This is a genomic window from Celeribacter sp. ULVN23_4, from assembly GCF_054788345.1.
This window is the reverse complement of the sequence record NZ_JBTVYO010000002.1, coordinates 338,913-562,426: the sequence shown is the minus strand read 5'-3', so window position 1 is coordinate 562,426 and position 223,514 is coordinate 338,913. Positions and strand designations below refer to the sequence as shown.

At 59.2% G+C, this 223,514-nt stretch carries 215 protein-coding genes, 4 tRNA genes and 1 pseudogene (2 of these 220 cut by a window edge); 106 read left to right on the top strand and 114 right to left on the bottom strand.

The window, feature by feature from the left end; genetic code table 11:
- A protein-coding gene (locus ACYBHZ_RS08050) for an NUDIX domain-containing protein (protein WP_460273740.1) crosses the window boundary here: on the top strand, positions 1-666 show its 3' portion. It extends 207 nt beyond the left edge of the window; only the last 666 of its 873 coding nucleotides appear in the window; the start codon falls outside the window, past its left edge; the stop codon is at positions 664-666.
- Positions 667-686: 20 nt separating this feature from the next.
- Here ACYBHZ_RS08050 and ACYBHZ_RS08045 read toward each other — a convergent pair whose 3' ends face one another.
- From ACYBHZ_RS08045 to cobA, 3 genes are all read right to left on the bottom strand, one after another.
- Entirely contained in the window at positions 687-1,907 is a 1,221-nt protein-coding gene (locus tag ACYBHZ_RS08045) for an MFS transporter (RefSeq protein WP_460273739.1), read from the bottom strand.
- A 122-nt stretch (positions 1,908-2,029) separates the two neighbouring features.
- Positions 2,030-3,301, bottom strand: a complete 1,272-nt coding sequence (locus tag ACYBHZ_RS08040; RefSeq protein WP_460273738.1) for a cobyrinate a,c-diamide synthase — start codon at positions 3,299-3,301, stop codon at positions 2,030-2,032.
- On the bottom strand, positions 3,301-4,158 hold the full coding sequence (gene cobA, locus ACYBHZ_RS08035; protein ID WP_460273737.1) for a uroporphyrinogen-III C-methyltransferase: 858 nt from the start codon (positions 4,156-4,158) through the stop codon (positions 3,301-3,303). Before cobA ends, ACYBHZ_RS08040 begins: the two co-directional genes overlap by 1 nt.
- 108 nt (positions 4,159-4,266) lie before the next feature.
- Between cobA and ACYBHZ_RS08030 the strand changes: the two genes are divergently transcribed.
- The 7 genes from ACYBHZ_RS08030 (at position 4,267) to ACYBHZ_RS08000 (ending at position 10,072) form a co-directional block, all read left to right on the top strand.
- Positions 4,267-5,307 carry a cobalt-precorrin-5B (C(1))-methyltransferase gene (locus tag ACYBHZ_RS08030; protein WP_460273736.1) on the top strand — a complete coding sequence of 347 codons (1,041 nt, stop codon included), beginning with the start codon at positions 4,267-4,269 and terminating at the stop codon, positions 5,305-5,307.
- On the top strand, positions 5,308-6,045 hold the full coding sequence (locus tag ACYBHZ_RS08025; protein WP_460273735.1) for a precorrin-6A/cobalt-precorrin-6A reductase: 738 nt from the start codon (positions 5,308-5,310) through the stop codon (positions 6,043-6,045). It abuts the gene before it with no gap.
- Positions 6,045-6,668 (top strand): DNA-3-methyladenine glycosylase family protein, encoded by a 624-nt coding sequence (locus ACYBHZ_RS08020; protein ID WP_460273734.1) that lies wholly within the window; start codon positions 6,045-6,047, stop codon positions 6,666-6,668. Before ACYBHZ_RS08025 ends, ACYBHZ_RS08020 begins: the two co-directional genes overlap by 1 nt.
- Positions 6,669-6,811: 143 nt before the next feature.
- Positions 6,812-7,474 carry an alpha/beta hydrolase gene (locus ACYBHZ_RS08015; RefSeq protein WP_460273733.1) on the top strand — a complete coding sequence of 221 codons (663 nt, stop codon included), beginning with the start codon at positions 6,812-6,814 and terminating at the stop codon, positions 7,472-7,474.
- A gap of 159 nt (positions 7,475-7,633) precedes the next feature.
- Complete coding sequence (locus ACYBHZ_RS08010; protein WP_460273732.1) at positions 7,634-7,771, top strand: hypothetical protein; 138 nt, start codon at positions 7,634-7,636, stop codon at positions 7,769-7,771.
- The gene (locus ACYBHZ_RS08005; protein ID WP_460273731.1) at positions 7,743-9,353 is read left to right on the top strand and encodes an ABC-F family ATP-binding cassette domain-containing protein; all 1,611 of its coding nucleotides are present in this window, start codon (positions 7,743-7,745) and stop codon (positions 9,351-9,353) included. Before ACYBHZ_RS08010 ends, ACYBHZ_RS08005 begins: the two co-directional genes overlap by 29 nt.
- 134 nt (positions 9,354-9,487) lie before the next feature.
- Entirely contained in the window at positions 9,488-10,072 is a 585-nt protein-coding gene (locus ACYBHZ_RS08000; protein ID WP_460273730.1) for an HNH endonuclease, read from the top strand.
- Positions 10,073-10,078: 6 nt separating this feature from the next.
- On the opposite strand, the gene ACYBHZ_RS07995 is transcribed toward ACYBHZ_RS08000, so the two are convergent.
- Positions 10,079-10,975 (bottom strand): LysR family transcriptional regulator, encoded by an 897-nt coding sequence (locus ACYBHZ_RS07995; RefSeq protein ID WP_460273729.1) that lies wholly within the window; start codon positions 10,973-10,975, stop codon positions 10,079-10,081.
- 101 nt (positions 10,976-11,076) lie between these two features.
- Here ACYBHZ_RS07995 and ACYBHZ_RS07990 point away from each other — a divergent pair, with 101 nt between their 5' ends.
- The 11 genes from ACYBHZ_RS07990 (at position 11,077) to ACYBHZ_RS07940 (ending at position 24,302) form a co-directional block, all read left to right on the top strand.
- Positions 11,077-12,198, top strand: coding sequence for a quercetin 2,3-dioxygenase (locus ACYBHZ_RS07990; protein ID WP_460273728.1), 1,122 nt, complete (start codon positions 11,077-11,079; stop codon positions 12,196-12,198).
- Positions 12,199-12,510: 312 nt separating this feature from the next.
- Positions 12,511-14,136, top strand: a complete 1,626-nt coding sequence (locus ACYBHZ_RS07985) for an ABC transporter ATP-binding protein (RefSeq protein ID WP_460273727.1) — start codon at positions 12,511-12,513, stop codon at positions 14,134-14,136.
- Positions 14,137-14,340: 204 nt separating this feature from the next.
- Positions 14,341-14,862 (top strand): MarR family winged helix-turn-helix transcriptional regulator, encoded by a 522-nt coding sequence (locus tag ACYBHZ_RS07980; protein WP_460273726.1) that lies wholly within the window; start codon positions 14,341-14,343, stop codon positions 14,860-14,862.
- Complete coding sequence (locus ACYBHZ_RS07975; RefSeq protein ID WP_460273725.1) at positions 14,859-15,563, top strand: SDR family NAD(P)-dependent oxidoreductase; 705 nt, start codon at positions 14,859-14,861, stop codon at positions 15,561-15,563. The genes ACYBHZ_RS07980 and ACYBHZ_RS07975 overlap by 4 nt, the downstream gene beginning before the upstream one ends.
- Position 15,564: 1 nt before the next feature.
- The gene (locus ACYBHZ_RS07970; protein ID WP_460273724.1) at positions 15,565-16,896 is read left to right on the top strand and encodes an NAD(P)/FAD-dependent oxidoreductase; all 1,332 of its coding nucleotides are present in this window, start codon (positions 15,565-15,567) and stop codon (positions 16,894-16,896) included.
- 97 nt (positions 16,897-16,993) lie between these two features.
- Positions 16,994-18,658 carry a peptide ABC transporter substrate-binding protein gene (locus ACYBHZ_RS07965; protein WP_460273723.1) on the top strand — a complete coding sequence of 555 codons (1,665 nt, stop codon included), beginning with the start codon at positions 16,994-16,996 and terminating at the stop codon, positions 18,656-18,658.
- Between the two features lie 118 nt (positions 18,659-18,776).
- Positions 18,777-19,727 carry an ABC transporter permease gene (locus tag ACYBHZ_RS07960; RefSeq protein ID WP_460273722.1) on the top strand — a complete coding sequence of 317 codons (951 nt, stop codon included), beginning with the start codon at positions 18,777-18,779 and terminating at the stop codon, positions 19,725-19,727.
- A gap of 13 nt (positions 19,728-19,740) precedes the next feature.
- Positions 19,741-20,622: an ABC transporter permease gene (locus tag ACYBHZ_RS07955; RefSeq protein ID WP_460273721.1), complete on the top strand. Its 882-nt coding sequence runs from the start codon at positions 19,741-19,743 to the stop codon at positions 20,620-20,622.
- A gap of 1 nt (position 20,623) precedes the next feature.
- On the top strand, positions 20,624-21,949 hold the full coding sequence (locus tag ACYBHZ_RS07950; protein ID WP_460273720.1) for an NAD(P)/FAD-dependent oxidoreductase: 1,326 nt from the start codon (positions 20,624-20,626) through the stop codon (positions 21,947-21,949).
- A gap of 43 nt (positions 21,950-21,992) precedes the next feature.
- Entirely contained in the window at positions 21,993-23,345 is a 1,353-nt protein-coding gene (locus tag ACYBHZ_RS07945; protein WP_460273719.1) for an NAD(P)/FAD-dependent oxidoreductase, read from the top strand.
- A gap of 36 nt (positions 23,346-23,381) precedes the next feature.
- Positions 23,382-24,302, top strand: coding sequence for a 2-hydroxyacid dehydrogenase (locus ACYBHZ_RS07940; RefSeq protein WP_460273718.1), 921 nt, complete (start codon positions 23,382-23,384; stop codon positions 24,300-24,302).
- Positions 24,303-24,523: 221 nt separating this feature from the next.
- Here ACYBHZ_RS07940 and ACYBHZ_RS07935 read toward each other — a convergent pair whose 3' ends face one another.
- Together ACYBHZ_RS07935 and rocF are read right to left on the bottom strand one after the other, a co-directional pair.
- Positions 24,524-25,576: an ornithine cyclodeaminase gene (locus ACYBHZ_RS07935; protein WP_460273717.1), complete on the bottom strand. Its 1,053-nt coding sequence runs from the start codon at positions 25,574-25,576 to the stop codon at positions 24,524-24,526.
- On the bottom strand, positions 25,576-26,505 hold the full coding sequence (gene rocF / locus ACYBHZ_RS07930) for an arginase (RefSeq protein WP_460273716.1): 930 nt from the start codon (positions 26,503-26,505) through the stop codon (positions 25,576-25,578). Before rocF ends, ACYBHZ_RS07935 begins: the two co-directional genes overlap by 1 nt.
- A 123-nt stretch (positions 26,506-26,628) precedes the next feature.
- Between rocF and ACYBHZ_RS07925 the strand changes: the two genes are divergently transcribed.
- Together ACYBHZ_RS07925 and ACYBHZ_RS07920 are read left to right on the top strand one after the other, a co-directional pair.
- A complete protein-coding gene (locus ACYBHZ_RS07925; RefSeq protein ID WP_460273715.1) occupies positions 26,629-27,063 on the top strand; it encodes an Lrp/AsnC family transcriptional regulator in 435 nt (144 codons plus the stop codon).
- A 111-nt stretch (positions 27,064-27,174) separates the two neighbouring features.
- On the top strand, positions 27,175-27,909 hold the full coding sequence (locus ACYBHZ_RS07920; RefSeq protein ID WP_460273714.1) for a helix-turn-helix transcriptional regulator: 735 nt from the start codon (positions 27,175-27,177) through the stop codon (positions 27,907-27,909).
- Positions 27,910-28,299: 390 nt separating this feature from the next.
- Here ACYBHZ_RS07920 and tsf read toward each other — a convergent pair whose 3' ends face one another.
- Together tsf and rpsB are read right to left on the bottom strand one after the other, a co-directional pair.
- Positions 28,300-29,175 carry a translation elongation factor Ts gene (gene tsf, locus ACYBHZ_RS07915; RefSeq protein ID WP_460273713.1) on the bottom strand — a complete coding sequence of 292 codons (876 nt, stop codon included), beginning with the start codon at positions 29,173-29,175 and terminating at the stop codon, positions 28,300-28,302.
- A 104-nt stretch (positions 29,176-29,279) separates the two neighbouring features.
- Positions 29,280-30,047 carry a 30S ribosomal protein S2 gene (gene rpsB, locus ACYBHZ_RS07910; protein WP_460273712.1) on the bottom strand — a complete coding sequence of 256 codons (768 nt, stop codon included), beginning with the start codon at positions 30,045-30,047 and terminating at the stop codon, positions 29,280-29,282.
- Positions 30,048-30,331: 284 nt separating this feature from the next.
- On the opposite strand from rpsB, the gene ACYBHZ_RS07905 reads away from it, so the two are divergent.
- From ACYBHZ_RS07905 to ACYBHZ_RS07895, 3 genes are all read left to right on the top strand, one after another.
- The gene (locus ACYBHZ_RS07905; RefSeq protein ID WP_460273711.1) at positions 30,332-31,225 is read left to right on the top strand and encodes a PfkB family carbohydrate kinase; all 894 of its coding nucleotides are present in this window, start codon (positions 30,332-30,334) and stop codon (positions 31,223-31,225) included.
- Positions 31,222-32,133, top strand: a complete 912-nt coding sequence (locus ACYBHZ_RS07900) for a pseudouridine-5'-phosphate glycosidase (protein ID WP_460273710.1) — start codon at positions 31,222-31,224, stop codon at positions 32,131-32,133. The genes ACYBHZ_RS07905 and ACYBHZ_RS07900 overlap by 4 nt, the downstream gene beginning before the upstream one ends.
- A 154-nt stretch (positions 32,134-32,287) precedes the next feature.
- Positions 32,288-33,034 (top strand): DUF502 domain-containing protein, encoded by a 747-nt coding sequence (locus ACYBHZ_RS07895; protein ID WP_460273709.1) that lies wholly within the window; start codon positions 32,288-32,290, stop codon positions 33,032-33,034.
- Positions 33,035-33,175: 141 nt separating this feature from the next.
- Here the strand turns inward: ACYBHZ_RS07895 and ACYBHZ_RS07890 are convergent, their stop codons facing one another.
- Together ACYBHZ_RS07890 and ACYBHZ_RS07885 are read right to left on the bottom strand one after the other, a co-directional pair.
- Positions 33,176-34,225: a patatin-like phospholipase family protein gene (locus ACYBHZ_RS07890; protein ID WP_460273708.1), complete on the bottom strand. Its 1,050-nt coding sequence runs from the start codon at positions 34,223-34,225 to the stop codon at positions 33,176-33,178.
- 28 nt (positions 34,226-34,253) lie between these two features.
- Positions 34,254-35,027: a 3-hydroxybutyrate dehydrogenase gene (locus tag ACYBHZ_RS07885; RefSeq protein WP_460273707.1), complete on the bottom strand. Its 774-nt coding sequence runs from the start codon at positions 35,025-35,027 to the stop codon at positions 34,254-34,256.
- 394 nt (positions 35,028-35,421) lie between these two features.
- Between ACYBHZ_RS07885 and ACYBHZ_RS07880 the strand changes: the two genes are divergently transcribed.
- The gene (locus ACYBHZ_RS07880) at positions 35,422-37,248 is read left to right on the top strand and encodes an extracellular solute-binding protein (protein ID WP_460273706.1); all 1,827 of its coding nucleotides are present in this window, start codon (positions 35,422-35,424) and stop codon (positions 37,246-37,248) included.
- Positions 37,249-37,250: 2 nt separating this feature from the next.
- Complete coding sequence (locus ACYBHZ_RS07875; protein ID WP_460273705.1) at positions 37,251-37,367, top strand: entericidin EcnA/B family protein; 117 nt, start codon at positions 37,251-37,253, stop codon at positions 37,365-37,367.
- A gap of 132 nt (positions 37,368-37,499) precedes the next feature.
- Here ACYBHZ_RS07875 and ACYBHZ_RS07870 read toward each other — a convergent pair whose 3' ends face one another.
- Positions 37,500-38,129, bottom strand: coding sequence for a helix-turn-helix domain-containing protein (locus tag ACYBHZ_RS07870; protein WP_460273704.1), 630 nt, complete (start codon positions 38,127-38,129; stop codon positions 37,500-37,502).
- Between the two features lie 158 nt (positions 38,130-38,287).
- Positions 38,288-38,527 carry a hypothetical protein gene (locus tag ACYBHZ_RS07865; RefSeq protein WP_460273703.1) on the bottom strand — a complete coding sequence of 80 codons (240 nt, stop codon included), beginning with the start codon at positions 38,525-38,527 and terminating at the stop codon, positions 38,288-38,290.
- 322 nt (positions 38,528-38,849) lie between these two features.
- Between ACYBHZ_RS07865 and ACYBHZ_RS07860 the strand changes: the two genes are divergently transcribed.
- Both ACYBHZ_RS07860 and ACYBHZ_RS07855 read left to right on the top strand, forming a co-directional pair.
- A complete protein-coding gene (locus ACYBHZ_RS07860; protein ID WP_460273702.1) occupies positions 38,850-39,494 on the top strand; it encodes a DsbA family oxidoreductase in 645 nt (214 codons plus the stop codon).
- Positions 39,495-39,597: 103 nt separating this feature from the next.
- A complete protein-coding gene (locus tag ACYBHZ_RS07855; protein WP_460273701.1) occupies positions 39,598-40,833 on the top strand; it encodes a multidrug effflux MFS transporter in 1,236 nt (411 codons plus the stop codon).
- A gap of 3 nt (positions 40,834-40,836) precedes the next feature.
- On the opposite strand, the gene mfd is transcribed toward ACYBHZ_RS07855, so the two are convergent.
- On the bottom strand, positions 40,837-44,316 hold the full coding sequence (gene mfd / locus ACYBHZ_RS07850) for a transcription-repair coupling factor (RefSeq protein WP_460273700.1): 3,480 nt from the start codon (positions 44,314-44,316) through the stop codon (positions 40,837-40,839).
- 4 nt (positions 44,317-44,320) lie between these two features.
- A complete protein-coding gene (locus ACYBHZ_RS07845; RefSeq protein WP_460273699.1) occupies positions 44,321-44,848 on the bottom strand; it encodes a component of SufBCD complex in 528 nt (175 codons plus the stop codon).
- A gap of 154 nt (positions 44,849-45,002) precedes the next feature.
- On the opposite strand from ACYBHZ_RS07845, the gene hemB reads away from it, so the two are divergent.
- Positions 45,003-46,001, top strand: coding sequence for a porphobilinogen synthase (gene hemB / locus ACYBHZ_RS07840; protein WP_460273698.1), 999 nt, complete (start codon positions 45,003-45,005; stop codon positions 45,999-46,001).
- A gap of 153 nt (positions 46,002-46,154) precedes the next feature.
- Positions 46,155-46,712, top strand: a complete 558-nt coding sequence (locus ACYBHZ_RS07835; RefSeq protein ID WP_460273697.1) for a lipid-binding SYLF domain-containing protein — start codon at positions 46,155-46,157, stop codon at positions 46,710-46,712.
- Positions 46,713-46,903: 191 nt separating this feature from the next.
- Here the strand turns inward: ACYBHZ_RS07835 and ACYBHZ_RS07830 are convergent, their stop codons facing one another.
- On the bottom strand, positions 46,904-48,016 hold the full coding sequence (locus ACYBHZ_RS07830; RefSeq protein WP_460273696.1) for a Ppx/GppA phosphatase family protein: 1,113 nt from the start codon (positions 48,014-48,016) through the stop codon (positions 46,904-46,906).
- Between the two features lie 219 nt (positions 48,017-48,235).
- Between ACYBHZ_RS07830 and ACYBHZ_RS07825 the strand changes: the two genes are divergently transcribed.
- The 7 genes from ACYBHZ_RS07825 to ACYBHZ_RS07795 all read left to right on the top strand — a co-directional run bounded on the left by ACYBHZ_RS07825 (position 48,236) and on the right by ACYBHZ_RS07795 (position 53,669).
- The gene (locus tag ACYBHZ_RS07825) at positions 48,236-48,535 is read left to right on the top strand and encodes a virulence factor (RefSeq protein ID WP_460273695.1); all 300 of its coding nucleotides are present in this window, start codon (positions 48,236-48,238) and stop codon (positions 48,533-48,535) included.
- A 12-nt stretch (positions 48,536-48,547) separates the two neighbouring features.
- A complete protein-coding gene (locus ACYBHZ_RS07820) occupies positions 48,548-49,537 on the top strand; it encodes a methyltetrahydrofolate cobalamin methyltransferase (RefSeq protein WP_460273694.1) in 990 nt (329 codons plus the stop codon).
- 110 nt (positions 49,538-49,647) lie between these two features.
- A complete protein-coding gene (locus tag ACYBHZ_RS07815; RefSeq protein ID WP_460273693.1) occupies positions 49,648-50,238 on the top strand; it encodes a pseudouridine synthase in 591 nt (196 codons plus the stop codon).
- Positions 50,228-52,261, top strand: coding sequence for an ASKHA domain-containing protein (locus tag ACYBHZ_RS07810; RefSeq protein WP_460273692.1), 2,034 nt, complete (start codon positions 50,228-50,230; stop codon positions 52,259-52,261). The genes ACYBHZ_RS07815 and ACYBHZ_RS07810 overlap by 11 nt, the downstream gene beginning before the upstream one ends.
- A 144-nt stretch (positions 52,262-52,405) precedes the next feature.
- Entirely contained in the window at positions 52,406-53,035 is a 630-nt protein-coding gene (locus tag ACYBHZ_RS07805) for a fasciclin domain-containing protein (protein ID WP_460273691.1), read from the top strand.
- Positions 53,036-53,171: 136 nt separating this feature from the next.
- A tRNA-Gly gene (locus ACYBHZ_RS07800) sits at positions 53,172-53,245 on the top strand.
- A gap of 130 nt (positions 53,246-53,375) precedes the next feature.
- Positions 53,376-53,669, top strand: a complete 294-nt coding sequence (locus ACYBHZ_RS07795) for an SCP2 sterol-binding domain-containing protein (protein WP_460273690.1) — start codon at positions 53,376-53,378, stop codon at positions 53,667-53,669.
- 9 nt (positions 53,670-53,678) lie between these two features.
- Here the strand turns inward: ACYBHZ_RS07795 and ACYBHZ_RS07790 are convergent, their stop codons facing one another.
- From ACYBHZ_RS07790 to zwf, 5 genes are all read right to left on the bottom strand, one after another.
- Complete coding sequence (locus ACYBHZ_RS07790) at positions 53,679-54,614, bottom strand: carbon-nitrogen hydrolase family protein (protein WP_460273689.1); 936 nt, start codon at positions 54,612-54,614, stop codon at positions 53,679-53,681.
- A gap of 64 nt (positions 54,615-54,678) precedes the next feature.
- A complete protein-coding gene (pgi, locus tag ACYBHZ_RS07785) occupies positions 54,679-56,295 on the bottom strand; it encodes a glucose-6-phosphate isomerase (protein ID WP_460273688.1) in 1,617 nt (538 codons plus the stop codon).
- A 126-nt stretch (positions 56,296-56,421) separates the two neighbouring features.
- Positions 56,422-57,351 (bottom strand): hypothetical protein, encoded by a 930-nt coding sequence (locus tag ACYBHZ_RS07780; protein WP_460273687.1) that lies wholly within the window; start codon positions 57,349-57,351, stop codon positions 56,422-56,424.
- Positions 57,352-57,436: 85 nt separating this feature from the next.
- The gene (pgl, locus tag ACYBHZ_RS07775) at positions 57,437-58,108 is read right to left on the bottom strand and encodes a 6-phosphogluconolactonase (protein WP_460273686.1); all 672 of its coding nucleotides are present in this window, start codon (positions 58,106-58,108) and stop codon (positions 57,437-57,439) included.
- Positions 58,105-59,559: a glucose-6-phosphate dehydrogenase gene (gene zwf / locus ACYBHZ_RS07770; RefSeq protein WP_460273685.1), complete on the bottom strand. Its 1,455-nt coding sequence runs from the start codon at positions 59,557-59,559 to the stop codon at positions 58,105-58,107. Before zwf ends, pgl begins: the two co-directional genes overlap by 4 nt.
- 239 nt (positions 59,560-59,798) lie before the next feature.
- Between zwf and ACYBHZ_RS07765 the strand changes: the two genes are divergently transcribed.
- Positions 59,799-60,761: a radical SAM protein gene (locus tag ACYBHZ_RS07765; protein ID WP_460273684.1), complete on the top strand. Its 963-nt coding sequence runs from the start codon at positions 59,799-59,801 to the stop codon at positions 60,759-60,761.
- 12 nt (positions 60,762-60,773) lie between these two features.
- Here the strand turns inward: ACYBHZ_RS07765 and ACYBHZ_RS07760 are convergent, their stop codons facing one another.
- Positions 60,774-63,476 (bottom strand): cation-translocating P-type ATPase, encoded by a 2,703-nt coding sequence (locus ACYBHZ_RS07760; RefSeq protein WP_460273683.1) that lies wholly within the window; start codon positions 63,474-63,476, stop codon positions 60,774-60,776.
- 113 nt (positions 63,477-63,589) lie between these two features.
- Here ACYBHZ_RS07760 and ACYBHZ_RS07755 point away from each other — a divergent pair, with 113 nt between their 5' ends.
- Positions 63,590-65,449, top strand: coding sequence for a PHA/PHB synthase family protein (locus tag ACYBHZ_RS07755; protein ID WP_460273682.1), 1,860 nt, complete (start codon positions 63,590-63,592; stop codon positions 65,447-65,449).
- A 1-nt stretch (position 65,450) separates the two neighbouring features.
- Here ACYBHZ_RS07755 and ACYBHZ_RS07750 read toward each other — a convergent pair whose 3' ends face one another.
- Together ACYBHZ_RS07750 and ACYBHZ_RS07745 are read right to left on the bottom strand one after the other, a co-directional pair.
- Positions 65,451-66,239 (bottom strand): beta-keto acid cleavage family enzyme, encoded by a 789-nt coding sequence (locus ACYBHZ_RS07750; RefSeq protein WP_460273681.1) that lies wholly within the window; start codon positions 66,237-66,239, stop codon positions 65,451-65,453.
- Entirely contained in the window at positions 66,239-67,588 is a 1,350-nt protein-coding gene (locus ACYBHZ_RS07745) for an aspartate aminotransferase family protein (protein ID WP_460273680.1), read from the bottom strand. Before ACYBHZ_RS07745 ends, ACYBHZ_RS07750 begins: the two co-directional genes overlap by 1 nt.
- A 125-nt stretch (positions 67,589-67,713) precedes the next feature.
- Between ACYBHZ_RS07745 and ACYBHZ_RS07740 the strand changes: the two genes are divergently transcribed.
- The 4 genes from ACYBHZ_RS07740 (at position 67,714) to ACYBHZ_RS07725 (ending at position 72,805) form a co-directional block, all read left to right on the top strand.
- The gene (locus ACYBHZ_RS07740; RefSeq protein ID WP_460273679.1) at positions 67,714-68,574 is read left to right on the top strand and encodes a MurR/RpiR family transcriptional regulator; all 861 of its coding nucleotides are present in this window, start codon (positions 67,714-67,716) and stop codon (positions 68,572-68,574) included.
- An 84-nt stretch (positions 68,575-68,658) separates the two neighbouring features.
- The gene (locus ACYBHZ_RS07735; RefSeq protein ID WP_460273678.1) at positions 68,659-69,627 is read left to right on the top strand and encodes a TAXI family TRAP transporter solute-binding subunit; all 969 of its coding nucleotides are present in this window, start codon (positions 68,659-68,661) and stop codon (positions 69,625-69,627) included.
- A 143-nt stretch (positions 69,628-69,770) separates the two neighbouring features.
- Entirely contained in the window at positions 69,771-72,374 is a 2,604-nt protein-coding gene (locus ACYBHZ_RS07730) for a TRAP transporter permease (protein ID WP_460273677.1), read from the top strand.
- The gene (locus tag ACYBHZ_RS07725) at positions 72,371-72,805 is read left to right on the top strand and encodes a universal stress protein (protein ID WP_460273676.1); all 435 of its coding nucleotides are present in this window, start codon (positions 72,371-72,373) and stop codon (positions 72,803-72,805) included. The genes ACYBHZ_RS07730 and ACYBHZ_RS07725 overlap by 4 nt, the downstream gene beginning before the upstream one ends.
- On the opposite strand, the gene modC is transcribed toward ACYBHZ_RS07725, so the two are convergent.
- The 4 genes from modC to ACYBHZ_RS07705 form a co-directional block, all read right to left on the bottom strand.
- Entirely contained in the window at positions 72,802-73,914 is a 1,113-nt protein-coding gene (modC, locus tag ACYBHZ_RS07720) for a molybdenum ABC transporter ATP-binding protein (protein WP_460273893.1), read from the bottom strand. The two genes, ACYBHZ_RS07725 and modC, sit on opposite strands and share 4 nt — an antisense overlap.
- Positions 73,914-74,606, bottom strand: a complete 693-nt coding sequence (modB, locus tag ACYBHZ_RS07715) for a molybdate ABC transporter permease subunit (protein WP_460273675.1) — start codon at positions 74,604-74,606, stop codon at positions 73,914-73,916. The genes modC and modB overlap by 1 nt, the downstream gene beginning before the upstream one ends.
- A gap of 17 nt (positions 74,607-74,623) precedes the next feature.
- Entirely contained in the window at positions 74,624-75,397 is a 774-nt protein-coding gene (gene modA, locus ACYBHZ_RS07710; protein ID WP_460273674.1) for a molybdate ABC transporter substrate-binding protein, read from the bottom strand.
- 65 nt (positions 75,398-75,462) lie between these two features.
- A complete protein-coding gene (locus ACYBHZ_RS07705) occupies positions 75,463-75,843 on the bottom strand; it encodes a winged helix-turn-helix domain-containing protein (protein WP_460273673.1) in 381 nt (126 codons plus the stop codon).
- Between the two features lie 132 nt (positions 75,844-75,975).
- Between ACYBHZ_RS07705 and kdsA the strand changes: the two genes are divergently transcribed.
- The 4 genes from kdsA to ACYBHZ_RS07685 all read left to right on the top strand — a co-directional run bounded on the left by kdsA (position 75,976) and on the right by ACYBHZ_RS07685 (position 77,775).
- Entirely contained in the window at positions 75,976-76,812 is an 837-nt protein-coding gene (gene kdsA, locus ACYBHZ_RS07700; RefSeq protein ID WP_460273672.1) for a 3-deoxy-8-phosphooctulonate synthase, read from the top strand.
- A 144-nt stretch (positions 76,813-76,956) separates the two neighbouring features.
- Positions 76,957-77,112, top strand: a complete 156-nt coding sequence (locus tag ACYBHZ_RS07695; protein ID WP_460273671.1) for a hypothetical protein — start codon at positions 76,957-76,959, stop codon at positions 77,110-77,112.
- A gap of 78 nt (positions 77,113-77,190) precedes the next feature.
- The gene (locus ACYBHZ_RS07690) at positions 77,191-77,529 is read left to right on the top strand and encodes a TfoX/Sxy family DNA transformation protein (protein WP_460273670.1); all 339 of its coding nucleotides are present in this window, start codon (positions 77,191-77,193) and stop codon (positions 77,527-77,529) included.
- A gap of 69 nt (positions 77,530-77,598) precedes the next feature.
- Positions 77,599-77,775 (top strand): YqaE/Pmp3 family membrane protein, encoded by a 177-nt coding sequence (locus tag ACYBHZ_RS07685; RefSeq protein ID WP_460273669.1) that lies wholly within the window; start codon positions 77,599-77,601, stop codon positions 77,773-77,775.
- An 84-nt stretch (positions 77,776-77,859) separates the two neighbouring features.
- Here the strand turns inward: ACYBHZ_RS07685 and ndk are convergent, their stop codons facing one another.
- Positions 77,860-78,282: a nucleoside-diphosphate kinase gene (gene ndk, locus ACYBHZ_RS07680; RefSeq protein ID WP_460273668.1), complete on the bottom strand. Its 423-nt coding sequence runs from the start codon at positions 78,280-78,282 to the stop codon at positions 77,860-77,862.
- A 143-nt stretch (positions 78,283-78,425) separates the two neighbouring features.
- On the opposite strand from ndk, the gene ACYBHZ_RS07675 reads away from it, so the two are divergent.
- The 3 genes from ACYBHZ_RS07675 (at position 78,426) to ACYBHZ_RS07665 (ending at position 81,559) form a co-directional block, all read left to right on the top strand.
- Positions 78,426-80,273: an ABC-F family ATP-binding cassette domain-containing protein gene (locus ACYBHZ_RS07675; RefSeq protein ID WP_460273667.1), complete on the top strand. Its 1,848-nt coding sequence runs from the start codon at positions 78,426-78,428 to the stop codon at positions 80,271-80,273.
- A 4-nt stretch (positions 80,274-80,277) separates the two neighbouring features.
- Positions 80,278-80,904 carry a MarC family protein gene (locus ACYBHZ_RS07670; protein ID WP_460273666.1) on the top strand — a complete coding sequence of 209 codons (627 nt, stop codon included), beginning with the start codon at positions 80,278-80,280 and terminating at the stop codon, positions 80,902-80,904.
- 85 nt (positions 80,905-80,989) lie between these two features.
- Complete coding sequence (locus ACYBHZ_RS07665; protein ID WP_460273665.1) at positions 80,990-81,559, top strand: retropepsin-like aspartic protease family protein; 570 nt, start codon at positions 80,990-80,992, stop codon at positions 81,557-81,559.
- A gap of 14 nt (positions 81,560-81,573) precedes the next feature.
- Here ACYBHZ_RS07665 and ACYBHZ_RS07660 read toward each other — a convergent pair whose 3' ends face one another.
- From ACYBHZ_RS07660 to ACYBHZ_RS07650, 3 genes are read right to left on the bottom strand one after another with little or no spacing between them, the layout of a single operon-like run.
- The gene (locus ACYBHZ_RS07660) at positions 81,574-82,209 is read right to left on the bottom strand and encodes a LysE family translocator (RefSeq protein ID WP_460273664.1); all 636 of its coding nucleotides are present in this window, start codon (positions 82,207-82,209) and stop codon (positions 81,574-81,576) included.
- A 1-nt stretch (position 82,210) separates the two neighbouring features.
- A complete protein-coding gene (locus ACYBHZ_RS07655; protein ID WP_460273663.1) occupies positions 82,211-82,672 on the bottom strand; it encodes a DNA polymerase III subunit chi in 462 nt (153 codons plus the stop codon).
- Between the two features lie 6 nt (positions 82,673-82,678).
- Entirely contained in the window at positions 82,679-84,145 is a 1,467-nt protein-coding gene (locus ACYBHZ_RS07650) for a leucyl aminopeptidase (RefSeq protein WP_460273662.1), read from the bottom strand.
- Between the two features lie 163 nt (positions 84,146-84,308).
- On the opposite strand from ACYBHZ_RS07650, the gene ACYBHZ_RS07645 reads away from it, so the two are divergent.
- The 7 genes from ACYBHZ_RS07645 (at position 84,309) to ACYBHZ_RS07615 (ending at position 92,451) form a co-directional block, all read left to right on the top strand.
- Positions 84,309-85,433, top strand: coding sequence for an LptF/LptG family permease (locus tag ACYBHZ_RS07645; RefSeq protein WP_460273661.1), 1,125 nt, complete (start codon positions 84,309-84,311; stop codon positions 85,431-85,433).
- Positions 85,430-86,527, top strand: a complete 1,098-nt coding sequence (gene lptG / locus ACYBHZ_RS07640; RefSeq protein ID WP_460273660.1) for an LPS export ABC transporter permease LptG — start codon at positions 85,430-85,432, stop codon at positions 86,525-86,527. The genes ACYBHZ_RS07645 and lptG overlap by 4 nt, the downstream gene beginning before the upstream one ends.
- Before the next feature lie 4 nt (positions 86,528-86,531).
- Positions 86,532-88,739, top strand: coding sequence for an LPS-assembly protein LptD (locus tag ACYBHZ_RS07635; RefSeq protein ID WP_460273659.1), 2,208 nt, complete (start codon positions 86,532-86,534; stop codon positions 88,737-88,739).
- 157 nt (positions 88,740-88,896) lie between these two features.
- The gene (locus tag ACYBHZ_RS07630) at positions 88,897-90,186 is read left to right on the top strand and encodes a peptidylprolyl isomerase (protein ID WP_460273658.1); all 1,290 of its coding nucleotides are present in this window, start codon (positions 88,897-88,899) and stop codon (positions 90,184-90,186) included.
- A gap of 10 nt (positions 90,187-90,196) precedes the next feature.
- Entirely contained in the window at positions 90,197-91,189 is a 993-nt protein-coding gene (gene pdxA, locus ACYBHZ_RS07625; protein WP_460273657.1) for a 4-hydroxythreonine-4-phosphate dehydrogenase PdxA, read from the top strand.
- Complete coding sequence (rsmA, locus tag ACYBHZ_RS07620; protein ID WP_460273656.1) at positions 91,189-92,031, top strand: 16S rRNA (adenine(1518)-N(6)/adenine(1519)-N(6))-dimethyltransferase RsmA; 843 nt, start codon at positions 91,189-91,191, stop codon at positions 92,029-92,031. The genes pdxA and rsmA overlap by 1 nt, the downstream gene beginning before the upstream one ends.
- 3 nt (positions 92,032-92,034) lie before the next feature.
- A complete protein-coding gene (locus tag ACYBHZ_RS07615) occupies positions 92,035-92,451 on the top strand; it encodes a VOC family protein (RefSeq protein WP_460273655.1) in 417 nt (138 codons plus the stop codon).
- 69 nt (positions 92,452-92,520) lie between these two features.
- Here ACYBHZ_RS07615 and ACYBHZ_RS07610 read toward each other — a convergent pair whose 3' ends face one another.
- The 8 genes from ACYBHZ_RS07610 to ACYBHZ_RS07575 all read right to left on the bottom strand — a co-directional run bounded on the left by ACYBHZ_RS07610 (position 92,521) and on the right by ACYBHZ_RS07575 (position 101,246).
- The gene (locus ACYBHZ_RS07610; RefSeq protein ID WP_460273654.1) at positions 92,521-93,756 is read right to left on the bottom strand and encodes an aminopeptidase P family protein; all 1,236 of its coding nucleotides are present in this window, start codon (positions 93,754-93,756) and stop codon (positions 92,521-92,523) included.
- A 317-nt stretch (positions 93,757-94,073) separates the two neighbouring features.
- On the bottom strand, positions 94,074-94,679 hold the full coding sequence (locus ACYBHZ_RS07605; protein WP_460273653.1) for a DUF4167 domain-containing protein: 606 nt from the start codon (positions 94,677-94,679) through the stop codon (positions 94,074-94,076).
- Positions 94,680-95,050: 371 nt separating this feature from the next.
- A complete protein-coding gene (gene prmC, locus ACYBHZ_RS07600; protein WP_460273652.1) occupies positions 95,051-95,905 on the bottom strand; it encodes a peptide chain release factor N(5)-glutamine methyltransferase in 855 nt (284 codons plus the stop codon).
- Positions 95,902-96,951 carry a peptide chain release factor 1 gene (gene prfA, locus ACYBHZ_RS07595; RefSeq protein WP_460273892.1) on the bottom strand — a complete coding sequence of 350 codons (1,050 nt, stop codon included), beginning with the start codon at positions 96,949-96,951 and terminating at the stop codon, positions 95,902-95,904. The genes prmC and prfA overlap by 4 nt, the downstream gene beginning before the upstream one ends.
- Positions 96,952-97,045: 94 nt before the next feature.
- On the bottom strand, positions 97,046-97,468 hold the full coding sequence (locus ACYBHZ_RS07590) for a DUF1499 domain-containing protein (RefSeq protein WP_460273651.1): 423 nt from the start codon (positions 97,466-97,468) through the stop codon (positions 97,046-97,048).
- Entirely contained in the window at positions 97,465-98,430 is a 966-nt protein-coding gene (gene speB, locus ACYBHZ_RS07585; RefSeq protein ID WP_460273650.1) for an agmatinase, read from the bottom strand. Before speB ends, ACYBHZ_RS07590 begins: the two co-directional genes overlap by 4 nt.
- Before the next feature lie 172 nt (positions 98,431-98,602).
- The gene (locus tag ACYBHZ_RS07580) at positions 98,603-99,193 is read right to left on the bottom strand and encodes an outer membrane protein (RefSeq protein WP_460273649.1); all 591 of its coding nucleotides are present in this window, start codon (positions 99,191-99,193) and stop codon (positions 98,603-98,605) included.
- A 214-nt stretch (positions 99,194-99,407) separates the two neighbouring features.
- Positions 99,408-101,246, bottom strand: coding sequence for an ABC-F family ATP-binding cassette domain-containing protein (locus ACYBHZ_RS07575; protein ID WP_460273648.1), 1,839 nt, complete (start codon positions 101,244-101,246; stop codon positions 99,408-99,410).
- A 107-nt stretch (positions 101,247-101,353) separates the two neighbouring features.
- Here ACYBHZ_RS07575 and ACYBHZ_RS07570 point away from each other — a divergent pair, with 107 nt between their 5' ends.
- On the top strand, positions 101,354-101,995 hold the full coding sequence (locus tag ACYBHZ_RS07570; RefSeq protein WP_460273647.1) for a LysE family translocator: 642 nt from the start codon (positions 101,354-101,356) through the stop codon (positions 101,993-101,995).
- Here ACYBHZ_RS07570 and ACYBHZ_RS07565 read toward each other — a convergent pair whose 3' ends face one another.
- Positions 101,996-102,745: a GNAT family N-acetyltransferase gene (locus ACYBHZ_RS07565; protein ID WP_460273646.1), complete on the bottom strand. Its 750-nt coding sequence runs from the start codon at positions 102,743-102,745 to the stop codon at positions 101,996-101,998.
- 834 nt (positions 102,746-103,579) lie between these two features.
- Between ACYBHZ_RS07565 and ACYBHZ_RS07560 the strand changes: the two genes are divergently transcribed.
- Together ACYBHZ_RS07560 and msrB are read left to right on the top strand one after the other, a co-directional pair.
- Entirely contained in the window at positions 103,580-104,989 is a 1,410-nt protein-coding gene (locus ACYBHZ_RS07560; RefSeq protein WP_460273645.1) for a PepSY-associated TM helix domain-containing protein, read from the top strand.
- A gap of 272 nt (positions 104,990-105,261) precedes the next feature.
- Positions 105,262-105,654 (top strand): peptide-methionine (R)-S-oxide reductase MsrB, encoded by a 393-nt coding sequence (gene msrB / locus ACYBHZ_RS07555; protein WP_460273644.1) that lies wholly within the window; start codon positions 105,262-105,264, stop codon positions 105,652-105,654.
- Between the two features lie 153 nt (positions 105,655-105,807).
- Here the strand turns inward: msrB and ACYBHZ_RS07550 are convergent, their stop codons facing one another.
- Positions 105,808-106,290 (bottom strand): outer membrane protein assembly factor BamE, encoded by a 483-nt coding sequence (locus ACYBHZ_RS07550; protein WP_460273643.1) that lies wholly within the window; start codon positions 106,288-106,290, stop codon positions 105,808-105,810.
- Positions 106,291-106,370: 80 nt separating this feature from the next.
- On the opposite strand from ACYBHZ_RS07550, the gene ACYBHZ_RS07545 reads away from it, so the two are divergent.
- From ACYBHZ_RS07545 to ACYBHZ_RS07510, 8 genes are all read left to right on the top strand, one after another.
- Complete coding sequence (locus ACYBHZ_RS07545; protein WP_460273642.1) at positions 106,371-106,934, top strand: YceD family protein; 564 nt, start codon at positions 106,371-106,373, stop codon at positions 106,932-106,934.
- Positions 106,935-107,199: 265 nt separating this feature from the next.
- Positions 107,200-107,406: a 50S ribosomal protein L32 gene (gene rpmF, locus ACYBHZ_RS07540; RefSeq protein WP_219784152.1), complete on the top strand. Its 207-nt coding sequence runs from the start codon at positions 107,200-107,202 to the stop codon at positions 107,404-107,406.
- 25 nt (positions 107,407-107,431) lie between these two features.
- On the top strand, positions 107,432-108,619 hold the full coding sequence (gene plsX / locus ACYBHZ_RS07535) for a phosphate acyltransferase PlsX (protein ID WP_460273641.1): 1,188 nt from the start codon (positions 107,432-107,434) through the stop codon (positions 108,617-108,619).
- A 19-nt stretch (positions 108,620-108,638) separates the two neighbouring features.
- Entirely contained in the window at positions 108,639-109,613 is a 975-nt protein-coding gene (locus tag ACYBHZ_RS07530) for a beta-ketoacyl-ACP synthase III (protein ID WP_460273640.1), read from the top strand.
- Positions 109,614-109,760: 147 nt separating this feature from the next.
- The gene (gene ihfA / locus ACYBHZ_RS07525) at positions 109,761-110,060 is read left to right on the top strand and encodes an integration host factor subunit alpha (protein WP_460273639.1); all 300 of its coding nucleotides are present in this window, start codon (positions 109,761-109,763) and stop codon (positions 110,058-110,060) included.
- Between the two features lie 24 nt (positions 110,061-110,084).
- Positions 110,085-111,005, top strand: coding sequence for a MerR family transcriptional regulator (locus ACYBHZ_RS07520; protein ID WP_460273638.1), 921 nt, complete (start codon positions 110,085-110,087; stop codon positions 111,003-111,005).
- A 120-nt stretch (positions 111,006-111,125) separates the two neighbouring features.
- A tRNA-Pro gene (locus tag ACYBHZ_RS07515) sits at positions 111,126-111,202 on the top strand.
- Between the two features lie 94 nt (positions 111,203-111,296).
- The gene (locus ACYBHZ_RS07510; protein WP_460273637.1) at positions 111,297-112,367 is read left to right on the top strand and encodes a 2'-deoxycytidine 5'-triphosphate deaminase; all 1,071 of its coding nucleotides are present in this window, start codon (positions 111,297-111,299) and stop codon (positions 112,365-112,367) included.
- A 39-nt stretch (positions 112,368-112,406) separates the two neighbouring features.
- Here the strand turns inward: ACYBHZ_RS07510 and ACYBHZ_RS07505 are convergent, their stop codons facing one another.
- The 8 genes from ACYBHZ_RS07505 to ACYBHZ_RS07470 form a co-directional block, all read right to left on the bottom strand.
- A complete protein-coding gene (locus tag ACYBHZ_RS07505; RefSeq protein WP_460273636.1) occupies positions 112,407-112,658 on the bottom strand; it encodes a hypothetical protein in 252 nt (83 codons plus the stop codon).
- A 208-nt stretch (positions 112,659-112,866) separates the two neighbouring features.
- On the bottom strand, positions 112,867-113,505 hold the full coding sequence (gene scpB, locus ACYBHZ_RS07500; protein ID WP_460273635.1) for an SMC-Scp complex subunit ScpB: 639 nt from the start codon (positions 113,503-113,505) through the stop codon (positions 112,867-112,869).
- The gene (locus ACYBHZ_RS07495; protein ID WP_460273634.1) at positions 113,498-114,313 is read right to left on the bottom strand and encodes a segregation and condensation protein A; all 816 of its coding nucleotides are present in this window, start codon (positions 114,311-114,313) and stop codon (positions 113,498-113,500) included. The genes scpB and ACYBHZ_RS07495 overlap by 8 nt, the downstream gene beginning before the upstream one ends.
- Before the next feature lie 20 nt (positions 114,314-114,333).
- Positions 114,334-115,311, bottom strand: coding sequence for a beta-N-acetylhexosaminidase (nagZ, locus tag ACYBHZ_RS07490; protein ID WP_460273633.1), 978 nt, complete (start codon positions 115,309-115,311; stop codon positions 114,334-114,336).
- Positions 115,312-115,322: 11 nt separating this feature from the next.
- Entirely contained in the window at positions 115,323-116,537 is a 1,215-nt protein-coding gene (locus tag ACYBHZ_RS07485; protein ID WP_460273632.1) for an SPOR domain-containing protein, read from the bottom strand.
- Positions 116,538-116,678: 141 nt separating this feature from the next.
- Positions 116,679-118,397 carry an arginine--tRNA ligase gene (gene argS, locus ACYBHZ_RS07480; protein ID WP_460273631.1) on the bottom strand — a complete coding sequence of 573 codons (1,719 nt, stop codon included), beginning with the start codon at positions 118,395-118,397 and terminating at the stop codon, positions 116,679-116,681.
- Between the two features lie 68 nt (positions 118,398-118,465).
- Entirely contained in the window at positions 118,466-120,418 is a 1,953-nt protein-coding gene (locus ACYBHZ_RS07475) for a cation:proton antiporter (RefSeq protein WP_460273630.1), read from the bottom strand.
- A 33-nt stretch (positions 120,419-120,451) separates the two neighbouring features.
- Positions 120,452-121,624 (bottom strand): deoxyguanosinetriphosphate triphosphohydrolase, encoded by a 1,173-nt coding sequence (locus tag ACYBHZ_RS07470; RefSeq protein ID WP_460273629.1) that lies wholly within the window; start codon positions 121,622-121,624, stop codon positions 120,452-120,454.
- Positions 121,625-121,788: 164 nt separating this feature from the next.
- Between ACYBHZ_RS07470 and ACYBHZ_RS07465 the strand changes: the two genes are divergently transcribed.
- From ACYBHZ_RS07465 to xth, 4 genes are all read left to right on the top strand, one after another.
- A complete protein-coding gene (locus ACYBHZ_RS07465; RefSeq protein WP_460273891.1) occupies positions 121,789-122,115 on the top strand; it encodes a HesB/IscA family protein in 327 nt (108 codons plus the stop codon).
- A gap of 490 nt (positions 122,116-122,605) precedes the next feature.
- Positions 122,606-122,950 (top strand): hypothetical protein, encoded by a 345-nt coding sequence (locus tag ACYBHZ_RS07460; RefSeq protein ID WP_460273628.1) that lies wholly within the window; start codon positions 122,606-122,608, stop codon positions 122,948-122,950.
- A gap of 91 nt (positions 122,951-123,041) precedes the next feature.
- On the top strand, positions 123,042-124,226 hold the full coding sequence (locus ACYBHZ_RS07455; RefSeq protein ID WP_460273627.1) for a BaiN/RdsA family NAD(P)/FAD-dependent oxidoreductase: 1,185 nt from the start codon (positions 123,042-123,044) through the stop codon (positions 124,224-124,226).
- A gap of 55 nt (positions 124,227-124,281) precedes the next feature.
- Positions 124,282-125,112: an exodeoxyribonuclease III gene (gene xth / locus ACYBHZ_RS07450; RefSeq protein ID WP_460273626.1), complete on the top strand. Its 831-nt coding sequence runs from the start codon at positions 124,282-124,284 to the stop codon at positions 125,110-125,112.
- 78 nt (positions 125,113-125,190) lie between these two features.
- Here xth and der read toward each other — a convergent pair whose 3' ends face one another.
- The 3 genes from der to ACYBHZ_RS07435 form a co-directional block, all read right to left on the bottom strand.
- The gene (gene der, locus ACYBHZ_RS07445) at positions 125,191-126,708 is read right to left on the bottom strand and encodes a ribosome biogenesis GTPase Der (protein WP_460273625.1); all 1,518 of its coding nucleotides are present in this window, start codon (positions 126,706-126,708) and stop codon (positions 125,191-125,193) included.
- Between the two features lie 65 nt (positions 126,709-126,773).
- On the bottom strand, positions 126,774-128,105 hold the full coding sequence (locus ACYBHZ_RS07440; protein ID WP_460273624.1) for a PQQ-binding-like beta-propeller repeat protein: 1,332 nt from the start codon (positions 128,103-128,105) through the stop codon (positions 126,774-126,776).
- A 68-nt stretch (positions 128,106-128,173) separates the two neighbouring features.
- Positions 128,174-128,827: a tetratricopeptide repeat protein gene (locus tag ACYBHZ_RS07435; RefSeq protein ID WP_460273623.1), complete on the bottom strand. Its 654-nt coding sequence runs from the start codon at positions 128,825-128,827 to the stop codon at positions 128,174-128,176.
- 426 nt (positions 128,828-129,253) lie between these two features.
- Here ACYBHZ_RS07435 and ACYBHZ_RS07430 point away from each other — a divergent pair, with 426 nt between their 5' ends.
- The gene (locus ACYBHZ_RS07430) at positions 129,254-130,399 is read left to right on the top strand and encodes an efflux RND transporter periplasmic adaptor subunit (protein WP_460273622.1); all 1,146 of its coding nucleotides are present in this window, start codon (positions 129,254-129,256) and stop codon (positions 130,397-130,399) included.
- Positions 130,396-134,067, top strand: a complete 3,672-nt coding sequence (locus ACYBHZ_RS07425; protein WP_460273621.1) for an efflux RND transporter permease subunit — start codon at positions 130,396-130,398, stop codon at positions 134,065-134,067. The genes ACYBHZ_RS07430 and ACYBHZ_RS07425 overlap by 4 nt, the downstream gene beginning before the upstream one ends.
- 3 nt (positions 134,068-134,070) lie before the next feature.
- Here ACYBHZ_RS07425 and ACYBHZ_RS07420 read toward each other — a convergent pair whose 3' ends face one another.
- The 4 genes from ACYBHZ_RS07420 to ACYBHZ_RS07405 all read right to left on the bottom strand — a co-directional run bounded on the left by ACYBHZ_RS07420 (position 134,071) and on the right by ACYBHZ_RS07405 (position 136,693).
- Positions 134,071-134,877 carry a class I SAM-dependent methyltransferase gene (locus ACYBHZ_RS07420; RefSeq protein ID WP_460273620.1) on the bottom strand — a complete coding sequence of 269 codons (807 nt, stop codon included), beginning with the start codon at positions 134,875-134,877 and terminating at the stop codon, positions 134,071-134,073.
- A gap of 14 nt (positions 134,878-134,891) precedes the next feature.
- Positions 134,892-135,899 (bottom strand): tRNA dihydrouridine(20/20a) synthase DusA, encoded by a 1,008-nt coding sequence (gene dusA / locus ACYBHZ_RS07415; protein ID WP_460273619.1) that lies wholly within the window; start codon positions 135,897-135,899, stop codon positions 134,892-134,894.
- Positions 135,900-136,019: 120 nt separating this feature from the next.
- A complete protein-coding gene (locus tag ACYBHZ_RS07410) occupies positions 136,020-136,349 on the bottom strand; it encodes a phage holin family protein (protein ID WP_460273618.1) in 330 nt (109 codons plus the stop codon).
- Positions 136,350-136,357: 8 nt separating this feature from the next.
- On the bottom strand, positions 136,358-136,693 hold the full coding sequence (locus ACYBHZ_RS07405; RefSeq protein ID WP_460273617.1) for an ElaB/YgaM/YqjD family protein: 336 nt from the start codon (positions 136,691-136,693) through the stop codon (positions 136,358-136,360).
- A 155-nt stretch (positions 136,694-136,848) separates the two neighbouring features.
- Here ACYBHZ_RS07405 and ACYBHZ_RS07400 point away from each other — a divergent pair, with 155 nt between their 5' ends.
- Together ACYBHZ_RS07400 and ACYBHZ_RS07395 are read left to right on the top strand one after the other, a co-directional pair.
- Positions 136,849-137,022 (top strand): DUF1328 domain-containing protein, encoded by a 174-nt coding sequence (locus tag ACYBHZ_RS07400; RefSeq protein WP_219783958.1) that lies wholly within the window; start codon positions 136,849-136,851, stop codon positions 137,020-137,022.
- 61 nt (positions 137,023-137,083) lie between these two features.
- Positions 137,084-137,581, top strand: a complete 498-nt coding sequence (locus ACYBHZ_RS07395) for a Dps family protein (RefSeq protein WP_460273616.1) — start codon at positions 137,084-137,086, stop codon at positions 137,579-137,581.
- Between the two features lie 74 nt (positions 137,582-137,655).
- On the opposite strand, the gene ACYBHZ_RS07390 is transcribed toward ACYBHZ_RS07395, so the two are convergent.
- Complete coding sequence (locus ACYBHZ_RS07390; RefSeq protein ID WP_460273615.1) at positions 137,656-138,468, bottom strand: response regulator; 813 nt, start codon at positions 138,466-138,468, stop codon at positions 137,656-137,658.
- A 140-nt stretch (positions 138,469-138,608) separates the two neighbouring features.
- Here ACYBHZ_RS07390 and ACYBHZ_RS07385 point away from each other — a divergent pair, with 140 nt between their 5' ends.
- The 4 genes from ACYBHZ_RS07385 (at position 138,609) to ACYBHZ_RS07370 (ending at position 142,300) form a co-directional block, all read left to right on the top strand.
- Positions 138,609-138,761, top strand: coding sequence for a NepR family anti-sigma factor (locus ACYBHZ_RS07385; RefSeq protein ID WP_460273614.1), 153 nt, complete (start codon positions 138,609-138,611; stop codon positions 138,759-138,761).
- Positions 138,751-139,359, top strand: coding sequence for an RNA polymerase sigma factor (locus ACYBHZ_RS07380; protein ID WP_460273613.1), 609 nt, complete (start codon positions 138,751-138,753; stop codon positions 139,357-139,359). The genes ACYBHZ_RS07385 and ACYBHZ_RS07380 overlap by 11 nt, the downstream gene beginning before the upstream one ends.
- Positions 139,356-141,104: a sensor histidine kinase gene (locus ACYBHZ_RS07375; protein WP_460273612.1), complete on the top strand. Its 1,749-nt coding sequence runs from the start codon at positions 139,356-139,358 to the stop codon at positions 141,102-141,104. Before ACYBHZ_RS07380 ends, ACYBHZ_RS07375 begins: the two co-directional genes overlap by 4 nt.
- Positions 141,105-141,691: 587 nt before the next feature.
- Complete coding sequence (locus ACYBHZ_RS07370; RefSeq protein ID WP_460273611.1) at positions 141,692-142,300, top strand: hypothetical protein; 609 nt, start codon at positions 141,692-141,694, stop codon at positions 142,298-142,300.
- Between the two features lie 152 nt (positions 142,301-142,452).
- On the opposite strand, the gene ACYBHZ_RS07365 is transcribed toward ACYBHZ_RS07370, so the two are convergent.
- Both ACYBHZ_RS07365 and hpbA read right to left on the bottom strand, forming a co-directional pair.
- Positions 142,453-143,502 carry an AI-2E family transporter gene (locus ACYBHZ_RS07365; protein ID WP_460273610.1) on the bottom strand — a complete coding sequence of 350 codons (1,050 nt, stop codon included), beginning with the start codon at positions 143,500-143,502 and terminating at the stop codon, positions 142,453-142,455.
- A gap of 132 nt (positions 143,503-143,634) precedes the next feature.
- A complete protein-coding gene (hpbA, locus tag ACYBHZ_RS07360; protein ID WP_460273609.1) occupies positions 143,635-145,671 on the bottom strand; it encodes an N-methyl-L-proline N-demethylase HpbA in 2,037 nt (678 codons plus the stop codon).
- 184 nt (positions 145,672-145,855) lie between these two features.
- Between hpbA and ACYBHZ_RS07355 the strand changes: the two genes are divergently transcribed.
- The gene (locus ACYBHZ_RS07355; RefSeq protein ID WP_460273608.1) at positions 145,856-146,464 is read left to right on the top strand and encodes a TetR/AcrR family transcriptional regulator; all 609 of its coding nucleotides are present in this window, start codon (positions 145,856-145,858) and stop codon (positions 146,462-146,464) included.
- Positions 146,465-146,540: 76 nt separating this feature from the next.
- Here the strand turns inward: ACYBHZ_RS07355 and ACYBHZ_RS07350 are convergent, their stop codons facing one another.
- Positions 146,541-147,590, bottom strand: coding sequence for an FAD-binding oxidoreductase (locus tag ACYBHZ_RS07350; protein ID WP_460273607.1), 1,050 nt, complete (start codon positions 147,588-147,590; stop codon positions 146,541-146,543).
- Between the two features lie 11 nt (positions 147,591-147,601).
- Positions 147,602-148,840: an aromatic ring-hydroxylating oxygenase subunit alpha gene (locus ACYBHZ_RS07345; protein WP_460273606.1), complete on the bottom strand. Its 1,239-nt coding sequence runs from the start codon at positions 148,838-148,840 to the stop codon at positions 147,602-147,604.
- A gap of 131 nt (positions 148,841-148,971) precedes the next feature.
- On the opposite strand from ACYBHZ_RS07345, the gene ACYBHZ_RS07340 reads away from it, so the two are divergent.
- Complete coding sequence (locus ACYBHZ_RS07340; protein WP_460273605.1) at positions 148,972-149,850, top strand: LysR family transcriptional regulator; 879 nt, start codon at positions 148,972-148,974, stop codon at positions 149,848-149,850.
- Between the two features lie 276 nt (positions 149,851-150,126).
- Here the strand turns inward: ACYBHZ_RS07340 and ACYBHZ_RS07335 are convergent, their stop codons facing one another.
- The 3 genes from ACYBHZ_RS07335 to ACYBHZ_RS07325 are packed head-to-tail and all read right to left on the bottom strand — an operon-like array spanning position 150,127 to position 154,401.
- Positions 150,127-152,688, bottom strand: coding sequence for a GcvT family protein (locus ACYBHZ_RS07335; RefSeq protein WP_460273604.1), 2,562 nt, complete (start codon positions 152,686-152,688; stop codon positions 150,127-150,129).
- A gap of 12 nt (positions 152,689-152,700) precedes the next feature.
- Entirely contained in the window at positions 152,701-153,633 is a 933-nt protein-coding gene (locus tag ACYBHZ_RS07330; protein ID WP_460273603.1) for an electron transfer flavoprotein subunit alpha/FixB family protein, read from the bottom strand.
- An 18-nt stretch (positions 153,634-153,651) separates the two neighbouring features.
- On the bottom strand, positions 153,652-154,401 hold the full coding sequence (locus ACYBHZ_RS07325) for an electron transfer flavoprotein subunit beta/FixA family protein (protein ID WP_460273602.1): 750 nt from the start codon (positions 154,399-154,401) through the stop codon (positions 153,652-153,654).
- A 175-nt stretch (positions 154,402-154,576) separates the two neighbouring features.
- On the opposite strand from ACYBHZ_RS07325, the gene ACYBHZ_RS07320 reads away from it, so the two are divergent.
- Positions 154,577-155,608: a GlxA family transcriptional regulator gene (locus ACYBHZ_RS07320; RefSeq protein WP_460273601.1), complete on the top strand. Its 1,032-nt coding sequence runs from the start codon at positions 154,577-154,579 to the stop codon at positions 155,606-155,608.
- 1 nt (position 155,609) lies between these two features.
- On the opposite strand, the gene betA is transcribed toward ACYBHZ_RS07320, so the two are convergent.
- From betA to betI, 4 genes are read right to left on the bottom strand one after another with little or no spacing between them, the layout of a single operon-like run.
- Positions 155,610-157,259, bottom strand: a complete 1,650-nt coding sequence (betA, locus tag ACYBHZ_RS07315; protein WP_460273600.1) for a choline dehydrogenase — start codon at positions 157,257-157,259, stop codon at positions 155,610-155,612.
- 14 nt (positions 157,260-157,273) lie between these two features.
- A complete protein-coding gene (betB, locus tag ACYBHZ_RS07310; RefSeq protein WP_460273599.1) occupies positions 157,274-158,737 on the bottom strand; it encodes a betaine-aldehyde dehydrogenase in 1,464 nt (487 codons plus the stop codon).
- A 22-nt stretch (positions 158,738-158,759) separates the two neighbouring features.
- Positions 158,760-160,274 carry a choline-sulfatase gene (gene betC, locus ACYBHZ_RS07305; protein ID WP_460273598.1) on the bottom strand — a complete coding sequence of 505 codons (1,515 nt, stop codon included), beginning with the start codon at positions 160,272-160,274 and terminating at the stop codon, positions 158,760-158,762.
- A 12-nt stretch (positions 160,275-160,286) separates the two neighbouring features.
- Positions 160,287-160,874: a transcriptional regulator BetI gene (betI, locus tag ACYBHZ_RS07300; RefSeq protein WP_460273597.1), complete on the bottom strand. Its 588-nt coding sequence runs from the start codon at positions 160,872-160,874 to the stop codon at positions 160,287-160,289.
- 81 nt (positions 160,875-160,955) lie between these two features.
- On the opposite strand from betI, the gene choX reads away from it, so the two are divergent.
- From choX to choV, 3 genes are all read left to right on the top strand, one after another.
- Positions 160,956-161,885 carry a choline ABC transporter substrate-binding protein gene (gene choX / locus ACYBHZ_RS07295; protein WP_460273596.1) on the top strand — a complete coding sequence of 310 codons (930 nt, stop codon included), beginning with the start codon at positions 160,956-160,958 and terminating at the stop codon, positions 161,883-161,885.
- A 96-nt stretch (positions 161,886-161,981) separates the two neighbouring features.
- Positions 161,982-162,815 carry a choline ABC transporter permease subunit gene (choW, locus tag ACYBHZ_RS07290; RefSeq protein ID WP_460273595.1) on the top strand — a complete coding sequence of 278 codons (834 nt, stop codon included), beginning with the start codon at positions 161,982-161,984 and terminating at the stop codon, positions 162,813-162,815.
- Complete coding sequence (gene choV, locus ACYBHZ_RS07285) at positions 162,812-163,834, top strand: choline ABC transporter ATP-binding protein (protein ID WP_460273594.1); 1,023 nt, start codon at positions 162,812-162,814, stop codon at positions 163,832-163,834. The genes choW and choV overlap by 4 nt, the downstream gene beginning before the upstream one ends.
- A 199-nt stretch (positions 163,835-164,033) precedes the next feature.
- Here the strand turns inward: choV and purU are convergent, their stop codons facing one another.
- The 7 genes from purU to ACYBHZ_RS07250 are packed head-to-tail and all read right to left on the bottom strand — an operon-like array spanning position 164,034 to position 172,768.
- A complete protein-coding gene (gene purU / locus ACYBHZ_RS07280) occupies positions 164,034-164,918 on the bottom strand; it encodes a formyltetrahydrofolate deformylase (protein ID WP_460273593.1) in 885 nt (294 codons plus the stop codon).
- Between the two features lie 6 nt (positions 164,919-164,924).
- Positions 164,925-166,334: an L-serine ammonia-lyase gene (locus ACYBHZ_RS07275; RefSeq protein WP_460273592.1), complete on the bottom strand. Its 1,410-nt coding sequence runs from the start codon at positions 166,332-166,334 to the stop codon at positions 164,925-164,927.
- Positions 166,334-167,608, bottom strand: a complete 1,275-nt coding sequence (glyA, locus tag ACYBHZ_RS07270; RefSeq protein WP_460273591.1) for a serine hydroxymethyltransferase — start codon at positions 167,606-167,608, stop codon at positions 166,334-166,336. Before glyA ends, ACYBHZ_RS07275 begins: the two co-directional genes overlap by 1 nt.
- A gap of 35 nt (positions 167,609-167,643) precedes the next feature.
- On the bottom strand, positions 167,644-168,186 hold the full coding sequence (locus ACYBHZ_RS07265) for a sarcosine oxidase subunit gamma (RefSeq protein ID WP_460273590.1): 543 nt from the start codon (positions 168,184-168,186) through the stop codon (positions 167,644-167,646).
- 10 nt (positions 168,187-168,196) lie between these two features.
- The gene (locus ACYBHZ_RS07260; protein ID WP_460273589.1) at positions 168,197-171,190 is read right to left on the bottom strand and encodes a sarcosine oxidase subunit alpha; all 2,994 of its coding nucleotides are present in this window, start codon (positions 171,188-171,190) and stop codon (positions 168,197-168,199) included.
- On the bottom strand, positions 171,187-171,492 hold the full coding sequence (locus tag ACYBHZ_RS07255) for a sarcosine oxidase subunit delta (protein WP_460273588.1): 306 nt from the start codon (positions 171,490-171,492) through the stop codon (positions 171,187-171,189). Before ACYBHZ_RS07255 ends, ACYBHZ_RS07260 begins: the two co-directional genes overlap by 4 nt.
- A 22-nt stretch (positions 171,493-171,514) precedes the next feature.
- On the bottom strand, positions 171,515-172,768 hold the full coding sequence (locus ACYBHZ_RS07250) for a sarcosine oxidase subunit beta family protein (RefSeq protein ID WP_460273587.1): 1,254 nt from the start codon (positions 172,766-172,768) through the stop codon (positions 171,515-171,517).
- Positions 172,769-173,150: 382 nt separating this feature from the next.
- Between ACYBHZ_RS07250 and ACYBHZ_RS07245 the strand changes: the two genes are divergently transcribed.
- From ACYBHZ_RS07245 to ACYBHZ_RS07230, 4 genes and pseudogenes are all read left to right on the top strand, one after another.
- Complete coding sequence (locus ACYBHZ_RS07245) at positions 173,151-174,248, top strand: ABC transporter ATP-binding protein (protein WP_460273586.1); 1,098 nt, start codon at positions 173,151-173,153, stop codon at positions 174,246-174,248.
- A gap of 87 nt (positions 174,249-174,335) precedes the next feature.
- Positions 174,336-175,433: an extracellular solute-binding protein gene (locus ACYBHZ_RS07240; RefSeq protein WP_460273585.1), complete on the top strand. Its 1,098-nt coding sequence runs from the start codon at positions 174,336-174,338 to the stop codon at positions 175,431-175,433.
- An 88-nt stretch (positions 175,434-175,521) separates the two neighbouring features.
- The gene (locus ACYBHZ_RS07235; protein ID WP_460273584.1) at positions 175,522-176,805 is read left to right on the top strand and encodes an ABC transporter permease; all 1,284 of its coding nucleotides are present in this window, start codon (positions 175,522-175,524) and stop codon (positions 176,803-176,805) included.
- Between the two features lie 11 nt (positions 176,806-176,816).
- Positions 176,817-177,662: pseudogene (locus ACYBHZ_RS07230) on the top strand (ABC transporter permease); the annotation flags it as partial.
- Between the two features lie 86 nt (positions 177,663-177,748).
- On the opposite strand, the gene ACYBHZ_RS07225 reads toward ACYBHZ_RS07230, so the two are convergent.
- Complete coding sequence (locus ACYBHZ_RS07225; protein WP_460273583.1) at positions 177,749-178,537, bottom strand: hypothetical protein; 789 nt, start codon at positions 178,535-178,537, stop codon at positions 177,749-177,751.
- 7 nt (positions 178,538-178,544) lie between these two features.
- A complete protein-coding gene (locus ACYBHZ_RS07220; RefSeq protein ID WP_460273582.1) occupies positions 178,545-179,162 on the bottom strand; it encodes a HupE/UreJ family protein in 618 nt (205 codons plus the stop codon).
- Positions 179,163-179,723: 561 nt separating this feature from the next.
- Between ACYBHZ_RS07220 and cyoA the strand changes: the two genes are divergently transcribed.
- The 5 genes from cyoA (at position 179,724) to ACYBHZ_RS07195 (ending at position 184,690) form a co-directional block, all read left to right on the top strand.
- Entirely contained in the window at positions 179,724-180,878 is a 1,155-nt protein-coding gene (gene cyoA / locus ACYBHZ_RS07215; RefSeq protein ID WP_460273581.1) for a ubiquinol oxidase subunit II, read from the top strand.
- Entirely contained in the window at positions 180,871-182,868 is a 1,998-nt protein-coding gene (cyoB, locus tag ACYBHZ_RS07210; RefSeq protein WP_460273580.1) for a cytochrome o ubiquinol oxidase subunit I, read from the top strand. The genes cyoA and cyoB overlap by 8 nt, the downstream gene beginning before the upstream one ends.
- Positions 182,865-183,470 carry a cytochrome o ubiquinol oxidase subunit III gene (gene cyoC / locus ACYBHZ_RS07205; protein WP_460273579.1) on the top strand — a complete coding sequence of 202 codons (606 nt, stop codon included), beginning with the start codon at positions 182,865-182,867 and terminating at the stop codon, positions 183,468-183,470. The genes cyoB and cyoC overlap by 4 nt, the downstream gene beginning before the upstream one ends.
- The gene (cyoD, locus tag ACYBHZ_RS07200) at positions 183,470-183,904 is read left to right on the top strand and encodes a cytochrome o ubiquinol oxidase subunit IV (protein ID WP_460273578.1); all 435 of its coding nucleotides are present in this window, start codon (positions 183,470-183,472) and stop codon (positions 183,902-183,904) included. Before cyoC ends, cyoD begins: the two co-directional genes overlap by 1 nt.
- 66 nt (positions 183,905-183,970) lie before the next feature.
- On the top strand, positions 183,971-184,690 hold the full coding sequence (locus ACYBHZ_RS07195) for an SURF1 family protein (protein WP_460273577.1): 720 nt from the start codon (positions 183,971-183,973) through the stop codon (positions 184,688-184,690).
- 65 nt (positions 184,691-184,755) lie between these two features.
- On the opposite strand, the gene ACYBHZ_RS07190 is transcribed toward ACYBHZ_RS07195, so the two are convergent.
- The 18 genes from ACYBHZ_RS07190 to iscR all read right to left on the bottom strand — a co-directional run bounded on the left by ACYBHZ_RS07190 (position 184,756) and on the right by iscR (position 198,020).
- Positions 184,756-186,063: a TRAP transporter large permease gene (locus ACYBHZ_RS07190; protein WP_460273576.1), complete on the bottom strand. Its 1,308-nt coding sequence runs from the start codon at positions 186,061-186,063 to the stop codon at positions 184,756-184,758.
- Positions 186,063-186,578, bottom strand: coding sequence for a TRAP transporter small permease (locus ACYBHZ_RS07185; protein ID WP_460273575.1), 516 nt, complete (start codon positions 186,576-186,578; stop codon positions 186,063-186,065). The genes ACYBHZ_RS07190 and ACYBHZ_RS07185 overlap by 1 nt, the downstream gene beginning before the upstream one ends.
- Before the next feature lie 71 nt (positions 186,579-186,649).
- The gene (locus tag ACYBHZ_RS07180) at positions 186,650-187,663 is read right to left on the bottom strand and encodes a TRAP transporter substrate-binding protein (RefSeq protein WP_460273574.1); all 1,014 of its coding nucleotides are present in this window, start codon (positions 187,661-187,663) and stop codon (positions 186,650-186,652) included.
- 248 nt (positions 187,664-187,911) lie between these two features.
- Entirely contained in the window at positions 187,912-188,250 is a 339-nt protein-coding gene (locus ACYBHZ_RS07175) for a DUF3817 domain-containing protein (protein ID WP_460273573.1), read from the bottom strand.
- A gap of 335 nt (positions 188,251-188,585) precedes the next feature.
- Positions 188,586-188,662: transfer RNA gene (locus ACYBHZ_RS07170), tRNA-Arg, on the bottom strand.
- A 102-nt stretch (positions 188,663-188,764) separates the two neighbouring features.
- Positions 188,765-189,982, bottom strand: a complete 1,218-nt coding sequence (locus ACYBHZ_RS07165) for an aminotransferase class V-fold PLP-dependent enzyme (protein WP_460273572.1) — start codon at positions 189,980-189,982, stop codon at positions 188,765-188,767.
- A gap of 1 nt (position 189,983) precedes the next feature.
- Complete coding sequence (locus tag ACYBHZ_RS07160; protein ID WP_460273571.1) at positions 189,984-190,469, bottom strand: YIP1 family protein; 486 nt, start codon at positions 190,467-190,469, stop codon at positions 189,984-189,986.
- Position 190,470: 1 nt separating this feature from the next.
- Positions 190,471-191,766 carry a Fe-S cluster assembly protein SufD gene (sufD, locus tag ACYBHZ_RS07155; protein ID WP_460273570.1) on the bottom strand — a complete coding sequence of 432 codons (1,296 nt, stop codon included), beginning with the start codon at positions 191,764-191,766 and terminating at the stop codon, positions 190,471-190,473.
- Entirely contained in the window at positions 191,766-192,527 is a 762-nt protein-coding gene (gene sufC, locus ACYBHZ_RS07150; RefSeq protein WP_460273569.1) for a Fe-S cluster assembly ATPase SufC, read from the bottom strand. Before sufC ends, sufD begins: the two co-directional genes overlap by 1 nt.
- A gap of 138 nt (positions 192,528-192,665) precedes the next feature.
- Positions 192,666-192,935, bottom strand: a complete 270-nt coding sequence (locus tag ACYBHZ_RS07145; protein ID WP_460273568.1) for a hypothetical protein — start codon at positions 192,933-192,935, stop codon at positions 192,666-192,668.
- A gap of 129 nt (positions 192,936-193,064) precedes the next feature.
- Positions 193,065-193,619 carry a hypothetical protein gene (locus ACYBHZ_RS07140; RefSeq protein WP_460273567.1) on the bottom strand — a complete coding sequence of 185 codons (555 nt, stop codon included), beginning with the start codon at positions 193,617-193,619 and terminating at the stop codon, positions 193,065-193,067.
- Between the two features lie 125 nt (positions 193,620-193,744).
- On the bottom strand, positions 193,745-193,957 hold the full coding sequence (locus ACYBHZ_RS07135; RefSeq protein ID WP_460273566.1) for a hypothetical protein: 213 nt from the start codon (positions 193,955-193,957) through the stop codon (positions 193,745-193,747).
- 3 nt (positions 193,958-193,960) lie between these two features.
- Positions 193,961-194,272: a heavy metal-binding domain-containing protein gene (locus ACYBHZ_RS07130; RefSeq protein ID WP_460273565.1), complete on the bottom strand. Its 312-nt coding sequence runs from the start codon at positions 194,270-194,272 to the stop codon at positions 193,961-193,963.
- The gene (locus ACYBHZ_RS07125) at positions 194,269-194,589 is read right to left on the bottom strand and encodes a hypothetical protein (RefSeq protein ID WP_460273564.1); all 321 of its coding nucleotides are present in this window, start codon (positions 194,587-194,589) and stop codon (positions 194,269-194,271) included. The genes ACYBHZ_RS07130 and ACYBHZ_RS07125 overlap by 4 nt, the downstream gene beginning before the upstream one ends.
- Positions 194,567-194,872: a hypothetical protein gene (locus ACYBHZ_RS07120; RefSeq protein ID WP_460273563.1), complete on the bottom strand. Its 306-nt coding sequence runs from the start codon at positions 194,870-194,872 to the stop codon at positions 194,567-194,569. The genes ACYBHZ_RS07125 and ACYBHZ_RS07120 overlap by 23 nt, the downstream gene beginning before the upstream one ends.
- The gene (gene sufB / locus ACYBHZ_RS07115) at positions 194,872-196,401 is read right to left on the bottom strand and encodes a Fe-S cluster assembly protein SufB (protein WP_460273562.1); all 1,530 of its coding nucleotides are present in this window, start codon (positions 196,399-196,401) and stop codon (positions 194,872-194,874) included. The genes ACYBHZ_RS07120 and sufB overlap by 1 nt, the downstream gene beginning before the upstream one ends.
- 70 nt (positions 196,402-196,471) lie before the next feature.
- A complete protein-coding gene (locus ACYBHZ_RS07110; RefSeq protein WP_460273561.1) occupies positions 196,472-197,521 on the bottom strand; it encodes a cysteine desulfurase family protein in 1,050 nt (349 codons plus the stop codon).
- A 37-nt stretch (positions 197,522-197,558) separates the two neighbouring features.
- A complete protein-coding gene (iscR, locus tag ACYBHZ_RS07105; RefSeq protein WP_460273560.1) occupies positions 197,559-198,020 on the bottom strand; it encodes a Fe-S cluster assembly transcriptional regulator IscR in 462 nt (153 codons plus the stop codon).
- A 348-nt stretch (positions 198,021-198,368) separates the two neighbouring features.
- Between iscR and ACYBHZ_RS07100 the strand changes: the two genes are divergently transcribed.
- Genes ACYBHZ_RS07100 through ACYBHZ_RS07090 form a run of 3 tightly spaced genes read left to right on the top strand, consistent with a single transcriptional unit; the run spans position 198,369 to position 200,493 of the window.
- Positions 198,369-199,022, top strand: a complete 654-nt coding sequence (locus ACYBHZ_RS07100) for an alpha/beta hydrolase (RefSeq protein ID WP_460273559.1) — start codon at positions 198,369-198,371, stop codon at positions 199,020-199,022.
- Between the two features lie 12 nt (positions 199,023-199,034).
- A complete protein-coding gene (locus tag ACYBHZ_RS07095) occupies positions 199,035-199,304 on the top strand; it encodes a hypothetical protein (RefSeq protein ID WP_460273558.1) in 270 nt (89 codons plus the stop codon).
- Positions 199,305-199,314: 10 nt separating this feature from the next.
- On the top strand, positions 199,315-200,493 hold the full coding sequence (locus tag ACYBHZ_RS07090) for an HD domain-containing protein (protein WP_460273557.1): 1,179 nt from the start codon (positions 199,315-199,317) through the stop codon (positions 200,491-200,493).
- Between the two features lie 80 nt (positions 200,494-200,573).
- On the opposite strand, the gene ACYBHZ_RS07085 is transcribed toward ACYBHZ_RS07090, so the two are convergent.
- A complete protein-coding gene (locus tag ACYBHZ_RS07085) occupies positions 200,574-202,058 on the bottom strand; it encodes a carboxypeptidase M32 (protein WP_460273556.1) in 1,485 nt (494 codons plus the stop codon).
- 16 nt (positions 202,059-202,074) lie between these two features.
- Positions 202,075-203,217, bottom strand: a complete 1,143-nt coding sequence (ctaA, locus tag ACYBHZ_RS07080) for a heme A synthase (RefSeq protein ID WP_460273555.1) — start codon at positions 203,215-203,217, stop codon at positions 202,075-202,077.
- 376 nt (positions 203,218-203,593) lie between these two features.
- Between ctaA and ACYBHZ_RS07075 the strand changes: the two genes are divergently transcribed.
- A complete protein-coding gene (locus ACYBHZ_RS07075) occupies positions 203,594-203,968 on the top strand; it encodes an SH3 domain-containing protein (protein ID WP_460273554.1) in 375 nt (124 codons plus the stop codon).
- A gap of 33 nt (positions 203,969-204,001) precedes the next feature.
- On the opposite strand, the gene ACYBHZ_RS07070 is transcribed toward ACYBHZ_RS07075, so the two are convergent.
- Positions 204,002-204,748, bottom strand: a complete 747-nt coding sequence (locus ACYBHZ_RS07070) for an RNA methyltransferase (RefSeq protein WP_460273553.1) — start codon at positions 204,746-204,748, stop codon at positions 204,002-204,004.
- A 110-nt stretch (positions 204,749-204,858) separates the two neighbouring features.
- On the opposite strand from ACYBHZ_RS07070, the gene ACYBHZ_RS07065 reads away from it, so the two are divergent.
- Entirely contained in the window at positions 204,859-205,485 is a 627-nt protein-coding gene (locus tag ACYBHZ_RS07065) for a thiamine phosphate synthase (RefSeq protein WP_460273552.1), read from the top strand.
- 4 nt (positions 205,486-205,489) lie between these two features.
- Here ACYBHZ_RS07065 and olsA read toward each other — a convergent pair whose 3' ends face one another.
- The 3 genes from olsA to ACYBHZ_RS07050 form a co-directional block, all read right to left on the bottom strand.
- On the bottom strand, positions 205,490-206,347 hold the full coding sequence (gene olsA / locus ACYBHZ_RS07060; RefSeq protein ID WP_460273551.1) for a lyso-ornithine lipid O-acyltransferase: 858 nt from the start codon (positions 206,345-206,347) through the stop codon (positions 205,490-205,492).
- Positions 206,344-207,123: an L-ornithine N(alpha)-acyltransferase gene (gene olsB, locus ACYBHZ_RS07055; protein ID WP_460273550.1), complete on the bottom strand. Its 780-nt coding sequence runs from the start codon at positions 207,121-207,123 to the stop codon at positions 206,344-206,346. The genes olsA and olsB overlap by 4 nt, the downstream gene beginning before the upstream one ends.
- Positions 207,124-207,286: 163 nt before the next feature.
- Complete coding sequence (locus tag ACYBHZ_RS07050) at positions 207,287-207,466, bottom strand: DUF3553 domain-containing protein (RefSeq protein WP_460273549.1); 180 nt, start codon at positions 207,464-207,466, stop codon at positions 207,287-207,289.
- Positions 207,467-207,518: 52 nt separating this feature from the next.
- On the opposite strand from ACYBHZ_RS07050, the gene ACYBHZ_RS07045 reads away from it, so the two are divergent.
- A complete protein-coding gene (locus ACYBHZ_RS07045; protein WP_460273548.1) occupies positions 207,519-208,118 on the top strand; it encodes a histidine phosphotransferase family protein in 600 nt (199 codons plus the stop codon).
- Positions 208,119-208,315: 197 nt separating this feature from the next.
- Here ACYBHZ_RS07045 and ACYBHZ_RS07040 read toward each other — a convergent pair whose 3' ends face one another.
- The 8 genes from ACYBHZ_RS07040 to ACYBHZ_RS07005 form a co-directional block, all read right to left on the bottom strand.
- A complete protein-coding gene (locus tag ACYBHZ_RS07040) occupies positions 208,316-209,581 on the bottom strand; it encodes a glutamate-5-semialdehyde dehydrogenase (RefSeq protein ID WP_460273547.1) in 1,266 nt (421 codons plus the stop codon).
- On the bottom strand, positions 209,578-210,690 hold the full coding sequence (gene proB / locus ACYBHZ_RS07035) for a glutamate 5-kinase (RefSeq protein ID WP_460273546.1): 1,113 nt from the start codon (positions 210,688-210,690) through the stop codon (positions 209,578-209,580). Before proB ends, ACYBHZ_RS07040 begins: the two co-directional genes overlap by 4 nt.
- Positions 210,678-211,727, bottom strand: coding sequence for a GTPase ObgE (gene obgE / locus ACYBHZ_RS07030; RefSeq protein WP_460273545.1), 1,050 nt, complete (start codon positions 211,725-211,727; stop codon positions 210,678-210,680). The genes proB and obgE overlap by 13 nt, the downstream gene beginning before the upstream one ends.
- 81 nt (positions 211,728-211,808) lie before the next feature.
- Positions 211,809-212,318: a GNAT family N-acetyltransferase gene (locus ACYBHZ_RS07025; protein WP_460273544.1), complete on the bottom strand. Its 510-nt coding sequence runs from the start codon at positions 212,316-212,318 to the stop codon at positions 211,809-211,811.
- 37 nt (positions 212,319-212,355) lie between these two features.
- On the bottom strand, positions 212,356-212,910 hold the full coding sequence (locus ACYBHZ_RS07020; RefSeq protein WP_460273543.1) for a GNAT family N-acetyltransferase: 555 nt from the start codon (positions 212,908-212,910) through the stop codon (positions 212,356-212,358).
- 320 nt (positions 212,911-213,230) lie between these two features.
- A complete protein-coding gene (rpmA, locus tag ACYBHZ_RS07015; RefSeq protein ID WP_460273542.1) occupies positions 213,231-213,500 on the bottom strand; it encodes a 50S ribosomal protein L27 in 270 nt (89 codons plus the stop codon).
- 22 nt (positions 213,501-213,522) lie between these two features.
- Positions 213,523-214,146, bottom strand: a complete 624-nt coding sequence (locus tag ACYBHZ_RS07010; RefSeq protein WP_460273541.1) for a 50S ribosomal protein L21 — start codon at positions 214,144-214,146, stop codon at positions 213,523-213,525.
- Positions 214,147-214,406: 260 nt separating this feature from the next.
- Entirely contained in the window at positions 214,407-215,294 is an 888-nt protein-coding gene (locus ACYBHZ_RS07005) for a DUF2059 domain-containing protein (RefSeq protein WP_460273540.1), read from the bottom strand.
- A 196-nt stretch (positions 215,295-215,490) separates the two neighbouring features.
- On the opposite strand from ACYBHZ_RS07005, the gene ACYBHZ_RS07000 reads away from it, so the two are divergent.
- From ACYBHZ_RS07000 to ACYBHZ_RS06990, 3 genes are all read left to right on the top strand, one after another.
- Positions 215,491-215,580, top strand: a tRNA-Ser gene (locus ACYBHZ_RS07000).
- Positions 215,581-215,891: 311 nt separating this feature from the next.
- On the top strand, positions 215,892-216,680 hold the full coding sequence (locus tag ACYBHZ_RS06995; RefSeq protein ID WP_460273539.1) for a hypothetical protein: 789 nt from the start codon (positions 215,892-215,894) through the stop codon (positions 216,678-216,680).
- The gene (locus tag ACYBHZ_RS06990) at positions 216,677-217,867 is read left to right on the top strand and encodes a hypothetical protein (protein WP_460273538.1); all 1,191 of its coding nucleotides are present in this window, start codon (positions 216,677-216,679) and stop codon (positions 217,865-217,867) included. The genes ACYBHZ_RS06995 and ACYBHZ_RS06990 overlap by 4 nt, the downstream gene beginning before the upstream one ends.
- A gap of 30 nt (positions 217,868-217,897) precedes the next feature.
- Here ACYBHZ_RS06990 and ACYBHZ_RS06985 read toward each other — a convergent pair whose 3' ends face one another.
- A complete protein-coding gene (locus ACYBHZ_RS06985; protein WP_460273537.1) occupies positions 217,898-218,104 on the bottom strand; it encodes a hypothetical protein in 207 nt (68 codons plus the stop codon).
- Positions 218,105-218,254: 150 nt separating this feature from the next.
- On the opposite strand from ACYBHZ_RS06985, the gene ACYBHZ_RS06980 reads away from it, so the two are divergent.
- A complete protein-coding gene (locus tag ACYBHZ_RS06980; protein WP_460273536.1) occupies positions 218,255-219,478 on the top strand; it encodes an MFS transporter in 1,224 nt (407 codons plus the stop codon).
- 28 nt (positions 219,479-219,506) lie between these two features.
- Here ACYBHZ_RS06980 and ACYBHZ_RS06975 read toward each other — a convergent pair whose 3' ends face one another.
- The 4 genes from ACYBHZ_RS06975 to ACYBHZ_RS06960 form a co-directional block, all read right to left on the bottom strand.
- The gene (locus tag ACYBHZ_RS06975; RefSeq protein ID WP_460273535.1) at positions 219,507-220,001 is read right to left on the bottom strand and encodes an RrF2 family transcriptional regulator; all 495 of its coding nucleotides are present in this window, start codon (positions 219,999-220,001) and stop codon (positions 219,507-219,509) included.
- A gap of 95 nt (positions 220,002-220,096) precedes the next feature.
- Positions 220,097-221,161 carry a hypothetical protein gene (locus ACYBHZ_RS06970; protein WP_460273534.1) on the bottom strand — a complete coding sequence of 355 codons (1,065 nt, stop codon included), beginning with the start codon at positions 221,159-221,161 and terminating at the stop codon, positions 220,097-220,099.
- Complete coding sequence (locus tag ACYBHZ_RS06965; protein ID WP_460273533.1) at positions 221,161-221,865, bottom strand: RlmE family RNA methyltransferase; 705 nt, start codon at positions 221,863-221,865, stop codon at positions 221,161-221,163. The genes ACYBHZ_RS06970 and ACYBHZ_RS06965 overlap by 1 nt, the downstream gene beginning before the upstream one ends.
- Before the next feature lie 140 nt (positions 221,866-222,005).
- The gene (locus ACYBHZ_RS06960) at positions 222,006-222,890 is read right to left on the bottom strand and encodes an NAD(P)-dependent oxidoreductase (protein WP_460273532.1); all 885 of its coding nucleotides are present in this window, start codon (positions 222,888-222,890) and stop codon (positions 222,006-222,008) included.
- 104 nt (positions 222,891-222,994) lie between these two features.
- Between ACYBHZ_RS06960 and ACYBHZ_RS06955 the strand changes: the two genes are divergently transcribed.
- Positions 222,995-223,514, top strand: the 5' end (the start) of a protein-coding gene (locus tag ACYBHZ_RS06955; protein ID WP_460273531.1) for a penicillin acylase family protein. Its footprint extends 1,940 nt past the window's final position; 520 of the gene's 2,460 nt are visible here — the first part of the coding sequence; the start codon lies at positions 222,995-222,997; its stop codon lies beyond the right edge, outside the window.

Sequence of the window (223,514 nt, the reverse complement as noted above, 5' to 3'; positions counted from 1 at the left end):
GCGCGGTTGACCGCGAAAATGGGCGGACGTCCGAGGGCGGAAAAGCGGGCCGATCTGTCGCACAAAGATGTGACGCTCCTGTCGCGCACCATCCCTTACACGCATTTCTTTGCCGTGGATGACAGTGTCATCACGCATCGTCTCTTTGAAGGCGGCAGCACGGATGTCATGTCGCGCGGCGGGTTTCTTATGGCCGATGCCGCGACGGTTTTGCCCTATGATCCGGTGCGCGATCATGTGCTGGTGATCGAACAGTTCCGGTTCGGTCCCTATGCAAGAGGCGACGCGCGCCCTTGGATGATCGAACCAATCGCGGGGCGAATTGATACGGGCGAAGGGCCGGAGATCACGGCCCGGCGCGAGGCGGAGGAAGAGGCGGGTGTCACCATAGGCGCGCTGCACAAGATCGCGGAATATTACCCCTCTGCGGGTGCGATCACGGAATATGTGACGTCTTATGTCGGCATCGCCGACCTGCCGCACAGCCTCACGAAATCGGGCGGCGGCCTTGATGACGAGCATGAGGATATCGCCTCATATGTCATCCCATTCGCGCGGTTGATGGAGATGTGCGACGCGGGGCAGCTCGATGTCGGTCCGCTCTATATGTCGGCGCTTTGGCTGGCGCGCCACCGTGACAGGCTGCGCGCCGAGGCGGGTCTGTAAACCGGGTGTAAACCCTCAGATCAGCTTTTGGTTTTCGGCTGCATCCAAAGCCAGATCAGCGCACCGCCCGCAAGGGTCAGGAGCGGCACCATCGCAAGGTTGACGGCGGTCCAGCCGTCCTGAGCGGAGCCGCCCGAACAGTTCATCAGACCGCCGGAGGCCAGAGAGGCCACGGTGACGCCGCCGAAGACGATGAAGTCATTCATCCCCTGCACACGGCCACGCTCAGACGGTTCATGCGCCGAAGACAGCATTGCGGTCGCGCCGATAAAGCCAAAGTTCCAGCCGACGCCCAAAAGGATGAGCGCGAGGAAGAAATTCTCCAGATGCACGCCGAGCATGCCAACGATCCCGGCGCAGGCGAGGATCACGAGGCCGGTGGCCATGATCCGCTCGACCCCGAATTTCGAGATCAGGAAACCGGTGAAGAAAGACGGGATGAACATCGCAAGAACGTGGGCTGAGACCACATCGGCAGCGGTGTTCTGTTCAAAACCGCAGCCGACGACCGCCAGAGGCGTCGAGGTCATCACGAGGTTCATCAGCGCGTAGGAGACCATGGCGACGATGATCGCGACGGCAACGCGTGGGGTTTTCAAAAGCTCCATCCGCGAGCGCCCGATCAGATGATGATGGGTCGAGACCGGGGGCTTCGGAATGTCGAGGAAGAGAAACAGAAGAGAGCCGACAATGTTGATGACGATCACGGCAAGATAGGTGCCAAGGAAGGGCACCACCATCGCCTGAGAGGTCACTTTAACAAGCTGCGGCCCGATGATGGCGGAGGCAAGACCTCCCGCGAGAACGTAGGAGATCGCTTTCGGGCGGAAGGCCTCATCGGCGGTGTCTGTGGCGGCAAAGCGGAAGAACCCCTGCGAGGACTGATAGACACCGGTGAACAGACCGCCGATCACGAAGAGCCAGAAATTCTGCTGTAACAGGGCAAATGCGCCAATTCCGGCCCCGATGGTCCCGGAACTCGTCCCGATCCAAAACCCGACCCGACGCCCCCAGCGCTGCATTGCGCCCGACAGTGGGTTCGCAGCCAACATGGAACCAAGAACCGTCGCCGAGATTGGCAGGGTCGCGAAACACAGGTTCGAGGCGAGAGATTGCCCGGCCAGACCGGCGATGGTGAAGATCATCGACATCTGCGCGCCGAGGAAGGCCTGCGCGAGGACGAGGATCATCACATTGCGCCGCGCGCGGTTGCTGTCTGGGCTATAGGCCGTATCGGTCATGAACGCGTCCGTCGAATGTGCGATTTCCTGAATGTGTTCCAAAGCGTTTAACGATTGGAATGCGTTCTGAGAACCCGCGATCTTCAACGGGTCGCTGTGCGCAAACGCTGTTTGAGCGCAACTTAATCTGCGGCGCGGTCGATCAGATGCAGGAAAGACCCGGCAACACGGCTCTCGACCAGCCCTTGCGGCGGCAGCGTGTTTCCTTCGGCGTCGCGGGCGGTGAACAGGGGCGTTCCCTTGGCGCTGATCGTTGAGGCGAAATGAAACTCATGGGCGCACCATGAGCCGGCGAAGGGGCCGGATAGGGCATCCGCATGACGATACCCAAGATGCATTTTGCGCGTGGCGAAAGAGGTTTCGAGCCGCAAAAGCCCGGCCATTTTATGCCGCACCCCATCGGCGTCGATCAGGCCATCGCCCAGAACCATATAGCCACCGCATTCGCCGTAGACCTGTCGGCGGGCCGCTGCCTCGCGCAGACCTTGCAGAAAGAGGTGGTTGGAGGCCAAGCGTCCGGCATGGAGTTCCGGATAACCACCGGGAAGATAGACCAGATCGGCAGCGGGAGGCGCCTGATCAGCCAGAGGGGAAAAGAACCGGATATCAGCGCCTTGCGCACGCCAATCCGCGAGCAAATGCGGATAGGAGAAGGCAAAGGCCTCATCGCGCGCCACGGCTATGCTTTGCGCGGGGGGCGGAACGCGGGGGGCGTTTGCGGTGGGCGGCAATTCTCCGGCGAGACCTTGCAGCAGGTCGAGATCAAGCGCGGCCTCGACCGCATCAGCGGCGGCATCGAGGAAAGCGTCGAGATCCGGGCGTTCATCCGCTTGAACGAGGCCGAGATGGCGGTCGGGATGGCTGAGGTTCACAGCACGGGGCAGGGCACCGATCACGGGAATATTCAGCGGTGCCAAGGCCCGAACGAGCATCTCCGTATGGCGCGGCGAGCCGACTTTGTTGAGGATGACGCCAGCGATTTTGACCTGCGGATCATGCGCAGCAAAGCCTGCGACCAGAGGCGCGATGGAGCCCGCCATACGCGACGCATCGACGACCAAAACAACCGGAAAATTGAACAAACGCGCGAGATCGGCAGACGCGCCTTTGCTGTCAGGTGGCGCACCGTCGAACAGGCCCATCGCGCCTTCGATGACCAGCATCCCGTCTCCCGCAGCCAAAGTGGTGAGCCGCGCAGGCGTCATGGCCCAAGCGTCAAGATTGACACAGGGGCGACCTGTCGCGGCCTCGTGAAACCTTGGGTCGATGTAATCGGGGCCGGATTTCGCGCCCCTCACAGAAACACCGCGCCGGGACAGCGCGCGCAGAATCCCGAGGGTCACGGTCGTCTTGCCGGAGCCCGAGGCGGGCGCGGCGATCAGGAAACCGGGCATCAGGCCTGCTCGGCGGGTTTGCCACGGCCGAGAGGATCAAGGTTGCGCGGGGTCTCGCCACGCATCAGGGCCTGCCAGTCGAGCACCTGCCGCATCAGAACAGCGCGCCCGACACAGATGATCGCGGGCGGTTCCAGACCCGCGTCTGCGATGTCTTCGACCATCGTCCCCAGTGTGGTTTCCAAGACCTGCTGTTCCGGCAGAGTGGCGCGGGCGACGACGGCGACGGGTTCATCTTCCGGACGACCGGCTTTGAGCAGGCCTTCGCGGATGGTCGGGGCGTGTTTCATCCCCATGTAGATCACCAGAACACCGGACGCGCGGGATAGGGCGGCCCAGTCGAGGCTACCGGTCGGTCCCCCGGTCTGGTCGTGGCCGGTGACGAAGCTCACCGATTGGTTGACGTCGCGATGGGTCACAGGGATGCCGGCATAGGCCAGCCCGCCGATCCCTGCCGAAATACCGGGAACGATCCGCACCGGGACGCCATGTTGGATCAGGGTCTGTGCCTCTTCGCCGCCGCGCCCGAAAACGAACGGATCGCCCCCCTTAAGGCGCAGGACGCGTTTGCCTGCGCGGGCGAGATCCACGAGTTGCAGGGAGATATCCGCTTGTTTTGCCGAAGGTTTCCCGCCGCGTTTGCCTGCGTAAACCAATTCCGTGCCTTCCGGCGCCCAGCTCAGGATCTCTTGGCCGACAAGCGCATCATAGACGATCACATCAGCCTGCCGCAGTGCGTTGATCGCGTGAAGCGTCAACAGGCCGGGATCGCCCGGACCTGCACCACAAAGCCAAACCCAACCGGGTTCAAGAGCGGGCCAGTCGCCCGAAGGAAGGGAGAGCGTCGATTCTGTCATACTTGTTTTATGACGAAGGGAAGGGGCTGGGGGAAGTCTGTTTGAACCGGAGAAAGCGGTTGGCGGAGGGGCTGGTGAAGAGGTGGCGGCTCGCTTATCGTGGCGGCGATGACTGAGACCTCTCCTCCTTTGCGCCGTGGCTGGACCACGGGTGCCTGCGCAACGGCAGCGACCCGCGCGGCTTTGATGGCGTTTTGGGGCGAAGGGTTTCCTGACAAGCTGCGGATCACATTGCCCAAGGGCGAGCGCCCGGAATTCGCGTTGTGCTACCGCGCCGAGGGGCCGGGCTGGGCTGAGGCCGGGGTGATCAAGGACGCGGGCGACGATCCGGACGTGACCCATGGCGCGGAAATCCGGGTGCGAGTTGAAGCCTCTGACGGCGGCGTTCAGTTCCGCGCGGGCGCGGGCGTCGGCACCGTGACCAAACCGGGCCTGCCGATCCCGCCGGGAGAGCCCGCGATCAACCCGGTGCCGCGGGAGATGATGACGGGGCAGGTGATTGAGATGGCGAAACGCCTCGGTCAATCGCCGGATGTCACGATCACCGTGTCCATTCCGGGCGGAGAAGAGATCGCGCTCAAGACATGGAACCCACGCCTTGGGATCAAGGGTGGCTTGTCGGTTCTGGGCACAACGGGCGTCGTCCGGCCGTTCTCCTGCTCGGCTTGGATCGCCTCCATCCATCGCGGGATCGATGTCGCCCGCGCCGAAGGAGTAACGCATGTGGCGGGCTGCACCGGGGCGACTTCGGAACGTGTGGTGCGTGGGCTCTATGATTTGCCTGAGAGCGCGATGCTCGACATGGGGGATTTCGCGGGCGGGATGCTCAAATACCTGATGAAACACCCGGTCCCGCGCGTCACCATTGGGGGCGGGATTGGCAAGATCGCGAAATTGGCGCAGGGCGAGATGGACCTGCATTCCAAACGCTCGCAGGTCGATAAGGCGCATTGGGCCTATGAGATGGGCGACCCGGAACTTGTGCATTGCAACACGGCACTTGAAATTTATGACCGCGCCGGGGCTGACTTTGCCGCCCGCGTGGCGCAAAAGGCTTTGGAACAGGTTGAAAGCCGGTTCGGCGGGCGCGGCTGCGTCTTCGACATCGTGGTGATCGACCGTAAAGGTTTGATAATTGGACGCGCATAAATGATCCTTCTCCTCGCAGGCAGCACCGAAGCACGCAATCTCGCGGACCATCTGGCCAGCGCCGGGATCAAGGCCGTGGCCTCCCTCGCCGGTGTGACAGAACAGCCGTTGCCCTATCCCATTGAGACACGCGTCGGTGGGTTTGGCGGCGAAGAGGGCTTTCGGTCCTATCTCAAGGAGGCCGGGATCACCGGAGTGATCGACGCGACAAACCCGTTTGCCGAGGGGATCACGGAGCGCAGTGCGCGAGTCTGCCGTGAGCTTGGGCTGCCTTATCTTTTGTATGAACGCAAAATCTGGCGCTCGCAGCCCGGTGATGCCTGGCATCACCTGAAAGGCTATGAAGACCTGCCGGGCATGATCCCGATGGGGGCAAAGGTGTTCCTTGCGACGGGGCGGCAAAGTCTGGATCGGATCGGACCGCTTTTGCCGGGGCGGCATTTGATCTGCCGCGCGATCGACACGCCGAAAGAGCCCTTTCCCTATAAGGGCGAATGGATCGCCGGGCGTCCACCGTTTTCGGAGGCCGATGAGATCGCACTGTTCGAACGCGTAAAACCGGATTTCCTCGTGGTGAAAAACGCGGGCGGCGCGGCGCGGGGCAAGTTGGATGCGGCGCGCAAGCTTGGCATTCCGATTGCGATGATCGCGCGCCCCAAAGTGCCCGAAGGCATTGAACGGCGTGAACAATTGCTCGACGCGCTCGAATGGGCGGAACAGCACGGAGAGGTCTTCTGATGCGGATCATCTCCTGCGACGCGGATGTGGCCGAAGGGGCCTTGCATCTGGCAGAGCGGGAGCCGCGCTTTGCCCATGCTTTGCGCCAGACCGGGCCTTTGCCGCTGCGCCGTCGCAAGGACGGGTTCGAAGAGCTGCTCGGCGCGATTGTCAGCCAACAAATCTCCGTCGCCGCAGCCAATGGCATTTGGCGGCGATTGAAAGACGCGCGATTGACTGGCCCCCGCAAAGTGCTTTGGGCAAGTGAAGATGACCTGCGCGCCTGTGGGCTATCTCGCCAGAAAGTGCGGTATGCCAAGGCGCTGGCTGAGGCGCGGATCGACTACGCTGCGCTGCGAGAGGCCCCGACGTCCGAGGTGGTCACGACCTTGACAGAGGTGCCGGGGATTGGCGTTTGGACGGCGGAAATTTATGCCATGTTCTCGCTGGGCCACGCCGATGTCTTTGCGCCGGGGGATTTGGCCTTGCAGGAAGCGGCGCGGCTGTTGTTCGACCTTTCTGAGCGCCCGAAAGAGCGCGCCCTGCGCCAGATGGCCGAGGACTGGTCGCCGTGGCGCTCGGTCGCGGCGCGATTGCTTTGGTCTTACTACCGGGTGGCAAAACAGCGCGAGGGTGTTCGCTAGTTCGGGTGACCGAGCGGATCATTGTTTTCGGGCGGTTGTTTTCGGGGCACAAGCGCTTGCGGAGCAGACGATTTTACGCCTAAGTCTTGGCCTGAACGATAGATCGGGCGCGGCGCAAGACACGCGGAATATGAGGGGCAACCATGAGCAATCTGACCAACCATAAACGTGACAGCCTGTCCGGGCGCACGAACTCTGCTGTGATTTTCCTGCATGGCTACGGAGCTGACGGCAATGATCTTCTAGGGCTGGCCGATCCGCTGGGCGAACACCTGCCGGACACGATGTTCTTTGCGCCAGACGCACCGGAACGCTGCACGGGTAATCCGATGGGCTATCAATGGTTCCCGATCCCGTGGATCGACGGCTCATCAGAGGAGGAAAGCCGCGCGGGCATGATGCGGGCGGTGGACGAGCTCAACGATTATCTTGACAATATCATGGTCGATTACGGGTTCGAGGCGGAGCAGGTCGCTCTCGTTGGCTTTTCGCAGGGCACGATGATGTCCTTGCATGTCGCGCCGCGCCGTGAGGAAGCCTTTGCCTGCGTTGTCGGCTTCTCTGGTCGCCTAATCGAACCAGAAATGCTTGAAGACGAGAAACGGGTCACGATGCCGGTTCTTCTGCTCCACGGCGATCAGGACGAAGTCGTCCCACCGCAATCCATGCCCGAGGCCGGACAAGCGCTTCAGGCGGCAGGGTTTGAGACCTATGCCCATATCATGCGCGACATGGGACACGGGATTTCTCCGGACGGTCTGGGAGTCGCGCTCGCGTTTTTGCGTGAAAAACTTGGCTACGAATGAGGCAAAGAGCCGATTGGGCGTAAGGGGCTTGCGTGACAAAGCTCCAAAATGGCGAATATTAGCCATGTGTAACGATTTTTCGTCAGTTCCTGATCCCGGCCCCTTGACCCTGCACCCTCGGATGTTACCTTTTTGATATAAAGCTAGGAGGGCTGAAAAATGGACATTCTCATGATGACCGCATCCGCATTGATCGCAATCGGTGTCATGGTGGCCTATGCCCTCGTATCCCAGCGTCCGACTGAGGAACGTCTCCCTATCCGCATCCGTGTTGAGGACCGCAAACGCAAGCTCTGAGCCTGCGGCGTCATCAAACGGTTTTGATTTAACCCTCGGGCCCGGTTTGACCGGGCTTGTCGGGCGGAACGGCTCGGGGAAATCCTCACTTCTTAAATTCATCGCAGGCCGATCCGCTTCGGCTCACACCGTCGATTTGCCGGTGTCCGGGCATGTCGCGCTGTCCGGTCCTGTTCGTCTGCTTGATCAAACCCCCGACCCGCAGAAGACCGTGGGCGCGCTGTTCGGTTCCGCCGAGGCGCTCGGTGATCTGAAGCGCGCACTGGCAGGGGAGCCGACGCTCGGCGCGTTCGAGGATGTCGACTGGACACTGGAAGAACGTCTTGCCGCCCAGTTGACGCGGTTCGGATTGCCGGAAGTTGCGGCGGATCGCGTTCTTGGAACCCTGTCAGGAGGACAACAACTCCGCGCGGCGCTGGCGGCTCTGTTTTTTGATCCCCCAGATATCCTGTTGCTCGATGAACCGACGAACGCGCTGGACACTGATGCGCGGGACAGTCTTTTGGAGGCCTTGCAAGCGCATCGTGGGGTCGCTTTGGTCGCGAGCCATGATCGAGCCTTGTTGGAAAGGGTTGACCGGATTGTCTCATTGGAACCCGACGGTTCCGTCGCCCAATTTAGCGGCGGCTGGACGGAGTTTCAGACCGCAAAAGAGGCGGAGCGGGTGCGATTGTCGGCGCGTGCCGAGAAAGCGGAGCGCGCCTTGCGGCAGCATGAGCAACACACACAAGAGGCAGCAGCGCGGCAGGCCCGCCGAGCGCGGCAGGGTAAAGCGCTCCGGGATGGGTCTCAGTCCAAAATGCTCTTGGACAAAGCCAAAGAGGGGGCTGAGGCCTCAGCAGGCGGACGACTTAAGGCCAGCGCGCGGCGGGCGGAGGCTTTGACGGCGGCTCAGGCGGAGGTGCTCGGCAAGATCGAACGGATCACGCCCGTGGCAATGCCATTCCCGGAGGTCGATTTGCCCGGCTCGAAACAGGTTCTGGAATTGCGTGAGGCGGTTTTCTCCGTGGGGACGTGTGACATTGGGCCGATTTCGCTGACCCTGAGCGGGCCCGAACGGCTCTGGATTCGCGGACCAAATGGGGCAGGGAAGTCGACCCTGCTGCGCGGGATCGCCGGGGAGCTGGCCCCTCAGCGCGGGTCCGTGACGCGGGGCGTCCGAGGGCTCCGTCTGGATCAAAGCGGCGGATTGTCGGGGGATGGCACTTTGCTGGACAGTGTGACTTCGCAGTACCCGCGGTTAAGTTCAGCCTCCATCCGAACGGCTCTCGCACATGCCGGGTTTCGTAGGGAGGACGCGCTCAAACCTGTGGCGGTTCTTTCAGGCGGGGAGCGCCTCCGTGCGGCGATTGCGCTTTTGGGGGCGGCAGAAGAAGGTTGTGACCCGGTGCAGCTGTTGCTGTTGGACGAGCCGACGAACCACCTCGACCTCGATGCGTTGGAGGCATTGGAAGAGGGACTTTCAAATTGGCACGGAGCATTGATCGTGGTCAGCCATGACGCCCATTTTGTGCGCCATCTGGATGTTTCGCACGAGCTTTGCCTCAATTCGCGTCATATGGCCGTCACGAAAGCGCTGTAGAGACTTCTGTGAGGTTTTCGCATATACTGAGGCTTGCCAGGTTAAAGCCGCGATATATAGTGAAAGTACAGATATGGGACGGGTCGTCCCGTCCCGCGAGCGAAATGCTGAGCAGGACGAGGTCTAGTGCGATCATGGATGGAGACTTTAGGACACATTTTGTCAGGGAACCCAACGCGGCCAAGGCGCATCCGGCTTTGGTGTTGAACGCGGATTACCGGCCTTTGTCCTATTATCCGCTGTCGCTCTGGCCTTGGCAGGAGGCGGTCAAAGCGGTGTTTCTCGACAGGGTCGATATCGTCGCGGAATATGACGACTTCGTGCATTCCCCGAGTTGTAAAATCCGTATCCCTTCGGTCGTCGTCCTCAAAGATTATGTCAAACCTCAAAAGCGCGTGGCCTTCACGCGCTTTAATTTGTTTTTAAGGGATGAATTCCGCTGCCAATATTGTGGCTCCAAAGGCGATCTGACCTTTGACCACGTCATCCCGCGCGCGCGGGGCGGGATTACAAGCTGGGAAAACATCGTGGCCGCCTGCGTGCCATGCAATCTCAAAAAGGGGTCCAAATCCCTGCGCCACGCGGGTATGAGCCTACGTAAACCGCCGCGCGCGCCGGGCGCCGAGGAGCTTAAGAACATGGGCCGCAAATTCCCGCCGCATCATCTGCATGAAAGCTGGATCGACTTTCTCTATTGGGATGCTGAACTCGAAATGTGAGCGGGGCTATGTTGCGCCGCCGTCATTTCGTGACATCTCCACCAAAACACGTTCCAAAGCGGATGCCGTCGTTTGATTGGCAGTCTTCGACCACAAGAGCGTCACATCAATATCGACCTGTCGATCCTTCAATCGGCGAAAAACCGCACCGATTTCCGGGCGTTTTATGCTTTCCGGTATGATCGCAATTCCAAGACCGGCTGCGACGACACCTATGGTCATCGTGGGGCTGCTCACGGTGCGATGGAAGCCGGGCACATACCCAAGCACCTGCGCGGTCAAGGACATGCCGGGCAGATCATCGGGACCAGCATAGCCCACAAAGGTTTCCTGCCGCAGCCTCTCGACGGGGATTTCATGCTCTTTTGCGAGAGGATGGTCTTCCGGCAGAACCAAAATTGCGGAATGCGACGCCAGTTGATGTCGGTGCAGCGTTTCCGGCACGGCGACAGACGTGACGGTGCCAAGCGAGGCATCGAGATCACCGCTCAAAATCGCCTCGGGCGCACGGGCAGGGTGCAGTTCGACCGGTTCGACGAGAAGCCCCGGACAGGTCTTGCGAAACGCCTGCATCATGTGCCTTAAAACACCTGAATGCACAGGCCCGGCCGAAATCCCAAGTCTGAGCTGCCCGGTGACGCCGCGCCCCGCTTCCTGAGCCAGATATTTGGCCTGCGCCGCGTGAGACAGAGCGCGACGCGCCTCGACCAGAAACAGCTGTCCCGCCGGGGTGAGCGATACGTTTCGCCGCGAGCGGGTGAAAAGCGCAACGCCAATTTCTTCTTCCAAGTTCTTGATCTGCATCGATAAGGCAGGCTGAACAATGTTGAGACGGTCCGCTGCGGCCCCGAAATGCAGCGTTTCGGCCAAGACGGTGAAATAGCGAAGATGACGAAGTTCCATTTGATCACTTAAACTGATGTATATGTCATAAAAGCATATTAGACCTTATCTTTCTTTCGATCTACCTCTGCGCCATCAATGAAACACGTACAGGCAAGATCATGAAATTCTCACGCCGAAACTTTCTTAGAAATGCAGCACTTGGCGGCGCTGCCGCCGCAATCACCGGGGACGTTGCCTTGGCCGACGCGCCTCTCGGTCAAATTCCGTTCGCACAGGCGACCGGCAAGCTTCCCGGCAGTCAAAAACTCTACGCTCTGCGCGACGGTGAAGGCGAATATCATCTGCTCGGCGGCCAGGTTGCGACCCTCATTGCGCGTCCGCAGGAAACCGGAGGAGAATGCTCCGCTGCGGTTCTCACTGGCTCTATGGACGCAGGACTGCCCTTGCACCGACATGAGCGGAGCGACGAAGCGCTCTATGTCATGGCGGGACGTCTGGAGTTGCATCTTGATGGCAAGGTCCATCTTTTGACGGCGGGCGATTATGCCTATGTTCCGGCAGGCACCTCTCACGGGTATCGCATGAAAAGCTGGCGCACACGTGTCCTGACTTGGTCGATCGGAGACGGGCTCGGTGGGTTCTATGAAACGCTCGGCACACCGTTTACGCGCCCGATGCAACCTGAGACCCCCGACCTGAATATTGCGCAGGCGAAACTTGATGCCGCTGCCAAAGCGTCTGATGTGACGTGGCTCGGCGATCTACCTGAAAGCGACGCCGAGATCGTGACTGCGCGCGGTGTTCCTGCGGCCAAGCAACCCTATGTGCTGATGGAAGGCGAGGGGGAACGTCTCGTGGCCGCAGATCAGCTGTTTTCCTTCCTCCAAACATCTGCCTCGACAGAGGGCAGCTTTTTCGCCGTGATGACCGAAGGGCCGTCAGGCTCGCCGATCCCTTGGCATTATCACAAGCACCATACGGAAAACTTTTTCTGCCTCGAAGGCCGCATGACATTGTGGGTCAATGGCGAAGAGCTAACGCTTTATCCCGGTGACTATTGTCAGGTGACGGCCGGAACGGTGCACAGCTATCGTCTCGACACGCCGTACACGAAATTCTTTGGGTGGTTGGTGCCGGCGGTATTTGAACCGTTCTTCCGCTATATCGGGGATCCGACGGACATCCATGTGTTCCCGGTCGAGCCGCCAGCCTTCCGTTTCGATCGCGTTATGTCGCATATGGACGAATTGGATCTGAACGTGCTGCTTGTGCGCGATTGATCTGAGTGAGGGATGTGGGCATTCATGCCCTTTTAAGGATCCGCTTTGCGGGTCCTTTCTTTTTGGGGGGGCGTCAATCGTCTGAATACCTGGCATCAGTCTGTCAGAGATTCGATTTCGGATGTGGAGGGCGATGATCCTCTCGTCGCAACGGGGCGCGCGCCTAAGAAAACGCCATCGCAGCCAAATCCTGCACAGTTTCTCGTCATTGCGCGCCGCGCGTTCTTTTTTCCACGTCCACATGGCTTGTCCCGAGCGATCCGGGGGCGGTTTCTGGATGGGCAATAATAATGACAAACGATGAGAAAACTTATGACTGACCAAACCACGGGCGTGACGCCCGTCCTGTCTGTCCGCGATCTTTCTGTTGCGCTTCCGGGAAAACATGACCGTCCCTACGCCGTTCAGAACATCAGCTTTGATCTGATGCCCGGCGAAATCCTCTGCATCATCGGTGAATCCGGCTCCGGCAAATCCGTCACGGCGAACACTGTCATGGGACTTTTGCCGGAGGTTATGACCATCGAGAAAGGCAGCATCGACTTCAAAGGGCGCTCTCTGCTTGATCTGTCCGAAGGCGAGCTGCGCAAATTGCGCGGGCGTGCCGTCTCGATCATCTTCCAAGACCCTTTGTCTGCGTTGAACCCGCTGATGACCATCGGGGATCAAATTCGCGAAGTTTTGGACACCCATAATATGGGCACGCCGGAAAGTCGCACGGACAAGGTGGTGGAGATGTTGACGGAGGTCGGTCTGCCTGACCCGCTGCTGATCCAGCATCAATATCCGTTCCGTCTTTCCGGCGGTCAACGCCAGCGTGTCATGATCGCCATGGCTCTGGCGCTTGATCCCGATATCCTGATCGCGGACGAGCCGACCACCGCGCTTGATGTGACGACACAGGCGCAAATTTTGGATCTGATCAGCCGCATTCAACAGCGCAAAGGGATGAGCGTGATGTTCATCACCCATGACTTCGGGGTGGTCGCCGAGATTGCGGACCGCGTGATCGTGATGGAAAAGGGACATCTGGTCGAGCAGGGGCCCGCGCGACAGGTGCTCGACGCGCCGTCTCATCCCTACACGCAAAAGCTCATCGCCGCCGTTCCGAGGATGCGTGAGATTGACCGAGAGCGTGCCGCGGTCCGTCCCGTCGCTTTGAAAGTCCAAAATCTGCACAAAACCTATCGGACACGCAGCGGGTTTCTGGGCCGGATGCGCGAGGTAAAAGCGGTCGATGACATCAGCTTTACGCTCCACAAAGGCGAGACCATAGGCATCGTGGGCGAGTCCGGATCGGGCAAATCCTCGATGGGGAAGGTGCTGATGAAGCTGATCCCGGCCGATAGCGGCGAGATCAGGTTTCAAGGCGAGAACACGCTGGAGCTTGATGAGAACAACTTTCGTCACCTGCGCCCGCGCATCCAGATGATCTTTCAAGACCCCTATGCATCGCTCAACCCGCGTTTCACGATTGGTCAGGCTCTGACGGTGGGGCCGATTGCCCATAATCTTTTGACCAAAGATGACGCCCGCAAGCGGGCAGAGGAGCTTTTGGATCTCGTTGGATTGGACGCCTCCGCCTTTGACCGTTATCCGCATGAGTTTTCCGGCGGTCAGCGGCAGCGTGTTGGGATTGCCCGGGCTCTGATGTTCAATCCCGAAGTGATCGTCGCCGACGAGGCCGTGTCTGCGCTGGATGTGTCGATCCAGGCGCAGGTGCTCGAACTGCTCGACAAAATCCGGCGTGAGCGCAAGCTTGCGATGGTGTTCATCACGCACGATCTGCGGGTGGCCAGCCAGATCAGCGATGAGATTATCGTTATGCATCGCGGCAAAATGGTCGAATACGGCCCGCCCTCGCAGATTTTCCAGAACCCTCAGCATGAATATACCCGGTCTCTGATCGCTGCGATTCCCGGCGCGAGCGCGGCGTAACCCAAACCTTTGCCACATGATTTACCGGAAGGGCTGCTTCGGCGGCCCTTCTTTTTGCTCAGAGACTGGCCATTTGCGGCATTTTACTTAGGTCAAGTGAATGAAAAACAGGCATTGGTTGTTTTTCACAACCAATTAGTTGTAATTTGCAACTTAATCGTTGCGACAGGCCGCGCGGCCTCGAAACATGAAGGAAAGATGACAATGACGCCTCACCGCACGAGCCCCATGACAGAGATCGAGACACCACAGGATCAGGAGCCACTTACCTTGTCAGGTTTGCATATTGATGTGCTTGCCGGGGCATTCAGTTGGTACATCCGCTCGCTCGATTCCGTCGTGTCCCGCGATCTGGACCAACGCATGGGTCATCTCGATGTCGCCAAGGGCAAAGGCAAAATCACCGCACTTTTGCTCGTGGACCGCTATCCGGGCGTGCGCCCCTCGCAGATTGCCGAAGTGCTCATGCGGGACCGTCCGGCGACAGGTCGGATTATCGACACGCTGGTCAAAGCCGGAGACATCCGCCGCGAAACCGATGCCGTGGATCAACGCGCGCAAGCTCTGTTCATCACGGAGAAGGGGCACGCACTGGCCGATCAGGTCCGCAGCATCATCCGGCAGCAGGAAGAAGAATTCTTCGACTTTATTGAGCCGGAAGACCGCGAAGTTTTCATGCGCATGTTGAAACGCGCTTATCTGAACATGAGGAAGAAACTCGAATGAGCCAAGCCCGTATCGCCCTGATTTCCGGCGCCAGCCGCGGCATTGGGGCCGCTGTAGCGCAAACCCTTTTCAACTCTGGCTGGACTGTTTCTTTGGGGATGCGCACCCCGGTGATGCCGGATTGGGCGAAAGAGGCCCCCGAGCGCGTCCATGTTTGCGCCTATGACGCGTCACATGAGCAAAGCGCAAAAGACTGGGCCTCTGAGGTCATGGCGCAGCACGGCAAGATTGACGCCGTTGTCGCCAATGCCGGGATCATGATCCCGAAAACACCTGTCGAAATCACTGACGCGGAAATGACTGAACTTCTCGACATCAATGTCCAAGGGCCGCGCCGTCTCGCGGCGGCAAGCTGGGACGGGCTCAAAGCCTCCGGGACAGGCCGCGTCATCATCCTTGGTTCGCTCTCCGGCAAACGCGTGAAGTCGGCGCGCTCCGGCTCTTACTCCATCTCGAAATTCGCAGCCGTTGGTCTGGCGCACGCGCTGCGCCACGCGGGTTTTGATGACGGCATCCGCGCAACGGCGGTTTGTCCCGGGTTTGTGGCGACGGATATGGCGATGAGCCTGACAGAGCGTGCCGCCGAAGCGATGACCGACCCCAAGGATCTCGCACGGGTCATTGAAATGCTGATCAATCTTCCGGGCGAGGCGAGCGTCTCGGAATTCTGCGTCAATTGCCAACTTGAGGAGTCGTTCTGACATGCCCGGTCCTTTCGTCGTTCCCGTTCATGGCGATCTCGAATTGCCGAAGAAAGTCGATGTGGTCGTCATTGGCGGCGGCATCATCGGTGCCTCGACGGCACTGGAGCTTGCCGACAAGGGGCTGAAGGTGGCGCTTTGTGAAAAGGGCGGCATCGGTCACGAACAATCCAGCCGGAACTGGGGCTGGGTCCGGATTACGCGACGCGATCCGCGAGAAATCCCGCTCATGGCGGAAGCCTTACGGATTTGGCCAACGCTGGCCGAGCGGACGGGGCGCGATCTTGGCTACAAACGGGCAGGGATCGCCTTTGCCTGCGCCAGTGACAAGGAATATGACGAGCACGCGCGTTGGCTCGAATATCTCAAGGAATATCAGTTTGATAGCCGCATGTTGTCGGCGGCTGAATTCCATGAGTTGACGCCCGGCTCGAAAATGGATGTCAAAGGCGCGCTGTACACCGCCGCCGATGGTCGCGCGGAGCCGCAAAAGGCGGCACCGGCGATTGCCGAGGCGGCACGGGATCGCGGCGCGCATATCCTGACCGAATGCGCCGTGCGCGGGATTGAAACCAAAGCAGGGCAGGTCTGCGGCGTGGTGACAGAACGCGGTGAGATCGCCTGTGAGCAGGTTGTTCTGGCGGGCGGTGCGTGGTCAAGCCTGTTTGCGCGGAACACCGGGCTGCGTCTGCCGCAGCTCAAGGTGAAGAATTCCGTCATTCGCACCAAACCGCTCGAAGGCGGGCCGGAACATGCGATCTGGTCGGAAGGCTTCTCCATCCGGAAACGCCAAGACGGCGGTTACACAATCGCGGACGGGTTCCGCAACATCGTCGATATCGTGCCGGATAGCTTCCGTTATATGCGTGATTTCCTTCCGGCGCTCGGTGCGGAGTGGAAAGCGCTCATGCTGCGCTTTGGTGGCCGGTTCTATGATGAGGCGCGCCTGCCGAACAAATGGTCTTTGGACGAGGCCAGCCCGTTTGAGTACAACCGCGTGCTTGATCCGAAACCGGCTTTTAACCTTCAGGACAAGGCATTGGACAATCTGCGCAAGGCCTTCCCGGTTTTCGAGAAAGCCGAGATCGCGCAGCGTTGGGCCGGGGCAATTGATGTGACGCCGGATGCCATCCCGGTCATCTCGCCGATTGACCAAATCCCCGGCTTCTACATTGCGACGGGCTTCTCCGGCCACGGGTTCGGGATCGGACCGGGGGCAGGGCGCCTTGCCGCGGATCTCGTTTTGGGGCGCACCCCGGTCGTTGATCCCACACCGTTCCGTTTCAGCCGCTTTAGCGATGGATCGAAAATCGAAATCATCAGCGGCTACTGACATACCGGGCGTTTTGCGCGCCCGCGTGACTGGTTCGTGAAGCACAGGCACGGATCATTCCTCCTCCTCCAACCTGCGCAACAACAGGGAATAGAAGATGACTGACGAGAAGAAAAATTCCGCACATCTCAACCGCCGTCAGGCTTTGATGATGATGGGGGCCGCAGGGGCCACCGGTCTTTTGGGGCCGGTTGCCATCGGGCGTGATCGCGCCTTTGCCGCCAATGCCGATCCGTCGGGACAGCTGGTGCTGGCCTTTTCGCAAGAACCGACCGTGTTCAACCCGCTGATGCCGCATATCGAAGTGGACGAAGGCCTCTATTACGCCGTCTACGATCCGCTGTTCGACTTTGACCCGGCGGGTGAATTCTTCCCCATTCTCGTGACCGAGGTTCCGTCGGTGGCCAATGGCGGCATCTCCGAGGACGGTCTGAACTGGCGCGTCAAACTGAAAGATGGCGTCACTTGGCATGACGGTACGCCGTTTACTGCAGAAGATGTGAAGTTCTCCCTCGAACTCACGATGGACCCGGATTTCCGCTCCTTCCGCTCCACCGGCTACAAGCTGATGCAGAACATCACCGTGGTGTCCGACACGGAGATCACTTGGGAAATGAGCGAGCCCTTCGCGCCGATGGCCGCGATCCTTGCCTCCACCTACATGGTGCCGAAACACATCTTTGACGGTGTGGCCGACAAAAACGACACGTCGCTCAACACGACGCCGATCGGCACCGGCCCGTTCAAATTCAAGAACCGCATGGCAGGTGATCACATCGAGTTCGAAGCGAACACCGATTACCACATGGATGGTCCCTTCCTTGAGACTCTGATCATCAAATACGTGCCTGATCTCAACGTGATGTACACGCAGTTCAAATCCGGCGACATCGACGTTGTGGGGCTTCAATACATCACCCCGGATCACCTTGCAGAGGCCGAAAAACTCGACGGCAGAGTCGTCAAAGTGTCCGGCAAGGCGACGTTTGAGTCCATCGGGCTCAACATGATGCGTGATCAGTTCCAAGATCCGGCCGTGCGCAAAGCGCTTTACGCCGCAATCGACAAGACCTCGATCATCGATGCGCTCTACTACGGTGTGCCGACCCCGACAGAGACCTACATGCCGCAGCAGTCCTACTACTATAACCCGGACCTGCCGAAGCATGAGTTCAACATCGCCAAAGCCAACGCGCTTCTCGACGAGGCGGGCTGGGTCAAAGGCTCTGACGGCATTCGTGAAAAAGACGGTGTGAAACTGGCTTTCTCCAACTCGACCACCGCAGGCAACCACCTGCGCGAGCAGGCACAGCAGTTCATCCAGCAGACCTTCTCCGAGATCGGTGTGCAGATGGAGATCAAGAACTTCCCGCCGGCCGTCATGTGGGGCGACTATTGGATGAACTCCGAGTTTGATTCCGTGATGGTTGGTCTCAACACGCTTGCAGGCGCGGACCCGGACACTTCGGACTACTTCATGTCCACCATGTCCCCGGCGCGCGGCGGCTCTGGCCAGAACACCTTCGCCTATCAAAGCGAAAAGGTCGACGAGCTGATGATCAAAGGCGCTGCCAACTTCGTCCCCGAAGAGCGCAAGGCGATCTATCAGGAGATGCAGGCCGTGATCCGCGAAGACCTGCCGTTCCTGCCGCTGTTCCAATACTCCGTGATCAAAGGCTGGAAAGCCGATGTGACCGGCCCGGCGCCGAATGTGAACAACCGCATCGACACCTGGAACGTGCGCGATTGGAAACGCATCTGAGGCCAACACCTCGGACATAAAGACATGCGGCGTCCCTTCCCGCCGCATGTCCCGGCCAGCCGAATTCCTCCCCCCTGCGGCTGGCCGCTCTTAAAAACCGCACAAGGAGGGCGGCTCGATGCTGCGCTATATTTCGTCCCGGCTCGGACAGAGTCTCATTTTGCTCTTGATCGTGTCCTTCATCGGCTTCGCGGTCCTGACCCTCGCGCCCGGTGGTCCACTGTCGCAATTCGCGCTCAGCCCCGGTATGACGCAGGAACAGATCGACAAGATTGCCGCGCAAATGGGCCTCGATCGCCCGGTTGTGGTGCAATATTTCGACTGGATCACGCATCTGGTGGTCGGCGATTGGGGCACCTCCTATCGGGACGGACAATCCGTTCTTCATGTGATCGGCAGCCACCTGTTCGCAACGCTGCTCCTGATGGGGACGGCGACGGTGATTTCCGTGTCCTTGGGCAGCACCATCGGCATTTTCAGCGCGCTCAAACGCGGTGGAAGTTTTGACTACACCATGACGGTGCTGGCGATGGTGGCGCTCTCAATCCCGACCTTCTGGTTCGGTCTGATCGCGATTTACATCTTTTCTTTGAACCTTGGCTGGTTGCCTGCGGGCAACATGTACACGGTGGGCGACGGCTCCGTCCTCGATTACCTGCGCCACCTGATCATGCCCGCCGCCGTGCTCGCACTTGTCGATGTGGCGATCTGGAGTCGGTACATGCGGACCTCGACACTGAACGTGATCAATCAGGATTTCGTGCGTACCGCAAAAGCCAAGGGCCTGACGCGCCGTCGCGTGATCCTCAAACACATCGTGGGCAACTCTCTGGTTCCGATGATCACGCTCGCAGGGCTTCAACTTCCAATGGTTCTCGGCGGTGCGCTCGTGACGGAAACCGTGTTCACCTGGCCCGGCATGGGGCGGCTGTTCCTCGATAGCCTCGGCTACTCGGATTACCCGGTCGTGATGGGGCTTCTGATGGCCTCCGCCATGCTCGTTCTGATCGGCAACCTTGCCGCCGATCTCATCGTCGCGCTGATTGATCCGCGCATTCGTCTCGACTGAAGGACCGTAGCTCATGACCTCTCTCACAACGAATACGCCCGCTCGTCGTCAGCTCATCAAATCCCGCGCCCTGCGTCGGTTTCTGAGCCACAAGCTCGCCCTGATCGGCCTGATCATGGTGTTGACGCTCACCATCGCCTGTTTCTTCGGGCCGTACTTCCTGCAGTATGACGAGCTTTATATCGACCTGCGCGCCCGTTTTGCGCCGCCGGGCACCGGAGCGCATATTTTTGGCACCGATCCCCTCGGCCGAGACATCGCCGCGCGCCTTTTCCATGCGGGGCAAATCTCTATGGCGGTGGGCTTTGCCGTCATGCTGATCGCGACCACCATCGGTTCCGTCGTTGGCGTCGTCTCTGGCTATTACGGCGGCAAGGTTTCGGCCGTTCTGATGCGGATCGTGGACGCGTTCCTGTCCTTTCCCTCGGTCTTCCTCTTGCTCGCTCTGGCCGCGTTCATTCAACCGGGGCCGGTGATGATCGCTCTGATCATCTCCGCGACAAGCTGGATGGAAGTTGCCCGGATCGTTGAGGCGGAGGTCAAATCGCTTCGCAATCAGGATTTCGTGCAAGCTGCCCATATGCTGGGCCTGTCGAACCGCTGGATCATGTTCCGTGAGCTTCTGCCCAATGCTCTCGGCCCGATCATCGTTGCGGCCACCCTGACCGTGGCCCGCGCGATCCTGCTTGAAGCCTATATCTCTTTCCTCGGCTACGGCATCCAACCGCCGCTTCCGAGCTGGGGCAATATGCTCAACGGCGCGCAGCAATATCTGCAATCCGCGCCTTGGCTGGCCATTGTGCCGGGCGTTGCGATCACCATCGCTGTGACCGGGTTCAACTTCATCGGGGACGGGCTGCGCGATGCTTTCGACAGCCGTGCGCAAGGGGAATGACATGCAATCGAAATTCTCGCCTTTCAAAGACACGCTTTGGTACGCAACAGCGCCGAAGGCCCCCGACACAGTCGCATTGCAAGGTGAGGTCAAAGCAGATGTCTGCATCGTGGGGGCAGGGTACTCGGGCCTGACCACGGCACTGGAACTCAGCCGTCAGGGCGTATCCGTCGTTGTCCTTGAGCGCGAAGAAATCGGCTTTGGCGGATCGGGGCGCAATGCCGGGCACTGCACCCCGACGTTCACGCATTACAGCCTGCCGGAACTGCGGAAGGTCTTGGGGGAGCCTTGGGCCGAACGTCTGATCCATCGTCAGACCCGCGCAAACGACAAGGTGGGGAATATGATCGCCCACTACGAGATCGATTGCGAATGGGAGCAGAACGGCTATGTGCAGGGAGCGCTGTTCCCGTCTCATCTCAAGACACTTGAAAACCATGTGAAAACCTACAACGCCGTTGGAGCGCGTACCCGTATGCTCGACCGCGACGAGGTACATGAGATTACCGGATCCTCGCGCTTTTATGGCGGCTGGTTTCATGAAGAGGCGGGTGGCCTGAACGCCTTGGCCTATTCGCGCGGTCTTGGCCGTGCGGTGATCTTCGAAGGTGGTCGGATTTTCACCGGATCAAGCGTGACGGGCTGCGACCGAGAAAACCAGTCCTGGGTGGTGAAGACACAGCGCGGCTCTGTCCGGGCGGAAAAGGTGATCTACACGACGGGCGCTTATACCGTCGCGGGCTGGCCGAAACTTGATCAGACCTTCCGCATCATGCGCGTGTTTGTGGCGGCGACACAGCCCTTGTCAGCGGCCTCTCAGGCGGTGGTTTTGCCGAAACGGACGACCATCCAAGACGGGCGCGGCGATATTTACGTCTACAAATACAACCGCGAAAACCGCATTGTCGCCTCCATGTTCCCGATGGGCGCACGCGGAAAAGACCCGGCCTATACCCGCAAAGTTCTCTCGGATCGCCTCAAATGGCTGCATCCGGAGCTGCGCGAAGAACTGCGTTGGGATTTCTTCTGGTATGGCGAGTTGGACATGCAGCGCAAAACGGTGCCGCGTCTCTACGGGCTCGCACCGGGTGTAGTGGCCATGACGGGCCTTTCGGGGCGCGGCGTGCCAACGGGTTCGATGCTGGGGGGCATCCTGTCCGACTGGGCCATGGGCGTCCCGGAAGCCGATCTCGATCTGCGCCTTGAGCCGCTGAGCAGCCAGCCCCTTTACATGAATTTCGCGCCGCAGGCGGCGTTGCGGGGCTATCGCCTGCGCGACCGGCTGCGCGCCACGCGGCAAGGTGCGCCCTTGCCGCCGCACGCATAAGCATTCAACAGGCGCAAGAGGCGCCGTATTTAGGAGAAGAACCATGCCGGGACCGAAACTTGATCCGGTCGAGAGCAACGCCAACCTGCCCGCAGAGGTCGATGTCGTGATCATTGGCGGCGGGATCGCCGGGGTTTGCACCGCACTTGAACTCGTGGATCGCGGCAAAACGGTTGCGATCTGTGAAAAAGGCGAGATCGGTGCGGAACAGTCCAGCCGCAACTGGGGCTGGGTGCGCCTGACGCACCGCGACCCGCGCGAAATGCCCCTGATGGTGGAATCCGTTCGCCTCTGGAAAAACATGAATGAGCGGATTGGTGATGAGACCGGGTATCGCCAATGCGGCGTGACCTATACGGTCGCCACGGACTCAGCCCTCGCTGCGGAGCGTGAGGCCTGTGATGATCTGAACAAATATCAGATCCCGGCGAAAATCCTCAGCCCGGAAGAGGCTGTCGAGGCCTTTCCCGGCTTTTCCTTGGACATCAAAGGCGCGCTTTATAACCCGCATGACGGGCGCGCCGAACCGCAGAAAGCCGCGCCCGCCATTGCGCGTGCGGTGCAGGAGCGGGGCGGAAGCGTTCACCAGAACTGCGCCGTTCGCACGGTTGAAACCGAGGGCGGCAAGGTGATTGGCGTGGTGACCGAGCATGGCACGATCAAATGCTCCGCCGTGCTTGTCGCTGGCGGCGTGTGGTCGCGTTTGCTCTTGGGAAATATGGGGATTTACCTGCCTCAGCTGCGCACGAAAAACACTGTGATGCGCACGGACCCGCTGCCGGAAGGGCCGGAACAAACGCTCAAAACCCCCGGTTTCGCCATGCGTAAACGGCTGGACGGCGGTTACAACATCGCCTCGGCCGCCCCGAGCCGCTATCAGCTGACCCCGGACAGCTTCCGCTTGCTCAAAGCCTTTATCCCGACGTTGAAAAACGAATGGCGCAACGTGTCTCTCGGCATTGGCGCTGCGTTTTTCGAAGCCCTGCGCACGCCACGGCGCTGGACGGCGAAAGAAGTGACGCCATTTGAGAAAACGCGCATTCTGGACCCTGAACCAGATGCTCCTTTGATCGACAAGGTGCTTGATCTCGTGAAGCGGGATTACAAGCCCTTTAAAGGGGCCAAAGTTGCACAACGCTGGGCTGGCTATATCGATGTTTTGCCCGATGTGATCCCGGTGATTTCCGCGACCGAGGGCGTCAAAAACGGTGTGGCGGGCCTCTATGTGGCAACCGGGTTTTCCGGGCATGGGTTTGGGCTCGGAACTGGGGCAGGGCTCCTCGCTGCCGATCTCATCACAGGCCATACGCCCTGTGTCGATCCGAAACCGTTCCGTCTGCATCGTTTCACCGATGGCAGCAAAATCACCCCGATGGAAGGCATCATCCAACGCTGAGATGCCCGTTAAGACACTGATCGAGGACATAGTTTCATGACGATGCTGCTGAATTTCACCGATACGGAGCGATTGGCTATTTTCAGGGAAATTTTCGCGCGCGAAGTGCCGGGGCTGGCTTTGGTCACCCCGGACATGGACTATGCGCCGGAGGATATCCGCTATGTCTTTACCTGGCTTCCGCCCGGCGACTGGGCCGCTTTTCCAAATCTGGAAGTCGTGTTCTCGATCAGCGCGGGTGTAGATCAATTCAACACACTGCCTCAGCACATTTCACTCGTGAAAATGGTCGATCCGAAGAATACGCAACGTGTGATCGACTATGTTCTGACAGCGTGCCTTGCGTCTCTGCGGCTGTTTCCCAATTTCTCTGACAACCAACGCCGCAAGACATGGGAGCCACGCACCGTTCCGGCAATTTCGGAAACGGAAGTCGCCATCCTTGGCCTAGGTGCGATCGGGGAGCAAGCCGCGCTTTTGTTGAAGTCAGCCGGGTTTCAGGTTTCTGGTTGGTCGCGTAGCCAGCGCAATATCGACGGTATCCGCTGTGTGTCGGGACCTGATGGCGTGCAGGAGATTCTGGAAACAGCGGATATCGTCGTCTGTCTTTTGCCTTTGACCGATGAAACACGCGGAATTTTGTCGCGTCCGTTTTTCGAACAGATGAAGCCGGGGGCCAATCTTGTACATGTGGGGCGAGGTGCCCATTGCGTCATTCCTGATTTGGCGGCGGCGCTTGAGAGCGGTCAGGTGGAGAATGCCATTCTCGATGTGTTTGAGACGGAACCTTTGCCGGAAGATGATCCAGCGTGGAACCTTAAGAATTGCCTGATCACGCCACATGTGGCCGGACGCACGGATGCGCGCACAGCAGGAATGAATGTCACGACCAATCTACAGCGACTTCAGGACGGTCAGACATTGTTGTGGCAGGTGGACCGCAGCAAAGGATATTGATGGGGGCAAATTTTGGCTTATTTTTTTATGTATCTCGACAGGTATTCTAAGTCCGATAATTGGTATTATGTATATTACTTAGCATATCTAAATCTTAAGTTGGATATGCTATCCATTGTTTTCAATCACTTTTTGACAAATATCCCTGCGCACCCAGAAAATGAAAAAGGCCTCTCATCAGAGGCCTTTTTCAACACTTGCTATCACAATGGCTTACTCTGTTAACACGCTGACCGTTGCAGCATCCCGAACAGATCACGCGGATCGTCAGGATCAGCCAGCATGTCGAGAGGTTCGGAAAACTCTGTACCCTTCACAATCTCTCTGACGTAGCGCAGCGCCGAGAAATCCTCCGTCGCGAAGCCAACGCTGTCAAACAGCGTCAGTTGCTTGTCGTCACGACGTCCCTGAGCTTCTCCACGCATGACCTGCCATAGCTCGGTCACCGGGTGATCCTCTGCGAGCTGTTGAATTTCACCCTCGATACGGGTTTGTTCCGGATATTCCACAAAGATATCCGAGCGAAGGAGGATATCCTTGTGCAGCTCAGTCTTGCCGGGGCAATCGCCGCCGATGGCGTTGATGTGTTGGCCACAGCCGACCATATTGTCGGTCAGAATGGTCGCGTATTGCTTGTCGGCGGTGCATGTGGTGATCACCTGAGCTCCCTCGACAGCCTCCTGCCCACTTTGACACGCAACAATTTCAAAGCCTTGTGCTTGGAGGTTGCGCTTGGCTTTTTCGGTCGCAGACGGATCGACGTCATAGAGCCTCAGCTTGTTAATGCCGAGCAATGCGCGGAACGCCATCGCCTGAAACTCGCATTGCGCTCCATTGCCAATCATCGCCATAACTTCAGCGCCTTTCGGGACAAGATATTTGCCAACGAGCGCCGAAGTCGCTGCTGTGCGCAAGGCCGTCAGCAGGGTCATTTCTGTGAGCAACACCGGATAACCCGTTACAACTTCTGACAAAACACCGAATGCAGTTACAGTCTGATGGCCGGTTTTCGTATTCTTCGGATGGCCGTTTACATATTTGAAACCATAGAGCGTATTATCCGCGGTCGGCATCAATTCGATAACGCCTCCGGGCACATGCGAGGCGACGCGTGGTGTCTTGTCGAACTCCGGCCAACGCTTGAAATCGGCTTCAATATAGGCGGCTAAATCCGTGAGAAACTGTTCAATTCCAACATGATGCACGAGGCGCATCATGTTGGCGACAGAAACGAAGGGCACATAGGCCAGTTGCGAAGGAACGAGCGCGTTCATCAGTCAAAACTCCGGGTCATACGGTCGAGAACACGGCGGCCAAACAGGCTGGCCGTCAGATCGCACAACAGCTTCGCCGTGCGTCCGCGTTCATCGAGAAAGGGATTGAGCTCTACGAGGTCGAGAGAGCCGACAAGCTCGCTGTCGCAAAGCGTTTCCATGATCAGATGCGCCTCACGGAAGGTCGCGCCGCCCGGCACGGTCGTCCCCACAGCAGGCGCGATGGCGGGATCAAGGAAGTCGACGTCAAAGCTCACGTGCAGACGCCCATTTGCGGCACGAACGCGATCCAGAAATGCACGGAGCGGCGCAAGAACGCCCGTCTCGTCAATGGCACGCATATCCTGAACATCGAGATCAAGGCGCTTGATCCGCGCGTGTTCCGCAGGATCGACGGAGCGAATGCCGATAAAACACATGTTTTCCGGCGCCACGGCATGTTTCCGTGCGGGATAGGCGTCACAGCCCTCCTGCCCCGTAAAATATGCCACGGGCGTGCCGTGTAGGTTCCCGCTATCTGTGGTGTCGAGCGAGTGAAGGTCGGGATGCGCATCGAGCCAGAGCACGAAAAGCGGACGCCCCTCCTCCGCCGCGCGCCGCGCAACGCCCGGTACTGTTCCGGCGGACATGGAGTGATCGCCGCCCATAAAAATCGGCAAAGCGCTGTCGCGTGCTGCCGCATAGGCGGCGGGTTCCAGGGCTTCGATCCAAGCACAGGTCTCTGCGAGATTGTGGACCGCCGGGTTTGCGTGAGGTTGCTCTGCCTGAACCGCGATCTGCACATCGCCGCGATCCTCGACCATCCAGCCGAGCGCCGTCAGCGTTTCAGGAAGCCCGGCGGTGCGCAGACTCGCGGGCCCCATGAGACAACCGCGTTGCGAGGCGCCGGTTTCGACCGGAACGCCCAAAATGACGGAGGTTTGCGTCATCGGGTATCCTTTTCCAAAAGATGTGCGTTTTCTGAAGTATGCGCCGTTTCAGTGACGAATATGACTTAAATAGTGATCATTATGGATTTATATTTATCCAAAATGCGCAATCTGGAGACCAGAATGACAACCCCTGCCCTGACAGAAAGCGACCGTGCCATTCTTGCGGCGCTGCGCCGTAACGCTAGACTCACAATTACAGAGCTGGCTCAGGAAACGGGTTTGTCACGCAGCACGGCTCGAACGCGGCTGGACACTTTGGTCGCGAACGGGACAATCCGGCGCTTTACCATTGAGACGGATGTGGATGTCGAGGGCGAAGTCCGTGCCATTACGCTCGTTGCGCTTCAGGGAAAAATGTCACGACAGGTGATCCGCACGTTGACACGAATTCCCGGCGTCAGCACAGTGTTTGCCACCAATGGTGCGTGGGATCTTGTTGTGGATATCCGGACCGACAGTCTTGTGAGTTTCGACCGGATTCTGCGTGAAATTCGCGAAGTGCCTGGGGTTGTGAATTCTGAGAGTTGCTTGCTTCTTGCGCATGTTGTGAGTTGAAGCACAGAACCGAAAGTCGAGTGTGCGAAAACTTAACTCTTTATTGACCTCACGGGACATCTTGCAACAGGCGGAATTTCCACATATTTTCCCTATATGGGAGACGTACGCTTGAAGGATCAGGTCCAAAGCATCTTATATGCGACGACGGTGCAAGACGTCTGGAATCCTTTGCTTGACCGGCTGCAAATGGCTGGTTTTCATAACGTGCTCTACGGCTTCACACGTTTTCACACAGCCTCAGGTTTCGGCGATGACAATGACCATTTGTTCCTGACCAACTTTGGGTCGGACTATATGAAAGGTTATTTCGCAGAGGGGCGTTATCGCAACGGCCCGATGGTCCGTTGGGCGGTTGAGAATTCCGGCTGGTGTTCTTGGGCTTGGATCGCTGAAGCGCTGGAAAATTTCACCGAAGAAGAGCGCGAGGTTGTTGCGTTCAATCAGGCGTCGGGAGTGACCGCCGGTTACACCATCGCATTTCCTCACTCCCTCAAACGCGCCAAAGGCGCCATCGGGATGTCATTGGAGCCCTTCAATGGCAGTCAGGAAGAAGCTGATGCCATTTGGCTTGAACATGGTGAGGATATTGAGGTGATCTGCGGCATCGCGCACCTGAAACTCATCAGCATGCCCCTGCCTAAACGCATGCTGACAAAACGCCAGCGAGAAGTGCTCGAATGGATTGGAGACGGAAAAACCGTTGCGGATACGGCGCAGATTCTTGGCCTCAACAAAGCAACTGTTGAAAAGCACCTTCGCCTCGCACGCGAAGCCTTGGGCGTGGAAACAACAGCGCAAGCCGTACTAAAGGCTTCATTACACAATCAAATTTTTACTTTTTGAAAATTTTTCAGCGGTTCATGGAAAATTAACCAAAAGGTATGGAATTGCGTACTTTCGTTCTGGTTGTCGAAAGCAGACACTGTGCTTGTTCCGGCTTTCGAGGCTTAGCCTTTGGGACGGGGGAGTGCGGGATCGCCAGGCTCATTCGGCTTACCGATACTTCCTATAGGGATCGCGGGTTTATACTCGACTTTGCGGTCCTTGTTTTGAGTGCGAGTATCGGGGCGTCCCTCTTTAATTCAGTTCAGTCGTCTCGTGGGGTGGTCTTTTAGGCCACCCTATTTTTGTTGTGCCCCTCCCCTCGACGCCGCGCTATCCCCACAGGAATGACCCAAAAGAAAAAGGGCCGCCCAGAGGACGGCCCTTCGAAATCATTGCAGTGCGAGGCGATTAGCCCTGCATTGCTTTCGCAACTTCAGCCGCGAAATCTTCTTCGACTTTCTCGATGCCTTCGCCAACTTCGAGGCGAACGAAACCGATGATTTCAGCGCCAGCTTCTTTGGCAGCTTTGGCAACGGTGAGATCCGGGTTCACAACGAAAGCCTGACCAAGCAGCGTGGATTCGGCGATGAATTTCGCCATCCGGCCTTTGATCATGTTTTCGATGATGTTCTCCGGCTTGCCGGACTCACGGGCGATGTCGATCTGGATCTGACGCTCTTTCTCAACCACAGCCGGGTCGAGGGAATCTTCGTCGAGGCCCTGCGGGTTCGCAGCAGCGATGTGCATAGCAACTTGCTTGCCGAAGGCTTCGTCACCGCCTTTGAGGCCGACGAGTACGCCGATTTTGCCCAGACCGTCAGCCGCAGCATTGTGGACATAGGTCACAACGGTTTCAGCTTCGATCTTGGCCATGCGGCGCAGACCCATGTTTTCACCAATGGTGGCGATTTTGTCGGTGATCAGTTCGGACACCGGTTTGCCGTTCACGTCAGCAGAAGCCAGCTCTTCGACATTGGCAACGCCGAGAGCGGCGGTTGCGATGTCTTTGACCATGGTCTGGAATTCAGCGTTTTTGGCAACGAAGTCGGTTTCGGAGTTCACCTCGACGGCGACGCCAACACCACCGTTCACAGCAACGGCCACGAGGCCTTCAGCAGCGGTACGGCCGGATTTTTTGGCAGCTTTGGCAAGGCCTTTGGTGCGCAGCCAGTCGATCGCGGCTTCCATGTCGCCGTCGGTTTCAACCAGAGCTTTTTTTGCGTCCATCATGCCCGCGCCGGTGGTTTCGCGCAGTTCTTTCACCTGAGCAGCAGTGATTGCCATATCGGCTCTCCTCGAATTCTGGGATGTGCTTGCGGGGGCGGGATTACCCTGCCCCCGTATCAGATTTGTAACGATCAGACCTTTGTCGGTCCGACAGGAGGAAATTACTCCTCAGCAGCCTCAGCGACAGCTTCTTCCATCGGCAGCTCTTCGAAAGCGCCCATGTCAACGCCAGCAGCGTCCATCTGAGCGGTCATGCCGTCGAGAGCAGCGCGGGCCACGAGATCGCAGTAGAGCGAGATCGCACGAGCAGCGTCGTCGTTGCCCGGGATGATGTAGTCCACACCTTCCGGCGAGCAGTTGGTGTCGACGACAGCCACAACCGGGATGCCCAGTTTTTTGGCTTCGAGGATCGCGAGGTCTTCTTTTTTAACGTCGATGACGAAGAGAAGATCCGGCACGCCGCCCATTTCGCGGATCCCGCCGAGGGAAGCCTGCAGTTTGGCTTGGTCGCGCTCCATGTTCAGGCGCTCTTTCTTGGTGAGGCCTTCAGCGCCGGAAGCGAGGGTTTCGTCGATGGTGTTCAGACGCTGGATCGACTGGGAAACGGTTTTCCAGTTGGTCAGCGTGCCGCCCAGCCAGCGGTGGTTCATGTAGTACTGAGCGCATTTCTCTGCGGCTTCAGCAACCGGGCCAGCGGCCTGACGCTTGGTGCCAACGAAGAGAATGCGGCCACCTTTGGCAGCGGTGTCACGGACGGCCTGCAGAGCCTGGTCCAGCATCGGGACGGTCTGTGTCAGGTCGAAGATGTGGATGCCGTTACGCTCACCGTAGATGAACTCGCCCATACGGGGGTTCCAACGCTGAGTTTGGTGACCAAAGTGAACGCCAGCTTCAAGCAGCTGACGCATGGAGAAATCGGGAAGCGCCATGTTCGTTCCTTTCCGGTTTAACGCCTTGACGGAGGTTTCGAAGTGATCCCCGAAATGGGGGCTCCAACCGGTGGACCAATCAGGGATGTCTCCCCCGAAGGCCCGCCTCCGTCTGTGAAGTGTTCGCGCATATAGAGGGGTTTCGCGTCCTTGGCAACCCCTGCCCCGCTTTTGAGTATTTAAACAGCAAAGGAGCCAGCAAAAGCGGCGGGGCGCGGTGCGTATACAGAGAGTTTCCTATCGCACTCTCTTGCCATTCGGTCAAATTCAGGCGCAATAGGCACATGGACAAATCACATGACATTCTATGCATCGGCTCGGTGCTTTGGGACGTAATTGGCCGAACGGACCGTTCGATGCGCGTCGGCTCCGATGTGCCGGGCCGGATCGTGCGCGTACCGGGCGGCGTTGCGATGAACATTGCCATGGCTTTGGCGCGGTTCGGCATGTCGCCCGATCTTTTGACTGCCATCGGTCATGATCCTGCGGGTGCTGAGCTTATGGAGGCCGCTAAGGTCCGCGGCATCGGAACGACCCATGTTTATCTGTCGGAAGATTTGCCGACCGATAGTTATATGGCCGTCGAAGGTGCCAACGGACTGATCGCCGCGATCGCCGATGCGCATTCGCTGGAGCGTGCGGGCGACAAGATTCTGCGACCTTTGTCGGATGGCCGCATTGGCACGCTTCATGCTCCCTATGCGGGACCGGTTGCCTTGGACGGCAACCTGACCACCCAGCTTTTGCGCGAGATTGCCACCTCGCCACTCTTCGCCAAGGCTGATTTGCGCGTCGCTCCCGCCTCGCCCGGCAAGGCGGAGCGTTTGTTGCCTCTGCTCGATCACCCGCGCGCCACGCTGTACGTCAATCTCGAAGAAGCCGGGCTTTTGGTCCATAAGGTTTTCGAGAGTTCGGCGGAGGCAGCAAAAGCGCTTTTGGACAAGGGCGCGCATCGTGTCCTCGTGACCAATGGCGGCAAAGGCGCATCCATGGCGCATGATGGCGAAGTCCTGTCTCAAACCCCGCCCGAAGTTCTGGTCGCGCGTGTGACCGGCGCGGGCGATACGTTCATGGCGGCGCATATTGCCGCTGAAATGCGCGGCGTGGATGCCGCGAGCGCACTCACCGCAGCGCTTGAAGCTGCGGCCCTTTACGTTTCCGGAGATACCCCCTTATGACCGAACTACCCATGATGTATGCCCCTGAAGTTGCGACAGCGCTTGAGGAGGGCCGCCCCGTCGTGGCGCTTGAGTCCACAATCATCACCCATGGCATGCCCTATCCGCAGAACGTCGAGACCGCCCGCATGGTCGAAGACGATATTCGCGCCGCCGGTGCCGTGCCCGCCACCATTGCCGTGCTCGACGGCGTATTGCACATCGGTCTGACAGAGACGCAATTGACGGCCCTTGGCCAAGCCACTGGCGTCATGAAAGTATCCCGCGCTGACCTGCCGGTCTGTATCGCCCGGGGCGCAACCGGGGCGACCACGGTGGCCGCGACGATGATCGGGGCGCAGCTTGCGGGTATTCAGGTGTTTGCCACCGGCGGGATCGGTGGCGTTCACCGCGGCGCGGAAGAGACATTCGACATTTCCGCAGACCTTCTGGAACTGGGCGAGACGGCTGTGACCGTTGTCGCCGCTGGCCCGAAAGCCATTTTGGACATTCCGAAAACCCTTGAGGTTCTGGAAAGCCACGGCGTCCCGGTGATTGCTTATGGTCAGGACGAAATCCCTGCCTTCTGGTCGCGCTCCTCCGGGCTTGAAGCGCCGCTCAGGATGGACAGTGCAGAAGACATCGCCCGCGCCATGCAGATGCGCGCGGCCATGGGGGTCAAAGGTGGGCAACTGATCGCGAACCCGATCCCGGAAACGGATGAAATCCCGCGTGATGTCATCATGCCGGTGGTGGAAACCGCGCTCAAAGAGGCCGAAGACAAAGGCATCCACGCCAAGGATGTGACGCCGTTCCTCTTGCAACGCATTTTCGAGATGACGGAAGGTGCATCGCTCACCGCCAATATCGCACTGGTCCGCAACAACGCCCGTCTCGCTGCAGCGATTGCCATTGCGCTGTGCAAATAAGCGTCAAACAGACGCGCCATGAGACGATGTGAAAAATAATATGTGAAGCGGTCCGAAACCTTTGGGCCGCTTACTTGTCTCTTAACAGATGCACACTTAAGTTCTCCGCAAACAGGGCAGATCGCCCGATACCCAGCACACGGTTCCAACCCCCATGACCAATCCGTTCGAAGAAGAAACACACCCGCCGAAGCCGCGTCGCCCCGGGCTCTTGGCACATTTGCGGGCGGCGTTTCTCACAGGTCTGGTGGTGGTCGCGCCCATCGGCCTGACCGCCTATGTGATCTGGACCGTCATCGGTTGGGTCGATGGCTGGGTGCTGACCTTCGTGCCTTCCGGGTATCACCCCGATGCCTTGATCAACCGGCTTCTCGGCTACACCGATCCGACAGATCAGATTCACATCAACCTGCGCGGCGCGGGTGTGATCATTTTCCTGATCTTCACCATCGTCGTGGGATGGATCGCAAAAGGTCTCGTCGGCCGCTCGCTGATCCGCTGGGCGGAAAGCCTCGTTGACCGGACGCCGATCGTGCGCTCGATCTACAACGGCGTGAAACAGATCGCGGAAACCGTGTTTGCCCAGACGGAAACCTCCTTCGATAAGGCCTGTCTGATCGAATATCCCCGCCGCGGAATCTGGGCCATCGGGTTTGTCTCCACCAATGCCAAGGGAGAGGTGGCGCGACGCACCCCCGAGGATGAGAAATACCTGTCGGTTTTCGTCCCGACCACGCCGAACCCGACCTCTGGGTTTCTGCTGTTCTTCCCGGAAAGCGATGTTCTGCTGCTCGATATGAGTGTTGAAGACGCCGCGAAACTGGTGATCTCGGCTGGCCTTGTCTACCCCAATCCAAAAGACCCAACCAAGCCGCCGCAAGTGGAAAAGACCTCTGCTTAAGGTCATTTCCTCGATTTTACGTCTGAACTAAAGCGTTTCGACTTTAACTTGATCTATCACATAAAGTCGAAACGCCCGCTCCGCTTGGACGTTGCACCGCGTTTCTGCTCAAATCCTGATTCAGGTTTAAGTAGAAACGCTTTAGGCAAACATGGCCTTGAGATCGACGCTAGCGCGCGCGCCGAGATCCTCGAAATGGGCCTCCAGAAATCCATCACAGGCCGCCCTGCCCGCCTCTTTCATCCGCGAGAGCAACAACGGTGACGGCACAAGCTTTGTCCGCGCGGAGAGGTCCTGCATCAGATCGTCATCGGCGATCATGTGAATGAGCACCTCCTTCATGGAGCCGGGTGGAAGGCGTTTCTCGGCGATCAAATCTCTGACAAAATGAATGGCCCGCAATTCCCGCAGCAGAGAGGAGTTGAACGAAATCTCGTTGATCCGGTTCTGGATTTCCTCCGGCGTTTTCGGCGTTCCGGGGCGTTCCATCGGGTTGATGTTGACGATCACCACATCCTGCGGAAATTCCGGTTCAAACAGCGGGAACAAGGCCGGGTTCCCGGTATAGCCGCCATCCCAATAGGGGTCGGTTACGCCGGTGTCCGGATCGGTGATCTCCACCGCCTGAAACAGTTCGGGAAGACAGGCCGAGGCGAGGATCACATCCGTCGTCACATCAGCGCCGGAGAAAACACGAATTTTGCCGGTGCGCACATTGGTCGTCGAGATGAACAGCGCCGGCCCCTCCTCTGAACCTGTGTGGGGACAGACCAACTCGTCGACCACATCGGTCAAAGGGTTCTCATAGAACCCGCCATAGGCATAGGGGCTGGTGAAGGTCGCAATCGAGTCGAGAAATGCGAAGGGGACGCTGGCCTGCATCATGCGGGTCATCATCTCGGTCGTCGGACCGAATTGCGACATCCAGGCGTTGAGCCGCATATCCGTCACCGCGCCCATATTCTCCCATAGCCCGTCGAGCGCCTCTTTCGCGCCATCGCGCCCTCCGCGCGCAAGGCCGGATTTAAGCGCCGCACCGTTCAGCGCCCCCGCAGAGGTGCCGGAGATCGCGGCAATCTCAATCTCTTCATGCTCCAACAGGCGATCCAGCACGCCCCAAGTGAAGGCGCCATGCGCGCCCCCACCCTGAAGCGCGAGATTGATCTTCTTCGTCTTGCGCTTTTTCGCCATCAGAGCCCCCTCCTCACTGGTCCCTTTTTTAAAGGGCGGTCCAGCCACCATCGACGGAGATGGTTGTCCCGGTGATCTGCGCCGCCGCGTCAGAGCAAAGGAAGACCGCCGTGCCGCCGATCTGTTCAACCGTGGCGAATTGTTTGGAGGGCTGGCGCTCAAGAATAACCTTCTCAATCGCTTCCTGCTCGGTCATCCCGTATTTCTTTGCGGTATCCGGGATTTGCGCATCGACCAACGGCGTATGGACATAGCCGGGGCAGATCGCATTGGCTGTGATCGGCTCTTTCGCAGTTTCAAGCGCCACAACCTTGGTCATGCCGACAACCCCGTGTTTCGCACTGACATAGGCGGATTTGAACGGCGAGGCAGTCAGCCCGTGGGCGGAAGCAATATTCACAACCCGGCCCCAACCCGCCTTGCGCATGAGCGGCAAAGCGGCAGCCGTCGTGTGAAAGGCGGAGTTCATGTTGATCGCGATGATCGCGTCCCATTTGTCGATGGGAAATTCGTCGATCGGCGCAACATATTGAATGCCAGCATTGTTCACCAGAATATCGCAAGCCCCGGCCTGTTCGATCAGCGCACGGCATTCCGTGCCTTTCGACATGTCGGCTTTGATATAACGCGCTGTCACACCGAATTCCTTGCCGATCTCTTCGGCCAGCGCATGATCCTCGTCGCGGTCGGTGAAAGAGTTGAGCACCACATCGGCACCCGCTTTCGCCAATTCCCGCGCCACGCCGAGCCCGATTCCCGAATTCGAGCCGGTGATAACCGCGGTTTTTCCCTTCAGCGTCATATCTCTCTCCCTGTGTATCCCTGAGGTTCGAGATTGAGCTTAGTTGCTGCGCGCGCAAATCAAAGGGGAGAATCGCTCAAGCGGTCTGAGAATCGCTTTCTCGGCGACATTCCAGCACAGGAATGTGTTCTGACATTGCCTCTCAGGGGAGCGATTTCACTCAACCCTGCTTGGAAAAAAGGCGGATTTGAAACCAAAAAAAACGCCCGCACGAGGCGGGCGCTGAGTTATTGAGGCAGGTTTCATACAGGCAAGAAACCTATCGAGCAGTGACTTCTTTATACGCGGTTCTGCGCCGCTCTCCAAGCTAAAAGTTTGAAAACGCTTTCGGCTGCGCGTAAGTTTCCCTCAAGAACAAAGACAAACAATCTCAGGTAGAGGCAGCAGAAACAGCATGGCACACACCTATTTCGCGAGCGTCAAAAATACAGCCGCGGCAATGGCCCTCTTGGCAACCGCCCCTGTGATGCCCTCCGCAGCGCTGGCCGAGGCCAGCTATGGCTTGGCGATGTACGGCGAGCCGGAGCTACCAGCCGATTTCCAATCCCTGCCCTATGTGAATGCTGATGCCCCGAAAGGCGGCGCGATCATCACCGGCGAAGGCGGCAGTTTTGATAGCCTCAACCCCTTCATCCATAAGGGCAATGCGCCTTGGCAGCTCCGCTATCTGATGGCGGAAAGCCTTATGGGACGCGCCGATTCCGAGCCCTTTACGCTCTATTGTCTGCTCTGCGAAACCGTTGACACTGACGAGGATCGCACATGGGTCGAATTCACACTGCGGCCGGAGGCGAAATTCTCGGATGGCACCCCCGTCACCGTCGAAGATGTGATGTGGTCCTTCGAGACTCTGGGAACCGAAGGACACGGGCGCTACGCCTCGCTCTGGGCTCAGATCGAGAGCATGGAACAAACCGGTGAGCGGAGTGTGAAATTCACCTTCAACACCGACAACCGCGAGCTGGCGCTTTTGGTGGCGATGCGTCCGATCCTTGAGAAAGCCTATTGGGATGGTCGCGACTTTGCCCAATCCGGCATGGACAACATTCCGGTCTCCTCCGCGCCCTATGTGGTCTCAAAGGCCGAACCCGGCATGTATGTCGAACTGACCCGCAACCCAGACTACTGGGGCAAGGACCTGCCCTTCATGCGCGGTCAGGCGAATTTGGACACAATCCGGCTGGAATATTTCGCCGACGCCTCTCTGGTGATCGAGGCTTTTAAGGCGGGCGAGCTGAACGCGCATCGCGAGTTCAACATGCAGAGCTGGCAGGACCAGTATGATTTCCCGGCGGTGGAGCGCGGCGACGTGGTGAAATCCGTCATCCCCCATCAGCGTCCGACCGGCATGACCGGTTTCGCGATGAACAGTCGCCTGCCGCAATTCTCCGACTGGCGCGTGCGTCAGGCGATGATCGAGGCCTTCAACTTCAATTACATCAACGAGGCTCAGACCGAGAACCAGCAGACGCGCATCACCTCCTATTTCTCCAACTCCCCCTTGGGCATGCGCCCCGGTCCGGCAGAGGGCCGCGTGAAAGAGCTTTTGGAGCCTTATCAGGACACGCTCCTGCCCGGTGTGATGGAGGGCTATACGCTGCCGGAAACTTCCGGACGTGAACTGGATCGCGGGGCGATGCGCCGTGCGTTGAAATTGATGGAAGAGGCCGGCTGGACCATTCAAGACGGTCAGATGAAGAATGCCGCTGGCAAACCCTTCACCTTCGAGATCGTTCTCAGCGTCGGGGATGATGAAAATCAATCCATTATCGACACGTACACACAGATGCTGATCCATCTGGGCATCCAGCCGAAAATCTCAGTCGTCGATAAAGCGCAATACACGCAGCGCATGGAGACCTTTGATTTCGGCATGACGCCGGTGCGCTATGGCCTCTCGCTCAGCCCCGGCAACGAACAATACGCGTATTTCGGCACCAAATCCGCCGAGACGCCCGGCTCGCGCAACATCATGGGCGTCAATGATCCGGTGATCGATGCGATGATCGCCAGGATGCTCGACGCCCGCGACCGTGAAGACAGCTTGGCCGCCACCCGCGCCCTAGACCGTCTCCTGACCGCGGGCCGTTACGCGATCCCGCTTTACGCGTGGAATGAAAGCTTTAACGCGCATGTGAACGAGCTGCATTATCCTGAGCCCTTGTCTTTGTACGGCGATTGGACAATGTGGCGGGAAATGACTTGGTATTGGGAAGAATGAACATGAAAAAAGCAGCAGTCGCCCTCCTCCTCACCCTCACCCTCTCCGCCTGCGGCACCGTCGCGGGGGTCGGCGAAGACATCACAGGCGCATCGCGAACGGTTCAGGGCTGGTTCTGATCGGTGGTTTTGCGCCTCGTTCTGCTCGCAGTGCTGACAGCTGGTCTTTCCGGCTGTGCAGTCGCTCGAGTCGGAGCGAAAGCCACGAAAGCAACAGTGAAGACCACAGCTAAAGTGGCCTTCTAACTTCGATCACCCCAAAGACGTCACCCAAAGGATCGTGGCATCCTCGGGGCTCACAGAGATCACGTTATGACCCATCGAGGCGTCGTAATAGGCGCTGTCGCCGCGGCGCATCTCAACGGGTTCGTAGAACTCGGTGATCAGCTTGATGACACCCGTGAGCACGTAGAGGAATTCCTCGCCGTCGTGGCGCACCCAGCCGTCGAACTCCTCAAAGGCGCGCGCCCGGATTGTGGCGCGGTAGGGAAGCATGGATTTCTTCGTCAGAGCGCCCGCCAGCATTTCATGCTCGTAGGTCGCCGTCGGATGCGCCGCGCCCTCGCCGTTTTTCGTCACCGCCATACGGCCCGAAATCTGAGCCTTTTGCGGCGGGGTGAAGAGCTGTGGCACGGAGATTTCCAGCCCCACGGCGAGCTTTTTGAGCGCGTCATACGTGGGCGACATCTGACCGTTTTCGATCTTTGAGAGCGTCGAGCGCGCGAGACCGGCCTGCGTTGCGGCTTGCTCTAGTGTCCAGCCGCGTGCCTTGCGCAGTTCCCGGACGCGTTGACCAAGATCCAAAGGCCGCGCGTCTTCCGGCGCGCCGTCAACCCCTTCACGGGCCAAACGAATGAGACTTGGAGTGTGATCGTCTTCCATGCGCTCTTGTAGCGCGCTGCATCGTTCTTTGAAAAGAGCAGTGTGTTCGAAAATGGCAAAAGAAAACCCCCGGATGCTGTTGCTCGCATCTTCGGGGGCTCTTGGCTCAGGGTCAGTTGGGGGACTGCTCGTGGGGTTATGCCTGCCCTGAATCTGTGTCACTCGATGTCGGAAAGCGGACTGACGGTGAGGAATTCAATATCCGTCAAACCACCGGTTACGGGATGGGTCATGACACGATCAAGCGCACCGCCAGCAATGGCGACGGCGGCGATCAAGCCAAGGGCAAGCGTTGCGACGGGCATACGCAAGCGGCGTTGGACACTGTCGAGCTCAAATTGGGATTTCGGAGCGCGACCTTGAAAGGTTGTGAAGTGCTCGGTGCTTTGCATCGCCATGATGATATACCCTGATGAACTTAAAAACGCATGAGTTACAGTCAGTTAAACAGGAATTTTCTCACCTGTCACGCTTGGCGAGATGTCACAATTTTCGACCACAAAGCCGCCTCACGCACAAGAACACAGAGTGAACAAATGGTGAATTTGCAGAGTTTGCAAACTTGCAAACCTTCCCTAAACACAAGATGTAGGGCCAGAAGAACATCGCGAAATGCGGAAATCGTGATGAGGGAGAATATTTTCCTTTTCTGCTCCCCACACAGGCCAGCTCGCGCTACAACCCGCAAAAGCAAGCCGCGAGACCAAGCCGGAGGCCCCAATGATCACGCTCGATATTTTTCACGATCCGATTTGCCCCTGGTGCTACATCGGCAAGACCCGACTGGACCGCGCGCTGGAGGCAAGACCGAACCACCCTTTCGCCATTCAATGGCATCCGTTTCAGCTCAACCCGACCATGCCGAAGGAAGGCATGGAGCGGCGCGATTACCTGAACGCGAAGTTCGGTGGCTCGGAGGGCGCGCGCAAAGCCTACGCCCCTATCGTTGACATCATGCTGAAGGAACTGCCCAAGACAGAGCTTCTGGGCATCCGCACAACGCCGAACACATTGGATGCACACCGCCTGATCCACTGGGCCGGTATCGAGGGGCGTCAGACCCCGATGGTCGCAGCATTCTACCGCGCCTATTTTCAGGAAGGCCGCGACATCGGAGATCACGACGTTTTGGCTGAGATCGCGGCGCAGGTCGATATGGACCCCGACGCCATCAAGCGCCTGCTCGCGACAGATGCCGATCTTGAAGAAATCCGGATGCGTGACAAACATGCGCGGGAGCGCGGCGTGAATGCAGTGCCCCTCTTCATCGTTGGCAACCAGCACGCGGTCGAAGGCGCGCAACCAACCGACCTGTGGCTCAAGGTGATTGACGAGGTGGCCGCACAGGACGGCGAAAATAGCTGACAGCTGTGCATTCACGCAGAGCTAGTCCTTAAACTCTCTGACTGTTCAAAACGCCCCCTTCAAATTAGGGTCCTCCGGCGTTTCCCAATTGAAAGATTCCCCCATGCCGCGCCGTTTGCCGCAACTCGAATTTACGGTTCTCCTCGCCCTGCTCTTTGCCACGGTTGCTTTTTCGATCGACGCGATGCTCCCGGGTCTCCCGCAGATCGCGGCAGACCTGTCCCCTGACGACGTGAACCGCGCTCAGCTTGTTCTGACAGCCTTCGTTTTCGGCATGGGATTCGGCACACTCGTGTCCGGCCCCTTCTCCGACCACTTCGGACGCAAGCCGGTCATTCTTACTGGGCTTGGCCTTTACATCATCGGCGCGATCGTCGCCGGAACTTCAAACTCGATGGAGATGATGCTGATCGGGCGCGCCATTCAAGGCGTCGGCGGTGCCTTCCCCCGGACCGTTGGCGTGGCGATGGTGCGTGACCTTTATGAAGGGCGCGAGATGGCGAAGATTACATCTTTCGTCATGACCATCTTTATGATTGTCCCGGCCGCAGCCCCCTCGATCGGCGCGCTGATCATTTCCGATTTCGGCTGGCACGGCATCTTCGCCGCCTTCGTCCTCGTCGCCATCATCGGCGCAACATGGCTGGGTTTTCGTCAGGGCGAAACCCTCTCCCCGGAAAACCATCGCAAGCTGAACTGGACGGATCTGTCTTCGGGCGTCAAAGAAGTTATCGGGAATTACAACGTCCGGATTTACACCATCGTCCTGATGCTTGGATTCGGTCAGATGTTTGCCATCCTCTCCTCGGTCCAGCAGATTTACAGCGAGACTTACGACCTCGAGCACCTCTTCCCCTACTTCTTCGGCTCCACGGCCATCCTCGCAGCAGGTGGCGCGATCCTGAACGGCAAGCTCGTTGGCGAGAAAGGTATGCATTTCCTGATCCGTCTCGGCTACACGATCTCGCTCACAGCTTCGATCATCGCCCTCGCCCTGAACTTCATGGGCGTCGGAACCGGCACGCTTGGTTTTGCCGTGTTCTTCATCTGGACCGTTGCGATGTTCTCGATCAACGCGTTCACCTTCGGCAACCTGAATGCGCTGGCGCTGGTGCCTTTGGGACGTTTGGCGGGGCTCGCAAACTCGCTGATCGGCGCCGTGTTCACCATGGGCTCCGTCATCATCGCAGCGCCCGTCGGTCTCGCCTTCAACGGCACCCCGATCCCGGTGATGATCGCTGGTATTTTCTGCTCCGGACTGGCGCTGATTCTCTTCAAATTCGAAGACAGCGCCACAGCCCCGAAAGGCGCACCGCAACATCCGGGCGGCGCGGAATAAGCGTTACTTTTTCGGGGATTGCGCGGCGGCCTTGGCAAATTTTGCGAGGTCCTGCGCAATCGAAAACGCGCCTTTGATCTTATCGCTGTCTTTCTTCCAGTCCCGGCGAATGATGATCTTGTTGTCCTTGACCTTCGCCTGACCTTTTTGCTGGTGGATGAACTCCACAAGCCCCGCCGGATTGGCGTATTTATCGTTGTGAAACTGGATCGTCGCCCCTTTCGGACCACCGTCGAGACGCGCAATCCCGGCCTCCCGGCATTTTTCCTTAATTCGAACAACGAGCAACAACGTGTTGACCTCTCGGGGCAATTTGCCAAATCGGTCGATCAGTTCAGCGGCGAACCCTTCCAGCTCCACCTTGGTCTTGAGACCCGACAAGCGGCGATATAGCCCAAGGCGGACATCAAGATCGGGCACATAAGTTTCCGGGATCAGCACCGGCACGCCAAGGTTGATCTGCGGTGCCCACTGGCCATCATCATCGAGACTGACAGCCTCATCGCCGGATTTGATCTTGGCAATCGCCTCTTCCAGCATGGATTGGTACAGCTCAAACCCAACCTCTTTCACATGGCCGGACTGCTCCTCACCGACAAGGTTGCCCGCGCCGCGAATATCGAGGTCTTGCGAAGCCAGTGTGAACCCGGCCCCAAGCGTGTCGAGCGAGCCAAGAACCCGCAGCCGTTTTTCAGCCTGCGGCGTAAGCGGCGCGCGGGGTTTGGTTGTCAGATAGGCATAAGCACGGGTTTTGGCGCGGCCCACCCGGCCCCGGATTTGATAAAGCTGCGCCAGCCCGAACATATCGGCGCGATGCACCACCATCGTATTCGCGGTCGGAATGTCGATCCCGCTCTCCACAATCGTGGTCGCGAGCAGAATATCGTATTTCCCGTCATAAAACGCGTTCATCCGATCATCGAGTTCCCCCGCAGCCATTTGACCGTGGGCGACCACATGGGTCAGTTCCGGCACTTGCTCTTTCAGGAAGTCTTCGATTTCGGGAATATCGCTCACACGCGGCACGACGAAGAACGACTGCCCGCCACGATAGTGTTCCCGCAACAGCGCTTCGCGGATCGTCACCGTGTCGAACTCACTCACATAGGTACGGATCGACAGACGATCGACCGGCGGTGTGCCAATGATCGACAGATCGCGCACGCCCGTCAGCGACATTTGCAGCGTGCGCGGAATGGGCGTCGCGGACAAGGTCAGCACGTGAATGTTGGATTTCAGTGACTTAAGGCGCTCTTTATGAGTCACGCCGAAACGCTGTTCCTCGTCTACGATGAGCAAGCCGAGGTTCGCAAATTTCACGGATTTCGCGAGCAAAGCGTGGGTGCCGACAACGATATCGACGGTGCCTTCGGCCAATTCTTCGCGGGTTTTCGCCATGTCTTTCGCTGAAACAAAGCGCGACATCGGCCTGATATTAATCGGAAAACCCCGGAACCGCTCGGCAAAGCTGCGGAAGTGCTGCCGTGCCAAAAGCGTGGTCGGCGCGATCACCGCCACCTGCGCGCCCGAAAGCGCCGCAACAAAGGCCGCGCGCATCGCCACCTCGGTTTTGCCAAACCCGACATCGCCGCAGACCAGACGGTCCATCGGCAGGCCGCGATCCAGATCATCAAGACAATCCTCGATGGCTTTGAGCTGGTCTTCGGTTTCCGTGTACGGGAAGCGCGCGCAGAAGGCCTCCCACATATCCTCCGGCGGCTCCATGATCGGCGCTTTGCGGATATGGCGTTCCGCCGCGATGCGAATGAGCTTTTCGGCAACCTCGCGGATGCGCTCTTTCATCTTGGCCTTTTTGGCCTGCCACGCCCCGCCGCCGAGCTTATCGAGCAGCCCTTCGTCATGGCCGTACCGGCTCAGAAGCTCGATATTCTCGACCGGCAGATAAAGCCGATCCCCGCCCGCATATTCGAGCAAAAGGCATTCATGCGCAGCGCCCGCGGCGGTGACGACCTCAAGGCCGCGGAAAATCCCAACGCCATGCTCGACATGAACGATCAGATCGCCGGTGCTGAGTGAACTATGCTCGGTGAGGAAATTCTCTGCCTTTTTGCGCCGTCCGGGGCGACGAATAAGCCGATCCCCCAGAACGTCCTGTTCCGAGACGACCGTCACGGAATGACCATCGCCTACTGGCGCCTCAAATCCGTGGTCCAGCGTCCAGACCGACAGGTAAATCCCGCCGATCCCGTCCGGCACATCGCGCCAGTCGGAAATTTCCGTCAGACCTTCGAGGCCCTCGTCTTCCAAAAGCGACTTGAGACGCTCTCGCGCCCCCTCGGACCAAGAGGCCAGAACCACCTGACCAAGCTCGCGTCGTTTCTGAATATGGCCCGCCAAGCTTTCGAAAAGATTAACACCTTCCATCTGACGCTCGGGCGAGAAGTTTCGTCCCACTCGTCCTCCCGAGTCGATGACGCCCGGGCCGGAGGCTTGCGGCAGCGGATGGAAATGCAACACCCGGCGGCCTGCAATGGCGGCTTCCCACGCCGCATCGTCGAGGTAAAGAAGCCCCGGCGGACAGGGTTTGTAAACGGAGTCGAGCCGCCCCTTCGCGGTCAGAGCCTCGCGCCGGGTCTGATACTGATCATCAATGCCTTCCCAACGCGAAACCCGTGCCGCAGTGGATTGATCATCCAGCGAAATTGCCGCTTCCGGCAGATAGTCAAAGATCGTGTCCAGTCGCTCGTGGAAATACGGGAGCCAATGCTCCATCCCGGCATGTTTGCGCCCGGCAGTGACCGCCTCATAGAGCGGATCATCTGTGCCCGCTGCACCGAATTCGATGCGGTAATTCTGCCGAAACCGCGTGATCGCCGCCTCATCCAGAATAACCTCGGACACCGGCGTGAAACTCACCTCCGTCAGGCTATCGACCGTCTTTTGACTGGCTGGATCAAACCGCCGGATGCCGTCGAGCTCGTCGCCGAAAAAATCCAGCCGCACCGGAAGCATCTGCCCCGGCGGGAACACGTCGATAATTCCGCCCCGGATCGCGTAATCGCCATGCTCTACGACGGTCGGCGCTTGTGTGAAGCCCATCCGAACGAAAAAGGCGCGCAGCTCGGCTTCATTGACGCGCTGGCCTTTATGAAGTGTGAAGGCCGCTTCAGCCAATGTGTCGCGCGCAGGCACCCGCTGGGTCGCTGAAGACAGCGTGGTCAAAAGGACAAAGCGTTTCGGCACCGCTCCGTGCGCCAAGGCCGCCAAGGTGGCCATCCGCGCCGCCGCAAGGTCGGGGTTCGGGGAGCTTCGATCAAACGGCAGACAATCCCAGGCGGGCAGTTCAAGAATGGGCAAGTCCGGCGCAAAGAACCGCAATCCGTCGCGCAGCGCCGCCAGACGTTTGTCGTCACGGGCGACATGGATCACAGGCGCTTCTGTGCGGGCCACTTCGCGGGCCAACAGGAACGCATCAAAGCCCTCCGGCGCGCCGCCGACGGTCACATTCTGGGTCTTTTGCATTCTCTCACCCTCCCAAAGGGCCGGTGACGATGTTTTGATACATGCCCCACATGGCGGTCATGAAAATCGACAACATGCCAATAAGTTGCACATAGAAGCGTTGCTTGCGCAGCATGCCAAACAACTGCATGCCCTCTGCGGACACTGCCTGAATACGATGCGCCAACCGGATGTTCAGCAGCGCAACGAGGACCATGGGAAAGGCCATGCAAAAAATGGCCTGACTGAACTCGACACCATAAAAGAACCCGGTAGCACCCAAAATCGTGATGATTGCGCCCGTGAATGCTGTGAGCATCAACCCGGAAACCTCTGCAATATTGAGCAAACGTCGGGTGTTGATATGCACCATACCTTCAAAATCCGCCATCGGTTGACCGCCCTGACGCTTGGCTTTGAGAGCAAGATCGAAAGGCACGCCAAGCACAAAATGCGACGCGGTGGACCAGAGCACGGCAAGCGCGATCCAGTACCACAAATTCGAAAAGGACCGCGTGTCGATCACTTCGAAAATGGTTGAATAGATATCCAAGGGGCCTCTGCTCTTATGCTATTTTCCGGCAACTGACACGGGCGCGGCGCTTGCCTGTGCACAGATTAGGCCCCCCGAGTGCCGATTCCTACCCTTGATGCGTGAGAAAATCCATGTCACCTGAAAGGAAATATCGCAAACTGAGGTTGCTACCATGACTTGCACCACTGCCCCATTCCCGCTCACCCGCCTGCGCCGGACGCGAAAGATGGAGGCGCTGCGCGGTCTCGTGCGCGAAAACCATTTGTCCGTCGAGGATCTGATTTGGCCGGTCTTCGTTCGCGAAGGTGAAGACGAGGCCACGCCGATCGCGTCAATGCCCGGCGTCGAACGGCTCACGATCGACCGTTTGGTGAAAGCCTCTGTCAGCGCCTATGAAGCTGGCATCCCTGCGATTTGCTTGTTCCCCTATATCGAGCAAGATTTGAAAACCGAGGATTGTGCCGGGGCATGGAACCCTGACAATCTCGTGAACCGGGCCATCCGGGCGATCAAGGCCGAGGTGCCCGAACTTGCGATCATGACCGACGTGGCGCTCGACCCCTATAACATCAACGGCCATGACGGCTATGTCGTGAACGGAGAGATCGTCAACGATATGACGGTTGAGGCGCTGGTCAAAATGGCCGTAGCGCAGGCGGAAGCAGGCGCCGACATCATCGGCCCGTCCGACATGATGGACGGCCGCATCGGCATGATCCGTCAGGCGCTTGAGACCGAAGGTTTCGACAAAGTCTCGATCATGTCTTATGCCGCGAAATATGCCTCCGGCTTCTACGGACCGTTCCGTGATGCGGTCGGAGCATCCGGCGCTTTGAAGGGCGACAAGAAGACCTATCAAATGGACCCGGCCAACACCGACGAGGCCCTGCGTCTTGTGGAGCGCGATCTGCTTGAGGGCGCGGACATGGTGATGGTGAAACCCGGCATGCCCTATCTCGATGTCTGTACCCGCGTTCAGGAGACCTTCAAGGTGCCGACATTCGCCTATCAGGTGTCCGGCGAATACGCCATGCTGGCAGGCGCTTTCCAACACGGCTGGCTCGACCGCGAGAAGATCGTTCTCGAAAGCCTTCTGTGCTTCAAGCGCGCCGGCTGTAACGGCATCCTGACCTATTTCGCGCCCGAAGCAGCGAAATTGCTCTCCGAATAAGGGCGCTGCAAACGCTAAGGATCGGCAAAACCTCACCAAACTCTACCATTGGTGGTGTTTTGCCGATGACAGGGTGGAAAATTTACGGTTATAATGTTCACAAACGGGCCATGTGAGAGCCCGCCGAGAGGCATAGCAGTAAAGGACACCCCAATGACGATTTCCAATCGCCGAACATTCATGATCGGGCTGAGCAGCGCCGGCCTTTTGGCCGCCTGTGACAATTCCATGCGTTCCAATGGTGCAGCCACCATCGATGCGCGTGTCGACAGCACCCTGAACTATCTCTATTCGGAATATCCCGGCACGACCACGCTGCGCGATAAATCCGCTGGCATGCTCGTCATGCCCCTGATCACCAAAGCCGGTTTCGGCGTTGGTGGCTCCTACGGGCGTGGCGCGCTGCGTGTGGGCGGCGTGACCTTGGATTACTACTCTTCTGCGCAGGCCACCTTCGGACTTCAGATCGGTGCACAGCAATATGCGCATGTTCTGTTCTTCATGACCAACGATGCCCTTGCAGGTTTCCGTAACTCTCCGGGCTGGTCGGCAGGGGCCGATCTGGAATATGCGCTTTCCAACAAGGGCGAGAACCTGTCGGCGGAAACCATGACCTCGCTGTCGCCGGTGATTGCGGTTGTTTTCGGACAAGCTGGCTTGATCGCAGGCGCGACCGTCGAAGGCACCAAGTATTCGCGCATCATTCCCTGACTTCCAATCTTGATGTCATGAATGAGAAAAGCGGGCCAAGGCCCGCTTTTTGTTTGATTACTTTACTTTTGATGCCTCTAAAGCGTTTCGACTTTAACTTGATCTATCACATAAAGTCGAAACGCCCACTCCGCTTGGACGTTGCTCCGCGTTTCTGCTCAAACCCTGATTCAGGTTTAAGTAGAAACGCTTTAGGGCACGGCCTCTTCAAGCACGCCGTCAGCCGACATCTGCGCGTACAAGAGCCCCTCGCGCAAACCGCGATCCGCAACCGACAGACGATCCGTCGGCCAGATCCGCAGCAAGGCCTGCAAGATCGCAGCCCCCGACATGATCAGCTCCTGCCGGTCTCGCCCGATCCGGGGGTCGCGTTTGCGCCCTTCCGGACCGAGGGTCAGATAATCTCGGATCACACGGTTGATCTGCTCCGACGTCATACGCAGCCCATCGACCTTGTTCCGGTCATAGCGTTTGAGACCGAGGTGGGACGCAGCGACCGTCGTCACCGTCCCGGAGGTGCCAATAATCTGGAACCCCTCACGCGCTGGCTCATTCGCATAGGGCGTGAAATCGGCGAGCTTTTCTTCAAAGAACCAAGACATGAGCGCAAACCGGGCCGCGTCGTCTTCGACGTCGGAGAATTGCTCCATCAGCGTCGCCACGCCCAAGGGCACGGAAATCCAATCGACCACTTTGGCATGCGGGAAAGGGCTGTCGGCATTGGTGAAACCGCTATGCAACCGCATGATCGCACGCGGGCGATCCGCGCGCGGCACATTCGTCAGGTCGATCCACACAAGTTCGGTCGAACCGCCGCCGATATCCACTACGAGAAGCTGTTCGGTCTTCGTCGAAACAAGCGGCGCACAGGAGACAACGGCAAGGCGTGCCTCCTCCTCCGGCTTGATGATCTCAAGTTTGAGCCCGGTCTCCCGCTGCACACGACGCAGGAAATCACGCGAGTTCCGCGCCCGGCGACAAGCTTCCGTCGCGACGAGGCGCATATGCTTAACCTCGTGCTTTTCGAGCTTTTTGCGGCAAACACGCAAAGCCTGAATTGTGCGGGAGATCGACGAGCGGCATAGCCGACCTGAGGCCTCTAACCCGTTGCCGAGCTGGACCGATTTCGAGAAACTATCGACCACATGGAACTGGCTGCCCTTGGGTTGGGCAATCAGCATGCGGCACGAATTCGTGCCGAGGTCCAGCGCAGCGTAAAGCTCGGCCGGATCGGCGGGTTTGGGTGCGAGAGGCTCGACCGCTTTCGGGAACGCGCCCGCACCTTTGGGACGCTTGGGCGCCATTGATCACGCCCTCCATATCAAGTTGCCCCACCATAAGCAAAAATCCGCGCGTCGAGCAAGTGCCGTGACGATCTCTCGCGTTCACAATGCCCTGAGATCAACCGTGCTAAGCCCCTGCTCATGATCTTCTTGAGTATTTTTCCAGTGTTGCGGCCTTTCCCGGCGCGCGCCTTTCTTTTATGCGTTCGTGCAACGAAATTTACCGCGAGGCTGGGCAAGATGGCTGATCTGACCGTAATCTACTGGCGAGACATCCCGGCACAGGTGCGTGTGGGCCGCGGTCGCCGCGCCGCGCGCGCTGTGCTTCCGGAACGGTTTGAGCAGGCCATTGACCGTGTGGCGATGAAAATCGGTGCGACCGATGGCGATGCCTATATGGCCGAATGGCGCGATGTGGTGGAAGACACCGCGCTTGAAGGTCAGGACGCCGCAGACACACGCGCCGCCGAACTTGACGCGGCATACGACAAAGAGCGCCTGATCGCGCTGGTGAACAACGAAGGCCGTGAGGCCGAATAAAGGATAAAACTCATGACCCGGACTGTGATCGAGAGCAAGACCAAGACCGTCGTGATCGGCTTTGACGAGCCCTTCTGCGTGATCGGCGAACGCATCAACCCGACGGGCCGCAAGAAGCTGGCCGCGGAATTGGAACTGGGCGATTTCTCCACCGTGGAGCGTGATGCCCTGGAACAAGTCGCCTGTGGCGCCAATGTTCTCGACATCAACTCCGGTGCGGTGTTCTCCAACAAAATGGCCGAAGACCCGCGCTACGCCGACAACAACTTCGTCGAGCCGCCGCTGATGGCCGAGCTCGTTGCGCGCGTGCAGGCCGTCGTGGACGTCCCGCTCTGCATCGACAGCTCCGTGCCGGATGCTCTGGAGAAAGGCCTTGAGATGGCCGAAGGCCGCCCGCTTCTGAACTCCGTCACGGGTGAGGAAGAACGCCTTGAGCGCGTCCTGCCGCTGGTTAAGAAATACAATGTGCCGGTCGTTGCGATCTCCAATGACGACAGCGGGATCTCCGAAGACCCGGACGTGCGCTTTGCCGTTGCCAAGAAAATCGTCGAGCGCGCCGCCGATTTCGGCATTCCGGCGCATGACATCGTGGTCGATCCGCTTGTGATGCCGATCGGGGCTATGGCGACGGCGGGTCATCAGGTGTTCACGTTGGTGCGCCGTCTGCGCGATGAGCTTGGGGTCAACACAACCTGCGGCGCGTCGAATATTTCCTTCGGCCTGCCCCATCGTCATGGCATCAACGCGGCCTTCCTTCCGATGGCCATCGGCGCTGGCATGACCTCCGCGATCATGAACCCGGTGCGGGTCCAAGAAATGGAAGCAATCCGCGCCGCCAACCTTCTGATGAACCATGACCAAGACGGTAGCAAATGGATCGGGTTCTCCCGGATCGCCGATGCTGTCGCCGAAGGCACGCCCTTTGCCGAGGCCGCAAAAGCCGCTTCTGCTGGCGGTGCCGGTGGTGGCCGTCGTGGCGGTGGGCGTCGCCGCCGCGGATAACGCGGTGCGCAATCCAATGTGCCGCCGCGAATAACGCCGCACCTATAAGAACACTGTCGTTGCAGGGACGTGGCGACATGAGTATTTGAACAGCAAAGGAAACGCATGTCATGGCGCGACTGATCGCCTTCAATAAGCCTTTTGACGTGCTTTCCCAGTTCACCGACAAGGGCACCGAGGGAACCACCCGGAAGACGCTCTCCGAGTTCATCTCCATGCCGAAGGTCTACCCGGCAGGGCGGCTCGACCGAGACAGTGAAGGCCTGTTGCTGCTGACCGACGATGGCAAGCTGCAGGCGCAAATCTCAAACCCGCGCCATAAGATGGCAAAGACCTATCTCACGCAGGTTGAAGGCGATTTGACAGACGAGGCCTTGGACAAGCTCCGCAAAGGCGTGGAGTTGAAAGACGGGATGACCCGCCCCGCAAAGGCGCGTCGCGTCGAGGAACCCGACTGGCTCTGGCCGCGCACGCCCCCGGTCCGTTACCGCAAATCGGTCCCGGAAAGCTGGCTGGAGCTCACCATCACCGAAGGACGCAATCGTCAGGTGCGGCGCATGACCGCCGCCGTCGGCTTTCCGACACTGCGCCTGATCCGCTTGTCCATTGGCCCGTGGCGGCTGGACGGGCTCGAGAATGGCGCTTGGCGCGACGATGATCCGCATAAGGCCCCGCATAAGGCAAAGAAACATGAGCGATAAAGACCCTCTGGTCATTTTCACCCCCTCCGGCAAACGCGGCCATGTCGCGCCCGGCACGACCGTGTTGCAAGCCGCGCGGCAATTGGGCGTCGATCTCGACTCTGTCTGCGGCGGGCGTGGAATTTGTTCGAAATGTCAGGTGCAGCCGTCTTTTGGCGAGCATGCCAAGCACGGCATCCACGCGGACAAGGAGGCGCTCACAGAGTTCAACGCCGTTGAAGAGCGCTATGACCGTGTGCGGGGGCTGAAACCGGGACGGCGTCTTGGCTGTCAGGCCTGTATACAAGGCGATATCGTCCTCGACGTGCCACCCGAAAGTCAGGTCCACAAACAGGTTGTGCGCAAGGCCGCGACCACGCGGGTCATCAAGATGGACCCGGCGACGCGCGCCGTCTATGTCGAGGTCGCTGAGGCGGACATGCACGCGCCCACAGGCGACTGGGAACGCACCAAGGCCGCGCTTGAGGCGCAATGGGACATCAAGGCGGGCACCCTGCCCCTCAACATGCTGAACGCCTTGCAAGCCGCTCTGATTGCTGGGAAATACAAGGTGACGCTGGCCCTCAATGAGGCGCGCGAAGGCGATGTGAAACTTGTCGGCGTCTGGCCCGGTTTCGAAGAACCCGCACTTTATGGTCTTGCCGTGGACCTCGGCTCCACCACCATCGCCGCACATCTCACGGACCTGAAAACCGGCGAGGTGAAAGCCTCTGGCGGTGTGATGAACCCACAAATCCGCTTTGGCGAAGACCTCATGTCCCGCGTGTCCTACGCGATGATGAACCCCGGCGGGGCGGCCGAGATGACCAGCGCCGTGCGGGCGGCGCTCGATGAGCTGTCCGGGACGCTGGCGGCAGAGGCGGAGATCACCCGCGAGCAGATATTCGAGATGGTTGTTGTGATGAACCCGGTCATGCATCACCTGCTTCTGGGCCTCGACCCCATCCCTCTCGGGCAAGCGCCTTTTGCGCTGGCGACGAACTCAGCCCTTGATTTGCCCGCCCGCGATCTGGACCTTTCCCTCGCCCCCGAGGCGCAGGTCTATATCCTTCCGCTCATCGCGGGCCATGTCGGTGCGGATGCCGCTGCCGTTGCGCTCTCGGAAGCGCCGCAAAAGCAAGACCCGCTGACCCTGATCGTCGATGTGGGCACCAATGCGGAGATCATTCTCGGCAATAAAACCCGCGTTCTGGCTTGTTCCTCGCCGACCGGCCCGGCCTTTGAGGGCGCTCAGATTTCCTCCGGTCAACGCGCCGCTGCGGGCGCCATCGAGCGGATCGAGATTGATCCCGTCACCAAAGAACCGCGTTTTCGCGTCATCGGCTCCGAGCTTTGGTCCGACGATCCGGCGTTTGATGTCGAAGTGACCGGCATCTGTGGCTCCGGCATCATCGAAGCCGTGGCCGAAATGCGGATGGCGGGGGTGCTGGATGCACACGGTCTTATCGGTTCCTCAGAGGCGGCAGGCACCGCGCGGTGTCGCCCCACAGGGCGGACGCATGAATACCTGATCCATGACGGTTCCGGCAAAGGCGGCCCCGTGATCACTGTCACGCAAGGCGATATCCGCGCCATCCAGCTTGCCAAATCCGCGCTCTACGCGGGGGCGCGGCTTCTGATGGATGAATTCGGCACCGATACCGTTGAGCGTGTCGTGCTCGCAGGCGCGTTCGGGGCGCATATCTCGCCAAAACACGCGATGGTGCTTGGGATGATCCCGGATTGCCCGCTGGACCATGTGACCTCGGCTGGCAACGCTGCGGGGACCGGGGCGCAGATCGCGCTTCTGAACCGAGCCGCGCGGCGCGAGATCGAAGAGCTGGTGCATCACATCACCAAGATCGAAACCGCGATTGAACCGAAGTTTCAGGAGCATTTCGTCAACGCCAACGCGATCCCCCACGCGACAGACCCGTTCACGGGGCTGCGCAGTGTCGTCTCCCTGCCTGATCCGGATTTCAATGCCGGGGATGATGGCAGCGGCGGGACCGGTGGACGGCGGCGCAGACGGCGGCGCGGCTAAGCGCGAAAAAGTTCCAAAATTTCGGTTAAAAAACATGTGAACGGGCGAAGGGAAACCTTTGCCCGTTTCGCGGTGTTGTGTCCACAGAAGGCCGGCGAGGACGTCGCCGCGCCAGTATGAAAAAGTTAAATACGGAGGTTTCTCATGAAAACCCGTGCTAAGATTTTCGCCCTGTCCACCGCTGCCCTGATGGCCGCTTCCCCGTTCGCATCCTTCGCAGGCGCGCCTGTCAACGGTGCCGAGATCATCAACGAGCAAGCGCTGGATCACAACGCCACCATCGCAGCCAACGCGATGAAGGTGCAGAACCTGACCACTCTCATTGAGGCCGTGAAAGCCGCTGGTCTGGCCGATGAGCTGATGGGTGACGGCCCCTATACGCTGTTCGCTCCGACCAATGCCGCTTTTGACAAGCTCCCCGAGGAGGCCGTCGCCGATCTGATGAAGCCGGAAAACCGGGAGATGCTTCAGGATGTGATCAATGCGCACCTTGTGAAAGGCGAGTTCACGCCGCAGATGATCGACGACCTTCTCAAGAGCGACCAAGTTCCCGAACAGCTCGCCATTCCGGAGAATGTTGCGGTCGATTTCGACAACGACATCGTCACTCTGACCACCGTCTCCGGCGACCCGATCCGCGTTGAGAAAGGCACCGGTGAAGAGCTGATCCTGCGCGACGCGCAGAGCAATATCGTCACCACCTTGGCGAAAGACGTCGAGCAGTCCAACGGCGTGATGTATTTCGTTGACGGCGTGCTGATGCCGGTCTCGTAACCCGCCTATTCTACGGCCTGAAGAACCGCTTCGCAGGCTTCGGCCACACCTTTCGGGGTGTGGCCTTTTTCGCGTCTCCACGCGCAAATCCGCTTGACCGCCCCCGCAGCATTCACTACCTAAAGCCTCACCTCAGGCGGGTATGATGTAATGGTAGCCTGTCAGCTTCCCAAGCTGAATGCGCGAGTTCGATTCTCGCTACCCGCTCCAAATTTCCAAAGTTTCGCTTCCAAAGTCGCACCGCATTTTTCGTCGTGCATTGACGTGCAGTGTTGTGACGTGAGGTTTCGCTTTGGCCTCTCCCGCCCGCAAGCTAGGACTTGGATCGGGAGGACATCACATGACCGCAGACTTTTTGAACACCGCGAAAGCGGCTTTGGCCGAGCGCCTCAAGGGTGAGAATTTCGAGAAATCCGTCTCGCTTCGGATCAAGGAAATCGGTAATCTGATCATCAAGGGCGATCAGGCCGAGATTTCCGACGACCGCGCCGATTGCGCCATCATCGCGGATCAGCCGACCTTTGAGAAAATCCTCGCAGGTCAGTTGAACCCGATGAAAGCCGCGATGTTCGGCAAGCTCAAAATCGCAGGCGACGCCAAAACAGCGATGAAATTCGGCTCCCTTTTCGGCTGAAGCTCCGATCTATTGATTAAAAGAAACAGGCGCCTGCGGCTTTTGGTTTACGTGAAGCGTAAAGACGTCTGGTCGCGCATAGTGCCCCGACACATCGAACTTCCGACGTGAAGCGCGTGCTTCTTCCGGGAAGAAATCCGTCACGAGCAGACCTTTTTCGCGGTGCATCGGCCCGGCCACAGCACCGCCAAAAGGCCGATAGACGACCGCATCTCCCGGATTGATCCATTCCTCCGCATCGGGGAAAAGTTCGTCCCGATACGGCAGGGTGTCAGGGATGTCCGACGCTTCCAGCGCCGTCGCGCAGCCAATCACCCAACACCCGCCTTCACGCGCGATATGCTGCATTGTCGCGAGCCATGTCGCCCCATTGTCCCATGTGGGTGCGCAATAGATGTCGATGTATTGCGCATAGAGCGTGAACCGCGCGAGCGGCATGTAGTTTTCCCAACAAATCAACGCCCCGACGCGTCCGACGGCAGTGGGAACGACCTTCAACGTCGAGCCGTCGCCAAAGCCCCACACCATTCGTTCCGGGTTGGTTGGCATGAGTTTTCGGTGGTTGTTCAAAAGCTTGCCGTCGGCATCAATGATCGCGACACTGTTGAACAAAGTACTCCCGCTCAGCGTCCCGTCGATTTCCTGATGTCCGATCACCACGACCATATCATTGTCATGCGCCGCCGCCTTGATCGGCGCAAGATCATCGCGACTTAGATCGATGGAATTGGCCTGTGACAGGGCGAACAATTCGTCCGTCTTTGTCATTCCCGCGCCGGGCGGCAAGCGCCAGACGAATGTCGGATAGCCCGGCAGCCATGTTTCAGGAAAAACAATGAGATGGCAGTCTTTGGCCGCCGCCTGTTCGATCAGTTCGACCGCTTTTTGTAGTGATTTTTCTTTATCAAGATAGACCGGAGCCTCCTGGACAACAGCAACTTTCATGGCCACACCCTCCCCTGGTAGCGTCATAAAGCTTACCACGGGAGGGCCAAATGACCAAAAAGGCTCAGTTTTTCAGGTAAGACACCAGTTGCAGTGTGGAGCCATCCTTGCCTGCACCATCCTTCTCACCTGCAAGTACAGGTTGCAGCGCCAAGGCCAGTTCTTTGCCCAGTTCCACGCCCCACTGATCGTAGGAATTGATGCCAAGGATCACGCCTTCGACGAAGACACGATGCTCATAGAGCGCCACAATCTGCCCTAGCACATAGGGGGTGAGCTTTTCATACGCGAGCGTCGTTGACGGACGGTTGCCCGGGAAAACGCGGTGACGCGCCTGCCGCTCAAGCTCCGTGCCCTCAAATCCTTTTTTCTTCATGATCTCTGTGGCTTCTGCCAAAGACCTGCCACGAAGAAGGGCTTCCGACTGCGCCAAACAGTTGGAGACGAGCAGCTCATGTTGATGCGCCAGATCGGGCTCATGACCGAAGCGGCCGACCATGAATTCACAGGGGGTCACCCGCGTGCCTTGGTGGATCAACTGGTAGAACGCGTGCTGACCATTGGTGCCCGGCTCGCCCCAGACCACAGGGCCGCTGTCAAACGGCAGATCACTGCCATCCATCGCGACGCGCTTGCCATTCGATTCCATCTCAAGTTGTTGCAGATAGGCCGGAAGTCTCAGCAGGCGTTGCTCATAAGGCAGCACCGCACGGGTCGCGTGGCCGCAGACCTGATTGTGCCAAACACCGACCAGCGCCAAGAGAACCGGCAGGTTGTCCTGCCATTCAGCGGTGCGAAAATGAGTGTCCATCGCCTGCCCGCCGCGCAGGAATTCGGCGAAGCGCTGCGGCCCGATGGCGAGCATCAGAGACAGGCCGATCGGCCCCCAGACGGAGTAGCGACCGCCAACCCAATCCTCGAACCCGAAGACCAGATCCGGATCGATGCCAAAGGCCGCCGTTTTGTCCTTGGCGGTCGACAGCGCCGCGAAATGTTTCGAAATGCCTTCTTCGCCCACGGATTTGACAAGCCAGTCGCGCGCGGTTTTGGCGTTGGTCATGGTCTCGATTGTGGTGAAGGTTTTCGAGGCAACGATCACCAGCGTCGTTTGCGGGTTCAGCCCCGCCAGAACGTCATGGATATGCGCCCCATCCACGTTTGAGACGAAATGACAATGCGGACCATCAGCGAAGGGTTTGAGCGCCTCATAGGCCATCACCGGACCAAGGTCCGAGCCGCCGATGCCGATATTCACCACAGCCTCGAACGGCACGCCGGAATAGGACGTGATCGCACCACGCCGCACCCGGTCGGCAAAATCGTCCATCCGCGCCAACGTGTGCCGCACGCCGGGGATCACATCCTTGCCATCGACCATGACGGGGCCGCCGTCGAGATTGCGCAATGCGGTATGCAGCACCGCGCGCCCCTCGGTGTCGTTGATCTTCTCGCCGGAGAACATCGCCTCGCGTTTTTCCGGTACGCCTGCAACGGTCAGAAGATCAAACAGAGCCTCCCGCGTCGCGTCGTCGATATTGGTTTTCGAATAATCGAACAAAAGCCCGTCGGCCATCGCCGAGTAGCGCGAGGCACGTTCTTCATCCGCCGCGAACAATTCGAGGATATGTCTCTCCTCGTTCGCGTCTCTCAGGGATTTGAGGGCGGAAAAATCAACGGTCATATCGTCTCCTTCAGGGCACAGCCCTGTGCTGAGGTGGTCTCTTACGCATATAGCCAATTTGTTTCAGGCTTGCTAAAGCTTCTCCAACCAATCCATTTTTTGACGGGCTGGAAATCATTTTGCGGTTCAGGTTCCTGTTTTCACGACGTCATCGTCCAGATCGACGAGCGGTGTGAAATTCGCTCGCTTTTTAGGCCGTCCGGGCATCAGAAACGGAATGCTCCGCTCCCGAAAAACCTCGGCAAGATCAGCGGGAAGCATCTTGTAGATACGCTTGTACACCTCAAGGCTTCGCAGCTCGCTCCGGAATTGTCCGGGCAGATGATAATGGATGAGCGATGTGGGCTCTTGAAGTGGGAAGTCGCGGCGATTGAGCGAGAAATTGTAGCGCTCGGGCAAACACTCAAAGCCTTCACCGCTTCGTGCAATCGCCACAGGCAATGCGATCTGATCAAGCCAAGGGCGCTTATTCGGAATATCGAGATGATGGTCGATTTCCAATGCGGTCTCGATCCATAGCTCCGGAAGGTTCGACCCCTTAGGCCAACCGACAAACCCGGCATTAAAATACGGCAGGGTTTCCACCTGTTTGCCCCGGCACATGCGGACGCGCCCTTCGGGCATCGCCAATCCGAAATGCTTATACACAGGCTGCCAATCTTGCTCGTCACGTCCCCATGTGGGAACGCCCTCCGGCACGGCAACATGAGAGGTGCCGTCCAAGACCGGCAAGATACTCTCGACCGCGATCGTGTCCGTATCAAAGAAAGCCCCGGCCTCCTGCGCCCCACAAAGGGCCACTGCGCGGAGTTTATTGCCGTGAGGATAGGGGCTTGCGAACGCGCTCTCAAGAGGCGGCATTCCGACGATCTCGGCATTAAAAAATGCCATCGCCTCGCGAAACTCCGGGCTCAATTCCGCAAGCTTTTCCTCCGGACAACAGGCGTGGATCTCAACGTCTTCGGCTGGATGAAATTGCCGCAACGATCCCACAAGGATCATCGCCGGAGTTTCGAACCTTGGACCGTCCGCAACCAGAATAAAGCGTTTCGACATACAGGATCGACCTTGAATTTTAAAACCGTGGCGTCACGTTAGCAGGCAAAACGCCACGGTCATAGCGTGCAGGGCACGCATTTTGTCACGCGGCCCAGTGAACCGTGGCTTCCGCAAGAAAAGCGCTCACTGGAGCCTCCTCTTGCGACAAGCTTTGCGCCCGCTCCAAAGCGTCTCGCTTCTCATCACCCGTGATCAAGACATGGGTCGAAATCGCAGTTTTCAGCGCTTTGGCCGACAGGGTGATCCTTGGCTCCGGCGCGCCCGGCGCACGCATCGCCAAAAGCGTCGGCGCATCGTCAGAAAGGCCCAGTTCAAGCTGATCTGCCCCCGGAAACAGGCTCGCCGTGTGCATATCGGCCCCCATACCCAAAACCAGAACATTGAGCGGCAACACGGCTTCGACCGCAGGCATCAATCCGGGCAGACCTTCTTCTGGTGTCGGGACATCAGTGTGCAGCGGGATCAGAGTGGCGCGAGCCGCCTCGCCGACCAGCAGACGGCGTTTGAGCAAGGCGGTATTGGAGCGGTCAGAGCTTTCCGGAACCCAACGCTCGTCATTGAGCAGGACATCCACCCTGTCCCAATCAAGCTTGACGCCGGAGAGGATATCAAACACCGGCCCCGGTGTGCTTCCGCCGGGGACGCAGAAACTCACGCGCTTCTCGATCTCCAACGCCGACCGCAGTTCACCCGCGATCTTGTTGGCGAGATCGAGCAACATCACCTCGCGGTCCGGGTATTCGATAAAATTCATCCTTTGATCTCCCGCCAACGGCGTCCTTCCCGGTGCAGCATGATCGCGGCTTCCTCAGGTCCGGACGAATAGGCCTCGTAGGGTTTCGGAACATCCCCCCGGGTTTCCCAAGACTCGATGAGCGGGTCGGTCCAAGTCCAGGCCGCTTCCACCTCGTCGCCCCGCATGAAGAGCGTTTGGTTGCCGCGGATCACATCCATGATCAGCCGCTCATAAGCATCGGTGATTTCCTCCGCGTCCTCACCCAGCGCTTCCGCGAAAGACATATCCAGAGGCACGTCGATGAGGCGCATACCGCCCGGCCCCGGCTCCTTGATCGTCACTTTCAACGTGATGCCCTCATTGGGTTGAAGACGGATCGAGAGGATATTGGAGTGCCGCCCGGCCTCTTCGCCAAAAATCGAGTGCGGCGCATCCTTGAAGACCACGGCAATCTCGGAATTGCGCGCTTTGAGCTTTTTGCCGGTGCGCAGGTAGAACGGCGTTCCGGCCCACCGCCAGTTGGAGATCATGCAGCGCAGAGCAATGAAGCTTTCGGTGCGCGTGCGCGGGTCTCCCGCATCCTCGCGGAAGGATGGCTCATCGTCCGTCGCATCATATTGTCCCCGCACCACATGATGATGATCAATCGGCTCCAACGCACGGATAACCTTGAGCTTTTCGTCGCGCACCGAATCCGGCTCGAACCGCGACGGCGGCTCCATCGCGATCAGGCACAAGAGCTGCATGAGGTGGTTCTGCACCATGTCACGCATCGCGCCGGAGCGGTCATAATATTCGCCGCGCCCGCCCACACCGACGGTTTCGGCCACGGTGATCTGGATGTGATCGACATATTGCGAATTCCAGAGCGGCTCAAACAGGATATTGCCGAAACGCACCGCCATGAGATTCTGCACCGTCTCTTTGCCGAGATAGTGGTCGATGCGATAAATCTGGGTTTCGTCAAAGTGTTTCGCAAGATCACGATTGAGCGCCTTGGCGCTGGCGAGATCACGGCCGAAAGGCTTTTCGACAACGATCCGCGCCTTGTCGTCGGCAATCCCGTGGAGCATCAGACGCTCTGCGATATCGCCGAACAGCGACGGGGCCACCGAGAAATAATAGGCTTTGATCACGTCTTTGCGCATCAATCCCTTGAGATCGTCCCACCCCTCTTCTCCACGCGCATCGATTTGCACGTAGTCGAGACGTTTGAGGAAGTCGCCAATCTGGGCTTCATCACAGCTGTGGTTCGTGGAGAATTCCAAGATTGCAGCACGCACGATCTGACGGAATTCTTCGGCATCATGTTCGGAACGGGCCGCGCCAATAATGCGCGCGGTCTCCGGCATCTGTCCTGCGCAGAAGCGGCGATACAATCCGGGCAGAATTTTTCGCCGCGCGAGATCCCCGGTCCCGCCGAAAATCACGAGATCGAAATCATCAACCGGAATGACGCGTGAGACCATGACTGTCTTCCTTTTCGCTGTGTGCCGCTTGCCCTCCCTTTCCTTAGGGAAGGTTAGCGCTAACGATGGTGGTTTAGCGGCGCAGATGCAAGAAGTCTAGCATTGCGACAGAGCCTCTCAAGTGTCGATAAAGACAAAACGTGTTTACCGGGGCGGAGAGAAGGCAAAGTGAGACCTTTTCACCACGCAACCAAGCCCTTACCTTGGAACAAACCGTCCCTTCACGGAAGCAAGGCCGAATGAAAGACCAAGCACAAGACGCCGCCAACATAGGAAAGTTCATGAACCCGCATGTCACGGCAAAAGGCGAGCCGCGGGCGCATGTGGCGTTGGAGCGGCTGGAGACGCTTTGGTTCAACACCGGCACATTGTGCAATATCACCTGTGTAAACTGTTATATCGACAGCTCGCCAACCAATGATGCGCTCTCTTATCTTACACTGGCCGACGTTGAAAACTATCTTACAGAAATAGACAATTTTCCAGAAGATACCCCATTTCGTCCACGGGAAATCGGGTTCACCGGCGGCGAGCCCTTCATGAATCCGCAGATGCCCGATATTTTGGAGCTGGCGCTGTCAAAAGGATATGAGGTGCTTGTGCTGACCAACGCCATGCGCCCGATGCAGCGCCCCTTCGTTCAGGAGGCGCTACTCAAACTCAATGCTGAGTATCCCGGCCAACTGACCCTCCGTGTTTCGCTCGATCATTATTCACAAAAGCATCATGAGGAAATGCGCGGCGCGGGCAGCTTTAACGTCACACTTGCCGGGATGGATTGGCTCCGAGACAACGGCATCGCGATGACCGTTGCCGCCCGTTCTCTCTGGCATGAAACCGATGCTGAGACGCGCGCAGGCTTTGCCGCCCTTTATGCAGAACACAACTATGCCATCGACCCTGACCATCCCGCCAAGACCGTTATCTTTCCGGAGATGGACATGAGCGCCGAAGTTCCGGAGATCACCACGGCGTGCTGGGGCATTCTGGGCAAGACCCCGTCAGACATCATGTGCGCCTCGCAGCGCATGGTGGTGAAACGCAAAGGACATGCGCCGTCGGTCGTCGCCTGTACGCTCTTGCCCTATGAAGAAGAGTTCGATCTTGGCCCGTCACTCTCGGATGCTTTGGGAGAGGTTGCTCTAAACCACCCTCATTGCGCGAAATTCTGTGTGCTGGGTGGGGCATCCTGCTCCGCCTAAAAACGCGCCAGATCAGCCCTGCCGCAGCTTATCTCCGACCGTCACCGCCAGTTGCCAAACCAGCATCGGAAGCGCACTCAGGCATAGAACAATGCCCCACATGGTCACATTCGGCGCAACGATCCCGAGGAGCGCGGCAAAAGGCGGAAGATAAGCAGGAAGCATCAAAAGCCCGACACAAAGCGCCAAAGCGCCCCAAACCCACGGGTTGCGGGTGATCTCGTTGTTGAACATCGGTGCCGACGCAGCCCGCATGTTGAACACTTGCCAAAGCTGTGCAAAGGCCAGTGTCAGGAACGTCACCGTGACAGTCGCCTCTGACGTATAGCCCTGCCATTCAGACACCCACATCGCCCCGAACACACCCGCTCCCATCAGGAGGCTTTGCAGCGCGACCTTTATCCATTGCGGCCGCCCCAAAAGTGGTTCCCTCGGCGGTCGTGGCGGCGTGTCGAGGACGTCCCCTTCTCCCTCCCCCAGAGCCAAAGCAAAGGCCGGGAACACATCCGTGATCAGGTTCAGGTAAAGGATTTGCAAGGGTAGGATCGGCAGCGGCACGGACACCAGAACGGCCAGCCCCACAACAAGAACCTCGGTCAGATTGCAGGCCAGAAGATAGGCCGCGAAACGGCGAATATTGCCGAAAATGATCCGACCTTCGCGGATCGCCGCCACGATGGTCGGGAAGGCGTCATCCAGCAGGATCATCGCCGCCGCCTCCCGCGCCACATCGGTGCCACGCCGTCCCATCGCCACACCAATATTTGCCTGCCGTAGCGCGGGTGCGTCGTTGACCCCGTCCCCGGTCATCGCAACGATGTCGCCCGCCGCCTGATAGGCCCGGACGAGATCGAGTTTTTCCTTCGGGCTGACGCGGGCGAAAATGCCGATCCGGGAGAAATCATCCGTTTTGCCATCGGTCAGCCGTGCCATCTCAACACCTTCAACAACCTCTTCTGGCGTACAGTGAAGCCCCACCGTCCGGCCGATGCTCCGCGCGGTATCGGCGTGATCTCCGGTCACCATGACAACCCGAATACCCGCCCGGTGGCAGGCCTCGATGGCATGCGGCACATCGCGGCGCGCGGGATCTTCAAGCCCGATCAGACCAAGAAATGTCAGGCCGTCATAGGCCTCGGCTGTCATGTCATTCTCGGCCTTCACAGCACAGGCCAGAACGCGCAATCCGTGATGGGCAAGTTCCGCTGCCCGCGCCAGCCAGAGAAGCCGATCCTCATCCCCAAACGGGACGAATTGTCCTTCGGGTGAAAGGAACCGGCTATGCCGCAAAATCGCTTCCGGCGCGCCTTTGACGGCAAAGAGAAAATCGCCATCATGGCGATGCACCGTCGCCATCATCTTGCTGTCGCTGTCAAAAGCCACCTGCCGCACTTCCGGATACTCCAGAAGCAACTCGCTGCGCGCCTGACCGGACGCCAGTCCTGCGCGCAGCAAAGCCACTTCCATCGGATCGCCCGCACCTTCCGCCTCGGATGTCTCAAGCGCTGCATCGTTGCACAGCACCGCGACCTTGATCAGCGCGCCAAAAGAGGCGTCCCCATTCGGGATGTCAGGCACCGGCCCGGCCTCCACGCTCACTTCGCCGGAGGGAAGCCAAAACCGCCGCACCGCCATCCGGTTCTCCGTCAGGGTTCCGGTTTTGTCGGTCAGGATGACGGTCGTCGCCCCCAGGGTTTCAACGGCGGAGAGCTGTTCCACCAGCGCATTTTGCCGCGCCATGCGCCACATGCCCCGCGCGAGGGTGAGCGTCGCGACGACCGGCAGGCCCTCGGGAATGGCCGCCACGGCAAGCGCAATCGCCGCTTCGACCATCAAAACCGTGTCTTTGCCGGTCAGAATCCCAATCCCGGCAATCAACACGGTCAGACCAAGGGTCGCCCAGACCAATTGCGAGGACAAATGCGCCAGCTTCTTTTCGATCGGCGATGTCCCTGCCCCCGCCTGCGCAACCAATTGCGAAACCTGCCCAATTTCGGTGGTCAGACCTGTCCCGGTCACGACAGCAGAGGCGCTCCCCGCCGTCAGTGCGGTGCCGCGGTAGAGCATGGAGCTTCGATCCGCGAGGCGCGCCGTTTCGGGGACGGGTGAGACGCTCTTTGCGACCGCCACGGATTCCCCGGTCAAGGTCGATTCATCCGCCTGAAGATTTGCGGCTTCAATGATCCGTAGATCGGCGGGAACAGCATTCCCCGCCTCAAGCAGGACAATATCCCCCGGCACCAATTCATCCGCGCCAATCATCCGATCATGACCGTCCCGCCGCACCCGCGCTTTCGGGATTTCGAGCGCGTGCAACCCTTCGATAGACCGCGCGGCCTTCAATTCCGTGACAAAGCCGATCAGCGTGTTGATCGCCAGAACCACTCCGATCGCGACGGCTTCTTCCACCTCTTGAAACAAGGCCGCCAGCCCCGCAGCTCCAGCAAGCAAGAAAACAACCGGGCTCTGCACTTGCCTGAACAGCAAGGTGAAAAGACCGACGCTTTGTTTCACCGCAAGACTGTTCGGACCGACCCGAGCACGGCGGTCCGCAACGACACCCTCTGACAGCCCCATGTCAGGTGTCACCTCCAGTTGGGCAAGAACCTGTTCTGCGCTTTGGGCGTGAAAGGCCGGGGGTGTGTCGTGATGCTCCGTCAAACCTGCGCCCTCCTCAATCGAACGCGTCGCGTCTTCAAGGCTAAGCAAAATCACTGGAGCCGCCAATGATCTTGCGCAAGCTGTGACTCGCGTGGGCGTTCATGGTTTACGGTTCATGGCGGGCGGATTTGGGTGTATAATCAGCTTACATTCTGGAGGGAGGAAACATGATGGATCAAAGATTGCCTCGCAAGGAACGGTCCGCAAAAGTCCGGCCTCAGAAAACACGCGCTCCACAGTGCCCGAAACAGGCGTCGCAGCCGATCACAAGTCCTTCCAAGGCCACTCCAGACGCGTCACATCAGACACAAACGCATTACAATCTTCTGGATCAATATGCCCGGGCCGCTCTCGCCCGTGTAACCGCAGGGATTTCACCCTATTCCTACAATCAAGCCTTCATGGATTGGTTCGTGCATACCCTTCGCGCGCCCGGTCGCCAACTCAGCCTTTTAGAGACCGCTCAGCGCAATGGGCTCCACCTCTTCGAGTACGCGCTCGACACATTACGCGCACAAGATACCCCGCCCCCGTTTCACTCCGGCCCGAATGATCACAGGTTCACCCACCAAAGCTGGACTCGTCCGCCCTTTAGCTTCTGGCAGCAAGGCTTTCTCGCGACACAGGATTGGTTTGACGCCGCGACAGAGGAATTTCGAGGTCTGCGAACGCAGGATTCCGAGCGTGTCAAATTCATGGTCCGGCAAGCCCTCGACCTCATGTCACCTTCGAACTTCCCGTGGCTGAACCCGGAAATCATCGAGACCACCATGCAGAAAGGCGGTCTCAATCTTTTGGAAGGCGCCGCACATTTCACTGACGATTTCTTCCATGTTCTCAACGATGAACACAGGCCGCCGCCTGAAGGGTTCCAGCTCGGCAAGGACTTGGCGTGTACCCCCGGCAAGGTCGTCTATCGCAATGAGCTGTTGGAGTTGATCCAATATGCGCCCCAGACTGAAACCGTCCATGCAGAACCTGTTCTCATCGTCCCGGCATGGATCATGAAATACTATGTCCTCGACCTCTCGCCCGAGAATTCGATGATCCGGTATCTCGTACAGAACGGGTTCACGGTCTTCGCCATCTCTTGGTGCAACCCGACACGGGAACAGGCCGATCTCTCACTTGAAGATTACCGGACCAAGGGCGTCATGGCTGCGATTGAGGCGATCAGCGCCATCGTTCCCGGACAGAAAATCCATGCCAACGGCTATTGCCTTGGCGGCACGATCCTCGGCATTTCTGCGGCGACCATGGCGCGGGACGGCGATGACCGTCTGGCCAGCGTCACACTGATGTCCGCGCAATTGGATTTCAGCGAGGCGGGAGAACTGCTCCTGTTTCTCGATGAAAGTCAGGTCGCACTTTTGGAGGACATGATGTGGGCGCAGGGCTATCTCGATCGTCCGCAAATGTCGCGCATGTTCGCCGTGATGCGGACCGAAGATTTAATCTACACCCGTGCAGTGAAGCGCTATTTCCTCGGACAAGACGATTTACCGACGGACCTGGGCGTCTGGGCCACCGACACCACACGAATGCCAGCACGCATGCACGGCGAATACCTGCGGGGCCTGTTTTTGGAAAACCGGCTCACGGCAGGAAGATTTGCCGTCGATGGGCGTGTCATCGCCTTGAAAGGCATCACTGCACCGATGTTCATCGTCGGAACCGAAACCGATCACATTGCTCCGTGGCATTCGGTCTATAAGACGGCACTGTTTACCGACAATGACATGACGATGGTTTTGACGAATGGCGGGCATAACACCGGCATTCTGAGCGAACCCGGCCATCCGCGCCGGCATTACCGGATCGGGCGGCGCAAAGCGGGCCAAGGCTACGTCTCGCCGGACACTTGGTTCGCGGAGCATGATGCGAAACCCGGATCGTGGTGGCCTGCGTGGCTCGCATGGCTCAAACGCCACGACCGAATGCAAAGCCCGCTTCCGTCTCTCGGCGCGCCGGAAATGGGCTATCCGGTTCTTGGCCCTGCTCCGGGGACGTATATCCACCAGAGCTGATTCAGATCGCGGCAGACTGCTCAGTCACCTCTTCTGCAATCGCCGCCCTGACCGCCGCAACGCGTTCGGCATTGTTTTGCGCGGGCCTTCCATCCTCATGAACAAGAGAATTCTCAAACCCGACACGGCATTTGCCGCCAAGCCGCGACGCCGTCTTGAGGCACAGGGTTTCGCCCTGACCGAAGGCACAAACCGCCCAATCCGGTGAGAGATCATGCTCGTGCATCCAAGCCACAAACGGGGTGAGCATGATCGGCGCGGACGATTGTCCTGCCGTGTAGCGCCCGAGCACGAAAAGCAGTTGTAAATCAGGAGACTGCAGCACCTCATCGGGAAGCACCCGGTGGAGCGCTTCCGCATCGGCGACATCGTAGAGAATGTGCTGGATCGCGATCCCATGCTCAGCGCAACGCGCATAGAAACGCCGCGCCTCCGCATCCTCGTCCCGCAGCATTTCCCGCAACGCGACCGAGACCATCGCCGCCCCGGAATTCAGGGCCACATGCCGCTGATGCGCCGGAAGATAGACGCCGGACGCCTCCGTCGTGATCTGCAGCGCCATTTCCGGCACTGCGGCGGAGAGTTCCCTCACTGCCTCACGATACGCACCCGTGTCCAGAAGATGTCGCCCGTCCTCATCGCGCAGGTGCAGGTGAAACCCGCCAGCACCTGCCGCAAAGCAGTCGCGTGCGGTCTGCGTCAGCTCTTCCATGGAGATCGGTAGCGCCGGGTGATCTGCTTTGGTTTTTGTCGCCCCGTTGGGGGCGACCATCAATTGTGGGAGAGGCATCAGATAACAGCCTCAAACGCCAGACCGAGCTTGTCCACCAGCTCCCCGATCTGATCGTCCGACAGGATGAACGGCGGCGCGAGCAGAACGTGATCGCCGTGCTGGCCATCAATCGTGCCGCCCATCGGGTAGCAAATCAGCCCCGCCTCGAACGCCGCTTTCTTGACCTTGGCGGCTTTGCCCTCGGAGGGATCGAACGGGGTTTTGCTGGCGCGATCTTCGACGATCTCAAGCCCGCGGAACATGCCGCGCCCGCGGATATCGCCGATATGAGGGTGCTCCGCAAAGGCTGCACGCAAGGCCGCGTCGAGTTTCTCCCCGGTCTCCGCAGCCCGCGCCACAAGCCCGTCATCGACCAGTCGCGACAACACCGCCTCCGCCGCTGCACAGGCGGTCGCATGGGCATTGTAGGTGTGGCCATGTTGGAAGAACCCTGAGCCCTGCTCGAACGCATCATGGATCGTTTTCGAGCACAGCGTCGCGCCGATCGGCTGATAGCCCGCGCCGAGGCCTTTCGCGATGGTGATGATATCCGGCGCGATCCCATCTTGTTCGCAGGCAAAGAGAGTGCCCGTCCGGCCCATGCCGCACATGACTTCATCGAGGATCAACAGGATCCCGTATTGATCGCAAATCTCGCGGATGCGTTTGAAATAACCGGGCACGGAAGGCACCGCGCCGAGCGTCGCGCCGACCACGGGCTCCGCAACAAAAGCGATCACGCTCTCCGGGCCAACCCGCTGCAATTCCGTTTCCAGTTCATTGGCGACCCGCAAACCATAAGCCTCAAGGCTCTCACCCTCCATCTGGCCACGATAGGCGTAACAGGGTGAAATATGGCTGGCCCCCATCAGGAGCGGCGCAAATTTTGCCTGACGCCAAGCGTTGCCGCCGGTTGCCAAGGCACCGAGCGTGTTGCCGTGATAGCTTTGACGACGGGCAATGAAACGCGTCCGCTCGGGCTGGCCGATCTCGACAAAATACTGACGCGCCATTTTCAGCGCGGTCTCAACGGATTCGGAGCCGCCGGACACAAAGTAGGCCCGGTCAATCCCTTCGGGTGCCAGAGAAATCAGCCGATCCGCGAGGTTTTCCGCCGGGTTGGAGGAAAAGAAACCGGAATGCGCGAAGGGGATTTGGTCGAGCTGCGCTTTGATCGCGTTGATGACTTTCTCATCGGAATGGCCGAGGCAGGACACGGCCGCCCCACCCGATCCGTCGAGATATTGCTTGCCCGAAGCATCGTAAATATAAGCGCCCTCCCCGTTCACCGCACGCGGCGGTGTGGCACGGGAGGTGCGATGAAAAACATGGGACCGGTTGGAATGAACGGCAGCGGGGGTAGACATGCGAATCTCCGAAAACAGCGCATCAGATGTGTTTCAGCACTGATACATACGTTTCACGGATTGACAATAAATGAAACAAATGAAACGCTGAGAATCACGAAATCGCGACCGACCCGGAGTTAAACTTGCAGCCAGGATTTGAACGCAGGCTTGCCGCAAAATACGGCGAACTGAGCTTCCGCCTGCAACAGGCCGGGGATTATCTTGCGGCCAATCCGCTGGATACGGCGACACGGTCTCTGCGCGCGGTGGCGGAAGAAAGCGGGATCGCCCCCGCGACATTCAGCCGTTTGGCCCGTGCGCTTGAGTTCGAGGATTTCGAACAGCTTCGCGAATCCATCCGAACACAGCTTGGCCGTCGCGTCTCCAGCTTTGCTTCCCGCGCGGATGATCTGCGCCAAGGTCAGTCGGAACACTCCGATGTGTTCTTGGACAACGCCCGCAAAAGCGCCGTCACCAATATCGACCAGCTGATCGCCGGATTGGACCAACACCAGTTGGATCGCACGGCTGAATACCTCGCGAAAGCGCGCAAGGTCGTGCTTCTCGGGGCGCTCGGCTCGACCGGGATCGCCGAATATGCGGGCTATATGGGGCATTTTCTCGGCCCGAACTGGCAACAGGCGGGCCGCATGGGCGCCTCAATCGGCAGCGCGGTCTGTGATCTGGATGATCAGGACGCCCTGATCGTGATCACCAAACCGCCCTTTGCCTCGGTCTCGATCCGCGCCGCCGAAGAAGCGCGCAAACAGGGGGTCTATGTGGTCGTGATCTCCTCAAGCCACACCTGCCCGGCGCTTCGCGGCGCAAATAGTGGCTTTATCGTCCCGTCTGAGGGGCCTAATTTTTTCTCATCCTATGTCGCGACGGTGTTCCTTTTGGAAACACTTCTCGCCATGGTTGCCCGCCTTTCCGGGCCAGAAACCTCTGAGCGCATTGCAGAAATCGAGCGACAGAGTCATATACTTGGAGAGGTTATCGGGTAAAGACGGGGGATAATTCCCCCTAAACTTCGCAACTCGCTTGCGATGAGCTTTTTTTGAACAGTCAAAACTCAACGGGAGAAAGACATGACGAAACAGATGAAACTCGGCTTTGCCACGCTTGTGGCTGGCGCGATGCTCGCGACCACCGCAGTGGCCGAGGAATTCGTGACCATCGGCACCGGCGGTGTGACGGGCGTTTACTACCCGACCGGCGGCGCGATCTGTCGTCTCGTGAACAAGAACCGCAAGGAAACCGGCGTTCGCTGCTCCGTCGAATCCACCGGTGGTTCCGTTTACAACATCAACACCATCCGCGAAGGCGAGCTGGAATTTGGTGTGGCTCAGTCCGACTGGCAGTACCACGCCTACAACGGCACCTCGAAATTCGAAGAGCAAGGCCCGTTCGAAGATCTGCGCGCCGTGTTCTCGCTGCACCCTGAACCCTTCACCGTGGTTGCCCGCGCTGACTCTGGCATCAAAGATTTTGCCGATCTCAAAGGCAAACGCGTGAACATCGGCAACCCGGGTTCCGGCGCGCGTGGCACCATGGAAGTTCTCATGGGCGCTCTCGGCTGGACCACCGATGACTTCGCTCTGGCGACCGAGCTGAAACCGGCTGAGCAATCCGCCGCGCTTTGCGACAACCAAGTCGATGCGTTTGTCTTCACCGTGGGTCACCCGTCGGGCACCATTCAGGAAGCCACCACCGCTTGTGACGCCGTGCTCGTCAATGTGACCGGCCCGGAAGTCGACACGCTGATCGCCGACAACCCCTACTACCGCAGCGCCACCGTTCCGGGCGGCATGTACCGCGGCTCCGATGAGGACGTGACGACCTTCGGTGTGGGCGCAACCCTCGTGACCTCCGCAGCCGTGTCCGAAGATGCGGTTTACGCTGTTGTCTCCGCTGTGTTCGACAACTTCGAAGACTTCAAATCCCTGCACCCGGCCTTCGCGAACCTGAAACCGGAAGAAATGATTTCTGCCGGTCTCTCCGCTCCGCTGCATCCGGGCGCTCTGAAATACTACAAAGAAAAAGGTTGGATCGAGTGATCCTCTGACCCTATCGTAAAGTTACGATTTACGATTGAAGCGGGGGGCGGCACATCCGCCCTCCGCTATCTCAAATAAGAATTTCTCAACAGAAACAATTGGCTGCCAACTTGGGGAGGGTGTCAGCCGGGACAGGGGGCCATATGTCCGAACGCGAAAATCGCGCCTTAAACGAAGAGGAACTCCAGGAACTCGTTGCCGCATCCGACAGTGGCGGCCGTATCGTTCCCGGACCCATCGGCAAGATGATTGCCGCCGTCGCGCTGATCTGGTCGGTGTTTCAGGTGCTTCTGGCCTCGCCCGTCGCGCCTTATATTTTGCCCGGCGATCTGATCAACAACTCGCGGCAAATTCACCTCGCTTTCGCGATTTTCCTGTCTGCGATGGCCTATCCGCTCTTCAAATCCGCACCGAAAGATCGCGTGCCGTGGTATGACTGGGTGCTCGCCCTCGCCGGTGCCGCCCTCGCCATGTATGGCTATTTCTTCTACCAAAAAATCGTGGACAATGGCGGTCTCGCGGACACGACCGACGCTTGGTTCGCCCTCGTTGGCCTCGCCTTCCTGTTCATCGCGGCCTATCGCACGCTGGGCCCCGTGATGGTGGCCCTCGCGATCGTCTTCCTGCTCTATGTCTTCTTCGGCTCTTCCGAACTGGTCCCCGATCAAATCCGCTGGGCGGGCGCGTCTCTGCGCAAAGCCATGTCGCATATGTGGATCACCTCTGAAGGCGTCTTCGGCATCGCGCTTGGCGTGTCGACCAAATTCGTCTTCCTGTTCGTTCTGTTCGGGGCGCTGCTCGATAAGGCGGGCGCGGGCAACTATTTCATCAAGATGGCCTTCGGCGCGCTCGGTCACCTGCGCGGTGGCCCGGCCAAGGCCGCCGTTGTCGGCTCCGCCGCCACGGGTCTCATTTCCGGTTCGTCCATCGCCAACGTGGTGACCACCGGGACCTTCACCATTCCGCTGATGAAACGTGTCGGGTTCTCCGCCGAGAAAGCCGGCTCCGTCGAAGTGGCCTCCTCCGTGAACGGCCAGATCATGCCGCCCGTCATGGGCGCCGCCGCTTTCCTCATGGTCGAATATGTCGGCATTTCCTACTTTGAAGTGATCAAACACGCCTTCGTGCCTGCGATCATTTCCTACATCGCTCTGGTCTACATCGTTCACCTTGAAGCGGTGAAAAACAACATGCCGACCATCGGCAACAAAGTCGTGTCGCTCTGGCGCACGATCATGGGCATGTTCCTGTTCTTCGCGGGTTTCGGCGCGCTTTGCTATGCCACCCAATACCCGGTCCGGATGATCACCTCCTTGGTGCCGGAGGGCGCAGGCTGGATCCTCGCTGTCCTGCTCGGTGCGATTTATATCGGTCTGATCAAACTGGCCGCAGACTCCGATGATCTCGAAGCCGACGATCCCAACGCCGAAGTGGTCGAACTGCCCGATATCGCCAAACTCTGGAAAGCCGGGCTCTACTACCTGATGCCGATCATCGTGCTGGTCTATTTCCTGATGATCGAGCGTAAATCTCCCGGTCTGTCGGCCTTCTGGGCAACCTTCCTGCTGTTCTTCATCCTGCTGACGCAAAAACCGCTCAAAGCGATGTTCCGCGGCGAAAGCGAAGCCGTCGCGCGCCTCAAAGAAGGTTTCAAAGATCTGATCGAAGGCATGATCGACGGCGCGCGCAACATGATCGGCATCGGTCTTGCCACCGCGACCGCAGGCATCATCGTCGGCACCGTGTCTCTGACCGGGATCGGTCAGGTGATGGCGGATTTCGTCGAGTTCCTGTCCGGCGGCAACCTGATCCTGATGCTTCTCTTCGTGGCGATCCTGTCGCTGATCCTCGGCATGGGCCTTCCGACCACGGCAAACTACATCGTGGTTTCCTCGCTCATGGTCTCCGTGGTCGTTGAACTGGGCGCACAATCCGGCCTCGTCGTGCCGCTGATCGCTGTGCACCTCTTCGTGTTCTACTTCGGGATCATGGCGGATGTGACGCCCCCTGTGGGGCTCGCGAGTTTCGCGGCGGCGGCGGTGTCCGGCGGCGACGCGATCCGCACCGGCTTCACGGCGTTCTTCTACAGCCTGCGCACCGTCGCCCTGCCCTTCGTGTTCATCTTCAACACCGATCTCCTGCTGATCGACGTGACCTGGGTTCAGGGCATCATCGTCTTCATCATCGCGACCATCGGTATTCTGGTGTTCACGGCGGCAACGATGGGCTTCTACATCACCAAATCGCGCATCTGGGAAACCGTTGCGCTCTTGCTTGTGGCCTTCGCGCTGTTCCGTCCGGGCTTCTTCATGAACCAGATTCAGCACCCGTATCACATCACAGCACCGGCTGCCTTCGAGACAGCCCTCGAAGAAGCGCCCGCCGGGTCTCAGCTTCGCGTGGTGATCTCGGGGCCGGATTTTGATACGCTCGAAATGAAGGATCTGACCGTAGTCCTTGATGTGGCGGATGCAGATCTTCAAGGCCGTCTTGACGCTCTTGGGCTTTTCTTGATGCCCGAAGGCGACAAGATGATCCTTGAAGAGCCGATGTTCGGAACGCCGCTCTCCGACAAGCTGGCAAGCTTCGACTTTTATGGCGACGATCCGGTCGAGATCACTTCGGTGCAGGCCCCGTCTGATCAGCTTCCGAAAGAGTTGATTTTCATCCCTGCGCTGTTGCTTCTGGGTCTGATCACCGTTCTGCAATCCCGCCGTGCGGCGGTTACCAAAGGAGTTCCGGCATGAGTATCAACACCATTCTCTGTGCGATTGATGTGAACCGCGCCGAAAATGAGATCAAAGTTCTGCAACGCGCCTACCGCATTGCAGAACTCGAAGGGGCGCAGCTCGATATCATCAGCGTCATTCCGGATTACGGCATGAGCATCGTTGGCGGCTTTTTCGAAGAGGGCCACACCAACGACGCGCTCAAAAAGGCCAAGGCGGTGATGGTCGAGCTTGTCAAAGAAGCGCTCGGCGAGGAGGCCAACACCAATGTCCGCCATATCGTCGGGGTTGGCACGGCTTACCATGAAATCCTTGAGGCGGCGAAAAAGGACAAGGCCGATCTGATCGTCCTTGGCGCGCATCGCCCCGATCTCAAAGACTACCTGCTCGGGCCGAACGCGGCCCGCGTGGTGCGCCACTCCAGCGCATCGGTTTACGTGGTGCGTTAAAGAAAAGCCTCGGGGCGGGTTTCAGATCGGAACACCGCCCCGATGTCCGTTGATGCGACCGAAACGGTTTTGACAATCGCGTGGACCTCGGTCCCGACAGACAAGTCCAAAGCCGCCGCAGAGCGCCGCGTGATCCGCGCAAGCACCCTGCCCGCGCCTGTATCCAGCGCAACAATCATCCCCGCCCCATCTCCACGCAATGCGTGAATCGTCCCGGACAGGATGTTGAGCGCCGACAGCCCTTCGGGCCGGTGCCGTGACAGGATGACGTCATGGGCCGCAATCCGAACGCGGACAGACTGTCCCACGGCTTGCGAGAGTTTCGGGAGGAACAGCGCCTCCCCACCCGCATCAAGTTCGGTCAACCCATCCGCGTGATGCCTTTTAACGGCGGCTGTCAGCACGGCCCCGGCCTCCCGTGCACCGACCGGAAGAACCGACGGATCGCCAAGCACCTCAGCCGCCGTGCCCTGACGCACGACCTTGCCGCCTTCCATCACCACGATTGTCGTCGCCAAACGCGCCACTTCGCTGGCGGAATGGCTGACGTAGAGGATCGGAATCTCGACCTCGTCGCGTAACCTCTCGAAATACGGCAGGATTTCTCCTTTGCGTGTTTCATCGAGCGCGGAGAGCGGTTCATCCGCCAAAATCAAACGCGGTGCCGAAAGCAAGGCCCGACCGATCGCCACCCGCTGCTTTTCTCCGCCGGACAAAGCGCCCGGACGCCGCTCCAGGAGCGCTCCGATCCCCAACAGATCGACCACGCGGCTCATGTCTTCGCGCGGGGCGTGCTTGGGCGCAAACCATGCGCCATAGTTCAGGTTCTGTTTGACCGTCAGATGCGGGAACAGCCGCGCTTCTTGGAAGATATAGCCAAGGCGACGGCGATGCGGCCTGAGGCAAAGCCGTGCATCTGTGTCGAGCAAGGTCCAATCCCCGACAGCCACCCGCCCGTACTCCGGCTTGAGCAAACCTGCGACGGCGTTGATCACCGTGGATTTGCCCGACCCGGAGGGCCCAAACAAAACCGTAAGCCCCGGCGGCGCCTCGAATTGTGCGCTCAACTCGAACCCTTCGAAGCGATGATGAAGATCAACGGATAGCATCATTTCCCCCCGACCCGATCCGCCACACGGCGGGCGAGAATTTCAGAGATCAACAAGGCCCCCATCGCCACCGTGACGGAAACAAGCACAAGCTTGAGCGCCGCACCCTCTTTGCCCGGCACCTGCAAAAAGGCGTAGATCGCCGAAGGAATGGTGCGGGTTTGGCCGGGAATATTGGAGACAAAGGTGATGGTCGCGCCGAACTCTCCCATCGCCTTGGCAAAGGCCAAAATGGCTCCGGCCAAAATCCCCGGCAGGCTCATCGGCAGAGTGACGGTCAGAAAGACCCAGATCGGGGCCGCGCCCAAGGTGGCGCTGGCCTGTTCCAGTTTCGGGTCCACCGCCTCGATCGACAGGCGGATCGCCCGCACCATGAGCGGAAAGGCCATAACCCCCGCCGCCAGCGCCGCACCGGTCCAGCGAAAGGCAAAGGTGATGCCTATTTCATTGAGCAAGCTGCCGACGGGGCCTTTCACTCCGAAAGTCAAAAGCAGGATGTACCCCGTGACCACAGGCGGCAGGATGAGCGGTAGATGCACCAGCCCGTTGAGCAGGGCTTTCCCCGGAAAGGACCAGCGCGCCAAGGCGTAGGCCGTCAGAATGCCCAGAGGCAGGCTTACAAGCATGGCCCAAAAGGACACCCGCAGCGAAAGCGCCACGGCCCGCCATTCATCCGGTCCCAACCAGTCCAACAAAGGCAGTCCCCCGTTTATTGCGCAACCACGACAAAGCCCTGCCGCTCAAAAGCGGCCCGCGCCTCATCGCCCTTGAGGTAGGCGACGAACTCTTCGGCCGCAGCCCCTTCATGACCAGCCAGAATTGCGGCCGGATAGACAATCGGCGGATGGCTGTCTGACGGGAAGGTTCCGACGACGGAAACGCCATCTTCTGCCACAGCGTCCGTGGCATAGACAATGCCGTAGGGCGCTTCTCCCGTCGCGACCAATGCCAGAGCGGCGCGCACATTGTCGGCCTGCGCCACTTGCGGCTCGATCTCATCCCAAAGGCCAAGGCTTTCGAGCGAGGCCTTGCCATAAATCCCCGCCGGGACCGCATCGACCAGAGCCATCGCGAGATACCCGTCACCGATCATTCCCGGCAGATCCAGATCACTGCCAATATTGACCGGCGCGACATCGCTTTCGGAGCCAACCAGCACCAGAGCGTTATTGAGCAGATCAAAACGGCTGCCGTCTTCCAAAAGCCCATCACTCTCCAAAGTGTCCATCCAACCCGGATTGGCCGAAATGAAAATATCTGCAGGAGCGCCCTGCTGGATTTGCCGAGCGAGTGCGGAAGACCCTGCCAGAGAAATCGCAAGGCTATGACCCGTCTCCGCCTCGAAATTCTTTTCGATTTCAGCCAGAGCGTTGGTCATGCTTGCCGCTGCAAAGACAGTGATGTCCTCGGCCTGTGTTGCAACTGGGAGAGCCGCGAGGCTCACAGTGAGCGCCAACATTCTGCGCGAGATAGCAAAAGTCATAAAGTTTTCCTAGTATGGATATGTTTCCACAAACATATCGCAACACCTCATGACACAGGCAAGCGTTATTTTCCCCCAGACATATCGATCAGCAACTCCCGGATCGCATCGATCCGATCCGCACAGGCCTCTGTCGTGAGCGCAATAATCTCGCGGTAATGCGCCAAGACAAGCTCACCGGCCTCCGTCAGATGCGCCCCGCCGCCCTTCGTTCCACCGCGCGAAGAGGCCACCAGTGGCTCTTTGAACGCATGGTTCATCTCTTCGACCAAAGACCACGCGCGCTTGTAACTCATCGACATCTTTCGCCCCGCCGCCGCAATGGAACCGGTTTCGCGAATGCCTTCGAGAAGGTCGGCCTTGCCGGGTCCAAGCATCAACCGCTCTCCGAAATAAATCCGAAGGCGTAGCCGCGTGTCGTCATCAAGAGGGGTCTTGTTTGTCATTCTCCTGTTGTGCCGCAGCGACAGCCCACTGGCAAGCACCCGCGCAGCCCGTTCGCAACAACGGCGCTAGAGCTTGCGCCCCACACCCGCTTCATGGGATAGGAGGCCAAATCCGTTCTCAAGGAGCCCGACATGAGCGCTACCGCATCCAAAGACGTCGCAATCGGAAACGTCACCTTTTCCAACGCCCGCCCCTTTGGCCTGATCGCTGGCCCCTGTCAGCTGGAAAGCCTTGATCACGCCCGTATGCTGGCTGAAAAGATCGCGGAGGCCTGCGCCCCGACCGGCACCGAGTTTGTGTTCAAAGGCTCCTATGACAAAGCCAACCGCAGCTCTCTATCGGGCAAGCGTGGCCTTGGCGCTGAAAAGGGCCTCACCATCCTGTCGAAAATCCGCGAGGAATTCGGCTGCCCGGTGATCACCGACGTGCACGAACCCGCGCAATGCGCGATGGCCGCCGAGGCCGTCGATGTGCTGCAAATCCCGGCCTTTCTGTGCCGTCAGACCGATCTTCTGCTCGCAGCGGGCGAAACCGACAAGGCGATCAACGTCAAAAAGGGCCAGTTCCTCGCCCCGTGGGACATGGACAACGTCGCCGCCAAGCTCGCCTCCACCGGCAATGACAAGATCATGCTCTGCGAACGCGGCACGTCTTTTGGCTACAACACTCTGGTCAGCGATTTCCGTGGCCTGCCGCGCATGGCCCAGACCGGCTATCCGGTGATCATGGACGCCACCCATTCGGTGCAACAGCCCGGCGGCCAAGGCACCTCTACGGGCGGCGACCGGACCATGGTTCCGGTGCTGGCGCGCGCGGCGGTCGCCGTTGGCGTTGCGGGCCTCTTTATCGAGACGCATGAAGACCCGGACAACGCACCGTCGGATGGGCCGAACATGCTGCGGATCGAAGAGCTCGGACCGCTTCTGGCCACGCTGCACGCGCTCGACAGCGTCGTCAAACCCGCCTGACCGAACCTCAGTAATTTACCACAAATCCCGGGGAAATGCCCCGGGGTGACCGCAATAGCGTCCTGAATTTCGCCTTTGGTGTTCCTCAAACTCTATCCTGTGCCACAGTCTAAAGCGTGGCGCACCTATGTGAGGAGTGCCGCCATGAAACCGCAGGAAAAACATTCAATCACGATCCCGCCGCTGGCCTATCAAAAGCCGATGCCGCAGCAACAGACGCCCATTCATATGGATGGGCAGCCGACCGTCGCGGCGCGAAAAAGGCCGCAGATCATCTTCACCGACTGGGCCATGATCTGAGCGAGGCGAGAGCGTACCAGCTTGACCCGTCTCGCGGGCTGCGGGACATTGGGCTGATCCCTGCCCCAGAGCCTCGCCATGCCTTCACCCGTCTCATCCATCCGAAATCTCGGCCCCGCGTCCGACGCGTCTTTCGCCCGCGCCGGGATCTCCACCGCCGAGGAGCTCCGCGAGATGGGGCCGGATGCCGCCTATCGCCGCCTTCTTACCAGCGGATCGCGTCCGCATTTCATCGGATACTATTGCATTGTCATGGGGCTACAAGGTCGCCCTTGGAACGACTGCAAGGGGAAAGAAAAAGACGCGCTTCGGGAACGGTTCGACGCGATTGTCGCCTCTGTGCAAAGGGATGAAAGCGCCGTTCCCTTGGGGATTGAAGCCGTTTTAAACGTAATCGGAACAGGCTTGAGGCGCTAGAACTCCGGCTTACTCGGAACTTTTGACGCCGTTTCCACGTTCTTTCTCAAAAGCACAAAGGAGAGAGACATGGACCTCATCCGCATCATTGCCGCCGTCATCCTGCCGCCGCTCGGCGTGTTCATGCAGGTTGGGCTGGGCAAGCAGTTTTGGCTCAACATTCTGCTGACGCTTCTGGGCTATATCCCCGGCATCGTACATGCCGTTTGGATTATCGCGCGGACACCGGAAGAAGGGCACGTTTGATCGACCGCCACGACGGACATGATCACATATGAAAAAGGCCGCCCTCACAGGCGGCCTTTTCTAACGACTTTGGCTGAGAACAGCTTAGCCAACCAGCTCGATGCCGGAGAAGAAGAAAGCGATTTCTTCAGCAGCGGTTTCCGGAGCGTCAGAACCGTGCACGGAGTTTTCGCCCACGGAGAGAGCGAACTCTTTGCGGATGGTGCCTTCAGCAGCGTCGGCCGGGTTGGTGGCGCCCATGACTTCGCGGTTTTTCGCGATGGCGTCTTCACCTTCGAGAACCTGCACAACAACCGGCTCGGAGATCATGAATTCACACAGTTCGCCAAAGAACGGACGGTCTTTGTGCACGCCGTAGAACGCCTGTGCTTGAGCAAGGGTCATCTGGATGCGCTTGGAAGCGACGACGCGGAGGCCAGCTTCTTCGAACTTGGCAACGATTTTGCCGGTCAGGTTACGCTTGGTGGCGTCGGGTTTGATGATGGAGAAGGTACGCTGGATCGCCATGGGAAAAGCCTCTTGGATCTCGGTTTGCAGTGAAAACAGGCCCGGATGATCCGGTGCCCGAAGATTGCGGGCCGGATAACACGGGCAAAGCGGTTTGAAAAGCGGTGATTGACCTTACCCGCGCGCTCAGGCATGGGAGCCTTATGCTTAAGATCCACGATATCACATATTCCGTCGAGGGACGCACTCTGATCGAGAATGCCTCCGTCACCATTCCCACCGGCCACAAGGTCGGCATCGTGGGCCGCAATGGCGCGGGTAAGACCACGCTGTTTCGCATCATCAAGGGCCAGTTGGTCCTTGAGGGTGGCTCCATCGAGGTGCCCTCCCGTGCCCGCATCGGCGGCGTTGCCCAAGAAGTGCCGGGCAACGAGGTCTCTCTGTTGGACACGGTTCTGGCCGAAGACAAAGAACGTGCGAGCCTGATGGCGGAATCAGAAACCGCCACTGACCCGCACCGGATCGCGGACATTCAGACCCGTTTGGCTGATATCGACGCATGGTCCGCCGAAGGGCGCGCCTCTTCGATTCTCAAGGGCCTCGGGTTCAACGACGAAGAAATCCTCATGCCCTGCTCCGCTTTCTCCGGCGGCTGGCGCATGCGTGTGGCTCTGGCTGGCGTGCTGTTCTCGCAGCCCGACTTCCTTCTGCTCGACGAGCCGACCAACTACCTCGACCTTGAAGGGGCGCTTTGGCTTGAGACCTATCTCGCCAAATACCCGCACACGGTTCTGCTGATCTCCCACGACCGTGCGCTTTTGAACCGTGCCGTGGGGGCGATCCTGCATCTGGAGAGCAAGAAACTCACGCTCTACTCCGGCGGTTATGACGATTTTGCCCGCACCCGCGCCGCACAGCGCGCTGTGCAAGCCGCCGCCGCAAAAAAACAGGAAGCGCACCGCGCCCACCTGCAAAGCTTTGTGGACCGGTTCAAAGCAAAGGCCTCGAAAGCCAAGCAAGCACAGTCTCGCGTCAAGATGCTGGAGAAGATGGAAACCATCACCGCACCGGAAGATGCCGCGCGCATGGTGTTCACCTTCCCGACACCCGAGGAGCTTTCCCCGCCGATCCTTCGGATCGAAGGCGGCTCCGTCGGCTATGACGGCAAGGCCATTTTGCAGCGGCTGAACCTGCGCATCGACCAAGACGACCGGATCGCGCTTTTGGGTCGCAACGGTGAGGGCAAATCGACGCTCTCAAAACTCTTGTCCGACCGCCTGCCCGCCATGTCCGGCGACATCACCCGGCACAAGAAACTGCGCGTTGGGTTCTTTGCCCAGCACCAAGTCGATGAGCTGCATCTCGACGAGACGCCGCTCCAACACCTGCGCCGCGCTTTGCCGAACCTTGAGCCAACCAAGCTCCGGGCGCGTCTTGCCGGTTTCGGCCTTGGCGCGGATCAGGCGGAAACCGAGGTCGGGCGTCTCTCCGGTGGCCAGAAAGCGCGTCTGTCCCTGTTGCTCGCAACACTCGACGCCCCGCACCTTCTGATCCTCGACGAACCGACCAACCACCTCGACATCGAGAGCCGTGAGGCCCTCGTGGAAGCGCTGACCGAATACACCGGGGCCGTGGTGCTCGTGTCGCACGACATGCACCTTCTGAGCCTCGTGGCGGATCGCCTCTGGCTCGTGAAAGACGGTCGCGTGGAGCCCTATGAGGAAGATTTGGAGGCCTATCGCCGCTTCCTCATCACAGGGGACGAGAAGCCGAAAGAACCGAAACAAAAGCCCGCGCCCAAACCCAAGAAAGCGTCCCGCGACGAAATCCTCGCGCTGCGCTCCGACGTGCGCAAATGCGAAGAGCGTGTCGGCAAACTCACCGAGATGAGCAAGAAGCTTCAGGTCAAACTCGCCAATCCAGAGCTTTACGAAGACAAGGACGCGGCTATCGTCTGGCAAAAGAAGTATGCCGAAGTGTCCGAGGCGATGGACCGCGCAGAGGCGCTTTGGATGGCGGCGCTGGAAAAACTCGAAGCGGCGGGAGGATAACGCTTTGGAACTTCAGGTGCTGATCACTGCTTTCATGACGCTTTTCGTCATCATCGACCCGATCGGGCTGGCGCCCTTGTTCGTGGCGCTGACCCAAGGCGCGAGCGCGAAACACCGCCGCGCCATCGGCTTGCGCGCCGTGTTGATCGCTTTTGGCATCCTGACGCTTTTCGGTCTCTTTGGGGATCATGTCCTGACTTTCGTCGGCATTTCCATGCCCGCTTTCCGCATCGCGGGCGGGCTTCTTCTGTTCCTCACCGCGCTTGAAATGCTGTTCGAGAAACGCAGCAAACGGCGCGAAGAACATGCGCAGCACCCGGAACACCAACCGGTGGAAGACCCCTCTGTCTTCCCGCTCGCCACACCGCTTCTGGCAGGCCCCGGAGCCATCACCTCAATGATCCTTCTGATCGATCAGGCCAATGGCGTTCCCGGCGTCCTGATGATGCTCGGCGTTCTCGTCGCCGTACTCGCCGTCTGCCTGACATTCTTCGCCCTCTCCAACGCCATGGAACGCTTTTTGGGCGCGACCGGAATCAATGTGGTCACCCGGCTGATGGGCATGCTTTTGGCCGCGCTTTCCGTGCAATTCGTCGCGGACGGGATCAAGGCGCTGTTTTTCGCTGGCTGACAAAATGCCCTGACGTTTTCGTCAGGAACAGATTGTCCCACTGACAAACCGCGCCCGGATGCCTATCTTTGTAGCCATGGACCAAATGGACACCGCCCGCATTCTCTATCTGTCACTGCTCCTTGGAGCGGTCGGGTTCTATTACATCGTCGCAAACCGCAAACGCATGGGCCAGATGGTGCGCCATGCTGTGCTCTGGGCTTTGATCTTTATCGGTGTGCTTGCGGGTTACGGGCTTTGGCAGGACGTCGGCCCGCGCCTTGCGCCGTCGCAAATGAGCATCGGCGACGGCACGGTTGAGGTGGACCGCGATCATTCAGGCCATTTCTCCGTCATGGCCGAAGTCAACGGCACGCCCGTCGAATTCCTTGTCGATACAGGGGCTTCCAACGTGGTCTTGTCGCTCGATGACGCCAAGCGCGCGGGGATCGACACCGACAATCTCGCCTTCACTGGCCGCGCCCAGACCGCGAACGGCTCCGTCAGAACGGCCGCCGTGCGGATTGACACGCTCAACCTTGAAGGCATCACCGACAGCCGCGTGCGCGCCTATGTTACGGACGGGGAGCTGTTCGGGTCTTTGTTGGGGATGGACTATCTGCAGCGCTACGAGAGCATCGAAATCAAGCAAAACAAGTTGATTTTGACGCGGTGAGATTGAGGTGAGATTTAGGGCATCGCGCGCGCGGATGCGAGTTTTGCGGCAAACCCGAGAAAGACCACGCCCGTGACCCCCTTGAGCCAGCGTTGAAACCGACCGCCGCCGAGGCTTTTGGTCAGCTTCGCAAAGAGCAGCACCATCACCGAGAACCAGATCGCATTGATCAGAGAGTGGATCACCACCAGCGTGAAACTGGCGAGCATGGGCGTTTCCCCCGGGCTGATGAATTGGGGGAAAGCCGCGAGGTAGAACATCGACACTTTCGGATTGAGCGCATTGGTCAAAAGACCTTCGAGATAGGCATGCGACAGCGTCCGTGCCTGACGTACTGGCGCAACCTCCAGCGAAGACACACCATGCCATGCCGACAGCAGCGCCTTACCCCCAATCCAGACCAGATATGCCGCCCCCAGAAGTTTGACGATCATGAACGCCGTGGCCGATTGCACCAAAAGCACCGAAAGCCCGACGATCGATAGCGCACCATGCAGGTAAAATGCAGAGACGAAACCCGCAACCGTGGCAAACCCCGCCGCGCGCCCGGAGCTGGGCACGGTTTTCGCGATCAACACCCCGTTCGACCCCGGCGACATCACCAAAAGCGACGCCACCAACGCGAACGTCATGATCTCTTGCAGGCTCATGTCACGCTTCCTTCTTACTTTCCGCCTTCTTCTCCCAGCGGCCACTTTCTTCTGACCAGTATTGGGCCTCCGCCCCGGCGTCGGTGAGCGTTTTCCACTGCACCCGCGCGTGTTGCACCGCGTCTGGGTCATATCCGTCAAAGAGGATACAGGCGCGATCCAGAGCGGCGATTTCCTCAGCCGTCAAATCCGCGCCGCCGACGCTCATCACGCAGGAGGCCGCATTGCCGCCATGGCCTGTCGTGAACAGGATCGGTTGCGCTGCATCATGCGGTCCACCTGCCACGCCATGCGGCAGAAATCCTTCGCGCAGCCAAAGCGCCTGATCGAGCGCCTGAAGCATCTGTTCAGAGCGCCCCCGCACCTCGACACGCCAGCCCGCCTGCAGAGATTTCTCCGCAAGCGTGCCAAGCGTCTCTACCAGAGGCGCTTGGGTCAGGTGATAGAAATAGACTGCGCCCATAAGGCCTTAGTCCTTCTTGTTCATCTCATCGATCATCCGGTTGAGCGCCAGAACACCCCAGCCGGTCGCACCTTTCGGGGCCAGCGTCGTTGCGGATTTCAGCGAGGCGACCCCGGCGATATCGAGGTGAATCCACGGGGTGTCGTCTTTGACGAAACGTTTCAGGAATTGCGCTGCAGTGATCGCGCCGCCCCAACGCGGGCCAACGTTTTTCATATCCGCCACGTCGGACTTGATCAGGTCGTCATAGCCCTGTCCCAAAGGCAGACGCCATGCGCCCTCGCCCTCGGTTTCTGCCGCCTTCAGGAAGCCATTGCAGAACGCGTCGTCGTTGGAAAAGACACCGGCATTCTCATTGCCGAGCGCCACCATGCAGGCCCCTGTGAGCGTTGCGAGATCGACCATGGCGCGCGGCGCGAAACGGTCCTGTGCGTACCAAAGCACATCGGCCAGAACCAAACGGCCTTCTGCATCGGTGTTGATGATCTCGACCGTGTCGCCCTTCATGGATTTCACCACATCGCCCGGACGCGTCGCTTCGCCGCTCGGCATGTTCTCAACGAGGCCGACGAGGCCGACGACATTCACCGGCGCTTTGCGCAGGGCGAGAGATTTCATCACGCCCGACACGGTGCCCGCGCCGCCCATGTCCATGGTCATATCTTCCATACCGCCCGCCGGTTTCAGCGAGATACCGCCGGTGTCGAACACCACGCCTTTGCCGATCAGGGCCAGCGGCGGCTCTTCACCGCCCGACTGCCATTCCATCACCACCATCTTCGTTGGCGTCACGGAGCCTTGGCCGACAGAGAGCAGCAGGTTCATGCCGAGCTCTTTCAGGCGATCTTCTTCGAGCACCTCGACCTTCACGCCGAGGCTTTCCAGCTCGCTCAGGCGGGATGCGAATTCCGAAGTGTTCAACACGTTCGACGGTTCGGACACCAGATCGCGGGTGAAGAACACGCCTTCGGCCAGCGCGGTTGCAGCGGTCAGGTCCACCGTCTCGGGTTTCGTCACCGCGAAAGTCACTGCGGGGACAGGAGCCTCCTCAGCAGAAGTCTTATGCGCCGTAAAGCTATAGTGGCGCAGCATGACGCCGAGGGCCAAATCTTCGACGCGTTTGAGGCTGCCGGGCAGCACCAGCGCACCGTCCTTGTCCAGCGCCCCGCCAATTGCAGCACCGGCCTTACGGCAAAGCGCGGTGGAGGCCTGATGGCCGAGTTTCACAACCTGCACCGCAGAAGCCGCCATGCCCACGGGGTAAGCGAGGTCTTGCGCCGAGCCTTCTTCGAGTTTCTCAAACGCCGGGCTCTCAATGAACCGCGCCAAGGCTCCCTTGGTCAACCGATTGATCCGCCGTGCGGCCGGGCTCATTTTGCCCTCGGGCGTCACCAAGACGGCCACGCGTCCGGCGGCTCCGGCAATGGCATCGACGTCGAATTCGGTGACGGTGATCTGGGCAAGCGCGGTCATGGGAAATCCTTTGTTGTGAGACGGGTTCCACATAGGTAGCGGTCCCAAACAGGACTGACCAGTGCGAGATTGCATCTTTCTCCCCGCGTCCACAGCGGATAAAGTCCGCCAGAACGGAAACACGGGTATCGAGGCCAGAGGTTTGGGAAGATTCGACAAATACATGCTTCAGCAACTGCTGATGCTGTTCGGCTTCTTCTCTTTGCTTCTGGCATTGGTGTTTTGGGTCAATGGCGCCGTGGGCATGCTGGACTGGCTTTTGGGCGACGGACAATCCGCCGCGACCTTCCTACAGCTGACATTTCTGTCGCTGCCATCGATTCTTCTGAACCTCCTGCCCGTCGCCGCCTTTGCCGCCGTGGTCTATGTCACCAACCGGCTGTCCTCCGAATCCGAGCTGGTCGTGGTTCAGGCTGCAGGCTATTCGCCCTATCGCCTCGCCCGTCCGGTGCTGATCTTCGGCGTGATCGTTGGCCTTATGGTCGCCATTCTCGCGCATTTTCTGGTGCCTATGGCGCAGCGCGAACTCGACATGCGCCGCGCCGAGATTGCACAGGACGTGACCGCGCGTCTGCTCACCGAAGGCTCCTTTGTGCACCCTCTGAAAGGCATCACCTTTTACGTGCGCAACATCACTGCGGCCGGTGAGCTAGAGGATGTCTATCTCTCCAACAGCTGGACGGCTGGCGAACGTCAAAGCTATCTGGCGCGTCGCGCGCTGATCGTAAAAGACGACGAAGGCCCAATGCTTCTGATGTTCGATGGTATGAGCCAGACCTATGACATCGAGGAAAACCGCCTGTCGGTGACTCGGTTCGACAGTTTCGCCTATAGCATCAGCATGTTTGGCTCAACGCGCGGCCCGAAAGCCTCCATCCGCTCCACTGACAGCTTGGCGCTTCTCAAAGCGAGCCCCGACCTGCAAGAGACATTGAAAAAAACACCGATGCAGATGTTCGCGGAAATCACCCAACGCACCAACAAAGCCGTTCAGGGTGTCGCCATTTGTCTCGTTGGATTCGCGGCCCTTCTGGTCGGCGGTTTCTCGCGCTTCGGATTGTGGCGCCAGATCATGCTCGCCATCTTGCTTCTGGTCATCGTCAAGTCGCTCGACAATACCTTTGAAGGCGTGATCGAACGCAATCCCGATCTCTGGCCGCTGCGCTACCTCGCTTCGGTTCTGGCCATCGGGACCGCCTTCGGTCTGATGTGGAAAACGGCCCACCCACGGCGTTCGCGCCGTCGACATAAGGGAGACGACACCCCGTCCCGGGAGGCCTCCGCATGAAACTCGACCTGTATTTCGCCCGCCGCTTCATTCGCGCTCTGTTGATCGTGCTTGCGCTTTTTGCCGGGCTGATAGCGATGGTGGAAAGCCTCGACCTGATCCGCAACTTTTCCGATCTTGATGTCAACAATGCGACCATTTTGCGTATGGCGCTTCTCAGGACGCCGCGGACACTTTACGAAATTCTGCCGATCATCGTGATGATCGCCACACTCGTGCTGTTTCTCGGGCTGGCGCGCTCTTCCGAACTGGTGGTCGCGCGTGCCGCCGGACGTTCCGCCCTGCGGTCTTTGGTCCCGCCCATCGTCGTCGCCTTTCTGTTCGGCGCGCTTTGCGTCGCGGTCTTCAACCCGATCACGGCCACGACAGAACGGACCTATGAGCATCTGAAAGAGCTTTTGAAGCAGGGAGAGCGGCAGGTCTTCTCCGTGTCTGACGAAGGCCTTTGGCTCCGCGAAGGCAACAGCAGCAGTCAAATGGTGATCCGCGCCACGCGCTCCAACCTCGACGGCTCCCAGCTTCAAGACGTGAGTTTCGTCGGCTTCACCACGGATGGCACGCCGCTCTTTCGCATAGAAGCTCAAACCGCGCGGATAGAAGACGCGCAATGGGTGCTTACGGACGCCAAACGCTGGCCGCTCGAAGGCGCGGCCAACCCCGAGGCGGCCGCAACAGAACATGAGCAACTGACCCTGCCCACCTCACTGACACTGGACGAAATCCGAGATCGTTTCGGCGCGCCTGAATCCGTGCCTTTCTGGGAATTGAACGCCTATATCGAAAAGCTCGAACTGGCCGGGTTCTCCGCCCGCTCATACCGGATGTGGCTGCAAAGCGAGCTGGCGCTGCCTTTCACCTTCGTCGCGATGGTGCTGATCGCGGCGGGCTTCACGATGCGGCACACCCGTCTCGGCAAGACCTCCTCGCGCATCCTGATCGCGGTTTTGATCTCCTTCGGCTTCTACTTCCTGCGCTCTTTCGCCATCGTGATGGGACAGAACGCCTTGCTGCCGATTTCTCTGGCGGCATGGGCCCCGCCGCTCGCCGTCATCTTCGGCTCTCTTGCCCTTCTCTTGCATTTAGAGGATGGATAGAAAAATGACTGCTTCACGTCCGGCCCCTCTTCCGCGCCGCCCGCGCCCTCATCTCCGCTTGCGTCCTCTCAAGACGCTCGCCCAAAGTGCTGCCCTTGGCGTCTCTGTTTTCGCGCCATTGAGCGCCGGGCTTGGCCTGATCGTATTTGATCCGACACCCGCCATTGCGCAGCAGGACACCGCTCAATCCACAGCACTCATGGCTGACAGCGTTGCCTTCGATGGCGTCATGTTGGTCGCAACCGGATCGGTTGAAGTGCTGCGCGGAGACCAACGGCTCACGGCAAGCCGCATCGCCTATAATCAGAACACCGGAGCCATGACCATCGATGGCCCGATCCGGCTGACCCAAGGCGATGGTGACACCGTGATTCTCGCCTCTGCGGCAGAGATCGACACGGAGCTGAAAAACGGCCTGCTCACATCCGCGCGTATGGTCATCGCGCGCCAGATGCAACTTGCCGCCTCCCGTCTCGACGTCGTAGAGGGCCGCTATACGCGTCTCCAAAACACTGTCGCCTCAACCTGTGAGGTCTGTGCTTCACGGCCGGTTCCGCTCTGGGAAATCCGCGCCAGAGACGTGATTCACGACAACGAGACCCGCCAGCTTTACTTCACCGATGCGCATCTGCGCGTCGTCGATATTCCCGTCCTCTGGCTGCCGCACTTGCGTGTTCCAGACCCGACATTGGACCGGGCAAACGGTTTCCTCATTCCCGAGATTAGCAGCGATTCCACGCTCGGCACCGGGGTCAAAATTCCCTATTTCATCACTTTGGGTGACAGCCGCGACCTGACCGTCACGCCCTATCTGGCGACCGGAACGACGACGATGAACCTGCGGTATCGTCAGGCCTTCTGGAATGGCGAACTCGAAGTCAACGGTGCGCTGAGCTCAGATGACACCTCGAACGGTTTGCGGGCCTATATCTCCAGCCAGGGAACATGGGAGCTTGCGAAGGGGCTGACGCTCGACATCGATCTCAATGCCGTCTCGGATACGTCCTATCTCGCCGATTACAACATTTCCGATAGCGACTACCTGACCTCCAGTGTTCGGCTCTCCCGCTTTCGGACCGGCGAAGCGCTTGATCTCGATCTGGCCTATAGCCGGTACTTAGGTGACAACAGCGCCACCCGCCCCGCAATCATCGGCGAATTTGCCTACGAGAAATATCTCGATCCCTCTCTGCTGCCCGGACGGCTCAGCTTTGGCGTTTCCTCCTCGGCTTATTACCGCGAATCGGATCAGGACGTAGATGGCGGCGACGTGTTGCGCATCGGGGCCGAAAGCACCTGGAGCGGCAGCCATATCTTCTCCTCGGGCCTGCGCCTGGACAACAGCGCCTCGATGTATACGGACGCCTATTTCATTCGGCAGTATTCCTCCTACGACAGCGAAGTACTCCGCCTGACCGGAAGCGCGGAAACCAAGCTGAGCTGGCCGCTCTCGCGCAGCACCGCAACAGGCGCTTCGGAGATTTTGGAACCAATCCTGCAAGTCGGTTGGTCCGACAGCATCGGCGGGTCCGTGCCGGATACGGATTCCAATATCGTCGAATTTGATGAGGGCAATCTGCTGACCCTCGCCCGCTTCTCCGGGTCCGATGAGCGCGAAACCGGTTGGACCAGCGCCGCAGGCCTTCGCTTTGCCCATTATGGCGAGACGCTCGATTATGCGATCACCCTCGGACGTGTGCTCTACCTCGAAGACACGGAACCTTATTCCGACGCCTCAGGCCTGTCGACGACCGCGTCGGACTGGCTTATCGCCGGGGGCATCCGCTTCAATGAGCACCTGTCGCTGTCCACGCGCTCCCTCATCAGCACGGACGCCGAACTGACGAAATCGGACACCCGCCTCGATTACGTCCGGGATCGTTACAGCATCGGCACCACCTACAGCTACGTGATCGCCGATGCACTCGAAGACCGCGATGAACCGATTAACGAATTCGCTTTCGATGGCGAATGGCAGTTGACTGACACTTGGAGCCTCACTGGCGAATATCGTCACGATTATTACAACGAGGAAACCACACGAACCGGCCTCGGCGTAAAATTCGAGAACGAGTGCACCCGGATCAATCTGGGGCTGACACGCCGCTATTGGGAGACGGACGATCTCGATCCGACAACCCGCTTTACCTTTAGCGTGGGGTTCGGGGCCTTTGGCGAGAACACGAACAAGGCGGACACATGCGCCTTCTGAAGCGGCCGAAACACGTAGGTTTGAAGCCGCTCACCGCCATTCATGGAGTAAGCGCCACATCTGGCAGAGCAATCCGCTTGGCCCAGAGCGCGAAACCTCCTAGAAAGAAAACGACATTTTAAAAGCCACCCGTTACGGGGGCGACATGGGAGTGGTCATGACACGCAAATTCGGGGCTGATCTTCTTGCAAATACGGCAAGCCGTCTTCGCGCACTGATGCAGGGAGGCCGTGCTCGGCATTCCCTAATCCGAAGCGGGGTTCTCGGTTTGGCACTTGCCATCCCCACTCTGGCGACTGCGCAAAACCTTTTTGCTCCGGTCGCTTACGTGAACGACAAGGTGGTCACCCGTTACGAACTGAATCAGCGCATGCAGATGCTGACCATCCTCGGCGGTGCGCAAGGCCAGAAGGAAACTCTGGACGCCCTGATCGACGAACGCCTCAAACAAGAGGCCGCCGACCGCGTCGGCTTCAAGCTCACGGACGAACAGGTTGCCACCGGGATCAGGGACTTCGCCGCCCGTGGCGATCTCAAACCGGAACAATTCTTGTCTTTGATGGCACAAAACGGTGTCTCCGCGCAAACCGTGCGTGACTTCGTGTCTTCCGGGTATCTTTGGCGCGAATATGCCCGCGCGCGCTTTGCTTCCAAGGCGCAGGTCTCTGAGGCAGAGATCGACAAGGCGCTGCAAGGCACCGGCCCGTCCGGCGGCATGCGCGTTCTCTTGTCCGAACTCTTCCTCCCGGCCCGCAATGCCGAAGAAGCCGCACAATCCGACGCGCTCGCGAAACAGATCGCGGCCAACCCGTCTGTCTCCGCCTTCGCCGCAGCCGTTGAGAAATACTCCGTCGCACCTTCACGCGAAAAAGCGGGCCGTCTCGATTGGGCCTCGATCGGCGATCTGCCACCGCCGCTGCGCTCCGCTGTCATGGGGCTGAAACCCGGTGAAATCAGTGCGCCGCTCTCGACCGGAAACGCCATCGGCATTTTCCAACTGCGCTCCATCGCCGAGACCAACACCCCGACGCCGAATGCCGACGCCATCGAATACGCCGCCTATTACATCGCCGGTGGCCGCTCCGAGGCCGCGCTCAAACGCGCCGCCCAGGTGAAGGCCAGCGTCGACACGTGCGAAGATCTTTACAGCATTGCCAAGGGCGAGCCGGAAAGCGTGCTTCAGATTGACACGCTGCCCGTCGACCAAATCCCCAATGACGTTGCTCTGGAACTGGCCAAGCTCGATCCGGGCGAGGTTTCCACGAACCTGACCCGCGCCGATGGTCAGACGCTCGTCTTCCTCATGATGTGTGGCCGCTCCTACGCCGCCTCCGCTGATGCAGACCGCGACGCTGTGCGCAACCAGCTGCAATCTCAGCGGATCAGCGCGCTGGCCGACAGCTTCATCGCCGAAATGCGGGCCGATGCGACCATCGTGATCCCATAAGGCCTCTCTCATGACCCAAACAGCACCTCTCGCTCCGATCGCACTCAGCTGCGGTGAACCAGCCGGGATCGGACCGGAAATCGCCGTCAAAGCGGCAAAACTCTTCGGCGGCGCCGTTCCGTTCTTCTGGATCGGCGATCCGCGCCACCTGCCGCAGGACGCCCTGTTCGAAGAAATTTCCGAACCGGCGGACGCACTCGACATTGCCCCGGGCGCGCTTCCTGTGCTGCGCCACGATTTCCCGGAAGATGTCGAACCCGGCGAGCCCAATCTCAAAAACGCGCAAAGCGTCGTTAATGTGATCAGCCGTGCTGTCAAACTCGTCCAATCCGGCGAAGCCTCCGCGCTCTGCACCGCTCCGATCCACAAGAAAGTGCTCAAGGACGGCGCAGGCTACGGCTTTCCCGGTCACACCGAATTCCTCGCCCATCTCGGCGGCGCGAAACGTGTGGTGATGATGCTTGCCTGTACCGAGCTGCGGGTCGTTCCGGTGACGATCCACATTCCGCTCAAAGACGTCTCTAAGCAGTTCACCCCCGATCTTTTGGAAGACACGATCCGCATCACTGCCAAGGATATGGAACGCTATTGGGGCTATTCCAATCCGCGCATCGCGATTGCCGGTCTCAACCCGCATGCGGGTGAAGGCGGCGCTATGGGCACTGAAGAGATCGACTGGATGATCCCGATGATCGAACGCCTCACCGCAGAGGGGTTTGATCTCAAAGGCCCGATGTCACCCGACACAATGTTCCATGGTCGTGCGCGGGCGGGTTACGACGTCGCGCTCTGCGCCTATCACGATCAGGCGCTGATCCCGATCAAGACCATCGACTTCTCCGGTGGCGTAAACGTCTCGCTCGGCCTGCCGTTCATCCGCACCTCGCCCGATCACGGCACTGCGTTTGACATCGCTGGCAAAGGTGTGGCCGATCCGTCCAGCCTCATCGCCGCGCTGCGCATGGCGCATGACATGGCCCAAACGGCGCAGAAGGCAGGCTGATGGCGGCTGTAGACGGTCTGCCACCGCTGCGCGATGTGATCGCGACCCACGGGCTTGTGGCCAAGAAATCGCTCGGGCAGAACTTTCTGCTCGATCTCAATCTCACGTCTAAAATCGCCCGGCAGGCCGGTGATCTCACGCAATGTGACGTGCTTGAGGTCGGCCCCGGTCCCGGCGGCCTCACCCGCGGCCTTCTGGCCGAAGGGGCGCGCAAGGTTCTGGCCGTCGAGAAAGACAGCCGTGCGATGGGGCCGCTGTCGGAAATCTCTGCCGCCTACCCGGGTCGGCTTGAGGTGATCAACGCCGACGCGCTGGACATCGATCCGCTGGAGCGTTTGACGCCTCCTGTGCGTATCGTCGCCAACCTGCCCTATAACGTCGGCACCGAGCTTCTGATCCGTTGGCTCACCCCGCCCGAATGGCCGCCCTATTGGTCCTCCCTGACGCTGATGTTCCAGCGTGAGGTCGCGGAGCGTATCGTCGCCGAACCGGGCTCCAAGAAATACGGACGGCTCGCCATTCTCTCGCAATGGCGCACCCGGCCCCGCATCGTCATGGAACTGCCGCCGGAGGCCTTTAGCCCGCCGCCGAAAATCCATTCCGCCGTGGTACATCTCGAAGCCCTCCCCGCGCCCCGGTTTGAGGCCGATGCAAAGACGCTTGAACGCATCGTCGCCGCAGGCTTCAACCAGCGCCGCAAAATGCTTCGCGCCTCTTTGAAAGGCCTCTCGCCCGATATCGAAGATCGGCTTGTCGCGGCGGGGATCAAACCCACCGACCGCGCCGAACAGGTGCCGATCGAAGCTTGGTGTGCGCTGGCGCGTGAAATGGTGAAAGGCTGATCCATGTTCTCCCATGTCACCCTCGGCGCAGATGATCTCGACCTTGCGGCAGAGTTCTACGACGCCGTTCTGGGAGAGATTGGCCTGCACCAACGCGTGACCGAACCGGACGGAGGCCCGGAAGCCCGGTGCTGGATCCGGCCCGAAGCCCCCTTCCCGCGCTTTTACGTCTATCAGCCTTTTGACAAAGCCCCCGCAAGCGCTGGCAATGGCAGCATGCTCGCCTTTGTCGCGCCCTCTCGGGCCTCAGTCGACAAAGCCCATGCCGCAGGGCTTGCCCACGGCGGCACGGACGAAGGCGCTCCGGGGCTGCGTCCGCAATACGCGCCGGATTACTACGGCGCTTATCTTCGCGATCCGTTCGGCAACAAAATCCATCTCGTCTACCGCGAGGAGCTGACCCAGAGCTTTGGCATTTAGTGGCTGCGCCTCCAACTTGAAGCAAGCGGATAGAGGCGCAGCGCAAGCGAGCTCGGAACGCTTTAGGCCTCAGCCCACCACGTTATGCTCAGGCCCGTAAGGGAAGCCGGTGATATTCTCATTGCCATCCTCGGTGATGATCAGAATATCATGCTCGCGGTATCCGCCTGCGCCCGGCTGGCCTTCCGGGATCGTCAGCATCGGCTCCATGGAAATCACCATGCCGGGCTCCAGAACCGTATCGATATCCTCACGCAGCTCCAGCCCTGCCTCGCGCCCGTAGTAATGGCTCAGGACGCCAAAAGAGTGCCCATAGCCGAAACTCCGATATTGCAAAAGGCCACGCTCCGCGAAGAAGGCGTTGATCTTATGCGTGATCTCCGAACAGCGCGCGCCGGGCTTCAGCAGGCTCATGCCATATTCATGGGCCGCCACATTGGCCTCCCAGATTTTAAGGCTCGCCGCATCCACCGTCTCGACGAAAAGCGTGCGCTCAAGGGCGGTGTAATAGCCGGAAATCATCGGGAAGGTATTGAGGCTGAGAATATCGCCGCGCTGCAATTTGCGCGCGGTGACCGGGTTGTGGGCGCCATCCGTGTTGATCCCCGACTGAAACCAAACCCATGTGTCACGATATTCCGCCTCCGGATAGCGCCGCGCAATCTCAAGCTCCATCGCATCGCGCCCGGCCATCGCCACGTCAATTTCACGCGCCCCCGCTTTGATCGCATCCCGGATCGCAAAGCCCCCGACATCCGCCGTCGCGGCCCCTGCCCGGATGAGATCAAGCTCCGCGGGGGATTTATGAAAGCGTTGCTTCATCGTCTTGGGCGCAATGTCGATCTTCTCCGCCGGGGCGAGCATCTCATCGAACAGGCTCATCTGGGCCAGCGTCATGTGATCGCCCTCATAGCCCACACGCTTGCCCGTCCCGATGGCCGCCCGGATCACCCGCCAATAGTTGTTTCTCTGCCAATCGGTGTAGGTGATGTTGTCGCCATAGCCGCGCCGCCAGGGCTGACCGGCATCAATCCCTGCGCTCACCGTCACGCTGTCCGAGGCCGTGACGACCAACGCATAGGGCCGCCCGAAGGAGCAATAAAGAAACCCGGAATAATAGGCGACATTGTGCATCGACGTGAGCACGCAGGCCTCAAGCCCGAGCCGGGCCATGATCTTACGCAGCCCGCCAAGGCGCGCTTCATATTCGGCATCCGCAAACGGCAGGCATTTTTCGCCCTGATGAAAACGATAGGCTTGCGGGCGCGCCTCTGTCGCGGCGGGATAGGTGGATATTTTTTCCATCTCAACTCTCCTGTTCAAACCGTCAGGTGGAGGAGAGACAGGATTCTCCTTCGCCCGAACGGCAAAGCAAAATCCCGGCGTGCAGGATGGACATCGGACATTTGAAAAGGCGACGCCATCGCCCGACCGCTGCAAAAGCAACGGGTCCGCATCGTCATAGATACCGATCGGCCACGCCCTGTCACCTGTTTTCTGAACGTGCCCGTCTCAGGAGCCTATCGACGCATAAAAAAAGCGCTCCCGAACCTATCGGAAGCGCTTTTGGTATCTGTTTGAACACCCAACGAAGATGAACCATCCTCGCGGCGGATGTGAACTTATTCCGCCGCTTCCGGTGTGTCGTCACCCGGAGCCGATGCCTCTGCCGGGGCCTCAGCGGCCGCAGCTGCGGCCTCCGCGTCCTTCTCGGCTTTGGTTTTGCGCGGTTTGCGCGGCGCGCGTGGCTTTTTCGCTTTCGGCTTGTCTTCCGGTGTCTCTACCAGACCCGCGTCGGCCTCCTGAGCCACCTCAGCGGCATTTTCAGCCTCGACGAACACCAGATCAGGCTGTTCGCCCTCACCGGCGGCTTTCTGTGCCTGTTGCTCATCGCGTTTGCGCTGGCGGTCGGCCCGTTCAGCCTCTTGACGCTCGCGGCGCTCCTGCTGTTCACGTTCCTGCTGCTCGCGCTGGGCTTCCATCTCTTTCTGGGCTTGGGCCAGAAGACGCAGATAATGTTCCGCGTGCTGTTGAAAGTTTTCCGCTGCGACGCGGTCGTTCGAGAGTTGCGCATCGCGCGCGAGTTGGTTGTATTTCTCGATGATCTGTTGCGGCGTGCCGCGCACTTTGCCCTCTGGGCCGGAGCTGTCGAAGACACGGTTGACGATATTGCCAACGGAACGGTTGCGGTTGTTTTTCGACCGCGAACGGTTTTTCGAAGATCTCATACGGTGTTCTTTCGAGCCTATAATCTCGTTTTATCGAGTCGTTTTATTCGGGTTATCCGAGCCTATGTGCCGGATTCTCGGACCGGCTTGTCGCAAATGGCTTGTCTGTCCCATGCGCCCCCGTTCAATCGGAAGCCATCAACATCAAAGCTGTGCAGGGTAACTGCGCCGGGAAGCCAACTTCCCGTCGAGCGCAACCCTCTGTAACCTTGTCGAGACAGTCATTACAAGAGATTTTTACAAAACTCCCCGCAATGTTGGCGCTAAACTGCAAGAAAATCGGTATTTAACACAATTTTCTGACCTGAAACGCCAGACTGACACAGACCCCTTACCAATTCCCTGACGGCAGAAACGCTCTCACAGAGGCCTTATTTCCCCGCATTGCGCGGATGCGCATTCGGGGCCTGCCCCCGGACCACGCGGTCGCGCCCATCGAGATCGGCGATCACCCGCACGCCCTTGAGCCCTTCAGACAGGAAAAGATCGGCCACCGCCGCCCCCTGAGTCGGTCCGATCTCCACCATCAAACGCCCGCGCGGAGCGAGATGCGCCCGCGCGCCCTTCGCGATCACACGGTAGGCCGACAACCCGTCCGCCTCATCGGTCAGCGCCATGCGTGGCTCATGCGCAAGTTCAGGAGCAAGCGAGGACATTTCATCAAGCGCGATATAGGGCGGGTTGGAGACGATCAGCTCAAACTCACCCTCAATGCCGTCCCACCAATTCGCCTGCTGAAAACGAGCACGAGACGACAGACCAAGCATCTCGGCATTTTCCTTCGCGACACCTAAAGCCGCCTCAGAAAGATCCGTGCCAAGCCCTTTCGCCAAAACCTGTTCTGCGAGCAAAGTCAGCAAGATAGCGCCCGAACCTGTTCCAAGATCAAGCACCGAATTGAACGGGCGTGCCAATGCCTCCGAAATCAAAATCTCGGTTTCAGGGCGCGGGTCGAGGACATCTGAATTAACCTTGAACCGCCGACCGTAAAACGCCCGGTAGCCAAGGATATGAGACACCGGTTCACGGTTCACGCGTCGGTCAATCGCTGTCTCAAAGGCCGCGCAATGTTCCGCGTCGATTGGATCGGGCATCACCAAAGTCAGCCGTGACGGCTCCAGTCCAAGCACATGCGCCATGAGCAAGCGTGCATCCCGCGCACCGCCTTCGATCCCCGCCTCGGAAAGCCGTTTCGTCCCGGCGATCAAAGCCGATTGAACCGTCATCCCGCCATCTCCGCCAAAAGCGCGGCCTGATGGTCGGAAATCAGAGCGTCGATCACCTCGTCCAGATCGCCCCCCATGACCTGATCGAGCTTGTAAAGCGTCAGGTTGATGCGGTGATCCGTCATGCGGCCCTGCGGGAAATTATAAGTCCGGATACGTTCGGAACGATCCCCCGAGCCAACTTGTGACTTGCGGTCCGAGGCGCGCGCATCGTGAAGTTTCTGCCGCTCTGCGTCGTAAAGCCGCGCCCGGAGCACATTCATCGCGATCTCGCGGTTGCGGTGCTGGGACTTTTCCGACGAGGTCACGACGATCCCGCTGGGAATATGGGTGATCCGTACTGCCGAATCCGTGGTATTGACGTGCTGACCGCCCGCACCCGAAGAACGCATCGTGTCGATCCGGATGTCATTCGGGTTGATCTCAATATCGACCTCTTGCGCCTCCGGCAACACAGCCACCGTCGCAGCCGAGGTATGAATACGCCCGCCGCTCTCGGTTTCCGGCACGCGCTGTACCCGATGCACCCCGCTTTCAAACTTCATCCGCGCGAAAACGCCCTCGCCCTCGACATTGGCGATCACCTCCTTGATGCCGCCAAGCTCGGTCTCCGCCAGCTCGATAATGTCGAACCGCCAGCCCTTGGTCTCCGCATAGCGCTGATACATCCGAAGCAAATCGCCCGCGAAGAGCGACGCCTCATCTCCCCCCGTCCCCGGACGGATTTCAAGGATCGCCGACCCGGTGTCCGCTGCATCCTTCGGCAAAAGCGCGATTTGCAGGGCTTGCTCGGCCTCCGGCAAACGCTCCTTGAGCGCAGGAATCTCTTCTTCTGCCAAGGCTTTCATCTCCGGGTCGCCCAGCATTATCTCGGCATCTTCAAGATCGCTGCGAAGCGTCTGGTAAGCGCGGATTTGATCCACGACCGGACGCAGCTCCGCATATTCGCGGCCTAGGGCGACAATGTCCCCCGATCCCTGCGCCATGGAGGCTTCAAGGAATTCAAAACGCTGAAGGATTTGTTGGAGGCGGTCTTCGGGGATCATGGAGGGAGGGATCATAGAGGCGGTTGTCATGCTGTCTGTTGCGCCGAAAACCCCGTGGGGTCAAGCGCGGGGCGGGAAATCGCGCACAACCTCGCTAAAACCCGGCCACCTTGATCCATTCATCGGCCCGCCGTGCATTGACGCCGAAATCGGAGCGCCCGAAGCGTTGGCGCGCAAGGATCACCACTTCCGCACCGCTTTCATCGGAGCGCGCGGAAATCGTCGTAAAATCGGGAAAGCCCCAGAACACCGTGCGGGTGCGATAGGTCAGACGCCCCTCGTCCACCGATCCCGCAACACGCCGGGTGCGCGGTTCTGTGTCGGCAATGGCGGCAAAGCGTGTCAGCGCATCCTGAGGATCAAGCGGCACGGTCAAAAGGCGCTTCACCCCGCCGGGGGACGGATCAGAGGCCGCAAAAGGATCGATATGCCAGCGCGCGGCATCGGTCGGCGCGAGGCGAATATACGCCTGCAACGCCACAAACACGATGATCGCCCCCCAGAACAGCATCCTCATTCCGCCTTCCGTCTCGTCCAGCCATAAAGCGCGATGATCTCCATCGCCACATGCGCCCCCGCCACGGCCGTCGCGCCAGTGGTGTCATAGGGCGGGGAGACCTCAACCACATCGCCGCCGGTGAGATTGACCCCTGCGAGATCACGCAGAATCGCCGCCGCCTGCCAACTCGCAAGCCCGCCCCAGACGGGCGTGCCTGTGCCCGGCGCAAAAGCTGGATCGAGGCAGTCGATGTCGAACGTCAGGTAACAGTTGCGATCCCCGACGATCTTTTTAACCTCGGCAGCCACCCAAGCCGCGCCGCGCTCATGCACGGTGCGCGCATCGATGATATTGACGCCCAAAGTGTCAGGGTTGTCGGTGCGAATGCCGATCTGGACCGAGGTTTTCGGGTCGATAAGACCGGTTTTCACCGCTTTGTAGAACATCGTGCCATGATCGATCCGTGTCAGATCATCATCCTGCCACGTATCGGAATGCGCATCGAAATGGATAAGGCTCAGCGGACCAAACTTCTCCGCATGCGCCTTGAGGGTCGGGTAACTGATGTAATGATCGCCGCCGAGTACGAGGCTCCCGGCGCCGCTCGCCAAAATGCCTCGGATGTGATCCGTCAAACGGTCCGGGAATTCGGAAACCATCGCATAGTCAAAGGCCAGATCGCCGTAATCCACCACGGTGAACTCGTCCAAAGGCGAATAACCCCAGCCATAAGGCGCATCAAAAGGCTGCAAAGCAGAGGCTTCCCGGATCGCACGCGGGCCAAGACGGGTGCCGGGACGGTTGGTCACCGCCTGATCAAAGGGCACACCGGTGATCGCAAGATCAACCCCCGTCAAATCCTTGGTGTAGCGACGACGAAAGGCCGACAGTGCGCCACCAAAAGCGTTTTCATAGGCCAGCCCCCGTCCGGAGCCGGTAAAGGCCAGATCAATCTGTTTTTTTGCATCTTCGAGCGCCATGAGCCCCTCCCGTTACGCGTCCCACTGTAACGCGCCCGTTCGGCTTGGCAATCGGATGTTGAAACAAACAGAGACCTGAAAAATCAAAGCCCTCCGTCGGGGGGGACGGAGGGCTTGAGATGGTCAGAAATTGACCATCCGGGGGGGACCGTAAACAGGTCTCAGCTTGCGCTTAGAAGCGGAAGCTTACACGAGCACCCAGAGTGGTTGCCGAAAGATCGGAACCGCTGCCGTCGAAACCGTCGAACTCGTTTTGCAGAAGTTCGGCGCCCACGGCGATGTTGTCGGTCATCAGGTAGTCCATGCCGATACCGTAGACATAGCCGGTGTCGCTGTAGGAGCTGCCGTCGATGTCAGCTTCGGCGTAAGCCGCACCAACCACACCGTAAACAAGGGTTTTACCCATGTCGTAACCAGCGCGCAGTTTCAGGCGGGTCAGGTTGTCGAGATCAGCGGTGTCGTTTTCAAGCTCGGTGGCATTGTATTCCAACTCGCCACCAAGGACGAAATTGCCGAAATCATAGTCGTAGCCGCCGAACACACCGTAGGTCATGTCGTCGCTGTCATCGAGAGCGCCGTCAGCCCAGCCGTAGCCGAGCGTCGCACCAGCGTAGCCACCAGTCCAGTCGGTGCCGACGGCAACCGGAACCGGAGCAGCCATAACCGGTTGTTCAACGACCGGTTCAGAATAGCCGCCAGCGAAAGCCGGAGCGGTCAGAGCCAAAGTTGCCAGAGCAATGGCGGGGGTTGCGATACGTTTCATGTTATTCTCCTTTTCTGCCTCGTTCTGAGGTGATGCCTTCATCAGCATCTCAACGAGACAAATAGAGGAAATGTTCCGAGAAAACAGAGGTCCGGCGGTCACGCCAGCGTGAGGAAACCGTGAAGTACCCTAAATCGGTCAAAAGCCGCCCAAGAGGTATGAGTGACTGGCAAAAACTGGCCGACAAAACGATGTCGGCCAGAAATCGCACATCTCAAGCGTCGGAATTTTTCTCTTCGAGCGTAAGCCATTCTTCCTCTGCCGCCATCAGCGTCGCTTGACGTTGGGTCAGCATTTCGGTGGCTTTTTTGAATTTCACCGGCTCGCGCGTGAACAGCTCAGGATCGGACAAAAGCTGGCCAAGTTTGGCAATCTCAGCCTCCAGCCGTTCGATCTCTCCCGGTAGGGCTTCAAGCCGATGTTTTTCGGTAAATGACAGCCCGGATTTCGCAGGTTTCTGCGCCGGTTTTGCAGCTTGCGCCACAGGTTTTGCCGCGCCTTTGTCCGCGGGCTTCACATGCGGCTTATCACTGGCGAAGGCCGCCCCGCCGCGCTGGGCCAGATAATCGGACCATCCGCCCGCATAGAGCGTGGCGCTGCCATCCCCCGGCACCGCAACCGTTTGAGTCGCAACGCGATCAATGAAATCCCGGTCGTGCGAGACCAGCAAAACCGTGCCCTCGAAATCAGTCAGAAGTTCCTGCAACAGATCAAGCGTCTCGATGTCGAGATCGTTGGTCGGTTCGTCGAGCACCAAGACATTCGACGGTTTCGCCATGATTTTCGACAAAAGCAGACGGGCTTTCTCACCGCCCGAAAGCGACGCCACGGGCGCACGGGCCTGAGCTTCGGAAAACAGGAAGTCTTTCAGATAACCGACCACATGTTTCGGGGTGCCGCGCACCATGACCTGATCCGCCTTGCCGGAGACCGAAATCTCCTTGTCAGAGGTCATCGCCTCCCAAAGGGTCAAATCTTCGCGAATGTTCGAGCGTGTCTGATCGAACACCGCCATCTCAAGCTTGGTCCCAAGCTTGATGGTGCCGGCATCCGGCTCCATCTCACCCGTGAGCATTTTCAAAAGCGTCGTCTTCCCGGCCCCGTTCGGGCCGACAAAAGCGATGCGATCACCGCGACCGACCTTGATCGAGAAATCACGAATGATCACGCGCTCGCCGAAACTCTTGGAAATGTGATCGGCCTCGACGACCCGCTTGCCGGATTTCTCCGCCACTTCAAGCTCCATCGCCGCCGTGCCTTGACGCTTGATCTGGCTGGCGCGCTCGGAGCGCAGGTCTTGCAGCGCCCGCACCCGGCCCATGTTGCGTTTGCGGCGGGCGGAAATGCCCTCGACCGCCCAACGGGCTTCGGCCTTGATCTTGCGGTTCAGCTTATGCCGCTGCTGATCCTCTTCGTCCCAGATCTTGTCGCGCCACTCTTCAAAAGCTTCAAAGCCCTGCTCTTGGCGGCGCACTTCGCCCCGGTCGATCCAAAGCGTCGCCCGCGTCAGGTGATTCAGGAAGGCCCGGTCGTGCGAGATCAGCACAAAGGCGGTTTTCGTCCCGCGCAGCTCCTCTTCGAGCCACGCAATCGCTTCGATATCAAGGTGGTTGGTCGGTTCGTCCAAAAGCATCAGCCCCGGCGCTTCCGCCAGAAGTTTGGCCAGAGCCGCGCGCCGACGTTCCCCGCCCGAGGCGGTCGCGACCGGCGTGGCGGGATCGAATTTCAGCCCTTCGGCCACCATATCGACCTTATAGCTTTCGCTTGCATCAAGCTGGGACGCCGCGAAATCGCCAAGCGTCTCGAAACCCGACAGGTCCGGGTCCTGCTCCATGTAGCCGACCGTGATCCCCGGCCCGAGCACGCGGCTGCCCTTGTCGGCCTCCACCAGCCCGGCCATGACCTTCATGAGCGTTGATTTGCCAGAACCGTTCCGGCCCACGAGCGCGACCCGGTCGCCCTCCTGAACGATCAGAGACAGCCCGTCAAAGACAGGGTTTCCACCAAAGGTGAGCGAAATGTCGGAGAGTTGTAAAACGGGTGCGCGTGCCATGGCTCTGCGCTACTGTGAAGCGCGTGAAAGGTCAATATCAACGGATGTGAGGGCCTGCGTCACAAAACGCAATTTGCGTGGACCCCGTGGCTTCCTATGATCGCGCCATGTTTGAGTATAGCCTTCTCCATTGGACCACATTCCTTTCCGCCGCGCTGCTTTTGAACCTCGCGCCGGGGCCGGATTTCGCCTTCATCCTTGGCCAGACGCTTCGCGGCGGCAAACGCGCGGGCTTTGCCGCGATGTTCGGCGTCTGGATCGGCGCGATGGTCCATGTGGTGATGGCCGCCGCCGGGCTCTCCGCCATCCTGATGACATCAGCCGTGGCCTTTTCCATCGTGAAATGGGTCGGCGTCGCCTATCTCGTCTGGCTCGGCATTCAGGCGCTCCGCTCTGACGGCAGCGCGTTTCTCTCCGACAAAGACGTCTCCGGCCCAAAACTGAACCCGTGGGCGATCTTCCGGCAGGGCATCTTCACCGACATCCTGAACCCGAAAGTCGCGCTGTTCTTTTTGGCCTTCCTACCGCAATTCGTGGTCGAGGGCGCCGGTCCCCTGCCCGCACAGCTCTTTCTCCACGGCACGCTGGTCATCCTCGCCGCCGCATTGATCGAGCCGCCGCTCATCCTCATGGGCGACCGCCTCGGCGCGGCGCTCCGCCGCTCTCAAACCCTTGGCAAATGGATGGAACGCTCTCTGGGCGCGATTCTCATCGCGCTGGGCCTGCGCCTCGCTCTGGAAAAACGCTGATCAGCCCGCCACAGAGCGCAACAACTTCTTGCGCGCTGGCGGGATTGACTTGATCTCCACCCCGGTGAACACATGGATCGTGTTCAAATCCCGATCCACCACCGCGTGATCCGACACCCAGCCACCCATCATCAGATAAGTCTTCAGGAGCGGCGGCATCGCCTTGGCCGCGCGTTTCGCGTCCGGCTTGCGCCGCAGACGCGCGGCAAATTTGAACACGTTCGGCGCTTTCACCTTCGGCAAAAACCGTTTCGGCCCGAGATGGCGGTGTTTCAGCATTGCCAAGGCATCGGCATGCAGCGCCCAATCCGCGCCATGAAACGACGAACAGCCGAACAAAAGCTCGACATCCTGCTCATCCACATAGCGCGTCATCGCGCCCCAGGCGATGCGCAGGATGTCCGGGTCGTGACACTCTGGATGAATGCAGAACCGCCCCATCTCCAGCATCCGCCCCTGATACGCCGCGAGCCCTTCAAGCCCGTAAAACTGCGCCGAATAGCTCTGCGAAATATGCGCGCCGCCGTCGAGATCGAGAAACCGATAGGTGCAGACCAGCCGCCCGCTCTTGCGCTCTTCAATCAAGACATGACGGCAGAGCACGTCGAAATCATCGGCCTCAAGCCCATCTTGGCGCGCCGCCGCGCCCGTCCCGGCAACAAACGCCAGATAGCGCAACCTCTGCGCCGCCTCGATATCTGCACGGCTTTCGGCGAAACGGACCGTATAGCGGCCCTTGAGCTTGAACATCTCGAACAACCTTTCTCGCGTCTCACATTATAAGACTATGGGGTCGCCCCTTCATGCCTGCAAGAGATGACGGTTTTTTGAAGGTTGGGTTTGGGGAGAAAGAGACGCTAGGCTCGATATGTTGAGAAGGTGCGGTGTGAGGTCGGTGTTGATTTGGCATTGGCGGAAACGGAAGTTCGCGGCTCTTGAGATGAAAGTGTGCGTATTGCGAATGAGTGTCGTCTCGATCAACACTATTCACCTTTGCAAGAGTTTCGGGCATATCTTTTCCATGACCGTCCGGACCACAATCATATTCTCTCTGATGCTCGGCCTTTGCCTCGCAGTGACGAGTGTTGTCTCGGCGTCTCTGATGGCACCCGACAGTTCCAGCAACGCTCGGGAAGTCTATGCGATGGTCTATGGCGTGACGCTGAACGATGCCTGCGGCGATCACTCAGGGCACAAGCACACCTGCCCATTCTGTCACGCGACTCCTCATCCTCCTCATGTATCTGTGCCGGATATGTGCTTTGCATTCCGACCGCACGAGCTTTGGCGACAGGGGGAGACGCTGCAGCGCGCAGCACAGGCGCGCAACATCAATCATTCCACAAGGGCCCCTCCAAGGGCCGTCTGACCTGCACTGAATCGAGGCCCCTGCTATCAAAGGCACGGGGCCACCCTTCTTACTGTGACCGCTGTTAAAGCGTTTTTCGTTTAATCTGAAACAGATTGAGCGAAAACGTTGCTACAATGCGTTGCCACAATGCATTGATGTTGCTTCGTTTCTCATAAGTTGAGCGCCTCAGTCTTTTTTGAGAAACGCTTTAGGCGGGTCGAAGAAATGTACCAATGACAAACAACATAAACCGTGCAGCAAGCGCTGCACTCTATCGCGCCGTTTGGCGCTGGCACTTCATCGCAGGGCTTGTCGTCCTGCCCTTCGTTCTGATCCTTGCCGTGACCGGCGGGATCTATCTTTTCAAGGATGAGATCAACAATGCCGCGCAGCGACAACTGCGCTTCGTCGAAGTCGGGGCCAAGGCCCTGTCGCCATCGCAGATTACCGGAGCCGCGTTGGCCACCCATCCCGGCACGCTTCGGGCCTATACGCCAGCCCCGGCCCAGAACCGCAGCGCCGAAGTCGACATTGTCGGAGACGATGGGCTCCGCAACACGATCTACGTCAATCCCTACGATGGGCGCGTGCTGGGCACGCTCTGGGACGGCGGCGCGGCTGGCAGCCCGGCGATGTATGTCGTGCGCAAACTGCATTCGCTGGAATATGTCGGCTGGTTCGGCAATCGGTTGATCGAGGCCGCAGCGGGCTGGATGGTCCTTCTGGTGGCCAGCGGCATCTACCTGTGGCTTCCGCGCGGCCGCAAGACCGTGGGAACGCTGCGCATCAAGGCCACGCGGGGCAGACCTTGGTGGCGAGACCTACATGCGGTCACCGGAATCTACACCGGTGTCTTCATCGTATTTCTCGCCATGACCGGCCTGCCCTGGTCCGGGGTCTGGGGGGCGAAATTCTACGACACCGCCTATGCGCTCGGCCTCGGTATGCCCGATGGCTACTGGTCCGACACACCGCAATCCACGGTGCCCACTCAGGACGTGGTCGACCGCGCCCCTTGGATCATGGAGCGCCAGCCGATCCCGTCATCACAGGCACCTGAGGGCGGCGCTCATGCAGGCCACGGCGAACAAGCTGTGACCTCCGCTGTGCCGGACGGCACCGTGCTTGCGACCCTCGACACAGTGGTCGCCACGGTCGAGCGACTGGGCATCGTGCCGGGATATGCCATCAACATACCGACCACGCCGACCGGTGTCTTCACGGCCTCCGTCTACCCGGACGACATCACCTATGAACGGGTCATCCACCTTGACCGCTACACGGGCGAGGTTCTCTACGATGCAGGCCTCAAAGACCTGGGCACTCTGGGGCGCTGGGCAGAGTGGGGCATCTCAGTCCACATGGGCCAGGAATGGGGCTTGCTGAACCAAGTGGTCCTGCTCCTCGCCTGCCTCGCAATGATCATGCTTTGCATTTCGGCGGCGATCATGTGGTGGAAACGTCGGCCTTCCGGTGCCTTGGGCATTCCGGCCGTCCCAACCGACTGGCGCATTCCCCGAACCTTGCTCGGGATGGCAATCGTAGCGGGAATCTTCTTCCCTCTGGTCGGGCTGTCGATGCTGATTCTGCTGGTGATAGAGCTGATCGCCCATCAAATCGGGCGTCGTCGAAGGTTCGCATGAGACCCTACGTGAGCCCGAGGCTCAGATAATGAATATCTCCGAGGGGCCAGGACCGGCCCCTCGGCTTCATCCGCCAGAGACGCACGCCAACAGAGCGAGAGCTGACTTTCGCTCCAACAAAGACAAACCACAGAAAAAGAGCATTAGCGGCCAACCCCGGTCCGTCCGGACCAAAAACATCGCCGGATATCACCTTCAACAGCCTGCGCCCCCCCCCTTGCCACCAGCCCCGCACCCCCTATCTTCCTCCCAAGCCACAACAGGAGCCGCACATGCCTAAAATCGAAAAATCAGATGCCGAGTGGCGCGAGGAGCTGGATCCGGAGACATATCGCGTCACGCGCCAGCATGGCACGGAACGCGCGTTTTCGCATCCGGGGTTCCCGAAAGCCCCCGGCGCCTTCACCTGCGCCTGTTGCGGGGCGGAGTTGTTCCGGCAGGAAAACAAGTTTGAATCGCATTGCGGCTGGCCGTCCTTTGATCAGACCAAGGCCGACGCCCCCGTCGCCGAAACCCGCGACACCTCTTTCGGCATGGTCCGCACCGAGGTGCATTGCGACGAATGCGGCGCGCATCTGGGGCATGTCTTCCCGGACGGGCCGCGCGAGACCACAGGGATGCGCTATTGCATCAACGGTGTGTCGATCCGTTTCGTGCCGGACTGAGCGGCCAGCGTCAGGCAAAACCTGCCCGACAAAAATCCGACAGAAAGCCGACGCAAGGCCGACACGGGTTTTGAAGCCCTTCAAGGCACCACACAGACATAAAAAAAGCCGCCCGGTCGGGGCGGCTTTGCTGTCTTTGGTCGGAGAGCGTTCTTATTGCAGAAGCTGTTCCGCAGAGATGTTGCCGATGCCGCCGAAGAGCTGTTGAAGGAAGGTCACGCCCTTGATGTTGTCATCCGTGACACGGCGTTCCAGAGCGACGACATGGCCTTGTTCGAGGCCAAAACGTTCGATGTTGCTGACCACGTTTTTCGAATCGAAAGAGATCGCAACCACTTGACGATCCACCTCTTTCGGCTCCATCGCGCCGAGGTGGCGGAACTGCGAGCGAACGTAATACCAGCCGGAAGTGTCACGAATCCCCTCGACCCCCGGCGCGCCGATCACATCGGCCACGGTGTCCTTGGTATCTACACCCACGATCACCTGCGACAGTTGATCCTCGGTCGGCACATAGCCATGATTGCGGAATTGAGCGACACAGGCGCTCAGAGAGAGGGCCAAAGCCAGTCCCAGAACGGCTTTCATAACTGCGGTCCCCAAAACGGTCCCCTTCGGGAAAATGTGGTCGGACATATGCCCCCTCTTGCCTTGTGCGCTTGCGCCTCGTATCCGGCTTATAGAAACAGCGTCCGACGATCAAGGAGACTTCCATCATGGGACATGACGGCCTGAACAGCTGGGGCAGTGACTTGCGCCTGCGCGATCTTTCCGACGCCCATGCGCATTCCTTCCGACTCGTTCCGTCCAGCGAAGACTTGGAAGAAATGGCCAGCGACCTTGGGCTAAGCTCCGTCCGAAAAATGAAATTCGAGGGCAAGATCATGCCCGTCGGCAAACGCGACTGGCGTCTTGAAGGCACATTGGGGGCCACGGTGGTGCAACCCTGTGTCGCAACGCTCGTCCCGGTGACCACCCGCCTAGAGGTACCGGTGACGCGCAGCTATATTGCCGATCTTCACGAAGAATTTCATCCAGAGCAGGAGTTCGAGATGCCGGAGGACGACAATGTCGAGCCCCTGCCCACGATGCTCGTCTTATCGCGTGTGGCTGAGGAGGCCTTGGCGCTCGCCGCTCCAGATTATCCGCGCGCGGAAGGCGCTGAGCTTGGTGTGACGCAATTCACCGAGCCGGGGAAAGAAGCCATGCGCGACGAGGATGCGAAACCTTTCGCAGCCCTCAAAGCACTGCGCGATAAGCTTGGAAAAGACGACGAATAAGCGTGATTTAACACGCGCAAACAAAAGACTTGCATGGAATCAGAAAGCGAGTATGTTCCCGGCCTCGCTTCCCTGTATGCAGTCGCTTGACGCGCAGACCAAATCCATCGGTGCAAACCATGGTTTACACTCTGCTCACGAAGGCCTATGAAGCGCCAAAGTTTTCGCCGGGCATGAGGCCCGCACCTGAATCAGGGGCATCCGCCCCGCCCACCAGAGGCACGGATCCGAATGGGTCTCTGCCCGTTGCTACCGAGGTTGAGACATGGCTGTCCCTCAGAATAAAGTCACCCGCTCCAAGCGGAACATGCGCCGCGCCCACGACTCCCTGGTCGCTGGCAACCCGGCTGAATGCCCGAACTGCGGCGAGCTGAAGCGCCCGCACCACGTCTGTGGCGCTTGCGGTCACTACGACGATCGTGAAGTCGTTGCTCAGGCCGACGAGATCGATCTCGACGAAGACGCTGCGTAAGCACGAAGACCCTTTTGGCGTTTAGATGAGCATGAGCCCGTCCGAGACCTCTTCCGATGTCCATGCCCCGACCCGTTCGGGACAGACCCCGGAGAACAAGGAAACGGACACCACGGTGACTGACATCGCGAACGCCAAAGCCAAAGGGCGTCTTGGCGCCCTCAAGGGCACGCGCATTACGCTTTCGATCGATGCCATGGGCAGCGATCGCGGACCGGCGGCAGTTGTCGCCGGTATTGTCCGTTCTGCGTCCAAGAATCCCGATCTGAATTTCATCCTGCATGGCCCCGGTGCCGAGTTGGAAAAACTCGTGCGCAAACGCAAAGTGCTGCGTGATCGTGTTGAGATTCGCGACGTGCCCGGCGTTGTCACCATGCATGACAAACCGTCTCAGGCGATGCGCCGCACGGACACCTCCATGCGCTCCGCTATTGATGCGGTAAAAAATGGTGAGGCTCAGGCCTGCGTGTCCTGTGGAAACACAGGTGCGCTTATGGCGACCTCGATGATCCGCCTACGCAAGCTTGATGGCGTAAATCGACCGGCCATCGCCTGTCTCTGGCCCTCCCGCAATCCGCAAGGCTTCAACGTCATGCTCGACGTCGGTGCAGACATTCGCGCCGATGCGCGTGATCTCTTGCAATATGCCATGATGGGCGCCTCTTATGCGCGCAACGGGTTGAACCTTGAGACCCCGCGCATTGGCCTGCTCAACGTCGGTACCGAAGAGCACAAAGGTCGCGCTGAACTCAAAGAAGCCAATGAACTGATCGCAAATGCGGCGGGCATTGGCGGCTATGATTTCAAAGGCTTCGTCGAAGGCGGCGATATCCCCGGTGATGTTGTCGATGTGATCGTCACCGACGGTTTTACCGGCAACATTGCGCTCAAAACCGGCGAAGGCACCGCGAAACTCGTTGGCGACCTTCTCAAGGAAGCGTTCAAGGCGACACCGCTCTCGCGCATTGCCGCCCTGCTCGCCCTGACCTCTTTGAAGCGCCTGCAGAAACGAATCGACCCGCGCCGTGTGAACGGCGGTGTCTTCCTCGGCCTCAAAGGGACCGTGGTCAAATCGCACGGCTCGGCCGATGCCACCGGCGTCTCTGCCGCGATCAAACTGGCCTATGAGCTTTCCGCTTCCGGCTTTACCGATCGCTTGGCAGCACGGGTTGCATCCGCCGTCGCCACATCGCAAAATGACGGAACGTCATAAATAACATAAGGTCTTGTCCATGACAGTCCGGGCAGTCGTCGCAGGCGTGGGGCACTACCTCCCCTCCCGCGTGGTCGAGAACGCAGAGTTCGAAAAAACCCTCGATACATCCGATGAGTGGATCCGCACCCGTTCCGGGATTGAGCGGCGCCATTTTGCCGCCGAGGGGGAAACCACCTCCATGATGGGCGCAAATGCCGCTCGGGCCGCGTTGCAAGACGCAGGGCTTGAAGCCTCCGACATCGATGCGGTGATCGTCGCCACATCGACGCCGGATCTGACCTTCCCCTCCGTCGCGACCATGATCCAGAAAGAACTGGGCATGTCCTGCGGCTTTGCCTTCGATGTGCAAGCCGTTTGCGCCGGGTTCATCTACGCCCTGTCCAACGCCAACGCCCAGATCATCTCCGGTCAGGCGAAACGCGTGCTGGTGATCGGGGCCGAAACCTTCTCCCGCATCATGGACTGGGAAGATCGCTCCACCTGTGTGCTCTTTGGCGACGGCGCAGGCGCTCTGGTCCTCGAAGCACGTGAAGAGGCCGGTACGCCACAGGATCGCGGCATTCTCGCCGTCGATCTCAATTCCGATGGCTCCTACAAAGACATGCTCTATGTCGATGGCGGCGTTTCCACCACCGGCACCTCCGGCAAGCTCCGGATGCAAGGCAACGCCCTGTTCCGTCAGGCCGTGGTGAAACTGGCAGAAACCGCGGAGAGCGCGATTGGTAAGGCGGGTTTGGCGCCCGAGGACATCGACTGGATCGTCCCGCACCAAGCGAATATCCGCATCATCGAAGGCACGGCGAAAAAGCTCGGCCATTCCATGGATAAGGTTGTCGTAACCGTTCAGGACCACGGCAATACCTCTGCCGCTTCGATCCCGCTGGCCATGTCGGTCGGCAAGGAACGCGGCCAGATCAAGGAAGGCGACCTTTGTGTCGCCGAAGCGATCGGTGGCGGGTTGGCTTGGGGCGCTGTTGTTATCCGTTGGTGACACGGCGTAAGCCTGCGAAAGTGAGGCAAACCTGACCATTCGGACAGGTTCGGTATCTCAACACCTTCGCCCAAGTCATTGATATTGACGCAAGCTTGCCAAACTGCCACTCTCCACAACAACCGTTTCACAGGGGGAGAAAGAAAAATGAACAAGACTTTGACCCGCATGGACCTCAGCGAAGCCGTGTTTCGCGAAGTTGGCCTGAGCCGCAATGAATCCGCTGCGCTTGTCGAAAGCGTTCTGGGCCATGTGTCCGACGCGCTTGTCGCGGGCGAGACCGTCAAGATTTCGTCTTTCGGCACTTTCTCCGTCCGCTCGAAAGCCGAGCGTGTCGGCCGCAACCCGAAGACCGGCGACGAGGCTCCGATCCCGGCGCGCCGCGTCCTGACCTTCCGTCCTTCACATCTGATGAAGGACCGTGTGGCGGCAGGCAACAAATCGTAATTCCGCTTAAAGGTTTGATCTGAAATGGATAAATCACCGGACGCCTTCCGCACAATTAGCGAGGTTGCCGATTGGCTGGACACGCCCGCACATGTTCTGCGGTTTTGGGAAAGCCGATTTACTCAGGTCAAACCGGTCAAACGTGCGGGTGGGCGTCGCTATTATCGCCCCTCCGACATGGCGCTTTTAGGCGGCATCAAGAAGCTGCTGCATGACGACGGCATGACCATTCGCGGGGTGCAGAAACTCCTGCGCGAACACGGCGTCAAATATGTCGCCTCGCTGTCTCCCGTGATCGACGGCGTGGACCCCATCGCGGCCCCCGCCCCGGAAAAAGCACCGATTCCCCCGGCCCCTATGGCGGAAATGGTTCCGCAGGACGATTTCGAAATGCCTGAACCGGAAGAGCGGGTGATTCCTTTTACGCGCCCGGCCCCTGAAGCCGCAGAGACAGACGTCATTCCTCAGAAAAAAACGACAGGGCTGCCAGGACAATCGTCTTTCGATTTTGATCTTGGGTCGGAGAGCGTGAGCGACGAAGAGCCTGAGCTTTTCGAGACATCTGAAGAGGATGAAACCATCGCGGAAGATGTTTCCCCTGCTCTCGAAACCGCCGCTTATTTCGCTGCAAGCGAACCAGCTGACGACGAAGCCGCGGACGACGAAACGGCGGAAACCGACGACACCAGCGACGACACATTTTCACCCCCTGACCAGATCGAAGGCGCGCCCGAGATCACAGAGGAACTCGCACAAGCCCCGGCAGAACCGCTTGGGCCGCATCTCCTGCTGCAATATGATCCCGAGGACGACGATCCAATCGAATTCCCGCACCATGTCCTGCTCGGACAGCTCAATCATCGCCAGTTGAGCAAAGTCGCCCCGGATGAAATCGCGGACCTGTTGGTGCGCGCCCAAGCGCTCAAAGACCGCTTGGCCAGCTGAGATCGCGACGCGTCAATTCACGGGCATCTTCTCCAAAATATTTGCCCGAAATATTTGGTCTGAATTTGCCAAATTAACGCTTGCCCCCGCTCAGGAAATGACTATTTAAGGGGTCCACATCGGGCTATAGCGCAGTCTGGTAGCGCGTCCGTCTGGGGGACGGAAGGTCGCAGGTTCAAGTCCTGCTAGCCCGACCATAACACCTCAAAACCGCTCGCAACCCTCTGGGCTTGCGGGCGGTTTTGCGTTAAAGCTCTGTGATCAGATACAAGATCTAGCGGGAGGATCGTCATGGGTGTTTTGGCCGATCATGCCATTCGTGATATGCTTAAACGTGGCGAAATTTCCGCCGAACCATCCGTCATCGACGCTCAGGTGCAACCCGCCTCCCTCGATCTGAGGCTTGGCACGCGGGCTTGGCGGGTGCGCGCCTCTTTCCTTGCGGGCGAAGGCCGCACGGTCGCAGATCGGCTGTCCGAATTCGAGATGCACCAGATCGACCTGAGCGACGGTGCGGTTCTCGAAAAGGGCTGCGTCTATGTCGTGCCGCTGATGGAAAACCTGTCTTTGCCCGAAGGCATTCAGGCCGTCGCCAACGCCAAAAGTTCGACCGGTCGTCTGGACCTTTTGACCCGTCTCATCACCGATGGCGGCGTCGAATTCGACCGTATCGCGCCGGGCTATGACGGTCCGCTCTATGCCGAGATTTGCCCTCGCTCTTTCTCCGTGCTTGTCCGTCCCGGCATGCGCCTCAACCAAGTGCGTTTCCGCGCCGGACAAGCCGTTTTGAGCGACAAGGAACTTCAAGCGCTGCATGCCGAGAGCCCTCTGGTGAATGGCACGGCGGTGATTGATCAGGGCCTTGGGTTTTCCGTCGATCTCAAACCCGCAGACGGCACGCTCGTCGGCTATCGCGCCAAGCCGCACACTGGGGTGATCGATCTCGACAACATCGGGTTCTATGACCCTGCGGAATATTGGGAGCCGATTTATTCCAAGACCGGGCAGATCATCCTCGATCCGGGCGCGTTCTATATCCTAGTGAGCCGCGAAGCCGTCCACATCCCGCCGGATTATGCCGCCGAAATGGCACCTTATCTTGCGATGGTTGGTGAATTCCGCGTGCATTACGCGGGCTTCTTCGATCCGGGCTTTGGTCACGCTGGCGCAGGCGGCGCTGGTGCGCGCGGCGTGTTGGAAGTCCGCTGCCATGAGGCGCCTTTTGTTCTAGAGCACGGGCAGATCGTCGGTCGTCTGGTCTATGAACGGATGGAAGATCGCCCGGACCGGCTTTACGGTGCCGATCTTGCCTCCAACTATCAAGGACAGGGTCTCAAGCTCTCGAAACATTTCCGGGCTTGAAGCAAGGCTCTGTCGCCAAATGAGTGTCAGGTATGGCGATCAGAACTTCCCGATACGACGCGTCACACGCGCCACTTTGCGCGCGCGTTTGACGGTTTCGCGGCTCTGCTTTGCCATCCGCGCCTGATCAGCCGACTGCTCCGCATCAAGTTCATCGCCCTGACCCGTTTTCCCGACCCGGCGCTTTGCGAGGCTCTTGGTGCCCGCGTCGATCCCTGCGTTGACGCCCTTGTTCACCAACGTGCGCACCACACGGTTGATGATCATGTTGATCAGCCTGTCCAAATTCATGTCCTGCGCCTTTGTCTTTTGCCTGTCTTCACGGCCAATACCCCGGATCTAAAGCGTTTCGACTTTAACTTGATCTATCACATAAAGTCGAAACGCCCGCTCCGCTTGGACGTTGCTCCGCGTTTCTGCTCAAACCCTGATTCAGGTTTAAGTAGAAACGCTTTAGCACGAGAATGTGGCCTTTCCACGGTCAACCTTATGGATCGTTTTAGGATTCATCCTCAAAGAGATCGTCCTGTTCCTCATCCGCGCCAGCCTCATCATCAAGCCCCGGCATCGGACGGCTCTCCAAAAGCCCTGCGGCGCGAAGTTCCTTGACGCCCGGAAGATCGCGCGCGGTTTCCAGACCAAAGTGATCAAGGAAAGCGGGCGTGACGACATAGGTCACAGGACGTCCCGGCGACATCCGGCGGCGACCAAAGCGAATCCATTCCAGTTCCATCAGCTGATCAAGCGTCCCACGCGATACGGAGACGCCACGGATTTCTTCGATCTCGGCGCGGGTACAGGGTTGATGATAGGCAATAATCGCAAGCGTCTCGATGGCCGCGCGGCTGAGTTTGCGGGTCTCGACCGTTTCTTTCTGCATCAGAAACCCGAGGTCCGAAGCGGTTCGGATCGCCCAAGCCTCACCCACACGCACAACCCGCACGCCCCGCCCTTCATAGCGTTTCTGCAAAAGTTCAAGCGCGGCTTTCGGCTCGCAGCCGTGCGGCATGCGCCCGGCAAGATCGTTGATGGTCACGGGATCGGCGGAGGCGAAAAGCACGGCTTCGACCATCCGCTCCTGTTCGGCCAAGGGCGGTGCCTCGAACAGGCTCTCTTCTTGTTCCATGTCCTCAGCCATGTTCTCTCCGTGGTGATTTGATCTGGCGGGCCTTGATCTCGATCGGCGCGAAAGTGCCGCCTTGGCGTATCTCGATCTGTCCCTGCTTGGCGAGTTCGAGAGAGGCCGCAAAGGTTGCAGCCGTGGCCGAGCGCCGCTTTTTCGGGTCCATCTCCCAGCCTTCGGGCAGGTAGCTCGACAGATCGGCCCATTCGACCGCATATGGGATCAGATGGCGCAGCTTTTCCAGCGCCTGTTCCATCGACAGGATCGCCTCGCGGTCGAGCACGAAAGGCCGGAATTCGTCCTTCGTCCGCACCCGTGCATAGGCCTGCATCAGATCGAGCAGGCTTGCGGTGTAGGTGACGTTCCGCAGGCGTTGGACCTCTTCGGGAATGCCGCGCACAAAGAAATCGCGCCCCTTCTGATCCCGCGCCATGAGTTTGGCCGCCGAGTCACGCATCGCTTCGAGGCGTTGCAACTGAAAGGCCAGATGCGCGGCGAGCTCTTCGCCTGAGGGCCCTTCATCGGTCGGGTCCGGAGGCAAAAGCAAACGCGATTTCAGGAAGGCAAGCCAAGCCGCCATCACCAGATAATCGGCCGCCAATTCGATCCGAAGTTCTTTCGCCTTCTCGACAAAGAGCAGATATTGCTGCGCCAGATGCAGGATCGAGATTTTCATCAGATCGACCTTCTGCGTGCGCGACAGTTGCAGCAGAAGATCAAGCGGACCTTCAAATCCGTCCACATCCACGATCAAGGCTTCTGCGGCGAGGCGTTCCTCGACCGACAGAATATCGGAAATGTCGAATTGATCGGGATCGGCCATTCGGGCCCCTTGTTATGCGCTTACGGGTTTAAAAACTCTTCCGCCAAAGCGTCTATGTCAATGGGCACATAGGTTGGTCGGGCCTGAGCCGCACGATCTGCACGCGCCTGTGCCTTCGGCGTCATGGTGCCGAGCGTTGCAATCGCTTCCATCTCGGCCAAGTCGCCATTGCAATGAAGCACGAGATCACAGCCCGCTGTAAGGGCTTTCTCGCCACGCTCAACCACCGTGCCCTCAAGCGCGCCCATGGAAATGTCATCGGTCATCAAAAGGCCCTGAAACCCGATCTCCTCGCGGATCACTTTGATCGCGGCGGGGCTTTGCGTGGCCGGACGGTCGGGATCAATCGCGTCCATGATGATATGTGCGGACATTCCCATGGCGAGATCATTCAACGCCCGGAACGGTGCGAAATCTATCTCCAGTGCCTCACGGCTGACAGTCACGCGCGGTAGGCCCTTGTGGCTATCAACCGTCCCCCGCCCGTGGCCCGGAAGGTGTTTCATCACCGGGGCAACACCGCCCCCGACCATCCCGTCCACCAAGGCGCGCCCAAGATCCGCGACCTGCTTAGGATCAGCGGACAGGCAACGATTTAGAAGGAAAGGATGCGTGTCCGAAGTCGCCACATCGAGCCCCGGAACGCAGTTCACGTCAATACCGACAGAGTGCAGGTCTTCCGCCAAAAGCCGTCCGCGCAGCCACATGGCCCGCTCCGGGTTTTGCGCCTGTTCGACCTGATCCAATGGTGGCAAGAACTCACGCCAATGCGGCGCGCGCATCCGTTGCACGCGCCCGCCCTCCTGATCGATCAGGATCGGCGCGTCTCGACCAACAGACTCACGCAAGGAAGACGTGAGTGCGGAGAGTTGCTCCGGGTCAGACACATTGCGCGCAAAAAGGATGAACCCGAACGGATTTGCATCCTTGAAAAACGCACTCTCTGACGCCGTCAGGGCAAGCCCTTCACAGCCAAGAATGAAAGCACCCTGCCCCATAATCGTTCGGATCAGCGCTGAACCGTCGGCACGCAGGCCGCGTTCATTGCGGTCAAAGCGGCACAGAAACGGTTGGCGTCGGACGCATCGGCGAACCCGTAGGCGCGGAGCCGATAAAAGGTCTTGCCGCCGCTTTCCGCCTTCTCGATGACGCGGGTCTTGTCTTCCATCAGATCGGAAAACTTGCCGTAGAGACGATCCCATTCCGTACGGGCTATGTCCTCGGATTGAAACGCGCCGACTTGAACCAATCGGCTACCAGAAGGCACCTCAGATGCGGGCATTTCCTGCGTGGATTTCGATCCGGCCACAGCCGACAGAATATCTCCGGCAACACCATCAAGGCTCGCACTCGAACCGCCCTCCAGAGAGGCCAAACGCAGCGGGCGCGCCGGGCGGAGTTTCGGCACAGGCGAGGACATGACAGTCGCCTCAGGCGCATCTTCTTCTGCGATCAACTTCGCCGCCTCGTCAGCCGTGTTGGCAACAACGTCCTCGACACTGTCGAGTTCAAGCGGGTCTTCTTCCACCGCCACTTGCTCAAGCGGCGCGGCGGGTTCTTCCGGCGTCTGCACATCATAAGCCGAAGTCGATGGCTCATAAGACGACAAAACGGGCTGAAGGCCCGCCATTGGCTGATCCTCTTCGGTCAGCTGCGCCTCGGCCGGCGCCAGAACATAACTGTCTGCGGGCGGGGCTGCGGAGCCGTCGGCGGTCACGGAATTGACCGCGAGCCCCTGATGCATTGCCAGTTGCCCACCGGGCTCATCAGGCAACACGCGAGCAGCGCCTTCGATGGCGCGGATCACAGGCACACCGCTGACGTCACGCACCAAGAGTTTATAGCCCCAAATGCCGAGCCCGATGATCAGAGCGAGCGAAATGATCGCCGCAGCCCATTGAGCCGGACCAAGATGCGGCCCACCGGTCGGCTCTTCCTCGACATCTGTCGTGTCATACACATAGGCCGGGCCGGACTTGTAGGACGCCCGAGGATCTTGGAACCCTTTCAGGGACGATCGGGGCGTGGTTTGTTCATAATGCACATGTTCATGCGCAAAGAGCCGATCTTCGTCAGGCGCCTCTCCCAAACCGGGATGGTCCTGTCCTGACTGTTGATCGCCTCGTGACATCATGGGCTCGGGACGTGCGCCATACATGTACTCAGAGCTTTCGTTCTGATCCTGCGGCGACGTGTAGCCTGTTCGCAGTCGATCCTGCACCATAATAGCCTCACTCAGTTAACCACATTAAACTTAACGGGTTATCAAATGCTCTTAAGAAACCGCATGAGGGGTCTATTGCCCTCTTTTATACAGCGGTTCCCCTTTTGGTTTCTGGCCTGTCAGTTGCGCAAGTGTCAGTGCTTAGCGCATTTCTTCAGCCGGAGTTACGCCAAGGATACCAAGACCTGCGGAAATAACAACGGCGACGGCGCGCGGTAGGGCGATTTTCGCCGATGACAGCTCTGCATCATCCTGAAGGAAACGCAGCGCTTCGTTCTCGTTGCCCTTGTTCCAGAGCGCGTGGAAGTCAGAAGCCAGCTCATAGAGATAAAACGCAATCCGGTGCGGCTCATGACCTTTCGCGGCGATCTCGACCTGACGCGGGAAGTCAGCGATCTTGCGGGCAACGGCAATTTCGGCTGGGTCGTCGAAGCGGGGGCTGTTGGAGAGCGTGATCCCCTGCTCCTCTGCCTTGCGAAGCACCGAATGCACCCGCGCGTGCGCGTATTGCACGTAGAAGACAGGGTTGTCTTTCGACTGCTCCAGCACCTTGTCGAAATCGAAATCGAGCGGCGCATCGTTTTTGCGGGTCAGCATGATGAAGCGGGTCACGTCTTTGCCGGCCTGCTCGACAACATCGCGCAGGGTGACAAACGTCCCTGCCCGTTTCGACATTTTGAAGGGCTCACCGTTTTTGAACAGCTTCACGAGCTGGATCAGTTTGATGTCGCAGTTCACCTTGCCATCAGACAACGCAGACACAGCCGCTTTCATCCGTTTGACATAGCCACCGTGGTCGGCGCCGAAAATATCGATGATCCCGTCAAAGCCACGCTTCACCTTGTCATAGTGATACGCGATGTCGGGCGCGAAATAAGTCCAGGACCCGTCGGATTTCTTCACCGGGCGGTCAACGTCGTCGCCATGCTCGGTAGATTTGAACAGGGTCTGCTCGCGCGGCTCCCAATCTTCCGGCGTTTTGCCTTTCGGCGGCTCAAGAACGCCTTCGTAGATCAGACCTTTGTCGTCCAACTCCTTGAGCGCAGACTCAATCAGGCCCGTGCCGTAGAGCGATTTCTCTGAGAAGAACACGTCCATCTCGACGCCAAGGCTGGCGAGATCGGCGCGGATCATCTTCATCATCTCGTCGGTGGCGAATTCGCGCACTTCCGGCAACCAGTCGCTTTCCGGTTTATCGAGAAGGCTCTCGCCGTATTTCGCTTTCAGCGCCTCACCGACGGGCTTGAGGTAATCGCCCGGATACATGCCCTCGGCAATTTCCGGGTTGAGACCGTTGGCCTCCCGGTAACGCTCAAACGCGGAGCGCGCGAGGACATCAACCTGCGCGCCGCCATCGTTGATGTAATACTCGCGCGTCACGTCATAGCCCGCGAAATCCAGAAGAGAGGCCAGCGCATCCCCGAACACCGCACCGCGCGTGTGGCCGACGTGCATCGGGCCGGTCGGGTTGGCGGAGACATATTCGACATTGATTTTCTTGCCCGCACCCAGGGTGGAACGGCCAAAGGCCTCAGCTTTCAGGACTGTTTCGACCAGCCCGGACCACACGCCTTCCGCAAGCCGCAGGTTGATGAAGCCGGGACCGGCAACATCCACGCTGTCGATGCGCGGGTCGGCGGCGAGCTTCTCGGCCAGTTTGTCGGCAATATCGCGCGGCTTTGCCTTGGCGGGTTTCGCCAGAACCATCGCGGCATTGGTCGCCATGTCGCCATGCAGCGGATCGCGCGGCGGTTCCACCGCGACATTGGCAAAATCGAGCCCCTCGGGCAGCACGCCCTCGGCGGTCAAAGCCGTAAGGCTATCGATCACAAGAACACGGATATCGGCGAACAGGTTCATGACGTCTCTCTAATTTAAAGCTTGGCGCGGGTTTACCACGCGTATGGCGAAGGTCAACGGGCTTGACCCTACGCAAGCTCGGCTTGCGTCTGTTTGTTTTCAGCCTCTGGCGGGACGAGCGCCACAAGCTTCACCCCCGGCCCCATTCGTCCGCGCGCGGCGCTTAGGCGACTGTCTGTGCGCCGCCGCTTAAGCCCATCGCGTGCCGTTTCCTTCTGATCTTCCGGCAGGCTTTCGATCGCGGCCTCCGCACGGCTCGGGAACAACAGCTCCGCATCCTCCTGCAAGAAGCGCTTGAACACACCACCGGAGGTGATCCGCCCGAGAAGCTGTGCGTGGGGCCGCTCCTCTTTCCACTGATCAAACCCGTAATCTTCGCTCAACGGTGTCGCGGTGACCCGCCATCCGCTGCGCATAAGCTCTTGCAACTCGCCAAAGGTCTTGCCGCCGCCAAAGGGCCGCCCGCCCAATTGCGAGGGCAAGGCATGGCGGGCACGCTCGCCTTTCTCACGGGCAATCTGCCACACCTGCTCGCGGCCAAACTCAGAGCCGAAGTCCGTCGCGACAAGCGTGTTATAGGCGTCGTTCTCAGTGGCGGCGATCAGGGTCTCGAAGGACAGGATCTCAAGACTGTCTTCCGCCGCCTCGCCCAGAATATCGCCGTAAAACACCGGCAATCCCGCCGTGCGCGGGCGCAAAAGCCGAGCATGGTTCGGATCGGCGATCAGCACGGGGATCTCCTCGCGCTTCAAAACCTCGCCCAAGGCGGTTGTGAACCGCGACCCGCCCAGCATGAGCACACCGGGACGCCCTTTTGCGGCCAGTCCCAGCGCCCGCGCCACAGGGGCGAGCGTAAAGCCGTGCAAAACGACCGTCGCCAGCACCAGAACGAAAGCCAAAGGCCCGATCACGGCCCCGTCGGACACGCCAGCTGCGGCAAGGCGTTGGCCGAACAGACCTGCAACCGCAACCAGCACGACACCGCGCGGCCCCGTTAGGGCGATCAGCAATTTCTCATTGCGCGGCAGCCCCGTGCCAATCAGTGAAATCAGCACCGTCAAAGGCCGCGCCACAAGGATCACCAAGGCAACGAAAAGCCCGGCCCGCCAAGTCAGCTGCCCCAGAGAAGCAAAGTCCATCGACGAGGCGAGCAAGATAAACACCCCTGACACCAGCAGAACGGTGGCGTGTTCCTTGAACCGGCGCAATTCCTCGAAAGACGGCAGGTCAGCATTGGCAATGATCAGCCCCATGATGGTCACCGCCAAAAGACCGCTTTCATGCAGCACCATATTGGGCAGTGCAAAGGCGACGAGAAGCGAGGCGAACAGCACCGGAACTTTCATATATTCCGGCACGAAAGCGCGGCGGAAAGTATAGGAAATCGCCGCCCCTGCCACGACCCCGATGACCAGAGCAAAGGCAATGCCACCGCCAAGCTGTGTCAGAGCAACGCCAAGACTTTCCGCCTCCCGCGCCACAAGCACGAATTCGAACGCCAGAACCGCCGCCAAAGCGCCCACCGGATCGTTGACGATGGCCTCCCATTGCAACAGGTTCGCGGGGCGTTTTTGCAGCTTGGCCTGCCGCAAGAGCGGCGCGATTACGGTCGGCCCGGTGACCACCATAATGCCGCCGAACACGGCTGAGGTTTCCCAGCTCAACCCCGCCGCCCAATGCAGCGTCGCCGCCGACAGAAACCATCCCAAAGGCGCCCCGATCACCACCAGACGCATCACGCCTTTGCGCGCATCGCCCAGCTTGTGCAGATCAAGCGTCAATCCACCCTCAAACAGGATCACCGCGACCGCGAGCGAGATCAAAGGCTGCACCAGATCGCCAATATCACGCTTTGGATCGAGAATGCCGAGCGCCGGGCCGATGATCAGCCCCGCCGCCAGCATCAAAACGATTGCGGGAAGTTTGAGACGCCAGGCAAGCCATTGCGCGCCGACCCCCAGCGTCCCAACAAGAGCAAAGGCCTCGACCGCGCCCAATCCCGTCACATGTTCTGTCGCCATGCTGCGGTTTCCTTTGTGCGTTTTCCTAAGAGATCAGCTACAGAGCCGCTCAAATTCCTGAATGGCAAAACGGTCGGTCATCCCGGCCACATAATCAAGCACGATCCGCGCCAGTTCCGTATCGGAAGTGACGGCCTCGACCTCATGCAGCCATTCTTCCGGCAAAAGTTCGGGCTTTTCCATGAACAGCGGGAAGAGCGTATTGACCATATGGGTGACGCGTTTGCGCTCTTTCACCACCGAAGGAGCGCGATACATCCTTTTGAAAAGGAATGATTTAATCGCTTTCAGGTTTTGAAAGAACGGTTTCGAGAACCGAATGATCGTGCGATCCATATCGCGAATATCCTGCGCCGTTTCGGGCTTGGCGCTTTCAAGGCGGTTGGTCGCAATCGTGATCACGTCCTCCACCATATAGCCGAAAATCCGACGCAAAGCTTCATGGTCACGCCGATTGCGCTCAAGTCCCGGATAGAGGCGATCCACCTCCTCATAGGCCGGACCGGTGAGTGGCAGTTCCATAAGGTCTTCGGCGGTAAAAAGCCCGGCGCGCAACCCGTCGTGCAGATCATGGTGGTTGTAGGCCACGTCATCGGCAATCGCCGCCACCTGCGCCTCGGCCGATGCAAAGGTGTGAAGTTCCAGATCGAACAGGTCATTCACCTCCTTGAGCGCATAGGGCAGCGGCGCCTCCTCGGGGTGTTTCTTCTTGTCCGCATAGGGACCGATGATCGGACCGTTGTGTTTGGCGATCCCTTCAAGACTTTCCCAAGTCAGGTTCAACCCGTCGAACGTCGCGTAATGGCGTTCCAGCTTGGTCACGATCCGCAGCGCCTGGGCGTTGTGATCAAAACCGCCATAGGGCTCCATCAGCACTTCAAGCGCGTCCTCTCCGGTGTGCCCGAACGGCGAATGGCCGAGATCATGCGCCAGCGCGACGGCCTCCGCCAATCCTTCGTTCAACCCCAGAGCCCCGGCGATGGTCCGCGCCACCTGCGCCACCTCGATCGAATGGGTCAGACGCGTGCGGTAATAATCGCCCTCATGTTCGACAAAGACCTGCGTCTTGTGTTTGAGACGCCGAAAGGCCGAGGAGTGGATGATCCTGTCACGGTCGCGCTGAAACGGGGAGCGGAAGGTGGAAAGTTCCTCCGGATAGAGCCGTCCACGCGTTTCAAAAGGTTGGGTCGCATAGGGTTTCAACATCTGCTCTTTCCGAACGCTTGCGCGTCCGTCCTTATCGCTGTCTTGTCGCTGTTCCTTCTCAGGACTATATTGTGGACAACTCTCCGCGACAAACAGATGACGTGGAGTTTTTGCAATAAACCGCTGTTTTTTCAGCCTGAACGCCCGGAAGACACACTATGGCCCTGACCTTGCCCCCGAAAGTCACCGATCGCGCCTATGCGCGACTGGCCGAGATCAACGAAATGACCGGCGAAGAGAAGGCTCTGCGCGTGGCGATTGAGGGCGGCGGCTGCTCCGGGTTTCAATATGACATCACTCTGGACGAGCCTGCCTCCGACGATGTCGTCCTAAAAGGCGAAGGCGGCGTGGTTGTGATCGACCCGGTGTCTCTGCCCTTCCTTGAGAACGCCGTGATCGATTTCACCGAGGAACTGATCGGCGCGCGTTTCGTGATCGACAACCCGAACGCGACCGCCTCTTGCGGCTGCGGCGTCTCGTTTTCGATGTAATCCGCCCGCGCCGAACGGCGTTTTTCGCTTTTCGTGATGAGGGAGGTCTCCGGACCTCCCTTTTTCTTTGGGCTTTCGAAGCTTACGCGCCGGCGCCAACACCGACGTTAAAGTTCAACTCAGCCCGAACACGGCACAAAAGGCGCTCGTGGTCCTGACAGAACAAGGCTCGCAAGTCGCGACATCCACTTTGCGTGACCTCGACAATATGGGAGACACGCGACAATGAGAGACGAAAAAGCCCCAACAAAGGGGCTTTTTCGTTTCACACTCAAAGCACGGCCAACTTGATACGAAATTCAATGACATGTCCGTCATGCATAAGCGCACAAGCCATACTTCACCTTGCCACACACGAAATCGTCACTTTTTGCGCGCATTATTGTGAACTTTCAGCCTCTTACATCACCATATCATTGAGACCATATGAGACGGGAACAAGGTTGCACCTGATCGCAACCTCACAAAGAAGAAGAAAAGGACCAAAATTATGACCGCTCATTCCGCAAAAACCGTTATTGCCGCCGCCGTGCTCGCCGTTGCAGGTTCTGCCGCATTCGCTGGCACCAACTACATCAAAGTTGGTGAAGCACAAAACACCAACTCCGGTGTCACGCTGGACCTCGTCCGCGCCGATGCCGATGGCGTGATCTACGCTTATGATGCCCGAGACGGTGCGGAAGGCACTGTGCTGGGGTCCACTCCGGTACATGCTGGTGCGAACACTCATGTTCGTGTGAACTTCACAACCCAGCCCCTGACCGATGTTCTGACGGTTCTTTACACGGATGGTACATCAGTGCCTGCTGCGACTGCAAAAGTTTCCGATAAATAATCGGAAGTTATCTCTCCTTGTCAAAGGCCCCTTAACGGGGCCTTTTTCATGACCGCTTGCAATTCTACGCCCGCCCTGCTCAAAGCGCAGAATGGAGCATGTCGATACAATCATCTTGGGTGCCGGTGCCGCGGGGCTGTTCTGCGCGAAATTTGCAGTCGCAAAAGGCGGTTCGGTTCTGGTCATCGACCACGCCAAACGCCCTGCGGAAAAGGTGCGGATTTCTGGCGGCGGGCGTTGCAACTTCACGAACATGTATACCGAGGCCAATAATTACCTCTCCGGCAACCCGCATTTCGCCAAATCCGCTTTGGCCCGCTATACCCAGTGGGATTTCATCGACCTGCTCGCCGCGCACGGCATCACCTGGCATGAAAAGACCTTGGGACAGCTGTTCTGCGATGGGAAATCGGCAGCGATTGTCGAGATGCTTCTCGCGGAGGCGCGCCCCGCAGAGATCAGAATGCACACCACAGTGAATGATATCCGCCATGACGGCGAGACGTTCCACCTCCTGCTCTCCGGCAAAACCGTCACGTGCCGCCATCTCATCGTCGCAACGGGCGGCAAGTCGATCCCGAAAATGGGGGCCACCGGGCTTGGCTATCAGATCGCGTCGCAATTCGGTCTCCCGATCACCGACACCCGCCCCGGGCTTGTCCCGCTCACCTTTGCCCCGCATGAGCTGGAGTGGATCGCCCCTCTGGCCGGCACCGCGCTGGACGCGCGCGTGAGCGCGAATGGCACCTCCTTTGACGAAGCGCTGCTCTTTACCCATCGCGGGCTTTCCGGCCCGGCGATCCTGCAAATCTCGAATTACTGGCGCGAAGGCGATGCGATCACCATTGATCTGCTGCCAGGTCAGAACGCTTTCGAGGCGTTGAAATCAGAGCGGCAAGAAAACGGACGCCGACAGATGCAAACCGTTCTGGCCACGCTGTTCCCCACAAAGCTCGCACAAGCGCTCAGCGACAAATTCGCCCTCACCGGAAATCTCGCCGATCACTCGGACAAGGCGCTGCAGGCGCTCGCGGATCAATTGCACAACCTCACGCTCAAGCCCACCGGCTCCGAGGGCTATCGCACCGCCGAGGTGACTTTGGGCGGCGTCGACACGGACGCGCTCTCCTCGAAAACGATGGAATCCAAAACCATTCCCGGCCTCTATTTCATTGGCGAAGTCGTCGATGTGACGGGCTGGCTCGGCGGGTACAATTTCCAATGGGCCTGGGCCTCGGCCGCCGCCGCAGGGCGCGCCATCGCGGATAAGGGATAAGCTCTTTCCCTCCTCGATCACTGCCCCTAAAAAGGAGCCAAAAGAGGGAGAGCCCATGAAAATCGCCAGCTTCAACATCAACGGCATCAAGGCGCGCGTGAACGCGTTGCAGGACTGGCTGAAAGAGGCCGAGCCGGACGTGGCGATCCTTCAAGAGATCAAATCCATCGACGAAAACTTCCCGCGCGAGATTTTCGAGGATATGGGCTACAATGTTGAAACCCATGGGCAAAAATCCTTCAACGGCGTGGCGCTCCTGTCGAAACTGCCGCTGGAAGATGTGACCCGTGGCCTTGCCGGTGCCGAAGGCAACGGTCGCGACGGCGGCGATGACGAGGAAGCGCGCTATATCGAGGCCACGGTCATCGGCGACAAAGGCGCGATCCGCATCTGCGGGCTGTACCTTCCGAACGGCAATCCCGTCGATCTCGACAATGACGGCCAGCCCGTACCCGGCTCGAAATACGACTATAAACTCAAATGGTTCGACCGGCTCACCACACGCGCCAAAGAGCTTCTCGCCGAAGAACAGCCGTTCCTCATGGCGGGCGACTATAACCTTATCCCGCAGCCCGAGGACGCCAAGCGCCCGGATGTTTGGAAGGATGACGCCCTGTTCCGCATGGAAAGCCGCGCAAAATTCCGCGCTTTGACCGCGCTCGGCCTCACCGATGCGCTGCGCGTTCGCAACGGCGCGCCGGAGACCTTTACCTTCTGGGATTATCAGGCTGGCGCGTTCCAAAAGAACGACGGCATCCGGATCGACCATTTCCTTTTGTCGCCACAAGCAGCCGACCTGCTGACCGACTGTCAGATCGACGCCTTCACGCGCGCCAAAGACAAGCCCTCGGACCACGTCCCGATCTGGGTTGAGCTTGATCTATAAACAGCAAAAGAGGGGCACAAGGCCCCTCTTCTTTTGTCTCTAAATATCCTTCGCGAAGCGAAAGCGCTTCAGCGCTTCTTACCGTTTCGGCGGGCGCTGCTTTTTCACCTTCGGCGCGTCAGCCCGGTCTTTGCCGAGGTGTTTGCGCAAGCGCGACGGCGTCGATTTCGTCTTGTTCTTATAAGGGTTCTTATCCGCCTGAGAGCGGAAGAACAGCCGGATCGGCGTTCCCGGCATATCGAAGTCTTCGCGCAACCCGTTGACGAGATAGCGTTTATAGCTGTCGTTCAACTCGTCCGGATGCGAACACATCACCACGAATTGCGGCGGACGGGCTTTCACCTGTGTCATGTAACGCAGCTTGATGCGGCGGCCACCCGGCGCGGGCGGCGGGTGCGCTTCGGTCATCGCGCCGAGCCAGTTGTTCAGACGCGAGGTCGAAACGCGGCGGTTCCAGACGGCATGTGCCCCAAGGATCGCTTCCTGCAACTTGTCGAGGTTTTTGCCGGTCATCGCGGAGACGGTCACAAGCGGCGCACCACGAAGCTGCGGCAACAGACGGGCAAACTCTTCACGCAGCTCACGCGCCTTGTTCGATTTGTCGGTTTCCGCATCCCATTTGTTGACGGCGACGACAACGGCACGACCCTCACGCTCCGCCAGATCGGCGATGCGCAGGTCTTGTTGCTCGAACGGGATCGACACATCGAGCAGGACGACAACGACCTCGGCGAATTTCACCGCGCGCAGACCATCGGCGACGGAGAGCTTTTCGAGCTTTTCCTGCACCTTGGCTTTCTTGCGCATCCCGGCGGTGTCGAACACACGCACAGGCGTGCCGTTCCAATCCATCGTCACAGAAATGGAGTCGCGGGTGATCCCGGCTTCCGGCCCCGTGAGCAGGCGATCCTCGCCCAAAAGCTTGTTGATCAGCGTAGATTTACCGGCGTTCGGACGACCAACCACGGCGATTTGCAGGGGCTTATCGAGCGTGAATTCACGCGATGCGCCCCCGACATCTTCCCCTTCACCAAGCTCCTGCTCTTCTTCGGTCAATTCAACATCGACCTCCGGGGCTTCCGCCGCTGCGCGTTCTTCATACTCTTCCGCGAGCGGTTGAAGGACGGAATACAGCTCCGGCATACCCTCCCCATGCTCGGCGGAGAGGCGCAGAGGTTCGCCGAGGCCGAGCGAATATGCTTCCAGAAGACCGGATTCACCGGCCTGCCCTTCGGCCTTGTTCGCCGCCAAGATCACATGTTTCGCCCGCTTGCGCAGAATGTCAGCGAACACTTCATCGGCGGGCAGAACGCCCGCGCGCGCATCAATCATGAACAGGCAAATGTCAGCCATATCCACAGCGCGTTCGGTCAGCTTGCGCATCCGGCCCTGAAGGCTTTCATCCGTCGCTTCTTCGAGACCCGCCGTATCGATCACTGTGAACCGCAGATCGCCAAGACGCGCCACGCCTTCGCGCAGATCGCGCGTCACACCGGGTTGGTCATCGACCAGCGCGAGCTTACGACCGACCAAACGGTTGAACAGGGTCGATTTCCCAACATTTGGGCGGCCGACGATGGCGAGCGAAAAACTCATGATATCCTCCGGAACGGGTTCAAGCGGCCCCGATACACCCGTTTGGGACCGAAGGTCAAAGCAATTCAGCGCAGAGCGGCCAAAGACCCATCTTCGAGCAGCAGATACATCACCCCGTTCACCACGATCGGATCGGACGAGGCCCCTTTCGGCAGCTCGACCTTGGTGACCAGAGCGCCGGAGACCGGATCGAACCCGCGCAGCATGCCATCATCCGAGGCGACCCACATTTTGCCACCAGCAGCCACCGGGCCGAAATGCGTGAAGACGGTCTTACGTTTGCGCACCTTGTCAGTGGTGAAATAGGGCAGTTGCACGCCCCAGATACGGTCCCCGGTCGAGGCCGACAAGCGCACCAATTCGTTGCGGTCGGTCACGATAAAGACAGAGCCACCGACAACGGAGGCCACGCTGTAAGCGCCTTCATCTGCGGTCCAGATGCGTTCACCGGTCTCCATAGAGAAAGCGGCGTAGCGTCCGGCTTGGTTGCCCACGTAGAAGGTGTTGCCGACGATCACCGGATCGGAGGTGATGTCAGACACATTCGCGTAGACCACACCTTTGCGCTGCCCTGCGAGAGAAGCCGACCAGTAGCGCAGACCACCTTGGCGGAAGACGCCGTAAATATCACCGGAGGCGAAAGGCAGCACCGCGAATTTGTCACCCACCGCAGGAGAGGCCGCCCCAACACGGGAGGTCACGCTCTCCGGGCCGGACAGTTGCCATTTCACACGACCATCAGAGGTTTGAACCGCCCAGACCTGACCATCGCCTGCAACGACATAGGCCAGACCGTCATAGACAGACAGGCCCGCGTCGCCGACCGCATCAAGGCGCTGACGCCAGCGCTGCGCCCCGGTTTTCAGATCAAGCGCGACAAGATCGCCATATCCGGTCGTTGCATAAAGCGTCTCGCCGGAAATCGCCAAAGTCCCGCCAAACACCTTACCGCTCTTCTCGCCAGCCGGGGTCAGATCGACAGACCAAACCGGCGCGCCGGTAGACGCGGACACGGCCGTCACCTGAGCCGCCGAATCCATCGCATAGATCACACCACCCTGTGCCACAGGATCAACGGTGAGACGCGCTTTGCGGGTCTTGCCCTGGCCGATCTCAGCGGTCCAGAGCAGGCTCGGCGTCCCGGATGTGAAAGCATTGTGGCCGGAGGCATGCATGCGCCCTGCCCCGGTCGACGTCCAAGCATTGCGCGTCACTTGGTTGCCCAAAGCGATCTTGACCGAACGGTTCTCCGTCACTTGAGCCGTGCCGGAGGACAGAACCGATCCGTCCCGCGGATCAAGACGTGTGCCCTGCAGAATTTCTTCCCGCCCGGCACCACAGGCCGTCAACGTCAGCATCGCCATAAAAAGCCCAGCTTTACCCGTCTGACCGATCATCCCCGCACTCCCTGCATTTACTCATTCCGCTCCAACTCAATCCAATCCACGCCTTTGAAAGCGTCGCCTTATTCGGCGACCGGATCGGCTCCGAGTGCCACAATCATCTGTGCCGCGCGCCGACGCAAGGCATTACTGGCTTCCATGTCCTGAGAGATGGCACGATAGCCGTCAATTGCAGCTTGCGCGTCGCCCATTTCGGCCTGCGCAGCCGCGATTTGCTCTTCGGCCAGAAGGCGATACGGTGCCCCCGGGCTTGCGATGGCAGCAAGTTGGGTGATGCGATCTTCCGGCGCGGTTTCGCTTGCCCCGATCATCGCCGACTTGAGCACGGCGAGATCATGGAAAACAGGGTCAAGATTGGCGTCTGCGGTCAGCGGCGCCAAGACGGCCAAGGCCCCTTTGACATCACCCGCATCATAAAGCTCGCCCGCGCGCAGCATCGCAACCGCGATCCGTGCCTCACCCGCATCTTCAATCGTCGCCAAGGATTCGGCACGGGCCTCGGGCGTATCCGCGCCCAAAGCGGCGCTCATCGCATCCCCGGTGGCCTCAGCCGCCGCGCGAGCCTGCGCCTTGGAGTATTCCTTCCAAGCCGCGCCGCCAACGAGCGCCAACACAACGACGATACCGATCCAGCCATATTTTTTCAGAAAAGCAAAAAACTTGTCGCGGCGGACCTCTTCGGTCACCTCGTCGATAAAACTATCGGTATGGCTCACTCTCGCCCCCTGACCGCAGCATGCGGGATCGTTGTCGTTTCAAACTCTTGCCCCCTCTTACCCCGATCTTTGCCGGAATGCCAAGACCTGCAAGAGACCACGGCAACACGCAAAAAACGACGGAGCTGTGCAACGCTGCTCACATCAACGCTCGAGAAAGTGCAGTTCAGCACGATGCAGAAAGTTTTTTGCACATTTTTGCATAGGGTGACCAATTTCACGATCTCCCCCCTTGAGCTGTAAAGTCGTCTTCCCCATCTTGATCGCGATGTTAATCACATTAACTCTCACGAGTGTGATGACCGTGCCCGTCCTTGTGATCTAGTGTTATACAATTGGAAAAATCTTTCCGACGTCACAGTTCCGGACAGGCAACGAGTGTAAATAGTTGGCCATCACGGCCATAAGAAAGACAGGACCAAAGATATGCGCTTCGTCTCCATTCTCATCGCAATCCTCGTGGCAGTTGTGCTTTACCTGTTTATCTTCGAACGTGAGCCGCAAACGGACATGGAGGGTGACACCTCCACAGCAACCGAAGAACAAACCTATGCGCCGCCCGCAGAGAAAACCCGCGACGAAGATCATGCCATATCCGTCGTCGCGCGCCATTCCATCGCCGCCCCGCTGACCAGCGCAGTGGTTCTGCGCGGCGAGACCGAAGCGGCGCGTGAGGTCGATGTGACTGCGGAAACCACCGGGCGCGTGATCAACGAGCCGCTTCGCAAAGGCACGGAAGTCACCGCCGGTCAGATGCTCTGCCAGATTGACCGCGGCACGCGCGACGCAACACTCGCCCAAGCCGAAGCCTCGCTGAGCGAAGCAGAGGTCTCGCTCGCGAACGCCCGTAAACTTGCGCAAGGCGGTTACGCCTCTGAGACGCAAATCCTTTCTGCTGAAGCCGGTGTCGAAAGCGCGCGGGCCGCTGTGGCCCAGACGAAACGAGATATTGAGAACCTTGAGGTCAAAGCGCCTTTCGCCGGGCTTCTGGAAAGCGACACGGCGGAACTTGGAACGCTTCTGGCCTCTGGCTCGACCTGCGCGACGGTGATTCAACTCGATCCGATGAAACTGGTTGGCTATGCGCCTGAAACGGAAGTCGATGAGATCAGACTGGGCGCCCCCGCCGGAGCACGTCTGATCTCCGGCGAGACTGTCACGGGAAAGGTGTCTTTCCTGTCGCGCTCTGCCGATGCGGCCACCCGGACCTTCCGCGTTGAGGTGCAAGTGCCGAACCCGGACAATGCCATTCGCGATGGCCAGACCGTCGAGCTTGCGATCTCCGCCGAAGGGGAAATGGCGCATCTTGTGGCGCAGTCTTCACTGACCCTGAATGATGACGGGCTGATCGGCCTGCGCCTCGTCGGGCCGGAGAACCGTGTTGTGTTCGCCCCGGTGAACATTCTGCGCGACACGCGCGACGGTATCTGGGTCTCGGGGCTGCCCGAGGAGGCCGATATTATCACGGTCGGACAGGAATTCGTGCGCGAAGGCGTGCTGATCGACCCGCATTTCGACGATGAGACCGATGCCATCTCTGAAACCGACAGTTCGACGGAGACCGAACAATGACCGGCCTCGTCGATTGGGCCGGACGTCACGCCCGGATGATTCTTGCCTTCGTGGCACTGACCCTGATCGCTGGGGCCTATGCCTATGTCAGCCTGCCGAAAGAAGGCGAGCCGGACATTGAAATCCCCGGCCTCTATGTGTCGGTGCAATTTCCGGGCATCTCTGCCGAAGACGCAGAAAAACTTCTGGTCAAGCCGATGGAGACGGAGCTTTCCGATCTCGACGGGCTCGACACCATGTCCGCCACCGCCGCCGAGAACTATGCGGGCATCTGGCTTGAGTTCGAGTTCGGCTGGGACAAGACGAAAATCATCGCCGATGTGCGCGACCGTATGGGACGGGTGCAGGCGGATTTCCCGGACGGGGCGGACAATTACACCATTTCCGAGGTGAATTTCTCCGAATTCCCGATCCTGATCGTCAACCTTACGGGCCCGGTGCCCGAACGTACCTTGGTGCAATATGCCAAAGAGATGCAGGACAGGCTCGAAGGTCTGGAACCCGTGCTCGAAGCCCAACTCACCGGCCACCGCGACGAGATGCTGGAGGTCGAAATCGACCCGCTGCGGCTTGAAAGCTACAATGTCACCGCCGCCGAACTTGTCAGCGTGGTGACGAACAACAACCAACTTGTCGCGGCAGGCGAAGTCACGACGGATCAGGGCACCTTCTCCGTCAAAATCCCATCGAGCTTCAACGATCAGCGCGACGTCATGAACCTTCCAGTGAAGGTCAATGGCGACCGCGTGGTGACGCTTGGCGATCTCGCCGACATTCGCCTCACGTTTGAAGACCGCGAGGGCACGGCCCGGTTCAACGGCGAAACCACCGTGGCACTTCAGATCGTCAAACGCAAAGGCTACCCGGTGATCGACACGGTCGCCGAGGTCAAAGAGGCCGTGCAGGCGGAATACGAGAGCTGGCCCGAACCGCTGCAACAGGCCATCACTGTCGGCACCTCCAACGATCAATCGACGCAGGTGTCGTCGATGGTGAGCCAGCTCGAAGGCTCCGTCCTGACCGCCATCGCGCTTGTGATGATTGTGGTGCTGGCGGCCTTGGGCATCCGCTCGTCCCTTCTGGTGGGCTTCGCGATCCCGACCTCCTTCCTGTTGTGCTTTATCCTTCTGGGGCTGATGGACATCACCATTTCCAACATCGTCATGTTCGGCTTGATCCTTGCCGTCGGGATGCTGGTCGACGGGGCCATCGTCGTCGTCGAATATGCCGACCGCAAAATGGACGAGGGCGAAGGCCCGATGACCGCTTTTGTCGAGGCCGCGAAACGCATGTTCTGGCCCATCGTCTCCTCCACCGCCACGACGCTCTGTGCCTTCTTGCCGATGCTGTTCTGGCCGGGTGTCGCGGGCGAATTCATGGGAATGCTACCGGTCACGATCATTTTCGTGCTCTCTGCCTCGCTGATCGTGGCGCTGATTTACCTACCCGTCATGGGCGGGGTTACCGGGCGGATCGCGCGGTTTTACAACCAGATCTCCGATCTTCTGCATGACCATGTTTCCCACGCACTGCGTCTCAGCTTCGCGGTCCTCTCGCTTGCCCTGCTCGGCGCGGGCATTTTCCTGTTCCTGCGCGAAAGCTTCCTGATTGCATTGGCACTCATCCTTGTCGGCGGCTCCCTGAGTTCAATCACACTCGGCGCATTGCGGTGGCAAAAGAAACCGAAACGCATCGATGCAGGCTATAAGCGCACGCCCTTCGGCCATGTGATCCAATTCATCACAGCCAACCCGGTCATGCCGCCTGTCACCATCCTTGCGGTGATTATCGCGGTCTTCTCAGTGTTCTCTTATTACGGCTCGCACAACAAAGGCGTCGAATTCTTTGCCGCGACCGAACCGGAACAGGCGATCATCTATGTCAAAGCGCGCGGCAACCTGTCCGTCGCCGAGAAAGACGCGCTGGTGCGGGAAGCGGAAGACATCGTGCTCGCGCAACCCGGTGTCGACAACGCCTTTGTCTTCGCGGGGGATGGCGGGCTCAATTCCAACACCGGCGGCACCTCCGCCCCACGTGACACAATCGGTCAGATACAAGTCGAGCTGATCCCTTGGGATGATCGCCCGACCACCACCGAGGACGGCTTCCTGTTTTTCAAAAACACCCATGTCAGCGCCGCCTATGACGGCGACTACGTCCTCGCCCAGATCGAGGAAAAACTCGCCAAACTCCCCGGTATTTACACCGAAACGCTGAACCTCTCCATGGGGCCGGCCTCGGCCAAACCTGTGCATCTTCGTCTGAAAGCCGATGATTTCAACACTCTGGAGGCTGCGACTGAAATCGTGCGCGCCAAGTTTGATGAGACCGTAGCCTTGGCCGACATTGAAGACACCCGCCCCCTGCCCGGCATCGACTGGCAGATCGACGTGGATGTCGAAAAAGCCGGACGGTTCGGCGCGGATGTGGCGACGGTCGGCGGCATGATCCAGCTTGTCACCCGCGGCATCCTTCTGGACACAATGCGGGTTGACAGTTCGGATGAGGAAATCGACATCCGCGTGCGCCTGCCCGAACAGTTCCGCGTGCTCTCAACGCTGGACACGCTCAAGGTTCGCACCTCCGACGGTTTGGTGCCGCTCTCAAACTTCATCACCCGCGAACCGGTTGAAAAGCTCGCCTCCATCTCCCGCGTGGATCAGCAGCGTTATTATGACGTGAAGGCGGCCGTGGACAGCGGCATGACCCGCGAAGATGGGGTGACGATCACGCCGACGGAACGGATCGAGACCCTGACCGACTGGCTGGAAAGCGAAAATCCTCTGCCGCAGGGCGTCTCCTGGGAATGGACCGGCGATGATGAGGAGCAAAAGGAAACCGGCGCCTTCCTTGGCAAAGCCTTCGGCGCCGCTCTGGCACTGATGTTCATCATCCTGCTCGCGCAGTTCAACAGCCTCTACAACTCGGTTCTGGTGCTTCTTGCGGTCGTCATGTCCACGGCGGGCGTCCTGATCGGCCTTATGGTCATGGACATGACCTTCGGCATGATCATGACCGGCACAGGCATCGTGGCGCTGGCCGGGATCGTGGTGAACAACAACATCGTTCTCATTGATACCTATCAGGAATATGCCCGCTACATGCCCAAAATCGAGGCGATCATCCGCACCGCCGAAGATCGCATCCGCCCGGTGCTTTTGACCACGATCACCACCATGGCCGGTCTGACGCCGATGATGTTTGCTATCTCGCTCGACTTTATCGGTGGGGGCTACACGATCAATTCGCCGACCGCGCAGTTCTGGACCAACCTTGCCACCGCCGTCGTCTTCGGCCTCGGCATCGCCACGGTTCTGACGCTGGTCTTCACCCCCGCGATGCTGGCCCTGCGCGTGTGGTTCTGGGATATGGTGCATCACCTGATCATGCGTGCGGCAACCCGGATGGGACTGCGCAGCCGCGCCGCCGAAGATTACCGTCTCCGGCGCGAAGCAAAACGCGCGAAGAACCCGGAATTTGTATGGTCAACGGGCAACGGCGCCTGGTCCGCGCCTGACACTTTCGACGCGGAACGTGTGTCACAAAGCACCCCGAAACAGCGCCCTGCTCAGCAACCTATCGCCACCCCGGAAAGCGTCGTGGAGGTCGAGCCGGAACATCCGGAAACGGGTCGGATCGGGAAAGGCGGCAAGGACGCGGCGGAGTGAGGTTTACGCGCCGCGCGTCGCCGTCAGAATGAAACACATCGGAATCTGCGCCGCGCGGTTCTTGTAGATGTCATACTCGGGCTCGCGATTGCTATGACCGAACTCTTGCAGTTTTTCTATCCGCAGTCCCGCACGCGTGCAGGACGTCACAATCTCCCCCATCGAGTGCAAGAACCAGTAACTCGTCGCCCCCGCGCCATGATCCTGACCGTCATAGGTAATCGCCTCATCCTGAACCTGCGGCTCTTTCTGGAAATAGCTGAATAACGGCTCATGTGGTCGCTCGGCCTCCGGGTCGAACATTTCCATTACAGGGTGGGTTTCATAGATCACAATCTGCGCGCCCGGAGCCATCAAGGCGGCAACAATCTCGAAAAACCGGGGCAAATCGGGCATCCAGTTCAACACGCCGATGGTGATGAGAACAAAGTCGAACGTGCCAATCCCCTTTGGCAGATCGTAAATATCGGCGGCGATTAGGTCGGGCGTCTGTCCCGCAGCCATGGCAAGACGCCTCCCTTGATCAAGAAACTTTTCCGACTGATCAATACCCGCCGCCGGGATCGCACCGAAAGCAGCAAGAGACAAAAGCTCGCGGGCATTGTTACACCCGATCTGAAGCGCGCGTTTTCCCCTCAAATCAAGGGCACCAAGCGCATCTGTCATGGTCGCATCGAAGACGGAAAAACTGGGTTTCGCAGCATCCGCCAGAAGCGCCTCCCAGTTGGGACCTATCTCATGGAGCGGTGCAGACTGCTCCCAAGCCTCTTTGTTCGCGGCTGTTATCTCCCGTCGCGTTAGCTCAGTCATACCCAGTCCTTTCCCTATCGCGGCAAAGCCTCTTTCACCAGATCAAACCCCGCGCCCTCTTTATGGGCGCCCTCAGAGAGTACCCGTTTCCAACGCCGCGCGCCCGGTTGGCCCGCAAAAAGGCCCAGCATATGACGCGTCACCTGCGCCAACTTGCCACCCGCCGCGATATGCTGCCCGATGTAATCTTCCATCGCGAAGGCCACCTCATGGCGGGTCAGCGGCTCGGTCGTCGCATCGAAAAGGCGCTGATCAGCGGTGCCGAGAATATCGTAAGGCTGATGATAGGCCGCACGTCCAACCATCACGCCGTCCATGTGTTTCAGCTCTTCTTCAACCGTTTCAAGGCTTTGAACACCGCCATTGATGGACAGGTGCAGGTCCGGGAACGCGCATTTCATCTCATGCACAAGATCGTAATCCAGCGGCGGAATATCGCGGTTCTCCTTGGGGGAAAGCCCCTCCAGCCACGCCTTGCGCGCATGGACCGTAATCCGGGTGACGCCCGCCGCGCGCATCTTTTCAAGGAAATCAGGCAAGACATCGGCGGGTTCCTGATCATCGACCCCAATGCGACATTTCACCGTCACAGGCACATCGCCCGCAGCATCCATCATCGCCGAAACGCATTCCGCGACGAGATCAGGCGATTTCATCAGAACCGCACCGAATGCCCCCGACTGCACCCGATCCGACGGGCAGCCGACATTGAGGTTCACCTCATCATACCCACGCGCAACACAGAGCTTCGTCGCCTCCGCCAATTCCTCGGGTTCTGAGCCGCCAAGTTGAAGCGCAACGGGATGTTCTTCGACATTATAGTCGAGCAAATGCAAGGCAGCGCCCCGCACCAGAGCCGGCGCGGTCACCATTTCCGTATAGAGCAACGCCTCACGCGACATCAGCCGATGAAAATACCGGCAATGGCGATCGGTCCAATCCATCATCGGGGCGACAGAAAGGCGCGATGCTCGGATCACGTTTGTATCATGCGCCGTCTCAGCCGTTTGTGCTCCGCTCATCTTCTGATGCTCTTATCTCATACAACCTGGTTTCGAAGGTCGTCTTCTAAATGCATCGGGCGCTTCACACAACACCGCAGAAAAGAGGGCGGCAAGAGGCGAAGAGAACGGCAATGCCCTTTACTTGCGTGCCATCTTGCCCGCCTGAACCCCTTCGAAAAATGCGATCATGACTTGTTCGAACGGGCCGGTCGCGGGGCGCTGCGGGTCGGGACACTGAGAGTCTGTCTCAGGGCGTTTGACGCCAAGCCCCAACACGATCAGCCCCGCGCCGACATATCCCAAGCCGATCACTAGGGCAGCGAATTGGCCCTCGTACAGAGCGGACAGCACAAGCCAGAGTGCAACCGTCAGGAAACCGAGGCCGGTTAGGAGCAACACCATGCCGACAGAGGCCCAGAGCGCGCGACGCGCACCCCGGGCCAGATGTGTCTGAATAGCATTCAACATGTTGAATCTCAGCGACGGGACGTCATGAGACCAACAAGAAAACCGACGCCAGCGGCGATGCCAACAGACGCAGCGGGGTTTGCCCGCACGGCTTTCTCCGCACCGGCATAGGCGTCCCGCGCCTTTTCACGGGCCTGCTCAGCCGTTTCCGCACCCATTTTCTTCGCGGTTTCATATTTGTCTTCCGCAGCAGCGCCGAGCTGCGCTTTCTGGGCGCGACCATAGTCAGCCAAGGTGCTGGTCAGCTCTGCCACATCAGCTTTCAACGATTCAATCTGAGCAGAAAGTTCGGCAGAGGATTGTTCCACAGCATTGCGAGTCCCATTGGTTTGAGCGCGAGCCATTGTAAATCTCCTTTCGTTTCCATGTTGCTGACCCAACGCGGCCCTCAGAGAAATTGTTCCGAAAATTATGTTTGGAACCAATTCCGCGAAGGCGACGTTGATTTCCCAGAGCGCGCCTCACGGCGCAGAACACAATCGCAAATAAGGAGATTCCAATGCTTGGTTGGGCACTTACTTTTCTTATCGTCGCGATTATCGCCGGGGTTTTCGGCTTCGGTGGTATCGCAAGCGCATCGGCTGGGATCGCACAGATCCTCTTCTTCATCTTCATCGTCCTGTTCTTGCTGGCGATGGTCGCACGCGCAGTGCGGGGTAAGCCGCCGGTTTAATCCGGCGCGCCCCTCGCGCAGCACACAGACATTCACAGAAGATCAAACACAGGAGCAGATCATGGCAGATATTCTTGAAACCATTCCCGAAAGCACGTCGATCAACACCGGGGTCAACGCCCCGAAAGTCGTGGCGGAGGGTCTCGCGCAGGCTTTGACTGACACCTATACGCTTCTCCTGAAGACGCATATCTATCACTGGAATGTCGAAGGCCCGATGTTCTACAGCATCCATACGCTGACCGAAGAACAATATGGCGAACTGTTTCAGGCCACCGACGATCTGGCGGAGCGTATTCGTGCCTTGGGCCAACTGGCGCCGATGTCGGTCCGCGACGTTCTTGATGGGGCGAAAGTGAAAGACGCACCGAAATCCCCGAGTGCTCATGAAATGGTGGCCGATCTGGCCAGCGATCACGAGCAACTCGCGGCGCAACTTCACAAGCTCATCAAGCTTGCCGAAGATCATAATGATGACGTGACGGGCGATCTGGCGGTTGCGCGCGCGGCCTCTCACGAGAAAGCGGCCTGGATGCTTCGAGCGATTGCCAAATCGTAATGTTTCGAAAATCAGAACGAAAAAGCGCCCCGCTGGAAAACCAGCGGGGCGCTTTCTTGTTGAATAAGCTCAGCTCAGGACACCAGAGTTTCCGTGCTGGAGAAGAACATCGCCTGCGACACGGCAGACCGCACCTGTTCTTCGCTGTAGGGCTTGGTGATGACGAAGGCCGGCTCCGGGCGTTCCCCGGTCAGAAGACGTTCCGGGAAGGCGGTGATGAAAATCACCGGAATATCGGCCGTCCCTTTCAGAATGTCATTCACCGCATCGATGCCGGACGATCCGTCGGCAAGCTGAATGTCGGAGAGGATCAGATCGGGCTTGGTTTCAGCCGCCAGCTTCACCGCTTCGCGCGCGGTGCTTGCGACACCTGTGATCAAATGGCCCATGTCGGACACGATGCCCTGCAAATCGAGCGCGATGATGGCTTCGTCCTCGATCACCATCACACGGCCCTGAATGCTCGCGGCCATTTCGGTTTCGGCGACGGTCAGGAAATGCTCGACCTCATCGACATCCGTGCCCATGATCTCTGCGACTTCATCAAGAGTGAACTCTTCGATCGTGTGAAGAAGAAGTGCTTCACGGGTGTTCGGGGTGAGACGACGCAGGTGTGCCTGAGCGCGTTTTGCAATGCCGCTTTCATCCTCGCCCGTCGGTGCCCCGGCGCTCGACCAGATCAGGTGAAACGCATGGAACAAAGCCACCTTCGGGCTTTCGATCTGTTCAAACACAGAGCGATCACTCAAAAGAGCCTCAAGCGTGGTCGCCGCATATTTGTCCCCGGTCCGTTGATCCCCAGTCAGTGCCCGTGCATAGCGACGCAAATAGGGTAGAAGACTGGCCACAATCAGGGACAGTTTCTTCTCAGTCGGAGCTGTCGACATATATTTTGTCCTTTTTTTCGATTTCTCGGGAACCAAACGCCGGGGAACAGCGTTTGGTTCCCGAAATGATGTTAAATTTTTTCGGGATGACGTTTCTGAGACAACCCGAGACGGAAGAGACACCCGAGACGGAAGAGACAATGGCGCAGCAAAAATCAAAACACGAGCTAGATGAGCAAATCGAGGAAAATTTAAAACGCGTTTATCAAAAGACGCTTGAGGAAGAGATTCCCGACCGGTTTATGGAGTTGATTGAGCAGCTCAAGCAACAGGATGCCCAAAATGACCACTGAGGACACTCCGACCAATGCCGGAGACCAAACTGGTCCGGCGCTCGATCCGCGCGAAGAGATCGTGACCCATCTTCCTGCAATGCGTGCTTTTGCCCTCAGCCTCACCCGAAACCCGTCGCAGGCCGACGATCTGGTGCAGGATGCGGTGATCAAAGCCTGGAAAAACCTGTCGTCCTTTCAGGTCGGGACCAATATGCGCGCGTGGTTGTTCACCATCTTGCGCAACACCTTCTATTCCGACCGACGCAAACGGAAACGCGAAGTTCAGGATACGGATGGCGTTCTTGCTTCCACCCTCGCGGAGAAACCGGCTCATGACGGGCGCCTCGCCATGGCTGATTTCGAAGAGGCTTTCGTCCAGCTCAAATCCGAACAGCGTGAGGCCTTGATGCTCGTGGGCGCGATGGGGTTTTCTTATGAAGAAGCCGCAGAAACCTGCGAAGTGGCCGTCGGCACGATCAAAAGCCGGGTCAATCGCGCAAGACAAAGGCTGACCGAACTGTTGGAGCTGGAAGAAGGCGCACCGCTTGAGCTGACCGATCAGAAAACCATGGCTGTGATGAGCGCCGCCGTGCCGTCGCGGGGGAGCGCTGCGTGAAAATAAGTCTTCGGCGGCTCCATCTCGATGGGCTCGGCCTGCGCATCGCGGCTCTCCTGTCGGTTGCCCTTTTCCCCATCGGTCTCATCGCGGTTTCCATCACCCATCAGTTTACGGAAGCCGCGAACGAGAGAGCGCAGAGCAATTTGCTGACTTTGACGGCACAAGCTGCCGCTGGCGAGGAGGCCTATATCCGGACGGGCTTTGGCGCGACCGATGCTCTGGCGGCGGTTATGCCCGCCATGGAGCCCGGAACCGCAGAATGTAGTCAGGTCTTTAAAGACTTTATCAAGGTCAATGACGCCTTCTCTTTTGCCGGTTATGTGGGCAAGGACGGGATCTTGAAATGCGGCACAAGCACCACTGGCTACGACTTCAAAGGCAAGGAAGTTTACACGGGTATGCTCAAAGATCCTGCGCCGCGCAGCGATCTTATTTTCGACGCGCCCATCAGCGAAACAACCGTGATTGCCTTGTCCGCGCCGGTGTTTCGCAACGGCGTCTTTGACGGTTATGTGTCGGTCTCCCTGCCCCACACCGAAGCCCGCATGACATTGGAAGACCCCACCCTCGATCGCCCTGTCGAGGTCATTACCTTCAATAAGGAAGGCGAAATTCTAAGTGCAGCCGGAGGGCTTGAAGGCGTCTATGAGCGTTTGCCTGCGCGGCGTCCTCTGGTCGAGTTGACGGGCCGCTACCGGGTGTCCTTTTCCGACAAAACCAATGACGGAGAGAGCCGCGTCTTCGCGGTCGTGCCGATCCTGCCTGATCAGGTCTATGCCATCGGCAGTTGGCCCCAAGAGCGCGTTGCCGTCGCCCCCGGGCTTGCCATGGCCACCCCGATGATCTTTCCGATTGCGATGTGGTTGACCAGTCTGGGTGTGGCCTATTTTGCCGTCCACGGGCTCGCCATCAAACACATCCGCCGCCTGAGCCGCGATATGAGAACTTTTGCGGTCACGCGGCGGCACGAGCGGGACAAAATTGATCGGGGATTGCCGCGCGAGTTGCGCGAGATTGACCGCGCATGGCGTGATCTGGCGGAAACCGTGATCCGAGATGAGGCGGAACTTGAGGATACGATCCACGACAAATCCGTCTTGCTCAAAGAGGTCCATCATAGGGTTAAGAACAACCTTCAACTCATTGTCTCCATTGTGAACATGAAGGTTCGCAAAGCCAAAACCCCGGAGGCGCGCTTCGCCCTCAAAGAGGTACAGGGCCGCGTGATGGGGATCGCCACGGTGCACCGCAGCCTGTACGAGACGACCACCGAAGGTCGGGTGCGCGCCGACGAGTTTTTGCGCAGCACAATCAGTAAACTGGTCAATGCAGGCGTCGCGAATGAAGCGCATCTGAAAAGCACCGAAGAGTACGACCCGATTGTGCTTTACCCCGATCAAGCGGTGCCGCTGTCGCTGCTGGCCACTGAGGCTGTCACCAATGCGATGAAATATATAGGTCGCCCCAGTGACGGTATCCCGAAGATCGAGGTGAGCTTGAAAACCATCGATCCCACAACCGCGCGGCTCAGCATCGCGAACACCAAAGGAATTCCACTTTTGCCGCCGGAACAAGTGGGCGGCACCGGGCTCGGGACCAACCTCATCAAGGCCTTCTCCCATCAACTGGGCGGGAAACTAGAGGTTGCTGATGAGGACGATCTCTACAGCATCATCGTAGATTTCCCGATCGCAGCTTTTGACGAGACCCTGACAGATAGCAATATCTCCGAGATGGACTGAGACCTGTGTGCGTCCCTCTTTGCGCATACACGTCTCATTTGGTTTAGCGACTGGTCTAAAGAGGATCGCCGGACAGGCCATAATTTCGTGCGGGACGGAGCTGCCGTTCGCGGCAAGTCCGCAGTCCTCGCCGCATCTGCGAAGATTTTGCAAGGCCGGGCGGGAAACCGGACATTCGCTGCCGATGTATTCCACGAAAGCCTCGGCATTTGGGAGCACGCACTCGGATATCAAATTACCATTCCACATTTTGGACAGTTTTTGTTTTGTGGGCATCTTTCTGTAGGGCAAGGGTAATTGCATGGTTTGTTTAGAGAGTGATTGACTGCTGCTCTTAGGTTTGTCTACCAAAGGTTGAGCATAGTTTGCATTTTCACGAATAAAGTTGGTGTAGGTTTTGGAGGAATACTCTTTTGATTTCGCGGATTTCTGAGACTGATCGCGGCGCGGGCGTTTGCGAAGGCGGCTCATCAAGAGCGCATCTTCGAGCAGATTCCGTGTGGAAAACAAATACTGTCCTACGTTTTTCGATATAGCCCTATCGTGTATGAGAAATTGTGCCCCCAAAGAGTAAAGCAGAGTGTTTTATGACCAAAGAAAACCCTGCACTGGCCTTTGCAAATAAACAGTCGCCCTATTATTGCGTATCGCGGGATGAAACGCCGGAACTGCGCGCAGCATTCGACCGAATGAAGCCGATATTCTATCTCGTGTTGGCCCTCTATATCGCCGTACCCTATGCGATTTGTAAGCTCGGTGGGCCGGCTGTCTTTATTGCGATCCGGCAGGGCCTCTCTTGGGCACCTATGCCGCTCGCGCTCTTCGACCGGCTTGCAGCCACCAGTCAATATGCCGGATGTCACCTGTTTATCATGACGGCAATGGTGTTTGTCATGGTTCCCGCTCAAGTCTTGCTCTACTATCGGGTTTTCCTGAAGAAGGTGGTGAAGACAGGCAAGGCGCTGCCTCTTGGCCCGTTATGTTGGCGCGGGTATTGGAGACAAGCCCGAGGGGCGCTACTGCTTTTTATTTTAGTTCTCCTTGCCCCCTATGTTCTTTTGTTGAGTGATGAAAGACCACCTGTCATCTTTATGTGGCCTTGGGTCGGGGCCATAATGATGGGGCTTCATCTCTTTGGTCTCATGCCTATTTATCTTCTTTTGGTCATCTTTAAAAAACGGAAATTGAATCTCTAATGGCTGTACTGTCGTTTAGAGAACAGATCGCATCAGGTGTGCGCGATGGTGCGATGTTGCGCGCGCGCACTTTGGTATTTACTTTTGTTATTCTGACCTCAAAGCGTACTTGCAACACTGCCGCATGATCCGACTGTAATTTAGCAGCTCTCTTATCGGGTTTCATATGGCATTTCCGGCGCAGCGTCTTTGGCCTGCGCTTCATCCTCACCAAACCCGTTGAACACGGCCAGGCCCCAGACCAGCAGCGGGATCGCGACAAAGCCGCCGACCGGGCCCCAAAGCCAGAGCCAGAAACACAGCGACAGGAACACCAGAAGCGGGTTGACCTCCATATGCCGCCCCACCAGCGTGGGCGTGACAAACTGACCTTCCAACGTATTGAGCGCGATGAAAATCGCGGCCGGTGCGAACGAGGCTGCACCTTCGAAGGCCATGAACCCGGCGACCACAAGCGACACCGCAACCATCGCCGGTCCGATGTAGACAATGAAGTTCATCAAAGCCGCCACAACACCCCAAAGCATCGCTCCGGGCAGACCCAGCGCGGCGAAAGCGCCAGCGACAATCGTGCCGAAACATGTGTTGATGATCGTGATGGTCAGAAAATAGCGGGACACACGCGCGTCGGCCCCGCGCAGGCAGACAAGCGAAGGCGCCCGTGCATGCAGCTTCGATATCCCCTCATATACCGTGTCTCGGGCCAGCAGGATAAAGAACAGCGCCCCGGCGAACAGAAGCACCTGCGCGATCAGAGAGGGTGCTGCGAACAGAGCGTCGCCAAGCGAGGGTAAACTGACAGACTGCGCGGCATCTTCCGCGCCAGCCTCCGACGAGATTGTGTCCTGCACTTCCTTGGTCACTTCGCTGATCCCACGAAACATGTGACGCAGATGGCTGACACCTTCTTTCAACTCATATTTGATGCTCGGGATTTGGCTATAGGCCTGCTCCACCAGCGGCTCGGTCAGAATGATAAGCGCCGCGAGAATGGTCAGCACGATGCAGAAACTGAGCAATGCCCCCAAAGTCGGAGGCACCTTCAATCGTTTCCAAAGCGCGGACACGGGGGACAAGACCACCGCACACACGAAAGCCAGTGTGAAGGGTGCTAAGAGGGCCTGAGAAAGATCAAGAGCCGCGATTACGGCGATGAACGTCAAGATAATTAAGGCCCAATGCCTTTGAGCGCTGCGCGTCATGGAGTTCTCCGTTTGACGACACAACGCGCCGCCGTCAAAGGAAGTTCCTAAAAACTGCGTTTCATCCCCCTAGTCGCGGTGAACCGCCGAACGGGCTCGCAAATATGAACCTGTTCGACGCGCTTTTCGATGTCACAGCCCTTTCACAAGTCGCAGCGCATCGTAGATCGCCGCGTGGGTGTTCCGGCAGGACACGGCATCGCCGACGCGAAAGAGACGAAAATCAGCGTCTGGGTTGGGCACAACGGTCTGCGCATCCCCGGACACCAAGGCGTCATAGTCCAATTCACCAAGGTTACGGCTCATCGGTTTCAACTCGAAATAGAGTTCGTCGAGTGGACGGGTGCCGTGGTTCACGACCACCTGATCCACCTCGCGATGCCGCAGGAACTCGCCATAATCGCTGCCCAGCGTCGCCCGCAGCATATTGCCGTCGCGCGCCACCGATTGCAGACGCCATGTGACGGTGAACACTGTGTCCCGCCCCTGTAGCGCACGCATATAGGGCACAAGGTTCATCCCCATGACCTCCGGCGCGAAACTGCGGTCCGGGGTGACGATCTCCACATGGGCGCCGGTGTCTGAGATCAGATCGGCGGCCTGAAGCCCTGCATGATCGCCCGCATCGTCATAGACAAGCACATTGCGGCCGGGTTTCTCATCGCCCGCGAGAATGTCCCAAGCGGACACCACGAGATCATTCCCCTCCTGCAAGACCTCCGTATGCGGAAGACCTCCCGTCGCGATAATCACCTCGTCTGGCGTGGTCTCAAGGACGTCTTCGACTTCGGCGTAACGATTGAATTCAAAGTGAACGCCAAGCTTTTCGCATTGCGCGAACCGCCAGTCGATGATGGAAATCATCTCCCGCCGCCGCTCCTGCAAACTGGTCAGGCGAATTTGTCCGCCGGGTTTGTCCGCAGCTTCCAGGACCGTCACACTATGCCCGCGCTCGGCGGCCACACGCGCGGCCTCAAGCCCCGCCGGCCCCGCGCCGACAATCGTCACCCGCTTGGAGCGGTCCGCAGGGGCAATGTGATGCGGCATCGTCAACTCGCGCCCCGTCGCCGGGTTGTGCAGACAAAAGGCCATCCCGCCCTGATAAATCCGGTCGAGACAGTAGTTCGCACCGACACAGGGCCGGATCTCGTCTTCGCGCCCCGTCGTGATTTTGCGGACGATATGCGGATCGGCCATATGCGCACGGGTCATGCCGATCATATCGACCTTTCCGGCGGAAATGGCATAGCGCGCCGTGGCCACGTCCGAGATTTTGGCGGCGTGGAAGGTCGGGAAATCCGTCGCCTGTTTGATCTCCCCCGCAAACTCCAGATGCGGCGCGTTTTTCATGCCCTGAACCGGGATCACATCCGTGAGCCCCGCGTCCGTGTCGATATGACCGCGCACCACATTCAGAAAGTCCACCAAGCCACTGGTTTTAAACCGCTTGGAGACCTCAAACCCTTCCTCAGACGTGAACCCGCCGGGAAGTTTTTCATCGCCCGTGTAGCGCACGCCAACCAGAAATTCCTCGCCACAGCGCTTTCGGATTTCACGCAGCACATCGAAGGTAAACCGCAGTCGATTGTCGAGTGAGCCGCCATAGGGGCCATCGAGTTCATTGGTCAGGGGCGACCAGAACTGATCCATGAGATGGCCGTAAGCTTGAATTTCGATCCCGTCGAGCCCCGCCGCCTGCATCCGCTCCGCCGCATCGGCATAATCACCGATGATGCGGGCAATGTCCCAATCTTCCATCTTTTTCGGAAAAGCGCGGTGGGCGGCTTCACGTTCATGGCTCGGCGAGACAACGGGCAGCCAATCGGCCTTGTCCCACCGCGTCCGCCGCCCCAAATGCGTGAGCTGGATCATCACGGCGCAGCCTTCATCATGGCAGGCATCCGTAAGTTTGCGCATATGGCCGACCACCTCGTCTTTCCATGCGAGAATGTTGTTGAACACCGGCGGGCTATCGCGCGCAACAGAGGCCGATCCTGCCGTCATGGTCAGCGCCACCCCTGCCCGCGCGCGCTCCAGATGGTAGGCCAGATAGCGCTCCTTGGGCATTCCGTCTTCAGGATAAGCGGGCTCATGGCTCGAAATCATGATGCGGTTCTTCAAGGTGAGATGCTTGAGCTGGAATGGCTGGAGCAAAGGATCGTTGGTCATGATCTTCCCTGTTTTCTCTTATTCTGGCGCGCCCCGAGTCGGGGAATAGGGAAAGCTTGAAACGCAATGTACACACGTGTCAATTTAAATGACATATATGTACATACAGCTTGACGACAGAGACGCATTTGCCCAAAAACAACTCACGCCGCGCCAGAGAGAAGCGCCTGACAGGAAGAGAGCCATGACCGACAAAACAGAACGCGGATCGCGCGAGGCCTGGCTGAATGCGGCCCATAACGCCCTCGTCGAAGGCGGCGTTGAGGCCGTGAAAATCATGCCGCTCGCGCAACAGCTCAACCTGTCCCGCACCAGCTTCTATTGGTTCTTCAAAGACCGCGAGGCGTTGCTCAAAGAGTTGCGCGAGAACTGGAAAGCCCGCACCACCGAGCCGCTCGCGAAGTCGACGCTGACCTATGCGGAGACCGAAACCGAAGCCATGCTCAACGTCATCGGATGTTTTCTGAACGATCAGAGCTTTGACGCGCGGTTTGAATTCGCGGTGCGAAGCTGGGCGCTGCAGGATGCGCAGACGATGGAGCAGCTACAGGCCGCAGATGTCGAGCGTCTGACCGCGCTGCGGACCATGTTGATGCGTTGGGGACATGACGAACAGGATGCCGATGTGCGGGCGCGCACGATCTACCTTGTTCAGATCGGCTATATCTCGATGCAGGTGCAGGAAACGCTCGACACACGTATGTCCCGACTGTCCAATTACGTCGAAATCTTCACCGGAAAGACGCCAGACGCCCGTGAAATCGCGCGCCTTCGGGCAGGTCTGATCGGGTGAGCGTCAGGCCGATCCATTGCAACGCTCTTAATCGAACCACTCAGGGCGAGACATCCCCGCCCTGAGCGCAAACCTATCAGACATCCAGCGCCAGAGGCCCTTTCGGGTAAGAGCAGCACGCCAGCACGTAACCGTCCGCAATCTCCTGCTCCGTAATACCGCCGTTGTGGTTCATCTCGACCTCGCCGGAGGTCTTTTTCACCTTACAGCTGCCGCAGGCCCCGAAGCCACAGGCGTTGGGGATTTTGATCCCCGCCGCATGTGCCGCCGACAACAGCGTCTGATGCTCATTGGCAATATAGGTGACGCCGGTCGCATCAAAGGACAGTTCGACCTGCTCGCCATCGCGCCAATGCAGGCTTTCCGGAGTTTCTTCCGGCGCGGCAAAGCTTTCCTGATGGTAGCGGTTCATGTCATAGCCAAGCGTGTTGAGCGCGTTTTGAACCGAGCCCATGAACGGCTCCGGCCCGCAACAGAACACTTCACGCTCCCGGAAATCCGGCGCCAGCAGGCGCAGCATGGCGTGATCAAGACGTCCCTTGTAACCGGTCCAAGGTTGGAACGGCTCGGGCTCTTCCACGACCCATTTGATATCGATCCCCTCAAACCGCCGCGCCATGTTTTCAAGGCGGTCGCGGAAAATGATTTCTGACGGGCAACGCGCGCAGTTCACGAACATCACATCGCATTTGCGACCAAGATCGAACATCTCCGTCGTCATGGAAATCATCGGCGTGATGCCAGACCCCGCCGAGAGGAACAGGTATTTCTCCGCTGGCGCATTCGCGGTGGTGAACTGGCCTGCGGGCCCCATGGCTTTGATCATCATGCCGGGCTGAAGGTAGTCGAGCATCCAGCGCGTGCCGATGGAGCCTTCCTGCGCCTTCACGGTGACGGTCAGAGAAAACGGCCGGGTCGGCGGCGAGGAGATCGTGTAGGTGCGATAGAACGGACCGCCCGGCACCGGCAGTTCCAGCGTGATGAACTGGCCTGCACGGAACACGAAGGGCTTACCGGAGGGCGCCTGAAAACACACGGTCGCCGTATTGGCGTTCTCGCGTTTGATCGAGACGCATTCCAAAGGCTCACTGTCGGTCCAGGGGATGAGGGCTTGGGCTGGGGCCATGTTCATCTCCTTCACTCCGCCGCGAGGGCTTCGGGCGCGGTAAAGGCGCGCATTTTCTCAAGATACCAGCTCACGAACTGGATCACGCCGTCCTCATGGATCGCCGAATACGGCCCCGGCTCATAGGCCGGCGAATTGATCCCCGCCTGGTTGTCCTCGACCACCTGACGGTCTTCGTCATTGGTATTCACCCAGACGCGCGTGAGGTTCGGCAGGCTGTAATCCATCCCGTCCACGGCATCTTTGTTCACCAGCCAGGTGGTGGTCACGGCGGTTTCCTGCGGGCCAAGCGGGATCACGCGGAAGGTGATCGAGTGATCGGTGAGGAAGTGGTTCCACGTTGTCGGGTAGTTGAACAACAGCAACGAGCCCGCATCGAGCACCGGCACCGTGCCGAGGCGCTTTTCGACCGCGATCTTACCGGTCAGCGTATAGCTTTCTGCCCCGTCGAGCAGCGGCATACGAGCAACCCGATATTGACCATCTTCGGCCATGCGGAAGCGCGCAGGCGCACCGAGGTTTTCAAGACGGGAAAAGTGTTCTTCGACCTTCTCCGGGAACGTCCCATCGGGCGACACGCCCGTGATCGACGGATCTTCCGGATAGGTGCGACACAGGTCCGGGTGGTTGCCCGCACAGTGATAACACTCGCGGTTGTTCTCCCAAACGAGCTTCCAGTTGCCCTTCTCGATGATCGTCGAGGAATAGGCGACCTTGGCGTTTTCGAGATCGTGCACTTCGAGATAAGGGCGCACAGTGTCGGCGAAGGCGTCGAAATCCGGGGCTTCATCCGCGAGGCAGATATAGACGAGGCCAGCGACCGTCCGGCAGTGCACAGGCTTCAGCCCAAACTTCGACGGATCAAAGTTTTCGTCCATGTCGCGCGCCCAGACGAGCGAGCCATCCAGATCATAGGTCCACTGGTGATAAGGGCAGGTCAACTTGGCGACCTTGCCGTTTTTGGCGCTACAGATCACAGAGCCGCGGTGGCGGCAGGAATTGTGGAACGCCTGAACGCCACCTTCATTGTCGCGGATGACGATCACGTCATAAGCACCAATCTTGATGCGCTCGTAGCTACCGGCTTCGGCGAGCTGACAGGCAGGCAGGACAAAAAGCCAGTCGCGATAGAAGATTGCGTTGAGATCTTCTTTGTAAATCTCATCGGAACAGTAAAAAGCCTGTGCCAGCGAAAAGCCGTCTTTATGCTGGGCCAGCAAATCGGTCAGAGGGGGGGTCTTGCTCATCATAGCGGGATCCTGAAGGCGATGTTTCTAGACTCAGGAGGCGCAAGACAGGTGATCTTGACAATGGATAAAAAATTCAACTGAGTTTACTATAGATAATGCGATAACTTAGAAACACCATTTGAAAGCCCCCCATGCCCCGCTCCTACGACCTGCCATCTCTGGGCGACCTGTCCTGCTTCGAGGCCACGGCCCGCCACCTGAGCTTCAAAGACGCGGCAGCCGAACTGAACGTGACCCCTGCGGCGGTCAGCCATCGCATCAAATCGCTTGAACAGGACCTCGGCCAGCCGATGTTCACACGCAAGTTTCGCGGCGTGGAACTGACCCAAGCCGGGGCCTTGTTGTTCGTCGCAATTCAGCGCGGATTTGAGACCATTTCGGAATGTGTTCAGCGCATTCGATACCGGCAGGACGAAAGCGGCGTCACCATCACCGCCACCCCTGCGATTAGCGGCCTCTGGTTAACGCAACGCCTCGCGACGTTTTGGGGCTCCAATCCAGAGATATCCATCTCTCAAATCGTACAAGAAGCCGGCAGCACGACCCTCTCGGATTTGAGCATCCATTATGGCAACCCCGATGAAGCCGTCGGCGACATCCGGATTTTATTCCAAGGCTGCATCTCCGCGCTCGGAACGCCAATTTATAAAGAAAAATACGGAATTTCAGGGCTTTCCGATCTTGCCAAAGCCCCTCTGGTCCACGCCCAATCCCCGGATCAAAGCTGGACAGAATGGAGCGACTGGCTATCCGAGACAGGCGCGTCGGAGGCCTCTGGTCCCGGGTATTTCCTGAACAATTATCTGATCGCATTGCGCACTGCGGAGAACCATGTGGGTGCCGTTTTGGGATGGGAGAGCCTGCTCCAACAGCATCTGGAAAGCGGTCGCTTTGTTCGACTTGTGCCCGAGGTCATTCCGTCACCGCATCCGTTTTACCTGCGCATTCATGACGATGCGTCGCGCGACGCGCGCCATTTCGCTGACTGGCTGGTGGGCGCAACCGGTTGATGGATCGTCACGCAATTGCGCTCCGCCTTACGTCACGAACTTTCGACTGACGCATGAGCGCAGCCTGGTGACGCGAACCGGCCTCGTCAAAATGCGCAACCACCGGGAAGGGACTGCGTCAGATGAATGCAGATAATTCCAAAATGAGCGACAGTCATTCCCTCGACCAGAGAGATATTTTTAACTGATTAATCAATTAAAAATATTATACCACAGATCGTGGCGCATAAAAAAAGGGCGACACAGCCGCCCTTTTCGTCATTTTGGACGTGCAAATCAGCTGCGCGGCTTGAGGTTTTCCGGGTCGTAAAGCGGCGCATAACCGATTCCCACGACCTCAACCGGATAGGTTTCATCAAGATAGGTCACAGAAAGCTTCCGCCCCTTCTCACAATACGCCCACGGCAGATAGGCCAGAGCGATGTTCTTGCCCACGCTCGGACCATAGGCCACCGAAGAGGTATAGGAGCGACGCCCCAGCTCATCGACCAGCACCTCCCCCGTCTCCGGGTCCATCACCGGCATGGTGGTGTTCGGATAGCGCTTCACCCCGTTGCTGTCGGTGTGCTCCAGCATCACGAGTGTGCAGAGCATCGCGGGCTGATGCTCTCGTGCCCGGTATTCGAGGTGTTTCTCCTTCCCGCGGAAGTCGGCCTCTTTGACTTTCGGACGCGCGAGATCGGCCTCGTAGAGGTTGTATTGCGTGTTCAGATCGGCGTTTTGCAGGCGCAGGGATTTCTCCAAACGGCGAGAGTTCGCATAGGTTTCGACACCCACGGCCATCACACCGGTCTCCCGCAGCGCGTCCCAGACGGCAAGCCCGTCCTCATAGCGCATGTGAAGCTCCCAGCCCTGTTCGCCAACATAGGAAATGCGGAAGGCAGAAACTTTCTTGCCCGCGATCTCGCTCTCCTTGATCGCAGCGAACGGGAAGTTTTCGACGTCGAGCATATCCGGATCGGCGACCACTTTCTTGAGGTTTGCGCGGGCGTTCGGCCCCCAAATCCCGATGGTGGTGAACTCTTCCGTCACCTCTTTGATGGTGACATCCAGCCCACGATCTTCGGCCATACGCTGCATGTAGATCAAATCACGCGGCCCGGCGTCGGCGCCGTTCACAAGGCGGCACCGATCCGCCATGCGGAACACGGTAAAGTCGGCCCGGACATTGCCTTCGTCATCGAGCATATGGGTGTAAATCCCCTTGCCGATCATGTTGTCACCGCCGATTTTCGCCGCGCAAAGGTATTCCATCAGCTCGACGTGATCCGGCCCGGAAATATCCGTCATGTGGAAGTGCGACAGGTTGATGATGCCGCAATCTGCGCTCATCTCAAGCTGTTCGGCGTTGGAGACACGCCAGAAATGGCGGTTGTCCCATTCGGCCTCGCGCACTGGCACTTGATCGGCATATTTTTCCAACAAATGCTCGTTGGCCGCGTAGCCATGCGCCCGTTCCCAGCCGCCAAGCTCCATGAAATAGCCACCAAGCTCGACCTCACGCTCATAGAAAGGCGAACGACGCACGCCGCGCCCTTTCGAGAAGGGTTCGCGCGGGTGGACCGGCGGGTTGTAGATCTTCTTCGCGGTCTCATAGCAACGATCCCAGATGAAATCTTCGGTCAGCTGGAAATCACTGAAGCGGGAATAGTCGATGCCGTGGTGGTCAATGTCCGTGCGACCATAGGTCATCCAATCCGCAATCAGCTTGGCCATGCCGGGGCCGTCCTTGACCCAGATCGCGACCGCATACCAAAGGCCGCGCAGCTTGCGGCTTTCACCCATCGACGGCCCGCCGTCGGTCGTGGTTTGAAGCAACCCGTTGAAGGAATGGCTTTCGTTGAACCCAAGCTCCGCGAGGATCGGCGTCAATTCCATCGCCTTTTCAAGCGGTTCGATCACATCTTCCAGAACGAGATCGCGCATTGACGGCCCGAGGCGCGCTTGGTCTTTCTCCAAAATGTCGCGCGGGTGAACCATGCGGGGCTCGTCTTCGTAATAGTAGCCCCATTCCATCTGACCGCCTTCGGTGGTCGCAGGGTCGCCGGTGTCACGCATATAGGCGGAGTTGCCCTGATCGCGCAGGAGCGGACGGCCAATCTCTTTGCCCGTGCCAGCAAACTCATCATAGGGACCGAAGAAGGTCAGCGGGTGATCGACAGGCATGACCGGAAGGTCTTCGCCCGCCATATCGGCAATGAGACGTCCCCAAAGCCCGGCGCAGACCACAACGTGATCGGCCATGATCGTGCCGCGCTCGGTTTTGACACCTTTGACGCGGCCATTCTCCGTGATCAGTTCAAGCGCAGGGGTGTTGGCAAACACTTTGAGTTTGCCGGACTTTTCCGCCTGATCGACCAGCTTGCCCGCCACAGTTTGCGAACGCGGAACGACAAGACCGGCATCCGGATCCCACATGGCGCATTGGATCTGATCTTCTTCGAGAAGCGGGAATTTCTCTTTGGCTTCCGCTGCGGAGATCATTTTCACATTGGAGCCGAACGCACGACCGGAGTCGCAGCGGCGCTTCAGCTCGGTCAGACGATCGTCATCGCCAACCCGGCAGACCTCAAGTCCACCGATCCGCGAGTAGTGACCCATCTTTTCATAGAAATCCATGGAGTACATGGTGGTCCAGGTGGACAGAAGATCGTGGCTCGTGGCGTAGCAGAAATCCGACGCGTGGCCGGTGGAGCCGATGTCGGTCGGAACCGCAGATTTGTCGATGCCGACGATGTCGTCCCAGCCGTTCTCGATCAGGTGATGGGCGACGGATGCGCCCACGATACCGCCGAGACCGACGATGACAACGCGTGCTTTTTCGGGAAATTTGGACATGTTGGCCTCCGGTTACGCGATTTGTTTTTCAAGTTCGGGCAGGATGTCGAAGAGATCGCCGACGATGCCGTAATCAGCGACCTGAAAGATCGGCGCGTCTTCATCGCTGTTAATCGCGACGATGATTTTGCTGTCTTTCATGCCCGCAAGGTGCTGGATCGCCCCGGAAATCCCGCAGGCGATGTAAAGATCGGGCGCCACGACCTTGCCAGTCTGACCGACCTGCATATCGTTGGCTGCATAGCCCGCATCGACCGCCGCGCGCGACGCACCAATGGCCGCGCCGAGCTTGTCAGCGACGGGGGTAAGCACGTCGTTGAATTTCTCCTCCGAGCCCAGAGCGCGGCCACCCGAGAGGATGATTTTCGCAGAGGCCAATTCCGGGCGGTCGCTTTCGGTCAAGAGGTTCTCAACAAAACGCGAGAGGCTCGGCGCCTCAACCGCGCTGACGGTGGTGATCGGGGTCTCTGCCCCCTCCTCCGCCGCCGCAAAACTCGCGCCGCGCACGGTCAGAACGCGCGGGGTCTCGATGCATTGCACCACCTCAATGGCGTTGCCAGCATAGATCGGGCGCTTAAACATATCAGACGCCTCGACCGCAATGATTTCAGACACTTGCATCACGTCGAGCAGCGCCGCAACGCGCGGCATGACGTTTTTGCCCGTGGTGGTTGCGGGTGCGATAAGGGTGTCATAGTCGCCCGCCATCGATTGGATCAGCGCGGCGCAAGGCTCGGCGAGCTGAGCGGCAAGGCTATCATCCTCGACGAGGATCACGCTGCGCACACCGGCGAGTTTCGACGCGGCGGAAGCGGCGCCCCCCGCGCCCTGCCCGGCGATCAGAATGTCGATCTCGCCGCCGATTTCCTTGGCGGCAGTGAGCGCCTTGGCCGTCTGGTCCGACAGGCTGGCGTTGTCATGGTCTGCAAAAAGAAGAATGGCCATATCAATATCTCCCAGGCGTCAGAGGACAGCCGCTTCGTTTTTCAGTTTGTCGAGCAAGTCCGCCACAGTCGCGAGCTTCACACCAGCCTCACGGGTCGCGGGCTCTTCGACACGAACAAGGTTTAGACGGCGTGTCGTATCAACGCCGAAATCTGCGGCGGTCTTTTTGTCGAGCGGCTTTTTCTTGGCCTTCATGATGTTCGGCAAAGAGGCATAGCGCGGCTCATTGAGACGCAGGTCGGCGGTCACCACGGCAGGCAGCGTCACTTCGATCTTCTGCAACCCGCCATCGACCTCACGCGTCACCGTCGCGATGCCGTCGCCAAGCTCAACGTCGGAAGCGAAGGTGGCTTGGGACCAGCCCAACAAAGCGGAAAGCATCTGGCCCGTCTGGTTGCAATCGTCGTCAATCGCCTGCTTGCCGAGGATCACCATCTCGGGCGCCTCTTCCGTCACCACGGCTTTCAGAAGCTTTGCGACAGCGAGCGGCTCAACAATGCCTTCGGCCTCAATCAGGATGGCGCGATCTGCTCCCATGGCGAGGGCATTGCGCAGAACGTCCTGAGCCTGCGCCGGACCCACGGATACGACGATGACTTCTTCCGCTTTTCCGGCCTCTTTCAAACGGACGGCCTCTTCCACGGCGATCTCATCGAAAGGGTTCATGGACATTTTCACATTGGCCAATTCCACACCCGTGCCATCGGATTTGACACGGATTTTCACATTGTGATCGACGACCCTTTTCACCGGGACCAAGAGTTTCATTGCGACAGTCTCTTTCCTGTTGAGGCAGAATGGTCCGGGGGCGTCCCGGCGCTTCTTTGATTTTATGAGGCACGGTCTTTGGGCAGAACTCCCCCAAAGCCATGAGGCAGTATTGTGTCGCGGAAACGCCCCTGTATAGTACACATGCGACACCAAAAGATGACTGCTGAGACAGATGGCACAGCCAAGCCCCCAGACCCCCGCCGCCCTGCGCGCCAGACCGCCCAGACCAGAAGGCCAACGCCTTTCCGTCGGCTTCATACTCGCCAAACGGTTTACGCTCTGCGCCTTCGCGAATTTCGTCGACGTTCTGCGCCTCGCAGCCGATGAAGGTGATCGCAGCCGTCCGATCCTGTGTCACTGGAGTGTCCTGTCGGACAATATGGATGGGGTGGTTTCAAGCTGCGGCGTTACGGTGCAGCCGAAAGAGCGCCTCGGCGATCCGTCGCGTTTCGACTACATCGTCGTGGTTGGCGGGCTGGTCGATGAAACGCCCGATCTCGGCCCGGCCTATTCGCGCTATCTACAACAGGCCGCAGCACTTGGCGTGCCGCTTATCGGGGTTTGCACAGGGGCGTTTTTCCTGCACCAAGCGGGGCTCTTGAGAGACCGCCGTTGCTGTGTGAGCTGGTTCCATCATGCTGATTTTCTCGAACAATTCGAAGGTCTCAATCCGGTCTCAGACCAGATTTTCGTGGTCGATGGGGACCGTATCACCTGTTCCGGCGGTGTGAGTTCCGCGCATCTGGCGGCCTATTTGGTCGACAAACATATCGGACGCGCGCAGGCCTCGAAAAGTCTGCATATTATGATCATCGACGACGCGCTCGAAGGCCATGTGCCGCAGCCCGGCGTGACGATGGAATTCAAAACGAAAGATCCGCTGGTGCGCCGTGCCCTGCTGATCATGCAGCAAAATATCGACACGCCGATCCCGATCCACGAGGTCGCGAAACGCATGGGACATAGCAAACGCCAGATCGAGCGGCATTTCCGCGCCGCGCTGGACGCCTCTCCGCAGGAAGTGTTCCTGAACATTCGTCTGGGGTTTGCGCACCACCTGCTCAAAATGACCGACAAGCCGATTGCACAGGTGGCGATGGATACGGGGTTCTGCGACAGCTCGCATCTTGGGCGCAGTTTCCGCAAACGCTATGGCGCGACCCCCAACAGTTTTCGGCAACTGTCTCAGGGGATCGCGATCTGATTTATCGTTGAGCGGTTTCCCAACGCGGGTTGATCCAAGGCTCTGCGTTCGACGCCGGAAGCGGGTCATTGCCGAGGATGTTGTCCGAGGCTTTTTCGCCGGTCATGATCGAGGGCCCGTTCAGGTTGCCATTGGTGACCTGCGGGAAGATCGAACTGTCGGCCAGTCGCAATCCTTCTACACCGATCACCCGGTTTTTCGGGTCCACTACGGCCATCGGATCATCCGCGCGACCCATGCGACAGGTGCCGCAGGGATGATAGGCGCTTTCCACATGCTCTTTGATGAAGCCGTTCAGCTCGTCATCGCTCTGGATCGCATCGCCGGGCTGAATTTCATGCTTCACATAGGGTTTGAACGCGTCCTGCGCGAAAATCTCGCGGGTGAGACGGATACAGGTGCGGAAATCCTCCCAATCCTTCTCATGCGACATGTAATTGAACAGGATTTTCGGCGCCTCGCGCGGGTCTTTCGAACGCAGGGTAACCTCGCCCCGAGAGGGTGAGCGCATCGGGCCAACATGGGCCTGAAACCCGTGACCTTCGGCCGCTGCCTGACCGTCGTAACGCACGGCGATGGGAAGGAAATGGTATTGAATATCAGGGTATTCGATACCGGCTTTCGAGCGAATAAAGGCCGCACTTTCGAATTGGTTCGACGCGCCCAGACCTTTTTTCGTAAACAGCCATTGCGCACCGATCATGGCCTTGGAAATCAGGTTCCAGTGTTTATAGAGCGTGATCGGCTGCGAGGCCGCCATTTGCAGATAGAGCTCAAGGTGATCCTGAAGGTTCTTGCCCACACCTTTGCGGTTGGCTTTGACCTCGATGCCGAGCGCGGCGAGTGCATCGGCTGGGCCAACACCGGATTGCAAAAGGATTTTCGGCGAGTTGATCGAACCTGCGGCGAGCACAACCTCGCGGCGGGCTTTGATCACACGACCATCGACAAGACGCACCCCCGTGGCACGCCCCTCTTCGATCTCGATCCGATCCACGAGACCTTTGACGATGTCGCAATTCTCCCGCTTTAGTGCGGGTTTGAGATAGGCGTTGGCAGCGGACCAGCGGCGGCCTTTCCAGACCGTCTGTTCCATCGGACCAAAGCCCTCTTGTTTCTCGCCGTTGTAATCGCCGGTGACCTCATAGCCCGCCTGCGCGCCCGCATCGACGAACGCCTGAAACAGCGGGTTGTCACGAGGGCCACGGGTCACATGCAAAGGCCCATCGGTGCCGCGCCAGGTCGGATCGCCGCCATGACCGCCGTCATGCCAGGTCTCCATCCGTTTGTAATAGGGCAGCACGTCTTTATAGGCCCAACCATCCGCGCCCATTTCGGCCCAAGTGTCAAAATCACGGGCATGACCGCGCACATAGACCATGCCGTTGATCGAGGACGAGCCGCCAATCACCTTGCCACGCGGGGTGGCGAGCCGACGCCCGCCGAGATGCGGCTCGGGTTCCGATTGATAGCCCCAGTCATAGCGCTTCATATTCATCGGATAAGACAATGCGGCAGGCATCTGAATGAGCGGCCCGGCGTCCGTGCCGCCGTGTTCGATGACCAGAACGGAGGCGCCACTTTCCGAGAGGCGATAGGTCATGGCGGAGCCTGCGCTGCCCGCGCCGATGATGACGAAATCTGCTTCCATATCTCTGGCCTCTCTTAGAATGCGGCTTCGACCGGGGAGAGGCCGACATAGACGGATTTGACCTCGGAGTAATGCTCGATGGCGGCATGACCATTCTCGCGGCCAACGCCGGAGGATTTGACCGCGCCAAAGGGCATCTCGATCGGGGTCAGGTTGTAGGTGTTGATCCAGCAGGTGCCTGCCTCAAACGCTTTGACGACGCGATGCGCGCGAGTCAGGTCAGATGTGAAGACGCCCGCAGCCAAACCGAAGTCCGTGTTATTGGCGCGCGCCATGACCTCTTCCTCGGTCTCGAACGGCAGGACCGACATGACTGGCCCGAAAATCTCTTCGCGGGCGATGGTCATATCGTCGGTCACGTCGGAGAAAACGGTCGGCTCAATGAACAGTCCGCCGTTCATATGCGCCTTGCCGCCGGTGACGAGGGTCGCGCCCTCTTCGACGCCTTTGGCGATGTAGTTGAGCGTGATGTTGAGTTGGCCTTGCGACACCATCGGGCCGAAATTCGTGGCCTCGTCGAGCGGATCGCCGATCACGGCCTTGGCGGTGCGCTCTTTCAACCGGTCGAGGAATTTCGGCAGAATGCCTTTTTGCACGAAGACCCGCGTGCCGTTGGAGCAAATCTGGCCGGAGGAGTAGAAATTGCCATTGATCGCGGCGGAAATCGCATCCTCGATGCTGGCGTCGTCGAAAATGATCAGAGGCGATTTGCCGCCCAATTCCATGGTGACATGTTTCATGCCCGCCGCCGCAGCAGCGTAGACTTTACGACCCGTCGGCACGGAGCCGGTGAGCGAGACTTTCGCCACGCGGGCGTCTTCGACCAAAGCGCCGCCGACTTCGCCATAACCTTGCACAACATTGAACACGCCATCGGGCAGACCTGCCTCGGTCAGAATCTCGGCGAGTTTGAGCGCACCCAAAGGCGTAACCTCAGAGGGTTTGAACACCATCGTGTTGCCACAAGCGAGCGCAGGCCCGGCTTTCCAACAGGCGATCTGCGTCGGGTAGTTCCAAGCGCCAATGCCAACGCAAAGCCCGAGAGGTTCGCGGATCGTATAGGCGAAATCCGCGCCCAATTGAATGTGTTCGCCCGTCAGACCCGCCGCAAGCGACCCGAAATACTCAAGGCAATCCGCACCAGACGCGGCATCGGCGATCAGGGTTTCCTGCAACGGCTTACCGGTGTCATAGGTTTCCATCACAGACAGCTCGTGATTGCGGTCCCGAATGATCTCGGCAGCACGGCGCAGAATGCGCCCTCGCTCCGTCCCGGTTATCGCGGCCCAGCCCGCACGGGCGGCATCCGCAGAGGCAAGCGCCAGTTCCACAACAGCGGGCGTCGCGGCATGGAGCTTTGCAATCACCTCACCCGTCGCCGGATAGGTCGAGTTAAGTTCTGCGCCTGCCGTGTCCTCGACGTAGCGGCCGTTGATATAGTGGCTGGCTTTGGGTTGCTGTACGGGTGTCTCGCTCATGGTGTGTTCCTTTGGGCTTTCGTCACTCGCCACGCGGGAAACGCGCGATGTCTTCGACGGTGTTCAAATCCATATGGTTGCGCATGTAGCGCTCGGAGGCTTTTTGCAGCGGTTGGTAATCCCATGGGAAATAGTCGCCGTTGCGGAGCGCCTCGTAGACGATCCAGCGACGGGCTTGGCTTTCCCGGACCTGTGCATCGAATTGCGCCAGATCCCAGCGTGCATCCGCCATGGCCTGCAAACGGGTGAGCGTCTCCGCATGGGCCGGATCTCCTGCGAGGTTGGTCAACTCATGGGGGTCATTTGCGAGGTCAAACAATTGTTCAGGGTCGAGCGCACAGCGGGTGAATTTGTAATCCCCGTCACGCAAGGCGACGAGCGGCGCATAGGAGGCCTCGGCGGCATATTCCATCGCCACGGGCGCAGTCCGTGTCTCGCCCTTTGCAAGCGGCACAAGGCTTTCGCCATCGGTCCACGGCATGACGTCCGCCATCGACACGCCCGCGATGTCGCAAAGCGTCGGCGTCACGTCGATGGTGGAGACGGGCGTCTCGATCAGGCCGGGCGTGAGATCGGGCGACGCGATCATCAACGGCACACGTGCGGAACCCTCGAAAAAATTCATTTTGAACCAAAGCCCGCGCTCGCCCAACATATCGCCATGATCAGACACAAAGAGGATCACCGCGTCTTGGCGCGTGGCCTCCAGCGTGTCGAGGATGTCGCCGATCTTGTCGTCGAGATAGGAGATGTTGGCGAAATAGGCGCGACGCGATTTGCGAATGTCTTCTTCCGTGATGTCGAAATTGCGCCAGTCATTGGCATCGAAAATCCGTTTCGCATGCGGGTCGTGGTCCTCATAGGCCATCGCGGGCACTTCGGGCAGAAGATTCTCGCAATCCTCATACAGATCCCAATATTTTTGCCGGGTAACATAAGGATCGTGCGGATGGGTGAAGCTCACGGTCAGACACCAAGGGCGGTCATCCTTGCCGCGCGACAGGTCCTGAAGTTTGCGGGTGGCGTGATAGGCGACCTCGTCGTCATATTCCATCTGGTTAGAAATCTCGGCCACACCCGCGCCCGTCACGGAGCCCATATTGTGATACCACCAGTCGATCCGCTCACCCGGTTTGCGGTAATCCGGCGTCCAACCGAAATCAGCGGGATAGATATCCGTGGTCAGGCGTTCCTCAAACCCATGCAACTGGTCGGGGCCGACGAAGTGCATCTTGCCGGAGAGGCAGGTCTGATAGCCCGCACGGCGCAAATGATGCGCATAGGTCGGGATGTCGGAAGCAAATTCGGCGGCATTGTCATACACGCGAGTGCGCGAGGGCAATTGGCCGGACATGAAGCTCGCCCGCCCCGGCGCGCAAAGCGGCGACCCGGTGTAGCTGTTGGCAAAGCGGGTGGAACGGGCCGCGAGTTTCTTGAGGTTCGGCGCGTGAAGCCAATCGACGGGACCGTCCGGGAAGAGCGTCCCGTTCAACTGATCGACCATCAGGATGAGGATGTTCGGTGTCTGTGCGTTCATTTATGGATCCCCTTAGGCGCCCTGCTCTTTCGGCAGGTGGAGTTGCAGGTAATCAAGCGCAATCGCTTCGGGATGTTTCGGACGCTCTTGCTCATGACACAGCACGAAACGGATGTAGGCCCCGTCGATAATTGCGGCGATTCCTTCGGCCACAACCTCGGCCTGATCGGGAATCATCTGGCGCAATTCGGACAGAAGATTCGTCTTCAGACGACGGTGATAGACCCGAAGAAGACGTGAAACTTCGCTCGATCTTTGGGCATAAACGTAAAAATTAAGCCATGCGCTGACCGTGTCAGGATGCATATTCATCTCGGAAAAACTCGTCCGGATGATGATTTCAATGCGCTCTTTCGGATCGGTTTTTCCGCGCAGATTTGCCCGAACCTCTTCACCGAACTGCGTCAAAATGTGACGCATTGCCGCAATGAACATATTGGTTTTGCTACCGAAATAGTGATGCGCCAGAGCGCTGGACATGCCTGCACGTTTGGCAATCTGGCTCACCGTCACTTCCATAGACCCAGTCTGCCCGATCTCCGCGATCACCGCGTTAATCAGCGCCGTTGTCCGGATCGGCTCCATTCCAACTTTTGGCATCTCTTTCCTCTTTCGGTTGTCAAACAAGACTGAACACGTTTTGATTAACTCATCAATCAAAATAAAACAGGGACCACCAAGATGCTACGAACGACTGCCCTCGCAACCATCTTTGCTGCCACCCAGCTCAGCGCACAGATGGCAAACGCCGAAACACCCTGCGACTCCGTGTCCTTCTCGGATGTCGGCTGGACCGACATCACGACCACCACGTCGATCGCCAAACAAATCCTCGAACCGCTCGGTTATGACGTGGATATTTCCGTGCTCTCCGTTCCGGTGACCTTCGCGTCCCTCTCCGGTGGCGACACCGATGTTTTCTTGGGCAACTGGATGCCTGCACAGGCCGGCGCCGTGAAACCCTACATCGAAGACGGCTCCATCGAGTCCGTTCACGAGAACCTGCAAGGCACCGCCTACACGCTGGCCGTTCCGGCCTATACCTATGAGAAAGGTCTCAAGGACTATGCCGACATCGCGAAATTCGCCGATGAGCTGGACGAGACCATCTACGGCATCGAGCCCGGCAACGAAGGCAACGACTATCTGATCGGCCTGACCGAGAGCAACACGTTCGGCCTTGGCGACTTCGACATCAAAGAAAGCTCCGAACAAGGCATGCTGAGCCAAGTGCGCCGCGCCTATGACAAAGGCGAAGACGTCGTCTTTCTCGGCTGGGCGCCGCACCCGATGAACGTCAACTTCGACCTGAAATACCTCACCGGCGGCGAAGAGTTCTTTGGCGGCGAAGGTGTCGTGAACACGCTGACCCGCAAGGGCTTCGTCTCGGAATGCCCGAATGTTGGCAAGCTCTTGACCAATCTCGATTTCACCGTTGCGATGGAAAGCGAAATCATGGGCACGATCCTCAATGACGGCGAAGACGCAGACGATGCTGTCTCTGCCTATGTCAAAGCCAACCCGGATGTCCTCACCTCCTGGCTCGAAGGCGTGACCACCACCTCCGGCGAAGAAGGCCTTCCGGTCGTCAAAGCAGCCTTCGGTCTCTGATCGTGACGAAACACAGGTCCGGGCGCGCCGCTCCCGGACCTGCCTTTACCAAGTTTTCTCACACATATCGGGGTGCCTCACCCCATCGGAGATCACATGAGCTTCATTACGGATTATAAAATCCCGGTCGGAGATGTCGCCGCCGACTTTTTCGATTGGATGCAAGATCACGGGGGCTGGTTCTTTGATGCGCTCGCCGCCGTTTTGGAATGGATGATCGACGCCGTTCTGTGGATCCTGCAAACCCCACCGCCGCTTCTGATTATCGCCGTTTTCGTCGCTGGCACTTGGGCTCTGCAACGCAACTGGAAGGCCTGCCTTCTCGTTGCGCTCGGGTTCTTGTTCATTCTCAATCAGGACTATTGGGAAGAAGCCACCGAAAGCCTGACACTGGTCGTCGCCTCCTGTGTCGTCTGCATGGCGCTTGGCGTTCCCATCGGCATCTTCGCCGCGCGCCGTCCCGGCTTTTACCGCGTGCTGCGCCCGATCCTCGATCTGATGCAAACGCTGCCGACCTTTGTCTACCTGATCCCCGCCATCGTGTTCTTCGGCATCGGCATGGTGCCCGGTCTTCTGGCGACCGTGGTCTTCGTCCTGCCCGCCCCGATCCGCCTCACGCATCTGGGCATCAGCTCGACCCCGCCCGCTTTGCTCGAAGCCGTGCAGGCCTTTGGCGGCACTTCGCGCCAGATTCTATGGAAAGTCGAACTGCCCTTCGCCCTGCCCCAGATCATGGCTGGTCTGAACCAGACCATCATGCTGTCGCTCTCCATGGTTGTGGTTGCCGCGCTTGTTGGCGCCGATGGCCTTGGCGTTCCTGTCGTCCGCGCACTCAACCAGGTCAACACCGCGCTTGGGTTTGAGAGCGGGTTTGTCATCGTCGTGCTCGCCATCATGCTCGACCGTGTTTTGAGGATTGAACGCAAATGACCGCAGTCATTTTTGACAATGTCTCCATCGTCTTTGGCGACAACCCCGAAACCGCCCTGCCTCTCATGGATGAGGGCAAGAACCGCGCCGAAGTGCAGAACGCGACCGATCAGGTTCTTGGCGTGCATAATTGCTCACTGGAAGTTCAAGAGGGCGAAATCCTTGTCCTCATGGGCCTTTCAGGGTCCGGCAAATCCACGCTTCTGCGGGCCGTCAACGGGTTGAACCCAGTGGTACGCGGCGAGGTGAAGATCAGCGACGGATCCGAGATGGTCAGCGTGACCCATGCCGACCCGAAAGCGCTGCGTGAGCTGCGCCAATCGCGCGTCGCCATGGTGTTCCAGCAATTCGGCCTCCTGCCCTGGCGCTCCGTCCGCGAGAACGTCGGGCTTGGCCTTGAGCTGGCCGGAGTTCCCTCTGACGTCCGCGAGAAAAAGGTCGATGCGCAGCTCGCGCTGGTGAACCTCACCAACTGGGCTGACAGCAAGGTGTCCGAACTCTCCGGCGGCATGCAGCAACGTGTGGGCCTCGCCCGCGCCTTCGCCGCTGATGCGCCGATCCTTCTGATGGACGAACCCTTCTCCGCCCTCGATCCGCTCATTCGCAACCACTTGCAGGACGAGCTGATCGACCTGCAAAAGACGCTCAAACGCACGATCATCTTCGTGAGCCACGATCTTGATGAGGCGTTCAAGCTGGGCGACCGGATTGCGATCATGAAAGGTGGCCGCATCGTACAATGCGGTACGCCCAAGGACATCTTCGAGAACCCTGCCGACGAATATGTCGAAGAGTTCGTCAATCACATGAATCCGCTCGGCGTTCTGACTGCGGGTGACGTGATGGAAGAGGTCAAAGGACATCACGACGAGACCGTGGACGCAAAAACGCCCGTCATCGAACTGATGGGGCAGCTGGCCGGGATGGACAAGCCGCTGGGCGTGACCCGTGAGGGGGAGCTGATCGGACAGGCGTCGCGTGCGTCCTTGCTCAAGGAACTGGCGAAGAAGTCAGCTTGAGATTGGTGAGATGTGAAACGATGAAACCCGCGCTTTTGGCGCGGGTTTTGTTTTTTGGGGGGTGGATTGGTGGCCTACCCTGCACAGGGGCTGACTGCTCCAGACCGCACCTCCTGCCCAGCGCCCACAAGTGTGTGGGCGCGTTCGCACTTTCAAAAGGTCCACTGGACCTTTTGATCTGGCTTCGCCAGACCAGTACTCACCCCATTCTCTCCGAAGCATATTCACCGGGAGACGCAGGAAAGACGACCGTCTTGTCCCCGTTCATAAACACCCGGCGGTTCACATGCGCATGGATCGCGCGGGCCAGCACCTGACTTTCCACATCGCGCCCAAGCGACACGTAGTCCGGCGCGGATTGCGCATGGGTGACGCGCACGATGTCCTGTTCGATGATCGGCCCCTCATCGAGATCCGCCGTCACATAGTGGGACGTCGCCCCGATCAATTTCACACCGCGCTCGAACGCCTGTTTATAAGGGTTCGCGCCTTTGAAAGACGGCAGGAAAGAATGGTGGATGTTAATGATCCGGCCAGACATTTTCTGGCACATCTCATCAGAGAGGATTTGCATATAGCGCGCCAGAACGATGAGTTCCGCGCCCGATTCCTCGACCACTTTCATGATCGCAGCTTCAGCCTTCGGCTTATTCTCTTTCGTCACCTTGATGCAATGGAACGGAATGTCGGCGTTCACGACGACTTTCTGATAATCCATATGGTTCGAAATCACCGATACGATCTCGATCGGCAGCGCGCCGATCCGGGCCCGGTAGAGAAGATCGTTGAGACAGTGGCCAAAGCGGCTCACCATGATCACGACTTTCATCTTTTCATGCGGATCGTGGAAGGCGTAGTCCATCTCGAAGGGCGCGGCCACTTCCTGCATCCCGACGCTGAGCGCCTCACGCGTCACGCCGTCCTCAGACTTAAACGTGACCCGCATGAAGAACCGGCCTGTCTCCACATCGTTGAATTGCGAGCTGTCGAGGATGTTGCAGCTGTTGAGCGCCAAATAGGTGCTCACCGCAGAGACGATCCCCCGCGTGGACTTACAGGCCACGGTCAGTGTGATATGTGTCATGATCTCTCAGCATTCCGGCAGGTTGACCGCAATGCCCCCTGTTGAAGTTTCTTTGTATTTGAGGTTCATGTCGCGCCCCGTCTCCAGCATCACCTGAATGCAGTTGTCGAGCGGCATGAAATGGTCGCCATCGCCTCTGAGCGCCAGAGACGCGGCGGAGACCGCCTTGATCGCGCCCAAGGCGTTGCGTTCGATGCAGGGCACCTGCACAAGCCCCGCCGCCGGGTCGCAGGTCATGCCCAGATGATGCTCAAGCGCGATCTCGGCAGCATTTTCAATCTGTTCGTTCGTCCCGCCCAAAGCGGCACAGAGACCCGCGGCGGCCATAGCGGCGGCTGAGCCGACCTCGCCCTGGCAACCGACCTCAGCGCCAGAGATGGACGCATTGTGTTTGATCAGCCCACCGATGGCCGCAGCCACCAAAAGGATGTCGCGACAGCCTTCGCGCGTGGCCCCGACACAATGGTCGCGGTAATAGCGCAGCACAGCCGGGATCACCCCCGCAGCGCCATTGGTGGGCGAAGTCACCACGCGTCCACCGGCAGCGTTTTCCTCGTTCACCGCCATGGCATAGACACTGATCCAGTCGTTGATCTGATGCGGATGCGCGATGTTATGGCCGCGCTCATCGACCAGCTTGTCATGGATCGCCTTGGCGCGGCGCTTGACCTTCAGACCGCCGGGCAGGATGCCCTCTTGCGCCAGACCGCGATTGACGCAGCCATCCATCGTGTCGAGCAAGGCGTCGAGCTGACGGTTCAACCCGGCCCCCTGCAACACGGTTTCATTGGCACGTTTCATCTGCGCAATGCTCTTGCCGGAGGCGCGCCCCATGTGCAGCATCTCCTGCGCCGTCCCGAAAGGATACGGCACATTCAGCGCCTCCTTTTCGGCGTGCAGGCTGGGCGGGGACAGAAACTGTCCTTCCATCTCGGCCTCGGTGACAACAAAGCCACCGCCGATGGAATAATAGGTCTGCTGATAATAGGTGTTCCCGGCGGTATCATGCGCCTTGAGCACCATGCCGTTGGCGTGTCCCGGCAGGGGATCGCCGTAGTCAAACACAAGATCCGTCGCCGGATCGAATTTCAGCGGGAGCAGCCCCTCGGGATGCACCATGCCCTCGGCGCGCACCTTGGCCTCAATCTCTTCTGCCAGATCAGGATCGAGTGTTTCCGGACGGAATCCGCAAAGCCCGAGGATTACCGCCCGGTCGGTGGCGTGGCCCTTGCCGGTAAAGGCAAGTGAGCCGTAAAGCCGCGCGGAAAAGCTATGAAGCTCGCCCGCACCGGGAATGCGGTCCACACCGCCGCGAAGGTCGTCGAGGAACCGCGCGGCGGCAACCATCGGCCCCATCGTATGCGACGAGGACGGGCCGATGCCGACCTTGAACACATCGAAGACCGAGAGAAACATCAGTCTTCCGCCTGATAGATCGGGAAGCGCGCACAGAGCGCACGAACCTCTTCGCGCACTTCTGCCTCGACGTCCGGGTTACCCTCGGGAGTGTCCGAGAGCGCGTCGATCACCCGCAGGATAAGACCGCCGATCTCTTCGAATTCCGCCTCTTGGAACCCACGGGTCGTCCCCGCAGAGGTGCCAACGCGGATGCCGGAAGTGACAAAAGGTTTCTCCGGGTCATTCGGAATGGCGTTTTTATTGCAGGTCAGCCCAGCCCGTTCGAGCGCCTGCTCCGCCGCCTTACCGGTGACGTGTTTCGGGCGCAGGTCGATCAGCACCATATGGCTGTCGGTGCCGCCAGAGACGATGCCCAGACCGCCGACTTTCAACACATCGGCCAGCGCACGGGCGTTCTCGACAACCTGCGCGGCGTAGTCCTTAAAGGAGGGTTGCAGCGCTTCGCCAAAAGCCACGGCTTTTGCGGCGATCACATGCATCAGCGGGCCGCCTTGGTTGCCCGGAAAGACGGCGGAGTTCAGCTTTTTCGCCAGAGCTTCGTCATTCGTCAGGATGACACCACCGCGCGGACCGCGCAGGGTTTTGTGCGTGGTGGACGTCGTCACATGGGCATGCGGCACCGGGTTTGGGTATTGCCCGCCCGCGATCAGCCCCGCGTAATGCGCCATATCCACCATCAGATATGCCCCGACCTCATCGGCGATCTTGCGGAAGCCTTCAAAGTCGATCTTGCGCGGATAGGCGGACGCGCCGGCGATGATCAGCTTGGGCTGGGTCTCAATCGCCTTTTCGCGGACCTTCTCCATGTCGACCAGATGCGTGTCCGGATCGACCTCATAGGAGACCACATCGAACCATTTGCCGGACATGGTGACGGGCGAGCCGTGGGTCAGGTGCCCGCCATGGGCAAGAGACATCCCCATGATCCGGTCCCCCGGTTGCAACAGCGCGAGGAAGACGGCTTGGTTTGCCTGCGCGCCAGAATGCGGCTGGACGTTCACGAACTCAGCGCCGAACAGCGCTTTGAGCCGATCGATGGCCAGAGTTTCCACCTTATCGGCAAAGGCACAGCCGCCGTAATAGCGTTTGCCCGGATAACCTTCGGCGTATTTGTTGGTGAAAACGGATCCCTGCGCCATCATCACGTCGGGCGAGACGATGTTCTCAGAAGCGATCAGTTCGATCCGGGTCTGCTGGCGGTCCAGCTCTTCGGAGATTGCACTTTCGATTTCGGTATCGGCCATGCCGATCCGGGTCATAAGATCATACATTGGAATGTCCCTGTTGCGGGTTGATACGTCGGTCGTTAGTGGACCTCTGCGGCCAATTCGCGGCAGCAGGTGTCAAGCAAGTGTAGCATATGGGACGCAAAGGTCGCCCAGATGTCCATACGATAGGTCGTCTCAGCGTCACGCCACAGCACAACGGTCGAACTTCCAAACAGCGTCCGGCGACCTTCGCCCACCTTGATGCTGGCGGGATCGCGCGGGCTGCCGATGGACATCAGATCGGTCGCCCCCGGCCCTTCGATGGTAAAGGTGATTTCACGCCCGGAAATATCGACAAGGCTGTGCGGCAGGCTTGAAGCTCGGGATTTCTCGATCAGGGTGGCGGTCTCCGCCCCCACAATCACCCATTCATCCGGGCCGACGCACAGCACTTCGAACTCACCGGACTTGGCGCGCTGGCCGATGGGGCCCGGAAGCTCCAACCCCAATTCCTGACCAAGCTCGGCGACGTTGTCGCGGACCCGCAGGTTGAGACGCGCAGGCGGCGTGCTCAGAGAGACCTGTGCCGCAGATGTGCCGCAGAGCAGCCCGTGCGGGCGGGTGGAAAGCGTATCACTCATGGCTCTCTCCTCAGTTCAGTTTCAGGCGGGTGTTCTCGGGATCGACGAACACGGTGCTGGTGATTTTCGCGGCAATCGTCCGGTCTTCCATCGGGATGTAGACCGTCTCGCCCATCTTGCTGTGACCGCCTTCGATCAAGGCAAAGGCAATCGGACGCCCGGTGGTGCCGGTGTCATAAGACGAGGTCACATGGCCGCGCATCGTCATCGGGATAGCTTGTTTCGGGTCGAACACGATCTGCGCGCCCTCCTCCAACTTGCTGCGATCCTCGGTAAGAAGACCAACGAGCTGCTTGCGCCCTTCGGCCACAAGATCGGGCCGCGCCAGACCGCGCATGCCGACGAAGTCCTTCTTCTTCTTCGCGACCGCCCAGCCAAGCCCCGCATCATAGGGCGTCACCGTGCCATCGGTGTCCTGACCGACGATGATATAGCCCTTCTCCGCGCGCAGAACGTGCATGGTCTCGGTGCCGTAGGGCGTGATCCCATACTCTTGACCAGCGTCCCAGAGGATGTCCCAAAGCTTCTGGCCCATCGGCGTCGGCACGTTGACCTCAAAGCCGATCTCGCCCGTGAAGCTCACCCGGAACAGGCGCGCAGGCATCCCAGCGACGGTGCATTCCACGCATGACATATGCGGGAAGGCTTCTTCCGTCAGATCGACACCCTCGACCAGCGGCGCGAGCAATTTGCCAGCGTTCGGGCCGTTCAAAGCAATCGTGCTCCACTGTTCGGTGGTCGACGTCAGCCAGACGTTGAGATCAGGCCATTCGGTCTGGAGGTAATCCTCCATCGTGTTCAAGACCCGCGCAGCGCCGCCCGTGGTGGTGGTGACGTGGAAGCGATCCTCGGCCATCCGCCCGATCACACCATCGTCGCGGATGTACCCATCGTCACCAAGCAAAAGCCCGTAGCGGCAGCGGCCCGGCGCAAGTTTCGTCCAAGGGTTGGTATACATGCGGTTCATGAATTCCACCGCATCCGGGCCGACCACTTCGATCTTGCCCAGAGTGGAGGCATCGAAAATGCCAACGCTTTCACGCGTCGCCTTGCATTCACGGGCCACGGCCTGATCCATGGTTTCGCCGGTTTTCGGGAAATACCATGCCCGGCGCCATTGCGAGACCGGCTCGAACACCGCGCCTTGGGCTTCGGCCCAAGCATCAATCGGCGTCTTGCGGGTCACTTCGAAATGGCTACCTTTTTCATAGCCCACGAACGCCCCGAAGGTGGTCGGCGTATAAGGCGGGCGGAAGGTGGTCAGACCAACCTGAGGCTGCTTTTTCCCAAGCGCATCGGCGGCGATGTTCAAACCGTTGATGTTGGACATTTTGCCCTGATCGGTCGCCATGCCGTTGGTCGTATATCGTTTGACGTGCTCGATGGACCGCATCCCTTCGCGCACCGCAAGACGCAGGTCTTTGGCGGTCACGTCGTTCTGATAATCCACGAAGGCCTTCGCCTTGCCCGGATCGCGATCCGTCGGCAGTTCTTTGTGCGACTGGCCCGTGCCCGGACGATCCTCAGCCACCTCATAAGTGACATCGGTCGCCGCTTTGCCCAGAAGCTCCGCCACTTCGCGACCTTTCGCGGCTCCATCGGCCATCACGGCCTCGATGCCCCAAAGCCCGCGCGAAGCCCCCGCGATCAGGCAGTCTTCCGGTGTCTCATTCGGCAGGAAGGTCGTGCGATCATCGTCCCAAGCGAGCGAGCCTTTGGTGTGCGAGAAGAGGTGCAGAGACGGCGTCCAGCCGCCGGACATCAGGAGCGCATCGCAAGACAGCATCTCTCCCGCTCCAACAGTGTCCCCCGTCACAGGGTTCACCCGCACAGAGCTCACGCGCAACCGGCCTTTGGTTGCGGTCACCGTATGGGACAGCTTGACGGTGATGGCGCGTTTTTTCGCACCATCAATCAACTCCGGCGCCACAGAGGCCCGCGTGTCGCAGATCGCCACAACCTTCGCGCCCGCATCCGCCATATCGAAGGCAGCATACCACGCGCTGTCATGACTGGTGATCACAGCGGGACGTTTTCCGACGAGAACACCGTAGCGGTTCAGGTAGGTCTGGGCAGACCCGGCCAGCATCACGCCCGGACGGTCGTTGCCATGGAACACAAGCGGCTTCTCAAGCGCTCCCTGCGCCAGAACCACCTGTTTCGCCCGGATCCGCCACATGCGCTCGCGCGGCATATCGGCAGGCAGGCTCGGCAGGTGATCAGTGAGCTTTTCGACCACGCCGATCAGGTTCTCGTGGTAATAGCCAATGGCGGTCGAACGGGTCATGAGTTTGACGCCAAGCTCTTTGAGATCCGCCAGCTCGGACGCGAGCCAATCCCAAGCAGAAGCGCCATTGATCACGGCCTGCGGCTCAGACAGAAGGCTGCCACCCATCTCCGGATTTTCATCGACCACAACGACACTCAGCCCATCAACCGCAGCAGCACGCGCCGCAGCGAGGCCCGAAGGGCCGGAGCCGACGATCAGCACATCACAATGCAGGTTGCGGGAGGCATAGGTGTCAGGATCTTCCTCGGTCGGAGAGACGCCAAGACCGGCAGCCGCCCGGATGAACGGTTCATAGACCTTGTCCCAGAAGCTGCGCGGCCACATGAACGTCTTGTAATAGAACCCTGCCGAAAACAGCATATAGGCCGCGTCATTCACCGCGCCGATGTCGAATTTCAGGCTCGGATATTTGTTCTGCGACGTGGTCTCCAGACCGTCCCAGATTTCTTGCACTGTCGCACGGGTGTTCGGCTCAAACCGCGCCGGACCGCGTTTGGTGCCGACAAGAGCGTTTGGCTCTTCAGAACCCGCCGCCACCGGACCACGCGGACGGTGATATTTGAAAGAGCGGCCCATGAGATGCACGCCATTGGCCAAAAGGGCCGAAGCCACCGTATCGCCTTGTGCGCCGGTGTAGCGCGTGCCGTCGAACGTGAAGGTGACGGGCTTCGCGGGGTCGATCCGCCCCTTGCCTGTTACGCGATAGGTGCTCATTGGTCTTGCTCCTCCAGAAACTTGGAGATGTCGGGGCGCGGTTCGCCCGCTTTGTAAGTGGTCAGGAATTTGTCGCTGATCGTATTGCGGACAGCATTGAAGAAGCGGCCACAGCCATGGACATGGCGCCAGCGCTCAAAATGGATGCCCTTGGTGTTCTCGCGCAGAAACAGGAACTCTTCCCATTCCTCATCGGTCAGTTTCGAAGGCTCTTCGGCGCGCACAATATGCGCTTCGCCCGCATAGGCGTATTCCGTCTCCGGCAGGGTCTCGCCGCAATAAGGACAATGGATCATCAGCATGGGTCAGTCTCCTTATGTGCGCTTAGTGCGCCACGGCGGCAGCGGCCGCTTCGTCGATCAAACGCCCGGTGCGGAAACGCTCCAGCGTGAACGGTGCGTTGATCGGGTGCGGTTCGTCTTTTGCGACAGTCCAAGCGAGCGTATGCGCCGCCCCCGGCGTGGCCTTGAAGCCGCCGGTGCCCCAACCGCAGTTGACGTAGAGGTTTTGCACCGGGGTCTTGCCGACGATCGGCGAACGGTCCGGTGTGTTGTCGGTGATCCCGCCCCATTTGCGGAGCATACGCATCCGGTTGAAGATCGGGAAAATCTCGGTGATTGCCGCGAGCGTATGCTCGATCAGCGGCAGGCCACCTCGTTGGCTATAAGACACATATTGATCGGTGCCCGCGCCGATCACCAGCTCGCCCTTGTCGGACTGGCTGCAATAGGCGTGAACGGCGTTGGACATCACGACACAAGGGAAGATCGGTTTGACGGGCTCGGACACGAGCGCCTGAAGCGGCATGCTCTCAAGTGGCAGGCGCACGCCAGCAGTTTCCATGACCATCGAGTTGTGACCGGACGCGGACACGGCAACCTTTTTGGCTTTGATAAAGCCCTTCGCGGTCTCGACACCGGCGACAGAACCGTCCGGGTGACGTCGGATCGCGGTCACGGCACAGTTTTGAATGATGTCGACGCCGCGCTCAGCCGCGCCGCGCGCAAAGCCCCACGCCACAGCATCGTGGCGGGCGGTCCCTGCCCGCTCCTGCAACGCGCCGCCCATCACCGGGTGACGCGCGGTCTTGGAGATGTTGATCGGCGGGCAATATTCCTTGCACTCTTCCGGGGTGAGCCAGCGGTTGTCGACACCATTGAGGCGGTTCGCGTGAATGTGGCGTTTGAAGCTTTGAACATCGTGGACGTTATGCGCCAGCATGAGACAACCACGGTTCGAATACATGACGTTGTAGTTCAGCTCTTGCGACAGATCCTGCCACAGATCAACCGCGTGATCGAACATCCGGGCACTTTCATCGTAAAGGTAGTTTGACCGGATGATCGTGGTGTTGCGCCCCGTGTTACCGCCGCCGAGCCAGCCCTTGTCGATGACAGCAACATTGGTAATGCCATGCTCTTTCGCCAGATAATATGCCGTGCCAAGCCCGTGCCCGCCCGCACCAACGATGACGACATCATATTCGTCTTTGGGCTGGCTGTCCGGCCATTGCTCTGTCCAGCCTTTCTGGCCGGTCAGGGCGTTTTTCACAAGAGAGAGGGCGTTAAAGCGCGTCATGAGAGCCTCGCGGAAGTGTGTGAGAATGTCAGATTAGAGCGCCCCCAAAAGACTGGATTGTACATTTGCGACACCAGATCGGATAATTGCGTCAGGGGGCAAAATTATCGAAAATCACTCAAAAAAACGCCCAAGGAAGAGGCATTTGACCAAGCGAATCGGGGTGGCTCTCGTTTCTTCGCCGCAAAAACGGGCACAAACACCTTGCGCGCGCTCATCAAATGTGCACCATCAGACAAAACTGACCAAGAAAGTGGCAAAATTCACTTTTATTGACGAGGCCGGTAGACATTCGGCAGCGCCTTGGTCTTGAAAAAAGAAACAGGGAACTGCCCGAGCGCTGAAGATATGGCGTCACGGCAAAAACAACAGGGATAGAACTGTGCTTGATCACGGCTCGGACGCCTTTGTCGTATTCGACAAGGTGCAAAAAAGTTATGATGGACAAACTCTTGTCGTCAAAGACCTCAATCTCTCCATCGGAAAAGGTGAATTCCTCACCATGTTGGGGCCGTCCGGTTCCGGCAAGACAACTTGCCTGATGATGCTCGCGGGCTTTGAAACCGCAACGCACGGCGACATCCTTCTGAATGGCAAGGGCATCAACAACATTCCGCCGCACAAGCGCGGCATTGGCATGGTGTTCCAAAACTACGCTCTGTTCCCGCACATGACGGTAGCAGAGAACCTCGCCTTCCCGCTCGAAGTCCGCAAACTCGGCAAATCGGAACGTGAGGCCAAGGTCAAGCGCGCCCTCGATATGGTTCAAATGGGCGCGTTCGGCGGCCGCCGCCCCGCCCAGCTTTCCGGCGGCCAGCAGCAGCGGATCGCTCTGGCCCGCGCTCTGGTGTTCGAGCCGGAACTCGTTCTGATGGACGAACCGCTCGGCGCACTCGACAAGCAGCTGCGCGAACACATGCAATTCGAAATCACCCGCATCGCGCATGAGCTGGGGATCACCACGGTCTACGTGACACACGACCAGACCGAAGCCCTGACGATGTCGGACCGCGTTGCCGTCTTTAACGATGGCCGCATCCAACAGCTCGCACCGCCGGATGCCCTGTATGAAGAACCGCAAAACAGTTTCGTTGCACAATTCATCGGCGAAAACAACACATTGGAAGGCGTTGTTAAAGAGATGAAAGGTGACGTCGCCGTCGTGCAAATCGACAATGGCGGGCTGATCGACTGTAAGCCGGTCAACGTCAAGAACGTCGGCGATCGCACCAAGGTTTCGATCCGCCCGGAACGCGTTGAAACCAACCCGGACCGTCTTCACTCCGATGCACACACGCTGAAAGCAGAAGTGCTCGAATTCATCTATATGGGTGACATTTACCGGACCCGTCTGCGGGTCGCAGGGCGGGATGATTTCGTGATCAAAACCCGTAACGCCATTGACCAGCCGCGCCTGCAACCGGGCCAAGTGCTGAACATCGGCTGGATGGCTGAGGATTGCCGCGCGCTCGATGCGTGATGGCGAAACATGCGTGACACCGGCACAAGCCGGGCCACGCGTGAAATATAAAAACACAATAAAACAAAGACCAACAAGGAGAGACTAATGAAACTGACGACTCTAGCAGCCGCCCTTTCGGCGACCGCGCTCACCCTCCCGGCAATGGCCGAAGACATGACCATCGTGTCCTGGGGCGGCGCTTACCAAAACAGCCAACAAAAAGCCTATGCAGATCCCTACATGGAGATGCACCCGGACGTGAGCATCATCTGGGACGAAAGCTCCAACGAAGCGACCGCAAAACTGCGCGCCATGGACGAAGCTGGCAACGTGACCTGGGACGTCGTGGACGTTGAAGGCCCGGACGCCGTGCGTCTGTGTGACGAAGGCCTCGCCCTAGAAATCGACGTCGACGGCCAACTCGCCGCCGGCGACGACGGCACCCCGGCTTCTGAGGACTTTGGCGACTCCCTGATCAGCGAATGCTTCATCCCGCAGATCGTGTTCTCCACCACCTTCGGCTACCGTACCGACGTCGAAGCTTGGGGCGACAACAAACCGGAAGACCTCTGCGCCGTGTTCGATCTGGACACTTTCCCGGGCAAACGCGCCCTGCAGAAAAGCCCGAAGAAAAACCTCGAATGGGCGCTCCTCTGTGATGGCGTCGAAAAAGACGATCTTTACGATGTGCTCGACTCCGATGGCGGCGTCGAACGCGCTCTCGCCAAACTCGACACGATCAAAGACGACGTGATCTGGTGGTCCGCCGGAGCGGAAACTCCGCAGCTTCTCGCCGATGGCGAAGCCGTAATCGGCTCCACCTACAACGGTCGCCTCTTCTCCGTGATCGAAGAGCAGCACCAGCCGGTCGCTATGCTCTGGGACTACCAAGTCTTCGATTTCGACGGCTGGATCATCCCGGCGAACCTGCCGGCTGAGCGCGAAGCTGCCGCCCTCGAATTCGTGAAATTCGCCACCGACACCCAACGTCTGGCCGATCAGGCTGCTTACATCTCCTACGGTCCGGCCCGTGCGTCCTCGCAGCCGCTCGTTGGCAAGCATGCTGAGCTCGGCATCGAAATGGCGCCGCATATGCCGACCAACCCGGAAAACGCCAAGCGTTACCTGGTGAACAACCTCGACTGGTGGGCTGACAACCAAGACGACGCCGAAGCCAAGTTCCAAGCCTGGCTGGCTCAATAAACGAAGCACCAGAGGGCAGTTTCCCTGCCCTCTGGTCTTTCCTGCGGTGCCATAGAGCACCCGAAACTATTGTCTCGATGGACGGATCATGAGCGATATTTCTGACACAGCAGACACGTCCGGCCCGGTTCTCGCCGCGGATGGAACTCCCCTCAAACGTAGCCTCGCCCGTGCTCTGCGGATGCAAAAACTGCGGGCGCTGATGCTGATCGCGCCGCTTTTGGTCTTCATCATGGTGACCTTCATCCTGCCGGTTGCCGATATGCTTTATCGCTCGATCGAGAACAGCATTGTCTCCGACACTTTGCCCCGCACCGTGGTCGCGCTCAAAGATTGGGATGAGGCCAGCGATGAGTTGCCGGATGAGGCAGTGTTCACCGCTTTCGCGCAAGACATGCAAATCGCGGCGGAAGAGAAGATTCACACCAAGCTTGGCTCGCGTTTGAACTATGAAAACCCGGGGATGTCCTCGCTGTTCCGTAAATCCGGACGCCAAGTGAAGAAATGGGATCTGGAAACAGACGGCCCGTTCAAAGAAAAATTCCTCGATATCGACAAGGACTGGGGCGATCTCGACGTCTGGCGGACGATCAAGACCTATTCGCCGAAGCTCACCTCCGGTTACTATCTGAACTCCGTCGATCTGCATCTGGGCGCGGATGGCGTTGAAATGCGGCCTGAGAACGAACGCATCTATCTCAAGCTGTTCGGACGCACGCTGTCGATGTCGCTGATCATCACGCTGAGCTGTATCGCGCTTGCGTATCCGGTCGCCTGGCTCCTTGCGAACCTGCCGATGCGCACGTCTAACCTCTTGATGATCCTCGTCCTCTTGCCCTTCTGGACGTCCCTTCTGGTGCGGACCTCCGCTTGGAAAATCCTGCTGCAACAGCAAGGGGTGATCAACGATCTGCTGGTCTGGGTCGGGCTTGTGGCCGATGACAATCGGCTTGTGATGATCAACAACCAACTCGGCACGATCATCGCCATGACACATATCTTGCTGCCCTTTATGATCTTGCCGATGTACTCCGTGATGCAATCGATCAACCCGTCCTATCTGCGCGCGGCGAAAAGCCTTGGCGCGACCAACTGGACGGCCTTCTGGCGGGTGTATTTCCCGCAGACGGTTCCGGGTATCGGCGCGGGCTCGATCCTCGTGTTCATCCTCTCCATCGGCTACTACATCACCCCCGCCCTTGTGGGGGGGACGACCGGGACGTTCATCTCCAACCGGATCGCCTTCCACATCTCGACCTCGCTCAACTGGGGTCTGGCGGCAGCCCTTGGCGGCATCCTTCTGGCGGTGGTTCTGGTGTTCTACTACGCCTATGACAAAATCGTCGGTATCGACAACGTGAAGCTGGGATAATTGCTATGAGTTTGCCTTCTTATGCCACAACCGGTCAGCGTATCTGGTACTACGCCTTCCGCGTCATTTGCGGCCTGATCTTCTTCTTCCTGATCGCGCCGATCGTCGTGGTGATCCCGCTCTCGTTCAACGCACAGGACTTCTTCACCTTCACGCCGGAGATGCTGCGCCTCGATCGGGATGGCTATTCGCTGAAACACTATCGGGATTTCTTCCAGAACAGCGACTGGCAACATGCGCTCTGGAACTCGCTCAAGATCGCACCGATGGCGACGATCCTGTCGGTGAGCCTCGGCACTCTGGCCGCCATTGGTCTTAGCCAACCGCATGTGCCGTTCCGCCGTGCGATCATGGCGATCCTGATCTCCCCGATGATCGTGCCGCTGATCATCTCCGCGGCTGGCATGTACTTCTTCTTCAGCCGGATCGGGCTTCAGGGCACCTATGCCGGTGTTGTTCTGGCGCACGCCGCTCTGGGCATCCCCTTCGTGATCATCACGGTGACGGCGACCCTCGTCGGGTTCGACCACTCCCTCACCCGTGCCGCCGCCAATATGGGGGCGAGCCCGGTGACCACGTTCTTCCGGGTGCAGATGCCGCTCATCCTGCCCGGCGTGATTTCCGGCGGCCTCTTCGCCTTCATCACGTCTTTTGACGAAGTCATCGTGATCCTGTTCGTCGGTTCCGCGAGCCAGAAGACCCTGCCTTGGCAGATGTTCATCGGCCTGCGCGAGCAGATCAGCCCGACGATCCTTGCTGTGGCGACGATCCTCGTCGGGATTTCGATCTTGCTTCTGATCACCGTGGAACTGCTGCGTCGGCGTTCTGAGAAAATGCGTGGCCTGTCCCCGAGCTGAGCGTCACCGCAATGACTGTTTAGAGTTGAGCCGGAAGTTTCCCTTCCGGCTCATTTTTTACGTGACCAGCGAAAGCGTTTAACAGATCAGGGATCGATGCTGTCCTTGAGAAAGCCCGGACGTTCAGAGGATGAGGACGTTCCCGGCATCACCGGAGGCGCGAGGGGATCGACCAGCCCAGTGCCCTGTTGTTCCAGAAACACAGGCGTGGTCGGCGCAGGCTCGGTCGACGTTTGAGACGGCACAGGAATGAGAGGTTCAAACACGGCAAACCCACCGTAGAGCAGCCCAACTGTGACAAGCCAGCTTCCCAAGATATGACACCCAATTTCGCGCCAACGCCGCCCACTCACACGGAGCACCAATGCGACAGTGAGCGGCAGCCAGACACCAAGGCCACTGGCCTGAAGCGCGATCAGATAGACCCCTTCGCGGCTCGGATCATAGAGGGCGACGGAGCTGCCGTAGCCGATGCCAATCAACAGAGACATGGGCAGACACAGGATCACAAAGACGCGCCGCCCCGGCAGTAATCCCGCCCCGAGCAGCAGCACGGAAGCTGGGAACAGCAGGTAGTGATGATTTTCGGCATTCGGGATTTGCGCCATGAGCGCGAGAACCGATCCCGCGAAGTAATACCCCAGACCGATCCCCAAGGCCCAAAAGCCAAGCCCCGCCCCCATAAGCCAGAGCCGGAGAAGAGAGAAGCCGAAGCCGAGCGCGAGTGCAGGCAAAAGGAAGGTCACACGAAGCCATGTCTGCGCGAACCAGTCTCCGGTCTCCGGCAGTGAGAGCGCGACCATAAGACCGCCTGCCCCGAGCAACAAAACCAGCAGGGCCTTAAGCGGTACGAAGACCTGCCCGGCTGAGGTCACTGAGGGCTCATGCGACAAGATAGTAGACCCCGCAAACTGCGATCACAGCGCCGAGCCCACGGCAGAGCCAGCCTTGCCAAATGCGACCGAGCACAAGCCCGACCACGATCCCGATGATGTGGATAAGCCCGGTCGCAACCACGAAACCAACGGCATATTCCGCCGGGTTTGCAGCCATCGGCAATTCCGCCCCATGGGCATAGCCATGACAAATGGCGAAGAACGCAATGATGAGGAGAGACCCCCATTCCCAGGGCTTCCAAGCCGCAGCGATCGCGGCCCCCAGAACCAGAATGGAAAGCGCGATCCCGGTTTCAATATATGGGATGGGAAGCCCCGCAATACCAAGAACGCCGCCGATCACCATGACGAGCGGGAAAGCAACGGGAAGCGTCCAAACGCGGCGCCCTCCCATCTGCGCGCCCCATAGACCGACTGCGAACATCGCGAGGAAATGGTCATAGCCCGTGAACGGATGTTCAAAGCCTGCGGTCAGCCCCCCTGTGCCGGTTGCGACGACATGCGCGGAGGCGGCCTGACTTCCCGCCAAAAGGACAAAAGAAGCCATCAAAGGCAGGGCCAAAAGGTTCACAGACGGGCCTTTATGAGAGTGGAACTGACGCATTTAGAAGCCCCCTGTTTTGAGCGTGTCGACGCCAAGAAACCTGTCTCGCCCCCAAAGCGCAAGAGGCCCTCTCTCTCACCGACCTCACAGCCTGTCATTTTCCCTCGATCAACCTAACGACGACAGGAAAAAGGCTACAGAAGGGATGGTCGGCGTCGGTTCTCAAAAGGATGCTTTGGCCTGTATTTGCCGTTTTCGGTCAATGCGGCAGAATGACCGCATACAGCGTAACATACTGCATTTAAACCAGATTGCTCTTATTTTGCACTCTAACACCACAGGCTGGACACTCTTAGCACAGCCTATATTTCGGCAAGAGACCGGGGAGCGAAGGATAAAAGATATGCCAAAGATATATTAATTAATTGAAACAGTTTCCTTTTGCAGAACCCCACATCAATCGCCGCACAGAACGCATTTCGTTTTGCGATTTCCTTTAGAAAACCGATGTCGCAGGAGATTTGCGTCAATCTGTCGCAGGGCCAACCATGAACAATGGAGCTACCTCGACCCCGTAAACTTACACGCACACGCAGACCGCCTGTGCCCGTGCCTTTGTGCATGCGGCACCCGCCAAGGCTCTCGATAGCCCGTCTGAACAAAAATGAGGCTAAAAGTTTGTCAAAACTGAAGAAACCGCTCCTGGCAGCGTTGGGCATGCTTATGCTCTCCGGATGTCAGTACCATGTCCTGTCTCCACAGGGATGGGTCGGGGATCAGGAACGTAACCTCCTGATTATCTCCACCCTTCTTATGCTCATCGTTATCATTCCGGTTCTGGTCATGTCCGTATACTTCCCGCTGAAGTATCGCGCAGACCGGGAAGATCAGTCGGATTACGATCCGACCTTTGAACACTCCACCAAGATCGAAGTCGCCGTTTGGGGCGTTCCGATCCTGATCATCATCGCGCTTGGCTGGTTCACTTACGTGTACACCCATCGCCTCGACCCGTATCGCCCGCTCGATCACCTCGAAGCTGGCAAACCGGTCGAAGTCGAAGCCGTCTCGCTGGATTGGAAGTGGCTGTTCATCTACCCGGAATACGGCGTTGCCTCCGTCAACGAGCTCGCCATCCCGGAAGGTCGCCCGATCAATTTCAGCCTGACGTCCTCGACCGTCATGAACACCCTGTCGATCCCGGCTCTGGGCGGCATGGTCTATTCGATGACCGGCATGGAAACCAAGCTGCACCTGATCGCTGACAGCACCGGCACCTTCCCGGGGCGTTCCGCGCATTACTCCGGTCCGGGCTTCTCCCACATGACCTTCGACACCCTGTCCATGACGGATGAGGATTTCGACGCATGGGTGGAAAAAGTCAAAGCCGACGGCAACGCGCTGACACGCGAAAGCTATCTGGCTCTTGAAAAACCGACCATCGACGAACCGGTGAGCTACTACGCTTCGGTCGAAGACGGTCTGTTCGATCGCATCGTCGAGATGTGCGTCGAAGAAAACAAGGTCTGCATGGGTCACATGATGATGCAGGACAAGCAAGGCGGTGGCGGCATCGAGGGTATTCCCGCAGCCAATGCCTATAGCTACGACCGCGCCCGCACCATCGACGGCTTCGGCAACCTGATCGATCTGCCGGACCTTCCGGCCCCGGATATTGAAGCGTTCCACGACGCGTTCTTCAACGATCCGGCTTCGATCTGCGGCCCCGACCTCGCAAGCACACTCCAAATTTCGGAGGATAAGAAGAATGGCTGAAGCACACGCACAAGCTGCCGAGACAATCTCGCCGATCTTCGGGCGTCTGACGCTCGACTGGATCCCCTATCACGAACCGATCCTCGTCGCGACCTTTGCCGGTGTGGCCCTTGGTGGCCTCGTCGTCCTTGCTCTGATGACCTATTTCAAACTCTGGGTTCCGCTTTGGCGGGACTGGGTGACCTCGGTCGACCACAAGAAAATCGGCATCATGTACATGGTGCTCGGCTTTGTCATGATGGTGCGCGGCTTTGCCGACGCTCTGATGATGCGGGCCCAACAGGCGATGGCCGCTGGTGGCGCCGAGGGCTATCTGCCTCCGCACCACTTTGACCAGGTCTTCACCGCCCACGGCGTGATCATGATCTTCTTCGTGGCCATGGCCTTCATCACCGGCATCATGAACTTTGTCATGCCGATGCAGATCGGTGCCCGCGACGTGGCCTTCCCCTTCCTGAACAACTTCTCGTTCTGGATGACGGTGGCTGGCGCTCTGCTGGTGAACATCTCGCTCTTCATCGGTGAATTCGCCCGTGTTGGCTGGCTGGCGTTCCCGCCGCTCTCAGGGTCGAGTTACAGTACAGGGCCTGGGATGGACTATTACCTGTGGTCGCTACAGATCGCCGGGGTCGGGACAACCTTGTCCGGGATCAACATGGTCGCGACCATCCTGAAGATGCGTGCTCCGGGCATGAAGCTCATGGACATGCCGATCTTCACCTGGACCGCACTGATCACCAACATCCTGATCGTTGTGGCCTTCCCGGTGCTGACCGCCACCCTCGCGCTCCTCACGCTGGACCGTTACTTCGACTTCCACTTCTTCACCAATGACTTTGGTGGGAACGCGATGATGTACATCAACCTGATCTGGATCTGGGGGCACCCCGAGGTCTACATCCTCATCATCCCGTGCTTCGGCGTCTTCTCCGAAGTGGTGTCAACCTTCTCCGGCAAGCCGATCTTTGGTTACAAAACGATGGTATGGGCCACCGCCTGCATCATGGTTCTGTCCTTTGTCGTGTGGCTGCACCACTTCTTCACCATGGGGTCTGGCGCCAGCGTCAACACCTTCTTCGGCATCACCACGATGATCATCGCCGTGCCGACGGGTGTGAAGATCTTCAACTGGCTCTTCACCATGTACAAAGGCCGCGTGCGGCTTGAAGTTCCGATGCTCTGGACCATTGGCTTCCTGATCACCTTCACCATCGGTGGGATGACGGGCGTGCTTCTGGCTGTACCGCCGGTTGACTTCCAGCTTCACAACACCCTGTTCCTGATCGCGCACTTCCATAACGTGATCATCGGCGGCGTGGTCTTTGCAGTCTATGCGGCGGTCTCCTACTGGTGGCCGAAAGCCTTCGGCTTCCGCATGAACGACAAATGGGGCCGTCGTAGCTTCTGGTTCTGGTTCATCGGCTTCTACTTCGCCTTCATGCCGCTCTATGCGCTTGGCCTGATGGGCGTGACGCGCCGGACCAACATGTACCCGGATCCGAGCTGGCAGCCCTACTTCATCGTCGCAGCCTTTGGCGCGGTGCTGATCCTGCTGGGCATTCTGGCGACCTTCATCAACTTCTACGTCTCGATCCGCGATCGCAAGAAACTCGCTTGTGGCAACGATCCTTGGGATGCACGTACGCTGGAATGGGCAACTCAGTCCCCGCCGGCTCCGTACAACTTCCCGTTTGATCTTCAGGTCACTGGCCGCGAAGCATTCTGGACGATGAAGCAGCAAGGCTTCAAATGGCCGACCGAGGGCTTCCGCCCGATCCACATGCCGAAAAGCACTGTCTATGGCGTGCTGATCTCGGCCTTCGCTCTGGCCTTCGGCTTCGCGATGGTCTGGTATATCTGGTGGCTCGCGATCCTCACCTTCGTGTGCATGATCGGTCTCGCGATCTACAACACCTTCAACTACAACCGCGATTACTACATTCCCGTTGAGGAAGTGAGCGCGATCGAAGCGAAAGGAGCAGCGGTATGAGCCACTCCGCCCCTGCAAGCGTGAGCATCGTCGACCACGATGTTCACCCCCAGAGCCCGACCCCTATCGGGTTCTGGATCTACCTGATGAGCGACTGCATCATCTTCGGATCGCTCTTTGCAACCTATGCCGTCCTTGGCGGCGGGTTCGCAGGTGGTCCGGGTCCGAAAGACCTGTTCGAACCGGGCTTCGTTGCCATCGAGACGGCGCTGCTGCTGATCTCTTCCATCACGTTCGGTCTCGCCATGCTGCGCGCCGACAAGAAAGATCAGTCCGGCACTCTGATGTGGCTGGCGATCACCGGTCTCTTCGGTGCCGGGTTCGTCGCGATGGAACTCTATGAGTTCCATCACCTCATCCACATCGGCGCGGGTCCGAACCGTTCGGCCTTCCTGTCGTCCTTCTTCGCACTGGTCGGCACGCACGGTCTGCACGTGACCTTCGGTATCGTCTGGCTCATCACCCTGATGGCCCAGATCGCCAAACATGGTCTCGGCACGCCGAACATGCGCCGCCTCGGCGCCCTGTCGATGTTCTGGCACTTCCTCGATCTGATCTGGATCGGTGTCTTCTCCTTTGTCTATCTGGTGAGGTTGGTCTGATGTCGCACGATACGCATACCGCACACGATCACGGCCACGGGCATGATCACGGGCACGGGCACGACGATCACGGGTCCGGTCACGGCACCATGGGTCAACTGATGATCGGCTTCGCGCTCGCCGCGATCCTGACCATCATCCCCTTCGGTCTCGTCATGGGCGAGGTTGATATGAGCCGTAACACTCTGATCGGCATCATCATGGTCTTCGCGGCCATCCAGATCATCGTTCACCTCGTGTTCTTCCTGCACCTGAACACCACCTCGGAAGAAGGCAGCACCTTCATGGCGACCATGCTCGCCCTGATCATCCTGTTCATCGTTCTGGCTGGCTCGCTCTGGGTCATGCACAACATGAACGAGAACATGATGCCGATGCACGAGATGGATCAGCAGATCGAACAGATGAAGAGCCTTCAGTCCCAACAGGGCTGATCCTCGATCTCTAAGACAATTCTCCGGGGCCCACGTGGCCCCGGTTTGCTTTGAAAAGGGCCTCTCATGCGTCTATCCTTCCGTATCGTCCTCGTCACCATCATCGCCGCCATCGGCATCGCAGGCTTCATGAGCCTCGGCATTTGGCAGGTGAAACGCCTGCACTGGAAACTCGATCTGATCGAACGGGTGGATGCCCGCGTTCATGCCGCCCCGGTGCCTGCCCCCGGTCCTACCCTTTGGTCAGCGATCACACGCGAGAAAGACGAATACACCCGCGTCACTCTGACCGGCACATTTCTCAATGACGAGGAGGTGTTGATCTATACCCCCTCGGACTACGGCCCCGGTGATTGGGTGCTGACGCCTCTGGAACTTTCTGACGGCTCGATCGTCATGATCAACCGCGGCGTGGTTCCGCAGGAGCAGGCGATGGCGGGTGATTTCTCCCGGATCGACGGCGAAACCACCGTCACGGGCCTCCTGCGCATTTCCGAACACAAAGGCTGGCTGTTCTCGCAGGACAACGATCCGGAGAATGGCAATTGGTATCGCCGCGACATCGAGTCGATCACCGAAGCCAAAGGGTATGACCAAGCCGCCCCCTATTTCGTCGATCAAGACCTGACCGACCCGACAGGTTGGCCGCGCGGTGGCAAGACCGTCGTCCAGTTCCGAAATTCACACCTCAGCTACGCGATCACCTGGTTCGCACTCGCGGCTCTGGTGCTCGGCGGCTACGGATTGTTCTTGCGCAACGAACTGCGCGGAGATCGCGACAGCTGAGACTAAGATCTCTTCTTTTAAGACATCAAATGCGCGAAAACCGATCTCCTCGGTTTTCGCGTTTTTTATAACCGTCCGGTGAGCAGCAGAGAGATCGCCGGGAAAGCCAGCAAAATTCCAAGCCGGATCACATCGGTGATCACGAAGGGAATGACCCCCACCATGATTTTCGACAAAGGCGTATCGCGCGAGGCGCTTTTGACCATGAAAAGGTTCATCCCCACGGGCGGCGTGATCAGGCCCAGCTCCACCGTGACCACGGCAATCACCCCGAACCAGATCGGATCGAACCCATTGGCAAGGATCACCGGGAAGAAGATCGGCACGGTCAGGAGGATCATCGCGAGGCTCTCCATGAAGCAGCCGAGGATCACGTAGAACAATAGGATCGACAAAAGCACCTGCCACGGACCGAAACCGCTGCTGTTGAGAAAATCCACAAGCGCATTCGAGAGTTGGGAGGTGGAGAGGACAAAACCAAACACTTCCGCCCCGATCAGGATCAGGAAGATTGAGCCGCTGGTCGTAATGGTCTCGGTAAAGGCCGCGATCAACTCAGAGCGCGGCACCCTGCGCCAAAACGCGAAGATCAGCGCCAATGCCGCGCCCACGCCACCGGCCTCAGTGGGCGTGAAGAAATTGCCGTAAAGCCCGCCCATCACCAAACCGAAGAGCACAAGGGACGGCGCGAAGAGACGCAGGATTTCGAAGCGGCCTTGCGGGGCCAACTCTTCATCCGTGATCTGTGAAACACCCTCTTCCGGCGGCCAGATCCGCGCCATGATCAGGATCGTCACGAGATAGAGCACAAAGGCGAGAATGCCCGGCAGGATGCCCGCAAGGAACATCGTGCCCACCGATTGCTCCGTGATCAACGCGTAAAGCATAAGCGCAATCGACGGCGGGATCAGAATGCCCAACGTGCCGCCCGCCGCCAGAGAGCCGGTCGCCAATCGGCTGTCGTAGCCATGCGCTTTCATCTCCGGATAGGCCACGCGAGTCATTGTGGAAGCCGTTGCCAGCGACGATCCCGAAACCGTGGAAAACACCGCGCTCGCCGTCACCCCCGCCGCCGCCAACCCGCCGGACCAGCCCCGCGTCAAAAGAAGCGCCCCCCGGAACAGGTCGGCGGCCACGCCAGAACGCGAGATCAGGTTGCCCATCAAAAGGAACAGCGGAATGAGCGTGAAACTGTAGCTCGTCACCGTCTCGAACGTGGCGGTTTTCAGGATACTGAGCGCGGCAGAGACACCGATGGTGGCGGAAAACCCGGCAAACCCCACGGCGATCATGGCAAGCCCAATGGGCGCACCAAACAGCACAATGACGAACATCACCGCAATCGAGATATATCCGATCACCAAAGGGGTCATCACGACACCTCCGGGTGATGACCGTCACTCGTGAGCGCTTCGCGAAGCGCGATCACCGCGAGGGCAAAACATTCGAGCGTGTAGAGCCCGTAGATCAGGAACATCGGGATGCGCAGATCCTGCGTCTCCTCCCCACGCGCGTAGGTCGCCAAAGCCTCATGCCAAAACAGCCAGACCAGCACGAGGGCAAAGGCCAGAATCCCGACGAACCACAGCCGGGCGACAAGGGCTTTCAACAGCGGCGGGAGCCGTCCGACCAGCATATCGACCGCAATCATGCCGCCCTTGAGGGAGGTTGCCAGAGCTGCGAGTGCGATCATCCCGAGAAGATACGAGACCTGCTCGATCGCGCCCGGGATCATCAGATTGATCGCAGCCCCGGTGGCATCGAAAACCATCCGGGCGAGCACGTTGAAGCCCACGACACAGACCATATAAAGCAGACAGAGCGCCGCGAGGCCGAGACAGGCCGCCTCCATCCATCCGGCGATGCGCTTGAGACCGGAGATAAGCATATGCGCTCCTGTGGCTTGCATCTTCTCAGAAATAGGCGAGCCACAACGTCGCGCGGCCCGCCCTTTCAAGCTTAGTTCAGCTCGGTTTCACACTCCGAGACATAACCTTTCACAGCCGCATAGGTCGCCGTCCCCGGAAGGCCTTTGTCATTGAGAAACGCGATGTAGCTGTCTGTCGCCTTTTGCGCCGCCGCATCCCATTTCACACGTTCCTCCTCAGAGAGCTCGATCACGGTGGACTCGGTTTTCAGGCGGTCGAGCACTTTCGCGCCCTCGCTGTCATACCCGCGACCTGCCGTCACGGCCCATTGCATGCCTGAATTGACATCAACGGCGGCTTTGGCTTCGGGAGACAGGGCCTCATATTTCGCCTTGTTCATCGTGGAAATGAACGCCAGCGCATAGAACCCGAAAACAGTGTGATACTCGGTCAGCTCGTCGAGGCGGAAACTGTCCACGCTCTCCCACGGCAGCATGTAACCGTCGATCGCCCCGCGCTGCAGCGCTTCATAGGTGTTCGGAGCGGGCATCCCCACAGGCTCGGCGCCCAGATTGGTCAGAATCTCGCCCACCACCTGCGTCGGGCGGCGCAGTTTCAGCCCCTTCATATCCTCCAGCGTGTAGACCGGCTTTTTCGCCGTATGCAGGTGCCCCGGATCATGCGTGTGGACGAACAGGATGTGCGTGTCCTCATATTCCTCGTCCAACGCCCCGGAATCATAGAGTTTCTGGAAGGCGCAGGAACCGACGGCCCCGGTCTTGAACAGGCCCGGCAGCTCCATGATCTGGCTCAGCGGGAACCGCCCGGCGGTGTAGCCCGGCACGGTCCATGCGATATCAGCGATCCCCGTGACGGCGTTGTCATAGCCCGCTGCGGCCTTGCCCAAGGTCTGCGCCGGGAAGACCTGCACATCGACAGCCCCGTCAGAGGCGTCTTCGACCGCAGTAGCCCAATCTTCAAAAATGACCTGACTTTGCCAGCTGTTGGCCGACATGAAATGCGCATAGCGCAGCGTTTCTTTCGCATAAGACGGTGCGGCGAGACCAAGCGCCAAGGCGCTGGTGAGGGCGATTTTTTGCAGCATAACTATCCATTTCTCCCTGCTGGATTTGCTGTATGTCGATCCTGTGTCTCTTGCTGAGACATCAAGCTCGGGCGTTGATACACCAAGGCCGCTGCTTCGCACAAACCTCTAAAAAGGCAGGCTCGACAGCAGAGAGCCGTTTGCACAGCCTCATACAGCAGAGACGAGAAATCTCCGCTGCTTTTTTAACGAAATGGGAATTTAAGGACAAAATATGGCGCAGCACGCGCGCGCCAAAACCATTTCCCTCACCGTCCGTAGATCTCGGTCCCACGGCGTTTCAGAAACGGATCGTTGATGAACGTCCCCAGCGGCACCAGTGAGGCGACAAACGCCCTGCCCTTATCGCGCGCCTGCCACGCCATACCGCGCATCACGATGAGCATCAGCGCGATATAGGCAAGGAACGCATAGCCATGGATCGGCCCCATGATCTGCACCCAAGACGGGTCTTCCCAACCGTATTTGATCGGCATGGCAACGAAAAACAGAAGAATGGTCGTGACACCTTCGATCAGGGCAATCAGGCGGAACAGAGAAAAGAGATGCTTCTCTTTCGTGCTGGGTGTGTTGGCGGATTGTGTCATGGCGGCGCTCCGAGCGAGAGACAAAAATTTACTGTTTGTCTGGCTGATCTTTGAGAGGAACGGCTCGACGGTGAATATCAGAGGCTAAAGCGTTTCGACTTTAACTTGATCTATCACATAAAGTCGAAACGCCCGCTCCGCTTAGACGTTGCACCGCGTTTCTGCTCAAACCCTGATTCAGGTTTAAGTAGAAACACTTTAGCAAAGCCGCGCGCAAAGCTGAACCCGATGCCCCTGCGCGCATTGCCGCATGTCGCACAGATCCGCACCGTCATCGGAATGAGATAGAGATTTCAAATCCGAGGAGAATTTGGGTTCAGTTTCGAGGAGAGAAATGGCGCACCCAAGAGGATTCGAACCTCTGGCCTCTGCCTTCGGAGGGCAGCGCTCTATCCAGCTGAGCTATGGGTGCGCGGGACTGTTGTCTCGCAACGGTCAGTGCGCCTGTCTATAGGCGATGAAAAACGGGCGCGCAATCGGTTTTCCGCGCCCGTTTAAGGATTTGCACCAGAGCTTAGCCGAAGAATTCGCGGCACAGCTCCAAGGATTCGACCAGACGGTCGACCTCTTGCGTCGTATTGTACATCGCGAAGGACGCCCGGCAGGTCGCAGTAACGCCCATGTGCTGCATCAAAGGCATGGCGCAGTGGCTCCCGGCCCGCACGGCCACGCCTTTTTTGTCGAGCACGGTAGAGATGTCATGCGGGTGCGCGCCCTCCATCGTGAAGGAGAAGATCGCCCCCTTGCCCGCCGCCGTGCCCTGCACGTTCAGCCAGTTGAGGTTTTGGAGACGCTCGGCCGCGTAAGCCGCGAGAGACGCCTCGTAAGCGGCGACATTCTCCATCCCGATCTGCATCAGGTAATCGAGCGCGACACCCATCCCGATGGTCTGAACGATACCCGGCGTGCCCGCTTCGAATTTGAGCGGCGGTTTGGCGTAGGTCACAGCGTCTTTCGTCACCGTGTCGATCATATCGCCACCGCCGAGGAAGGGCCGCATTTCCGCCTGCCGCTCGGCGCGGATATAGATCGCGCCGGAGCCGCTCGGACCGTAAAGTTTGTGCCCGGTGATGGGATAGAAATCGCAGCCGATGTCCTGCACATCGACAGGACCGTGAACGGCCCCCTGAGAGCCATCGACCAGCGTCGCCACGCCTTTCGCACGCGCTGCGTGACAGATCGTTTTCACATCCACACGCGTGCCTGTGACGTTGGACATCTGGGTGATCGCGACAAGTTTGGTCTTCGGTCCGATCGCGTCGATCACGGCCTGCGGGTCAAGCGTGCCATCCGCCGTGCAATCGACCCATTTGAGGACAACACCCTGACGTTCACGCAGGAAGTTCCACGGCACGATATTGGCGTGGTGTTCCAGAACGGAGAGAACAATCTCATCGCCCGGCTGCAACATTTCTGCCGCCCATGCATAGGACACGAGGTTGATCCCCTCGGTCGTCCCGGAGGTGAAGATGATCTCATCCTCATGGCCCGCATTGAGGAATTTCGCCACAATCTGGCGCACGTTCTCGTATTTGTCCGTGGCGAGATTGGACAGGTAATGCAACCCACGGTGCACATTGGCATATTCTTCGGAATAGGCCTTGGTGATCGCGTCGATCACAACCTGCGGCTTTTGCGCAGAGGCCCCATTGTCGAGATAGGTCAGCGGCTGGCCGTTCACCTCGCGTGCGAGGATCGGAAAATCGGCCCGGATTTTTGCGACATCGAACATGTCAGCTCTCTTTCTTCCCAACTTCCGCGAGCATCGCACCCCAGAAGTAAATCAATGCGGCGAGGGCGAGCACGCCCACGCCATTGGTCGTCGCTCCCGGCCCGACGAACCCCGCCGTCAACCCCCAAAGGAGCCACAGCGGTGCCGCGCAGAGAAGGCCCCAGAACATCGCCATACGCACTTCAAACCCGGTGGCCAGACTGCCCAAGAGACGCAAGACAAAGCCCACGATCCCGGCCAGCACGTAGAACACCAAAGGCATGATGAACAGCCAGCTCAGAAGCGTTGCGCCCATGAGCATTTGCACGTCTTGGCCGGTCTCGTATGCAAGCCGCGACAGTCGCGGCCATTGCGCCACGAAAATCAGACCACAGGCGAGCATGAGGGTGACCAAAGCGCCGCCCTCATTGTCGCCTGCCGCAAGCCGGTGCCGAAGCACGGCCCGCGGCGCGCGGTAGCTTTTGCCGATGTCCGAGACGACGCCCATCTTATTGGCGACGCCGTTTCAGCCAGCCTTCGAGACGGGCGAGGATGTCCTCGGCAATCTCCGGTGCTTCGATTTCCTCGATGGCTTCCGCAAGGAAGGCCAGCGTCAGCAAATCGGTCGCATCAGAGGCCGGCAAACCGCGAGATCGCAGGTAGAAGAGCGCCTCTTCATCCAGTGCGCCCACGGTCGAGCCATGCGAACAGGCGACGTCATCGGCATAGATCTCAAGCTCGGGCTTGGCGAGGAACTGGCTGTTGTCGTCCAGCAGCAAGCCTTGGCTGATCTGATAGCCGTCGGTCTTCTGCGCGTCCGGTTTCACAAGGATTTTGCCTTGGAACACAGCTTTCGCACCGTTGCGAAGCACTTTCTTGAACACCTGACGGCTTTCACAGCGCTCAGCATCATGAGTGATGAACACCGTGTCATCGTGATGGAAATCACCATCCCCCATCGCGGCACCAGCAACATGCGCAACAGAGTCGTCGCCGATGATGTCGATGAAAACCTCGTTGCGGGTCAGGACGCCATTGGCCGTCATGGTGAAGGACTTGAACAGCGCTTCCTGACCGACCGTCGCGAAAACATGGGTCACCGCGCGGCGCTCATGGTCACGGCCTTGGGCGCGGACATGGTGGAAGGCCGCCTTATCAGCGACATCGACCTCCATCACCTTGTTGAACCGGGCCGCAGCCGGGCCGTTTTCAAGCACGGTCAGATCGGCGCCCTCTTCCACACGGATCACGTGGTGCAGGATGGCGTCGGAGGTCTCATTCTGGTGCAGGTAGACCAAGGACACAGGTTTCGCGACTTTGCCGGTGGCGCGAATGACCACGCCGTCGGTCGCAAAGGCGGTGTTCATCGTCGCGAAAGGACGCTCGACCGGATCTTGCGCTTTCTTCTCTTGGACACCGTAGGCGTCTTTCACCCAATGGATGTCCGAGGACAGCGCATCCGAGAGACGCATGATCTCAAGGTTTTCGCCCTCAAGCGCGTCGGAGGCCTCGGCATCGAAGACACCATCGACAAACACGAGCTTGATCCGATCCAGACCAGAGAAGGCCGGGGCTTCGTCGGCGACAAAAACAGCCGCCTTCGGAGCTTCTGCCACGACGAGACTGTCCGGACGCGTCCAGCGCCAGTATTCATCCCGCCCTTGCGGCAGGCCCATGGCCATCAACCGGTTCAGAGCATCCTGACGCAGGGCCTCGGCCCAAGGCGCGCCAGCGGGAAGGGTCATCCCCTCTACCCGCGCGCTCGTCGCGTCCAGTTTCCGTTGTTTCAGTTCCGCGCGTTTCATCAGGCCTTCTCCACCTCGGCCAGAAGATCGCCGTAACCGTTGTGCTCAACCTCAAGCGCCAGCTCGGGGCCACCGGTTTTCACGATACGGCCATCATACATGATGTGCACCACGTCCGGTTTGATATGATCGAGAAGACGTTGATAATGGGTGATCACCACGAAAGAGCGCTTGCCGTCGCGCAGCGCGTTCACGCCCTCGGACACGAGCTTCATTGCGTCCACATCGAGGCCGGAGTCGGTTTCGTCGAGGATGCAGAGCTTCGGCTCCAGCATCGCCATTTGCAGGATCTCGTTGCGTTTCTTTTCACCACCCGAGAAGCCCATGTTGACCGGACGTTTCAGCATGTCGGCATCGATCTTGAGGCTCTTCGCTTTGGCGCGAACGGTTTTGAGGAAATCGGTGGCCGACAGCTCTTCTTCGCCGCGCGCTTTGCGCTGCGCGTTCACGGCTGTGCGCAGGAAGGTCATGTTGGACACGCCGGGAATTTCCACCGGGTATTGGAAGGCAAGGAAAAGGCCGGCCGCCGCACGCTCTTCCGGTTCCAGTTCCAGCACATCTGCGCCATCAAGGATCACTTCGCCCTCGGTCACCTCATAGCCGTCACGACCGGACAGAACATAGGAGGTGGTGGATTTACCGGAGCCGTTCGGGCCCATGATCGCATGGACTTCACCTTCGCCAACGGTGAGGTTCACACCTTTGAGGATTTGCTTATCCTCTTCTTCAAGTTTGACGTGGAGATTTTTGATTTCCAACATTTTATTGTCCTTTCACGGAGGAGAGCCCGCGCGAGGCAGAACCCCGGCAGGCGCATGTGCGTTTGTGATGTTCGGATGAGGCGCTGCCCGATTTCAGGTCAGCGCCGGTGATATATGCAAGGTTCTGGCCGGACCGGCTCAGACCCCCGCGAAATGCATAAAGATCAGAATTCCGGAGCCAAGCGCGATCAGCTTGACCATGCCGGATTTGAGCCCGATGTTCAGACGTTGCGCGATCGACAGCCGTTCCTCGGCACTGAACGCGTCGTGCCGGACGCCGGAAACTGTTTTGTTCGCTGGCGTATCCACGTCCTGCAGGCCCGTATAGACCGTCGCACAGGTGTTCGGACCACCCGCTTGAATCCGTTTGATACGATCCGCGAATTGTGCCTGTTGCGAATGCTGCATGCCCTGCCCCCTCTTTCCGATTATTCGTTCCGTCATCACACATGTGATTGGAAACTTGGGAAAGATCGTGGCACGCGCCGGGCTTTGTTGCGACGTCGCCCAAAAGCGCGACATCAACATTTTGTACTGTCAGATATGATAGCTTTGACCGAGAAACGACACCGTGCCCGGATCCGTCGTTGCGGTCACATGAGAGACCCATTGCGGCGAGAACAGACGCGAAAACAGGTCCGGCATCTCGTGCACCACATTGTGCATGGTCACAAGCGCCAACAAAATACCCGCGAACTGCGCCCCCATGTGTTTGACTGCGGAGAGCGATACCAGTTCGCGCAGAATGAAGGCGATCAGCACGGCGAAGACGAGGTTCAGGAGAAAGTCGATATTCACTGAGACCTGCAGAGCGTCGTCCGAAATCTGAAAGCGCAGCCAACGAGCGATCAGAGCGGCCAGACCGCCCATGGCGACGGCGAGCAGATAGGACAGAACCAGCGTCAGCTTCAGACGCGGCTCCCCGGACATTGAACCATGCACGCCCTGCGCCTTGTGCCGCTCCAGCATCTGTTTGAGGTGTTGGTTGCGGCCGTGATTGCGCGTCTGCGCCGGCCCCATCGCATGCAAACTCTTCTCTGGCGCGCGCGATACGCGCCCCAGACGGCTGTAAAATTCCTCGCGCTGATCCATCGCGACACCCTGCTTCACACCATTTCACACAATACGTAGAAACAGCATCTGCCATAAAAATATGGCAGAACTCGGGCGAAAGCACCCGGGCAGCAGAAGCGATATGTGCGCGCGCGAAGGTCATATCAGCCGGAATAGGTCACCAGTTTGATCAGCGCCGAGAGAACCAGCGCCGCCACGGAAGCGAGGAAAGCCGTCGCCGCCACGGAGTTCATGATCAGCCCCTCACGCTTGCCCGATTTCACACGGATCACGAGGCCGATGAAGACACCGATAAAGACGCCAAGACCGATGCCGGCGGATTTTGCGAGGAAATAGGGGATAAGCTCGAAATGCATCGGTTACTCCACGGTCACAGCGGTGCCTGAGGCGGACACCATAAGCATCTGGCCGATCACCTCATAATCGAGATCGACCCCCACAACGGCATTGCCGCCCATAGAGCGCGCCTTGTCCTCCATCTCGCTCAGAGCGGTTTCCCGGCCCTCGGCGAGTTTGGACTCATAGGCGTTCGAGCGCCCGCCGATGATGTCAGTCACCTGCGCGAAGAGATCACGGACGATATTCGCGCCCATGATCGCCTCACCGGTGACAACACCATGATAGGCGGTGATCTTGTGGCCCTCGATGGAGGGGGTGGTGGTCACGATCATTGCTTGCCCTCTTGCAAAATATCGCCGCCGATCAGGCCCTTGCCGGTGAGCGTTCCACCGTTGAGATAGACGTTGTTCTGCACCATCCCGGTCAGTTCCGCCTCGACGCCAGTCGAGAGGATCAGATCGCGATTGATCATGGCGGAGATCACGGTCTTGGTCCCAGGCTTCACCCGGAGCGTGCCGCCGATCATGCCAGAGATCTCGGGCGCGTCGGTCTCAAAGTCGGATGGGATCATCATTTTTGAAACCTGTGATTTGCGGTGACTGCGAGAGTTGTTCTTGTGATGCTCATCAATATCCTCCGTCGGGATCATCACCCCTCTCTCGAATTTCTTCCACCCGAGAAAGATAGAGCTTCAACACAGCCGTTTTTGCGTCTCGGACGTTTTCAAAGCGAGTTTCGGAACATTCAATGCCATCGAAGATCTCCCAGCCATCAAACTCGAAGCTTTCAATTTTCTCAGCGACAACGAGACCCAGCGGGCCATGGAAAAATATCTGTGCTGGAGTGTTTCTCACCGCAACCAGCACTTGTGACGGCATCGAAGAGCCGATGCCAGTCCAAAACTCGTCATAGTGTTCACCCCAACCAGGCATTAGCCCACGGACCCTTCCAGAGAGATCGCCACCAACTGCTGCGCTTCCATGGCGAATTCCATCGGCAGCGCTTGCAGCACTTCCTTGGCGAAACCGTTGACGATCAGCGCCACAGCTTCCTCTTCGTCCATGCCCCGCTGGCGGCAGTAGAACATTTGTTCATCATCCACCTTGGAGGTCGTCGCTTCATGTTCGACACGCGAAGAGTTATTCTTCACTTCGATGTAAGGAACCGTATGGGCACCGCAATCCGAGCCGATCAGCAAGCTGTCGCATTGCGTGTAGTTGCGCGACCGTTTGGCTTTCGGGTGCATCGACACCTGACCACGATACGTGTTCTGCGCCTTACCGGCAGAGATGCCTTTCGACACGATCCGCGAGCGGGTGTCTTTGCCCAGATGGATCATCTTCGTGCCGGTGTCGGCCTGCTGGTAGTTGTTGGTGATGGCGATGGAGTAGAACTCGCCCTGGCTCTCGTCACCGCGCAGGATGCAGGACGGGTATTTCCACGTCACGGCAGAGCCGGTTTCGACCTGCGTCCACATCACCTTCGCCCGATCGCCACGGCAATCGGCGCGTTTGGTCACGAAATTGTAGATGCCGCCCTTGCCCTGCTCATCGCCGGGGAACCAGTTCTGCACCGTCGAGTATTTCACCTCGGCGTCTTCCTCGATGACGATCTCGACGACAGCCGCGTGAAGCTGCGCGGTGTCACGTTGCGGAGCCGTACAGCCTTCGAGATAGGACACGTAAGCACCCTTGTCGGCGATGATCAGCGTGCGCTCGAACTGACCGGTGTTTTCCGCGTTGATACGGAAATAGGTGGACAGTTCCATCGGGCAGCGCGTGTTCGGCGGGATGTAGACGAACGATCCGTCGGAGAACACGGCGGAGTTCAGCGTCGCATAGTAGTTGTCGGAGATCGGCACCACGGAGGCGAGGTATTTCTTCACCAGTTCCGGGTGGTCCTTGATCGCCTCAGAGATCGAACAGAAGATCACGCCCGCCTTCTCAAGCTCGGCTTTGAAGGTCGTGCCCACGGAGACGGAGTCGAACACCGCGTCCACGGCAACCTTGCGCTCGGAATTGTCGCCATCGGCGGGCACGTCTTCTGCGCCTTCGACACCGGCGAGGATCATCTGCTCTTTGAGAGGAATGCCGAGTTTCTTGTAGGTTTCCAGAAGCTTGGGATCGACCTCGTCGAGCGACTTCGGTTTTTCGGCCATGCTTTTCGGACGCGCGTAGTAATACTGCTCCTGAAAATCGATCTCAGGATAGTCGAGCATCGCCCAATCCGGCTCTTCCAGCGTGATCCAGCGACGATAAGCCTCAAGACGCCATTCCAGCATCCATTCCGGCTCTTCGTTCTTGGCCGAGATCAGACGCACGATATCCTCGGTCAGCCCTTTGGGGGCGTAATCCATCTCGATATCGGTGTCCCAACCGTATTTGTATTTCCCGGCGAGGGATTTCACGGCCGCAACCGTTTCCTCCTCGACACCTTCCTTGACCTGAACGTCATCCATCATGGGATCACTCCTTCATGTGCGTCTTTGCCCATTTTCGGGCTTTGTCTCTTCACCCGCTTGCGGGCCTGTCTCATGCGGCGCGTTTGCGCCAGCGTCCATAGGCGGCCAACCAAGCGCTGGCGAACCGCTCCAATTCCTCTTTCGTCACATCCGGACCGATGGACACCCGCAAGGCGCTTGCCGCCTCCTCCGGGGAATATCCCATCGCGGTCAGCACCTTGGAGGCACGGACCTTGCCGGACGAACAGGCCGATCCTGCGGAGACCGCAAACCCAGCCAAATCCATCTGCATCACCTGTGTCTCGCCCTTCCAGCCGGGCGTGATCAGGTTCATCGTGTTGGGCAGGCGCTTCTCGCCCTTCCCTACAAAAATAGGAGCGTCCAGCCCATCGGCCAGTAGCGCCTCAAGCATATCGCGTTTTTGAGCGACCTCGTCCCAAACGCCATCCGCCAAAAGTTGCGCCGCACGTTCCGCCGCAGCCCCGAACCCCGCGATGCCGATCAGGTTTTCGGTGCCACTTCTGCGCCCCATCTCCTGACCGCCGCCCCGGATCAAAGCCTCAACGTCGAGCCCCTGTTTGAGCACCAGAGCGCCCACGCCCTTTGGCCCACCAAGTTTGTGCGCCGAAAGAAGCGCCATATCGCAGCCCAGCCAATTGAAGGCCAGCGGAATTTTCCCGAAGCCCTGTGTTGCGTCACAGACTGCCAAACCTTCCGGCAATTCCTGAATGATCCCCGTCTCGGAATTGGCAATCTGCAGCGTGCTATGGGCCGGGTCCGCGAGTGTCACATGGCCCGCGCCATCGACGGGAAGATCGGTCTCGCACCACGCTGACACAGCCTCATGTTCGACCTCCGCGCACTGCATGCCCTTGCCGGACAGCGCCATCGCCGCCGCCTCTGTCGCCCCGGAGGTAAAGACGATATCCGCCCCCTGCGCGCCAAACGCATCCGCAAGTTGCCCCCGCGCACGTTCCATCAGCCCCTTCGCCGCACGGCCTTCGCCATGCACGGAAGACGGATTGCCGAGTTCATCCATGGCCGCAATCATCGCGTCACGCGCGGCTTGTGCCAAAGGAGCCGTGGCATTCCAATCGAGATATGTCCGCGAACTGTTCACGACAGCCACGCTTTCAGGTCACCCAGCGACATCTCTCTTACCCCTCATCTACGACGGAGAAGATATTCGGAACCGCCGGGCACGGGCGCAGCTCGTTGCGGACCACATCGGACAGGCGCGTCTGATGCAGGAAGACGTAGACATGGGCCGAAAGCCCTTCCCACAGCCGGTTGGTCATCGACTGGGCGCGCGAGCCGGAAATTCCGCCCGAGGCGCCTGCCCCGGTGTGCATCGCCGACACGGTTTCATCGACGGCGCCAAGAATGTCAGACACGCGAATTTCAGAGGCCGGCTTCGCAAGCTTGTAGCCGCCGCCCGGCCCCCGCACGGAGGTCACAAGCTCGGCGCGGCGCAGCTTCACGAAAAGCTGTTCGAGATACGGCAGGGAAATATCTTGACGCTTCGAAATCTCTGCCAGAGACAACAGATTTCCCTCCGGCTGCAAAGCCAGATCCGCCAATGCCACCATGGCATACCGCCCTTTTGTCGACAACTTCATCGTCTTTCCCCTTATACCGAGCGCGCTCACGTCACGACCTCGAGCCTCAGTTTTCTCGCTCTTGTCGCCGTTTGCCGCGATTCCTTACGCGCAGGCAACGAAAACAAACGTAAAAACATTGACGTGCCCGCGTGGGGGCCTTACGTCCTTACCACCCGCGCGCGCTTTGCTTTCGGTCAATTTAGAATGTTTCTAAGTTGCCCGAGGAAATTCGTCAACTATAAACCGCGCCCGGGTTTACAACGGACGCAAAGCGGGCCGAACCGGGCCGCAATGCGCACGACAGACTGCCGCGACAGGCGCCCGAAGTGATTTTTCGCCGGCGCCACATGAGGAGACAGGGACAAGATGCCCGAAGTGATTTTTCCCGGCCCCGAGGGCCGGCTCGAAGGCCGGTATCACCCGCAGCCGCAAAAAGACGCCCCCATCGCCATCATTCTTCATCCGCATCCGCAATTCGGCGGCACGATGAACAACCGCGTGGTCTATAACCTGCATTACGCGTTCCACAACATGGGCTTCACCGTGCTGCGGTTCAACTTCCGCGGCGTGGGCCGTTCGCAGGGCGAATATGATCAAGGTGTGGGCGAGCTGTCCGATGCTGCCTCCGCGCTCGACTATTTGCAGTCGATGAACCCGAATGCGAAACATTGCTGGGTCGCGGGCTTCTCCTTCGGCGCATGGATCGGCATGCAGCTTCTGATGCGTCGCCCGGAAATCACCGGCTTCGTCTCCGTTGCGCCGCCCGCCAACATGTACGACTTCTCCTTCCTCGCGCCCTGCCCCTCGTCTGGCCTGATCATCAACGGCACCGCCGACCGCGTCGCGCCGCCGAAGGACACGCATACGCTGGTCAACAAGCTGCACGAGCAAAAGGGCATCACCATCACCCACGAGGAAATCGAGGGGGCCGGACACTTCTTTGAAGACCCGCATATGGAAGAGATGATCGGCACCGTGGACCAATATGTCCGCCGCCGTCTGACCGAGAACACCCGCTAAAGAGGTTTTGTTATGGGGATCATGGAGGATCTCGCCGACGATCTGGCGAAAGACACAATCGCAGCGCTCGATATCATTCAGGATGAACAGCTTATCCAGGACGTGTCGCGCGTGCTCGGTGCCTCCTCGATCACCACGCAAGAAGCCTTCATGACAGCGGCCCGTGTGCGCCTTGCTGAAAAGCGCGCACGGGAGTACCTGATGAAACGCATCACCGAGGCCAAGTCCGGCCTCGAAGCTTCCGCCCCCCCTCCCGGCGCGGAAGACGACATCGAATACTAGACAGAGACACATGCCCAAAGACAGCGCTTCCCCCCGCCTCGACGCCCAATACGCCTTTCTGATGGAGGCCGACCGGCTCAAGACGGTGGAGCGCGCCAACCAGCTGATGAACCGGTCGCGGTTCGAGAACTCCGCCGAACACAGCTGGCATGCCTGTCTCCTCGCCTTCCTTTGCGCCCCTCTCGCAGCCCCCGGCGTCGATCTGAACCGCGCCATCGAGATGCTGATCCTGCATGACATTGTCGAGGTGGACGCGGGCGATCACCCGATCCACATTCTCTACGACACCGATCAAATCGCGGCGCAGGAAAAAGCCGCCGCCGCACGCATCTACGGCCTGCTCCCCGACGACCTTTCCGCCCGCTACCGCGCGACTTGGGAAGAGTTCGAAGCGATGGAGACCCCGACCGCACGCTTTGCCAAGGCGGTCGATTATCTCGCCCCCGCCTTACAAAGCATCGGCGCGCCCGAACAGCTTGAGGAGGAGCGCGAGATCGTCGGCGGCAACCTGCATCGGGGTCGCGCGGTGAAAGCCAAGGACATTCTGCCGGAGCTGTTCGAGTTCACCCGCGCCGCCTTCGAGAACGAGACGACCGATCCGATCCTCGCCCAACGCTTTGCGTTCTGGTGTGAGGCGGACAGGCTCAAATCCGTCTACCGCGCCACGCCGATTGCCGACGGATCGCGCAAGGAAAACACCGGCGAACACAGCTGGCACATCATGCTCTACGCGCTGACCCTCGCCGATCACGCGCAAGAGGGTGTCGATATCGCCCTCGCGCTCAAAATGCTCCTGCTGCACGACATTGTCGAAGTGGACGCCGGCGACACGCCGATCCACGGCGCGGTAACGCCGGAAGCCCAGAAAGCGCAGGAAGATGCCGAACAGCAAGCCGCCGATCGCCTGTTCGGGCTTCTCCCCGGCGATCAAGGCCCGATGTTCCGCGCGATCTGGGAAGAGTTCGAGGCCGCAGAGACCCCCACCGCCATCTACGCCAAATCCATCGATCGGGTGCAGCCCGTGCTGCACAACCTGTCGGACGATGGCGGCTCATGGCGGACCTATGACGTCAAACTGCACCAGCTCGACAGCCGTGTCGGCGTCAAAATCGCACGTGGCTGCCCGAAGCTCTGGCCCTACATTCGGAGCCAATGCGAACCTTGGTTCGTCGCCCGCGGCGCGCTTTGACAACTCCCGCACGGACAAACCTCGCATGAGTATTTGAGCCGCAAAGGAAACACGCCCGTCCCCTTTGCTGTTCAAAATACTCAGAATCCGTAGATACCCGCGAATTTCTCTTCGAGATAATCGAGCAGCGGCGTTTCTGAGGGCGCGAAGCCACAGGCATGCACAATCGTGTCACGCGGCTCACGCAGCCCGCCGAACTGTTGCAGGTACTCCTTGAGCCAGCCCGTCGCCCCTGAGGTGTCGCCTTTGACGAGTTGCGCATCGAGGTCAGGAATATCGCCGCGCAGCGCCTTGTGCAGGCATCCGGCGTAGACATTGCCGAGGGAGTAGGTCGGGAAATAGCCGAACAGCCCCACCGGCCAGTGCACATCCTGAAGGCAGCCGTTGGAGATCTTGTCCACCTTGACGCCGAAATCGGCCTCGAAACAGCTGTCCCAAGCCTCCGGCAGATCGGCGATGTCGAGCGAACCGTTGATGATCTGACGTTCCAGATCGAAACGCAGCAGGACATGAAGATTATATTGCACCTCATCGGCTTCCGTCCGGATATAGCCCGGCGTGACGAGGTTGATCGCCGCATAGAAGGCGTCCGGCGTGTCGATGCCGAAGTCACCGAACGTGTCCCGCATTTGACCGAAGAGATATTCGGTGAAGGCGCGCGAACGGCCCAGCTGGTTCTCGTAAATCCGCGACTGGCTTTCATGCACGCCCATGGAGACGCCAGCCCCGAGCGGGGTCAGAAGGTAATCGCGGGAGATGTTCTGTTCATAACAGGCGTGGCCGACCTCGTGGATCGTCGAATAGATCGAATTGAACGGGTCGTCAGGATTGGTCCGGGTGGTGATCCGCGCATCCAGACCGGAGCCGGACGAGAACGGGTGCACCGCCTTGTCGATCCGCCCGTGATCGAAATCGTACCCAAAGGTGCCCGCCAGCATGCCGGTCAGCGCCATTTGCTTGTCTTCGTCAAAGGTGCCGGTGAGGCCCTTCGGCTGGGGCGCGCCCATGATCTTGTCCCGCAAAGCCACGAGACGCGGGCGCAGCGCGCCGAACATGGCCTCCAACTCAGCGCCGGACGAGCCGGGTTCATAATCCTGATGCAGCGCATCCCAGAGATCGACGTGATCCGTGCCTTCCTTGAGCGCGGCGGCCTCTTCGCGGCGCAGTTTGACCACTTCCTCAAAGGTCGGCGCGAAATGGGCAAAATCGTCGCGCGCCCGCGCTTCCGCCCAGATGCCCTGAGCGACCGAGGTCACGCGCGCCAGCTCAGCGGCGAGATCGGCAGGCACCTTCGTGTTGCGCGCGTAAGACCGGCGGGTGTGTCGCATCACGGCCTTGCCCAGATCATCGAGGGTCTCGTCATCGATCTGGCTCAGCCATTCCCCAAGCTGCGGATCGACCCGGCGCGCGTGCAGCACGCTTTCGATGGCGGCGAATTCCTCGCCCCGTTGCTCAGCCGCACCGCGCGGCATGACGGTTTCCTGATCCCAAGACAACCGTCCCGCAATCTGGCCGAGGGCTTCGGTGGTGCGCACATAGGCAAACAGATCGTCATAAGCACTCATTTTCAAACCTCTCGGATTACGCGGAACGGATGTATTGGGTTTGCGGGTATTGCGACAGGAAGCGCGCGCGGGAAATCACCACGAACAGGGCCACAGCACCGATCTGGTGGCTGATCCCCAAGGCCAGCGGAGCGCCGTGCAGAAGCGTCGTGATGCCGAGGATCACCTGAAGCGCCAGAACCGCCGCCATCAGGTTGAACGCGCCGACCGTCGTCCGGTTCGCGGATTTGCGGCCCTTGAGCCAAGCCACGATCCCGAAGATGAACAGCAGATAGCCCGCCATACGGTGCATGAATTGCACGGTCGCCGGGTTCTCGAAGAAATTGCGCCAGATCGGTTCGATATAGAACGGATCCGGCGGCAGGAATTGCCCGCCCATCAGCGGCCAGTCGGTATAGCCCCGCCCCGCATCGATCCCGGCGACCAAAGCGCCCAGAAGGATTTGCAGGAAGGCGAGATGCAGCATCCCCGTCGACATGCCGAACAATTTCGCATCCTTGGCCCGCCGCGCCTGCATCAATTCCGCCTCGGACCGCCCGAGCAGAAGGACATACCACGCGATAAAGCCCAGAATAATGAACGCCAGCCCAAGGTGAGTGGCCAAACGGTAAGAGGCCACATCCAACTTGTCGCCGCTCAGACCGGAGGACACCATCCACCAGCCGATCGCCCCCTGAAGCCCGCCAAGGGCGCCGATGAAGATCAGCCGTTTGTGCCAGCCGGTCGGCACTTTGCGCGCGACGGCAAAGCCGAGATAGCCAAAGAACCACACCACGCCGATCACACGGCCCAGTTGGCGGTGGCCCCATTCCCACCAGTAGAGCGATTTAAACTCGGAAAGGCTCATACCTTCATTCTGGAGTTTATACTCCGGAATTTGCTGATATTTCTCGAACTCACCCTGCCAGGCGACATCACTGAGCGGCGGCACCGCGCCGGTGACGGGTTTCCACTCCGTGATCGACAGGCCGCTGTCGGTCAGACGCGTCAGACCGCCGACGGCGATCATCGCCATGACCAAGGCGAAAAGCACCATGAGCCAGAGTCGAATGCCCTTGCGCGCTCCGGTGCCACCCTTCTCGATCAGCCCGCCCTTGGGCGTGTCTTTCGGCTTCTGGTCCGTTTCGACGTCCTCGAAAATGCTGCGTTTTCCAGCCATGGGTGCCTCTTGTCGTTGCTTGGGGGTGAACCTAGGCAGGCGCGGCGGCAAGGGCAAGCAGGATCACGCCAAAAAGCACGGTCCCGCGGCACTCTGTCCCTCGGCGCAATGGCCGATTGGCTCCTGTGACAAAGATCGCTCAGAAGCCAAGTCTGGCTCTATGACACCTATGTCACTTAACAGCGCCACCCGCCCCATAATAGGACAAGGCCACGAAGATCGCGCCCATAGCAAATCCGCTTTGAGAAAAGCGACATGCACGAGATGGTGATCGGAGAAATCTTCTAATGCTCGACGGAAACCGTCGGCATGACCGTTCATGCTTTTGTCTCAGGCCCGAATGCGGGTCGTTAACGAGCAGAAGAGGACACAAGTTATGAAATTCGCATCCAAATCCCTGATCGCCGTCGCGCTGAGTGCGCTTATGGTCGCCGCTCCCGTGGCAAGCTTTGCCCAAGGCCAAGCCCCGGCACACCAGCAACAGGCGCAAGGCCAATACTACGTGAAACCCGGCGTGACGCTGAACGGTCGTTCCGGTCCGGGAACCAATTTCGGCAAGGTGAGCGCGCTCAAGGGTGGCACCCAATTGCAGATCGTCAAGAAACAAGGCGACTGGGCACAGGTGAAAGTTGATGGCGGCTCGCTGATTTGGGTGGCTCTGAGCTATCTGACGCAATCCGCGCCTCAGGCCCAGAAAGCTGCACCGCAACAAGCCAAACCCGCGCCGCAGCCGCAAAAGCCGCGCCCGTAAGAGCAAATTTCTAGGAAACGAGGAGCGCGGGTCTTACCCGCGCTCTTTCCAGCGCTTCATCTGGCGCATCATGCCATGGAAGACCTGCACATCCGCCTTGGTCAGCGGCATCCGCGACCACAAATTGCGCAGCACCATTTTCATCCCATCCGCTTTTTCCGGCGGAAAGAAAAACCCGGCCTGATCCAGCACGTCTTCGTAGTGATCCCCGAGTTTTTCGACCTCGATATGGCCCGCCCATTCGGTTTTGGCCATTTCCATCACCTCAGGCACAACCTCCGTCGTCTGACGGCCCCATTCATAAGCAGTCAGAAGCACTGCCTGCGCGAGGTTCAGAGACGGGAACTCCGGGTTCACCGGCACTGTGACGATGGCATTCGCCTCGACCACATCCTCGTTCTCAAGCCCTGCGCGTTCCGGACCGAACATCACCCCGACCTTTTTGCCTTCAGCGACCAAGGCGCGCGCATGTTCCATCGCCCGCTCCGGCGTCATAATCGGTTTGGTGATCCCGCGCATCCGGGCCGTCGTCGCGAACACGAAATCGCAATCGGCCACGGCGTCGCGCACACTGTCGAAATGTCCCGCCTCGTCGAGCAGACGCCCTGCCCCGGACGCCATCGCCACCGCTTTCTGGTTCGGCCAGCCGTCACGCGGCGCAACGACGCGCATCCGATCAAGCCCGAAATTCCACATCGCCCGCGCGGCACCGCCGATGTTCTCGCCCATTTGCGGACGGACGAGGATGAAAGCCGGGGTCGGGCCTTTGAGATCGGACATGATGCGCTCCTGTGACGTTTGGCGCGAAATAGCCGCATTTGGCCGCGCTCGCAAGGCTTCCACCCGATCCATTCATGGGCTATAGCGGGCGAAACTCCGTGAGGTATGCCATGTCCGAGCCGCAAAACGAAAAGCCGCAAATCTATCTTCTGACGCCGAGCACCTTTGTGCCCGAGGACTTCGCGCCGCGTTTGGCCGCCGTACTCGACGCGCATGATGTCGCTTGTGTGCGTCTGGCCCTGGCCTCCAAGGACGAATACGAGCTTGGCAAAGCGGCGGACGCCTGCCGCGAAGTTTGCCACGCCCGCGATGTTGCGATCGTGATCGAAAGCCACGTCGCTCTGGCCGAGCGCCACGGGCTCGACGGGGTTCACCTCAACGACGGCGCCCGCTCCATCCGCAAAGTCCGCAAGGTTCTTGGCGATGACGCCATCGTCGGCTGTTTCTGCGGCGCGTCCCGCCATGACGGCATGACCGCAGGCGAGATCGGCGCGGATTACATCGCTTTCGGCCCGGTGGGCGACACCGAGCTTGGCGACGGCACGAAAGCCCCGCGCGATCTCTTTGAATGGTGGTCGGCCATGATCGAAGTGCCTGTCGTGGCCGAAGGCGCGCTGACGGTCGAGATCGTGAAAGAGCTGACCCCAGTGACCGATTTCTTCGCAGTGGGCGATGAGATTTGGGCGACGGACGATCCCGCGAAAGCGCTCGGCGAGCTGATCTCGGCGATGGGCTAAGCTCCTACACCCCGAGATACTCTTTCGGAATCTCCGGCAACCCGGACCGCACCGCTGCCTCGCAGCGGGCGGCCATTTCCTTGCGATCCTTCACATCTTTCACCGCAATCGGGTCGTGGAAAATCACGTCCACCGCCCCCTGAGGCATGGCTTTGAGCACCTGCACGAGCGAAGGGCCGAACTCCATCTCCCCCCACCAGCCATAGAACCGCACATTCTCACCTTGCGGCGCGATGTAATGGGCGGTCACCGGCTGAATCCACACCTCGTCCCGCAACTCCGGCGTAAAGAAAGCCGCAAACAGCGTCGGTTTGAACGGCAGGACGCGCAGGCTGTCCGACGAGGTGCCTTCCGGGAAAAACAGAAGCTTGTGCCCCATATGAAGCCGCTCTTCAAAGAGACGCTTCTGCTGGGCGGCTTCCTTGCGATCGCGGTTGATGAACACCGTACCAGTGGCCTTCGCCATCGTGCCGATGCCCGGCCAGTTCGCCACCTCGGCCTTGGACACGAAGAAAATACGTTGCACCGCGTTGAACACGAAAATATCGAGCCAGCTCGAATGGTTCGCCACCACCGCGCCGTGATGGCTCATCGGACGGCCTTTGACGGTGAGCTTGATCCCCATCATCCGCAGCGCATTGCGCGACACGAAACGTGGGTAGAAAGACGACCACGGGCGCCGCTTGCCGACCAATAGCGCCTCAACGCCCCGCGTTGCCATCATCAGAACCATGCAGATCAGGATCATCACGATGATCGGCAATCCTCGACGGATGGCGCGGAGAAGACCCCAATTGACGGGATTGGGCGCACTGGGTGGAATACGGCTTTCCCAAAGCGGACCGTTTTGCGCCGCGCTCATGCGGCGCTCTCCTTGGTGTACATCGCGCGTTGGCGCGGAGAGATCATATCCGTGTCGAGGATCAGCAATACGTCGACCGTATTGAACGCCGTATCGACAAAGGCGCCCTCGCCCACGGTACCGCCAAGCCTGAGATAGGCTTTGATCAGCGGCGGAATGCCCAGCATCGCGCGCTTGCGGTCGATCTGATCCTCTTCGATCAGATCCATGCTCTGGTAATGCTCCGGCAGCGCGCGGGCCCGCAACAGGTCCGGCGCGAGGTGGCGGTGATGCAGAAGCGACAGGGCCTCCGCGTGCTGCGCGACATCCGCGCCAAAGAAAGAGGCCGTGCCGAACAAAACGTCATAGCCCTCTTCGATCACATATTTTGCCAGCCCGGCCCACATCTCGAACAGGGCCATGCCGCCACGATATTCCTTGGCGACGCAGGAACGCCCCAGCTCCAGCAACCGCTTGCCAGAGGTTTTCAGCGCCGTCAGATCGTATTCCCCTTCGGAATAGAACCGACCGAGCTTTGCCGCCTTCTCCCCCGACAAAAGCCGGTAGACCCCAACACATTGCTCCAGAGGATCCTCGGAGCGTGTCGGGTCCAGCAACATCAGGTGATCGTAATCCGGGTCGAACTGATCGGCCTCAAGCTGTGCCTCGTGATCGACCATCGCGCCGTCAGATCCAAGCTCTTCGACGAAAACGCGATAGCGCAACCGCTGGGCCGCCCGCAGGTCCGCTGCGGTTTCGGCAAATCTCAACTGATACTGCGACGTCGCGACGTTCATTCGGGTCTCACTGCTCTTTGGTGGGCGGGTTTTAAGATTTTGTTGATTTCGATGCAACAGAGTGGCGACGACGGGCCGCCCCCAAAACTCGCAAAAGTTGCAAGGAGCGCCATTATGAGCAACCATAAGGACATTCTACGGAGCAATTGCCCCGAAATGTCCTTTACTCGAACACCGGAAGGAGCGCCACTCGCCGACTGTCGATCACGACTTTGCCCTGATGTTGAAACATCACGGTTATCTTGCCGTTGATATTCGACTGGACCTGTCCGATGCCCCAGTCATCTTGGCTCGGGTGACGCACCATCTGCCCCGGTTCAAGCATTGCATTGAGATCGTCCATTCTGCGCCTTTCGCAAATTATCCAGACCATTTCTAAAAGACCCGGAGATATTATGTCCCAAGACCTGACACGCGACATCGCAGCCATGATCGGCTCCCGCATCTGCCACGATCTGATCAGCCCGGTGGGCGCGATCTCGAACGGTGTGGAGCTGTTGTCCATGTCAGGCATCGGCTCAGGGCCCGAGTTAAGCCTTATCTCCGAAAGCGTCGAGAATGCAAACGCCCGCGTGAAATTCTTTCGCATCGCCTTCGGCATGGCCAGCCCCGGCCAGATGACCGCCCGCACGGATATGGCGGTCATTCTGCAAGCCATCGCCACCTCCCGCCTCAGCTATGACTGGACCCCGTCCGCGGACCTGCCGCGCGAGGAGGTCAAACTGGCCTGTCTGATGATGATGTGTCTGGAAACCGCCCTGCCGCGCGGTGGCGAAATAAAGATCAGCTATACAGGCGAACAATGGCAAATCCGCGCCAGCGGGCAACGTCTGGAACCTGCGCCCGATCTCTGGGCCCGGCTCGGCAAAGTCACTGCGCCGCAGGGTCTCAAACCCTCCGATGTGCAATTCCTTCTGGCCCCGTTGCAGGCCGAAGCACTCGGTCGGCGGATCACCCATAGCTCGGGCGACAATGTGATTTCACTCTTTGCCTAAAGCGTTCGACCAAAAACCTGAAACACAGCTTTTGGCCGAACGCCGTGCAACATATGAACGTCGCACGCGCCCAGCCTGTATCTGATGTCTCAGGTTAAAGGCCGGACGCTTTAAACCAAAACGCAAAAGGCGCGCGGGACACTCCCCGCGCGCCTTTCGTTTTCATTGCAGTGTGAATACTTTGCCACGTTGTAAAATCAGCTGCGCACAGAGCCGTCAGAGGTCACAAGATATTTGAAGCTTGTCAGCTGCTCGGCGCCAACCGGGCCGCGCGCATGCATCTTGCCCGTGGCAATGCCAATCTCCGCGCCCATCCCGAACTCACCGCCATCGGCGAATTGCGTCGAGGAATTGTGCATCAGGATCGCACTGTCGAGATGCGAGAAGAACTGATCGACGTTCTCCGGCGTCTCGGAAATGATGCAATCTGTGTGAGAGGAGGAATAGCGCTGGATATGCTCAATCGCCTCGGCCTCATCCGCCACGACTTTCGCGGCGATGATGCTGTCGAGATATTCGCGCCCCCAATCCTCTTCGGTGGCGGGCGTCACAGCATCGACCATGCCTTGCACAGCCGCATCGCCGCGCACTTCGACACCTTTGTCCGTCAGGGCGGCAATCAGATCACGACCCAGCGTGTCGGCAATGTCCTTATGGATCAAAAGACATTCCGCCGCGCCACAAATCCCCGTCCGGCGGGTTTTCGCATTGAGCACGACCTTCATCGCCTTCTCGGGATCAGCAGAAGCATCGACGAAAATATGCACGATGCCCTCAAGGTGAGCGAACACGGGCACACGCGCCTCGCGCTGCACCAGCCCGACAAGCCCCTTGCCGCCACGGGGCACGATGACGTCGATGTAATCGGTCATATGCAGCATCTCGGTCACCGCCGCACGGTCACGGGTCGGAACGCGCTGAATCGCATCCTCGGGCAAACCTGCCGCTTTCAGCCCTTCAACGAGACAGGCATGGATCGCACCGGAGCTGTGGAAGCTCTCTGAACCGCCGCGCAGGATCACGGCGTTCCCGGCCTTGAGGCAGAGCGCGCCAGCATCCGCCGTCACGTTCGGGCGGCTTTCATAGATCACCCCGATCACCCCAAGCGGCGTGCGCACGCGCTTGATATGCAAACCATTGGGACGATCCCATTCGGTTATCACATCACCCACCGGGTCTTTCTGCGCCGCGATGGCTTTCAGCCCTTCGATCATGCCCTGAATACGGGTTTCGTCGAGCTTGAGCCGGTCCATCATCGCATCGGTCAGGCCCTTCTCGCGGCCAAACGCGAGGTCTTTCTCATTCGCTGCGATGATCTCTGCACGGTTCGCCCAAAGCGTATCCGCCGCCGCCAAAAGGGCTTTTTCTTTCGCCTCGGAGGAGGCCGTCGCAAGCGCGCGGGCCGCAGCTTTCGCGCGTTTGCCCAGCTCGTTCATCGTCTCTTTCACGTCAATATCGGTCATGTCACCAAATCGTCTCTATGAATCAAAGCGGCCCGGCCGGGATAGCCAAGGATCGCCTGTATGTCTTCGGAATGCGCGCCTTTGATGGCTTCCGCCTCATCCGAGGTGTAGCGCGACAGCCCGAGCCCGATGCGCGCCCCGTCAGGCCCGAGCACGACGACTGGTTCGCCGCGGCCAAAATGGCCAACAACCTCCTCGACGCCGACGGGCAACAGGGATTTCCCTTTGGCAAGCGCCGAGACGGCCCCCGCATCGATATAGATCTCGCCCTTCGCCTTCATCGCGCCGATCCAGCGCTTGCGGGCATGATCCGGGTCTTCTGTGGCAAGGAACCAAGTCGCCCGTGCGCCATGCTCCAAGGCTTTGAGCGGACGCTCTTTCGAGCCTTCGGTGATCACCATGGTGCAGCCGCCCGCAATCGCGGTCTTCGCGGCCATCACCTTGGTCTTCATGCCCCCTTTCGAGACGCCGGAGACGGGCTCGCCCGCCATATCCTCGATCTCATGGGTGATCTGTTCCACCACGGGCAAATGCACCGCGTTCGGGTCCACCGAGGGGTTCGCCGTATAAAGCCCGTCCACATCGGACAAAAGCACCAGACGATCCGCTCCGACGGTCACGGCGATATTGGCCGCCAGACGGTCGTTGTCGCCATAGCGGATTTCATCCGTGGCCACCGTGTCGTTCTCGTTGACGATCGGCACAGCGCCCAAAGTCAAAAGCGCATCCAGAGTGGCGCGCGAGTTCAGATAACGGCGACGATCCGCGCTGTCTTCCAGAGTGAGCAAAATCTGCGAGGTGGTGATGCCATGCGGCTCCAGCACCTCCTGATACGCCCGCGCGAGGCGAATTTGGCCGACGGAGGCCGCAGCCTGCGACTGCTCCAGCGGCAGTTCACCGGAGGGCAGATGCAAAAGGCTCCGCCCCAGAGCGATAGAGCCGGAGGAGACAAGGATCACATCCGCGCCCTGAGATTTCAGCATGGCGACGTCTTGCGCCAGCCCTTCAAGCCAGTGCGCACGCAGCTCGCCCTGTTCGACCAAAAGAGCCGAACCGATCTTGATCACAATGCGTTTTGCATCCTGCAGAGATGGGATCAGGGTTGCCAAGGCTGATCGTCCTCGTCCTCGCCCTCTTCTTCTTTCTTGATCCGAAGACGGTCCATGGAAATCTCGGCCTTGAGCGCACGGAGCACCGTATCGACACCTTCGCGCGAGACGCCCGACATGGTGTAGACCCGCCCGCCAGACGCCTCTTGCAGAGCTTTCAACTTTTCCTCCACCTCTTCGGGCAGAAGGCTGTCGACCTTGTTCAGGACCGTCACACGCGGCTTGTCGCCGAGAATATGCGAGTAATTGCTGATTTCCGTCACGATGGTCTCGTAATCGGCGACGACATCCTCAGACGTGCCGTCGATCAGATGCAACAGCACCGCGCAGCGCTCGACATGACCAAGGAAGAGATCGCCAAGCCCACGGCCCTCAGACGCACCTTCGATCAGGCCGGGAATATCCGCGACAACGAATTCCGCCCCATCAATGCCCACGACCCCAAGGTTCGGGTGCAGCGTTGTGAAAGGATAATCCGCGATTTTCGGACGCGCGTTGGACGTCACCGACAGGAAGGTCGATTTGCCGGCGTTCGGCAGGCCCAAAAGCCCCGCATCCGCGATCAGTTTCAGACGCAGCCAGATGGTGCGATCAATACCGGGCTGGCCCGGGTTCGCCTTGGCGGGGGCTTGGTTCGTCGAGGTCTTGAACCGTGCGTTGCCCCAACCGCCATTGCCGCCCTTGGCGAGCACGAATGTCTGCCCCACTTCGGTCAGATCGGCGATCACCGTTTCTTCGTCCTCATCAAGCACTTCGGTGCCCTCGGGAACGCGCAGGATGATGTCATTGCCATCCTTGCCGGTGCGATTGTTGCCCATGCCGGACTGCCCGTTTTGGGCAAAGAAGTGCTGTTGATAGCGGAAGTCGATCAGCGTGTTCAGCCCGTCGACCACCTCGATGATCACAGAGCCGCCTTTGCCGCCGTCACCGCCATTCGGGCCACCGTATTCGATGAATTTCTCACGCCGGAAGGAGACACAGCCGTTCCCGCCAGAGCCGGAGCGAATATAAACCTTGGCAAGATCGAGGAATTTCATAGGTCTTGTCCTTTTCTACTCCGATCCCATGTCGATAGACCGAAGGCTTTCGGGCAGATGTATCTTGCCCTCGCGTTAAACTCAATTGCCGTTTCGCGCCTCAAACGCCTTACGGGTCAGATGCATGTCGATCCGCGCGACCTCTGCGCCCCGCGCGAGGCTAAAACTGCGCGATGTGCCCGTCTCCACGAACCCCATGGCGCGGAGCACTTTGGAGGAGCGGGCATTCTCCGTGAAATACCCAGCGCCTATGCCGTCATGCCCCGCTGCGAAATAGGCGCTCAGGACCGCCTCTGCCGCCTCCGGCATAAGCCCCTGCCCCCAATACGCCCGCCCGAGCCAATACCCGAGCTCCCCCTCGCACCCGATGGTGCCGACATTCCGCCCCTGATACTCGACCCCAAAGACAAAAGCCTTGGCCGCCACCCGTCGCGTGAACCAGTTCGCATCATGAACAGAATACGGATAAGGAACACGGGTGAGCCATTTGCTTACCTCAAAGTCGTTCAGATTGCGCACAACATCGGTGGCATCCTCGGGCCGCAAGCGGCGCAGGATCAATCGGCGGGTTGTCAGGATTTTGTCAGTCATCGGGGTCTTCCTGAGAGGTGACCCCGATCAGGGGCCGTCAGAGTTTGCGCAAATAGGTCCAGGTTGGAACATGCGAACCGCGCGCCACGGAATAGGTTTCCGCATCGCCGATATATTCGAACCCGGCAGCGGTCACGACGCGAGCAGAGGCCTGATTGTCCTGGAAAATTTCCGCGAACATGGTCTTGGCACCCATTGGGTTGGCCTCCACCATCGCTTTGAGCGCCGCGCGGGCCAAACCGGTGCCCCAGAAGGCCGGTGCCACCCAAAACGCCACTTCGCATTGATCGCGATCCAGCGGCTTGAGCGAAATCACCCCAAGCACCTCGGACAGACCTTGCGCGGAACCATCGAGAATCCAGACCTTTTCCTCGGTCTCAGGCTTCAACGAGCGGGAAACAAAGGCTTCCGTCGCGCCCGGCGGCATCGGATGCGGCAAGGAACGCGAATTGCGCGCCACGCGGACATCGCTCACATACATGTTGAGAAGGCCTGCATCAGAGCGGCGCGGCGGGCGCAGCACAAAGCGCTCCGTCTCGATCACGGCTTGCGTGCCATGTTCCAGCCTGTCGTCTACAAAATCCATTCTCATCTCTCTTTCCTCCAACCGTGCCGTCTCTCGCCCCCTCCCGAAGACGATCCGTCACGCATCGCATGCGATGCAGGACCGGCCCGCCGTGTCGCAAAAGACGTTGCGCAAGGCGCGCAGATTGCCAGTCCAATACGACAGTCGTGTTAACCACATGTAACAGCTGCGGCGACACGAAGGCACATTTGGCCAAATTTTATGTTTCTTTTCAAGCTTTCCGTTGCATTCGCAGCGAAACGGCACTCGAAAACTGAAGCGTAAAAACGTGAAAAGGGACCGGCTTTCGCCGATCCCTCTGATTTTCTAACCTTGTCGAGGTCGGCTTACTCAGCGGCCTCCGCCACCGGAAGCACGTCGATAAAGGTGCGTTTTTTCAGGCCCTTGCGGAAGGTCACAGTGCCGTCCGTGGTTGCAAAGATCGTGTGATCTTTACCAAGGCCAACGCCTTCGCCCGGCCAGAACTTGGTGCCGCGCTGACGCACGATGATGTTGCCAGCGATAGCGGACTGACCGCCGTAGAGTTTGACGCCGAGACGGCGACCTGCGGAGTCGCGACCGTTACGGGACGAACCGCCTGCTTTTTTGTGTGCCATGGTGTTCTCTCCTTAACGTGTCTTACTTGGCCAGTTCTTTGGCCTGTTCAACCCAGCCTTCGCGCTCGATGCGGCCTTTGAAGGACAGCTTCTCGTCGAATTCTGCGATGTCGGCTTCGGACCATGCGGCGATCTGAGCGAAAGAGGTGACGCCAGCGGCGAGCAGCTTTTTCTCCAGAGCCGGACCCACGCCGGACAGTTTTTTCAGATCGTCTGCGCCAGCAGCGGCCGGGGCCTCAGCTTTCGCGGCAGCTTTCTTCGGAGCAGCTTTCGGAGCGGCGGCCGGAGCAGCGGCAACGGAACCTGCACCAACAGCAGCTTTGACACCGGTCGCATCGGCACCCGCTTCGAGGATGTCGGTGATTTTCAGCAGGGTGAGCTGCTGACGGTGGCCTTTTTTGCGCTGCGAAGAGTGCTTACGGCGACGTTTGACGTAGTGGATGAGTTTCTCACCCTTGATCTGGTCGATGACTTCGGCTTGCACGCCGGCGCCTGCCACGAAGGGCGCGCCGATGGTGGAGCCAACCATCAGAATCTCGTTGAACTGGACTTTTTCGCCAGCATCAGCAGCAAGTTTCTCAACGCGCAGAACGTCACCCGCCTGCACCTTGTATTGCTTACCGCCAGTTTTCAGAACCGCAAACATGCAGTCTTCCTTTCGATATACCCGCGTCCTGTGGCCCCGGTCTGCTTTGAATATCAAAGCGTTCCGATGTTGGTTGCCTCGAACGGCGCGCCCCTCGGAGGGGACGAGATTGTCATGAAAGATGCCCGCTGGCGGAAAGGGTTCCGACAATAAGACATCACCCGGTCAAGCCCAATGGACCGCCGGGTGCGCGGTATATCGGGAATCATTGGTAAAAAGTCAAGTCCGCAGTGTGGCCTGACAAAGGAAAGCTCAGCTGTTCAGAGCTGCTCGCCTTCATATTGCTGCATCAGCGTGGCCGTCCCGGCCCCGAGACCGCGCGACAATTGCTCATACACCGCATCGAAAGAGGCGAAAAGCGCAGAATTGAGCTCCTGCCCCGCTTTGGTCCGCGCGAAATCGACATAGGCTTTGAACTCTTCATCCGACAGGGTTTCATACGCCAATGTCGAGAACCCGTAGACCCATTCAGAGACATCAGCCCGCACGTCCGGTTCGCTGGCCCAAATCTGGTTGAGAAGATCGCGATCCGTCAGCCCGTCCTCCATCTCGAAACCTTCGTTCCAGAGGCCCTGATAATAGGCGATATCACTGTTCATCGCGCCGACCACGTTCATCTCAACGAGATCGTTGACCTGCACGTAATCCTCAATCAGCTGCGCGCGCTTCGTGTCCGGATCCAGCTCAGCCCAAGCCTGCCCCGCCGCAGCCTGCGCCGCGTCATCGGACATGGCGCGCCGCGTATCAAGCTCCAACCGGGCGATCCGTTCGCCGAGATCGGTGGAGAAAAACGCCACCATCGCCTTGAGATCACAGCCATCGAGCGATGCTGCCATTTCGTCATGGAAGGCCTGCGTCATGACATCCGGGTCGTAAAGCCGGGTCAACATGCCGGACCACGCAGGCTTCGGCACCCCATAGCCCGCATCCGCGAAATCCTCGGCCATGCCCTGCCCTTCCTGAGACAGAACAGAGACCACCTCGTCAAACAGCATGGCATCCATCAGCTGATCAAGCTCTGCCTCATCGACCTCTGCCGAGGCAGCAAAGGGAACCGTGAGCGCGAGTGAGAACGCGGCCAGCGTCCGAAACACGGCCCGCCCGAACAGGTTCGTCTCGGAGAATTTGGTGACAGACATATCAGTCATAGCGACCCTTTCCCGGCTTGATCTTGCCAAATCAGCTAAACAAAGAGTTGCCTCCGGGACAAGCCGCGACGGGAAAATGTTACTCACCGGCGAAATTTCGCGACGTCTGGTCAAGTGAATTGCTTAAAAGAATGTCACGAAAAGGGGTTGCGCCCGCCGCGCGGCGCGGATAAATCACCCGCCACCAGACCCCCGCGGAGAGGTGCCGGAGTGGTCGAACGGGGCGGTCTCGAAAACCGTTGTCCCTTTACGGGGACCCAGGGTTCGAATCCCTGTCTCTCCGCCATTTATCGCCCCCGTACGATAGACAGCACTTGCTGTCTAATGTCCCGTAAAAAGTTCGGTATGCTCGGGCCTGATTTCGTTTCATTCTTCGATCCAAGAATGACAGGAAGCCAAATGCAAACCCCAAAGCACCCAACCCTGTACAGACAGCGGTCATTTCGTTATGCATCTTAGTGTTGCTTAACAATATAGAGCCAGCGCATATTCCGCGATCGTCTTGCCCGGGGGGGCTTACATTTGGCTTCTCAGATCCAAACGCCCACAAAGCGCGGTTCTACCCCTGTCATCAGCCTGTCCCACTTGGGCGGCGCGATGCCAGACAAATACGTCCTGAGCTGTTTCGCGGAAATCTGGCGAGAGATGGGCCTGACCGTAAATGTCGGCTCTGAGTTCACAGAGGATGCCGATCTTTGCATTCTTCATCACGACCTCACACGCTTGCCCCACGAAAGCTTGCCAAAGGCCCCAAATGCGGTCCCGGTGTTGAACGGAGAAGTGCTCGACATTTCCAAGCGCCGCTATTCTTCTCTATGCCTGAAACCCGGTGACGATTGGGACGGTCCCGTCATCGTCAAATCAAACCTCAATCATTTCGGCGGCCCGGAACAGCGTCACCTGCCGAAACTTACGCAATGGCGCAAGAAGGCGCAGCGCAGTCTGGCACGGCTCAACTGGGATCTGGCGCGCAGCCTGCCGAAGAAAACTTACCCCGTGCTCGACGGCATCCACAAAGTGCCGAATTGGGTCTGGGACCAGGAAGATTTGCTCGTCGAACGGTTCATGCCGGAACGCGAGGGGGAGCATTATTGCCTGCGCGGTTGGCTGTTCTTCGGCTCCGCCAGCTACGGCTATCGGTTGATCGCGACCGATCCGCTGGTCAAGGTACGCACCATGGTGCGGTACGAATATCTCGACGAGGTGCCGCCGGAACTCGAACGTCTGCGCAAGGAAATGAACTTCGACTTTGGCAAGTTCGATTATGTCATGCACGACGGGCGCGCCGTGTTGCTGGACGCCAACAAGACCCCAAGCTTCGCGGGCGACCGCAGATCCGAACGTATTTTGCGGCTCGCTCAGGCGGTGCAGCAGTTTCTGCCATGATCGCTTTGGCCCCGCTTTCCCTGTCTGTACCCGACACGACCCTCTGCCCGGACAATGCCGCCTTTATGGCGCGCACAGATTTGGAACAGACCCGAATGCTGGGATATACGCCCTTCAATCTGGATGCTGTGACAACATTCCTCCTCGGGCTATTGGGGAATCGCGCAACGGTGCGCCACATCTGCGGCACCACGGATGAAATCCTGCGCTTCCTCACCGAGGCCGGGCTGTCGATCACTGAGGACATGCACCGCTATGAAAACGGTGCAGAGGCCGAGACGATTGCCGACAGATTGGTATCAGAGGGCAAAAAGCTGTTCTGGCCCTATCCCTTGCGCGCCGGGCGGTTCACGGACGCCGCGCATCTGGTCCCCCCTGCGCTTTGGGCCAGCCTCAACAGCAAGACCACCCTGCCCGATCTTGTTCCGTCTGATGCCCTCGCCCCACGGCGTCAGTACGCCACAGAGGCGCTCGCACACGGGGTTGAACTGCCTGCCTACATCAAGGCCGGAGGGACGGAGGCGACAGGCTGGGGCTATGCGGTGCAATATTGCGAGACTGCCGAGCAGGTCGCCAAGGCACAGGCTGAGTTCGCCGACAAAAGCATCGACACCGTGATCTCCGAGGCCGCGATGCCCGTGCTCCGCTGCTGGTGCGTCAATCTCGCGGTCATGGCGGACGGTGTGCACGTCCTCGGCGCTGCGGAACAGACCTTCTCCGCCCCTGCACGCCAACTCGGGAGCGTGATCGACCCGGATCACCTATTTCCGACGGAGGGCCACGCGCTCGCGCTCACCGTTGCAGAGGCCGCTCGAAAGCGCGGTTTCCTCGGCGTCTGCGGGCTCGATATCGGACAAACGCCCGAGGGGCGCTTCATCGTGTTCGATCCGAATTTCCGGTTCAACTCCTCGACGCCGCAAGTCCTGCTACATCCAGCGGCCACCGCGCGCAGCGGGCTGAAGCTCAGCCAATCTTTCGGCGGCAAAACAAATTCATCCGTGACGGCTCTGATTGATCGCGTCAAAGGCCCCGTTGAGGACGGTTGGTTCGTTCCGACGCGCCTGATTGACGGAAGCCTCCTCCCTGCGGCAGAGGGGATCAGCCATTGCACGGGCTTCGTCCTCGCCGACACCCGCGCAGAGGCAGAGACGCGGAGCCGCCTGCTTCAGTCGTTGATCGACAGCTGAGCCAAGGCGTCATCGCGCATCGGGATCACATCACCCATCCGCGACACAAACCTGCCACTGGGTTCCAAGCCCTTCGCCCCCAACTTCCACCACATCCCCCGCGCGCAGATAGCGCGGCGGGGTCAACTGATCCCCCGCCACATCCTGAATGTGGTCCGACAGATCGCGCAGCCGTCCCTTGCCGTCGATCAGTCCCGGATTTTCCGCACCAGTCTCGCTAAAACGCACCAGTTTCATGAGCCTCTCCCCTCTTTGCTTGCCCCTTTCACGACCTGTCTGCGGCGATGAGAAAAGAGGCAATCGGGGCGCATAAAGAGTTTACCTTTCATGGCCTTGCCTGTCCCGCTCAAATCGCGAATGTAGGGGCACGCTCATCCCGGAGGCCCGATGTCCAAAGCTCAGACCCGTCACGCCGCGCTCGCGCTCATCCTCGGCACGGTGTTTTTCCTGTTCGAATTCGTCGCCCGGATTTCGCCCTCCACAGCGACGGAGGCCATCACGGCGGATCTCGGCCTCACGAAAGCCCAGCTCGGGGTATTTTCGTCCCTGTTCTTCTGGGTCTACGCGCCGATGCAGATCGTCGTCGGCCTGCTCCTCGACCGTTGGGGCGCGCGGCGGTTCGTCGTGCCCGCCATTGCGCTTTGCGCGGGGGGCATCGCGCTTGTTGGCACGGCGCCGAATGCCTTTATCGCTGGCGCCGGGCGGCTGATGACCGGATTTGGTGCGTCATTCGCCTTTGTCGGTGCGCTCTATGTCGTGAACCACTGGTTCGCGCCGAAACGCTTCGCACTTTTGTCGGGCATCGTGAACGCGGTCGGCATGCTTGGCACGGCGATTGGCGTTGTCTGGCTCACCGCGCTGACCGAAACGGCAGGCTGGCGGTCGAGCTTTATCGGCATCGGTCTGTTCGGCGGCGCACTTTTCGTTCTCGCGCTCCTGTTCTACCGCGATGCGCCGTCTTCCGGGGACACAGAAACCCACGCCAACCCGCTTGGCCCGCTGCGCCAGATCGTCAAAAGCCCGCAGGTCTGGCTTTTGTCCATCGTCGGCGCGCTGGTCTATATGCCAATCAACGTCTATGGCGGGCTTTGGGGCAATGAGGAGCTGACCGCCGATCACGCCCTGACCTCTGTGTCTGCCGAGACCGCCGTGTCGATGGTGTTTTGGGGCATGGCGGCAGGATCGGTGCTGTGGGGCGCGGTTTCCGACGCTCTGGGCCACCGCAAATGGATCGTCTTCGGCGGGGCCGTTGCCGCCACCCTCGCCTGGGCCGCTGTCATTTTCACAAGCATCCAGACCGTTTGGCTCCTGTCTCTGGCGCTGTTTCTGGGCGGGCTGTTCTGCGGGGCGCAAATGCTGACCTTCGCGATGGCCAAAGAAGGACAGGATCAAAGCACGGTCGGGACGGTCACCGCTTTCGTCAACATGATCGGGATCGGTGCGGCGCTGGTGTTCCAGCCTTTGGTCGGATGGCTTCTCGACCTCTCGGGTGGGGATCACGCTTTGGCGCTCTCCTCGGTTCCGATCTGCCTTGGCACGGCGGCCCTGCTCGTACTTCTGCTCAAAGAACCCGACCAGCCGCACTTGCAGGGCGGGAAAGAGCACCCCTGAACATCCTTTGTATTTTTCAGAGTGATCTTTAGCTGTCGCTCGCCACTCTCAGCGCCTCACATCCGCCCTGCGGCAGCAACATATCGGGATTGGGCAGGGTCAAAAGCGCTTCCAAACCGGCGTTGTCCTCGACCAAATCCTGCAGGGTCATGTCATCAAGCACGCCGTAAAACGCCTCCAGCGCAGCTTTGAGCGCCACGCGCAACCGGCATACGCCTTGCAACGGACATGTGTTGCCGGTCTCTGCAAAACATTCCGCAAAAGGCACGCCCGCCTCAAAATGGCGAAAGACATCCCCAAGAGAAATCTTGTCCGGCGTCCGCGCCAAGACAATGCCCCCGGCCCGACCCCGCGTCGTGTCGATATAGCCCCCTGCGGCAAGCAGATGCACCACCTGTGCCAGATGGTTTTCAGAGGCATTCGCCGCTTTGGCGATCCCGGCCCGGCGGATCATATGACCTTCGTTCACGGCACAGGCCATCAGAACGCGCATGGCTAGATTGGTTCGGATCGTCAACCGCATCTTGCTATCCTATTTGCTATCAAAAGGCTTCAAATCCACGGCAGGGTAAAAGCGATCCCCCGGTGCGACGTTGATCTGTGTCAGAAAGATATATCTTAAACTGCGAAATACGAACTGTCGAACGGGCAGGTTACGGAGCGTCCGTCTTGCCCGGTGACCGTCAATTTCCCCGCCGTCACAGCGACGCCTGCCACGCCCGCCCACCCGTCGGGCTGCGGCAAGACAACAATGGCATGACGCAAGGTCACAGTCCCGTCTGCGGAAAGAGGCACTGAACTCGCCACGCCTTCTTTCGACACCGCATTCTCTCGAAGCGCAGCGCGATGCCCTTCGGCACCCGCTGCACAGCCGTCCTCGATCCCTAAGACCCCGTCATGGCGCCCGTCCCAAGGTGCATAGTCCCGCCCACCGTTGGAAATCCAAAGCATCGTCACGGGCATCACCGCACTGTCTTTGAGCACCACAACAATGTCCCCCTCAGCCGCGCGCGATACGGCAGTCCAGCCAAGGCCCTGAGTGTCCCGCTCGATCAGCGTCACGAAATCCTCATGGCCCGATCCGCGCGGATACTTCGTGAGATCCACTGTCCCACCCTGCGCCGCAGGGAAGGCCGTCAGATCTTCGCTCCGTCCCGGACAGGCCAACAGATGAGACGGTTCCAGCGGGTCCGTCGTCACCGCCGCACGTTTCGCCGAATAGGCGATGTGATCGCCGCCCGACACCCGGAACATCGGATGATGCGCGAAGGTCAACCCACCCTGCCCGCCGGAGATCACATGGCGCTGGTAAAGCACAGGATGCCCGTCACAAAACCGCAGCTCTTTGCTGATCTCTGCACCCATCACCTCGCGGTTCAGCGCGAATTTCATCACTGCGCAATCCCCATCCTCGGCCCGCACCACCAAATGCCAGCGCGAATTCGCGCTCCAGCCATGTGGCGGGTCCGCGACCAGATCAGATGTGCCGAAAGGTGCGGCGAGGAAATCCCCCGCCAGATGCGCATCGATCACGCTGCCCGCCTGCTCCGAAGCGGGCGTGCCAACCCAATGTGCCGTGTGGAAAATCTCGCGCCCGTCGATCGCGAAGCGGCGGATATTGCCGACTGCGGGATCGAAGGCCAGATCGAGCGGCCCCGCCCGAAGACGCAGCCAGTCATCCATCAGCCCCGGAACCCCGTGGCGACGACGAATTTCTCGGAACTGTCAGAGCGTGATGCAGGCGGCTTCATGTTCACCACCTTTTCGAATTTCTGCTTGAGGAGCTTCTGCAAATCGCCCTCTGCGCCGCCGGCCAGAACCTTGGCGACAAAGGTGCCGCCCGGCGTCAGAACGTCGAAGGCGAGATAGGCCGCCGCTTCGCAGAGCGCGATGATCCGCAAGTGGTCAGTTTGTTTATGCCCGGAGGAAGCCGCTGCCATGTCGGACATGACCACATCAGCCTCGCCGCCAAGCCATTCTTTCACTTTCGCATCAGCATCATCGGACATGAAATCGAGCTGGTGCGTCTCCGCCCCGGCAATCGGCTCCACCTCCTGCAAATCGACGCCCAGAACCGTGCCGATTTTCTTGCCGCTCTTCTCGCCAAGCGCATTCACGCGTTTGACGGCCACCTGACACCAGCCCCCCGGCGCACAGCCGAGATCGACCACCCGCGCGCCCGGCACGAGAAAGCGATACTTGTCATCCAGCTCGAGAATCTTGAAAGCCGCCCGACCGCGATAGCCCTCGGCCTTGGCGCGTTTCACGTAAGGATCGTTGAGCTGACGTTCCAGCCAAAGCGTCGAAGACAGCTTGCGCCCGCGCGCAGACTTCACCTTCACCCGCAAATCGCGCGCGCCGCGCCCGGAGGATTTCTTGTCAGCCATATCTCTCAGAGTCCTTTTGATCGAAAGGCCTTATAACAGAACCTCGCGCCACAGGGAAAGGCCCTCCGGCGGGAGTATTTTTCGCAGCAAAGGAAACCGCGTGGCGTCTCCTTTGCTGTCTCCTTTGCTGCCTCAAATACTCATTCAAACGCTTTGAGCCGCGCCAGAAGGCTCGATGTATCCCAACGCCCGCCGCCCATGGTCTGCACGTCCTTGTAGAACTGATCCACCAAGGCCGTGAGCGGCAGCGCCGTGCCGGTTTCTTCGCCCGCGCCGAGGCAGATCGCCAGATCCTTGCGCATCCAGTCGACGGCAAAGCCGTGCTCATACTCGCCCGCAATCATGGTCTTGTGGCGGTTCACCATCTGCCAGCTGCCAGCAGCCCCGCCCGCGATCACCTCGACAAGCGCTTCGCCATCGAGGCCGGATTTCTCGGCAAGCAGAAGCGCCTCAGAGAGGCCCTGAACAACGCCCGCGATACAAATCTGGTTACACATCTTCGCGGTCTGGCCCATGCCGACACCGCCAAGACGTTTCACCGTGCGGCCATAGGCGGCCATGATCGGCTCGGCCTTGGCGAAATCTTCCTCGGCCCCGCCGCACATGACGGAAAGCACACCGTTCTCCGCACCGGCCTGACCGCCGGACACGGGCGCATCGACGTAGCCGATGCCATTTTCCGCGGCCACGGCCGCCAGTTCGCGAGACACGGAGGCGGACACAGTGGTGTGATCGACAAAGATCGCACCCGGTTTCATCCCGGCGAAAGCCCCGTCCGCGCCAAGGCAGACAGAGCGCAGATCGTCGTCATTGCCGACACAGGCCATCACGAAGTCGGATCCTTCGGCAGCTTCGCGCGGGGTCGGTGCAAAACCGCCTTTGTGCGCGGCGGCCCAGCCTTCGGCCTTGGCCGTCGTCCGGTTGAACACGGTCACCTCATGCCCCTTGGCCTCAAGATGACCCGCCATCGGATGGCCCATGACGCCCAACCCCAAAAACGTGACCTTCGCACCTGTTTGAAGCATGCCTTTTCCCTCTTCGCCTGATGTGATTTAACGGCCAGAACGGTAGCCGCTCCCGGCCCGGCGTCAACATCCATTCGTGCACATCCGACAGGACCGCCTTGCCCATGGCTCGCATCTTTTCGCTGCTTCTCAAACTCGTTTCCGCGCTCGTTCTTTTGACGATCATCGGCATTTGGCTCACCTATTGGCTCGCCTCCCGGTCGCTGCCCGACTATGACGCCGATTACGACGTGTCCGGGATTTCTGCGCCGGTCGAGATCGCCCGCGACAACGCCAACGTGCCGCATATCTTCGGCAAGACGGACGAGGACGTCTATTACGGGCTGGGCTTTGCCCATGCGCAGGACCGCTTGTTCCAGATGGAGCTACTGCGCCGCACGGCACAGGGCAAACTGTCGGAAATGTTCGGCGAACGCACCCTCAAAACCGACGAGCTGATACGGCGGCTCGGCCTTTATGAAGCGGCGCAGGCCTCCGTTCAGGTTCAAAGCCCGCAGGCAAAGGCGGCGCTCGAATCCTATGCCCGCGGCGTCAACGCATGGATTGCCGAGGTGAACGAGGGCGCGCGGGGACGCGGTGCGCCGGAGTTCTTCCTGTTCCCGACGGAGATTGCCTATTGGCGAC

What these genes read in the sequence shown, in the direction of transcription:
- ACYBHZ_RS07610 (WP_460273654.1), bottom strand. Translation starts at nt 93,756, where the DNA reads ATGGAAAAAATATCCACCTATCCCGCCGCGACAGAGGCGCGCCCGCAA.
- scpB (WP_460273635.1), bottom strand. Translation starts at nt 113,505, where the DNA reads ATGGCTGAGGACATGGAACAAGAAGAGAGCCTGTTCGAGGCACCGCCC.
- ACYBHZ_RS07335 (WP_460273604.1), bottom strand. Translation starts at nt 152,688, where the DNA reads ATGTCCAAATTTCCCGAAAAAGCACGCGTTGTCATCGTCGGTCTCGGC.
- ACYBHZ_RS07735 (WP_460273678.1), top strand. Translation starts at nt 68,659, where the DNA reads ATGACGAAACAGATGAAACTCGGCTTTGCCACGCTTGTGGCTGGCGCG.
- ACYBHZ_RS07405 (WP_460273617.1), bottom strand. Translation starts at nt 136,693, where the DNA reads ATGGCTCGCGCTCAAACCAATGGGACTCGCAATGCTGTGGAACAATCC.
- ihfA (WP_460273639.1), top strand. Translation starts at nt 109,761, where the DNA reads ATGAACAAGACTTTGACCCGCATGGACCTCAGCGAAGCCGTGTTTCGC.
- ACYBHZ_RS07790 (WP_460273689.1), bottom strand. Translation starts at nt 54,614, where the DNA reads ATGAAAGTTGCTGTTGTCCAGGAGGCTCCGGTCTATCTTGATAAAGAA.
- ACYBHZ_RS07240 (WP_460273585.1), top strand. Translation starts at nt 174,336, where the DNA reads ATGAAACTGACGACTCTAGCAGCCGCCCTTTCGGCGACCGCGCTCACC.
- ACYBHZ_RS07550 (WP_460273643.1), bottom strand. Translation starts at nt 106,290, where the DNA reads ATGTCCGACCACATTTTCCCGAAGGGGACCGTTTTGGGGACCGCAGTT.
- ACYBHZ_RS07880 (WP_460273706.1), top strand. Translation starts at nt 35,422, where the DNA reads ATGGCACACACCTATTTCGCGAGCGTCAAAAATACAGCCGCGGCAATG.
- ACYBHZ_RS07135 (WP_460273566.1), bottom strand. Translation starts at nt 193,957, where the DNA reads ATGCATTTCGAGCTTATCCCCTATTTCCTCGCAAAATCCGCCGGCATC.
- ACYBHZ_RS07185 (WP_460273575.1), bottom strand. Translation starts at nt 186,578, where the DNA reads ATGCTTATCTCCGGTCTCAAGCGCATCGCCGGATGGATGGAGGCGGCC.
- choW (WP_460273595.1), top strand. Translation starts at nt 161,982, where the DNA reads ATGAGCTTCATTACGGATTATAAAATCCCGGTCGGAGATGTCGCCGCC.
- ACYBHZ_RS06995 (WP_460273539.1), top strand. Translation starts at nt 215,892, where the DNA reads ATGCCAGACAAATACGTCCTGAGCTGTTTCGCGGAAATCTGGCGAGAG.
- cobA (WP_460273737.1), bottom strand. Translation starts at nt 4,158, where the DNA reads ATGACAGAATCGACGCTCTCCCTTCCTTCGGGCGACTGGCCCGCTCTT.
- betI (WP_460273597.1), bottom strand. Translation starts at nt 160,874, where the DNA reads ATGCCAAAAGTTGGAATGGAGCCGATCCGGACAACGGCGCTGATTAAC.
- ACYBHZ_RS07235 (WP_460273584.1), top strand. Translation starts at nt 175,522, where the DNA reads ATGAGCGATATTTCTGACACAGCAGACACGTCCGGCCCGGTTCTCGCC.
- xth (WP_460273626.1), top strand. Translation starts at nt 124,282, where the DNA reads ATGAAAATCGCCAGCTTCAACATCAACGGCATCAAGGCGCGCGTGAAC.
- ACYBHZ_RS07510 (WP_460273637.1), top strand. Translation starts at nt 111,297, where the DNA reads ATGGGTGTTTTGGCCGATCATGCCATTCGTGATATGCTTAAACGTGGC.
- nagZ (WP_460273633.1), bottom strand. Translation starts at nt 115,311, where the DNA reads ATGGGGCAGGGTGCTTTCATTCTTGGCTGTGAAGGGCTTGCCCTGACG.
- ACYBHZ_RS07050 (WP_460273549.1), bottom strand. Translation starts at nt 207,466, where the DNA reads ATGGACGATCTCAATGCAATGCTTGAACCGGGGCAGATGGTGCGTCAC.
- ACYBHZ_RS07395 (WP_460273616.1), top strand. Translation starts at nt 137,084, where the DNA reads ATGGCAGATATTCTTGAAACCATTCCCGAAAGCACGTCGATCAACACC.
- lptG (WP_460273660.1), top strand. Translation starts at nt 85,430, where the DNA reads ATGAAACTCGACCTGTATTTCGCCCGCCGCTTCATTCGCGCTCTGTTG.
- ACYBHZ_RS07380 (WP_460273613.1), top strand. Translation starts at nt 138,751, where the DNA reads ATGACCACTGAGGACACTCCGACCAATGCCGGAGACCAAACTGGTCCG.
- cyoD (WP_460273578.1), top strand. Translation starts at nt 183,470, where the DNA reads ATGTCGCACGATACGCATACCGCACACGATCACGGCCACGGGCATGAT.
- ACYBHZ_RS07120 (WP_460273563.1), bottom strand. Translation starts at nt 194,872, where the DNA reads ATGCCTGGTTGGGGTGAACACTATGACGAGTTTTGGACTGGCATCGGC.
- ACYBHZ_RS07665 (WP_460273665.1), top strand. Translation starts at nt 80,990, where the DNA reads ATGGACACCGCCCGCATTCTCTATCTGTCACTGCTCCTTGGAGCGGTC.
- rpmF (WP_219784152.1), top strand. Translation starts at nt 107,200, where the DNA reads ATGGCTGTCCCTCAGAATAAAGTCACCCGCTCCAAGCGGAACATGCGC.
- ACYBHZ_RS07975 (WP_460273725.1), top strand. Translation starts at nt 14,859, where the DNA reads ATGAGCCAAGCCCGTATCGCCCTGATTTCCGGCGCCAGCCGCGGCATT.
- ACYBHZ_RS07900 (WP_460273710.1), top strand. Translation starts at nt 31,222, where the DNA reads ATGACCGAACTACCCATGATGTATGCCCCTGAAGTTGCGACAGCGCTT.
- ACYBHZ_RS07040 (WP_460273547.1), bottom strand. Translation starts at nt 209,581, where the DNA reads ATGACCGATATTGACGTGAAAGAGACGATGAACGAGCTGGGCAAACGC.
- olsB (WP_460273550.1), bottom strand. Translation starts at nt 207,123, where the DNA reads ATGAACGTCGCGACGTCGCAGTATCAGTTGAGATTTGCCGAAACCGCA.
- prfA (WP_460273892.1), bottom strand. Translation starts at nt 96,951, where the DNA reads ATGATCCCCGAAGACCGCCTCCAACAAATCCTTCAGCGTTTTGAATTC.
- ACYBHZ_RS07160 (WP_460273571.1), bottom strand. Translation starts at nt 190,469, where the DNA reads ATGGGCGTCGTCTCGGACATCGGCAAAAGCTACCGCGCGCCGCGGGCC.
- ACYBHZ_RS07470 (WP_460273629.1), bottom strand. Translation starts at nt 121,624, where the DNA reads ATGTTGAAACCCTATGCGACCCAACCTTTTGAAACGCGTGGACGGCTC.
- sufB (WP_460273562.1), bottom strand. Translation starts at nt 196,401, where the DNA reads ATGATGGATGACGTTCAGGTCAAGGAAGGTGTCGAGGAGGAAACGGTT.
- ACYBHZ_RS07165 (WP_460273572.1), bottom strand. Translation starts at nt 189,982, where the DNA reads ATGTTCGATGTCGCAAAAATCCGGGCCGATTTTCCGATCCTCGCACGC.
- ACYBHZ_RS06990 (WP_460273538.1), top strand. Translation starts at nt 216,677, where the DNA reads ATGATCGCTTTGGCCCCGCTTTCCCTGTCTGTACCCGACACGACCCTC.
- ACYBHZ_RS07325 (WP_460273602.1), bottom strand. Translation starts at nt 154,401, where the DNA reads ATGAAACTCTTGGTCCCGGTGAAAAGGGTCGTCGATCACAATGTGAAA.
- modA (WP_460273674.1), bottom strand. Translation starts at nt 75,397, where the DNA reads ATGACTTTTGCTATCTCGCGCAGAATGTTGGCGCTCACTGTGAGCCTC.
- ACYBHZ_RS07330 (WP_460273603.1), bottom strand. Translation starts at nt 153,633, where the DNA reads ATGGCCATTCTTCTTTTTGCAGACCATGACAACGCCAGCCTGTCGGAC.
- ACYBHZ_RS07190 (WP_460273576.1), bottom strand. Translation starts at nt 186,063, where the DNA reads ATGACCCCTTTGGTGATCGGATATATCTCGATTGCGGTGATGTTCGTC.
- tsf (WP_460273713.1), bottom strand. Translation starts at nt 29,175, where the DNA reads ATGGCAATCACTGCTGCTCAGGTGAAAGAACTGCGCGAAACCACCGGC.
- ACYBHZ_RS07090 (WP_460273557.1), top strand. Translation starts at nt 199,315, where the DNA reads ATGCCCAAAGACAGCGCTTCCCCCCGCCTCGACGCCCAATACGCCTTT.
- ACYBHZ_RS07940 (WP_460273718.1), top strand. Translation starts at nt 23,382, where the DNA reads ATGACGATGCTGCTGAATTTCACCGATACGGAGCGATTGGCTATTTTC.
- ACYBHZ_RS07885 (WP_460273707.1), bottom strand. Translation starts at nt 35,027, where the DNA reads ATGACGCTGAAGGGAAAAACCGCGGTTATCACCGGCTCGAATTCGGGA.
- ACYBHZ_RS07795 (WP_460273690.1), top strand. Translation starts at nt 53,376, where the DNA reads ATGACCGCAGACTTTTTGAACACCGCGAAAGCGGCTTTGGCCGAGCGC.
- rpmA (WP_460273542.1), bottom strand. Translation starts at nt 213,500, where the DNA reads ATGGCACACAAAAAAGCAGGCGGTTCGTCCCGTAACGGTCGCGACTCC.
- ACYBHZ_RS07255 (WP_460273588.1), bottom strand. Translation starts at nt 171,492, where the DNA reads ATGCTGATGATCCATTGTCCTTATTGCGGCGAGACCCTGCCGGAGACG.
- ACYBHZ_RS07045 (WP_460273548.1), top strand. Translation starts at nt 207,519, where the DNA reads ATGTCCCAAGACCTGACACGCGACATCGCAGCCATGATCGGCTCCCGC.
- ACYBHZ_RS07980 (WP_460273726.1), top strand. Translation starts at nt 14,341, where the DNA reads ATGACGCCTCACCGCACGAGCCCCATGACAGAGATCGAGACACCACAG.
- ACYBHZ_RS07615 (WP_460273655.1), top strand. Translation starts at nt 92,035, where the DNA reads ATGTTCTCCCATGTCACCCTCGGCGCAGATGATCTCGACCTTGCGGCA.
- ACYBHZ_RS08045 (WP_460273739.1), bottom strand. Translation starts at nt 1,907, where the DNA reads ATGACCGATACGGCCTATAGCCCAGACAGCAACCGCGCGCGGCGCAAT.
- ACYBHZ_RS07145 (WP_460273568.1), bottom strand. Translation starts at nt 192,935, where the DNA reads ATGCAGCATTCGCAACAGGCACAATTCGCGGATCGTATCAAACGGATT.
- ACYBHZ_RS07475 (WP_460273630.1), bottom strand. Translation starts at nt 120,418, where the DNA reads ATGGCGACAGAACATGTGACGGGATTGGGCGCGGTCGAGGCCTTTGCT.
- ACYBHZ_RS07870 (WP_460273704.1), bottom strand. Translation starts at nt 38,129, where the DNA reads ATGGAAGACGATCACACTCCAAGTCTCATTCGTTTGGCCCGTGAAGGG.
- ACYBHZ_RS07950 (WP_460273720.1), top strand. Translation starts at nt 20,624, where the DNA reads ATGCAATCGAAATTCTCGCCTTTCAAAGACACGCTTTGGTACGCAACA.
- ACYBHZ_RS07545 (WP_460273642.1), top strand. Translation starts at nt 106,371, where the DNA reads ATGGGACATGACGGCCTGAACAGCTGGGGCAGTGACTTGCGCCTGCGC.
- ACYBHZ_RS07560 (WP_460273645.1), top strand. Translation starts at nt 103,580, where the DNA reads ATGACAAACAACATAAACCGTGCAGCAAGCGCTGCACTCTATCGCGCC.
- ACYBHZ_RS07020 (WP_460273543.1), bottom strand. Translation starts at nt 212,910, where the DNA reads ATGAGAATGGATTTTGTAGACGACAGGCTGGAACATGGCACGCAAGCC.
- sufC (WP_460273569.1), bottom strand. Translation starts at nt 192,527, where the DNA reads ATGTTGGAAATCAAAAATCTCCACGTCAAACTTGAAGAAGAGGATAAG.
- rpsB (WP_460273712.1), bottom strand. Translation starts at nt 30,047, where the DNA reads ATGGCGCTTCCCGATTTCTCCATGCGTCAGCTGCTTGAAGCTGGCGTT.
- ACYBHZ_RS07970 (WP_460273724.1), top strand. Translation starts at nt 15,565, where the DNA reads ATGCCCGGTCCTTTCGTCGTTCCCGTTCATGGCGATCTCGAATTGCCG.
- ACYBHZ_RS07370 (WP_460273611.1), top strand. Translation starts at nt 141,692, where the DNA reads ATGACCAAAGAAAACCCTGCACTGGCCTTTGCAAATAAACAGTCGCCC.
- ACYBHZ_RS07345 (WP_460273606.1), bottom strand. Translation starts at nt 148,840, where the DNA reads ATGATGAGCAAGACCCCCCCTCTGACCGATTTGCTGGCCCAGCATAAA.
- der (WP_460273625.1), bottom strand. Translation starts at nt 126,708, where the DNA reads ATGAGTTTTTCGCTCGCCATCGTCGGCCGCCCAAATGTTGGGAAATCG.
- ACYBHZ_RS07265 (WP_460273590.1), bottom strand. Translation starts at nt 168,186, where the DNA reads ATGAGTGATACGCTTTCCACCCGCCCGCACGGGCTGCTCTGCGGCACA.
- ACYBHZ_RS07820 (WP_460273694.1), top strand. Translation starts at nt 48,548, where the DNA reads ATGACCCGGACTGTGATCGAGAGCAAGACCAAGACCGTCGTGATCGGC.
- ACYBHZ_RS07660 (WP_460273664.1), bottom strand. Translation starts at nt 82,209, where the DNA reads ATGAGCCTGCAAGAGATCATGACGTTCGCGTTGGTGGCGTCGCTTTTG.
- ACYBHZ_RS07580 (WP_460273649.1), bottom strand. Translation starts at nt 99,193, where the DNA reads ATGAAACGTATCGCAACCCCCGCCATTGCTCTGGCAACTTTGGCTCTG.
- ACYBHZ_RS07750 (WP_460273681.1), bottom strand. Translation starts at nt 66,239, where the DNA reads ATGCCTCTCCCACAATTGATGGTCGCCCCCAACGGGGCGACAAAAACC.
- ACYBHZ_RS07675 (WP_460273667.1), top strand. Translation starts at nt 78,426, where the DNA reads ATGCTTAAGATCCACGATATCACATATTCCGTCGAGGGACGCACTCTG.
- ACYBHZ_RS07130 (WP_460273565.1), bottom strand. Translation starts at nt 194,272, where the DNA reads ATGATCGTGACCACCACCCCCTCCATCGAGGGCCACAAGATCACCGCC.
- purU (WP_460273593.1), bottom strand. Translation starts at nt 164,918, where the DNA reads ATGACACATATCACACTGACCGTGGCCTGTAAGTCCACGCGGGGGATC.
- argS (WP_460273631.1), bottom strand. Translation starts at nt 118,397, where the DNA reads ATGAACCTGTTCGCCGATATCCGTGTTCTTGTGATCGATAGCCTTACG.
- ACYBHZ_RS08020 (WP_460273734.1), top strand. Translation starts at nt 6,045, where the DNA reads ATGCGGATCATCTCCTGCGACGCGGATGTGGCCGAAGGGGCCTTGCAT.
- ACYBHZ_RS07140 (WP_460273567.1), bottom strand. Translation starts at nt 193,619, where the DNA reads ATGGATCAGCGCGAGGAATTTTACAGCCGTCTGGGGCGCGTATCGCGC.
- ACYBHZ_RS06985 (WP_460273537.1), bottom strand. Translation starts at nt 218,104, where the DNA reads ATGAAACTGGTGCGTTTTAGCGAGACTGGTGCGGAAAATCCGGGACTG.
- betB (WP_460273599.1), bottom strand. Translation starts at nt 158,737, where the DNA reads ATGAGCGAGACACCCGTACAGCAACCCAAAGCCAGCCACTATATCAAC.
- ACYBHZ_RS07985 (WP_460273727.1), top strand. Translation starts at nt 12,511, where the DNA reads ATGACTGACCAAACCACGGGCGTGACGCCCGTCCTGTCTGTCCGCGAT.
- iscR (WP_460273560.1), bottom strand. Translation starts at nt 198,020, where the DNA reads ATGAAGTTGTCGACAAAAGGGCGGTATGCCATGGTGGCATTGGCGGAT.
- ACYBHZ_RS07935 (WP_460273717.1), bottom strand. Translation starts at nt 25,576, where the DNA reads ATGAACGCGCTCGTTCCTTCGCAACTGGCCTATGTGCCCTTCGTTTCT.
- hpbA (WP_460273609.1), bottom strand. Translation starts at nt 145,671, where the DNA reads ATGACCAACGATCCTTTGCTCCAGCCATTCCAGCTCAAGCATCTCACC.
- ACYBHZ_RS07590 (WP_460273651.1), bottom strand. Translation starts at nt 97,468, where the DNA reads ATGAGGATGCTGTTCTGGGGGGCGATCATCGTGTTTGTGGCGTTGCAG.
- zwf (WP_460273685.1), bottom strand. Translation starts at nt 59,559, where the DNA reads ATGGTCTCACGCGTCATTCCGGTTGATGATTTCGATCTCGTGATTTTC.
- ACYBHZ_RS08015 (WP_460273733.1), top strand. Translation starts at nt 6,812, where the DNA reads ATGAGCAATCTGACCAACCATAAACGTGACAGCCTGTCCGGGCGCACG.
- ACYBHZ_RS07830 (WP_460273696.1), bottom strand. Translation starts at nt 48,016, where the DNA reads ATGGCGCCCAAGCGTCCCAAAGGTGCGGGCGCGTTCCCGAAAGCGGTC.
- ACYBHZ_RS08025 (WP_460273735.1), top strand. Translation starts at nt 5,308, where the DNA reads ATGATCCTTCTCCTCGCAGGCAGCACCGAAGCACGCAATCTCGCGGAC.
- ACYBHZ_RS06980 (WP_460273536.1), top strand. Translation starts at nt 218,255, where the DNA reads ATGTCCAAAGCTCAGACCCGTCACGCCGCGCTCGCGCTCATCCTCGGC.
- ACYBHZ_RS07645 (WP_460273661.1), top strand. Translation starts at nt 84,309, where the DNA reads ATGCTTCAGCAACTGCTGATGCTGTTCGGCTTCTTCTCTTTGCTTCTG.
- ACYBHZ_RS07605 (WP_460273653.1), bottom strand. Translation starts at nt 94,679, where the DNA reads ATGAGATCTTCGAAAAACCGTTCGCGGTCGAAAAACAACCGCAACCGT.
- ACYBHZ_RS06965 (WP_460273533.1), bottom strand. Translation starts at nt 221,865, where the DNA reads ATGGCTGACAAGAAATCCTCCGGGCGCGGCGCGCGCGATTTGCGGGTG.
- ACYBHZ_RS08010 (WP_460273732.1), top strand. Translation starts at nt 7,634, where the DNA reads ATGGACATTCTCATGATGACCGCATCCGCATTGATCGCAATCGGTGTC.
- ACYBHZ_RS07195 (WP_460273577.1), top strand. Translation starts at nt 183,971, where the DNA reads ATGCGTCTATCCTTCCGTATCGTCCTCGTCACCATCATCGCCGCCATC.
- ctaA (WP_460273555.1), bottom strand. Translation starts at nt 203,217, where the DNA reads ATGGCTGGAAAACGCAGCATTTTCGAGGACGTCGAAACGGACCAGAAG.
- ACYBHZ_RS08040 (WP_460273738.1), bottom strand. Translation starts at nt 3,301, where the DNA reads ATGCCCGGTTTCCTGATCGCCGCGCCCGCCTCGGGCTCCGGCAAGACG.
- ACYBHZ_RS07070 (WP_460273553.1), bottom strand. Translation starts at nt 204,748, where the DNA reads ATGTCCGATCTCAAAGGCCCGACCCCGGCTTTCATCCTCGTCCGTCCG.
- ACYBHZ_RS07705 (WP_460273673.1), bottom strand. Translation starts at nt 75,843, where the DNA reads ATGACAAACAAGACCCCTCTTGATGACGACACGCGGCTACGCCTTCGG.
- ACYBHZ_RS07400 (WP_219783958.1), top strand. Translation starts at nt 136,849, where the DNA reads ATGCTTGGTTGGGCACTTACTTTTCTTATCGTCGCGATTATCGCCGGG.
- ACYBHZ_RS07685 (WP_460273669.1), top strand. Translation starts at nt 77,599, where the DNA reads ATGGACCTCATCCGCATCATTGCCGCCGTCATCCTGCCGCCGCTCGGC.
- hemB (WP_460273698.1), top strand. Translation starts at nt 45,003, where the DNA reads ATGACTTGCACCACTGCCCCATTCCCGCTCACCCGCCTGCGCCGGACG.
- cyoB (WP_460273580.1), top strand. Translation starts at nt 180,871, where the DNA reads ATGGCTGAAGCACACGCACAAGCTGCCGAGACAATCTCGCCGATCTTC.
- betA (WP_460273600.1), bottom strand. Translation starts at nt 157,259, where the DNA reads ATGGAAGCAGATTTCGTCATCATCGGCGCGGGCAGCGCAGGCTCCGCC.
- dusA (WP_460273619.1), bottom strand. Translation starts at nt 135,899, where the DNA reads ATGAGCGGAGCACAAACGGCTGAGACGGCGCATGATACAAACGTGATC.
- ACYBHZ_RS07570 (WP_460273647.1), top strand. Translation starts at nt 101,354, where the DNA reads ATGTTTGAGTATAGCCTTCTCCATTGGACCACATTCCTTTCCGCCGCG.
- ACYBHZ_RS07355 (WP_460273608.1), top strand. Translation starts at nt 145,856, where the DNA reads ATGACCGACAAAACAGAACGCGGATCGCGCGAGGCCTGGCTGAATGCG.
- ACYBHZ_RS07220 (WP_460273582.1), bottom strand. Translation starts at nt 179,162, where the DNA reads ATGCGTCAGTTCCACTCTCATAAAGGCCCGTCTGTGAACCTTTTGGCC.
- ACYBHZ_RS07175 (WP_460273573.1), bottom strand. Translation starts at nt 188,250, where the DNA reads ATGACACAATCCGCCAACACACCCAGCACGAAAGAGAAGCATCTCTTT.
- ACYBHZ_RS07460 (WP_460273628.1), top strand. Translation starts at nt 122,606, where the DNA reads ATGACCGCTCATTCCGCAAAAACCGTTATTGCCGCCGCCGTGCTCGCC.
- ACYBHZ_RS07780 (WP_460273687.1), bottom strand. Translation starts at nt 57,351, where the DNA reads ATGTCGAAACGCTTTATTCTGGTTGCGGACGGTCCAAGGTTCGAAACT.
- ACYBHZ_RS07005 (WP_460273540.1), bottom strand. Translation starts at nt 215,294, where the DNA reads ATGACTGATATGTCTGTCACCAAATTCTCCGAGACGAACCTGTTCGGG.
- ACYBHZ_RS07655 (WP_460273663.1), bottom strand. Translation starts at nt 82,672, where the DNA reads ATGGGCGCAGTCTATTTCTATCACCTGACCCAAGCGCCTCTGGTAGAG.
- ACYBHZ_RS07630 (WP_460273658.1), top strand. Translation starts at nt 88,897, where the DNA reads ATGACACGCAAATTCGGGGCTGATCTTCTTGCAAATACGGCAAGCCGT.
- ACYBHZ_RS07025 (WP_460273544.1), bottom strand. Translation starts at nt 212,318, where the DNA reads ATGACTGACAAAATCCTGACAACCCGCCGATTGATCCTGCGCCGCTTG.
- ACYBHZ_RS07805 (WP_460273691.1), top strand. Translation starts at nt 52,406, where the DNA reads ATGAAAACCCGTGCTAAGATTTTCGCCCTGTCCACCGCTGCCCTGATG.
- ACYBHZ_RS07575 (WP_460273648.1), bottom strand. Translation starts at nt 101,246, where the DNA reads ATGGCACGCGCACCCGTTTTACAACTCTCCGACATTTCGCTCACCTTT.
- ACYBHZ_RS07755 (WP_460273682.1), top strand. Translation starts at nt 63,590, where the DNA reads ATGATGGATCAAAGATTGCCTCGCAAGGAACGGTCCGCAAAAGTCCGG.
- ACYBHZ_RS07100 (WP_460273559.1), top strand. Translation starts at nt 198,369, where the DNA reads ATGCCCGAAGTGATTTTTCCCGGCCCCGAGGGCCGGCTCGAAGGCCGG.
- cyoC (WP_460273579.1), top strand. Translation starts at nt 182,865, where the DNA reads ATGAGCCACTCCGCCCCTGCAAGCGTGAGCATCGTCGACCACGATGTT.
- obgE (WP_460273545.1), bottom strand. Translation starts at nt 211,727, where the DNA reads ATGAAATTCCTCGATCTTGCCAAGGTTTATATTCGCTCCGGCTCTGGC.
- ACYBHZ_RS07565 (WP_460273646.1), bottom strand. Translation starts at nt 102,745, where the DNA reads ATGTTCAAGCTCAAGGGCCGCTATACGGTCCGTTTCGCCGAAAGCCGT.
- ACYBHZ_RS07250 (WP_460273587.1), bottom strand. Translation starts at nt 172,768, where the DNA reads ATGACGCGCTTTAACGCCCTCTCTCTTGTGAAAAACGCCCTGACCGGC.
- ACYBHZ_RS07125 (WP_460273564.1), bottom strand. Translation starts at nt 194,589, where the DNA reads ATGATCCCGACGGAGGATATTGATGAGCATCACAAGAACAACTCTCGC.
- ACYBHZ_RS07455 (WP_460273627.1), top strand. Translation starts at nt 123,042, where the DNA reads ATGGAGCATGTCGATACAATCATCTTGGGTGCCGGTGCCGCGGGGCTG.
- ACYBHZ_RS07485 (WP_460273632.1), bottom strand. Translation starts at nt 116,537, where the DNA reads ATGGTGCAGGATCGACTGCGAACAGGCTACACGTCGCCGCAGGATCAG.
- msrB (WP_460273644.1), top strand. Translation starts at nt 105,262, where the DNA reads ATGCCTAAAATCGAAAAATCAGATGCCGAGTGGCGCGAGGAGCTGGAT.
- ACYBHZ_RS07530 (WP_460273640.1), top strand. Translation starts at nt 108,639, where the DNA reads ATGACAGTCCGGGCAGTCGTCGCAGGCGTGGGGCACTACCTCCCCTCC.
- ACYBHZ_RS07065 (WP_460273552.1), top strand. Translation starts at nt 204,859, where the DNA reads ATGTCCGAGCCGCAAAACGAAAAGCCGCAAATCTATCTTCTGACGCCG.
- modC (WP_460273893.1), bottom strand. Translation starts at nt 73,914, where the DNA reads ATGCTATCCGTTGATCTTCATCATCGCTTCGAAGGGTTCGAGTTGAGC.
- ACYBHZ_RS07365 (WP_460273610.1), bottom strand. Translation starts at nt 143,502, where the DNA reads ATGACGCGCAGCGCTCAAAGGCATTGGGCCTTAATTATCTTGACGTTC.
- pgi (WP_460273688.1), bottom strand. Translation starts at nt 56,295, where the DNA reads ATGACCGTTGATTTTTCCGCCCTCAAATCCCTGAGAGACGCGAACGAG.
- kdsA (WP_460273672.1), top strand. Translation starts at nt 75,976, where the DNA reads ATGAGCGCTACCGCATCCAAAGACGTCGCAATCGGAAACGTCACCTTT.
- speB (WP_460273650.1), bottom strand. Translation starts at nt 98,430, where the DNA reads ATGGCGCTCGAAGATGCAAAAAAACAGATTGATCTGGCCTTTACCGGC.
- ACYBHZ_RS07960 (WP_460273722.1), top strand. Translation starts at nt 18,777, where the DNA reads ATGCTGCGCTATATTTCGTCCCGGCTCGGACAGAGTCTCATTTTGCTC.
- pdxA (WP_460273657.1), top strand. Translation starts at nt 90,197, where the DNA reads ATGACCCAAACAGCACCTCTCGCTCCGATCGCACTCAGCTGCGGTGAA.
- ACYBHZ_RS07010 (WP_460273541.1), bottom strand. Translation starts at nt 214,146, where the DNA reads ATGTTTGCGGTTCTGAAAACTGGCGGTAAGCAATACAAGGTGCAGGCG.
- ACYBHZ_RS07505 (WP_460273636.1), bottom strand. Translation starts at nt 112,658, where the DNA reads ATGAATTTGGACAGGCTGATCAACATGATCATCAACCGTGTGGTGCGC.
- rocF (WP_460273716.1), bottom strand. Translation starts at nt 26,505, where the DNA reads ATGACGCAAACCTCCGTCATTTTGGGCGTTCCGGTCGAAACCGGCGCC.
- ACYBHZ_RS07890 (WP_460273708.1), bottom strand. Translation starts at nt 34,225, where the DNA reads ATGGCGAAAAAGCGCAAGACGAAGAAGATCAATCTCGCGCTTCAGGGT.
- ACYBHZ_RS07895 (WP_460273709.1), top strand. Translation starts at nt 32,288, where the DNA reads ATGACCAATCCGTTCGAAGAAGAAACACACCCGCCGAAGCCGCGTCGC.
- ACYBHZ_RS07495 (WP_460273634.1), bottom strand. Translation starts at nt 114,313, where the DNA reads ATGGCCGATCCCGATCAATTCGACATTTCCGATATTCTGTCGGTCGAG.
- ACYBHZ_RS07390 (WP_460273615.1), bottom strand. Translation starts at nt 138,468, where the DNA reads ATGTCGACAGCTCCGACTGAGAAGAAACTGTCCCTGATTGTGGCCAGT.
- mfd (WP_460273700.1), bottom strand. Translation starts at nt 44,316, where the DNA reads ATGCAAAAGACCCAGAATGTGACCGTCGGCGGCGCGCCGGAGGGCTTT.
- ACYBHZ_RS07860 (WP_460273702.1), top strand. Translation starts at nt 38,850, where the DNA reads ATGATCACGCTCGATATTTTTCACGATCCGATTTGCCCCTGGTGCTAC.
- ACYBHZ_RS07905 (WP_460273711.1), top strand. Translation starts at nt 30,332, where the DNA reads ATGGACAAATCACATGACATTCTATGCATCGGCTCGGTGCTTTGGGAC.
- ACYBHZ_RS07085 (WP_460273556.1), bottom strand. Translation starts at nt 202,058, where the DNA reads ATGAGTGCTTATGACGATCTGTTTGCCTATGTGCGCACCACCGAAGCC.
- ACYBHZ_RS07745 (WP_460273680.1), bottom strand. Translation starts at nt 67,588, where the DNA reads ATGTCTACCCCCGCTGCCGTTCATTCCAACCGGTCCCATGTTTTTCAT.
- olsA (WP_460273551.1), bottom strand. Translation starts at nt 206,347, where the DNA reads ATGAGCGCGGCGCAAAACGGTCCGCTTTGGGAAAGCCGTATTCCACCC.
- ACYBHZ_RS07650 (WP_460273662.1), bottom strand. Translation starts at nt 84,145, where the DNA reads ATGACCGCGCTTGCCCAGATCACCGTCACCGAATTCGACGTCGATGCC.
- ACYBHZ_RS07520 (WP_460273638.1), top strand. Translation starts at nt 110,085, where the DNA reads ATGGATAAATCACCGGACGCCTTCCGCACAATTAGCGAGGTTGCCGAT.
- sufD (WP_460273570.1), bottom strand. Translation starts at nt 191,766, where the DNA reads ATGAAACGCGCGGAACTGAAACAACGGAAACTGGACGCGACGAGCGCG.
- ACYBHZ_RS07730 (WP_460273677.1), top strand. Translation starts at nt 69,771, where the DNA reads ATGTCCGAACGCGAAAATCGCGCCTTAAACGAAGAGGAACTCCAGGAA.
- ACYBHZ_RS06975 (WP_460273535.1), bottom strand. Translation starts at nt 220,001, where the DNA reads ATGCGGTTGACGATCCGAACCAATCTAGCCATGCGCGTTCTGATGGCC.
- pgl (WP_460273686.1), bottom strand. Translation starts at nt 58,108, where the DNA reads ATGAATTTTATCGAATACCCGGACCGCGAGGTGATGTTGCTCGATCTC.
- ACYBHZ_RS07420 (WP_460273620.1), bottom strand. Translation starts at nt 134,877, where the DNA reads ATGACTGAGCTAACGCGACGGGAGATAACAGCCGCGAACAAAGAGGCT.
- ACYBHZ_RS06970 (WP_460273534.1), bottom strand. Translation starts at nt 221,161, where the DNA reads ATGGATGACTGGCTGCGTCTTCGGGCGGGGCCGCTCGATCTGGCCTTC.
- prmC (WP_460273652.1), bottom strand. Translation starts at nt 95,905, where the DNA reads ATGACGGTTCAATCGGCTTTGATCGCCGGGACGAAACGGCTTTCCGAG.
- ACYBHZ_RS07180 (WP_460273574.1), bottom strand. Translation starts at nt 187,663, where the DNA reads ATGCTGCAAAAAATCGCCCTCACCAGCGCCTTGGCGCTTGGTCTCGCC.
- choV (WP_460273594.1), top strand. Translation starts at nt 162,812, where the DNA reads ATGACCGCAGTCATTTTTGACAATGTCTCCATCGTCTTTGGCGACAAC.
- ACYBHZ_RS07725 (WP_460273676.1), top strand. Translation starts at nt 72,371, where the DNA reads ATGAGTATCAACACCATTCTCTGTGCGATTGATGTGAACCGCGCCGAA.
- ACYBHZ_RS07990 (WP_460273728.1), top strand. Translation starts at nt 11,077, where the DNA reads ATGAAATTCTCACGCCGAAACTTTCTTAGAAATGCAGCACTTGGCGGC.
- cyoA (WP_460273581.1), top strand. Translation starts at nt 179,724, where the DNA reads ATGCGGCACCCGCCAAGGCTCTCGATAGCCCGTCTGAACAAAAATGAG.
- plsX (WP_460273641.1), top strand. Translation starts at nt 107,432, where the DNA reads ATGAGCATGAGCCCGTCCGAGACCTCTTCCGATGTCCATGCCCCGACC.
- ACYBHZ_RS08000 (WP_460273730.1), top strand. Translation starts at nt 9,488, where the DNA reads ATGGATGGAGACTTTAGGACACATTTTGTCAGGGAACCCAACGCGGCC.
- ACYBHZ_RS07765 (WP_460273684.1), top strand. Translation starts at nt 59,799, where the DNA reads ATGAAAGACCAAGCACAAGACGCCGCCAACATAGGAAAGTTCATGAAC.
- ACYBHZ_RS07810 (WP_460273692.1), top strand. Translation starts at nt 50,228, where the DNA reads ATGAGCGATAAAGACCCTCTGGTCATTTTCACCCCCTCCGGCAAACGC.
- ACYBHZ_RS07835 (WP_460273697.1), top strand. Translation starts at nt 46,155, where the DNA reads ATGACGATTTCCAATCGCCGAACATTCATGATCGGGCTGAGCAGCGCC.
- betC (WP_460273598.1), bottom strand. Translation starts at nt 160,274, where the DNA reads ATGAACGCACAGACACCGAACATCCTCATCCTGATGGTCGATCAGTTG.
- ACYBHZ_RS07385 (WP_460273614.1), top strand. Translation starts at nt 138,609, where the DNA reads ATGGCGCAGCAAAAATCAAAACACGAGCTAGATGAGCAAATCGAGGAA.
- choX (WP_460273596.1), top strand. Translation starts at nt 160,956, where the DNA reads ATGCTACGAACGACTGCCCTCGCAACCATCTTTGCTGCCACCCAGCTC.
- ACYBHZ_RS07340 (WP_460273605.1), top strand. Translation starts at nt 148,972, where the DNA reads ATGCCCCGCTCCTACGACCTGCCATCTCTGGGCGACCTGTCCTGCTTC.
- ACYBHZ_RS07430 (WP_460273622.1), top strand. Translation starts at nt 129,254, where the DNA reads ATGCGCTTCGTCTCCATTCTCATCGCAATCCTCGTGGCAGTTGTGCTT.
- ACYBHZ_RS07855 (WP_460273701.1), top strand. Translation starts at nt 39,598, where the DNA reads ATGCCGCGCCGTTTGCCGCAACTCGAATTTACGGTTCTCCTCGCCCTG.
- ACYBHZ_RS07075 (WP_460273554.1), top strand. Translation starts at nt 203,594, where the DNA reads ATGAAATTCGCATCCAAATCCCTGATCGCCGTCGCGCTGAGTGCGCTT.
- ACYBHZ_RS07815 (WP_460273693.1), top strand. Translation starts at nt 49,648, where the DNA reads ATGGCGCGACTGATCGCCTTCAATAAGCCTTTTGACGTGCTTTCCCAG.
- ACYBHZ_RS07350 (WP_460273607.1), bottom strand. Translation starts at nt 147,590, where the DNA reads ATGGCCCCAGCCCAAGCCCTCATCCCCTGGACCGACAGTGAGCCTTTG.
- ACYBHZ_RS07635 (WP_460273659.1), top strand. Translation starts at nt 86,532, where the DNA reads ATGACTGCTTCACGTCCGGCCCCTCTTCCGCGCCGCCCGCGCCCTCAT.
- ndk (WP_460273668.1), bottom strand. Translation starts at nt 78,282, where the DNA reads ATGGCGATCCAGCGTACCTTCTCCATCATCAAACCCGACGCCACCAAG.
- ACYBHZ_RS07955 (WP_460273721.1), top strand. Translation starts at nt 19,741, where the DNA reads ATGACCTCTCTCACAACGAATACGCCCGCTCGTCGTCAGCTCATCAAA.
- ACYBHZ_RS06960 (WP_460273532.1), bottom strand. Translation starts at nt 222,890, where the DNA reads ATGCTTCAAACAGGTGCGAAGGTCACGTTTTTGGGGTTGGGCGTCATG.
- ACYBHZ_RS07875 (WP_460273705.1), top strand. Translation starts at nt 37,251, where the DNA reads ATGAAAAAAGCAGCAGTCGCCCTCCTCCTCACCCTCACCCTCTCCGCC.
- ACYBHZ_RS07275 (WP_460273592.1), bottom strand. Translation starts at nt 166,334, where the DNA reads ATGTTTCTCTCGGTCTTCGATGTGTTCAAGGTCGGCATCGGCCCGTCC.
- ACYBHZ_RS07695 (WP_460273671.1), top strand. Translation starts at nt 76,957, where the DNA reads ATGAAACCGCAGGAAAAACATTCAATCACGATCCCGCCGCTGGCCTAT.
- ACYBHZ_RS07995 (WP_460273729.1), bottom strand. Translation starts at nt 10,975, where the DNA reads ATGGAACTTCGTCATCTTCGCTATTTCACCGTCTTGGCCGAAACGCTG.
- ACYBHZ_RS07320 (WP_460273601.1), top strand. Translation starts at nt 154,577, where the DNA reads ATGGCACAGCCAAGCCCCCAGACCCCCGCCGCCCTGCGCGCCAGACCG.
- ACYBHZ_RS07965 (WP_460273723.1), top strand. Translation starts at nt 16,994, where the DNA reads ATGACTGACGAGAAGAAAAATTCCGCACATCTCAACCGCCGTCAGGCT.
- ACYBHZ_RS07095 (WP_460273558.1), top strand. Translation starts at nt 199,035, where the DNA reads ATGGGGATCATGGAGGATCTCGCCGACGATCTGGCGAAAGACACAATC.
- ACYBHZ_RS07925 (WP_460273715.1), top strand. Translation starts at nt 26,629, where the DNA reads ATGACAACCCCTGCCCTGACAGAAAGCGACCGTGCCATTCTTGCGGCG.
- ACYBHZ_RS07260 (WP_460273589.1), bottom strand. Translation starts at nt 171,190, where the DNA reads ATGAGCACCTATCGCGTAACAGGCAAGGGGCGGATCGACCCCGCGAAG.
- ACYBHZ_RS07865 (WP_460273703.1), bottom strand. Translation starts at nt 38,527, where the DNA reads ATGGCGATGCAAAGCACCGAGCACTTCACAACCTTTCAAGGTCGCGCT.
- rsmA (WP_460273656.1), top strand. Translation starts at nt 91,189, where the DNA reads ATGGCGGCTGTAGACGGTCTGCCACCGCTGCGCGATGTGATCGCGACC.
- ACYBHZ_RS07425 (WP_460273621.1), top strand. Translation starts at nt 130,396, where the DNA reads ATGACCGGCCTCGTCGATTGGGCCGGACGTCACGCCCGGATGATTCTT.
- ACYBHZ_RS07690 (WP_460273670.1), top strand. Translation starts at nt 77,191, where the DNA reads ATGCCTTCACCCGTCTCATCCATCCGAAATCTCGGCCCCGCGTCCGAC.
- ACYBHZ_RS07825 (WP_460273695.1), top strand. Translation starts at nt 48,236, where the DNA reads ATGGCTGATCTGACCGTAATCTACTGGCGAGACATCCCGGCACAGGTG.
- ACYBHZ_RS07945 (WP_460273719.1), top strand. Translation starts at nt 21,993, where the DNA reads ATGCCGGGACCGAAACTTGATCCGGTCGAGAGCAACGCCAACCTGCCC.
- glyA (WP_460273591.1), bottom strand. Translation starts at nt 167,608, where the DNA reads ATGTATGATCTTATGACCCGGATCGGCATGGCCGATACCGAAATCGAA.
- ACYBHZ_RS07410 (WP_460273618.1), bottom strand. Translation starts at nt 136,349, where the DNA reads ATGTTGAATGCTATTCAGACACATCTGGCCCGGGGTGCGCGTCGCGCG.
- ACYBHZ_RS08030 (WP_460273736.1), top strand. Translation starts at nt 4,267, where the DNA reads ATGACTGAGACCTCTCCTCCTTTGCGCCGTGGCTGGACCACGGGTGCC.
- ACYBHZ_RS07440 (WP_460273624.1), bottom strand. Translation starts at nt 128,105, where the DNA reads ATGATCGGTCAGACGGGTAAAGCTGGGCTTTTTATGGCGATGCTGACG.